This window comes from Methylomonas sp. 2BW1-5-20, from assembly GCF_052474515.1.
The window spans coordinates 980,415-1,211,100 of record NZ_CP184127.1 but is presented as its reverse complement, the minus strand read 5'-3'; the positions used below and the strand labels follow the sequence as shown (position 1 = coordinate 1,211,100).

Below are 230,686 nucleotides of genomic sequence, written 5' to 3'. Positions count from 1 at the left end.
TCCTGTTAAAACCGACCGTTATCAGCAATAGTCAGGACTGGACAGCGCCGATAGAGGACAGCCGCGAACGCATGCAACAGCTGGAACGTAAGCAATTGTGGAAGTAAACGTCGCCAATGACTATATGTACCTGCAACATTTCGGCCTGAACCAGCTTCCCTTCAACCTGACGCCGGATACGGAGTTTTTCTGCGATTTGCCAACGCATCGTGAAGCTTTGAACGTACTGATGATCGCCTTGCAAAGCGGCGAGGGCTTTATCAAGATCACCGGCCCGGTCGGCACCGGCAAAACCTTGTTGTGCCGGATGTTGCTGAACGAATTGCCGGCACCGTTTATTACCGCCTATCTGCCCAACCCACATTTGAGCGCCGCCGGCTTGCATCTGGCCGTCGCCGAGGAATTGGGCATCCGTTATTCCAGCAATGCCTGGCAAAGCCGTACCCTGACGCAAATCAACGATTATCTGCTGATGGCGGCCAAGCTCGGCAATAAAGTGGTGCTAATTATCGACGAAGCGCAAGCCATGCCACTGGAAACCCTGGAAAGCTTGCGCCTGCTCACTAACCTGGAAACCGAAAAACAAAAATTGCTGCAAATCGTGTTATTCGGCCAACCTGAATTAGACGAACTGCTACAAAGCAAATCGATCCGCCAACTGCGCCAGCGCATCAGTTTTAGCTACACCTTGCAGCCACTGAATAAGCAGCAAATTCGCGAATATGTGCAACATAGGCTAAACGTTGCCGGCAATACGCATACCGACTTGTTAGCGCCGCTAACCATCAACGCGCTGCATTTTTATACCCAGGGCATACCGCGTCTAATCAACATCCTAATGCATAAAGCCTTGCTGGCAGCCTACGGCAAAGGCCAAAGCAAAATCGGTTGGCGCCACCTACAACTGGCCGCGCAGGATACCGACGATACCCGCAATCGGCAATTGCCGTGGAGCTTTAGAAGCGTCTTCCTGTGGCTCTTGCTACTCTGCAGTTCGCTGTTTGCCTATTTTTCGCCATACTTAGCATTATGAGTCTGATCAATCAAATGTTGCGCGATTTGGAGCAGCGTAACCCGCAAACGGCAAAACCCGCTCCCAAACTCGAGCTGAGATCGACCGCTAGCGGTGGGCGTCGGCGCGGCTGGTTGTGGTTACTCGGCATTGCCGCGGCCTTGCCGATAGTTTATATCTGGCGGCAAACTCAGACCGATGCGCCGGCAGCGCAAGCCATCCAAGCATCTGCCCCAATTCAACCCGCCCCACTCTCCATACCGGCGCCGATTACCGCACCGCCTATAGCCAAGCCAACGGCCAAGGCCTCCACGCCTATGGAAAACGCCAGCCCACCGCCGGCCACAGCTATTGAACCGCTTGGAGTCGTCAATAAACCCATTGCACCGGAACTAGCAATCGCAGCCGCACCCACACCAATACCGCAGACGATCGCGCCGGTTTCGGCCAAGCCGGTTAAAGCCACCTCTCCCGCGCAACAGGCCGAGGCCCTGTACAAACGTGCCCGTGCCGGCACTGCCATGTCGTCTATTCGGGAAAATTTGCTCGATGCCTTAAAATTGGAGCCGACGCACCTGCCTGCCCGCACCTTGTTGTTGCAAACTCTGCTGAAATATCGCGCATCCCCGGCGGAAATCGCCGCTTTCGTCCAGGAAAGCCTGGCGTTATTTCCGAACAACCTGTTTTTTGTGAAAACCCAAGCCCATTTATACGTTCAACAAAAAAACTTTGCAGCGGCGGTATCGATACTCGAACGTATCGACAGCAATATGGTGGACGATCCGGCCTATCTGGCCTTGCTGGCCGCCGGCTATCAGCAGCAACAGCAATTCACGCAAGCCGCCCCCCTTTACCGGCGCCTCACCGAATTGCAAGCGGACAAAGCCGAATATTGGCTGGGACTGGCTATGAATCAAGACAAACTGAATCAAATCCAAGCCGCGGCAGAGTCGTACCGGCAAGCGCTGGACAAAAACACCTTAAACGCCGAGGTTGTCAGCTATATTAAACAGCGTCTCGACGCCCTGAATTAATCCCCAAGCCATGGAATATTCGCAAAAGAAAATCCGCATCGGCGATCTGTTAGTCCAGCACCGCATCATCAGCCACGAACAATTGATGACGGCGTTGACCGAACAGAAAAAAACCGGCCGCAAGCTGGGCCGGACTTTGGTCGATCTGAATTACATTTCCGAGACCGATCTACTCAGCTTCCTGTCACGGCAATTACAAATCCCGTTTCTGGATATTTCGCAATACAAGCGCAAGCCGGAGATTTGCAAGGAACTGCCGGAAAATCTGGCCCGCCGTTTTCGGGTGATGCTCCTGGAAAGCAACGCCAACGACGTCTTGCTGGCAATGGCCGATCCTACCGATTTGATGGGCCTGGACGAACTGAGCCGCGTGTTGAAAAAACGCATCCGTCAAGCGGTGGTGCGGGAATCGGATCTGCTCACCGCCATCGATCAAGCCTACCGCCGCACCGAAGAAATCAGCAATCTCGCCGATCAGCTCAGCGACGAACTGGCGGAAAATCAGTTCGATTTGAATGCCCTGCTCTCCAGCAGCGAAGTCAGCGATGCACCGGTGGTTAAACTGCTGCAATCGATCTTCGAAGATGCGGTGCAAACCAACGCTTCCGACATCCACATCGAACCCGACGAAAATGTGTTGCGCATCCGGCAACGGGTAGACGGGGTATTAAACGAACAGGTTCTGGATAATATCAACATCGCGCCGGCGCTGATGGTACGCTTGAAGCTGATGTGCGGCTTGAATATCTCGGAGAAGCGCCTGCCGCAAGACGGCCGTTTTAGTATCCGGGTCAAAAACAAAGCGCTGGACGTCAGGCTATCGACCCTGCCGATCCAAAGCGGCGAATCGGTGGTGATGCGTATTCTCGACCAATCCAAGGGTTTGCTGGATCTGGAACAACTCGGCATGCCTACGGAGTTGCTGGGCCGTTTTAAAACCCATATCCGCAATCCGCACGGCTTGATTTTAGTCACCGGCCCCACCGGCAGCGGCAAAACCACCACTTTGTATGCGGCGCTATCGTCGGTCAACTATCCGCAGACCAAGATCATCACCGCCGAAGACCCGGTGGAATACAGCCTGCCCCGTATCAACCAAGCGCAAATCAACGACAAGATAGGCCTGACTTTTGCCAGCGTACTGCGTTCCGCATTGCGTCAGGATCCGGACGTGATTCTGATCGGCGAGATTCGCGACCGGGAAACCGCCGAAATTGCTGTGCGCGCGTCGATCACGGGCCATTTGGTGTTCTCCACGCTGCACACCAACGGTGCGGTAGAAACCGCTACCCGCCTGCTAGATATGGGCATCGAAGGTTATATTTTGGCGAGCGCATTGAAAGTCATCGTCGCGCAACGTCTGGTCAGAAAAATTTGCGACCGCTGCGCACAAGCCACCGACATCAGCGAAGGCCAAAGCATCTGGCTGGAAAAGACGTTTAATATTCCAAGCGGCAATATCGTGTTTAAACAAGGCACCGGCTGCCAATATTGCAATCATATCGGCTATCGCGGCCGGATAGGCGTTTACGAATTATTGGAAATGCGTCATGAAACCCTGGACGCTCTGCGCCGCAACGATTCCGCGGGTTTTATTGCCGCCGCCCGCGCCACGCCGAGTTTCAAGACTTTCACCGAACAGGCCTTGGAATTAGTCAAACAAGGCACAACAACTTTGCACGAAATCATGCGTATTTCAGAAAGTTAAGATGGCGAATTTTGCCTACAAGGCCCGCAATCCGCAGGGTAAATTGATAATCGGCCAACTCGACGGCGAATCCGCGCAGGCTGTCGCACACACCCTGAATAGCCGGGGTTTGATCCCCTTGGTCATCGAGCCCGGCGCCAAGGACACCGACATCTTGCGGAAGTTTGCGCATTGGCGCGCTAAGCGGTCACTGAACATCAACGACCTGATTTTGTTCTGCAGACAAATGTATAGCTTAACCAAGGCCGGCGTGCCGTTGACCCGCGCTATTACCAGTCTGGCCGATTCCAGCCGGAATCTGGCGCTGAAACAGGCTTTACTGGGCCTCACCCGGAAGTTGGAATCCGGGCAAACCCTGTCGCAAGCCATGTCTCAATACGGCCAAATTTTCCCGTTATTGCTGATCAGCATCGTCAATGTCGGCGAAACGACCGGTAATTTGGAGCAGGCTTTTTTGCATATCGCCCGTTATCTGGAACGGGAAAAGGAGACCGAAAACCGTATAAAGACCGCGTTACGTTATCCCGGCATGGTCGTCGCAGCGATCAGCATGGCACTAATAATCGTCAACATTTATGTCATTCCGGCTTTTAAAGGTATGTTCGACAAAATGGGCTCGCAATTGCCCTGGCAAACCCGGCTGCTGATGTCGATTTCCGAATTCACGGTCCACTATTGGCCGCACCTATTGGCCGGCTTGGTAGCCGTAGCGATTTTGATCAGCAAATACCTGGAAAGCCCGGAAGGCTTAAGGCAATGGCATCGGCTATTATTGAAACTGCCGGCGGTCGGCAGCATCGTCGAACGAGCCACGATGGAACGCTTTTCCCGCGCCTTCGCCATGATTTTAACTGCCGGCGTGCCGCTGATTCAGGGCATTGCCATTGTGTCGAAAGCAGTCGGCAACGAATATATCGGCAGTAAATTGCATCGGATGCGTATCGGCATCGAGAAAGGCGACAGCATCAGCCGGATGGCGAAAAGCACCGGTTTGTTTCCGCCGCTGGTGATTCAAATGATCCTGGTCGGCGAGGAATCCGGCAATATTGCCGAGATGCTGCAGGAAGTGGCGAATTTCTACGAAGGCGAAATCGATGCGGAACTGAAGACGCTGTCCAGCGTCATCGAGCCGTTTTTGATCGTAGTGATAGGCATCATGGTATTGGTATTGGCCTTAGGAATTTTTCTGCCGATGTGGGATTTATCCACCAATATGCGTCGCTAGTAGAGTTCCCGCAGATAAATCTGCTGGCTGCTGCCTTTGTAGATGCCGAAGGTCGCCTTGGCTGTAGGCGAATTGTCATGCACGCCATTGTGATCCCAATCGAACAATAGCCACGGCAAGCTGTTAAAACTCCCGCTGACATCGATAGAACCGGTATTGCCGGCACCCGGCGCGCTAAAACTCAAACCGGCCTGCCCAGACAGTAGCGGTGTATGCGCGAGGCTTGCCGCCGATGAGCCCGCCGGCGGAATTGTCATCGCCGTGTTGCCGGTTTTTTGGACGCCGCCAGCCGTTGCCGAATTGCCGAGCCTGATCTGACTGCTCAAACTTAGGCCGGTGCAATTGTCAGCGGCATTGCCGACAAAAGCGCTGCCGTTGAAATACTCGCTGAACAGCGGCATCGGCAAAACGTTCAATTCCGAACCGTAGGCATTGCTCAATACCAGCCGCCCCCAGCGCTGGGTTTTGTTGCCGCCGCTAAAACCGATACCGTTTCCGGCGCTGGCCGCACCGAATTTAACCGGATTGCCACCCGTTACGCCGTTGACATTGGCCACCTGCACCGCGTCGGTATCTTGCAGCGTAAAACTCATTGCGATTTCGGCGTTAAACGGTGCTATAGGGTTGCCGCGAGTAACGGCGAGAATATTGCTGGCGGTGTCGGCAAAGCTCAAGCTGCCGCTACCATTACCGTTATCGGTCGCAATCGGTACACTATTGTTCAATACGCTTAAGGGCTGACTGGCTTCGCTATAACTGGGCATGATCCCATAACTTGCATCACTGGGGCTTATTTTCCATAAACTCCCGGTATAATTTACTGTCGTTGCCGCTGCCGCATTTTTTGCCGTTACGTTGGCGACCGGTTGCGTTACGTATTTTGTCGGTTGCCCCATATACGTAAAACTGCTGCAGCCCGGCGAAAAAATCGGCGTATTCAATGCGGCGTCAAAATGGTCGGGTACGAAACGGCCTATCGTAAATATCGTTGAACTTACCGTGCGTTCCGCTAAAGTTGAACCGTCTGTCGTATCAACCGCGGCAAAATTAGCATCGGACAAACTACTGCTGATAGCACCGACATCTGAATAACTGGCTGTTACGGAAGTGGCTACGCCCGCGCTATTGGAAAACGCTCCGGCTGAAAATGTACCAACCACGCAGGCGGTAGTTGGCAATAAACAACTAATAGTTCCGGCACCTGGCGTGCCGTTGTAGCCGGTGGTCAACGCACCGACCGCATTCTGAGCGGTTGCCCTTATCGTGAAAGGCCTGCCAGCCTTATGCGTTGGCGTAGCGGACGTGGTAGCCATATTAAGCGTTCGGCTGGTGCCCGCTGTAGTCCAGTTACTATCGCTCGCCACTGCAATTAGCTCGTATGGGCGAATGGCAAAATTATCCGAAGAACAAGCGATTACACTTGGACTGAAAAACGGATATTTAACTCTTACCCGCACATTCTGCCAGGCATTGCTTTCTGAGAAAGCGACCGCCTTTCGTCCGGCATCGGCGGCAGTAAAGTTAGCGATTGCCGCGTTGCCAATCGTCGGATAAGTACCGCAGGAGCCGCTTCTGGCATCGACTAACTCGATTGCAACGCCGCCGGTAAAACCAGTGGTTCTAGTTGTGCCGGCACTGTTAGTTGCTACGATATCCAGTGTAAAGCTGCTGCCGGCTACTTTCGTTTTAATGTATCCGGTATTGGCTGCCGCCGCGGTACTAGAGTCAAAGGCATTAAATGCGCCCGGCACCGTCGTCGTGGAACCGGGAATATAAAATTTGAAAGCGCTGTTATCGGTGGGAAAACCGATTGCGGAAACCGCATAGTCGCTGGTACTTACCTCCCAACCAATCTGGGCCAAGGCCGCGGCCGGACCGCGCACCGAACTGCCGAATTGATAAATAAACTCACCATTTTCTTGTAGGATGAGCTGTAAATCGTAGGCGCCGGACGCAGAATTGGTGCTGGTCCACTCCGGCACGTGATACCAAGTAACCACAAATTGCCGGTCCGGTGTGGATCCGGTGCTGGCGTAGCTGACGTAACAACTCGTTCGATTAGTGCAACTCGTGGAATAACCGCTGACTTCCGACTTTAAAGTAGGATCCAAATCGTTGCCATAAATACGCATGCTGTAATTAAGACCGGTATCCGGATAGGGGAGTTGAGTCACCGGGCTACCATAACCGCAGGTGATATTGTTGTTAAATTGAATACGCCCGTTGGACATTACTCGTAGACTGCTGAAATTGGTATTGCCGAATCTAAAGCTAAATCCTAGCGGGATATCGTCGCTGATGATGTCGTCGAGAATTGGCAAACTGCTGCCACAATTACTTATATTCGTAAATTTGTAGAGTGGCGAGTACACTCCACCAGTAGTCGGGCCCAATTTGTTGTGGTTACTGGCATCTATCCAGCTAAAGGCGTACGGAATTACAGCATAGGTCGCGGCAAGTGCTGAATAGCTAAATCCCCATATCAGAAAGAATAAGCTTAAGACCAGTTGTTGCCGAGATGTCAAAAGCATTCTTGCCAGAAAAGTTCGCAAATAAGATAACGGTTAATTTGCTGGGTTTTGACAAGCCGGGCAAATATGCCGGCCATCCTCGGTACAAAGCCACCCGGAATTTACAGCCAAATTCAATTCGCCTTCGAACCAGGCCCTACCGTCACTCAGGCGCCGGCCGACACGATCGCCGCCGCGCGGCGCCCGGCGAAATTCAATTGACCGTAAGCCTTGCGGGTTGCAAATATCGCAAAAAATAAATTTTCGAATACTCATATCGGAAACTATTGTATTTTAGAGGGGATTAACCAAAACCAAGCCAAAGTATAGCGTAGGACTTATCTTACAACCCCATACAGCGACCCTACGACACAGCGGCAAGTTTACCCAAAACGCATTTTTAGGACACACAATGACACTAAACCGGCAACAAGGTTTTACTTTAATAGAATTGATCATGGTGATCGTGATACTCGGTATTTTAGCGGCAACCGCCCTGCCCAAATTTTCCAACATGTCCACCAATGCCCGGGCAGCGGCCTTGGAAGGGGCACTGGGCGCCCTTAATTCAGCGATTACCATCGCTCATGCGCAGGCGCTGCTGGAAGGCAAAACTGCCCCCTCGGGACAAGCGGTCACATTGGAAGGCAGCAGTGTAGACCTGGAATACGGCTACCCAGCGGCTACGGCAACCGGAATCGGCGCAGCGGTCAGATTAACCGGAGACCTGACTTTTACCACCGCCGGCACCAAAATAGGTTTTAGCACAGGCGTGACTACCGCCGCCACCTGCGAAATTACTTATACGGCTGCTACCAGCGCAGCATCCCCGGCTACCGCCACCATCGTCAATAGCAATTGCTCATGATACAAGCCGCAAAAACCTCATGTGGGTACGTGTAATCCAATGTTTCGCGGGGCTACAAAGATAAGCAATGCCAGCCGTAATTTTGCGGAGTTTCAACCTGGCTAATCTTTCGGCGGCTGATTCGATGCGTCTATTACCTATCGGCAAACGAAGCAATGAAACCGGCTTTACTTTAATCGAGCTGGTAATGACTATCGTGATTTTGGGTATCTTGTCGGCAACGACGCTGCCCAAATTTTTTGATCTGTCGGTTTACCAGGAACGCACATTTTTCGACGATACGATCAACGCGATTCGTTATGCCCAAAAGTTGGCGGTGACAAGCGCTTGCAATGTCCAAGTGCAAATCGCCGCCAACCAATTCGAATTGAAACGGCCAACCGCAACAAATCGTAGCCTATGCGCGTCGACGAATCATGCCGACTTCGGATTATCGGTTGCGCGGCCGGGCTCCGCTGAATCCGATTACCGGGGAAACCAGTCCGGCATCAATTTAAGCGACGCCACGTTTTATTTCACCGCCAAAGGCGAAGCGTCCGCCGCGCAGCAGATTAATGTCGGCGGCAACGGCAAACAAATCAGCGTGGTGAAAGATACCGGTTTTGTGTATGACAGCTCGTCGTAAACCAAGTGCGAAGATCGCATATCGGCAGCAATCCGGCGTGACGCTGATCGAATTGATTTTATCGATACTGATCATCAGTATCGCGCTCGTGGGCATTTTATCCGTAATCAATCTGACCACAAGTAATAGCGCCAATCCGGTGGTGCAGCATCAAGCGGTGGCGATAGCCGAATCGTATCTGGAAGAAATTTTGCTGCAAGCCTATAGCGGCGGCTCTACCAGTGCCAGAGCCGACTTCGATGATGTCGACGACTACAATGGCCTCAACGATAACGGCGTTCACGATCAACAAGGCCATGCGGTGGCCGGCTTGTCGCAATACACGGTCTCCGTGGCAGTGTCCGCCAACACCTTAAGCGGCAGCGTTACGGCCAAACAAATTAGCGTTACCGTCAACGGCCCGGGAGTCAGCAATCTCACACTGGTCGGTTATCGAGCCAATTATTGATATGCGCCAAGCGAATCAGGGTTTTACATTAATTGAGCTGATTACCGTGGTAGTAATCGTCGGCATTCTGGCGGCGATGACCACGGATCTGATTACGCTGCCGGTGAAAAGTTATTTGGATTTGGAGCGCCGCACAGCCTTGGTCGATAACGCCGAATCGGCACTACGCCTGATGCAGCGCGACATTCGCCGCGCCCTACCCAACAGCATCCGCATCACCGGGGGCAAAACTCTGGAGCTATTGCATACCAGCGAAGGCGGCCGTTATCGCGCCAAGTTGGCTGCCGACGGCAGTGGCGATATCCTGGACTTTACAAACAGCGATGTTAGCTTCGATGTGATCGGCAGCTTGCAGAACGCGCCGCGAGGCGAATTGGTTATTTATAATCTGGGCAGTGGCGTTGCCGACGCCTATTCCAGTAGCAACCGCGCCACGTTAAAAAATACCTCAACCGCTAACCGGCTCTTTCTGGATGGCGTTAAACAATTTCCGCTGCAATCGCCCTTGCAACGATTTTTTATCGTCGATACACCGCTTACTTATCGCTGCGACACCGCCGCCGGTACCTTAATGCGTTACGCCGGTTACAGTATAAGTACTACGCAAGCCGATCCGCCCAATGAGGTTATCGGTCAATTGCAGGCCAATCATGTCAGCAGTTGCAACTTCGACTACAGCTCGGCGACCGCATCCCACTCAGGATTGGTGACCTTGGAACTGACCTTAACCGATAATGCCGGCGAATCGACTCGTTTGATTCGCCAAATTCATATAGATAACGCGCCGTGAATCGACAATGCGGCTTCTCCATCGTGATGGCTACCTTTGTCTTGGTAGTATTAGGTTTATTGGGTTCTTACATGGTTAGGTTGAGCGCAAATCAGACCGGTACGTCGATTAACGCGCTACAGGGAGCAAGAGCTTATCAAGCGGCGCACGCCGGCATCGAATGGTCTATTGCCCGGATTGCCGCCGGCGGCAATTGCACTGAAATAAACGCGCAAACGGCGCTTAGGTTTGCCGGCCTCGAGGGTTTTAACGTTAAACTAAGCTGTAGCAGTCAAACCTATAGCGAGGCGGATAAAAGCCCGATCATTTTTCGAATCACTGCCTTGAGTCAATTCGGAAACTATATATCTAACGATTACGTAGCGCGGGAAATTGAAGTATCGATTGTAAATTAATAGCCCCCTTTTAAATTTGCGGTCTTTGATAATTGCAGCTTTACGAGGTTAACTATTAAGGGGCTGTTGCCATTTTGGAACGACAGCCTTGAAATTGAACTGCTCTGCCTCATTGATTGATTTTTCAATCAAAAGGCAAGCAAACTATAAATGTTTACGGATGAATACTGGAATAAATTCAAAGCCTCCTGTTGAGCTTGAGGGTTTACGACAAGCCCACGCTTCGGCAAACGGTAGAAGGGATTTTTATCGTCTGCGAGTAGGTTGCCCTTGGCGAGATCTGCCGGTAAACGTTTGGCAAGTGGAATGCCGTGTATAAGCGATTCAATGCCTGGTCGCTTCAAGAAAAATTGATGAGTATCTTTTGGATGCTGGTTGTGGAGCCGGATTTGGAATGGGTGTTTATTGATGGCAGTATCGTGAAAGCGCATCAACAGGGTAGCGACGCTGCCGATCCGCAGGAAACAGCCATCGGAAAATCGGTTGCGGGTAACACGACGAAAATCCATATGGCCGTGGATGCCTGCGGGCTGCCTATTCATTTCTCGGTCACGGGTGGCGAAGTCCACGACTGTAAAGAAGCGCCGGGATTAGTGGCTAAGCTTCCCTTAGCTCACTATATGATTGCTGACAAGGGCTACGACAGCGAACCCTTACGGATTCAAATTCGAGAGAAAGGTGCTATGCCCGTCATTCCCAGAAAGCAGAATTCAACCATTGGCAATGATGCCATGGATTGGTACCTCTACAAATATCGCCACCTGGTTGAAAATATGTTTGCGCGACTGAAACATTTCAGAGCCATCGCGACACGCTATGACAAACTGAAACGCAATTTTGAAAGCGTCATCACTTTGGCTTGCGCTTTTATTTGGGTGCCTAGGTAAAACGGCAACAGCCCTTAATTCGGCCCCATTAAGTTTTAAGCGGCATATTTTACGACCAAGTCCCGGAGAGTCGCTATTTTTGCCGAAAGATTTTTTCGGGCATCCTGCTGGAAAAAATCGGCAAAAATTACGCGACCGTTTGTTCCTTCGGCGCCCCGATTCGTCCGCGTCACCTCGTTCCGACCCAGCAAGGGCTAGAAACGTTGGCTCTCGCATGACTTAATGGAATGGTCTACCCCACTTTCTAAGCGGCCTCAAATGGGCCACGATGTATTTTCCAAAACAGCATCGAATAAAAGTGAGATAGACCCTGAAAAATATTAACGCAACGAGCAAACGCAAAGTATTAAAAGTGCTGGGCATTGACCTGGCTCAACAAAGCTTTCAACTGCATAGTGTTGATGAATGGGGCATATTGATCTTGCCCTGATCTATCGGACACTCGGCTAAGAGAGTAATCTCTAACCCCGAGGAAAATCATGAAAGCCCAAAACGAATCAAAGATCCCCGTTGTCCGCAACAAATATACCGCGCAGTTTAAAGAACAAGCCCTGGAGCGTGCCGACAAGGATGGCATCCCAAAGGCGGCCAAAGATTTAGGGCTCGCCGAATCGATGCTGTACAACTGGCGAGCCAAGCGTCGCCAAACAGGACAGCCCTTCGAAGATCAAAAGCTACAGCAGGCCGAAATGGCGCGGCTTAAACGAGAAAACACCCGCCTGGAAGAGGAAGTCGCCTTTTTAAAAAAGGCGGCAGCGTACTTTGCCAAACAGCCCAAGTGAAGTACGCCATGATCAAAGCTAATGAAGATCAATTCCCTGTGGGACTCATGTGCCGCCTGTTAACGGTCTCACGGAGTGGCTACTACGACTGGAAGTGCAGGCCACTTTCCGATAGAGGCGAAGCGAATAAATGGCTAGCCAATGAGATTAAACGTATTTTTGAGGATGAGAAAGGCCGTCCTGGTTCACCCAGAATTACACAGCGACTACAAGACGAAGGAAAATCAGCAGGCCGACACCGGGTAGCCAGGATCATGCGAAGCCATGGCTGGAGAGCGAAGGCGGCTAAGAAATACAAAGCCACAACGAACAGCAACCACTCGTTACCGGTCGCCCCGAATCGGTTGGAACAAAACTTCACGGCAGACGGCCCCGATCAAAAATGGGTATCGGATATCACCTATATTTGGACGGAAGAAGGTTGGCTGTATTTAGCGGTGGTACTTGAGCTTTATTCACGTCGAGTGATCGGTTGGGCCATTTCCGAACGGATGACGGCAACGTTGGTTTGTGATGCCCTGATCATGGCGTTATGGCGTCACCGAATGCCTAAAGGCGTCATTGTCCATTCGGATCGAGGCAGCCAGTATTGCTCTGCCGCCTACCAGAAGCTTTTCACCAAACACCAATTGATTTGCAGCATGAGCAAGAAAGGCGATTGCTATGACAACGCCGCCATGGAAAGCTGGAACCACAGTTTTAAAGTCGAGGCGATTCATGGCGAACGGTTTTTAACCCGATCAGCCGCCAAGTACCAAGTGTTTGAATATATCGAAGTGTATTACAATCGAAAAAGGCTTCACTCCAAATTAGGCTATATCAGCCCGGAAAATTTTGAAGCTAAAAAAGTCGCTTAGTTGAGTGTCCGTCAAATCCGGGCAAGATCATATTGTCCTGAGAAAGAAACCTAGCCGCGGTCAGGTAACTACCTTCATCGAAGGTATCCTGAATTTTGTGTAAACGGGTTTGTTAGTGATTCTGCATTCGGTCTTCAAACTGAATGCTAAACCGATTCAAAGCCGCTTTCCAGTCATGCAACGGCATGGTCCATTTTTGACTGATATTCATCGGCGCCAGATAGAACAATTTGGACAATGCCTCATCACTGGGAAATGAACCGCGATTCTTGGTGATTTTTCGCAAACTCATGTTCACCGATTCGATGGCATTGGTGATGTAAATGATACGGCGTATTTCCGGTGAATAGTCGGAGAAAGGAATAATTAATGACGGTAAACCCCCGGCTATGCCGGGGGACTCCCAAAGGTTTGACCTATAAGGCGGTCAATCGGATTCTCGGAAACTTGATCAATAGTTTGGAGAATCCGAAATGATAGAGTACCAAAGTCTGAGTCACACGAGATGGAATTGCAAATATCACGTCGTGTTTATTCCGAAACGAAAGCGAAAAGTGATGTTTGGTCAATTGCGCAAGCATTTAGGATCGGTATTCCATGAGTTGGCGAAGTAAAAGGGGCTGTGAAATTGTGGAAGGGCATTTGATGGCTGATCATGTTCATATGTGCCTGAGCATCCCGCCCAAATATGCGGTATCGAACGTTGTAGGCTTTATCAAAGGCAAAAGTGCGATATCGATTGCCAGAACATTTAGAGGGAAGACGAAGCACTTCACGGGTGAAAATTTCTGGGCAAGAAGTTTCTTTGTTTCAACGGAGGGTCTGGATGAAGAGATGGTTAGAAATTACATCCGAGAGCAAGAACGTGAAGAGGAACGTTACGAGCAGTTGAGCCTTTGGAAAAGCTGATCGCCTTCAGGCGATTCCGGTAATCGGCCCCTTTGAGGGGCTAAAAATAATAAGCCCCCGGCTTTGCCGGGGGTGATTTAACTCGATCTCAATTCCGCCGCCAGTTCTTTGGCAAAGATACCCCCAGGGCATAAAAGGCCGAAACCTTTTTTAGCAATTCGTTATCCGCCCGCAGTTGCCGATTTTCCTGTTCCAGTTGCCGAATCCGCTGCTGGTCAGGGGTTAACGGCTTACCGATACCCGGTTGGCCGGCTTGCTCCGCCTGCACTTGCTTCAGCCAGCGACGCACCGCCACCTCACCCAGCTTGAAATCCTGACAAACCTGCGCGACCGTCAGCCCAGGGTCCTGAATCATCTTGACCACTTGCAGCTTGAACGCCGCATCAAAACTTCTCCTTTCTCGTTTCATTGTGTCCACCTTGATGGTTGATAGTTTATCAACCTATTCCGGTGTCCAGTTTTATTAGACCACTACATCCAACGGCTGGATGCAGGCTATTCAATCTAAGTAGGTAGACACTAAATCTGATCCGTGATTATCTTTTGTCGACCCATGGCGTCGACAGTCGCATTAAAACTGACTATACCTGCGGTATGCTATCAATTGATTGACAAGTATATAGTCGACTCATATAATACAAACTTTACTTGATTATACAAGTAATGCCGAGGTGGTGAAATTGGTAGACGCGCTAGCTTCAGGTGCTAGTAGGGGTAACCCTGTGGAGGTTCAAGTCCTCTCCTCGGCACCATCACTTATTTATTAAGTGATTGGTCATTAAAAATTAACTAACTATATGTAATTAATAGCCTTTTTATAGCTGTTACATCTTCAAGTTGGTCAATTTTCATCTAGCTACAGCACGTAGCATCAATAATATAAAGTAGTTACAAAGCTCCTTTGGCACAAATATGGCACATTGGAGTCCAGAAATGGCTACTATTCGCAAAAGACTTGGCAAGTATCACACTCAAGTTCGGAAAAATGGCAAAAGCATAACCAAAACGTTCAGCAACAAGTCAGATGCTCTTAAATGGGCTAAAGAACAAGAAGTAAAGATTGAACAAGGTACCATCACAACTAAAAGAGAAACCGTATCATTAGCGTTTCTATTAGACAGATGGGAAAAAGAAGTTTTAAGTTCTCTAAAAAGTTGGCCTGTTGAGCGTTATAAAGTTGCATTAGTCTCTAAGCAACTAGGTCACCTACCCTTACATCAAATCACAAGTAGTTTGTTAGCCTCATATCGAGACAAAAGATTAGCTACAGCATCAAATCAAACAACTAAACATGAACTAGGCTTGATTCGTAGAGCCATGAAGAAGGCGATTGAGTGGAATTATATAGATAGAGTTCCATTTGTAGCCGCACCTTCTCTAAAATGCCAAGCCGGAACTAGAAGATTTGCTAGGCTTTGTGGTTACATCAAGCGCTTGGTACCCAGAGTTCATACGCAAGAAACTGGAAGTTAATAAAACCTTTACAGAAACAGGGGAACTGAAGTTCGCGCTTGGGTCGGTAACTATCGGCTACCAAGGCCTGTTTGAGCTGATCTTCGTAGGACGTCAGTTTGGTCAGCGCCCCGGCGTTGATAAGCCGTTTCAGTGCCATTTGGCATTCTCAGCCATTTTTTGACGGTATTGCGGGACAGACTCGTGCGTCTGGCAATCTCATTGATGGATAACTTGTCGCGGAAATACATCCGCCGGATTTTAGCGTATAGGGTCATGATTATCACCCTCTAGGCTCCTGTCAAATGTTTGGACAGAACAGGCTAATAACCCTGGTCAATATTCAACCGGCATCAACATTTGTAGACGGCAACTCCAGAGGCTCGCTGGCCTATCCGAACCAGACAACAACACGCTATATTTTTATCCGCTCCCAATGCCTCGCAAACTCAATGTACCAAGCGTGGTCATCCGCCGCAAGCCTTTTAAAAAACACGGCATATCCCCTACCGTTGCGGCATAAGCCTTAATACCAGCTGTTTGGCATTGCCGAGACCCTCTAAAGACCCCGCCAAGCAAGAGCTCCCAGCTGGCACGGCTATTGCTCTATAAAATCGAAATTGAATATCGATTATTTTCGAAGTTTTAAATTGCAGCACTCCCAAGCGATCGCTGCTTTACCATCTAGTCGAGCACCAATCGTTTTCAGGAGTTAAGCAGAAGCCTACTTATGAGCTAGATGGCTTTTACCTGTCGTTAACAGCTGCCAAGGATGGCGGCACCTTATCAAACCGCTCGTGGCAATGAAGTCCGGCAACTCGAATCTGAGGAAATATGGCAATCAGCTACGACGCAATAGCTGGTTTACGCTAGACCGAAAGATGGGCCTGTAATGATGAAAGCCGAAGACAGTTCTAGCGCAGCCGTATTGAATAGCCGCTGAGTCCTGCTATTCCGGCAACTAGAGCAGATGCTTAATTGCTTGCCGTTCTTCTTTTAATTCGGTTTCATTTTGACGTAATCGCGCCAGACTAAATTCGTTAAGATCCAGGCCTTTGACGATGCCGATCTGTCCATCGACCACCATCACCGGGAACGAATAAACCAAGCCTTCCTCAATGCCGTAGCTGCCGTCGGATGCCACCGCCATACTCACCCAATCGCCCGGATCGGTGCCGAAGGCCCAAACCCGCATATGCTCGATTGCCGCATGTGCCGCGGACGCCGCGCTGGACTGGCCGCGTACCTTGATAATTTCCGTGCCGCGATATTGAACAGTCGGAATAAATTCGTCTACAAACCAGACTTGCTCAACCAAGGACAACACATCCATGCCCTTGACTTTAGCATGATGTAAATCAGGATATTGAGTACAGGAATGGTTACCCCAGATAGCGACATTTTTCACGTCCCGACTCAGCACGCCGCATTTTTCCGCCACCTGACTAATCGCGCGTTTATGATCCAGCATCGTCATGGCCGCAAAACACTCAGGCGCCAAATCGGGAGCGTTGTTAATGGCGATTAACGCATTGGTATTAGCCGGATTACCGGTGACCAACACCTTAACATTCCGACTGGCGACTTCATTCAGCGCCCGGCCTTGCGTGATAAAAATTTGAGCGTTGTCCAATAACAAATCGCTACGTAACATTCCCGGTCCGCGCGGTTTGGCACCCACTAGGAATGCATAATCGACGTTGTCAAACGCCACTTTCGGATCGTCGGTAACAATGATTTTATTAATTAAAGGGAAGGCGCAGTCGTTCAACTCCATCACCACGCCTTGTAACTGCTTCATAGCCTGCGGAATTTCCAGCAGGCGCAGCACGATAGGCTGATCGGGACCCAGAAGTTCGCCAGACGCCAAATGAAATAACAAGGAATAACTAATCTGGCCAGCTGCACCTGTTACAGCAATATCGACGGGCGTTTTCATCTGCGTTCCTCTTTGATTATTGGATTCATCCGCGCCCGACTTAACAGCGAGCTTTTCCAATATGACATAAAGTTTTTGAGCAAACAATCACTAATTCCAGCTTTCCCAAACCCGCTTGCATTATGAAGCGAGGCCAATATTATTCTGTATAATGCCGCCGGTTAACCGTATCCCGCCGGGCCACCATTTTTTAAATCAGGTAGCTTAATGAAAAAACTGCTATTTCAATTCGACACCGACAGCCACCCATCCGCTTTCGATACCGTAGTCGCTTACGACGGCGGCGCCGACCATGTCATCGGCTATGGCAATATTACACCCGATAACGTCGGCGGCTTGGTTGACGGCACGATCTTTACTCGTGCGCCAAAGGACAAAAAAAATACCGCGATTTTCATTGGCGGCAGCAACATCGAAGCCGGCCAAAATCTATTGGCGGCGGTACAGAAACACTTTTTCCCCGGTTTCCAAGTCTCGGTCATGCTGGACAGTAACGGCAGCAATACCACTGCGGCGGCGGCGGTCGCCAAGCTAGGTAGTAGCGCGTCGCTGGCAGGCAAAAAAGCCGTGGTTCTGGCCGGCACCGGTCCGGTCGGTCAACGCGCGGCCGCGATGATAGCGCAGGAAGGCGCGCAAGTCAGCATCACTTCCCGACATATATTTAACGCTGAAAAAGCCTGTTTCGCGATGAAGGAACGTTTCGGCGTGGAGCTGACGCCATTGGAGGCTGCCGACTACGATAGTCGCGCCGCCGCGATCCAAGACGCCAATATCGTCCTAGCTACCGGTGCCGCCGGCGTCGAACTGTTAAAACCGGAACACTGGCAAAACAATCCACATCTGCAATTACTGGCTGACGCCAACGCCACTCCACCGGTTGGCATCGGCGGCACCGACGTACTGGATCGCGGCGAAAAACGCCACGGCAAAATCGTCTGGGGCGCCATCGGCTTCGGCGCATTAAAGTTGGCCTTACACCGCGCTTGTATCGCTAAATTGTTTGAAAACAACAAACAGGTGTTCGACGCGGAAATTATTTTCGCACTTGCCAAAGCCATGGCCTAAAGTACTACAGGATCGCCATGTCCGCCGCCAAATTAAGTTCGCGCGAACAGGCAAGCACCCTATTTCGGGCCGGCGTGGCGGCGGCGGATCCGTATCTTGCGGTAAAAAATTTACTCAAGACCGAGGACACGCTACTTCATATCGGCTCGGCACAAACCGGCTACCGCAGCGGCACTTGGCACGACATTCATCTCATCGCCTTCGGCAAAGCCGCTTGTGCTATGGCGGATGCCGTTCAAGAATCGATTCCGGAGCCTTGGCTCATAGGTAAAGGCATTATCGTCACGACTTACGACAACGTCGATGTCGTGGAAAATTGCCACGTCTTCGGCGCCGGTCATCCTCTGCCGGATGCATCCGGACTACACGCAGCAAAAACCATCGCCAAGCGTTTAAGCAACACCAGGCCGGGCGAATTGGTATTGGTATTAGTTTCCGGCGGCGGCTCGGCACTGTTGCCCTATCCGGCAGGCAATATCCGGCTGGCCGATAAAATCGCGACGACGCAGCTGTTGCTGGCATGCGGCGCGACTATCAACCAAATCAATTGCGTACGTAAGCACCTATCCCGATTGAAAGGCGGCGGACTGGCCAAAATGGCGGCGCCCGCCGATTTACATGCATTGATTCTATCCGACGTACTCGATAACGATTTAAGCGCTATCGCCAGCGGACCGACTATCGCCGATGACACAAGCTTTGCCGACGCCATTGCGATACTGCATTCGTACAATATTTGGCAACAAGTGCCGCCCAACGTACAAATGCATTTACAGCAGGGCTTACAAGGCCTGCACGCTGAAACGCCGAAAAGCGGCGATCCGGTGTTCCAACACACCGGTCACACATTGGTTGGCAGCAACGCGAGCAGCGTGGATGCGGTTTTGGATTCGGCAAACAGCCTGGGCTACCAAGCTCAGCTTTACAGCAAACAGCTTTGCGGCGAAGCGCGCTCGGTAGCTGAACAATTGGTGCAACGTGCAACCATGCTATCCACCGGCCTAACGCAGCCGACGGTTCTAATCGCCGGCGGCGAAACCACTGTTACGCTAAAGGGCAACGGCAAAGGTGGCCGTAACCAGGAAATGGCCTTAGCCTTCGCATTGGCGGCTGAAGAGCAGGGTTTGAATTGCCCGTGGACATTTTTAAGCGGCGGCACCGACGGACGCGACGGCCCCACCGATGCGGCTGGCGGCGTCGTCGATAACCATACTTTACAACGCATACGCGACTCGGCTCTCGACCCGGCAGCCATGCTGAACGATAATAACGCCTATCCGGCACTTAAAGCCGCCAACGATTTACTACTATGCGGCGCGACCGGCACCAATGTCGCCGATTTGCAAATTCTGCTGCTGCATCCCAACGAATAACCCGAACATATATTAGGAGACCACATGTTTAGCAAATCGATGACCATCGAAGGTTTTGATAACGAATTATTCCGGGCCATGGAACAGGAGCGACAACGCCAGGAAGACCATATCGAACTGATCGCCTCGGAAAACTACGCCAGCCCCCGTGTGCTGGAAGCACAAGGCTCGCTGCTGACTAACAAATACGCGGAAGGCTATCCGGAAAAACGCTATTACGGCGGTTGCGAATATGTCGACATCGTCGAGCAATTGGCTATAGACCGCGCCAAGGAACTGTTCGGAGCCGACTACGCCAACGTGCAGCCGCATTCCGGTTCGCAAGCCAATATGGCCGTATTCATGTCGCTGATTCAACCGGGCGACACCATTCTGGGCTTGAGCCTGGCCGACGGTGGTCATTTAACCCACGGAGCCAAACCCAACTTCTCAGGTAAGATCTACAACGCCATCCAATACGGCTTAAACAAAGACACGGGCGAAATCGATTACGCACAAGTCGAAGCATTGGCGCTGGAACATAAACCTAAATTGATTATCGCCGGCTTCTCCGCCTACTCGCGCATTTGGGACTGGCAACGCTTCCGCGACATCGCCGATCAAGTCGGCGCATACTTGGTCGTGGACATGGCTCATGTCGCCGGCCTGGTTGCGGCGGGTTTATACCCCAATCCGGTGCCTATCGCCGACGTGGTTACCAGCACCACCCACAAATCCTTGCGCGGCCCGCGCGGCGGCTTGATATTGTGCAAAAGCAATCCGGAGTTGGAAAAAAAGATCAACTCCAATATCTTCCCCGGCATTCAAGGCGGCCCGTTGATGCACGTCATCGCCGCCAAAGCCGTAGCCTTTAAAGAAGCCCTGACTCCGGAATTTAAAACCTACCAACAACAAGTGGTGAAAAACGCCCAAGCCATGGCCGAAGTATTTATCAATCGCGGCTTTGACGTGGTCTCTGGTGGCACCGACAACCATTTGATGCTGGTGTCGCTAATCCCGAAAGGCATCACCGGCAAAGCCGCCGACGCCGCCTTGGGCCGCGCCCACATCACCGTCAACAAAAACGCGGTCCCCAACGACCCGCAATCGCCGTTCGTCACCAGCGGTATCCGTGTCGGCACCCCTGCCCCGACCTCGCGCGGCTTTAAGGAAGACGAAGTGCGCCAGATCGCGGATTGGATGTGCGATGTGATGGACAACCTCGAAGATGAAAGCGTGATTGCTGCGGTCCGGGAAAAAGTGCATTTGTTATGTGCACGCTTTCCGGTTTATTCGGCGGCATAGACTTGGCGAAGCACGCGGTTGTAGTTAACGATAAGAGGCCGGCAAGTGCTCGGGAGATACTGCGCAGACAGCAAATTTGACTGATCCCTGCTGCTCTACGGAAATACAACTGCTGTCCCGTTCGGCCTGAACGCTATCTTGCGTCGACAAGATGCTTCTGGCCTTTTATCTAGGTGTCTCCTCGATACCATTCCTGTACCAGAGCTGCTGCGACTCGTTTCAAAATCGCCAGGATATGGCTGCCTGTTAACAGTGATTGCTTTAGGTGAAACTTCCTCGGTTGAGAGAGGGAAACATCATGCGTCCGGCCATCCTCGGGATTTCGATACCTCGCTCGGCCCGGACCACGCAAAAATATTGCGCACCATTCATGTGCAAAAATCGCGCCCCGTCTCAATAAAGTGCATCATTTTAAGAAGCCTCACGATGCATTTATTAGCTTTATAGAAAACCAGCCCCACCTAAAAATACCTTATCTAATTGTTTAATATAGTTTTTTATAAACAACAAGCATTGCATTCAATAAACTGGCACCAGGTTTGCTTAAGCTTAAACAATACTCCAGCGTAGGAGTCCGACACAACTTATACGCTCATTGCTGAGCAATCGAGACAAAGGCGTCTATCGCCCGGTTTGATTTCAAATCGGGCATAGACGCCTTTTTTTTGGCCAATTTTTCTCAATCGACAGGAAACGACATGAAACGCAGCAGAATTTTTACACCCAAGACATTAGCGGCAGCCCTAAGCTCAGTCCTTGCTTTGGCGATATTAGGCTTTTCCCACCACAGCTTCGCCGCCGGCAAACTGGAAAAAGAAGACTTGAAATTCGGTTTTATCAAATTAACCGATATGGCGCCGCTGGCCGTTGCCGCCGAAAAAGGTTTTTTTGAAGAAGAAGGCCTGTTCGTGCAACTAGAAGCGCAAGCCAATTGGAAAGTGGTGATGGATAGAGTGGTCAACGGCGAACTGGATGGTTCGCATATGCTGGCACCGGCGCCATTGGCGGCTAACATCGGATTCGGCACCAAAGCCGACATCGTCGTCCCGTTCAGCATGGGCTTCAACGGTAATGCCATCACTGTTTCCAACGAAATCTGGAAACAAATGAAACCCAATATTCCAACGGAAGGCGGCAAACTGGTGCGTCCGGTCAAAGCCGACTCGCTAAAACCCGTCGTAGACAAATATAAGGCTGAAGGCAAGCCGTTTAACATGGCTATGACCTTCCCCGCCGGCTCCCACAATCTAAAACTGCGTTACTGGCTGGCTGCCGGCGGCATCAATCCCGGATTCTATGCGCCGCCGCAAGACATCTCAGGCCAAATCGGCGCGGAAGCCTTGTTGTCGGTAACACCGCCGCCGCAAATGCCCGCCACATTGGAATCCGGCACCATCTTCGGCTACTGCGTCGGCGAACCCTGGAACCAACAAGCCGTATTTAAAGGCATCGGCGTGCCGGTGATCACCGACGAAGAACTGTGGAAAGACACCCCGGAAAAAGTGTTCGGCGTCACCCAAGCCTGGGCCGACAAATACCCCAACACCCATCTGGCGGTCGTCAAAGCGCTAATCCGCGCCTCGATCTGGCTGGATGCCGAGAACAACAAAAACCGCAAGGAAGCCATCGAAATGCTCTCGCAAAAACAATATGTCGGCGCCGATGTCGAGGTATTGGCCAATAGCATGAACGGCACCTTCGAATACGAAAAAGGCGAAAAACGCGCCCTACCCGACTTCAATACCTTTTTCCGCCACGGCGCCAGTTATCCCTCTTACGGCAGCGCGGTTTGGTATCTGACGCAAATGCGCCGCTGGGGCATGGTCGCGGAACAAAAACCCGATAGCTGGTATCTGGAAACCGCGAAAAAAGTCTATCGCCCGGACATCTACCTGGCTGCCGCGAAAGAACTGGTCGCCGAAGGCAAAGCCAAAGCCGAAGACTTCCCGGCCGACACCGGTATCAAACCGTCGCAAAACTTTTTCATCGACAAGATCCCATTCGACGCCAATAAACCTAACGACTATCTGGCCAAATTTACCATCGGCCTGAAAGGCAAACAAACCGTCACCGGCGGCAAGATTGTCGACTAACCAACTCTGGTGGGTGCTCTAAACAAGGATCGTATGTTGATGCAAGGACGCATCTTTTTTACCGACGCCACAAACAAGCGAGCATAGACATGACTAATAAACTGATCAAATTCTTCAACATCACCGGCCTAACCTGGTTCGTACCCTTGGTGAAAATTGCCGCCGGTGAAAATCCTACGCTGCAACTGCGCCAGTTATGGCTGATCATGGGCGTACCCATCATTGCCTTTGTCCTGTTTCTAGGCTTCTGGAGCGTAACGGCCGCGCGCATCAACACCAGTTTGGGCGCCATTCCGGGCCCAGTAGCGGTATGGTCGGAAGTCGGCGGTTTGGTTAGCGAACATGTCGCCGAAAAAACCAAGATGGCCGAGTTTTATCAGCGGCAAGAACTCCGTAACAAAGAAAAACTGGCCGCCGACCCGACTGCGGAAATCAAGCCCAGACCCTATACCGGCAAACCGACTTATCTGGATCAAATTTTCACCAGCCTGCGTACCGTATTTGCCGGCTTCATCGTCGCCACGCTGATCGCAGTGCCTTTGGGTATCATCTGCGGGATGAGCCCGGTGCTGAACACCGCGTTCAACCCGCTGATCCAAATATTCAAACCGGTTTCGCCCTTGGCCTGGCTACCCATCGTCACCCTAGTGGTCAGCGCCATGTACGTCACCGACGACGACTCTTGGTTCGCCAAATCCTTCGTCACCTCGGCCATCACGGTAACGCTATGTTCCTTATGGCCGACCCTTATCAACACCGCCGTGGGAGTATCGTCTATCGATCGCGATCTGGTGAATGTCGGCAAAGTATTACGCCTGGATTGGCCCACGCAAATCAAACGTATCATTTTGCCTTCGGCTTTGCCTTATATCTTTACCGGCATGCGCCTGTCTTTAGGCGTGGGCTGGATGGTTTTGATCGCTGCCGAGATGCTGGCGCAAAACCCCGGTCTCGGCAAGTTCGTTTGGGACGAATTCCAAAACGGCAGTTCCAACTCACTGAGCAGAATCATGGTGGCCGTATTTACCATCGGTATCATCGGTTTCATTTTGGATCGGGTGATGCACTCGCTGCAGAACCTGTTCTCGTTCAAAAAAATCTAAGGATGACGTCATGAGCGCCACCCAAGCAAAAATCATCGAACTTTCCATGCACAAACAATCAGCAACCGCTGCCACGCCGGCCAACGACGCCTATAAACCCTTAGTGGAATTGAAAAATGTCTGTAAATCCTATGGAGAAGGCAAGGACAAAACCTCAATCCTGAAAAACATCAATCTGGATATTCGCGAAGGCGAATTCATCGCCATCGTCGGCTTTTCTGGTAGCGGTAAAACCACTTTGATATCGATGATCGCCGGTCTAATCCAAGCCGATAGCGGCGAGCTGTTGAAACAGGGCCAAGCGATCACGGAACCGGGTCCGGACCGCGGCGTGGTATTTCAAAGCTATTCCTTGATGCCCTGGCTGACAGTTTACGAAAACGTGGCGCTGGCCGTGGACGCGATCTTCAAGGACTGGACGCCGGAACAGCGCCACGCGCATACCGAGAAATACGTAAAAATGGTGAACCTGGGCAGGGCGATGGACAAAAAGCCGGGCGAACTCTCCGGTGGCATGCGCCAACGCGTCAACGTGGCCCGTGCGCTGGCCGCCAATCCGGACATTTTATTATTGGACGAACCTCTCAGTGCGCTGGATGCCTTGACGCGCGGCAATCTGCAAGACGAGATTCTGCAAATCTGGGAGCAGGACAAAAAGACGGTGATTCTAATCACCAACGACGTCGATGAAGCCATCTATATGGCCGACCGGGTAATCCCGCTCAATCCCGGTCCGGATGCCAGCTTCGGCCCGGCATTTACCATCAATCTGGAACGGCCGCGTGATCGCACCGCGCTAAACCATAACGAAGAATTCAAACGCCTGCGTGCGGAAATCACCCGTTATCTAATGAATATTGGCATGGAGAAGTCGCAAACAGAAGGCAGCGAGAAAATCAAACTGCCGGACGTGCGTCCCAATACCAGCAACGACTGGAAACTGGATACCTCGGCGCTGAAGCCCAGCGCGCGCGATCTGGGCAAGGCTCGCTACCTGGAGTTCGCCAATCTCTCAAAAGTCTACCCCACCCCGGACGGCAACAGCACCGTCAAAGTGGTGGACGGCTTCGACATGAAAATGAAGAAAGGGGAGTTCATTTCCATCATCGGCCACTCCGGCTGCGGTAAATCCACGGTACTGTCGATGACAGCCGGACTTAACGAGATTTCCGAAGGCGGCATCATTCTGGATAACCGGGAGATCAACGGTGCTGGCCCGGATCGCGGCGTGGTATTTCAGGCTCCCAGCCTGTTCCCATGGCTGACAGCCTTCGAAAACGTGATGTTGGGGGTGGATAAAGTCTACCCGCACGCCTCGCAAGACGAACGCGACGACATCGTCGAATATTATCTGACTCGGGTCGGTTTGGCGGACGCGATGTTCAAGAAAGCCGCCGATATGTCCAACGGCATGCGCCAGCGCGTCGGTATTGCCCGCGCTTTTGCCCTGTCGCCCAAATTACTGCTGCTTGATGAGCCGTTCGGCATGCTGGATTCATTAACGCGCTGGGAGTTACAGGAAGTGCTGATGGAAGTGTGGGAACGCACCCACGTCACCGCGATTGTGGTCACCCATGACGTCGACGAGGCCATTCTTTTGGCCGACCGCGTGGTGATGATGACCAACGGCCCGCACGCCAAGATCGGTAAAATCCAGGAAATCGACCTGCCCCGGCCCCGCACCCGCAAAGCGCTGCTGGAACACCCCGATTACTACAAATACCGGGAGAGCCTACTGAGCTTCCTGTCCGAATGCGACCACACCCACTGATTCCGTAATAGTTAACTAGCCTAAGGGGGCACTATGCCAAAACAAAAAACTCATCGTCTGTCGGCGCTGTTACCGGTCACGGTCTTATCGCTTTCCGTGGTCAGTTTACCGACAGCCGCTGATATGACGAAAGAGGTGGAGGATGCACTGAATTTCTATCATTACGGCAGTAATGGCGCGGTAAAAATGGATTTGAATTACCGTTGGGAGAACGTGGATCAGGATAACTCGGCTAAAAAACCGGCGACATTGGGCAGCAAACCGCTGGAAACCGCCAACGCCAACACCGCGCGCTTGCGTCTAGGTTATTTGACACCGACCTTCCACGATTTTCAAGGCTATGCCGAATACGAAGGACTTTATGCGGCGCAATCCGATTATGACCGCGGCGGCACCACCACAAACCGCGATAGAAACTATTCCGTTATCGCCGATCCGGCACGTAACGAACTTAACCAGTTCTGGCTGAGTTATAAAGGCATCGCCGACACCCTAATCAAAGTCGGCCGGCAACGCATCAAGTTCGACGACGACCGCTTCATCGGTAACGTCGGCTGGCGGCAAATGGAATCGACTTACGATTCCGTGCTGATCACGCATAACAACCAAACTCTATTTGGTTTGACCGTCAATGCCGGTTATTTAGACCATGTGCAAAATATTTTCGGCGAAACCGAAACTTTGAACGCGCCCGTCCTTAACCTGAATTACAAAGTCAGCGATTGGGGCAATCTGATCGGGTATGGCTACTGGCTGGATTACCGGGAACGGGCCAATTACTTTAAATCCTCGCAAACCTACGGCTTGCGCTTCGACGGTAAATCGCCGCAGTTTTGGGATACCGTGAATTTTCTGTACACCGCCGAATGGGGTAAGCAGTCCAATTACGCCGATAACCCTAATCATTACCAAGCCGACCGCATCAATCTGATGGGTGGTTTGACCGCGTTCAATGTTACGTTGCAAGGCGCGCTGGAACAGCTGAACGGCTATGGTTTGAACAAAACCTTTAACACCCCGCTGGGTACCAACCATGCCTTCCAGGGCTGGGCGGATTTGTTCATCAATCCGGTCGGCGCCGACTCCGCCGCAACCCGCGCCATGGGCCAAGGTATCCGCGATGTGTTCGCTACCGCCAGTTACAAAACCATGAACGATAGCCTGATCTTCACCGGCGTGTATCACGACTTCTCCGACGATACCGGCGGCGTCAAATTCGGTACGGAATGGGATTTCTCGGTGCTGAAAAAATTTGGTAAGCATTATTCCCTGCTGGCCAAGTACGCGGACTTTAACACCAATAACCCGGCATTCCCCGATACGCAAAAGATCTGGCTACAAGCCAACGTCAGCTTTTAGACGAACCGGTAGAAACGCGAAATTTTGCGTTTCTACCCAAACCGATTTTTCACAGCATAAGCCATTCAAAGCATCATGAAACTCAAATTGGTAGTGATAGGCAACGGCATGGCCGGCATGCGCACCGTTGACGAATTGATTCAAACGGCGCCGGAGCGCTACGACATCACCGTATTCGGTGCCGAACCGCACGGCAATTACAATCGCATCATGCTGACACCGGTATTGTTCGGTGCGAAAAGCCTTGCCGACATCATGATTCACGATTTCGATTGGTATAAAAAACATCAAATTACCCTACATTGCGGGCCTGACAAAGCCGTAGTGGATATCGACCGTCAACGGCGTTGCGTGATCGCCCATGACGGCACCCGCGCTGAATACGATAAACTATTAATCGCCACCGGTTCGCTGCCGTTGATTTTGGATATACCGGGGCGTAATGTCGAAGGCGTACTGGGTTTTAGGGACATTGCCGATGTGGAAACAATGATAGAAAAAGCCGCCAGCAAACGCCACGCGGTGATCCTGGGCGGCGGCTTGTTGGGGCTGGAAGCCGCCAACGGCCTGCTGCAACGCGGCATGCAAGTCAGCGTGATCAATCGCGCCGGCCATTTATTGAACCGACAACTGGACCGCAAGGCCGCCGTGTTTTTACAGCGGCAATTGGCCGACAAAGGCATCCGGTTTCATCTGGGCACCACGATCGAACGCATACACAGCCAAGACAATCATATCAGCACGGTAGAACTTAGCGACGGCAGCGTGTTACCGGCCGATATGCTGATTATGTCCACCGGCATCAAACCCAACATTAGCCTTGCCAAACGCATCGGTCTGGCGTGCCAACACGGCATCGTGGTCGACGACGGCATGCGAACCAGCGATCCGGCGATTTTTTCAGTCGGCGAATGCGTGCAGCATCGAGGAGAACTGTTCGGCTTGGTCGCGCCGGTCTACGAGCAAGCCAAAGTCTGCGCGCAACAATTGTCCGGCCGGGCCGACAGCCAATTTAAAACCTTATCGTCGGCGACGATGTTGAAAGTGACCGGCATCGATTTATTTTCGGTTGGCGATTTCGAAGGCGGTGGCGAATGCCAAATCCTGCAATTGATAGATCACGAACTGGGCGTTTATAAAAAAATCGTGCTGCGCGGCGACATTGTCGTCGGCGTCATTTTATACGGCGACACCAGTGACAGCGCCTGGTATCTGAACCTGGTCAAGGATAAAACCTCGATTGCCGCGATCCGCGACCGCCTGATGTTCGGCCAAACCCCGCTGGCCAACGCGGCCTAAACAGATTTAAACATGAACACCATCAAAACCACTTGCCCGTATTGCGGTGTCGGTTGCGGCATCGAAGCCACGGTAGAAGACAGGGCCACGCATAGGGTTACGATCAAGGGCGACGCCAATCATCCGGCCAATTTCGGCAAACTCTGCTCGAAAGGCGCGACGCTGGGCAATACCGTGTCGCTGGAAAACCGCCTGCTCTACCCGCAAATCCGCGGCCAACGCGTGGATTGGGATACCGCGCTGGATCACATCGCAGTAAAGTTTAATCGGATTATCGTGCAGCACGGACCGGAAGCAGTGGCATTTTATGTCTCCGGGCAATTGTTGACCGAGGATTATTACGTCGCAAATAAGCTGATGAAAGGCTTCATCGGTACGGCGAATATCGACACCAATTCCCGTTTGTGCATGTCGTCGGCGGTAGTCGGTTACAAACGCGCCTTCGGTGCCGATACCGTACCCTGCAATTACGAAGACCTGGAACAAGCAGAATTGATTTTACTGGTCGGTTCCAATGCTGCCTGGTGCCACCCAATCGCATTTCAGCGCATCCGCAAGGCCAAGGAAAATAATCCAAATTTAAAGATTGTGGTGATCGATCCCCGTGCCACCGCCAGCTGCGACATCGCCGATTTGCATTTGCCAGTCAAACCGGGCATGGACGCGCTATTGTTCAACGGCATTCTGGCTTATTTGCAGCAAAACGGACTTGTTAATCAGCCTTATGTCGATACGCACACCGATGGTTTCGAACTAGCCTTAAGCGAGGCTATGAAAACCGCCGGCAGCATCGAACAAGTCGCCGCCGGCTGCGGCTTGACTAGCGAAGCAGTCGGCACGCTGTTCGACTGGTTTGCCAACACGGACAAAACCGTCACCGTCTATTCGCAAGGTATCAATCAATCCAGCTCCGGTTCGGATAAATGCAATGCCATCATCAATTGCCACTTGGCGACCGGCCGCATCGGCAAGCCCGGCATGGGGCCGTTTTCTTTCACCGGCCAACCCAATGCGATGGGCGGCCGCGAAGTGGGCGGCTTGGCGAATACCTTGGCCGCGCATATGGATCTGGAAAACCCGGAGCATGTCGATAGAGTCGGCCGCTTTTGGGGCAGCGACAAAGTTGCCGATAAACAAGGCTTAAAAGCCATGGACATGTTCGACGCTATCGCCACCGGCCAAATCAAGGCGGTGTGGATCATGGCCACCAATCCGGTGGTTTCGATGCCGGATGCCGATAAGGTGAAACGCGCCTTGCAACAATGCGAACTGGTGGTGGTATCCGATTGCATCGCCAATACCGATACAACGGAACTGGCGCATGTGCTGTTGCCGGCCACCGGCTGGAGCGAGAAAGACGGCACGGTGACTAATCTGGAACGGCGCATCTCCCGGCAACGGCCTTTGTTTCCGGCATCCGGCGAGGCGCGGCACGACTGGTGGATCATCTGCCAAGTTGCACAGCGCATGGGTTTTGGTAAAGCGTTTAACTACCAATCCAGTGCCGAGATTTTTCGGGAACACGCCGCATTATCGGCGTTTGAAAACGATGCCGAGCATCAGCTGCGCGACTTCAATTTATCGGCGTTTGCCGAGATAGATACACTAGGCTTCGATGCGCTGCAGCCGGTGCAATGGCCGGTCATTGCCGAGCAAACAACAGGCACGGCCAGAATGTTCGCCGACGGTCGGTATTTCACCGCCAATCGTAAAGCCCGCTTCATCCCAGTCACACCGCGCCCGCCCGTAAACTCATCTGATACTGACTACCCATTTACGCTGAATACCGGCCGTTTGCGCGACCAATGGCACACGATGACCCGCACCGGCTTGGCCACCAAACTAAATGCGCATCGCCCGGAACCGTTCGTGGAAATACACCCGGCCGATGCTGAACGCTTGAAGTTAAAAGCTCGCAGCCTGGCGCAAATCCAAAGCCGTTGGGGCAGCATGCTGGCCCGAGTCGAAATCAACCCCGGCCAGCAGGTTGGCAGTCTGTTCGTACCTATGCATTGGACCGATCAAAACAGCAGTCATGGCCGGATGGGCGCTGTCGTCAATCCGGTGGTCGATCCGTATTCCGGACAGCCGGAAAGCAAGCAAACTCCGGTAAATATCGGCAGCTGGCCGGCGCAATGGTATGCCACAATCTTATCCCGTCAACCCTTGCAAATCGCCGCCGCCGAATATCAGGTCAGCGTGCGCGGCGACCGTTACTTTCGCTACGAATTGGCTTCTACCGAATTCGGCAAGGACTGGCGAACTTGGGGCCGTGCGTTGCTCGCCTGCGTGGAGCAGCGCGAAGACGATAACTGCTGGCTGGAATATAGCGACCCGCAAGCCGGCTATTACCGGACCGCCTACTTGCCTGAGCGGGAATTACGAGCCTGCCTGTTCGTCGGCCCGGATTGCGACCTGCCGGAATCTGGCTGGTTGGGCAGTTTATTCGCTAAATCCGAGTTAAGCAGAGCCGAGCGCCTCAGCCTGCTAAGCGGCGCACCGCCAAAAGGTGAAGCCGATATTGGCCGAATCGTCTGTTCGTGTTTCAATGTCGGCGAAAAAACTATCCAACAAGCGGTGCAAGCTCACCAATTCCAAAGCGTCGCCGACATCAGCGCCTGCTTAAGTGCGGGCAGCGGTTGCGGTTCCTGTGTTTCGGAACTGAAGGAGTTTTTACCGAAACCCACTTAAATTGATAGCCCAAGGGACGATGCAAGCTAAAACTCAGTTATTCCCATACTTTCAACCCATTATCTCGGTGGCAAGCGGCAAAATCGTCGGTTACGAAGCCCTGGCCCGCCAATACGACAACAAAGGCAAAGTGGTCTCCGCCGGCGCGCTGTTCTCTTCCGCCGATGTCGACGCCAAAACCCGTATCGAACTCGACAGACAGGTACGTTGGCAAGCCCTGGAAAAATTCTCGGCATTAGCCGACACCCAAAGCTATCTGGCGCTCAATATTTCCGCGGCCTGGATAGAAAACCTGCGGCAACTGAATACGCTGCCCACGTTGCGCATGCTGGATGAGCTGAATATCGACAGACGGCGTATCATCGTCGAGATTTCCGATGCCCATGTCGATCCGCACAAATTGAAGCAGATCGTGCAACGTTACCGCAAACACGGCTTAAGTGTAGCCATCGGCGATTTTGGCGCCGGCTCTTCGCAACTGGAACGGGTCATCGCGATTCAACCCGACATCATCAAAATCGACATGCGCTTGTTCAAACTGGCCACCAAGGGCGGTATCGCCGGCGACATCATTCATATGATTTCGCGCTTGGGTAAACGCACCGGCTGCCGGATCATTTGCGAAGGCGTGGAATCCGACGAAGCGTTTTTATTTAGCTTGAACTGCGGCGCGCAATTCATGCAGGGTTTTTTATTTGCTAAAGCCGAAGCCGATTTTCAGCCGGCAGACCTGTACGTACAACACATAGCCTCATTACGCAGTAAATTTCTGAAAAACACCTTGACCAAGGTGCAAAAGAAAGTCATCGCCATCAACACTACCAAAACCCTGATCTACAAGTTAGCCGAAACCTTGCAGGACGATTTCAATCTGAACGAACTGGTCAGCTGGAATTTTACCGATAGCGGCGTAATTCGCTTTTATCTGTGCAACAACCAAGGCGACCAGATTTCGCCGGATTTCAATTTTAAAGAAAACCAATGGTTTACCGATCCGCGCAAAATCGGCTTTAACTGGTCATGGCGGCCCTATTTCTTTCAATTGCTGGCGCTGGAAAATTGCGGCGATCGCGAACGCATCGTCACCTCCGAACGCTACCGCGATTTCGAAACCAGCCTGCTGTGTAAAACCCTGTCTTTACGCCTGGATAGCGAGCGGATTTTGCTGGTGGATACCGTTGCGGGCGATTGATTTATCTGACATAAACCGCCGCTAACAGCAAAAGTGTCAAGCTTTGGGGTTACAGCGAACATCGAATGCTTTTTCGCTGAACCCGTCAGTAATCAAGGTTTGCTGCGACATCTGATTCTGAATGTCTACATTGGCCTGGAAATCAACAATCCACGGCCGACTCGTGACCAGAATGAACGCTGCATGCCCCCCAAACAAATAGGCAGAAGCTTACAGTTTATGGCTTAGACCCGAGTACAACGATAGCTGTGCGACTGATTGCATGGCTTTACACGCGCCATAACAAGTTGCGTTTAATCTCTTGCATAACGCTAGCTGCTCACATACCTTAGCCGACCATAATTCGGTTCGCGCCAAACTCCGCAAAGAATTTTTTCAATACCTTTCTATAGATTGCGCGGATTCAAAAACGAAATGCAGTACCGCGATATTTATCTTAATCTTGCATTTAGTTGCGTTACCTCGTTCTTCTTAAAAGTATTCCACTTCCTCTTTACAGCTTTGGCCTGCAATTTACCTTCAATATCAGCCGGCGATCCGGAAAAAATTTCAAGCCCGATTTCCTAATTTAAATCCCGTAATTAGCACAGGCTTCATTGCTTCTTCAATAACAGATTCTGTTTCGTTACTGATGAATAAACAGCAAAAGCTATTCGACATCGTCAAATAGCTTTAAAAAAGCGCAAAACGCAATTCCCCCATATAAATATTATCAAAACAAATCAATTAGATAACTATATTTTTATCAAAATAAATTGCGGAAAAATTTTTGGCACATTAGATGCTGTAAAAACTTATCCACTTTCAAGGATTAGATGAAATAACACCTGATTCAGCGTTGGAGATATCCGATAAGAAGACCATGCAGTAAAGCGGAAATTACTGCTGATTCTTCTAAAAATACAGGCAAGTAAATAGACAAAACCTTTATAGCATTCTGGTCTGATGTCCAAATACGCCAACTTTGTCGCGCTTTAACTTTAAGGAGGAAATAAATGAAAAAAGCACGTTATCTCCAGCTATTTTTAATTCTTGGAGGCGTTGTTGGGAGGGCAGTATTTGCTACTTCTAACGATATAACGCCTGAGGTGGCGCAAAAAGTACCCGTACTTTCGCTAGCTAGTAAGCCGACCAAATCTGAAGCAGAAGCACCGCAAGTTTCTGTATCGCAGACTTCGCAGACCTCATCAACAGTGTCCGAACAGAAAGCAGCCGAGGATGCCACTGGCGTTAAAACAAAGCTATGGTCTTATCAACCGGTAAACGCTCCCACTATCCCGATTGTAAATCATCAAAATTGGGTGCGGACCCCCATCGATGCGTTTGTTCTCGCGCCATTGGAGGCAAAAGGACTTACACCGTCCACAGACGCCGATCGCGCCACTTATATCCGTCGCGCGACCTTGGATGTATGGGGACTCATCCCCACCCCCGAAGAAGTCGCCAACTTCGTCAACGATAAAGCCCCCGACGCATACGAAAAATTGGCCGATAGATTACTCGCGTCCCCTCATTACGGCGAACGCCAGGCCCGGCGTTGGCTGGACTTAGCACGCTATTCAGACAGCGCCGGCTTCACTCTCGACGATACGCGTCCCAACATGTGGCGTTATCGCGATTATGTGATTAACGCATTCAATCAAGACAAGCCCTATTCGCGCTTCATCCAGGAACAATTAGCGGGCGATGAAATAGCGCCTGGAGATCAAGATGCCTTGATCGCTACCGGTTTTTTGCGCGGTTACCCCGACGATCCGTTTTCCCGTTTAGTCGTGGATAGAAAATACATCAGCACCACCGATATTACCGATACCGTAGGCGAAGTGTTTCTGGGCAGCACGGTCGGTTGCGCCCGCTGCCACAACCATAAGTTCGATAAGATTAGCCAAAAGGATTATTTTTCGCTGCAAGCTTTCTTCGCAAATCTCAGCGCCAGCGACAAGATTCCGGCCGCAATCGGCCCGCAAGAGATTGAATATCGTAATAAATTGGCTAAATGGGAAGCCGCCAGTCAAGGTACGCGGGCAAAGTTGAAAGCCCTGCTCGACCCGATCAGGCAAAAAGCCACCGACTATTTCCGCGAACGATATACAAAGGATGTGCAAGCGTCTTTGAACAAACCACGCCAGAAATGGAGCCCTCACGACCGCTGGGTAAACCATTGGTTTTCCGAAGCATTTACCGAACGAAGCCTCCGCGAATGGCTGCAAGATACCGCCAAGGATAAAAATGCCCCCGGTTATGACCCCAAAAATCCGGAACGCTATAAACAATACCTTGCGCTGCAAGAAGAACTGAAAAAATTCGACGCTCTCAAACCTAACGGTTCCGACACCATTTCGGCGATGACTGAACTCGGTTACACAGACGCACCGCCGACGAGCGTGCTCTTCGGCAGCATTCTGGATCGTCCACTGGAAGAAGTGCAACCGGCATTCCCGGAAGCCTTATCCAGCGAAAAACCCGTGATCGTGCCCACGGCGTTTTCATCCGGCCGCCGTACCGCATTGGCTAATTGGATCGCCGACGAGAAAAATCCCTTAACGGCGCGCGTCTTCGTGAATCGGATCTGGGAACAGTATTTTGGCCGCGGCATCGTAGAAACCGTCAGCGATTTCGGTAAGGCGGGCACTAAACCGACCAATCCCAAGCTCCTGGATTATCTCGCGGACAGCTTCGTCAAACACAATTGGAGCGTAAAACAGCTACATCGCCAAGTTCTATTGTCCGGCGTTTACCGGCAATCCTCCGCGCATCGCGACGATGCCCATCGGGCCGATCCGGAAAACAAACTCTTAGCCGTTTTCCCGCGCAAACGCTTGGAGGCCGAAGAAATTCGCGATGCATTGTTGGTCGCATCCGGCAAACTCGAGGAAAAAGTGGGCGGTCCTAGCGTTTTCCCGCCCATCCCCGGCAACTTGGGAGTCGGCGACAAATGGGTCGTATCCAAGGATGCCCAGGATCATAACCGCCGTAGCTTATACATATTTACCCGTAGCAGCGTGCCCTACCCATTGCTGGAATCTTTCGACATGGCTTCCGCGCAGCATGTACACCATAAACGCGAGGTAACGACCACCCCACTCCAGGCGCTGACATTATTAAACAGTGATGTAGTCCTCGATTGGTCGCAAGCGTTGGCCGGACGGGTGATCCGTGAAACCGGCAACAACGAAGCGGCCCAATTGGACAGGCTTTATCAAATCCTGTTATCCCGGACCCCGGACGACACCGAAAAGTCAGCACTGCAATCCTTCCTGAGCAGCCAAGAACAAGTCATCAAGGAAAAAGCATTGACGGGCAAATTTGAGATCAGTGTCCCCACCGGTCTGACGGAGATTAAAGAATTGGATCCGATTCGAGCCGCGGCGTTTGTCGACCTGGTACATACCGTCGCCAATTCCAACGATTTTGCTTACCGCTTTTAAATTGAATCCAAAGGAATATCTTATGAATAATTCATCGCGCCGCGACTTCCTGATCAAATCCGGCTATGGTCTGGGCGGACTTACCTTGAGCGCCTTACTACCCGGCGGTGGCGTTTTGGCGACTAACGTCATGGCAGCCGAGCTGATCGATCCACTGGCCCCCAAACCTACGCATTTCCCCGCCAAGGTAAAAACGGTGATATGGCTGCATCAGGACGGAGCGCCCAGCAGTCTTGACCTGTTCGATTACAAACCGGAGTTAATAAAATTAGCGGGAAAAACCATACCCGCCTCCTTTTTGAAGGGGATTAAGCAAGGCATACGGGGAGGCAACGATGCCAAACTGTTTGTTTCGAATCGTACCTGGAAGCAACACGGCGAAAGCGGGGTTTGGTTCTCCGACTTGCTCCCCAATCTGGCCCAGCACGCCGACAAAATGGCCTTTATCAAAAGCAGTATCACTATTGGCGCCACCCATAATATTTCGGTGCAGAAGCTGAACACCGGCGATGTCAATCCCGGCCGGCCGTCACTTGGCGCCTGGATCCAATACGCTTTGGGTTCGGCCAATCCGGATTTGCCCGCCTATACGGTGCTTTACAACGACAAAAAAGTACCGAACGGCGGAGCCGCTACCCATTGGAGTGCCGGTTTCCTGCCGGCTGTTTACCAAGGTACGCCGTTCCGGCCCGGGGCATCGCCGATCCTACATTTGGAGAGCCCGTCATTAATAGCCGCGAAACAACAACGAGGTGAATTGGACCTATTAAAACGCTTGAATGAGCATAGCGCAGCCTCTTATCCGGAAGATACCGAGCTTAAGGCTCGCATAAATTCATACGAACTGGCGGCGCGCATGCAAACAACCGCCCCGGAAGTCGTCGACATTAGCAAGGAATCGGACGCCACCAAAACGCTATACGGTCTCGATGACGATGCCACTAAAGATTTCGGTACTACCCTGCTACGCGCGCGCCGCCTGACCGAGCGCGGCGTACGCTTCATTCAGGTGATCTCGGGTCCGTTGATGATTGATGGCGAACCATTAAACTGGGATGCTCACCGAGATCTGGAAAAGAACCATCGCGCCCACGCAAATGCTGTCGACAAGCCTATTGCCGGTCTGATTGCCGACTTGAAAGAGCGCGGTCTATTGGATTCTACTTTGATTGTGTGGACCTCGGAATTCGGCCGCACGCCATACGGACAAAGCGGTAACGGCCGCGATCACAATCCTTGGGGTTATACCCAATGGCTAGCCGGAGGCGGTATCAACGCCGGAACCACGTATGGACAGACCGATGAGGTGGGCTTGCAAGCAGTAGGTGAAACAGTCGATACCTATGATCTGCACGCCACGATTTTACAGCTGATGGGTTTGGATCACTTAAAAACAATTTTCTTGAATAATGGCCGCTCCGAGCGTCCAACCGTTGTATATGGAAAAGTGATTAAGGAACTGATTGCCCAGGACTTCTTTACAAAAAACATCGTTTCGGTCTTAACCCAGGCACTTTTATTTGTTGTGATCAATACAAGCACCTTTAAAGGTATTTAATCTTATTATCTCCAAATCAGAAAAGTTCATTATTGTTTATATATTTTATCGAAAACCGCTTATTTTTAAAAATTAAAAAAGTTAATTTGGTTATTTTTAAACACAGCATCCACAACGATTGTTTATATTTCACCAGACTTATCTTTCAAAATTACCCACATTTACTATTCCGCCTTATATTTCCTGGAAAAGCTGATAAATTGAAAATGGCACCTTATTTGCTAAAAGTAAATATCCCGATTGTTACTTTAGATTATCGTTTGATCAGCGACTGATCATTAAATTTTGACAGGTTAACTTGCCAGAAATAACTCATGTTTTTGACGCAGTAACAAGGGATGGAAACTTTAAAATAAGGAGAGTTATTAAATCATGAAATATATATTGTCAGATATTAGTTTAAATAGCCGATTCCGCCAGGAAGTACCTGGTGTAATTAGCTTACGGCGACAACTGTCGCTAGGTATCGCCACCGTCCTGGCCATTTCCTCTATGGTAAGTGCCAAAGATGTACAAGCGGCTTCAAAAAAAACCGTAAAAACGAAAGTATCCAGCGCAAAAATAACCGATGAGGAAAACTCTGAATTAGCCCGTTTGAAATTGCATTTACAGGCAATCGAGCAAAAAAATGAACAGTTGCAAAAAGAAAATGCCTTACTTAAACAAGGTGTAGCCACAACTCGCCCACCCTCGACCGACAGAGGCACATCGACCGCTGACTCAAATCCTCCCGCCGAAGCTGAAACAGTCGTAGCTAAACAAGATGCCGACGAACCCGCAGAGCTTGGCGAAGTGGTATTACGAGCGCGGCGGATTAGCAAACTAGAGAAGTTAAAGGATACTCCGAAATCCGTTTCCATCGTCGCCGGTGAAGAACTGGAAAAGCAAAACACCGTCGATTTTCGCGACATTATCACTCGTGTTGGCAACGTCCGACAGACCTATACCAATCCACAAGCGGGCAGCTTAATGATACGTGGCGTGGGCTGGGCAACAGGAGTAGGTCAGCTCGACCCCAGTGTGGGTATGACAGTTGACGGAGTCAGTTACGGCACAACTGCCATCGGCGCCACGGTAAACTTTATCGACATCGACAGCTTCGACGTCACCAGAGGCCCGCAAGGCACCCAGGGCGGAAAAAACTCCAGCATTGGACAGATTAACGTCAATACCCGAGCTCCGAGCTTTACATCCGATGCATCGGCATCACTGACATTCGGGGAGCGCAATACGATTAGAACCCAGGCTGCAGTTGGCGGGCCAATTTGGGATGGTTTACTGGCTTGGCGGGGAACGTTTTATCGTGATCAGGCCGAAGGCCAGGAGGTCAATGTTAACGACAGGAATTTCAGTTATACCAACACCGACCGAACATACGGTCGGCTCCAATTTCTGTTAACGCCATCCGAGGATGTCACAGCGAAAGTGAGTCTGGAATACACACCGGTCGGCCACGAAACATCCAACAATTACTTGAACTTTTTTCGAGCAACTCCGGATTTTTACGACTCGGTTAATGCCTCGGGAAATCGCATTGCCGTCAATCAGGCGCTCGAACCAACCGGCAGACTCGGTCGACGCTGGTTCGCACAAGAAAAGAACTACACGGTCAATGGCGATTTCCTCGGAAACAGAATCAACCGGCTGAATCAGAATACCAATAACTATGGCACAAAAGGTGGGACCTTCAACCTATCGTGGAAAGCCTTCAATCACACGCTCACGTCAATCACCGCTTACAAAGACTACTTTTTCGACTCCGGTGGCGGCCCAATCTCGGTTTTTGATATTGACCGCTCGCCATCGACCGGTCATGTCGAGTACCAACAGTTCAGCCAGGAACTGAAACTAAGCTCGCAAACCGGTGGCTTCGTCGATTACCAGACAGGGTTGTATTTATTCAAGAACGAAATTCCGGAGCGTTGGACGACTGCCAGATATGGTTCCGATGCGGGGGCGTACTACGCAAACGTGAATCAATACAACCGTTTGGACGCCAATGGTAACGGCCGTTATCTAATGTTGAATTCAATAGACCGCTTGTTTACCAAAACCAAGGACGACATTCGCAATACCAGTGTGGCTGGCTACGGCAATCTGGATTTCCACTTTACCGACGCTCTAACCGTCAACACCGGCGTGCGCTTGACTAGCGAAAATCGCAATACCACCTCGGAACGCCTCATCGAAGACCTGGGATTCGGCGCTGAATTGAATCCATCTTCTAGTAATAACGTGGCCTTGGGCGGGTTTAACAGTAATGCCAGTGGCGCCTTGACGACCAATTCTGCGGAACAGCTCGCATTGGCCAATTCGGTCGCGCAAAAGTACTTTAACGCGGCTAACTATGCGGCACTAACCGACGCGCAGAAACAACAAGTCGCGGATGCCAAGGCCATTCGGAATGCCCGTATAGGCGGTTTGTACCAAGCTACCGAGGCCGAAGCGTATCAGAAAGTACTACCAACGGCCACTTTCAGCCCAAGTTATAAAATCACTGCCGACCACACGGTCTACTTTACTTATCAGCACGGCGAAAAAGCCGGGATTTCCCAAATCGTCGGTGCGACAGCAAACGGTGGTAAGTCTGCGCTAGCCAAGGAAGAAATAACCAATAGTTATGAAGTGGGATTCAAATCCTCGTTCTTGGATAAAACCCTATTTGTCGCGGCGGACGTCTATTTAACCGACATCGACAACTACCTCCAACCGATGTATTTTGAGGATAAGGCACAAACGATCCTTAACAACGACGGCAAAATTGCCTATACCAGCGGCCTCGGCAACGTACCAGCGGTGCAGTCAAAAGGTGTGGAGCTTGACGTGACCTATTCCGGTCTCGACTACACCACCCTGCGATTCGCCGGCGCATATAACGATGCTCGTTACGTAGACTTTAAATTTCTCGCTAATCCGCTGGAACTCGGCGCTAATTCGACGCCTTACTACGATGCGAGCGGTAAAACCTTGCCGGGTGCCGCCAAGTTTAGCTTTAACCTTAACGCCGATTATGTACGGCCGATATTCGACAAGCTAAATTTCCATACCAACGTCAACTACCGCTTTACGACAAGCTATAACAACGATCCGTCGCTATCCCGTTATTCCGTGGTCGATGCTTTTGGCATTACTGATTTTGCGATTGGCGTGGGTAGAAGGGATAAATTGTTTGACGCCAGCGTCATCGTGAAAAACCTCTTCGATACCGACTACGGATTTAATTCCAACTGGAATACTTACGTGCCAAGTTTACCAAGATGGGTGGGTGTCATGGTCAGTACCAAGCTCTAATAATGTCGATTTAGATTCTTGGACAACCTTGTATCTTTACGCTTGATAACTGCCTAAGACGGCACTGGTTTTATACAGACCCAACGTTAAAACGCCGAGTGAAGCGTACATTCACTCGGCAACTCCGCTCCCGCTCTGCCTAGTCACGCATATCGATGCCTAATACCGGCATTCACTATCTATCTGAGATACACCGCCGCTAACAGTAATAAGGCCAGACCGGCATAACGCCAACCGATATCGACATTCTGCTGCCCGGACTTGGCGAACTCGGCTTGTTGCAGTGCCTGATCCAGGCTGTCGACATCGGTTAGGCGCCGATACTGTAAACCGCTCTCGGCGGCCAATTGGCGCAGGTAGCTTTCGTGCAGCCGGCTCATATGTTCGTCGCCGGTTGCCTCCTCGCTGCCGAACGGCGCGTTACGGGCGTTATAGCCCTGGATTTTCTCGGGATTCAAGTCGGATTCACCGAAGGATGACCGATGCGGTACGTCTTCCGGTTTATAAAAACCCTGGCGTTGGCCCTTGGCGTCGAACTTGGGGATAGGCGACAGTTGATCGCCACCGACACCGACGATGACGCCTTTTACCTGATCCTTGACTACCGACAGGTCCGGCTTATAACGCGGATTGGGCGGCGGCGCCTCCTGGCCGTCGCTGAAAAACACCAAGGTCTGGTCCTTGTCTTTCAGCATCTCCAGCGTACTTAATAAGCCGCTGGCGATGCGGCTGTCGGCGGCCCAGGCCATGCGCCAGTCCACTGCCGCAAGGGCCGCGTCTATTTCTGCAAAACCCGAGCAGACTTCGATCGGTTCGAACAACAGGGTCGAGCGGCGTTCGGTAAATACCCCCAAGCCTACCTGCGAACCGCATGGCAGTTTCAACAATTCCTGCCGCAATGCCTGTTTCACAAACTGCAAGCGGCCAACCGGCTGTCTGTCCAGTTGATAGTCCTCGGTATTCATGCTGCGGGTAATATCGACAATGAATGTCAGCCGGTATAGTGCGGCTGGCGCGCTGGTTTGCGGACGGAAAAATACCGCCAACAAGGACAGCAGCGCGATAGCCAACAGCCAGAAACGGTAATCCCTGAGATTGGGGGCGATAGTCATATAGCGAAATTATCGGTCGGAAAGATAAGCGCCCAATTAGGGTAAGCCACGCGGAAAGCCCGGCAAGGTGGTCCACAGCTGAGTCTTTTGGCTAAGATCGTCTTTATCGTCGCCGCTGCTGATTCTGTCCATCTCCGGCAACAAACGCATCGCCACTTCCAGATTATATTTGGCATCCCAAAAATCGCTATCCAACATCAGGGCTTCGCGATAGGCTTGCTTGGCGAGCCCCAGCAGGGGCATCGCTTCGTTGACATTGCCGGCCTGGGCTTTTTCCATAGCCTGCCGCAAATACAGATTGCCCAGATTATAACGGGTTTGTGCTTGCGCCTCGATCCCGGATTGCTGCAATAATAGGTTCAGCGTTGCCAAGGCTTCATCGTAACGTTGGTGCCGGCTGAGATACACGGCCCTGGCCATGCGCACTTCCGGCGCCGACCTCGCTAATTCATCTGCGCCGACATCTTTATCGGCCAGCAACTGGCCGATCAGCCGATTTTGACCGGCAAGCCCATACAATTGTTGCAACTGCGTCAGCGTCACGAATAAGGCTGCCGTCAGTGTGGCCCAAAGCAGCCAGTGTTTTAATTTGCGGATCACGGTCTGGCCTCGCAGAGTTTCACGCCCAGCAATAACAGCAACATCGCCGCGGCCCAGGCATAACAGCGCGTCGATAGATCCTGTTTCGGAATCCGTTCGAAATAATGCAAGGGCCGGTTTTCCAGGCGATTGATGTCGGCTACCGCCTGTTGCAAGGCGCCGGGCGTTTCGGCTTCGTAAGCCTTGTATGGAATATGCAGGCTATTAAAGAACAGATGCAGATAGCGTTCCGGCATGGCCTGGGCGTTGTCGTCGCGCGGGTCGTCGGGGATTTCGAACAAACCCGGACTATTGGCGGTGCGCAGGAATACCCAGTACAAACTGACTTGGCGCTGTTTGAACAACTCACGCAACGCGGCTTCGCTATCGGGATCGATCACCGCCGCGCCGTCCGACACCAACAACACGATACGCGAGCCGGTCACCGGCCGGCTATCGAAGAACTCCAAAGCCATGCTCAAACCCTTGCTGACGTTGGTATAGGCCAAGGCCGGCAAGGCGGTGGCGTCTATCGCGGCATGAATGGCGGCTTTATTTTCGGTCAGCGGCAGCACGAATAGCGGCGAGGTGCTGTATTCGGCGATACCGATCAAATCGTGTTCGCGGTGATCGACAAACTGATTCAATAAGCGGCGGGCAGCGCTGGCTTTGGATTCCTCGCCCTGAGTTTCCGGCGCCTTGCCGGCGAAGGTGTTGTCCATGCTGTTACTGCGATCCAGCAACATGACGATATGCGCGCCGTGACCGATACGCTCCACCTGCTGCTCTTGCAAGTACACACCGGCCAAACCCAGCGTTAGGGCGCCTATCGCCAACACGCCGAGCAAGCGGATTGCACCGCCGATGATCATCGATAGGGAATCTGGCGGCAAAATAGCCAAGTAAGGATAGGGGTTGGCTATCGCGCCCAGCCTGAATACCGGCAACAGACATAGCAATAAACCCAGCAAAGCCCACGGATACTCCAATCCTAAATTCATCGGCTGCCTCGCTCGATTTCCCGACAGTGCAGGCACAGCGTCTTTATTTTTTGCAGATCGTTTTCTTGCGGCATTGTCGAAGCGTCGCCGAAAAAATAACGGTTGGAATAGTCGAAAAACCAGGCCAATTCATCGGCAATGCTGCGATATTCCGGATGGCTCTGATAAAACTCGGCGAGTTTATGCAAAAACACCGGTTTACCGTGCAAACCGTTAAATGCCAGGTGTATCGCAGCCAGCGCTTGCGGCAATTGCTGCAGGCCGAGATTTTGCAGCTTACGCTGCGCCCGCTTGAATACGCTGCGTTTCGCCAGACCCGGTAAATAACCGTAATGCCAAGCCAAGCGCAAAGCGATGCCCAGAGCCATCGCCAGCGCAACAAATAAGCGCTGGACAATTGCCGCGTCGTCCAACAAGCTCGGCGCTTGATCCGGGCGGATGTACTCGCCGTGTTGGTCCTGCCTGACCACCACTTCCCGCAATGGCGCAACGGTAAAGCGCCAGGCCGCTACCGGCTGTTCCAGGGCTTGTCCGTGTTGCTGAAAACGCAAGGTAAAGGCGGGTATGCTCAGTTCCTTCACCTCTAGCGGTGCATAAAATTCCTGATACAGCAAATCGATTTGGTATTGCTTGCCGCCGCCGTTGTCTTGCTCGGTAACATTGATCTGGTTAAGTTGTAACCAACGATTCAGTCGGCCTTGCGTTGGCAAACTGCTACGCTCAAGTTCCATGCCCGAGCGGGTTTCGATCAAGATGCGGTGGCGTATGGTATCGCCGATCACATAGCCGAACGGGCGCGGCGTTTGCAATTGAAAATCGCGCAGTGCCCGGTTGGACGCACCGGAACAAGCTGCCAACAGCATCGTTACTATCACCGCCGCCAGACTGAGGCGAACCCGCTGCAGCGCCTGCATCACCCTGCTCTCCGTAAAAAATATTGTGTTAGCTGCGCCGCGCGATAGCCGTTCTCGATAAACAGCGGCTCGCAGCCAAACGCCCGAAAATGGTGTTGCAATTGGCTGCGGCGCCGCGCAAAAGCCTGTTCTATCTTGCGCTTCAATCCAGGACGCAACCATAAGGTGCGGCGCGTGCCGGTTTCCAGGTCCTGGAGTTGAAACAAGCCCCAGTCCGGTAACCGGCTGTATTCAGCTTGATCCCACAGCACCAGCGGAATCACATCGTGACAACTCAAGCTTTGCAAAATAGCCTGTAATTGTGCCAGCGGAAAGTGAAAATCCGACAGCAAAAACACCAAGGCCCGGTGATTAGGTAAATAGCGCTGAGCTTGCAGTAAGCCGGCCGATCCCGGCCGCAATACCAATTTTTGGAGGCGTTCGGCCAACGCTTGAATGCGCCCCATGTGTTTACCGGCCGGCAAATAGCAGTCGGTTAAAACTTGCTGGTTACAAGCGATAAAGCCAAAACCATCGCCGTGATCCAAGGCCGAAGCAGCAATCGATAGCAGCATATCGGCCAAAACACTGCGCTTGTTGTGGTTGCCGGCGAAGCCCATCGAAGCCGACAAATCGGCCAGCAAAAACACATCGACTGCGCTATGTTGCTGTTGTACCCGCACTTGATAATTGCCGAACGGGTCAAGCAGACTGGCGCGCAGATCGATGCGCCTGGGGTCCGGGCGGGCAATCAAAGTTTCATGGCGTTTGAACAATTGGCCGTTGCCGACCATTTGCCCCGGATGCGCGCCGGGAAACACGCCGACTACAGGGCGCGGCGGACGGTATTGGAAGGGTTGAATAGGATCCGACATTTTCTTAGCGGGTGATCGTTATTGACTAACGACCAAATTAGCCAGCACGGCCGTCACAATGAGGTATCCCGGAATGGAAAACCTCAGCGGCACTTTCATCAATAACGCTACCACGCCCGAATAGGTTTGCGGATTGCGGCTGTGGATGGCTTCCCCGAACAGCCACAGCAGGGAGTTGAGCAAGCATAAGGCCAGGATCGTGAAAAGGCCCACATCGCTGAACAAAAACGATTTGTTAGCCAATAGCGAAATACGTTCGCTGGTATCGATAAAATTGGCCGTCAAAATACCTATCATCAGACCGCCCTCGTCGAAGGCCACCAGAAAGAAGGTGTAGGTAAATCGCCGTAAGCGGCGGCTGAACTCCGTTAAGGCCGGAAAATGCAGTGACAGATATAACACCGGCAGGCTCAGACAAAACAGCAAAGTGCCGACCACCGCCAATAATATCCAGAACTTAAAGCCCACTGCGTCGTTCAAGGCACTGGTGTAATACGCGGCATAAGGCACATCGGCATGTTTATCCAGACTACTGGCGATAAACGAGCAGATAAAGCCGACGCCGGACCAGGTTAAATAGGTTTCCAATAGGTGGCCAAGGCCGGCATGCGGCAGCATGGCGTGCAGAGTCGCTTTAATATTCATGGGTGTTACGGTGCTGCTATTTGGTTGAGGATACTGTCTATCAGAGTGGGAATCAGTTCGTCTTTGCGATAGCTGTACATCGGATTCAGAAATATCCGGTGCGACATCGTCACCGCGTAGACCGACTGGAGGTCTTCCGGCAACAGGCTGTCGCGATTCTCCAGCCAGGCCCGGACTTTGGCGGCGCGAATCAAATAGCTGATGCCGCGCGGGCTGGCGCCGGCCTGCAGCAATTGATCCATCTCCACATCGATTAACTTGATGCCGAAGGCTAGCGGATCGGCGGTAGCTTTCCATAAATCCAACGCGTATTTGCGTAAGGCCGGTGTGGGCTGGATGCTTTGCTGAATAGCGGAGGCCCAGTCGTTGAGCTGATAATAAGGAATCTGGCCGGCGGCCATTTCGCCGATCAAGGCATCGACATCGTGGTAACGCGGATTGAACATCAAATCGTCCAGCACGGCATCGTCACGCGGCGTGTCGATAGTGATCTCCATGAAAAACCGGTCACGGGCGGCAGCCGGCAGCTCGAAGGTTTCTTCTTTTTCCACCCGATTCCGGTCGGCAAACACCTGAATGTGCGGCATCCGGTATTCGCGGTTGAATGCGCCGATGCTGCGCTCGGCCATCACCCGCAATAACAGCGAGTGTACTTGCGGGCGGGCGCGGTTGATTTCGTTAAAGAAAAATACCGATAACTGTTCGCCCTGCTTTAACAAGGGACCGGGATCGACACAGGGCCGACCCTCGCTATTCAGATAGGTATAATAAATCAGATCGGCCGGCATCAGGTCGATGGTACCTTCGATACGTTGGTATTGACCGCCCAGACCTTGGGCGACGGCCCGCAATAAGGTAGTTTTACCGACGCCCACCTGTCCTTCCAACAACACATGGCCGCGGGCGAATACCGCTATCAGAAGATTGCGCACCGCCGCCTGTTGACCGACCACGACCCGGTTGATTTGTTGTTCCAACTGCAACGCACTGGTACGCCAGTCGCTGAGAGTTTGCTTGCTTGTCATAGCTGATTTAGCGCGTTGATTAAAGCCAATACCGCAAAAAAAACTCCGGGGCGCGATGGTAATGCCGCAAAGTTAAGAAATACTCGCCACGCCGGCCGCGTTAACCGGTGGACTACTTAACTAATCGGCATCGCAACTGCCCGGAGCCGTGAGGTTTCGTTTAAAAGTTGTTTAAAGGCTACTGCACTCGCGAAGTTTTTAAACAGCTTGTATTTGTCCAGCATGCCGATGCACCGCACGCTATGTTGTGCTCGCGTCCGCGAAATAATGTCCGATTCCGTCCGTTTTTAAGTTGCCGCCATCCCTAGCGGCGTCCTAAGGGTTCGATTTTCTGGTTGAAATGTCCTCACATACATTTCAAGGACATTGTCATGACGCTACATGCGCTCCCAACCTAGCCAAATCGCTATTGGCCTTCCACGTCGTAAACAAATTTACCTGTTTTCGCCAGCACTTCAGTACGTTTGGCGTTGCGCGCTTCCATTTCCTTGATCGACTGAGCCTGTTTGTTCAGTTCGTTCGGATCGTGTTTAGGATCGTATTTGCTGCCGGCCACTTGCGCCGGATAGCCGGGTTTCGGCTCCCAGCAATTGCCAGCTTCTTTACATTTGGTACCGTCGTAGGCTTTTGCCGCGCCGGACAGTGCTAAAGCCAGCAATACTGTGCCTAACATTACTAGTCTATTCATGTTGATCTCCTCATTAATTTATAGGTAACCCTTTCCTCGTCCTCACGCGCTGCGCGGAAATTCAGGGCGTGGCCGCGCTACGGCAAAATAACCGCCGTAGCGCGGTAAATCAGCGTTCCCATTTACGCCCTCGGGTACGCGGCGCGTGGGAACGGCCTAGCCATTTATTTCAACCAATCGGCTTTCTTCGGATCGCCTTTATAGATGTGGCGAATGAACGCCATGATGTGCAGCATATCGTCGGTGCTGAAGTTGACGTACTGCGGCCCCATCATGCCGTTAGCACCGCCGAACAACAGCTCGAACAAGCCTTGGTCGGTGGAGTTTCTGGGATAGGTCCAGTAGTCGTCCGCCAATCCGGGTCCGAGCTTACCTTCCGCTTCGTGACCATGACAACCGGAACAGCCGGTCATATACAGGCTTTCGCCTTTCTTGATCGCTTCTTCGTCGGAGTTATAGGGGTTTTTACCGGTTTGCATAAATTGCTTAAACTTATCGGTGTGTCCGCCTTTTTTAGCAAAACTCAGGTCCAGCACTTCGCCGGTCAGAGCATGACGCAATGTGATGTCGGCTTGCGCCGTAGAAATGGTCATCACTGTCAGAGTCAGCGCCGCGCCGCTCAAAAGTGTTTTAAATTTCATTATTGATAAATTCCTGTTAGTTCATGGATAGAGCTGCATCGGGTTCGTCCAAAAGCGGGATACCGTCCGCTTCCAGAATATCCTCAATCTCGCTCTGTTGGTCTTTAATGATTTTGTTCAACTGCGACAGCAAGGCGGTATCTCCCTTACGCACGCCAATTGAAGTGCTGTAATGAAAACCGACCTTCTCGCCGTCGGCCCGCTTGTTGTTGTCCGGTATCACCGTCATTGTCAACGGCGTACTGGAGGCTTTGACATAACGCGCCGCCGCCGGTCCCCACAACACCGCTATATCGGCCTTACCGGTCGCCACTTCGTTAACCAGCTTGTCGTTCTCGTACTTGATGTACTGATTACGTCTGGATTTGAAGTCGACCAGTTCCTGTTGGTAATTGAACATATCGTTGTAACGGCCTATCACGCGCAACATGGTTTCCGCCGGCGTGCCGGGTACGAAAGCAATCCGTTGCACTTTGCGTAGCGCTTCGCTATCCCAATTCTGCAAATCGAGATTGTCTTTGCTACGACTGATAAATACGTAACCGGAACGATAGTAAGGTGCCGTAGTGGACAGCCGTGGATCGCCTTGATCGACGCCCATCACTACATCGCACAAACCTTTGTCGACATAATCCCGAATAAAGTAACGCGGATCGGTCCAGGTCACGGTTTCCAATTTGCGACCCAGCTTTTCGGCAACGTATTGCGCCAGCTTGTTTTCGAAGCCGTCGCCGTTTTTATTGGAATAAGGCATTTCGTTTTCGGCCGTGCAGACTTTCAAAGTCGACTGTTCGGCTTGCGCGGAAGCCATGCCCAAGCCCAGCGTTAAAGCGGTAAATATGCGTGTCGTTGTTTTCATGGTTTGGGATTCAACGTAGGGTGGGCAGGCAATGCCCACCGATTCGGTAAACAAGGTGGGCACAATGTGCCCACCCTACAAATGGCGTTCGTTCCGCGTTTACAGCGAGAACACCATCACGCCGCCGCCCATTTGTGTGTAATGCGCCAGTTCCTTGAAAGCGCCTACCGCACCCAGACCAGCTGTCGGATCGGCCAAATCGAATACCAGACCTACGCCGGGCCAACCACCGACACCGTAGTAAATCGCCACATATTGCTTGTTGTTGTGTTTATAGGTAATCGGGTGACCGATAACGCCGGAAGGCAGTTTGAACTTCCACAACTCTTCGCCGGTTTTGGAATGACGAGCCTTGATGTAGCCGTCCAGGGTGCCGTAGAACACCAAGTCGCCGGCTGTTGCGGTCGTACCGCCCCAGACTGCGAATTTCTCCTGCACTTCCCATTCGATTTTGCCGGTCACCGAGTTCATGGCTTTGACTTGACCCAAGGTGCCTTTAGGACCCGGATACATGTTCAAAGTCGCGCCCACGAAGAACTGACCCGCGCGGTATGGCAACATGAACGGTTCCCAGTCCATGCAGATATGGTTGGTGCCCATAAAGAACAATTGTTTGTTCGGATCGTAAGACTCGATACCCTGGTTGTGGTAACCCATCGCCGAAGGACAAATGCCGGTGGCTTGGTGGTCCATGTGTGTGGAATATTCTGGATCGCGAATTGGCAGACCGGTTTTAAGATCGACTTTTTTCACCCAGTTGACGGTATCGTCGATTTTGAATGCATTAACTAAAGTGCCGTTTTCGCGGTTCAAGGTGTAAACCAGACCATTACGATCCGGATGAGTCAGCAGCTTTGTTTTTTTACCATCGACCACTTGTTCGGACAGGCCCATGTAGTTAACACCGGCATAGTCCCACTCGTCGTGCGGGGTTTTTTGGTAACCGAACTTGGCTTCGCCGGTATTGACGTCGCGACCCCAAATGGTCATGGTCCATTTATTGTCGCCTGGACGCATGGTTTCGTTCCAAGGCGCCGGATTACCGGAACCGTAATACAGCATCTCCAGATCGCTGTCATAGGCATACCAGCCCCAGTTAGTACCGCCGCCGATTTTCCAGGCGTCGCCTTCCCAGGTTTTTAAACCCAGACCGAACTGGCCGTAATGCGGGTTGGCACTATTAAAGTCTTTGGACAATTTGATGTCTTCGTCCGGACCGGTCGCATATACCCGCCAAGCTTGTTTACCGTCCTTGATGTTATAAGCCGTGGCGTAACCGCGCACACCCAGCTCGGCACCCGAAGTACCGACGATGACTTTGTCTTTCACCACGAACGGCGCCACGGTTAACGTCGACCCCATCGCAATGTCGGAGTTTTCCATTTTCCACAGCAGTTCGCCGGTCTTGGCGTTAATCGCCACCACATGACCATCCAGCTGGTTCAGGAAAATAGTAGCGGGATAGTCCTTACCGGCCGGCGCATAGGCCAAACCACGGTTAACCACGTCGCAGCAAGCAACCGCGCGGGCTGCCGGGTTTTGCTTGGGCTTGAATTGCCATAAAATCTTGTCCGGCTCATCCAAGCTGATCGCGAATACATTATTAGGATATGGAGTATGCACGTACATAATGCCATCCACCACCAGCGGACCACCCTCGTGACCGTTCAATACGCCGGTGGAAAACGACCACGCCACTTTCAGGTTTTTGACGTTATTCGCGTTAATATCGATCATTTCGCTGAAATGCGTCGAACCGTAATCCTTGGTCTGCATCACCCAGTTGGTGTTTTGCTTGGATAATTGTTCCAGTTCTTTATTCGCTTGCGCCGATTGCGACACGGACATGGCCGCAGCCGTAACTAATGCCGTGGTCGTAACCTGCTTGGCAAACCGTGAAATTTGCATGAATCCTCCTGTGTTGTTTATTAGGTTGCATGGCTCGGCAAATCGGTTGGTTAGGGGAGCCTTCCGTTAAAAGCTGATACGCCATCGGCATTTCCGAGCAAAATCAATCGCAAACTGCGCTTAATTTTGGCGTCAATCCGTAACGCAAGATTTTGCTTTGCGGCGAAATCTCCTTCACTTTTCACATCAGCAATCTCGATCCAGTCGCACACAATATTGACTTAGACCTACCGGGCCATGCTGCGCAAATGGTAAAGAACGCGACCCGTTCGGCGTTACGGAATAATCCACGAATAGCACAGGAAAACATCGCAAAAAGCATCGGAAGTTTTCCCGCCACCTAAATCCCGAACCGCCAGGGAAAACAGGAAAAGCTCCCATGGTTTACCGGGCCGAAAATCGGCATCATGACAAGGCAAGAAACGTCCGCCGTGGATCGCATCAAACATATCGGCGGGTTTTCTTATCCCTCAAAGCAACAGAGCAGGACACAGAATTAGTGGCGAGCAAAATCAGCGTTTTATTGGTAGACGACCATGCGGTGGTCAGAGCCGGGTATAAGACTTATTTATCGTTGTCGGAACGGATAGGCGACATCTACGAAGCCGATAGAGGCGAAACCGCTTGTCAGGTATATGCCAAGCAAACCCCGGATGTGGTGGTGATGGATTTATCGATGCCCGGCTTGGGCGGCCTGGAATCTGTGCGCCGCTTGTTGAGCCGTTATCCCAACTGCAAGATTTTGGTATTCAGCATTCATAACGAGTTGGTCTACGTAACCAGAGCGATCAAGGCCGGCGCCAAGGGTTATATCACCAAGAATAACGAGCCAGACACATTGGTGACGGCGGTATGTACGCTGGCCGAGGGCGGCACTTATATCGAGCCCGATCTGGCGCAGCAATTGGCCGTTAATATGGCCGTCGGCCAAGATGAAGCCTTTAAAGTGAAATCGCTGTCGCCGCGTGAATTCGATATCTTCTGTTTGTTAGCCAACGGCCTAAGTACGCGCGAGGCCGCGGAAAAGCTGTGCTTAAGCTACAAAACCGTCTGCAATCACAGTACCGCGATCAAAGAAAAATTAAGCGTTAAAACCATGTCGGAGCTGACCTTGCTGGCCAGCCGCCAAGGCATCGTCAAAACCAGCACCGAAACCTTGAATATTTCCTGACAACACAAGAGCCGGAGCACTTCGTCGTTCTCTGGAACGAGACCAACCGGATAGGCTGCAAACCCATCCGGTCTGATTTAATTATTTCTCCAACTTCGCTTTCAAGCCATTTAAACCATTCTTGAAAAACTGCGTCATGGCTTTTACCGCCGCCTCGTCGCTTAAATTTTCCGGCGGCGTGTTGCCTGTATCGCCCCGGTAAAAGCGGCTTTTAAACGTTACCACGCTAGTGTCGGCGCTATCGCCTGGCGCCACTTTGACATCGACAGTGTGAGAACTGGTTGGGAAGGCTTTGGGATTTTCGGTTTTCAACCGGTAACTATATTCATGTTCCGGCTCGCTGTAATAATCCAGTTCTTCAACGATGGCTTCGCCATTTTGAAAGGTCAAGGTACGGATGCCGCCCGATTGGTTTTTGCCGTCGCCAACGCTTTTTTGTAGATCGGTTTGCCAATTGGCAATGTCGTCGAAATTTTTCAATTCCGCCCAAACCTTGCTAACCGCTGCATGAATGGCAATCGACTCCTTGGCTTTTTGCGGGGTCGGACCATGCGCCAGAGCCTGCGAAGCAAATAGCGAAAGTCCGATTGAAATAATGATGTGTCGCATGAGCTATACCGAGAGGTAGTGAAAAAGCCGGTATTATCCTTGCCAGCAAGCCATCACCATCGGGAACAATACCCGAAATAACCAGGGAAAATTCATTTAATCGAGCCCGCCTGTCCTTAGCGTGCCGTCATGCAGCCTTTCAAAAACAGACTAACCGTCTGACGCACCCATTGCTCTATCTCCTCGGCATCCGGGGTCGGTTCCAACCCTAATTGCAATCGTTGCAGACGCTCGCCGCGCACGGCGCTGATGAATTGATCCGCCAGAAAATGCGGATCTATGTCGGCGATGTAGCCGGTCTGCTGTTGGCGGATAAAAAATTGCTTCAACAGTTCGAGCGTACGCCTTGGTCCTTGTTCGTAAAACTGCGTGGCGAGATCCGGAAACCGCGGCGATTCGCCGATCAAAATCGCCCGCATCCGCAGCACATCCGGCCGGGTAATTTGAAATAGAAATTGCCGGGCGAAACTGAGTAAGGCCTCTTCTAATGGCGAATCGTCGGACAGGCTACCGATAAACTGATCGCTGCACCGCCGTATCAAGGCACCAAACAAACCGGCCTTGCCGCCAAACTGGCTGTAAACCGTACGCAGCGAAACTCGCGCGTCGCGAGCGATGGTTTCCATGCTGAGATTGCCGTATCCGTGTTCGAGAAAAAGCTGTAAAGCGGCATCAAGCAATCGATCCCTGCTTAACTGCTCGTCGCCCTTACAGGGACGTCCACATTTAACCATGTTATTTGCGCTCACAAAATTAATTGACTTGGACAAAGATCATACCCTAGACTAAATGGTAATAGATATTACCATTTTTACTTTAAGACTTTTGAGGCATTACGGAAATGGCGGAAAACACAGGCATCCAGGTGGCAATAACGCAAGCGGTTCCGCATGCGGAAGGAGTCCGTAAAAACGTTCGGCGACACGCCCCAGCAATACGCCTGTTTGGCTTTGCTAGTCTCGGTATCGCTATCCAACTGGGTATGTCAGGTTGCGGCGAATCCGCTAGTACACCGGCCGCGCCACCGCCGGTCAATGTCAAAATCGCCCAAGCGTTGAGTAAAGAAACCACCGAATGGGACGAGTACACCGGCCGCGTGGAAGCCGTCAACGCCGTCGATATCCGCGCCCGCATTGGGGGTTATCTGGACAAAGTCAATTTCGTCGCCGGCGCCAAAGTCAAAAAAGGCGACCTGTTATTTCAAATCGACCCCAAACCGCTGAAGGCTCAGCTTAACTATGCCGTCGCCGAGTTGGAGCGCGCTAAAACCAAACGCGAGTTGGCGAAGAACGATCTGAGCCGTGCCGAGAACCTGTTCAAAGCCAAGGCCATTTCCGCGGAAGAATACGACATGCGCAATAAGGGCCTCCGCGAAGCCGCCGCCGCGGTCGAATCCGCCGAAGCGAATGTCAACACCGCCAAATTGAATCTGGAATACACCGAAATCCGCGCGCCTATCGCCGGCCGCGTAGGCCGCGAACTGATTACCGCCGGCAATCTGGTCAGCGCCGATACCACGCTATTGACCAACATCGTTTCCACCGACCCTGTCTACGTGTACGTCGATGCCGACGAACAATCGGTACTCAAATATCGCCGTCATGCGCAACAGCACGGCAAAGGTTCGACCGACCTGAAAGGTACGCCGGTAGAACTGGCGGTAGCCGACGAAAGCGGCTTTCCACACCAAGGCCAGTTGGATTACATCGCCCCGCGCGAGGATGCCGCCACGGGTACGCTGAGCCTGCGCGGGGTATTCGCCAATCCTGACGAATTGCTCAGCCCCGGCTTTTTCGCCCGCTTGCGGGTGCAGGCTTCGGCTTCTTATCCGGCGATGTTATTGCCCGACCGTGCCATCGCCACCGATCAAGCGCAACGCTTTGTCTGGATAATCAATCAGGATAATCAGGCGGAATATCGGCAAGTCACGCCGGGTTCGCGGATCGGCGATATGCGCGTTATCCGTAGCGGGCTGCAGGCCGGCGATTGGGTAGTGGTGGAAGGTTTGCAAAAGCTCAAACCGGGCGCCAAAGTCAATCCGGAACGCATCTCGCTGGCCGATCAAGGAGCGCGCTAAATCATGGATAAATTCAGCCATTTTTTCATCGACCGGCCGATTTTCGCGGCGGTATTGTCGATAATAATAGTGTTGGTCGGCAGTCTGGCGCTGATCGGCCTGCCCATAGCCCAGTATCCGGAAATCGCTCCGCCGACCGTAATGGTCAGCACCAACTATCCCGGTGCTAACGCTAAGGTGGTGGCCGAAACCGTGGCGACGCCAATTGAACAGGAAGTCAACGGCGTCGAAGATATGTTGTACATGTCTTCGCAGTCCACCAATAGCGGCGCGATGGCATTGACTATCACCTTTAAGCCCGGCACCAACCTCGACAAAGCCCAGGTGTTGGTACAAAACCGGGTGGCGCTGGCCGAACCCAAACTACCCGAAGAGGTCAGACGCCAGGGTATCAGCGTGAAAAAGCGCAGCCCGGATTTGAGTCTGGTAGTAAACCTGATCTCGCCGGACAAACGCTACGACAGCGTTTACATGAGCAACTACGCGCTGCTGCAAATCCGCGATACGCTGGCGCGTTTACCCGGCGTCGGCGATATCCTGCTGTTCGGCGCCCGCGACTACAGCATGCGCCTGTGGCTGAATCCGGAAACCATCGCCGCACGCAATCTGACCGCCGCCGAAGTGGTCAATGCGGTGCGCGAGCAAAACGTGCAAGTGGCGGCCGGCGTGGTCGGACAACAACCGTCGCCGAACAATGCCGAATACCAATACACGGTCAGCACCCTGGGCCGGCTAACCGAACCCGAGCAATTCGGCGACATCGTCATTAAACAAGGTGAAAACGGACAGGTCACACGTCTGAAAGACGTCGCGCGTATTGAGTTGGGCGCGAAAGACTACAACTCCGGCCTATTCCTGGATGGCGAACAGACCGTCGGTCTGGCGATTTTCCAACTGCCGGGCTCCAATGCCATCGACACCAAAAAAGCCGTGGTCGAGGCGATGGAAAAACTCAAGACCCGCTTCCCGGAAGGACTGGATTATGTACTGGTCTACGACACCGTGGTATTCGTGCAGCAGTCCATCGACGCGGTCGTCAAAACCCTGTTTGAAGCGCTGTTGCTGGTGGTATTGGTGGTCATCGTGTTCCTGCAAAACTGGCGGGCCACGGTGATTCCGTTGCTGGCGGTGCCGGTATCGTTGATCGGTACTTTCGCAGTGATGTCGGCACTGGGCATATCCTTAAATACCCTGTCATTGTTTGGTCTGGTATTGGCGATCGGTATTGTGGTTGACGACGCCATCGTAGTGGTGGAAAACGTCGAACGTCATATTGCCGAGGGATTGCATGCCCGGGAAGCCACTAGACTGGCGATGTCGGAAGTAGTCGGCCCAGTGGTCGCGACCGCCTTGGTATTGGCAGCGGTATTCATACCCACGGCCTTCATTACCGGCGTCTCCGGCGCGTTTTACAAGCAGTTTGCGTTGACGATCGCCGTCTCCACCGTCATTTCGGCGTTCAACTCGCTGACGCTGAGTCCGGCTTTATGCGCCCTGTTACTCGACCGCGCCCATGGCGATAAAGACACTTTCACCAAAATCGTGGACCGCTTGTTTGGCTGGTTTTTCGTCAGTTTCAACCGTTTTTTTGATCGATTCAGTACCGGTTATTCGCGCCTGGTCGGCCGCTTGATTCGGATGACCAGTGTGGTGCTTGTGTTATACCTAGTCCTGAACAGTCTGAATTTCCTGGCGTTCGAAAAAGTGCCGACCGGATTTATTCCACAGCAGGACCAAGGCTATCTAGTGCTGTATGCGCAACTGCCCGACGCCGCCTCGCTGGCCCGTACTCAGGACGTGGTGCAGCAAGCCAGCAAAATCATTCTGGAAACCAAGGGCGTACAGCACGTGAATGCCTACGCTGGCTGGTCGATTTTGAGCGGCGCCAATCAGTCCAACGTCGCGACCATGTTTGCCCGCCTGGGCGCATTCGACGATAGGGCCGGTCATCCGGAACTACATGCCGATCAGGTGATCAAGGACTTGAGTCAACGCCTATCCAGCATTCCCAATGCCCGTATCGCGGTATTTCCGCCGCCGCCGATTCGCGGCATGAGTTCGGTCGGCGGTTTTAAATTGCAGATCGAGGATAGAAACAATGCCGGCATCGACGAATTGCAACGCGTGGCCAACGAGATGTTGGGCAAAGCCAATAAACAGCCGGGCCTGGTGGGCTTGTTTACCACCTTCGCATCCGGCGTGCCGCAACTGTTCGTGGACGTCGATAGAACCCGGGTCAAATCGATGGACGTGCCCTTAAAGGATGTGTTCGATACCTTACAGATTTATATGGGTTCCTTATACGTTAACGACTTCAATGCCTTTGGCCGCACCTATCAAGTGGTCGCGCAAGCGGACGCCAAATTTAGAATGTTGCCGGGCGACATTAGCGAACTAAAAACCAAAAATCGTCAGGGCGGCATGGTGCCGTTGGGCGCGGTCAGCGATGTGAAGGAAATCTCCGGCCCGGATAAAATTACCCGCTACAACATGTATCCGACCGCGGAAATCAACGGCAGCACCCTGCCCGGTGTCAGCTCGGGTCAAGCCATCAGCACCATGGACAAATTGCTGTCCGCCGAATTGCCGCCGGGATTCGACTTCGAATGGACCGAGCTAAGCCTGCAGCAAGTCTTGGCCGGCAACGTGGCGATGCTGGTTTTTCCACTCAGCGTCATCTTCGTATTTCTGGCGCTTGCCGCCCAATACGAAAGCTGGTCATTGCCGTTCGCGGTGATTCTGATCGTACCCATGTGCATTTTGTCGTCTATGACCGGCGTCTGGTTAAGTCATATGGATAACAATATTTTCACGCAGGTCGGCTTCATCGTCCTGGTGGGGCTAGCCAGCAAGAACGCGATCTTGATCGTCGAATTCGCCAAGCAGCGCCAGGAAAGCGGCCTGAACCGTTTCGAAGCCGCCGTGGAAGCCTCGCGCATCCGTTTGCGGCCGATTCTGATGACCTCGTTCGCCTTCATCATGGGCGTGTTCCCACTGGTCGTCGCCCAGGGCGCCGGCGCCGAATCCAGGCGCTTGCTGGGTACGGCGGTATTCAGCGGCATGATCGGGGTTACCCTTTTCGGTCTATTACTGACGCCTGTCTTTTATGTCGTGGTACAGAGCGTGGCCCAGCGCTGGCGCCCGCAGCGCAGACAGCCCGACCTAGCTCATCAACCCTCAACGGATGCATCGCAATGATTCGGCCATTAACAAGACGCCAACCCCGGCAGCGCGCTGCCTATACCGTTTTCGGCTTAATGTTGCTGAGCGGCTGTGCGGTAGGCCCGGATTACGAATTGCCGGCCACCGCCGATTTGCCGGCGAGTTTTGCCAATGCCAAACCTGCCGAATTCTCGGACCGCGATATCGAAGTTCAGTGGTGGAAACTATTCAACGATCCGCAACTGAGCAACTTGATCGATAGTACGATAAGCCATAACTACGAGCTGAAAGTCGCCCGCGCCAACCTGTCCGAAGCGCGCGCCCTCTACCTGGAAACCGGTTTGAATCTGTTACCGACCGTAACCTCGCACGCCAATTACACCGAGCAGAAGCGCAGTACCGGCTCATTCAATAACCGCACCGGGGTTTTTCCGCGCGAATTGAAGCTGTACAACACCGGTTTCGACGCGTCCTGGGAAATCGATTTCTTCGGTCGCGTGCGCCGCAATGTCGAAGCCAGCAACGACGAGGTCGAAGCGCAAGAAGCCAGTCTGCGCGACATCGGCGTCAGCCTGATTGCCGAAGCGGCCCGGAATTATTTCGAGTTGCGCGGCTTGCAAAACCAATTGGCCGTCGCCCAAAAAAATGCCGACAACCAAGCTCAAACCCTGGAAATGACCCGCGTCAAACTGGAAAACGGCCGCGGCACCGAGTTGGACACGTCCAGAGCGCTGGCGCAGCTCGAAAGCACCAAGGCCAGCATTCCGCGCCTGGAAAGCGCGATAGCGCAAGCCATCCATCGGCTCAGCGTATTAACCGGGCAAATGCCGGATGCGTTGACCGGCACTTTGACGCAGTCGGCGCCGCTGCCGAAAGCGCCGGATGCTATCCAGATCGGTAGCCCGGAACAACTGTTACGCCGGCGTCCGGATATCCGTATCGCCGAACGCAGTCTGGCCGCCGCGACCGCGAGAATAGGCGTCGCCACTGCGGACCTGTTTCCGCGCGTGACTTTTGTCGGCAGTCTGTCTCTAGAAGCCAGCACCCTATCCGGCATCGTTGCACCGGGATCGGAATCGTATTCGGTAGGCCCGAAAATCAGCTGGGCGGCATTTGATTTGGGCCGAGTTTACGCCCGTATCAAAGCCGCCGACGCCCGCGCCGAAGCCAGCCTGGCGCAGTACGAACAAACCGTACTCACCGCCCTGGAAGAAACCGAAAACGCGTTAGTCAACTATCGCCAAGAGCGCGCCCGCCGCAGCTCTTTGCTGGCGGCGGCTCAGGCCAGCGAAAAGGCAACCGAATTGGCGCATCTGCGTTACCAGGAAGGCGTATCCGACTTCCTCACCGTGCTGGACAGCGAACTGCGGCTATTGCAGGATCAAAGCCAATTGGCGCAAAGCGAAACTGCCACGGCTACTGCGCTGACCGCTGTTTACAAGGCTTTGGGTGGGGGTTGGGTGGAGTCATCCGAAACACCGGGCAAGCTGGAAACCAGTCTTGTCCAATAGACTCTTACGACCCACAGACGATGATGACCGGCATTTTGCCGATTTACGTGAACGGGTATATTGAGGACTGTAGGATGGGTAAAGCAACGCGAAACCCATCGACTTCAATCGCAAACAAGTCAGGAGATGGGTTTGCAGTGGTGGGCTAGGTTGAATGACAATGAAACCCAGCTCAGAGAGGGTGTAAGAATTTTTGTGTAAACGGTCATTAGGCAGGAAACTGCCCTTACTTTGAGGAGTAACTATGACCTTACCCAAATCGATCCCAACCGACCTAATCGATACCTTATTGTCCGGCTATCAAAAACCGGAAGACCTGCTGGGCGAAAATGGCCTGCTGAAACAACTCACCAAGGCGCTGGTGGAGCGGGCTTTAGAAGCTGAAATGACCGAACATCTGGGGCATGGCAAGCATGAGTCTGTCAGTAATGCTACGGGGAATACGCGCAACGGCAAAAGCCGTAAAACGCTGAAAGGTGATTTTGGCGCATTGCCGATTGAGATTCCACGTGATCGTCATGGTCAGTTCGAGCCGCAAATCATTGGCAAACACCAATCCCGTTGGACGGGCTTTGACGACAAGATTATTTCGCTTTATGCCCGAGGGCTGACGGTCAGGGAAATCCAGAGCCATCTGGAAGAGCTGTATGGCACTGAAGTGTCGTCTAGCTTGATTTCCTCAGTGACGGACGCCGTGATTGAGGAAGTGAAAGCCTGGCAAACGCGACCGCTCGACCCGGTTTACCCCATCGTTTATCTCGATTGCATCCACGTCAAAGTGCGCGATACCGGTGCGGTGCGGGTCAAGGCCGTTTATCTGGCGATTGGAATTAACCTAAGCGGGGAAAAGGAAGTGCTGGGCTTATGGATTGCCCAAACCGAAGGTGCCAAGTTCTGGTTACAGGTGGTGACAGACCTGAAAAATCGCGGCGTCCAAGACATCTTCATCGCCTGTGTCGATGGCTTGAAAGGCTTTCCCGAAGCGATTGAAACCGTCTATCCACACACAGCCGTTCAACTGTGCATCGTGCATTTGGTCCGCAACAGCCTCAACTATGTCGGCTGGAAAATGCGCAAACAGATCGCCGCCGATCTCAAGCAGATTTACCAGTCAGCCACCGTCGCCAAGGCGGAGCAGAAGCTGGCTGAGTTCGAGGTGCAGTGGAACGAGGCCTACCCTCCCATTGCCCAAATTTGGCGACGTCATTGGGATCGGATCATCCCCTTTTTCGACTATCCGCCGGAGATACGCCGCATCATTTACACCACCAATGCCATTGAGTCGGTCAACATGAGTTTGCGGAAAATCACCAAGAATCGCGGTTCATTTCCCAGTGATGAAGCCTTGTCGAAATTGTTCTATTTGGCCCTGATGAATATCAGTAAAAAATGGACCATGCCTTTGCATGACTGGAAAGCCGCGTTGAATCGGTTTAGCATTCAGTTTGAAGACAGGATGCACAATCGATAATTAAATCCCGTTTACACAAAATTCAGGACACCCTCAGCTCAGAAGCTGATAAGCTTTCTAATCCAAAGAGCGGTTATAACGAAAAGAAATTCTGTTATTTGAAAGCATTTTCTGAGTTTCGCGTTGCTCTACCCAGCCTAATGTCTATACTTCTTTTTGCTTTGTAAGCTAATGGACGCATTTTATATAAATGACAGTTTAACTATCACTTAAGCCTTCCTCGTCCAAGGTAAGATTGTATCTCCTTAGTCTATCGCATTTTAGTCTATCCGATAATTCGGACATTAGCGCAGTCACTCTTCCTGGCTCATAATCTTTCCATTCTTGCACATCATTCATGATATTGTGAAAAACATCGTCGCGAAGCCTGTGTCCCAGTTGAATTCCAAATACGCTTGGAAAAATTGTTTTAAAGCCCTCTCGAACTTGACTGCAGTTTGGTGACATTGCTATGTAATTTAGAATGTACTCTGGTTTCATAATATACTGAGCTCTTTTTGTTTTAACAATATCTACAGTATGGCGAAGAACCCTGGTTTGATTTGTCATCCACCACGTTTTTAATCCAAACTCGGATACTGAGCTTTGCTCCTTATACTTTGTTCGTAATCCGTATATACCGTGAACAAGTAATGCTGTATTGTGGGCCAGTGCAGAATTTTTTTTATCATCACAAGTCAACATAGCTTCTGCTAGTGAATTAACTGCATCACCATTACAACAGGATTCGAGTTCAGAGTTTTCAATAAAACTAAGATTATATTCAGAAAGTAAGTATTTTTTTAGCTCATCTATGCCATATTGATTATCAATATTAGAATAGGTAATAAACTGCCCTAAATAGGCGGTCCAACTTTTGACACGACCTTCTTCTTTTGCATAAAAATATGATCTGATTAGTATTTTTCCACTATTACGGGCTATCTCTTTTGTTATGTACGGCTCCATATGACAAAAATAGTTAATAAACTCGTAGTATGTCCCTTTAATATGCTGAAACACTTCTTCCAGAACACACTCTGATAAATACATTTTAATGCCTGAGGCAGATGCCATTTTTAGCAAGTTCCTCGCAACTTGATCTTCGTTGTCTAAATAACGTTCTGACAAAGCTTTTACCAGAATATCACTACCCAAGAAAAGACGGAATGAAGCCGCCATAGAGCTAAAATATTCAATTATTTTTGGATCTGCCTGTAAGGCGAATAGCAAAACATAAGTCCTTGATAAGTTGGTTAGATATTCGCGCTGATTGGGTGATGCGTGATAAAAAACCTTCCTAATAATTGTTTCCATATGCTCGCGATAATTAATGGCAGAACTATTGGGATATCCCGCTCTTTCAATCGCATCATCAATGCAGTCAGAAACAATTGGAGGTGCAATATTTTTTTCATTGGATACTAGAAAATGAGAAAACAATAGCCCCTGTTTTTCAAAAACAGAGTGAACCACTTCGCTACATAGATCGGCTATTTTTTGATACTCGCCATCATCAGAGTCGAACAATTCCGATGCCATTAGTTTAACTTCCTCGATGAATTTTATTTTTAGGCTCTCATCAGACTGATTTTCTTCTTTTATAACTAGTCTTGTATTGTAGGGTAGGCAATACTTTTTTTCTTTTTGATACCATCGCACTTCCCGTCCTGCTTCGTCCTTGGTTCGTAATTTTTCTAACCGTTGTTGAATTTGGTTTTTTAGTAATTTTGTTGTCCAAGGAAAACGGTCGAATATTTTCGATGTTATTTCAGATTCTGACATAAGTATGCTAGTATCTGGATCAGTTTCAGATAAGGCCAATAGGATCATGCTATCAGTTAAAGAATGAATTAACTTTCTATTTCCTAAACGATTTGTGACCTCATGTTGAAGAAAAACAAATGCCGATGGGTCTTGAACATGGGACGATATAAATGATTCATCCGATCTGGCGACACGCTCTAGAAACTGTGTGAATACCGATAAATGATTGTTGTACGCAGCAATAGTACCTATTGAATCATTTATGTGGCTAGATATATATTTTCTATCTCTTATCTTAACTCTTACATCCAGTTCTTCAGATAAAAGATCCTCCTCTTTGTCTATGTGAGGTATAACCCTTGGAGATAGATAATAAAGTGTAGTGACCGTCCTGCCGAACTCATTTAAACGTTCAACTGTTTTTCTTATTTTGTTTCGATGATTTTCTTGCTTTGTAAATTGATAAAAAATCCGAGCGTTCTCGCATTGATAAAGCCCATCAGCTCCGCCGTCTTTAGTTCCACCCAGCGGTACAAAATTTCGTCCTTCAAGCACAGAAAGGAAGTCTTGCGCGAAACTCTCAAAAGCTAAACCTTCAACTTTTTCCAGCGCCACTTGTATAAGGTCTGGGTGTACATTCTTGTCTTGCATAGTCATGCATATTTCCTGATGATTCTGTGCCGAAATAAATGTTTTTCTAGCGAGACATATTTTAGGTGAATTTCAATATGCCTAGTAGCAAGTAACAAACTATAAAAGAAGCAGGCGTCGATACAAACAAGCTTAGCGACCGTTTTCAGCCCGGCAGGATGCGGTAAACAACGTGCACCGCATCGTTCGCGATTGGTGCGGTTCGTAAACTCACCACACTCTGCGCATCTGCTATTGGCTGGACAATTGTTCGTTTCACCTGACAGATTTTGACCAGCACTTGCATCGCCCGTGAGATTCTAAGTGTCTAATGAAATTTTTTAACATTTTCTGGCAGGATCTACGGTATTTTCTAAATCTTTAGAACCGGACTGCCCTTAACGAATTTCGATATACCAATCCCTACCAACCCGCCTATCCTTGTTACATGTTTTTTGGTTCCTAAAAACATAATTTGTTGTCTATGATGCAGTTCCGGCCCAGCTACCAGCAACTGGATTTGCGATATTTTATTCGACCACAATGACGCCACCATGATCCAGCCTAACTATTTCCATGCCGGCGAAAACTGTTTCGTCATTGAGCAATACAACGACTGCGCGCCTTTCGCCAGCTTTTTGCCCGGTATAGCCGGTATGCGCGGACGTCCGGCCTGGGTGTTTTACGTCAATCGCGGTCAGGCCATCGCCAGTTTCGGGGTACGGAATAAGGACGGCGCGTTTTTGGAGTTTTTCCCGGCGGATAAGGCGTATCAACTGACGCCGTCGCGCGGTTTTCGCACGTTTCTGAAAGTCGCCGATGGTCAACAAACCCTAAATTATGAACCGTTTCAGCGCGGCGCCGGGCCGGAGGTGACGCAACGCCTTTATGTCACGCCGCACGAGGTGGGCGTTGAGGAGATCAATCCCAAGCTCGGCTTACGCTTGCGCGCCGACGTGTTCACCTTGGCCGAGGCGCCGGTTGCCGGTTTGCTACGCAGAGTGGAAGTTGTCAATACATCAGGGAAGACCAAAAACATCGAGATCGTCGATGGCTTGCCGCAAGTCCTGCCCTTTGCGATGAATCAATGGATACTGAAATTCATGAGCCGCACCTCGGAAGCCTTTATGCGCGTGGAAGGTGTCGAAGACAACCTGCCGTTTTATCGTTTGAAAGTCTGGCCCACCGACAGCCCGCAAGTGGAAGCCGTCATCGCCGGCAATTTTTTCGCCGGCTTTTTCAAAGGTAAGCGCTCTTCGGTAATCGTCGATCCGGAACACATCTTCGGTTTGGCCGGCGACTTTTCCCGGCCGGAACGGTTTTTCACCGATCAGCCGCTTGATTTAACCGAACAAGTGGCTGCAAACCAAACACCGTCTGCCTTTCAAACCATCGCCATGGCATTACAACCGGGCGAAAGCCAAGTGTTTTACGGCATCTACGGTCATGCCGCATCGCCGGAAGTGCTGGATCGGTTTTTGGCCGAAGCCGAACTCCCCGGCTATTTCGAGACCAAGCGCGATAGAAATCGGGGTTTGATCTCGGACATTAGCCAACGAGCCTTTACCGCCACTGCCCTCCAGCTTTTCGATGCGCACGCCCGGCAATGTTATCTGGACAACGGCTTGCGCGGCGGCTTTTCCATGCCAGTCCCAGGTGGCGCGCATTTATATTTGTTTGGCCGCAAGCACGGCGATCTGGAGCGGGATTACAACGATTTTTTATTGCAAGACACGCCCTATTCCGAAGGCAACGGCGACTTTCGCGATGTATTGCAAAACCGCCGTGTGGATCTGTTCTTCGATCCGGCTTTGGATGCGAAAAACATCCGTTATTTCTTTAATCTGATTCAACCTGACAGCTATAACCCCTGTTCCTTGCGCAATTCGCGGTTTGCGTTGGCTGCGCCGGACGAATTTGCCGAGTATTTCACGCGTTTTCCCGGCCTGGAGCAGCTACTGGCAACGGAGTTTAAATACGCTGAGCTGGCGCAAGCGTTGGAAACGGCGCCGGATTCGGAGGCGATAATTAGCGCGATTTTGGCCCAGACCCAGGAAGTGGAGGATGCCGAATTCGACCGCGGCTATTGGTCCGATCACTGGACGTATTTACTGGATTTATTGCTTAACTACGCGGATATTTTCCCGGATCGGCTGCCCGGTCTATTTCTGGAGAATACCTACAGTTTTTTCGATCCCACACATTTTGTCGCGCCTCGCGCCGAAAAATATACGATCACGGCCAACGGCGTCCGCCAATACGGCGCGGTGCAATTCCTGCCGGAGAAAAAAGCGCTAATCGATTCCCGCAAGCGGCACCGCTATCAGGTGCGTGGACAGGCAGGCCAGGGCGAAATCGTTTACACCAGCCTGCTGGGCAAAATCCTGACTTTAGTGGGCAACAAACTGGCCACGCTGGATCCGTTCGGCGTCGGCATTGAAATGGAAGCCGACCGCCCCGGTTGGTGCGATGCGCTGAATGGCCTGCCCGGTATTTTGGGTTCGTCGGTGAATGAAACCATAGAGCTAAAGCGCTTGGTGGACTTTACCCGGAGCACACTCGCGAATATAAGCTGTTCCTGCAGTTTACCCGTCGAATTGGCAAACTTCTTGACCGAGCTTGATCTGTTATTACAACAAAGCGACCTCACGGCCGAACGGTTCTGGCGCGAAAGCGGCTCGCGCAAGGAAGCCTATCGGGCCGATGTATTCATGGGTTTTGCCGGCCCGGAACAGTCATTGCCGATAGGCGACATTCAAAACTTCCTGCAACGGGTTTCGGCGTATTTGGATGCCGCCATAGCCAAAGCCCGCACGCCGGCCGGCATCGTCACTTATTTTACCTATACCGCGGAACAATACCGGGAAATTGGCAACGGCAAAGCGGAGCTTATCCGGTTTCGGCAAGAGCCGCTGCCACTGTTTCTGGAAGGCTTCGTACATGCTTTACGCATCGCAGATCCACAAGAGGCCCGTGCTTTATACCGAGCAGTGCAAAATTCCGATTTGTTCGATAAAAAGTTGGGCATGTACCGCGTCAACGAACCGCTTGGAGAGCACGCGCTGGATCTGGGCAGAATCGGCGTTTTTAACTACGGCTGGCTGGAAAACGGTTCCGTGTTCTTGCATATGCACTACAAATTCGTGCTGGAAATGGTACGGGCCGGCTTGACCGACGAGTTTTATGCGCATATCGAGGACTTGCTGGTGGCGTTTCGCGATCCGAATCAATACAAACGCAATCCTGTCGAAAACTCCAGTTTCCTGGTCAGCAGCGGCTTTGCCATCGATCCACGCCAACACGGCCGGGGCTGCGTCGCCCGGCTTTCCGGCTCTACCGTGGAATTTTTACATTTGTGGACTCATTTATTCCTGGGCCCCAATCCATTTGTGTACGAAGCTGGACGGTTATTGTTCAGGCCGCGGCCGATTCTGTCCAAGACCTTCTTTAGCTTTGAGGAAAAAACAGTAAAACCATTTGGCGCGACCGAAACCTTGCCCACCGCCAGCGTAGCCTGTGCCTTGTTCGGCGATAGTTTGCTGGTTTACCTCAATCCATCGCGCCGGGATACCTACGGCGCCGATGCGGTAAAGCCTTGCGGCTTTCAATTATTCGGTCGCGACGGTAGCGTGCAGACCTTGCAAGGCCCGGAACTGGAGGGCGGTATCACCGCAGCGCTAAGGGGCGGTCAGTTCCGCCGGATAGACGTAATTTTGGCTTAGTTTGCCGGCCAAACATAAGTTGCCACCGCGCCTGCAGGCAAAGTGGCAACAGCATTTTTACCTTGATACCAAATCGCCAGATCTTGCGCTTCCGCACCGTCGTTCAACACAATCAACACGATATAACCGGCCGGTGTCAGAAACGCCACGTGTAACAAACCAGTTTGGCCATCCGAACGAATTCTTACCGAACCCGGTCTGACGAACTTCGCCGCATGGGCGATGATGTAATAAGCAACATTCCGCGTAATTTGATTACCGTCGATAGTCAATGCGCCGACACAGCGCGCTTCGCCGCCCGGCGTATGCGGACCGCAGAACGGATCGGACGCCAGATTCCACTCCAGGACCACCCTACTCCAGTGACTGACCGAGCCAATCAACACATGTCTGGTGTGCCACAGCAAATCCCCGCCGAATTGTCCGTCCGAACCCACCCATTGCTCGGTAAAGTACAGTTTCATTTCGGGGTAGGCCCGATGCATTTCGGACAGTACCGAAATATCGCCGCCATATAGGTGCCAGGCGGAACCGCTGAGATACTGACGCGCGTCGGCGTCGGCAAACACCGCCAGCGGATAGTCTTTCACATCGCAGTTGTGGTCCCAGCAAAATAATTCCACATCCGCCAAACCCGCTGCCAGCAAAGCCGGACCGAGATGATTTTTAATAAACTCGGCCTGCTCGGCGGCTTCCATCACCATGCTCGGCTCATTTTTTTGATTCAACGGCTCGTTCTGCGGCGTGATGGCGTGAATCGCGATGCCGCGCTCGCGCATGGTTTGCAGATATTTGACTAGATACGCGGCGTAAACCGCGTAATATTCCGGCTTAAGCTTACCGCCTACGAAGCCCTGATTGGTCTTCATCCAGCACGGCGCGGACCAGGCGGTGGCGATGATGCGGATGGCGGGATTGATAGCCAGTATGTCCAGCAACAGCGGAATGACTTCGACATCGCCGGCATCAAGATCGAAATTTACCAGTTCCGAATCGGCTTGACCCGCCGGCAGGTCATCGTAAGAAAAACAGCGTTCGCTTAAATCCGAAGCCCCGATGCTCAAACGCAAATAACTGATGCCGATTCCGTCGCCTTCTGCCAAAAACAATTCCCGCAATAATGCCTCTTTTTTCGCGCCCGCCAACCGGCTAATCAGCATCGCGCTACCACCGGTCAGGGAAAAACCGAAACCCTCTAAGTGCTGATAGCGGTGCCCGGCATCGACCTCAATGCTTTGTATTTCCGGGCTGGCGTCGGTAAATTGGCCGAGCGGTATTTGCGGTTCAAACAAATAGCTTTGATCGGCACTGGTCAACCAAACCGCCAAAGCCGTTTTATCCGCCGAAAGTAAATTGGTGACATCGCTTGGTTCAGACATAACGGCCCTCTTATCGGTTAGCGCAATAAACTTCCGCCTCTCGTTGGCGGATAAATGGTGCCTATTGTCTATTTTTTACCTAAAGCGGTCTGCTTAATTTTTAAGGACGAGCCAAGTAGCCCCAATGGCAAATCGGCTTTTTTGCCGGCGTTGATCATTTAGGACGTAAAATCGCCTATACTCCGGTTTCCGTTCAACGCATGGAGATTGGCTATGAAAAAACTGGTATCAATTCGCGCGCTAACTGCCAGACTGAATCGTAAGTTGGCGAAGGAATCGAAGAAATTATTGAAGTACAAGCCGAGGCTTCAGAGCGACGACCCTATTGTCGAGTACGCCGTAGTCGATTTAAAAACCAACGCCATCGTCAATTACCATATGGCCAGCGAGATTCAGGAATTTGCCCGAGGACTTGGCTGTTTAGCCAACTTGGAAGAAGTGTCTTTCGAATAACTGGAAGAACGCTTACCACGCCATATAAAGCCGGGTAACACCGGCTTTTTTGTAGCCGTCACCTCGCTTAAGGACTGGCTACAAAATACCGTTGTTTCCGCGATGCCTAAAGCCAATCCCCTACTCATAGGTATCAATTTGCCGAGGGACGTTCGGCCTGGGAAGACTTATAGCTGCCGTCAGCTATTCGATCCGAATAGCGTTGGACGATATCTTCCATTTCCACGCTCTGAAATTGTAACAAGGGTTCGTCTTGCAATAACGAGGCGACCGATCCTTTGTTTTTATAGCGATCCAGCAATTCTTTAGCCGACTCCACCAACTTGGCGTTGTGCTCGCCGCATATGCCCAACTGTTGTTCGGTTTCTTTCTGCTTGCTGCTTAATGCCGCCAATTGCGCGTTTAAATCGGCCTTGGCCTGGCTGACTTCCTTATGCTTTTCGATGACTTCCAGTAATCTGGCGTTAGTTTTTTCCAGACGGTCCCGCACTTCACCATTCGAATTTTTCTGCGCCGACAGTTCTCCGCTGATTTGCTCCTTGGCGGCAACGGCGGCCGAATGATCTTTTTTCAGCTGCTCGAACTGCTTTAGATCTTCGGCCAACTTAGTCGATTCGGCTTTGGCGGCGTCGCGCTCGGCGGTCAAGCTCTTGACCATTGATTGCAGCTTTAAAACGGCGGCGTCGTTTTTACCGGCTTCGCGAGGAGCGGCTTGTATAGTTGTTGCCCCTCCCCCCACTGACAGCAATACAGATACAACCAACGACTTGATAATTCTATTCATTACAATCTGTCCACATTAGAATCGGGTATTGATATCGACTTGCAGTACATCGACACCGAAAGGCGGACCTTTAATGACGTCACCGCTCAACCAGCGCCCGGTCAGCCAGACGTTCTTCATCAAACCATAGTTGGCCCCCAACCACCAGCCTTTAACATTGGTGCCGCCAAGATGAAAATCGGAATCGGTAAATGCATCCAATACGGCATCACGCTCCAAGTATTTATAGGCCGCAAATACATTCCAATTGCCGGCAGTTTCAATTTTTGACCAACCCAAATCAACTTTAAACTGCCATGCGGTATTTTGTTTAGTAATATCCAAACCCGTATTAGCCAATATTCGGTTGCGACTGAATCCAATATTCTTGGCGTAGTCGGCACTTAACTTTAGGTGTAATGGCGAAAAAAAAGTCATATCGTATTGAGCATTGATATTCAGGATTTTGTAGTCGGACGCTAGGCCGTATAATCCTGAATATATCCCCGGATTGAGTGCCGTACCTTCGGTACAAATACCTACCATGCTATTACCACCCTGTGTAAATTGCGGCGCGGATTGAATCAAATCGGCAATATTTGAGTCGCTGCAATACGTTGCGGCGTTTTTATTTACTTTAGCCCGGACATTCTGATAATCGTAATAAGCAGCCGCAAGCTTTAGGGAATCTTGATTATCAAATCCCCAATCCAGACCAGCTTGACCACCAAACAGCCATTTCTGCAGCGAGGTAAGACCAGTAAGAGGATTTTGCGCCTGTAAAGGGAAAATACCGGCGGTAGCAAATACTTCCGGTCCTTTCCCTCCAATATCGTCCGATAACTCCGAAAACGCCAGACGCTGGCGTACACTACCCGCCAAACCTTCAAACGACAAATCCTCATCCCATACCAATTCGCTGCCCGCGGTAAAGAATGGATTTGGCGTGCGCCCGCCCATTAATGTTAGCCAATTATATTTATGATCATCCACGGCGTTATAACGAAGGAACGCCCGATCGATTGTAAACTCGTATCTAGCGCCAGTATTACCAAGGGTCTGATTAGTTGAAATAGGATTAGGGGTGTTGCCCGAAGATAGGCGGATTCCGGCATCCACCCCATCGGTAACCGCCGCGTCGATGCCTAGCCTGAAGCGTTCGCGCGCCAGATTTTGATCTTTTTTAGTATTTAAACTGGCATTCTGGCCTAAATTAGTTCGGGTGGGCGCTCCCGATGCATTGTTAGCATTATTGATTGCCTGATAATTTAAATAATAAGGCGTAAGCAAATTGTCGATATTGTCGCTAGCCATCAGACTGGACTGCTCACGCAAACGGATATCGCCTGACAGTTTGAAGCGTTTCGTCCATTCCGGCAATGCATTCGGCAAGCCCCATTGCTCGTTCTTGGCTTTCTGCATGACGTCTCCCACCACTTCCTCGCGCAGCTCGCTGCGTACTTGTTGGCGAATCTCATCCTTCACAAAGTCCGGCACGTAAGCCACTCGCACTTCGTCGGCGGGCACTGCTTCATTGGCGCCGGCAGCTTTGGCTTCCGCAACTTGCTGACCGGCTTCCACCTCGGCCTGCTTGATCATCTCGTTTGCCGCTTTATCGGTAATCACACCCTGTTTAACCAATTGCTTGATCAAATTCGTGGTGGTGTTGCGCAGTTTCAGTAACTCTTCCTTTTCTCCGGCCTGCACGGTACCGATCAGCCCTGATAGCGCAAGCGCCATCAGCTGTTTTTTGTTCGCCATTGTTCTACCTGTGGATATTAAATACGTGATGAAATCTTTAACTTGATAGGCTGCTGCATACCGGGCGGCGGCGCTTCGGCCACTCTGTCAAACTTGTTCAGCAAGCGGCTTAAAAGCTCATCGATGTCGGCATCGTTACTGCCCTTGGTCAACTCGATCCGCTCCACCGCACCGTCGGCCTTGAGCCAAACCTTGACGATGGCGGTGTAACCCTTGCGGCGCAGTTCGTCATGACTACTCAAAACATTCAGAATGCCGTTTTTAACCAAGCCGCCATACCATGCAAACGGATTACCGTTGCCACCGCCAAACAAACCGGTACCTCCCTTGCGGGCCGCCAAACCGAAACCGTCCGACCCGGCGGTTCCTTCGGCATCCAAACCGAGATCGCGGGGCGGCGCTTCGTCTGGCGGTGTATCGGGAATCGGTTCCGGCTCGGGTTCCGGCTGCTCTATCTTTTCCTTGATTTCAGGTTCTGGCGGCTTTTCCACTTTAGGCGGCGGCGGAGGTGGTGGCGGCGGCGGTTTCAATAAAGTGACGGGCTGGATCTTTTTCTCATTTTTCGCCGGCTTTTTGTCGACAAACTCCACAATCACTTTCACAACGTAAAAAATGGCTAGCGCGGCCAGCAATCCGCCGATAATTCTAGGGATGTACACCCTTAAGTGTTTGCTCTTGGACATGGCTGTGCAATGCGCTATTTGACAAGACTTTGCGTCACCAAACCCACCTGGGTGATTTCCAGCTTGCCCAGCAAAGCCAAAATATCCACCACGCTTTGATACTGCACCGTGGCATCGCCTTTTACGACGACAGGTAACTCAGGATTAGCTGCCTTGTACTGCATCAAGGTCGATTCGAGTTGCTCCATGGTCACCGGAAAGGTATCGAGAAACAGTGTGCCGTCGGCGGTGACGGTAATCGCCTTGGTTTGCGGCTTCGCCAAACTCGGCGTATTGCTGGCCTTGGGCAGATTGACTTGCACGCCCTGCACGGCGGCGGTTGTCATCAAAATAAATACCACCAACAAGACATACGCCAAATCCAACATGGGCGTAACGTTGATTTCGTCGTAGGCGGCGTTTTCTTCTTGAACTTTCATGTTTGTACTCGATCGGTCCGGCTAGGTTTATATCGGCGCTGCTAATGCCGCGCTCGACCCGCTAAGCGTTTGGTGATTAATCAGCTATGCTGCTCGGCTAATTTGGCAACGAATTCATCGACAAATACATGCATATCGGCAGTGATCATTTTGATTTGACTACCCAGATAGTTGTATGCAAACAGAGCCGGGATCGCCACCCCTAGGCCGGCAACGGTTGCCGCCAACGCCGCGGCGATACCCGGTGCGATGGCGTTAACGTTAACTTCACCGCTGGCGGCAATAGCCGCGAACGTAATCATTACCCCGACCACCGTTCCCAACAAGCCCAAGAACGGACCGCCGGAAATAGCGATAGTCAGCAACACCATTTGTGAGTTAAGTTTTTGCAACTCCCGCACCAGCACGCCATCCATCGAGGCTTTAACCGCATTCAAGCCCTGCGCCGACAATATCTGCTCGGCCGATTCGGCACCCACGGCTTTGGCCAAGCGCTTATTCATTTCCTGCACACCGACATGGTAAATGCGATAGATGGAAGAACCGGCAAACGCCGCGTGATTGCCGGTCAAGGACAACAATAACGGTGACTCGTCGAAATCCGTCTCGTCCTCTTCGTCCTGGCGATCCAGGTTGGTGATGTTTTTAGTGCCTAACTGGCTGAACGCTGCTTCAAATTTGCGGTTTTCGCTGCGGGTGCGCCCCAAAACAATCGCTTTACTGACAATTACCAGCGTACTGATAACAAACATCACCCCCAAAATGCCGATGATCACCCAACCGTCAATCGTCACGTTATCGAGCGTAGACATCAAATAGGATTCACCGCCTTCCTCGCTGTCCGGCGTGCTGTCTTCACCGTAGTTCAGCAGAGCCGAGGATTGGCCTTGCATCATCGCCGCAAACTGCAGGTAGTTCTGATCGCGGGCGACTTTGGCAATGCCGAATTCGTCGATCGCACCGACAAAACCCCGTGAACCGTCCACCGCCGCGCCGATGCTGATATCACCCAGCAATGCCGGGACGCTGGCCGGCAAAAGACCGGCAGGCTTGCCATCGACATACAAGGTAAAACCGTCCTTATTTCCGGCAACCGCCAGATGCTGCCAAGTCGCCAAATTCAGATCGACCGGGCTGACCAATTCCTTGCGGTTTAGCTCTAAAACCGGGGTTTGTCCTCTAACAGATAAAATCAGGCCATCACGCTGAAAGATGACGCCGTCCGTTTGTGCCTGGTCAATTTTCACCCAACCCGACACAGTCCAGCCGAACTCGACGGCCATTTGTATCCCAGGGGTGGCGGCGATTTTGATCGACTGGCTACCGTCGAAGCCTCCAGCCTCGCCGGCCGCGCCGCCTTCGACTACCGTCTGCGTAGCCGTTGCCGGTTGATTGTTGTATGCAGTGGCATCCTTAACCGGGCCAGCCTCGAAATGATAGGCAACGGCTTGGGATACATCGAAAACACCAGCGGACTCCTGGCCGTCTACCGCCTTCGGATTACCGTAGTACATCCAAAACATAGGCACTTCGGCCGTGGCTATATCCTTGGGTAATTTCACCCAAATCAAGGCCATTTCGTTGATCGGATCGATTTTCTCGATATAAAACTTCAGCGGCGTTTTGTCATCGCCGGCCATGAAGCGCAAATCCTTGCCGTTTTCGCCGAGATCGGCAAAAAAACTGAAATTACCGGTGTGCAAACGCACCAGCACCAAGCCTTCCGCTACCGGCTTAACCCCGGCCTGTTGCAATTGTTGGGCATCGATGGTTATTTTCTTTCTATAGCCCCAATCGTCGTTCCACCAGGCTTGCGCATGGGAGGAAAACAGCAAAAAAAATAATACTGACAAAACAAAGCGATTCATGCTTACCTCAAACCAATTGTATGAGGGATATTATGGCGAGCCTTCTTTACAGCTTTGTTACGCGACTCAACTTTAGGAGCTAAAAATACTATTTTTGCTAAAAGATCTTTCTAAAATTCGAAAGAATATTTCAGCATGAAGCGCACGAAATGATCGGGCCGACAGAAAATCGGCCACTATCTATTTCACGGTTTTTTCTTGAACAGTCGCCAATTAATACCGGTGGTTATAAAGAGCTAATTACGATTCCAATTTAGTTAATCGCCAAATCCTAGAACTTCAACATTGAGTATACCCAAAGCCGACGAGGCTTTAACTCTGCTTTCAGAAACATCCTTGCCAACGTCGCTGGCACTCTCGATTGCCTTGGTTACGCTTGCTGTAATGCTGCTTGCCCCGACCAATCCGACCGATACGCTGGCTGGCGCCGACGATGGCGCTCCTACCGATACGCCGGTTGTCGAGATATTCGCGACGTTTTTAAAGGATGAAGCGTCGAGAAAGAGATTACCCCCGGCAATACCGGCTTCGCCGGCATCAATGACGCCGCGCGGCGCGAACAATACGATGGGCCCAGGCTTAACCTTACTGCCGCTCGGACTTGCTGAACGAATACCGCTGGTACTGACATCGGGTGGGAATGTGATCAGCGGATTACTGTTTGGATCGTAGCTGACGCTCGCAGTAATCGCGCTGGCGCCGGCCGTGCCGCGTCCTGCATCAATGCTGCCTTCGGTTGAGCCGACCACAACCGAGCCACCGCCTGAGGTCATGACGCGTGTCAGATTGACCGCAAAATCGTCGCGCAAGATTGCAGTCAGATCGCCTTGCTGTTGCACCATGATACCGAGCTCGGCTGCGCTTTTGCTGAAACCAAGCGAGGACGCCGCCAAACCGGCGTCTATGCCGCCGTTGGGTGTATAGATATTTAAGTCACCGCCGTCCATGGTTTGAATCGTGCTGAAAAACAAAGCCAGTTTACCGTCCGACGGCCTTACCGCGTCTTTAATATCCGGCCGGGCTGAAAAAATATCCATCAGCACGGACTTGCCATATCCCGAATCCGCCGAACCTTCGATTTTCGAGATGGCCTGATCTATTTGGACGCTATTACCCACATCCAAGGTCACCGTGTTTCCATACAGCCCTTTAATTGCCTCAAGCAGCCTAATATCCATGCCTCGAATGATTTCACCGTAGCTAGTCGATGAATCCACCGTCCATCCCCTGCTGGCGTCATAGGTATAGTTTGGGTTGCCGCTCAGTAAGGTCGTCCCTGGAAACAGATTTTCCACGGTCGCCAGCATTGCAAACTCCAGTCTGTCCTTATCGGTTGTTAACACCGCCGCGGCTCTCTCCTGAGCTAAGGCCTGCAATTCATTTACGTAAGCTTTCTCAACAAATGGAAACAATAACATTTCATAGGATGCCTTTTTACTATCGACGAGTTGCTCAAATCGGCTCAAAGCCTGTTCGTAGGTCAAGCTGCTATCGCCACTATCATCGATCATCAATTGCAGCAAACGCGATTTATAACTGCTGAACAACGCCGAATTGGCTGCAAGACTAAAGAAGTTATTGGCAAAGCCGGTAACATTCAGTTGTTTACCCGCCAAACCGGCAATAACGTTCAATGACGCCCCACCCAGCGGCAAATGGGTATTAACCCCAAGGTTACCGACCGAGCGAATGCCGTTGGAAGCCCCCAAATCGATATTACGGGCACTGACCACGGTTAATTGACCGGGACCGCTGACCTGAATATTTTCACCACTTGAGCCAATCGGAGCCCCCAACGCATCGCGTTGAATATCAAAAGTGATGTCCCGCCCGGACGAGATCAAGGAATTAGAAAGCTCATCATCATGCTGTATGTAAAAACTGACGTTGCGGATATCGTTTCCAGCCTGAACGCGTGCCTGTTTGGCAAGATAAAACGCTTCAGTTTGAGTACTATTATTGGCTCGAATATCGCCGCTACCGGTGCTAATCAACACGGGTGTACCGTCGCCTTTATGTAACGGATTGACCGCATAGGCGGTCTTGGAGTTTGGATCGAGCCGTTGCAGCGCATCGCCATAAGGATAGGCTGTAGTGCCATTACCCGCTGCCGGCCGTGCCACGGACGGCAAATAAGCGGGATCTGCGTCTGACAAAATCACGCTCACCGCATTTTGATTGTCCGCGGTGTTCAACAGAATACTTTTGTCTGCGTATAGTTGTAAATTACCGTTTGGGCTGGGAAATAAGGTCAAACTGTTACGAATATTCAAATCGCCGCCCAAAGCGTTGACTGTCAACGACGCCGGATATACCGTCAAGGCTGCCAGATAGTTGCTGAGGGTCGCTTGATCCTGAGGCACCCTGGTCATATTCGCGGCAATTCCAGTTGCGTCATTGGACAAGGTAATGTCGCCGGCCAATGAGTTTAAACCGACGGCGCTGGCGGCACTGTATTCAAAAAATACGGTATTGCCGAGGCCGGTACGGTTTTGTGAGCCATTTGCCGATTTCAATTGCGGTACTATCATCGGATTCAAAACCGTCTCTATCGCCAAATCGTTTACGGCCGTAACCGTTATTTGCGAGTCACCCACGGCCAAAATCGGATTGAGGGTGTTGCTGCCGGCCGATACCGAACCGCCGGCATAAATGTAGGCCCGGCCGTTCGTTACGCCCTTGCTAGTACCGTCCACATAAAATACCCCACCCTTAATATCGCCACCGGCCGATAGGTTCAAGTCGCCGCCGCCTTGCACCAAAATCCGGTTGTCGGTGTATTTGTTATTGACTAAAGACGGAGAAACATTACTGGTATGTACCGCGGGTGTGTTCTCGCCGATTTGCTTACCGGTGGTAGGTATCGCCACGGATAGATCGGAAATGTTGCCTCCGGCTTTTACCGAGACATTACCGCCACCCAGAGCGCCCAAGCTCTCTCTATAAAACGTATTGGCGGCCGTAAACGGACTTTGGCTGGCGGAAGACAAGTTGCTAAGTTGCAGCCCCCAGGCTGTTGGCATCGTGTTAGCGCCGGTCCAGTTACCGATACGCACCAGCCACTCGCTGATTAATTGAGTCGAAGCCACACCGCTGATGTCGCGACCCGCTTCAACGTTGACGTCGCCGCCACCGCTTGTGTATTGCGCCGGGAAATAAAGCGCGGCAAAGGCCTTGCTGAAGCCGTATGGATCGACAGCGTCCGTCTTGCCGGCCGTATAAATAACCGAGGTATCGCTCAGGTATTTCAGATCCCGGGCCACTTTAACCGTAATATCGCCGGTACCGGTACGAATAGCGGTATTTGCCGCCAGAGTTAAATCCCCTTTCTCGGCCTGCGCTTGAGTACCGGGATCGATAGCCAAGCGATTGGCGGCGCTTAAATCTGCGCCGGCAATCAGATTGTAAGTCCAAGAATCGCCGCTTTGAATCATATCCACGGTGCGTTTTGCCCCAGAATAAATCGCGCTGCCGTCCAAATTGTTCGAGCTGATTTTGAATCCATCGGTAATGGACTGGTTAACGGTCAGATTGCCGGCAGCCCGTAAATTCAAGACGCCTGGCGTGTTTTGGTTAGCCCCATAGCGCCAACCGGCTAAATCCCAAAGACCGTTAACAACCAAATCGCCGGCACTATAGACCTCGATGCCCGGCGTAACGGTATAAGCACCATTGATTCGTCCCGCCAGATCGGCATTATTGGACAATGCGGTCATATAGCTGTTGGTGTCCGTCTTGATATTGCTGATATTGCTGGCGGAGACATTGGTCAAACTATAGTATTCAACGGCTTCGATAACCGGCGTCGCGCCGACTATCGTTCCTGCACTAGTCACGTTGACGTCGTTCTTGTTGTTAAGCAACATACGGTCGGCGCGCAACCTCACATCGCCATTTTTGCCGCCCTGCGCGGAGACGTCGATCATCGCTCCTGATGCTATCCGAATCCCCGGCGTAGATTCGACACCGAATACTTTCGGCACGGAGGAGCCGGCATTGCCGGTATCCTCCGCGGTTTGATGTGCCGTATCCAACAACACCGACCCACCATCGCCAGCGGCCTCGGTGGCATTGGCCAATAATTTGGAGCCGGTGTTTAGATAGACTGCCGTGGGCGCGGACAAAACAATCGAACCGCCGCTAGCACCGCTTGCATCCAAAACGCCGTTGACAGTGATCGAACCTGAATCCGCCGAAATGTTGATGTTTTTAGCGGTTACTATTTGATCGTTATCGATAAGAATATCGCCTTGACGCAGCCGCAGCCCAATTTGTCCGCTCAGACCGGCGCTACTCATCAGGCTGTTCAACTCGCTAAAACCATTGGGATTCAGCGAGTTATCCAACGCCAGGACATCCATGTTCAATCGACCGCCATGCGCGACATCGGTACCGGCAGCACTGACCGTACCCACAAGGGTTGCCAAGCCACTAGCCGCATTGATATTCAGACTGCCCGCGGCAATCCCGGACAAATTTGAACCAAGCAACAAGCGACTGCCGGCTTCTGTTTTAATGTTTTGCTGCTGCGACGACAGCGTGATATCGCCGCCAGCCAGTTTAACCGGCGCATTCAATCCCGCCGCCAAACTGACGGCCGAGACATCGACCACGGCATGCTCGCCAAGATTCAACGAATATACCCCTTCGGTAAGGCTACCACCTTGCAGAGCGGTCAAATTGACCGAACCGGCACGATAACTCAGGGCGGTATCAACCAAAAGCGTATCTGCGGCGACGTTCAGTTTGGCTCCAACACCGGCCGAAGCCATTTCGCCACCGAGGGTTTTGCCTAGCACCAGATTGTAACCGGCAGCGTTTATAGTAGTTGATGCTCCGGAAATGCCGGTTATCGAGCCGCTATATATCTCGCTATCGGCCTCGAGATTCAAGCGACCATTGCCGCGGCCGGTGATGGAGTCGCGGACATTGATTTGCACTGCCGGCGCCGAACCGTTGGCGGCAAAACCGGACAATGAATAATTACCGCCGGCAAGAATCAGGTTGTCTGCTGTGATCAACAAATTACCGCCGCCAAGGACGCTCGTACCTGTCGCGGCACTATTTTTTAAGGTCAAAGTGCCGGCGTTGATCAGCGCGGTTTTGCCTTCATTGTTGTAGCCGGCTAGACCCGCGCTATCCAGTAGCAAATTACCGAATTTTTCCAATACGGTATTACCCTTCGCGTCTAACACGACAGGTCTGAGGTCGCCATAGATATTGATCATGCCGCGACTGTTCAAGGTCAGTTGCGATAGATTATTCAAGCTGCCGAGTTGGCTGTTAGACAGTGACACGCCGTAAAGAGCGCCGGCATTTTCGGTTTCGCCGAGATTTACCGCGTTCGCGCCGATGCTGAGCGAACCACCGGCGTTGCCATAGGCAAAACTGCCCGCCAGCGTGGTGTTACCGGTAGCATCCATCAATATTGAACAGTTACCCGTGCAATCATTGATTCCGGTACCGACCGATAATAGCGCCCCGGAGTCAATCGACAAGTTACCGGTACCGGAGCTCGGAGCATTGCTTCGCCGCAATACATCCTGACCTCCCAGCGCCACACGCAACATGGCATTATCGCCATCCACGCTGAGCGTGGTTGCCACGATACCCGAGCCTAAACCCCGAGCCGAGACTACGGCGTGGTCTGTCACTCGCACCTCCTCGGTAGCACCAAGTAGCACTTCGGAAGCCTGTAATTTGACCGAACTGACGCCATCGCCAACAGTTACCCGGCGGGCGTTGACAGTCAATTGGGTAACACCGGTTGTGACGTCCTTACTACGCGCGCCCCCCAAAAATAAACTGGCTATCCGATTGTTTTCAATATCGGAGGCCAATAACTCCACAACACCGTTGGCTCCGGTCTTGGCGTTGACAACGCTAATTTCGTTGGCGCTGATATCGACTTGCGCGCCGACGACCCCGGACGTACGCAAAGTCGGCAAATCCAAATAACTACCCACGTTGAAAGCCAATTGTCCGGCATCCTGGGCCAGCACCGGCGTTGCCACTTTATTTAACGCGGCTTGGGCCACTAAAAAATCGTTACCATGGCTAATGCTGTATTGCGACCGTGTATTGGCTGCGCTACCCGCTTCGACGACAAACGCAGTGCGGCTTTGCGATTGCAAATCGGTGCCGGCGGTGCCGTAGTAGCCACTGACCACCTGCGCACCATCGATACGGCTGCTGGAATAATCGCTGGGAACAACGCCTTTAAATGCCTGCGGGGTAATCAAGTACGCACCACTCAACAAGGCGTAATGCGCCGGCAGCAGCGTATAGTCGCCCGCGGCCAAGGCACTGCCATCCGCCAATAGAACGCTGCTATCCAGATGGATACGCTGACCAAGACTCAGCCCCGAAACGGATGACAGGAAAGGGTCGTAGGGTGCAAAGCCGGTCAATCCCGGCAATATCGCGTAAGAAGTTAGTCCGCCAATGCCATTGCCGCTTGCCAGTACATCCTTGGTGCCGCCGTTGCCCGGTACGAATTCATAAGCCATGATATCGCCGCCACCGGAAAGATCGATGACCGCACCATCCCCTTTATGAACGGTTTGCGCTTGAACGGAGACGCTCTTTTGAGCGCCCTGAATAATCAGGTTTCCGGCTTCAAACGGATATAACCAAGTACCGGCAGATGTCGTGCCGAATGGAATGATCGCGCCGCCGGCCGATACGGACGTCAAACTGTTGGCGCCGAACGTGATATCTCTATCGGCAAATAGATTGATAGTACCCAAGGGGGCCAGCAACCGACCATTTTGCTGGATGTTTGGCGCATTGACGGAGAGACTCCCCCCCGCCGAGAGCAGTGGACCGCTGGCGCCGGCAGCATGACTATTGAAAGTGATGGCACCGTTGCTGTCACCCAAAACTTGCAGCGTAAACCGGCTGAGTGTGTCCGGATAAATTCGATCAGCGGTCAGCGCTAACTGCGAATAAGTAGTAAATCCGCCGCTATAGACCCTTTCCGAATTCGTGTCGGCCACGACATGGCGACCCAGTAATTGGATATCCTGAGCAGCCTCAAGGCTGACAGAACTAAATCCACTGGCGACCGACCGGCCTTGCAGTTCAATCAGATTTGCCTGGACCGCCAACCGCCCATTACCCGACGCCGGATTCTCCGGAACTGGCGGCACCACTTTCAAACTAGTCGAATCGAAACCGATAATAGCGGAATTGGCCTGGAGTTTGACATCGGTTCCGACACCGTTATTTCGTTCCCAGCCAAATTTGGGGGCATCGAGTTGCAGGCTATTGTTCACTTTCAGATCGACATTGTCCTGAAAGCGAATTTCATTATCGGCGTGCAGTTTTACGGATGAAAAACTGCCAGCCTGAATTTTGCTCGCCGAAATATAGGCCACGCCATCCATTTCACTGGCAAGGCTATCGCCAGGATTAGCAAAATTGCCGGTGAATATCGAGACATCATTCTCGGATACTTTGACTATACGGTCGGTGATCGGGAAGTTAGTGTTGGCAATTTGAGAAATATCGCTGATACGCTGGTTGCCATCCAGCGAAAATATCAAGCTACCACCCGCGGTGTGTCCAGCATTGCCGGCTGTGGACCGTAACACGCCCTCGAAAAACAACCCTTCAGCCGCTTGCAACGTGATCGCGCCGCCATTGGAACCAACGGTTTGCGCGCGATAATTCAGGCCGTTTGCTGTTTGTTGAGGCAGATCCAACATGGCCTGAGTACCGGATGCGTCGATCACAGAACCGCTCTGCGCGGCGATAAAACCGCGCTGAGCAATCAGTGAGACACTGCCGCCATCGTAAACGCTGCCCACACGATGGCCAAGGCTGTCTTGTTGAACCACGCTGGTGCCCGAAACATCGATAGCCGCCTGGTGTCCCAGCCAAATACCCTGATTCGATACATAAGAAAGATCATTGTCGGCGGACACCGGTTTGACGATTTGCATGGCCACGCTGCCACCATGAGCCGTGATCCCACCGTTAAAATCAATCGCCGTGTCGGAATTCAAGTTCACCGTGCTTAAATTATCCGCCAGAATGTTGCTGCCGGTGCCAACCCGCAATCCCGCCGGATTATTATCGATGAAACCCACCGTGTGAAAGGCGTTCAATGTCAACGAACTAGGTTGCCGCTGTTCTACCGGTAATCTGGCAATAGTGGAAATCGCCGCGATATTGTCCGCGCTTGCCACAGCCAGATACCCGGTGTTCAATTGGCGATTAAGCTGACTCAAACTGATTGAAGTCTGCGCCGCCAGTTCCAGCCCGCCAATATTCGAGGTTAACGTGTAATTGGCAAACCCGCCGCGTCCAAAAAAGCCGCTATCGAGTTGCAACGGCTGTAAACCGGTCAGTGACGAACCGGCTGAGCCACCGATGCGAATCGCATTACTCTCCAGGGAAAGCGAACCACCCTTGCTCAATCCGTAGCCAATGAGCGCGCCGTTGATATTCAGATTCGAACCGTAATAAGGCTTGGTATTGTCGTTGGCCGCCGCCGCCAGACTGATCGACCCGGCATCACCCGCCTTAATCGCGCGATTGGCCTGTAACCAGGCTCCGCCACTGACGTCGATACTGCTATTCGTATTCAGATTGACGTCGCCCTGCGCGTTAACCTTGAATGTCCCGCCGGCAATGCTCAGCACGGAGTTGTTCGCCAGATAGCCCTGGTTAACGCTGTCGTTAATCCATAAACCGCTGAGATCGATTTTGCCGGCGCATGTAGCATCCGCGCAACCAATGTTCACATGACCGTCGCCACCAATATTGGTTTGTAAGCTAACCGTAGCGCCGGCGCCTCGTATATTGCCCAGCACATCAATCGAGGTGCCTTGCAATGTCAGGCTGCCGGATGACGCTACTTGTAGCGTGTTATTGGCCGCTATACTGATGTTCTGACTGGTTTTGAGGGTCGCGCTCTGGATGCCGGAACGGATAAACATGTTCGGATCGAATAACAGAGTATTGACGGCGATTTGCGTCGAGTTGTCGAACAAGATGTTCTGCTCAAGCAGCCCGGTAATCGAAAGTGCGCCGCCGTTCGCCCGCTGATTGACTGCCCGCTGATAGGTGCCGCTTACGGCATGAGCTTGTAGGGTGGCATCCATCACGGCGCTTCTGGCGAAAACACTCAAACTGCCGGCATTGGCGCCCTGATCGTAAGCCTGCTCGAATCTGCCGGTATTAATGGCGTCGTTAAGATTCCAGGTCGAGGTGACTGCCCATTTTGGATCGTTTATGCTGACTTGTCCGTATATGCTATCAAAAGTCATCAACGGATTCGCGCTGCCAATATCATAGCTGCGACCGCTCGACATCAGCTTGGAGGTGTTGATATAACCTGAGTTGTAGTGAACCGTGCCTCCGGAAAAATTCAACTGACTCTGACTTTGCGCCCTGACACTGCCTTCGGAATTAAGATTGATACTACCGCCGTTACTCATCCGCTCCGCCAACGTTTGCGGGATGGAGGCCTTTAGAACATTCAGATTTACCAACGGCGAACCGGTACGCAGATCGATTTGAACTGTCTTGCCGAACAATATTCCGTTTTTTTGCAAAGGTGCATCCGCCAATTCGTTGGACTGCAGCTTCACCGAAACGACGTTACTTTCCATCGTTTTATAGGCATCCAGCCCCGACACATTGATGCTGGCGCCAGAACCGATCGATACCGAATTGGTGTCGGTATCAAGATTTGGAACCGCGCCGCCCGAAGTGAAATAATCAACCCAGATCCCTGGATTCGAAGTGGCGGTAACATCCACCTTGCCGGCCGGCAAATCAATTTTCGCACCGCTCCCCGTTGCTCCCGCGCCTTCCAGTCGCACGTCGTGCCCCATGATTTCCAGACGCGACTGAACTTTTCCCTGACTGATTGGCGCAGTCGTTTCAACGCCGTCTACATACAGAACCTCCGGAAGAATCTCCGTGGTGCTGGCGGCGCCCAGCGTGACAGTGGCGGAAGTGCCAAGGCCATCGCCATTATCCGCATCGCGTTTGGTGCTGGTAGTACTGGTATTAAGCGTTCCGGTCGGTATCGTCGGCGTGGGCAAAATCGCACTACCGCCCTCCCGCGCCAACAGCCGAATAGTGCCGTTCTCGTTAATAGAAGTACTCGCCGAGATCCGGCCTTGCTGATTGACGGCGTAGCCCATCAGGGTGACATTGCCGTGATTGGCGGTAATCGACCCCAGGTTTTCCACCTTACCGCCGGTTTTGACTTCGACCAACAAGCCCCTGACATCGCTGTTATAGCCAGCTGAAGGTGCTTCCTGCAAATACACCTTATCGGTAGCGGCTGCCAAAATCACTTGTCCGCTGCTGGTAGCGTCAGGACTTTTTACCTTGATATCGCCTTCGTTACTGATCACCGGAGCGAACATCATGATCGCCCTGCCGTTCTCCGAAGTAATTTTCGCGCCCGGCATGATCTTAATTTCAACCGGTACTTTCTTGCCGTTAATGTCAGCCGTATAACTGCCGTCGGCGTTCTTCTTCACCAACTGTCCGTTCGCCAGATAGAACTGACCATTCGAGGCGAAGGCCTCCTTACCGGTCAAATTGACCTGTTTACCCAGGGCACCTCCATTATTGCTGGTAATGGAATTAATGACGTCATCACTCGGCTTCAATGTCGAGGCAACCAAACCGTGAGTATCGACTACCGAATTCGCACCGAACACGAAACCGTTGGGATTGATCAGATAGACCTGGCCATTAGCGTTAATCTGACCGAGAATCTGGCTGGGCGCAATATTGCTGGGCGCAATCTGATTGACCGCAATTGCGGTTTCCGATGGCTGAATAAAGTTCACCGTATTGTTGGCGCCAACATCGAAGCTTTGCCAGTTGTAAACCACCCCGGCATGCGCCTTTTGATCAATGTTCATGGTATTGCCGACCGTTTGCATGGTGGCATCGGCCGCGCTGCTCCAGGCCTCGGCAGCTACCGGCAACGGGTGCGCAGGTTCGGCTTGCACCGGCTGAATATTCCCCAAAATCACGCCGCCCGCCATAACGGCCCGCACCCAATATGCCAGAGGATTTAATCGAAATATCTGCTCCAAATTCTGGCTATTATTTTTTTTACGGGTTTGCATGACCATACCAATACCTTTTGCGTTTCTATACGGCCGGCTTATGGCACGGCCACAATTCGACAATAAAATCTATTTAATCAACCCATTTCCCAGGATAACGCTGTTAAGTCATGTAATTTAGTATTCACTATTAACCTAACGACATTTAACACGGAGGAAAAATGGTATATTTAACTCACAGGGACACACTAAATATAATCAATATGTCACTGACAAACCATAACCCTTTAGTACCACTAATTTATTACAAAAATATTACAAACAAAGTATCTAAACACTTAAACACCCGGTATATTTGGCAACCGGATATAAAGCCTGATATTCCTTGTCACAATATCGCAATAAACTGACATTTAAAATTCGGTGAAAACTTGAAAGTGCAAGCGCGGATTTCCCCGCTCGACGCGAGTCTGATTAGTGAATGGCACGGCAATGTCAAAGTTCGCGGTTAGCGTTTTCCATAACTGCATCCTGAATCCAGTGCCGACACTGGCCAGATCGAACTGCGACGGACTGCCATTCAGAGTACTTTTCAGCCAGCCTCGGCCGGCATCGACAAACACCACACCCCGAATATTCTCTTGCTCGGCCCAATCCCAAACATCTAGTTTTGGCGAATATAATTCCAATGAAGCTTGTACGCCGTCATCAGCCAAAACCTGGGTTTCGTAATAACCGCGCACACTTTGTTGACCGCCAAGCGAAAATTGCTCATTCGGGATTAGCGGCGAGTTAGCCACCTGGCCGTTAAACCGACCCTCAAAACTCATGCCATGGGGAAGATTATGTTTATATTCGACACCGGCCGTTAAATAGGCATAATTAGCCTTGGCTTGATAACGGGTATTATTAAATTGCGACTGACGATTACCCAGATTGCGAATTGAGAAATTAGCATTGATATTAAAAGACAACCTGGATTGTTCTTCCTGAATATTTCCGCTATATCCCAGGATAAAAGGAACATAAGTAATGGGCGTTTGCCGAAATAACTCATTGACGGTCGCTCCGTTCAGATTCTGTTTAAAATCTTTATAGGTAAAACCGGCAGTCACGGTCTGGAAGTAATTTTTGATAGGCGTCGCAATCGGACTAACGTAACGCAAGCCGTACAAGTCGCCGGCACCAACCACCGAAAGCGCACCGGCATTGGCCACCGAATTGGACGAGGAATTGACGGCGAAAAACGCCAAGCGTTGACCGCTTTCAAATACCGGCATCACATAACTGCCGACCAACACTTCGACCTGTTTCGGATTTTCCGGAGAAACCTGATACATGAAAGAGGCACTATGAAATTTCTGCCAGAGATTGTCGTAACGCAAAGTGGCGGCGGTACGCAGCCGTTCGGTGCTAGTGGTATTCCGTCCGTTAACTTCCACTTTGCCATGCAAGGGTAAGTCGTCCTTAACTTTAAGATCCACTTCCAATGTGCCTGGGGTTTCGCCAGCGCGTAGCACCGGAGTAATGGTCCTGTCCGTGCTTTCCTTGGCCAAAGCAGCCAACTGCTGTTGCATTTGCGGCAAATTGGGCACCGTGCCTTCAGCCAATGCCGGGACTTTTTCCTTGATGGCACCTTGCGAGAAATAACGGGAATCGGTCACCCGCAATCGTGCAATCTTTCCTTCATTGACCTGCAGATAAACCACACCATTTACGACGTTCTGTTCCGGGATGTCGATACTGACCGTTTGAAAACCTTTGCTGTGGTAAAGCTCCTCGAGGGCCAGACGCGCCTGCTCCACAATATCGATACTCTTTTGTTTGCCAAGATATGGATACACGCAACGTTCGATAGCGTGCCGGTCCAAGACGTTATTGCCCTTGACCCGCAGCTCCAGCAAGTCGAAACGACTGACGGCAGCCTCCGGATTCGCGGCTGCACTAGCCGGCGATTCGGCGGCGACCACGGTGTTCGATAAAGATGCCGTTAAACCGGCACTCAGAAAACTACAGCAAACGGCAATAGTGTTAAAACGGTGGAAACGCATGTCTTACCCAGTGTAACGAAAACTCGTGCAGCGCCAATATGCAGCCTGCTCAATAAATAAAGACAGCCTTCGCAAGCGAAGGCTGTCGTATTGGCGCATCCTGGCGCCTTGATCCCGTTGCGGAAATCAAATCCAGCGCATTGGCCGCTTATTTGAACGGTACAACGCCTGAACCGTTTGGTACGGCTGGGATGGAGCAGTTGTCCAATACGCCGTTAGCTGCGTGGGTGTAAGGCAGGACCGGATTGTTGACATCCAGGCTATCGCTCCAGGTGTTAGGCGCAACGGCCAAATAACCGGAAACACCGAATGTTTGGTTGGCTTTGGCCACGTCAAACGCACCTAATACTGCCGGAGTAGCGGCATTTTTGATCAGGTAAGTCGCCAGGGTTTTCTTGTCGTTGCTCAGACCTGTTTTTGGATATTGCCAGGTTGACTCGGCGAAATCGATATATTTACCGGCAAACACGTTGGCCAAGGTTGGTGCGTAGCCGTCGATTTTGATGAAGCGGTAGTCAAACGCCAATTTGTTGCCGTTGCTGGCAACCGGCAGGTTTTTCTCCAGCGACTGCTGACCGAAAGCCCAAGATTTAGCAGCACCTTGGTTAACGATCAGATAATTATCGTTTGGCTGACTAGGATCGAAAAATACTGAAGTTGGGCTTTTGTAGTTTTTAGCGGTTTGAGTACCTTTGCTGAAGTCATCCAAACACTTTTCCATATCACCGGAACCTGACAAATCGGTTACCTGTGGACCGGTATCAGCATTAGAAGCAACTGGCAATCCATTTTCAGTACATGGGGTATTCAGGAATTTGGCATATTGCTGCGCACCGGTGCCGGAACCGCCGATACGTTTGCAAAAATGCACCAGATTATCATCGGGCGCGGTAACGCCAGGGAAGCTGGTTAACGGCACATAACTGCTTGTCGAGGAATCGAACAATGTGAACTGATCCCAGGTCGAAATGTTGCCGGATACCAAACCGGAGATTTGCGACTTAGTCAAGCTTGGCAAGCAAGCTTCGGTATAATCCGCATTAGGGTTAGCAACAGTTGCAGTACAAGCGCCACCAGCGGTCAGACCTTGAGCGATTTGCAAGGCTTTATACAAATTGTAAGAAACCGGCACACCGAATACTAGGGCAGCAGCTGGTGTGACAGTCAGTTTAGATTTAACCTGCGCAGGATCAACAGCAGTAAAACCATTGTCGGTTTCGGTATTAACACCTACGAACAACTCAGGGTTAACATCGGAAATTCCCAAGTCAGAGGTCTTGGTGGTCAACGTTGGGCAATTGTACAGATTGGTGCCCGCGGACGTACAAGCACCAGTGCCGCTCGCGATAATAGCCAGCTGAGAAATAGGTAAGTTGCTCAGCAACGGCACCACACCTTGTGACGATCCTCCATTGGAGCGCTTACGGATCAATACATTAACGGCACCAGTACCGGACAAGCCTGTAACCTTAGTTCTGTTAACAGTACAGGTGAAAGCGGTGTAATCGGTTGTCACCGTGGTGTACTGATACTTATCAAAAGTACCTGCTTGACAAACATTGTTTTTGACCAAGCTTTCCAGATTGTTATCTTGAGCTGTGGCACCGGAAATATTCAGTTCCAGGTTGATGGTCGCGCTGGGCGCAAGAGCGAAAGAGCTTTGTGAAAAACCGCCGAGAGACAACACAGCAATCGCTGCGGATAATGCTTTAACTTTCATTTTTAAGGTCCTTAAAAGAATTGATCGCAGATTGACCGCACCGGCCTAGGCCGGTGCGGCGCACGGTTTGATTAAACAGCGCTTTTACGACGTTTGAATGACAACAAGCCCATTACACCGGACAGGAACATCCAGGCGGTGGCAGGAAGTGGCACTGCAGCTGGGATCGCATCATAAGTCAGCGTACCTGTGGTAACACCACCAACGGTGTTCAGCGTAAAGTTCCAGACATTGTCATATTCGGTATACACGGGCTTAGAAGCTGTGCTTCCGCCGACATACTCAAAATGCATTGCTGTACCAACTAGATCCAGGTTGCTAGCGACGCCCCCCATACTTCCTCCGATGTTGCCGCTCCAGTTTTTGCCAGCATATGCAGGTTTATCGGATGTCTGAAAATCGCTCAGGTTTTGAGCCACATCAACCACACCACCTTGAGCTGTATTAACCACACCCAAATAGGTAGATAATTTCTGCAGAGAACCATTCAAGTTGGTCATGTTTGCAGTTCCGTATCTACCTTGTAAATCGGCTTGAGTATTTTGCGAATTGAGCGTGGTGTACAAACCGTATCCGACAGTAGGATATTCCGCTGCAGATGAAGCTTTTTGTTGACCGCCGACTACACTGTACTGAAGACCTGCAAAATCCGCATTAGATAAAACTGAAGCGAAATTTGCATCAGTACTGCTGGAAATAGTCCAAGAGTGTGGTGCGGTTACGTCGGCTTTGAATGCCGCAACAGTCAAGCCCAAATCTAAAGTATAGGATTTGGCACCTGCTTGGTCCCACAAAGTCAAGATAAACTCTGAACCACCTTTAAATGCATCGGTTGACAATTGCACAGACGCCTGCGCGCCAGAAGCACCGACCAACAGAGCTGCCGCTACCAAAGTTTTCGTAAATTTCATTTGTTTATCCTTATGTTTAAAAAATTGATTAACACAAGGTGACAACCCAGCCGCCTTTCTCCAAGGCCCGTTGGCTTTCCGTCCTTGCCTCGCGACAAGTTTGGCTTTTACACGCTTCCTAACTATCTAACACCAAGACGGTGCCGCTCTCCCCGCTACCATTTTGTTTGTTGCCACTACCTACTCCCTAACCTCTTCCATCGCCCACTCCTTTTGCATGCCGTCCCTGCTCCTTTTTGCTCCAACTACGAGGCAGCCAATCCGTATCCAGCCACCCTCAATTGCGGCGAATTATTCCAAACCAAATCGACGGTTTCGGTTACACGACTATGACAATTTCGTGAAATGTATTACCTCGACTAACACCCAGCCGGCGCGGCCAATAAATGAAAATGTCTGAAGGAAGCCGATACTCTGCGGAATTACTGGCCTTTGCGGACGATAAGAAGAGACGGACCGTAGCGGCCGCGTAGCACCTTGCCTCTAAGTTCAAGCCTTGCCGGACTGCAGCTCGGACTGCTAAAGTTTTGGTTTAAGCAACATCTCGCCATACAGCCAGCACCCCAAGGACATTAAACATGGAAGACTCTCGAAAGCTTCTTGACCAGGCCTACACGGAACAAGCACACGCTATCGACACGGCCGGATTGGCCAAAGCCTTGCAGGACTGGTATCTCAAGTACCCGGCACATCATTTTCTGCATCCCTGCATCATCGACGGCAAACCGGCCTTGGTTTGCAGGGCAAATTTAGGTAAAACCGGTCCGGCTGCATTTATCGAATTGCAGGACATTGCCCGGCGCCACGGCCTGTATTTAAAGGAAGACAGCCGCAGCCGAGATATGGCGCCCGCCAACAACCGGCGGCGCAACGTCGGTTTGGTCTTGAGTTTTTGCGTAGGCATGCTGGCGACGACGCGCACGGTAACAGCGGACGAGTTGTACAGTGCTCAGCCGTTACAAGCGGTCGCTGGCCAACTCATCAAGCCAGGTAATCAGTTGCAGACCAACATGGCATTGGATGAACAAGGCAGCCCGGTCATCCGTCTGCGGCGAATCCAACCGCCGACCGCCGCCGAGGTACTTGCCGCATACACGGCAAAGCAGACCGGTTTACCCGGCGATAGCGCCGCGGCCGACGCTATTACAAGCTTCTTGCAAAATAGCTATCAAGCCAACTCCGCCGACCCGAAAACCATTTCCGCCGATTTAAGCGAAATCGCGGCGTATTACTCGCACTATCCGCAAATCATCAGTTTGATTAACGAGCTTCGCGGACAAAAATTAAGCCTGAAATATCAAGCCGGGACTTGGCAGACCGAAGCCTGGGGCAATCAATTTGGCGTGGATAGCGCTACCATCTATTTCGATACCCGATTGGGCGCGCAATTGCTAAACGATCCGGGCTGCGACAGTACCCCGGCCTGCGGCATCTCCCCGGCCGACGCCTTGTTGCATGAGTTACTGCACGCTAAATTGATGCTGTTGGATGCCGAACACTTTATCGACACCGGCGGCATGAGCCAGACTTTGTATCCGTTCGAACACGAGCGGGAAGTGATCGGCCGGGAAAATCAGCTATACCAGGATATGAATCAACTCGACGGCCGCGCTAGACCATTACGGCATCGTCATAGCGGAGAATTGCTGCAAGTCACCTGCCCCGCCTGTACGCCGATCAGACATGTGGCATCAAACGAGTAATGGCGCAGAAAGCTTGATAACTGTTATATGACAACGACGGGCGGGGACAAATAGCTCCGACACGCTTAGCGACTATTCCGGCATACCCGAAAATAGGATTTTAGCCAGCTTGCGCAGCCATCCGGCCGAGTCGCCTAAGCTTGTTAGCTAAGGTCGAAATCCGTCCTGCCGCACGAAAACACCCATAAAACTCGACCATTGTTATAAAACTGTAACATGAGTGATTTACTGTTACCGGATAATCAGAAGGTCAGTGACAAGGATCATCCATTGAAAGCTAAAGAGTCGAGTCTAGACGACAAAAAAAACATCGTCTCCATCCGCCTTAGCAATGCGGATCGCGATGCCGTTCGTATTGCCGCGGCACGGCTGTTCGTCCGCGAATCCGAGTTATATCGTTTTGCCGTCCGTCATCTTTTAAACCGCCTGCATCACCTGCTGGACGAAAGTTTTACCGGTTGCGAACTGCTACCGCTGTTTTTGGAATTCAGTGACGAAATAAATGCCGAATTGGGGCTGAAAAAACACCAACTATTCGAAATTTTAAACCGCCGCACCGCCGGGCCGGAAAAGTTTGTGGCTATGAGCGACGTAGAATTGCTGCTATTGCCGCAGCACGTAGTTCGCCAACGTTTGCTCCACATTAGCGATGCTTCCCCGCATCGTCACACCGACACGCGTATTTGGCTAGAGCAGTACTTTCGAACCAAATACCTATTACCCGAGAGCTTCCCGGAGCAGTCGGAGAGTAATAATTTGTTGGTGTAACGCAAACATACATCCCCAGCGGTTGCCGCAGGAGACCTATTGCCATGGGCATAATTAGTGAATAGTTGGTCACCGCTAAAGACTAAAGACTAAAGAAATCATGACATTTAGTTAAAGACCAAACGGAATTCACAAATATTGTAATTTATAGCGGATAGACACCGCTAATCGCTGAAAAACCTTGTTTGATCACGGTAATTTCTTGCCAAACAGCTTAGCCTTGCTGGCATAGGGTGTGCTGTAAAAAAACGGGGCACCACTTGGCTTCAGACAGGGAAAAACTAGCGGCGGCATAGTCACGAAAATGACTGTTTTGAAACGCTATTTTAGAGTCTTTATCAAACAAAACTTTACTGAGTTGGATCGGTTGGATTGCTCAGTAATTTTAATCCAATAAGGTGACCGAAATGAAAACGCATAATGCCGTAAAAAATGCTGTATGGGCTGCGGCTATCGCCCTCGTTCTTTCCGCCACCGCGTATGCAGAGGTTCACGTCAAAGGCGATCTATTAAAAGTACAACCCGTGGCGGTGTATCACGCCGCCAGAGGCAGCCAACTGGCGGAAACACTAGCACAGGTGGCGCAACGTTCCGGCATTAGCTTTAAAATCAACACTGACTTGAGCAGAGACCTTGTACAGCAGTCGCTTGCCGCCGACAACTGGAATACCGCAGTCAAGTCCTTGCTGGCGGGCTACAACTATTCAATTATCAACGTAGGCGATCAGATTAAAACCGTGATCGTCATCGGCAGGAGCAATGCGGCGGCGGGAGCGCCGGCCGCCCCCCAAGCCTTGACCGCAAACACCGATGACGTGATAGTCATTAACGCAAAAACGCAGCCGCTGCCCCCCAAATATAAAGACTTCCCAGCTGGTTCGGTAACGGCGATCGACCTGCCCGTCGATAAAATGATGAAGATCGATGACGGATCGTCCGTCACCTTGGATTTACCGATGGGGCAATTCGATGTCGCGCACGACCATACGGTCGCCGAGCCAGACGGGAGCAAAACCTGGGTCGGCTATCTGCAAAACGAAGGTGAAGGTTACCGGGTGTATTTATCTCAAGGCGCGGCCGGCACCATGGGCATGATGACCACGCCTGACGGCACCTACAACATAGAATCCAGCAACAACAGCACATATCTAGTCGATACCGCGAAGCTGCAACATGCCGGTTTTGACAATGACCAAATTACGCCGCCGGATGCGATATCTAATCAGATTGCGCTGAACGCGGAGAGCATAAATGCGACGCAAACCGAAATCGATCAACTACAGGCAGCTGCAGATGCAGCGAAAAAAGCACTGGATGCCGCTAACGCTGAAGTCACGAAATATACCGACTTGCTTGCCCAATACACGACGCAATTGAATGCCGCCGCGAATTTGGCATCGACACTGGCTGCGGCAACGGCGGGAAAAAATACTGCCGCCAAAGCCCTGGCAGAAGCCACCACCACTAAAAATAGCGCAGCGGTGGCACTAACTGCTGCTACTGCCGCCAGAAACAAGGCAGCAGCATCTTTAACAACTACGACGAACGCTAAAAATAGCGCTCAGCTGGCCTATGACACCAAAAATAACGCCCTAACGAATCTGAAAACCGCGCTGGATAAAGCAATCGCCGAAAAGGCTGCCGCGCAATCCCTGATGAACGATGCCTTAGCCGCGAAAACTGCCGCCAACGCAAAAATGCAAGCGGATCAAAGTGCCAAGACAGAGGCAGCCAACGCATTAAAGGCTGCCACTAGCGCGAAAACAAAGGCCCAGTCGGCAGTAACAACGGCCAACGCAGCAGTGAGCAAAGCGCAGAATGCGTTAAATGTGGCGCACACGGCACAAGCCACTGCCAACTCCCAGTACTCTAACGCCAAAACAGCGAATGCGAAAACGACTGCCAGCGCAGCTGTCGCTAAAGCCAATACGGCGGCAAGCGACGCCGAAGCCAAATACGACGCCGCGGTCGCGACGCTGAATAACGCCAATGCCGCCCTGGCGGCAGCGACCGACAACTACAACGCGGCGGCGGCAAATGCGCAAACGGCTAATGCCAATTATCAAGCGTCATCGACTGCCTATAAAACTGCAAGCAGTGCTTATACGGCCGCAAGCAGTGCGTACAATAAATCGGCATCGACCGCAAACAGCGCCAACACAGCTTACACTGCGGCGGTCAATGCGGCCGTAGCCTTGCAAACCGCGTTAAATAAAGCGATCGCCAACTACAATTCCGCGGCGGTTGCAAATAGTACCGCCATTGCCGGTTTCGATGCGGCCTCCGCCGCGTTGGCTTCGGCGACAACCCGCTTCAACAACGCAGTCACCGATTTAGCTGCTGCAACCGCCAATTACAACGCGGCGCTTGCCGGTTCCAAGAGCAACACCGGCGCGTTACAAGCCACTATCAATGCCACCAAAGCTACTTTGGATCAGAAAACGGCGGCGGCGCAAACCGCGAAGACCAACTACGATCAAGCCCTAGCCGCTTTGAACACGGCAAAAGCGGGCGGCATCGACTCCGGCAACAATGCCGGGGGCGGTGGTACATCGACTGGCCCGGTAGTGGATGTGATGATGCTGTATACCACGGTCGGTCAATCGGCGGATTATGCGAAGCAACGCATCGCGTTGTTGACCACTGCCAGCAATCAAGCTTACAAGGATTCCGGCATCAATATGACCTTACGCGTGGTGTACACCGAGCCCACCAACTACAGTGAAAGCGTCAGTAACTCCCAAGCGTTGGATGACTTGGCCAACGATAGAACCGTATTTGCCGGGGTAGCGGCAAAACGGGTTCAGTACGGGGCGGATCTGGTGTTTTTGTTCAGGCCGTTGTATGCGCAAACCCATGGCTCTTGCGGTACGACCTACCTTGAGTTTGCGAACGGTTCAGCTGCTAATAAATGGCTGGGCTACGGCACCATCGGCGACGGCAGCTCGAAGGATGCACAAAAAGGCTATTACTGCGCCATTAATACCTATACCCATGAAATCGGGCATACCTTGGGCTTGGTACATGACCGGGAATATTCCAATGCCTCGGGCGTGTTTTACTATTCTTATGCTTGGGGTAATCAAGGCTCCTTCGGTACTATCATGAGCTATAAATCGCCCGTGATCATGTACTTCAGTGCGCCCGCGTTGACCACGCAATGCAAGGGCGATCCCTGCGGCTACCCGGAGAGCGACTCAGCGCGTAGCTCGGATCAGGCCAAATCGGTGAATTACACCGCGCCCATAGTGGCTAACTTTATGCCAGCCACTGTTGCTGCTCCGATACTGAAATAAGCCGAGCTTACAGCCGCTTTCTTTAAACAGCTTTACAAATTTAAGCCGTCGATTCGTCAAGCGTCGACGGCTTTTTTGTAGCTCGCACTTTTGTAACAAAAGGACAATCGCCAAACTGCTGAACCGCGCCGATTTTCTCGGCGGTGCCAAGCTTTAATAAACTTGATGGTTGGGATAATTAAAAAATTAGGGCAGACTGTGCAAAACTCACGAACCCTGCCGACCACCATGCCTATCTTCATCGTTTGCTGTTTAGTGTTAACCACGCTGATTGAAACCCAAAACGCTTACTTGCCCCTGCTCAATATCGAGGTGGTTTGGGTTGCCGGCGCTTGCGTGGCCGTGCTGTTTCTGGGTGCAGGTGTTTTGAAATTAGCGCCCGGCAGCGTCTGGCACGACGGCTTCGCCTGTTCCTGTTTATGGACTTGGTATGGCTACTGGAAACCGATGTTCAGCGAAGGCTCGCCGCAGTTCAGCGTGTTTCCGGTTTATTTCGCCTTGCTCAGCAGCTGGATGCTATTCGGCTTTATCAATAGAAGCCCAAGATTCGATTGGGAGTCGCAAGAGGCCTTGCGCTATTTTCAAACATACCTGTCCCGCTTCGACACCCGCTTAATCGCCGGGCTACTGCTAATCTGTCTGGCCTTGCCCGAACATTATTTGTCATTTCCGCTGGTCATGACCTTCTTCATTGTCCGCAGTGCGTTTCAACGCTGCCTGGAAATTATCGAGCGCTTGTGAGACTTTTGGCATGCATACCGCTGGTGAGATAGTCGCCGGTTAACCCTCCAATTGCTTGCCGATCACCGCCGGCAGTTGTTTGGGAGCCTTAATCCGTAATTGTTTATTGACATTGTACCGGCCGAATACCACTTCAATATCGGCGGTCGTCACCGCAAATTTTTTTGCCAGAAAGCGCACCATATGATCGGTGGCCTTCCCGCCTACCGGCGCTGCGGTGACACTGATCTTGAGTTGCGGGCCTTTGGGTTTGCCGATCGCATCCTGCTTTGCGCTAGGCGTTCCCAACACGTTCAAAACCAGCACATCGCCATCCCATCCGCAAAAACCATCCATAGCCAAACCTTTGCCCGTCTCCTTACTGCCGTCCTTTACCTTGATTTTTTTAGGTTTTGCCATGGAAATGAAATTTAACCGTTGAATATCGAATTTACTGCTCATAAAGCAAGTATTCATATCGCTTTATATTTTCATTCACTGCATATGGAGCGAAGAAGTAAGTGCGTTTAATAAATTTATTGCGACCATGGCATTGCCTGGGATTTCGTTAATTATAGGCTTTGTTGCAATAAAACTGATTGAAACCCTTGATAAAAATCAAAATGAGAAGATGGAGAAATTGTCTGGAATTATTGTACCTCTAATTGCAGCTATTTACTTTATCTATCAAGCCACTTCCGGTTCATTCTTTGCAACCACATCAATTACGCTAGAAGCGAAACGAAATACTGATAACGCAAATGAAGTGGTTATTACCGCTAACATCGAGCGTGGAGATAATTGCTTAGTCGAAATACTAGAAAGCAAATATCAAATCACGGAGCACCCAGGCAATAGGACTAGCGATTGGAAAAGCATTGCCTTTCCTTCACGAATCGAAGGTAGTACTGCAATTTTGCGCCTAGCGCTAAAAGAAAAAACACAAACAAGGCGGATTCAAAACCGAAGTGCAACACCCCAAACACCAGTAAGGTATGCACATGGAATCCACCTCAAAACATTATCAACAGCTTCAGCGAGGGTGCAAGAATTTTTGTGTAAACGGTCATTAGGCAGGAAACTGCCCTTACTTTGAGGAGTAACTATGACCTTACCCAAATCGATCCCAACCGACCTAATCGATACCTTATTGTCCGGCTATCAAAAACCGGAAGACCTGCTGGGCGAAAATGGCCTGCTGAAACAACTCACCAAGGCGCTGGTGGAGCGGGCTTTAGAAGCTGAAATGACCGAACATCTGGGGCATGGCAAGCATGAGTCTGTCAGTAATGCTACGGGGAATACGCGCAACGGCAAAAGCCGTAAAACGCTGAAAGGTGATTTTGGCGCATTGCCGATTGAGATTCCACGTGATCGTCATGGGCAGTTCGAGCCGCAAATCATTGGCAAACACCAATCCCGTTGGACGGGCTTTGATGACAAAATCATCTCGCTCTATGCTCGAGGCCTGACAGTCAGGGAAATTCAGAGCCACCTGGAAGAGCTGTATGGCACAGAAGTGTCGTCGAGCTTGATTTCCTCAGTGACGGACGCCGTGATTGAGGAAGTGAAAGCCTGGCAATCGCGACCGCTCGATCCGATTTACCCCATCGTTTATCTCGACTGCATCCACGTCAAAGTGCGTGATACCGGTGCAGTGCGGGTCAAGGCTGTTTATCTGGCGATTGGCGTCAATATGAACGGCGAAAAGGAAGTGCTGGGCTTATGGATAGCTCAAACCGAGGGCGCCAAGTTTTGGTTGCAAGTCGTCACCGACCTCAAGAACCGCGGCGTCCAAGACATCTTCATCGCCTGTGTCGATGGCTTGAAAGGCTTTCCCGAAGCGATTGAAACCGTCTATCCACACACAGCCGTTCAACTGTGCATCGTGCATTTGGTCCGCAACAGCCTCAACTATGTCGGCTGGAAAATGCGCAAACAGATCGCCGCCGATCTCAAACAGATTTACCAGTCAGCCACCGTCGCCGAGGCGGAGCAGAAGCTGGCTGAGTTCGAGGTGCAGTGGAACGAGGCCTATCCACCGATTGCCCAAATTTGGCGACGCAATTGGGATCGGATCATCCCCTTTTTCGACTATCCGCCGGAGATACGCCGCATCATTTACACCACCAATGCCATTGAGTCGGTCAACATGAGTTTGCGGAAAATCACCAAGAATCGCGGTTCATGTCCCAGTGATGAAGCCTTGTCGAAATTGTTCTATTTGGCCCTGATGAATATCAGTAAAAAATGGACCATGCCTTTGCATGACTGGAAACCGGCTTTGAATCGGTTTAGCATTCAGTTTGAAGACAGGATGCACAATCGATAATTAAATCCCGTTTACACAAAATTCAGGACACCCTCGCTTCAGCCTGAAGATCGCATCACGATCAGCAGCCTGAAGCAACAAAACTACAGTCTTCGGGCGATAGCACGGGTTCTGCAACGGTCCGCCAGTACCATTAGCCGAGAGCTTCGTCGTAATGGTGCGGGCGATCATTACATCAGTGTCCAGGCACAGCAAACCTGTCAACGTCGTCGGCGTCAATCGCGTCCACGAGAGAAGCTGCATGCTGAGGGACTGCTGTTTGGCGTCGTCCAGTATTTTCTGCAACTTCGCTGGTCGCCGGAGCAGATCGCACTGGTGCTGGCACAGCTTTATCCCAAAGGCCATGAGTATCGCGTGTCACACGAAACCATTTACAACTGCATCTATGCGCAACCGGTCGGCGAACTAAAACGTGACCTGATTGCCTGCCTGCGCCAGGCTAAAAACAGACGTGTCCCCCGCAGCAAAGGACAAGACCGTCGCGGCCAGATACCCGACATGCTCAGCATCCATCTAAGACCACCCGACATCGAAGATCGCCAGTTTCCGGGACATTGGGAAGGCGACCTCATCAAAGGCGCGGCCAACGCCAGTGCGGTGGGTACCTTGGTGGAGCGGACCAGTCGCTTGCTAATGTTGATCAAACTACCCCATCCGCAGCCTGCCAGTGCCGCTAACGTGCTGCAAGCCTTTACCGACATGCTCAACCGCATTGCTCAACCAATGCGGTTGAGCATGACCTATGACCAAGGCCGCGAGATGGCTTTACACAAGCAGTTAACTGCGAATACCGGCATTGCCGTGTACTTCTGCGATCCCCATAGCCCTTGGCAGCGCGGCTCCAACGAAAATATGAACGGCTTGATCCGTCAGTATTTACCTAAGGGCACCGATCTATCAGGCTACACCCAGCAACAACTGGATACGATTGCCGATCAAATTAACGCTCGCCCTCGAAAAGGTCTTGGGGTACGCTGCCCGCTTGCTGTCTACAGGGAATTACTGCTGAACAGCTCACAACCGTCAAATCTCATTCATTAATAGCGTGGTGTTGCACTTCGGTTTTGAATCCGCCCAATCATTATTGATCAATGCGAAACCGCTTGCTTTATTACTGCTAAAATTAAGTACTTCTCAGTGGGCTGGCCTATTGCGGCCGAAAGTTTTTCAAAGACATTTGCTCCTAAAAATGCAGTTAAATGAGTAAAAAACCATAACCGACCCTGCCCGCCAATAGTAAACGGAATAACATCACACTACTACTCATTTATCTGCCTCGGTATAATGTTGAGTTAATTATGGCTGTTATTGTTGGATAATTCCATAGTACATTAATGGCAATGTGAACATAACTAAAATAATTTCAGCACTCTTAAGGAAAATTATAATGAAAAAGTGTTGCATCGGAATTTCAACACTTTTTATTTGTAGTAAGCTTTTTTCGTTAGGTGGTTATATAACATCGACGAAATAAATAGCCACCCTACTAGAATTTTTATTTAAGAAACTCGTAATGCTGATACTTGCTAAAGTTGTATGCCGAACGCTTTCTTCAATCTACACACTTAGTATTTTGCAGAACACCTAACGGCTTCAGCCCTAACAGGCTGGTGAAAAACTCCAAAAGCCAAGCGATCCAAGACTGATAACGGCAGGGAAGGGGTAAAATAGGCTACCTAAATTTGGAGCCTTTCAATGCGCGGACACGATGCCATTCAAAACAGCTGGTTCAGCAAGGATTGGGTCACCGCCAACCCCGGCAGTCCGTTGATTTTCAAAGACGGCCAGTCTGTGCGCTTGGTTCCGCTATACGGAGAATGCCAAAACACTGAACAAACCGAAGCCTATCCCAGAGGTTTGTTCGACCTGGAGAGCAGCGAATTTCAAGACCCTTTGAAACGACGTATCACACGCCTCGTTGATAAAGCCAAGGGCCGTTTCAGCCCGACCGGGATTTTTCCGCAGCTTTAGCTTTATCTGCAACCTTTATTCGAGAATTCCAAAGAAGGTTTACAGACTAAGATCAATGCTTGGTTGAAGGCCTCGTTGACGGAATGGGGACTTTGAAACGAATTCACCAAGATCCCCATCCTTTTTAACCTAGATAATCCGGTAATCGTTCATGGCCAAAATCACGCTAACCCCAACCCTAAAAACCGAATACGAAAACCTATTCAACGCCTGCTGTATCATCGCCTCCAAACTCTTGCCCAAGGTTGAAGAATTGTGCGGAAAACTGGCCGCCAATCAGGACCGCTACCGCGCGGTCGGCGATAAACTGGGCATACCCTGGTTTTTCATCGCCGTGGTGCACAACATGGAAGCCAGCCAGAGTTTCAAGGGGCATTTGCATAACGGCGAGCCGTTGAAAGCCCGTGCCGTGCAGGTACCGGCGGGGCGGCCCAAATCCGGCGAGCCGCCGTTTACCTGGGAGCAAAGTGCCGAGGATGCCTTGACCATGCGTGGACTGGGCGCGAATGTCGACTGGAGTTTAACCGGTCTGCTGTACCAAATCGAAGGCTACAACGGCTGGGGTTATCGTTTGCATCACCAGCACGTGTTGACACCGTATTTGTGGTCCTTTTCCAATCACTACGTCAGCGGCAAGTATGTCGAGGACGGTACTTGGTCGGATACGGCGGTATCGGCGCAATGCGGCGCGGCGGTGTTGCTTCGGCGACTGGCGGAAACCCACGTTATCGAGTTTGCCGATCAACCTAGGCCGACTGCCGGCGACGCGCCATTGCTGGTGACTTATTCGCCGCGCAAATCCGAGGATGCCGCCGTGGTCAAGCGCGTGGAGGATTTGCAACGCTGGCTAAACACCTTTCCGGGTATATTCGTCAAGATCGACGGTGTACCGGGCGACAAAACCGCGCTGGCTTATAGCCAGGTGACCGGCTCGCATTTGCCGGGCGACCATCAAGCCTAGATAGCGAAAATGATGAACGCCTTCTCCGCATCGCTGAAAACCCTGTTGGCCTTCGCCCAAACCATCTTCACCATTGCTATTGTGGGCATCGTCGCCACAGTGTTGTTGTGGCTGGGCCGGCAAATTGCGCCGGAAGCGGCGCTGAGCGAACTGCGCAACCCGGAATATGCGCAGGGGTTTATCACCTTTCTGGTGACCTTGTTTACCATCGTCTTCGGTGCGGTGATGATATTGACCGCGCTGGTTTTCTCCAATAACGAGCAGGAGGATCAAGGCTTTCGCCGGGCCAGGGAAATTTTTACCGTTTTTACCGGCATATTGGATACGGTGATCGGTTTTTATTTCGGTTCCGCCGACAAGCCTGGATGTAGTGATCAACGACGAACGCAGCGCCGATGGCGTCAGGTTGCTGGCCTATGCTTCCGGCGGCAATCCGCCTTATCGCTACAAACTTTCGTTGGACGGCAAGGAAGTGAAATTGGACGAGCCGATTTCCAAGGACGGCTGGTTTCGGCAGGAACTCAAAGCGATAACACAGGATGTCCCGTTAAACTTGCAGGTGACGGACAGCCGGGATTTGCATGCGGATAAAGACTATTCGTCTAAAGCATCCTCTTCCCCAAACAACATTGCACCAATCAACAACGGTGGCAATGATATACCTGATTAGCAAGGTGCTTCAGATGAAAAGAATAGATCCATTCTCCCATCGGGAGAGGGCTAGAGTTGGTGGACGCCGTACGTACTGCGTTTGAGCCGTTTGCCCGACCACGAACTATTTTATTTGGGCAGCAATATCGGTTAAAACGAAACCCATAATTTTCCGGCAGGTGCGACCGGCGAGATAACGATAAAAGCGAACGACCCGTCGTTTTTGTTTGCCAACGATCTTTGGTATTTTTATAGTAACCACCACCGCGTCGACAGTTTGGTGATGTTGGTTAACATACGCCGAAGCGCTTAACGCATAAATCGCCGGCAACGTTTGGCTACCACAACCCTTCGCCACCGACAAAACCGATGGCGAATCACTCTCAAACCTTGAGGAAAATAATAATGAAAAAGCTCATAGTATTTTGCGACGGCACCTGGAACAGCGCGGATCAGGAATCGCCGGACAACAGACCCTGCCCGACCAACGTGGCCCGGTTGTTCGAAGCCACCACGGAACTCGACCGGCGCGGCAATCCGCAACTGGTGCATTACATTCAAGGCGTGGGTACGCGCTTTGCGGAGCGGATTACCGGCGGCGGTTTCGGTTTCGGCATTTCCGATAACATCAAGGACGGCTATCAATTTATTTGCAGCAACTACGAGGAAGGCGATCAAATCTTTCTGTTCGGCTTTAGTCGCGGCGCTTTTACCGCACGCAGCATTGCCGGATTTATTCATAATTTGGGCATCCTCAAGCGCAATAACTTTTACAAGTTGAATGAAGCTTTCAATTATTATCGGGACAAATCGCCGGAGTGGAAGCCGAACTCGCCCAACGCCATGAAATATCAGGCGGAAAATTGCTGGTCCACCAAAACCATTCATTTCGTCGGCGTCTGGGACACAGTTGGCGCCTTGGGCGCGCCTTATGGCATTGTGTTAAGCACCATCATCGACAAGCTGTTTAGATGTGGATTTCATGACACCAAGCTCAGCTCCAGCATTCAAAGCGCTTATCACGCCCTGGCAATTGACGAACATCGCTGGCCGTTTCGTCCCACGCGCTGGGAATTAAGCGAACAGCACCATGACCCGACTGACTTCCAGGAAAAGTGGTTTCCCGGCGTGCATTCCGACGTTGGCGGCGGCTATCCAGACTCCGGTCTGGCCGATGTCGCGCTGGCCTGGATGGCGGATAACGCGGAAAAGCACGGCCTGCAACTGGACCTAGGCAAAATCGCGCCGCTGCCGCCGTTTGCGCCGAACCCTAATGCGGCACAGCACAATTCGCAGACCTGGTTCTATCGGTGTGCCACCTTGATATTCGTAAAACTGCCGGCGTATGTGGGCATAGCGGTGCCCGGCGCGAGTAGTTTGTTAATTAAGCATATAGACCTAAAAGGCGATTTTCACCGACCGCATCCCTAAGCAACGCCACGACACGCAATGACACCTATCATCAACTTTCTGCTTCCCGCCGCGCCTGCAAGCAGCTGGCACGACTAGTCAAGGGCTATTGATATGAAACTCGAGATTAACCAAACCGTTACAAGGGATGTCGACCCGGTCGAACGCTACTACCCAACCGATATTGAGGTGGCACTTGGCGAGCAGTATCGCTTTGCCGCGCACGGCACCTGGCAAGATGCTTCCCACGTATGCGGGCCAACCGGTTGGCGAAATAGGTGGACGCCTTATATCCTGCGTTTGAGCCGATTGCCCCAACAGGATTTATTCTATCTGGGCGGCAATATTGCTCGGGACGAAAGCAGCAATTTCCCGATCGGCAGCGGTGCGGGTGGCGATAAAAACATCGACAGAGCTGGCGAGCTATTTTTATTCGCCAACGATCTCTGGCTTTTTTACGGCAATAACCTCCGCGTTCCGACCCAACCCTTATTGGTTGACATCACACGGGTCGCTTGATGCTTAACCTGAGAAGTGCCCTGACGCTGACCGCAGCACCAGCCGCACCCCAATGTCATTGCACCCTGCCCAACGCCGATTACTTGGCGTTGTTATCCGCTTACAACAACCCTTTCCGGCTACCGGAGGAGTGAAATACCATGACCAGCAAAAACATCGTCCTCTGTTCCGACGGCACCGGCAATAAAGGCGGTTACGGCTCGGACAGCAACGTATATAAAACCTACAAAGCCGTCGATGTCACATCCAACCGCGCCCATCAGTACACGTTTTACGACCAAGGCGTCGGCACCGACAAAAGCGACACCAGCAAAAATAAATATTGGACCGCGATGTCCGGCGCTTTCGGTTTTGGGTTTCGCGACAACCTCTTGCACTTGTATCATTTCCTGGCCCGCAGTTATAAACCGGGCGACCAGATCTTTTTATTCGGTTTCAGCCGCGGCGCCGCGACAGTAAGGGCTTTTGCCGGCTTTCTGAACGCCTGCGGCTTGGTCGATATCCGCCACGCCCAAGGGCCTAGCGGTTTCGATTCCGACTTGTTCGAGAACTTGGTAAAAGAAGCGTTTGCCTGTTACCGCAGCAAGGACGCCGCCAAGCAGCTAGTATTCAAGAACCAATACGCAGTCACCGGCGACGGTTACGCGCCGAACAGCAATCTGACGATCCATTTCATCGGCGTCTGGGACACGGTCTCGGCCCTAGGCTTCCCCAAAGACTTCAGCTGGGCGCTGGAATACTTTTTCGGCGCACTGGATAAATTCACCGATCAGTTTCCACCGCTGGCCCACAACTTTTACGACTTCGAGTTAAACAGCTCGATCCAGCATGCCTATCACGCGCTAGCCATTGACGACGAGCGCCAGACCTTTCATCCCTTGGTGTGGGATGAGCGCAACTTCAACAACACTGTCGAGCAAGTCTGGTTTGCCGGCGTGCATTCCAATGTCGGCGGCGGCTACCCGCGCACCGGTATGTCGGATGTGGCGCTGGTCTGGATGCTGGAAAAAGCCCAAGCGCACGGCTTGGTGGTGTATGACGACGTGCTGACTTCATATCGGGAGAGCGCCAACATCTACGACAAACTGTACGACTCGCGCGACGGCATGGCCTTGTATTACCGCTACGGGCCGCGCAATCTCTCACAATTATGCAAGGACAAGCTAAACGGCAAAAAAATCACCCTTCATTACAGCGCCTACCGCAAACTCAAGGAATTCAGCGAAGGCTACGCGCCGGATGGTCTGCCGTCGCGTTTCGATGTCATTGATGCCAAAGACCCGCAAACCCCCAACGTTAAAGTGACGCTAGCGGTCGACGCCCTCGAAAACTACAGCAAACTGCAAAATCCGGATCGACCCAGTTGGCCGCAATTGGAGACAGAGGGCAACCGGATCATTCAATCCCGGAAACACCTGTACCGCGCATTCGCCGAAATCACGATGCTGATCATGCTCGTGGCCGGCGTGTTTTGGAAAAACCCGCCCGATGCGGTCGTCGCGCTTAACGATTGCGAAGCAACCCATGTGCAGATTGCCCGAATTCATGTCGAGTCGGGTAATCAAACTTGCGATAACGCGCCGCTGGCCAGTAACGACTATTTCAGCATCCAGCAAAAAGTCGTCGATTTGCCGGATTCGGTCCAATACCAAGCCTGTAAAAACGGGAGCGAGCCGGCCTTCTGCGCGGCGGCCAATAACCGGCCGTTACGTTTGATCGGCGACCTGCTGCGTTACGTCACGCCGGTGTATTTCGAGAACTTCATTACTTATGTCGTCGAGGTCTATCCGCTGATATCGGTACTGATGCTGACGATTTTGTTAGCGATGCAGGAAGCCCGCAAACGTTTGGTCAACAAGTTGGACAAAATCTGCCGGCAAATGACGGACTTGTTGTAACGCTAAACCCACGCTGTCGGGCCCGGCGCCCGGCGGTTATCGATCACTGATAAAAGAGGTAGCAACATGATAGACGCCACGTTAATCAAATCCGCTCTCCCGCAGTGCAAAGCCCCGGATGTCTGGGCCGATGCGTTGAACCCGGCCATGGAGCAATTTCAAATCAACAATCCCGGCCGCATCGCCTGCTTTTTGGCGCAAACCGGCCACGAATCCGGCCAATTCAATCGTTTGACCGAAGGCTTGTACTACAAAACCGCCGCGCGGCTGGTGGCGGTCTGGCCCAAACGCTTTCCAACCGAAGCGGTCGCCGCGCCCTATGTGGCCAACGAGGAAAAACTGGCCAATTACATCTACGCCAACCGAATCGGCAACGGCCCGGAAAGCTCCGGCGACGGCTACCGGTTTCGCGGCCGGGGCTTGATTCAAATCACCGGCCGTAGCAACTACACCGATGTCGGCAAGGCCCTGGGCGTGGATTTGATCGCTCAGCCGGAATTGTTGATCGAACCGAAATGGGCAGCATTGAGCGCGGCCTACTTTTGGTTCGGCCACGGCTTGAATGCATTGGCCGACGACCAAACCGACGACAACGATATCGAGGACTTCACCGCGATCACCAAAAAGATCAACGGCGGCACCGCCGGTTTGCAGGATCGCCTGGCCTTGTATCGCACCATCAAGCCGTTAGTGAAGTAATCGCGAAACAATCACTCTCGCCAATGAGGACAAATCATGGACTACTTCAACTTTGCTAAGACACCCCTACTTCCCTGGCTGTTAACCGCATCGACCTGCTTATTCGCCGGTTGCACCACCGTTGGCCAGTTGCCGGACGTTGGAAAAATTCAGAGCAAACTGGACGCACTGACGCTGAAAATTCAGAATTCGAATGCCAATATCGATGAGTCCCGCTTCGTCGGCTGCATGGCACCGTTAACCTCACGCCTCGAGCCCGGCTTAGCCAAACTACTGAGCGAGGTCAAGGGCAAAACCGACGACCTTAAAGCCAACGTCGACGAACTGAATGGCTTGGAAGATCACAATCTATTCAGCGACCATCCGTTGATTTCGGAACTGCTACTTAAATTGACGACCGCACCACACCTGGACGGCCCAGCCGGCCTGGCAGAGAAAATCAAAACCGATCTGGAGGCACGCCGTAAACAGTTTCATGATCGCCTGAAAACCGATACCGCTCTGCTCGCCGCCGACACCCAACAAACCTTGAAACTCGAAGAAATCTATCTAAAAGCCTATTTCAAAAAAGGCGGCGCGCAACTAGTCTCACAGGTCATCCAAGACCCCGCCGAACAAACCGAACTACAACAACAAGCCGCGTCGCTGTTAAAGCTGAAAGCCGACGATCCCAAGTTGGAGAAAGTGCTGGAATTGGTTAACAAGCAAATCAGCAAATCCGCAGGCAAGCTGGCGCAAAAAAGCACCGGTTTCGTTGGCCGCGACGGCACCCAATACGGCTTCCCCGGCATCGTCGAAACCGGCAGCCAAGTCAGCATCGACCACAGCCAGATCGCCGCCGACACCTTGCGCATCCTGCTGGAAGCCATCCGCGACCATTACGCACCGTTGCCGGTACTGCCCAACACCACCCCGGCCGGCAGCTTGACGGGTTATGTCATCGATTTCGGCAAACCGTTCGACTGGGTTTACGACCGGCACGACGGCGCCTCCGCCAAAATCACCATCGACGAAGCCGGCTTCCAAGAGATAGAGGCCCAAGCCCGCAAGGCCGAAGCCAGCGTGGCCGGCGCGGTGGGCAAGGCGATCCGCGGCGGCTCCTGGGGGTCGTTGAACAACGAAGCGATCGCCAAATTAGTAGAAACCGCCGCCGGGGTCGTCGCTCGCCATGTCACCGAACGCGCCCAATGGTGCGCAAAAGCCCAAGCTGGAGAATCCCATGCTGCCGCTTCGCAATGAATCCAACGCCCTTAAACTGAGTTTGGTTTTATTTCCTCTACTGGTAACAGGATGTAACCCCCTACCCAAAGACCATTCCATCGCCGCCTATCAACAGCTCAGAGACAACGGCTTGCCGCCCGTGCGGCCGGCCTAGGTGGATTCGACGCCAACGAAGCAGCCTCGCTGCTGGAGCTTTGCATAGAACTGAACAACCAGGACGACCGCAACAACCCCAACAAGCCCGATCCCAACCATCAATACCAAGCCAAACCGGTGGGCTGGCAATTGGTGTTTGACAGCCGCCATCCCGGCAATACCGAATGGAACAAAATCTGGCCCTGGGACGGCAGCGGCGACAATCCCAACGATATCAAGACCAACGGTTTGCACCCGCTGAACAACGCCTGGCTGATGGCACAATCGGCTAGCGATCCCGGTCATATCGCGATTGCGATACGCGGCACGGTCAGCGAACGCCGCAGCATATTGGCCGACGCCTACGCGGCCACAATTCCCGCCTACGCCGGCCTCGAATACCCCAAGGACACACCACGGCCCATCGCTTTCGCGGCCACCCCGGACGCCGAGGTGCATATGGGATTCGGCTACGCGGCGTTTTCGCTGTTGTTCGATCCCCAGCATGGCATTCTGGCCCAGCTACAGCAAAGGCAAACGCAACAGCCGATCACTAAAATCACGATCACCGGTCATAGCCAAGGCGCTGCGGTAGCCACGCTGATCCACGCCTTTTTATATTACGCAACTGTCGACAGGCATAATCCTTACCAACTAGCCTTCGCCGCCAAACCAGCACTGAAATCCTATCTGTTTGCTCAACCCAAGCCGGGCAATTTACAGTTTGCCCAGGATTTCGCCCGAATTGCCGCGGAAACCGCCTACGTCATCAACAACGACAGAGACCCGGTGCCGCAGGTACCCTTGAGTTTGGAAACAGTAACGGAAGTGTCGGAATTTGTCGAAGAGGACAATGTTAGTGTCGGCAACCCGCTGGATCATTTGATCGACGGCGTTATCACCATCAAAAATAGCGTGCGCGGTTCGATCGCCGAAATGTTCACCAGCCACGTGGCCGATGATTTCGAAGATACCGGCATTGCCGCCTCAGTCCAGCGCTATTTCGGCAATTCAACAGTTACGCTGCCGGATCTAAAGGCCAGATCACTGAGTTAAATCACCCCCGGCAAAGCCGGGGGCTTATTATTGTTAGCCCCTCAAAGGGGCCGATTACCGGAATCGCCTGAAGGCGATCAGCTTTTCCAAAGGCTCAACTGCTCGTAACGTTCCTCTTCACGTTCTTGCTCTCGGATGTAATTTCTAACCATCTCTTCATCCAGACCCTCCGTTGAAACAAAGAAACCTCTTGCCCAGAAATTTTCACCCGTAAAGTGCTTCATCTTCCCTCTAAATGTTCTGGCAATCGATATCGCACTTTTGCCTTTGATAAAGCCTACAACGTTCGATACCGCATATTTGGGCGGGATGCTCAGGCACATATGAACATGATCAGCCATCAAATGCCCTTCCACAATTTCGCAGCCCTTTTGCTTCGCCAACTCATGGAATACCGATCCCAAATGCTTACGCAATTGACCAAACATCACTTTTCGCCTTCGTTTCGGAATAAACACGACGTGATATTTGCAATTCCATCTCGCGTGACTCAGACTTTGGTACCCCCTCATTTCGGATTCTCCAAACTATTGATCAAGTTTCCGAGAATCCGTTTGACCGCCTTATAGGTCAAACCTTTGGGAGTCCCCCGGCATAGCCGGGGGTTTACCGTCATTAATTACATAAAATGCTTCCACGGTGATCTATGCGGCCCGAGATACCAGTTGCCTTTCGTTAATTCCCACTTCCGCTATGACTTGCAAATCAACCACCCTATCCACCGAAGCGATGGTTTCCGGGCGATGGGCGATGATGATGCGTGTCAGTTTTAGTTGCTGCACCGCGCCGTTCACCAGCTTTTCGCGCGCCAAATCTAAGTGACTGGTAGCTTCGTCCAGTACCAGAATTTTTGGGCGTTTGTATAAGGCACGAGCCAGCAACACCCGTTGTTTTTGCCCGCCGGACAATACCGTACCCATGTCGCCGATCAGCGTGTTGTAAGCCATGGGCATCGTCATCACATCCTGATGCACTGCCGCCAGTTGCGCGCAAGTTTCGATCCAGGCTTGATCCGGTTCCGGATCGAAGAAGCAGATATTGTCGGCAATCGAGCCGGCGAATAATTGATCTTCCTGCATCACCGCCGCCACCATATTGCGGTAATCGTGACTGTCGATACGATTTAAGCGCACGCCGCCGATCAGGATTTCGCCGGCACTAGGCTGTAACAAACCCAGGATCAGTTTAGCCAGCGTGGTTTTGCCGTAACCGGACGGACCGATGATGGCCACCGACTCACCTTCGGCAAAATCCAGGGTCAGATTCTTCAGCACCGGCGGTTCGGATGGCGCATAAGTGAAATCCAAATTGCGAATTTGTATTGATGCCGGTAATTGCTCGTGACGGGTGCCGCTAACATGCTCATCTTCGGCTTCCGCCAGCGCTATATCGGCGACGCGCTCGGTATGCAAACCCAGCATTTTGAATTCGATACTTTTTTCTATTAAGCTGCCGACCCGATGGGTGAATTGGTCCTTAAAGGACATGAACGCAAACAACATCCCCACCGAAAAGCCTCCATCCAGAATGAACAAGGCGCCGAGCCAGATCACTGCAATATTTTCCACGCCAAACAACAAGCTGTTCAGTCCACGGTAAATGATATTCAGCTTTTGCACGCGAATACCGGCGTTGAAATGATCGACCATCAAATTTTGATAGCCGTGGCGGCGTTGCAGCTGTCGGTTGAATAATTTCACGCTTTGCATGCCCCGCACCGTTTCCAGCAGATTGGTTTGCTGCTTTGCCGCGCGCAGGATTTGTTCTTCGCTGGCTGCTCGGAGCGGCGCGAACGACGCCAGCCGTAATATGCCGTAAAGCAACGCAGCCAGACTGACGATGGCCGCCAATTTCCAGCTATACACCAACATCATGCCCAGCGTCACCAATGCCATCACCCCGTCGATGATGGCTTCCAGAAAGCTAGTGGTCAGGGTTCTTTGAATCACGTTTAAGGACTCGAAACGCGAGACAATGTCGCCCAGATGGCGCTTCTCGAAAAAATTCATCGGCAACTGCAATAAATGCCCGAACAGATTGCTCATCATCTGCAAATTAACCGAGGTGCTCAACACCAATACTACCCATGAGCGCAACGCGGTAATGCCTATCTGAATCAAGGCCAGCAGTAAGAACCCCAAACCCAATACCGTCAGTAAATTGGTATCCCGAGCGACCACCGCGTTATCCACCACCAGTTGCATAAAAAAAGGCGCTACGATTGCAAACACTTCTATGGCTGCAGCCAATAAAATGATTTGCAAGGTAGCGCTGGAGGCACCATTCAACTGGCCGATGAGGCGGGATAGCTTGATTTGTTGACGTTCGGTTTTTGCGGTAAAGGCTTGAGTGGGCTGCAACTCCAACGCAATACCGGTGAAATGTTTGGAGACTTCGGTAAAAGGCAAGTTGACGGTGCCTTTGGCCGGATCGTGTATGGTCGCCACACCGCGCTTAACCTGAGTCAACACCACGAAATGATTGAAATCCCAATGCAAGATGGCCGGCAGGCTGAGTTTGCTGAGTTCGTTCAAATCCACCCGTACCGGCCGCGACCCCAGATGTAATTGGTTGGCGATCTGAATCAAATGATTCAAGGTCGAGCCTTTCAGCGACAGCGAAAACTTCTGCCGCAGGCTAGCCAAATCCACCCGGTGCCCATGAAAATTGGCCACCATCGCCAGGCAAGCCAAGCCGCATTCGGCCGCTTCGGTTTGCAAAATCAGCGGGGTTTTTTTCCGGCCAGAAAAGTCGAGGATATGTTGTATAGTCATGATTAGACCCGTCCTAAGATGCTATAAAGTGGATCGAATACCCATTCGATCAGGCGGCGATGATCCAGCCAGATATCGGCATCCAGCAGCATGCCGGATTGCAGCGGAATATCCTGGCGATAGGCTTGCACCGCTTGTTTATCGATCTCGACGGTGACCCGATAAACCGGCTCTTGCAAAGTCACCGGCAAATCGGCTTCCTTGGGCGTAATCAATGTTTTAGCGATTTCGACGATGCGGCCTTGATGACTGCCAAAGCGTTGATACGGAAAAGCTTGATAGCGCACCGAAACAGTCTGTCCCTGCTCGACAAAGCCCACCGCACTGGATGGCACCAATAACTGCGCTTGCAATTTGGCGCCTAGCGGCAGGATGGACAGTAAAGGATTGGCGGTCGTGGCGTTTTGTCCCTGCTCCGCCAGGATCGTGGTAACAGTACCGTCGTGCGGTGCGGTAATCACGATATTGCGGCGCGATTCTGATTCGGTGATGTTTTGCGCCAAGGTCGAAATATTGCGTTCGATGGCCGCGCGCTGATTTTTAAATTTCATCTGGCTACTGTCCGCTTCCAGCTGCGCCGAGCGAATGTCGCGTTGTAAGGTCATCTGCACCCGTTGCAAGGCTTGCAGCTTGGCTTGGTGATCCAGCCATTCGTCTTGTTTTTGCTGCGCTTGCACTGCCGAAACGAATTTCGTGCTCAGTAGTTGCTGGTAGCGCTGCGAAGTCGCGGCGGCGCCGGCCAGGCGCTGTTGCTGAGTATCTATCTCACTACTAACTTGTTGCAACTCCCGTTGCATGCCGTGCAGTCTATCCAACACGGAGCGGTATTGAATCTGATCGATTTGCTCTTGTTTGATGAGTTCGGTTTCCAGGCTTTCCCGGCGCTGCTTCAATTGCTCTATCGCCGCCGCCTGGGCTTGCGGGGTTTCCCGTGAACTGCTTTCGGTGGACAACACGAACAGCGTATCGCCGGCCTTGACGGTTTGCCCTTCGCGTACGTGTTTCTCGATCAGGGTGCCGGCTTGCGGTGCGTAGACTTTGATTAAACCCATGCTCGGCGACAAATAACCGTTCACATGGGATTTGCGGGTATATTCGCCCCAAAAGGCAAAGGCCATCAGCACGAAGGCACTACCTACGGCTAAAGCAGTGAGAAAGGAAAACGACAAAGATTCCACGTGAATAACCTCCCCTAAGGGCTTGTCTTTTTTAAAATCCAAGGCTTGTTGTCGAAATAATTCATGTTTCATAGCGCCGTTTCCTTCCCACCATTTTTGACATTCAGACCAAAGTCCTCAGAGAACGCCGTAGTCGGCCGCCCGCCGCATGTCTTCGGTCGGCTTGAGGTTATTGGTCACCACTTGCGGACATCTAAAACACGCCGAGCGGCCTTCCTGTAGCCACCAGCGACAATCGGCACGAATCGCGCAAACCGGCAATTGCTCGGTGACCGTCGGCGTGAAGCGCACAACTTTTTCAGCTAGCCGGCATTTGGATTCCGCCTCCGCATAGTGCCCGCAACCCGTGCAGGCGCAGGGCGCGGAAAAGCGGAACACCTCCGCTGGGCTGACCGGACCGGCCAATTCGAGCAATTGCTCAGTCACGGGTTGCGGGGCATTCAGATAAGCCATTTCCGGCTCGTCCGCGGTGCCGGTCATCACCCCGATGACTTGGGCACCTTCCCACTCCGGCTGCGCGCTGGGGCATAACACTGGGTTATCCGAGGTCATGGCGCTATCAACCCAGCAGGGTTGCTCCTTGAATGCCACCTGCCAAGCCACCGGCACCAGGGTTGGTGATGACGTTGTTAAAGCCCTTAATCTGATCGAACCATGGGCCGCCGGCGATAATACCTCGGCTAAGCAGAGCACTTAAGCCGCCGCTGACTTGATCCAATTGGTCCGGATTCAACTCAATACCGGCAGCCTCGCGGGCTTGCAAGGCGCGCTCGATGCCTTGCGCGGCAAAAGTTGAGAGTTCGTCTGAAGAAATTCGAGTGGTTTTGTTTGACATAACAATTCTCCTAAATAAGTAAAAAGGGCCTTATCTCGTGACGAGATTGGCAACAGCGACTTTAATGTTGAACGCACCGGGATTGATCACCGGCCAAAATTTGCGCGGAAATTGGCTTAAATCTTGATCCGGACCAATCAAACCGCCGGACACCCGATTTAAATCCTCTGCTTGCAAGACTTTCAGGTCTTGATCGAATTTGGATTTTTGAGACATTGTCTTTCTCCTTAATAAAGTTATGAAGCCGGCAAGCCGCCGGCCCAACGACTGCGATACCGACAAAATTGCTTGCCAGCCGCATCCCCATCTACCGGTTTGTGAACTTGAGCGGGTATTGATAATTTAGGCGTCAGCCCTCCGAAAAGCTGTGACAAATTCCACTCCCTATCTGGGTAGTTTTTCATTCGATGCGCGGGCTTCGATTTGGCAGAGCTGGCCTTGAGGTCAGAGCCAAAGGCATGGCAAGCCCAATCAGTTCGGAACTAAGCTGCCTTTGTATGCGTTTTGAATAGATATTGAAAAAACTGAAAATCCGGCATCCCGATCCATACCGGACAGAATTGGGATTTATGCGAAGGAAGATGGATTAAAAATTCGGAACCGGCTTTGCTCAAACAAGGAAGACTGGTCGGCGGCAAAATACGATGTTATACGTCCGGCTAAATGCCATCACGTGATAGCGAAAACAGTACCGGCATTTTGACTTGGTCAGTCGGCGTGAATAATCATGCCGAATATGTTGTCCGCCGGGTTTTGCATCGCCGATATCGATACCCCGGCGGCTTCCAGCGAAACGACAGCATCGCCCTCATCGGTCTGAGCCAGTGGAGTCCATAAAGTATTCGTCGCAAGGTCGCTGCCGATAGCGGATTCCTTTGATTCGAACATATCCGTCGGTTCAGCCGATTTCGTCTCGGCTTCGGCTAAGTCCTTGCTTGCCGCAACGTCCGCACCGAGACTGGCCAGCCACTGCTCGCCTGCGCGTACCGAGACTGTTGGCGCCCCTCCCAAACCTATCGTTACCCGCTCCGGGCTCTCAGTGTCTAGGTCAGAGCCGTTTTTAGGCAGGGATTCGAGCAAGCCAAATCGCCCTACGCCAATTCCGCACAAAAATACCAGCATCAATATGACGGGCTGGAGATAAACAACAAACCGAAACATACCGACCTCTATATCGAATGAATATAAAACACGGAACCGATAAAGCATCGGTAGCGGGTCCGGCGAATTCGTTTTCGGAAATTCGCACGAATTCAAGGCGTTGACACAATGCGGAGTCTATTACCGCAAAAGTTGTAGGTCTGTGATTTAATTGCTGGAAAATGTGTGAAATACTTCACCTTTGCAACGTCCTGTTATCAGAACTCGCGTTACAGACCTAACAGACCGTTATCGATTTGCGGCTTCGTTTTAAACCCAAGCAGATATAACCGATCATCATGCAAGCAGAAGTCATCGCCAGTCTGAGCAATATCCCTTTCCTCGCCGATTTACCGGAGGATGCCCTGGAAGCGTTGGCCTCCAAGGCCAAGATCATTAAATTTCCGAAAAAAGCCATGATCGTCGCCGAGGGCGATCAAACCAGTTCGCTGTACGTGATTTTATCCGGCAAGGTGAGGGTTTTCGGCAGCAACGACAAAGATAAGGAAGTCACTTTACTGATACAGGAAGCCGGTTCGTATTTCGGCGAACTGGCGCTGTTGAGCGACGAACCGCGTTCCGCCGCAGTGGAAGCTCAGGAGAAAACTGTGTGCGCAGTCATTGCCAAAACCGATTTCATCTACTGGCTGAAACAGCATCCCGATGCGGCGATCGCCCTGCTCAAGGTATTGTCCGAGAAGGTCCGATTCCTGACCGAGAAAGTCAAGCAAATGGCTTTGTCCAACGTTTACGAAAGAACCATCAAAATCCTGCAGGACATGGCCGAGAAGGAAGGCGACGTTTATGTCATTCATAACCGCCCCACGCAACAGGAACTGGCCACGATGGTGGGCTCATCCAGAGAGATGATCAATAAGGTGATGAAGGAGTTAACCAAGGGCGGTTATATCAGCGTCGACGAGAAAGTTCTCAGAATCGAAAATACGCCGCCGGCTGCCTGGTAATATCCTTATAACGGATTTCCGCGTAAGCGGCCAAATTGCACATTCAGGCAATTGACAAAAATAAAAAAATAACAGCGAAAGTTAAATATTACCTTGATCAGTTAGGGATTCAGACTTTATCATCCGGGAAAAACGCCTTTCGGAGATAAAATGCGCCACCTTGTGATTTGCTTCATGGTTTTATTTACGCCAATGTGCATGGCGGAAACCGATGCGGCCGAAACGAGCTGCAGCGAAGACAAATCAGCAAAACTGGTGTCGCTGCAAGGCACACTGTTTTATGACGCCGGCGGCAACGGTCAATGGCAACCTGCAAAACTCGAGCAAAACTTTTGCGAAGGCAGCCGAGTCCGGGTCGAAGCTTACAGCCGAGCGTCGTTGCTGCTACCCAACGGCATTACCCTGCGTCTGGCCGAGGGTACGGTGCTGACGTTAAACGGCATCGCACCCAACCAGCTTACTCTGCTGGATTTGGTAAAAGGCTTTGTGCATTTCATCAGCCGCACCCCCAAACAACTACAAATCACCACCCCTATCGCAAATGCCGGACCGGAAGGCACCGAGTTTGCATTATGCGCCGACGATGCCAGCGCCGAGTTATGGGTTTACGAAGGCGCGGTGCGCTTTTTCAATCCCCACGGCGACGTACATCTAAAAGCCGGCGAAGCCGGACAAGCCCTGCTCGGCCAAGCCCCGCGCGCGCAAATCGACCTCAAGCCAAACGACGCGGTGAACTGGGCCTTGTATTACCCGCCATTGTTGCCGTATTCCGAGCGCGACGCGAATACGCCCCCTGCGATACGGGCCGCGATTCAGGATTATCGCCAAGGCCGAATCGACAAGGCTCTCAGCGCGCTGGACAGCATCCCGCAGCCGCAAATGTCAATCGAACTGTTGAAAGCCCGCGCCGCAATCAGACTTAGCGCCGGACAAAGCGCACTGGCGACGCAGGACATTCAAGCCATACTTGCCAAACAGGCGAACGACGCCGAAGCCTTGGCACTGGAAAGCATACTGGCGCTGACCCAGAATCGCAAAGCCGACGCGCTAAGTCTGGCCGAACGCGCGGTAACCGCAAATCCGCAATCGGCAACGGCTTATTCGGCCTTGTCCTACAACCAGCAAGCGGCGTTCGAATTGGAAAAAGCCTTGGGATCCGCACAACATGCCGTTCAGCTCGCGCCTAACGACGCGCTGACTTGGGCACGGCTATCCGAGCTGCAATTGGCACTGGGCTTACGCAGCGACAGCGCGCAATCGGCGACCAAAGCTTTTACCCTTGATCCGAATCTGGAAAGAACCCAGACCGTGCAGGGCTTTTCGCAATTATTCCGGGTGGAAACCGAACAGGCCTTACGGCATTTCGAAGCAGCGGTACAGTTGGACTCAACCGCCCCCCTGCCGCGCCTGGGTTTGGGTTTGGCGAAAATCCGCGGCGGAAACCTGGAAGGCCAGGCGGGATCTGGAAATAGCCGCCATTTTGGACCCTAACAACTCCCTGCTGCGCAGTTATTTGGGCAAAGCCTATTACGAGGAAAAACGCGAAAACCTTGCCGGCGACCAATTCGATCTGGCAAAACAACGCGATCCGAAAGACCCGACGCCCTATTTTTACGATGCCCTGCGCAAACAAGCCGGCAACAGGCCGATAGAAGCGTTGCAGGACATGCAGCAAGCCAAAGACTTGAACGACAATCGCGGCGTATATCGCTCCGAACAGTTGCTGGACGAGGATGCCGCAGCGCGTAGCGCCAACTTGGCCAGGATATACAACGACCTGGGATTTGGGCGCGTGGCCTTGAAAGAGGCCTGGAACTCCCTGGGCCAAGACGCCACCAACCCTTCCACCCACCGCTTTCTATCGGATTCTTACGTCGGCCAACCTCGCTATCGGGTCGCCCGCGCCAGTGAATTATTGCAGGCGCAGTTGCTGCAACCGATCAACATCACCCCCGTGCAACCGCAGCTAACCGGCGAAAATATCGGCATTTTGAATAATACCGGGCCGGGCAGTTTGTCCGTCAACGAATACGATCCGCTGTATACCGCCAATGGGCCGCATGTGTTGTTAAATGGCGCCTATGGCAGCAATAACACCAAAACCGACAGCGCCATTGTCTCCGGCGTTTACAACAACCTGTCGATGAGCCTGGGCCAGTTCCATTACCAAACCGACGGCTTTCGCCAAAACGACGATTATCAGCAGAATGTCTACGATGCCTTTGCTCAATATGCCTTTACCCCAGATTTTAGCTTACAGGCCGAACTGAAATCGGAAAACGTTAGGGCTGGCGACGTAGCAATGCGTTTAAACGAATCACACGATGCAACTCTGAGACAAACCATCAAGCAGGATACTGCGAGGATTGGCGGTCATTATCGAATCAACCCCGAGCAAGATATTATCGCCTCGGGTTTCTATACGTCACGGCGCGATGTAACTGGCAATCGCTTCGTCTATATGGATCCGGAAGACGATTTTTTTAGTTACATACAAGATAACTCGGTGGGAAGTAAAAACAACGGTTATCAAACCGAGTGGCAATATTTGTTTCACCCACATAATTTCGAACTGATCTCCGGGGTCGGATATTCAAATCTGGAAAACCATTTTAGCGAGAATAAACTCACCAACTTTTTTGCGCCACCACCTCAACTACAATACCCCACCACCCGACAACAATTTGATACCGATCATTTCAACGGCTATATCTATTCGAAGCAATATTTTATCCCCGGCTTGATTACCACCTTAGGTATCAGTTTCGACTCGGTAAACAACCATCTTAATAACTTCCAATCCTCCACCTTTTATGAGGACGGCACGTCAGACCCACTATACCCGATTCCAGCTCTACTTAAGCGCCAGCAATTCAATCCAAAATTCGGCATCACCTGGAATCCAATCGAACATTTGACCCTGCGCGGCGCGGCATTTAGAACCCTGAACCGCCGTCTGACCGCCAACCAGACCATCGAACCGACGCAAATCGCCGGTTTCAATCAATTCTTTGACGAAAATAACAGCGCCAGCGCTTGGCGCTATGCTTTTGGCATCGATTATCAGCCATTAAAAAGCCTATTCCTTGGCGGAGAAGTCAGCTGGCGTGTCAGTCAACAGCCCGTGTACAACATCGGCACAGGCACCACTAACCCGCTAAAACGCAACGAATCGTCTCATTTAGCCTATGGCTACTGGACACCTGCGGAGTGGCTGGCGTTTAAAACCGAATATCGTTACGAATTGCTTGATCAGGAATTTTCACCTGCCAATTCTCCCGCGAATTTCCCCCTCAGCATAGGTACTCATCAAGTACCACTTTCGGTAAATTTTTTTCACCCTAGCGGTTTGTTTGCCAGAATTAGCGGCACCTATGTCAGTCAACATGTCGCCAACATCAGTGAACCTTTGGTTTATGGTAGTGAAGATTTCTGGACCTTCGATACAGCACTCGGTTATCGTTTCCCCAAGCGGTTGGGCACAATCAATTTTGAAGTTAGGAATTTATTCGATACAAAATTTAACTATCAGAGTAATTTTGACGCCAGTGGCCCACAAATCAGCCCCTTTATTCCCGAACGGCAATTATTCTTAAAACTCAGTTTTTTTTATTAAATTAATTGTCAAGAAATTTTATAACTAGGAGAAATAAAATGATTATAAAAACCTGCCATAAATCCGCCATATTGCTGATACTAAGCAGTAGTTTCATACTCGGCTGTTCGCCTGATAATCCGCTTCAAACACTTACAGATAACAGAGCGGCATTAGCCACGGGCATCAATTTCGTAACGACTAAAGTGGTTGCGCTGAATCCTGAGAACGGTAGCGTGGTTCCGGCCTGTATCAAGCCTGGGGACAACAGTCAGGTAAGTCGTACTACCGAAAAATCATCCACTGACGTAGACTCGAAATGTAACGTTGAGTTGGTTATCAACGACAATACACAGGCATTGAGAACCGCACTGGAATTGAGCAAGCAACCGATACAGGGCGAAATCAAGAAAAACGGTGAGATAAAACCAGCGCGATTTGTCGTCACTGTTACCGCTCTTTATGAAGGTTCGGATTGCAACGGCGTTTATTCCGGTGGCGATCAGGTCGTGAATTGCACCAAACCCAAGCGCCGCCCATAACTTTAGCAGACAACTCCGGGTATTTCCGGTGCAGACTGGATGAATAAGCCCGGAGTAAACAACCTGACCCAGATGTGTTCGGGTTCCGCCAGCAACTGTTCTCCGTGGTGAATACTTAAACCTACCAATTGATGAAACGCTTTTGTTTCCGTGCATTGGTTGTCACCTCCCTGACATTACTGGTGGCTAGCCTTGTCAACATCTCCGCCGACCTGGAATCTTCCCTGGGTTTGGACACCTTATTCCAAATTCGTGGCAACCAACATCCGCCCACCGATGTAGCCATCGTCGCCATGGACGAAGCCTCGGAACACCGGCTTGGCGTTGGCCAGGACCTGACCCGCTGGCGCGGCTTTCACGCCGGGTTGATCCGACAATTGCAAAAACAGGGTGCGCGTCTAATCGTCTTCGACCTGCAATTCATTCAGCCCCACCCCGCCGACGACGAAGCCCTGACCGCAGCCATGCGCGCTGCCGGCAATATCTTGCTGGTGGAATGCGTACAAAAATTCCGCCACGGCGACCAGGACTTTTACGGCCGCGAGGAATGTTCCGACAGCAATAGCCGGCCGGCAATTTCCCGGGAAGGCGATTCGAACATCGAACTGCCCGAGCAACTGGTCGCCATGCGCAAAGTGTCGCCGACACCCGCCATTGCCGCAGCGGCTTTGGACCGCACCCCGTTTTATCTGCTTAACGACGCCGAAAACGCCAGCGTTCGCGAAATCTGGACTTTTTTCGACGCCCTGGCCGAGACGCCCAGCCTGCCGGTGCTGACTTGGTTTTACTATTTGCAGGATAGCGGACAATTAGACGGCGCCAAGCAACCGCTTTCGGCGTGGCTGACCGAACGCCGCCGCGCCTGCAAAACCATGATCGATCAGCCACAGGCTGAAACGCCGTTGGAGCGCCAAATCGACCGCCTTGTCTGCGACGGCGACAGCCGTTATCTAAATTACTACGGCCCTCCGCGCACCTTGCGCATGGAATCCTACGCCGACGTATACGAAGGCAAAGTGACCGATTTACAAGACAAAGTCGTTTTCGTCGGCCGTGCCAACCGCCAGTTTTCACCGGGTAAATCCGATTTCTTCCAGACGCCTTACTCCGACTCGCGTAGCGGCAAAATGGCCGGCGTAGAGATCATGGCCACGCAGTTCGCAAACTTGCTGGAAGACCGCTTTCTCGAAATACCCGCGCCAACCTGGCTGGTATCTGCGGCGTTTGGCTGGCTGCTCGCCCTGTTGCTGATCCGCTTTACCGGTTGGCCCGGTATCGTCCTCAGCCTGGTCTTTGCCCTGGTTTACGCAGGCACCGCGATCGGCTTGTTCGGCCAACGCCATTGGTGGCTGCCGGTCGCCGGGCCGCTGTTAATTCAATTGCCGCTTTCCTGGCTGCTGAGCTTGGCCTGGTCGCGCTACGACCTGATGCGCGAACGGGGGCGCATGCTGGCATTCGTGCGCAGGGTGTTTCCGCAATGGGTGGGTATGCTGCCTTCCGCACCAGGACAATGGACGGAAGCCGGCCACTTTGCGCCGGCAAGTACGGAAAAAGATGTCAGCGGTTTATGTCTGGCCACCGACATAGAGGGCTACACCAGCATCGCCGCCCAACACTCGCCAAGGGAAATGTGGACGCTATTGAATACCTATTACCAGGTGTTAGGCCATCCGGTGGTATCGCACGACGGCGTGATTGCCGACGTCACCGGCGACGCGATGATGGCGGTGTGGTTCGATGCGCCGGCAACACAACAACGCCGCGCCGCCTGCTTGGCCGCACTGGAAATGGCCACGGCGGTGGAAGCCTTTAACCTATCCTCCAGTCTAGCCCCGCTTGCCACCCGCATTGGCCTGCACGAAGGCGACCTGACGCTGGGCAGCCTGGATGCAGGCAGTTCCAGCCATTACCGGGCCATCGGCGATACGGTCAACATCGCCTCGCGGATTCAGGGGGTGAACAAATACTTAGGCACGCGAATTTTGGCATCGCACAGCATCGCCGCCGAATTGGACGACATCGTCTCCCGGCCGGTAGGCAAGTTTCGCGTAGTCGGCCGTACTGAGCCGGTGACGCTGGTGGAAATCGTCGGACTCAAGCACTGCGGCGATGCCCAGCCGAACGAAGTACATGGTTTGTTTAACGACGGTCTGGCAGCCTTTCAGCAAGGCCGGTGGCCGGAGGCCGCCAACCTATTTCAAGCGGCACTCACTCGCGACGCCAACGACGGCCCCAGTCGATTTTATCTGGAAAAGGCTTTGGAATTTGGCGAGGTGCCGCCGCTTGATTGGGATGGTGTTGTTGTATTGGATGGCAAATAAACGCCGACGCTTACCCGCTATCGGTGAAAACGGCCAATAGGCGCCAAATATAACAAAAGCGTCAACAGCAAATGTCCAGCCAAATGCCGACCTAGAGTTTGGTGAGTTTACGAACCGCATCAATCGCGAACGATGCGCTTCACGCTGTTCAGCGCATCCTACTGTCCTACTCGAATTTTCATTCAGCATTTATCGAGTGATAGCTTGGACAATGCTCTCAAGCCGCTGGATTGGCTTTCAGAAACTGTATCAAGACTTGGAATTTGGATTGGGCGTTACCGGTTGGATCGACGATGCTATTACTGAAATATTTTTCAATATTGGCAGGCGTAATTTCCGTACTGAGCGGATCATAAGTCGTGCCGTTCGCACCGCTGGCGGTGTTGCCCATCATGCGGATCAGCCCGATCTGGCCGATTCCAGCAGCCGCCTCGGTGTTGCCGCTGGCTACAGCCTTGTTATAAAGCGACTTTTCCGCTGGACTGAGGTTTGCCATGGTATTAACAAGTCCGGTCGCCTTTTGCACGTAATCGATTTCTTCTGCGGTGAGTTGATCGGGCGACTTGCCTTGGGAAGTGATTTCTGCAAGCTTCTTGTCGTTGGCGAAAAGAAAATCCTGGTCTTCCTGGGATCTATTCACAGGCCCCTTAGCTCTGATGGCAGCAAGACGGGATTCAATCGATTGGTCGGCATCCGCAGTAGCAGCGGAAGCTGAATTATTCGAAGCGGCGAGGGCTTCGCGTGCTGCATTGGAAATGCTAATCGTATCGGCATTTTTTGCTGCTATTCCTGCGCTTGCCGGCGCTGCTTGCCGCCTGACGGATGATTGTAATAGTGCTCCGTAAGAGGATGAGATGTTGTTTAGACCTTGGATGCTCATTTTCTTACTCCTAGACTACATAATTTTCCTGGAGCAATTAACACGCCAAATGACCAAGTTTATGTGCGCATGTCGGCCCAATAATTTCAGGAGATATTTTTGAGTTATCAAAATCTGCATGAATAGCTGCAATGACTTATCGGCTTACGCGCCAGGTGTAACAAGGCTTAGCGTGCGTTATTTTCCATTTTCCGAGGTCTTTCCAACTAAGGATGTTTGCTAGATGCCGTGATCATCTCCCATGACAAATCGATGTCCTCTAACATTAGGCAACGCCGACGCCACTTAACGGTTTTCCTGATGACCGCCGTACATTGAGACCTCCAATACATCGAGAAACTAACAAGCGGCAAGAATTTGCCGCAAGGGCGAATAAGCGGAGCGCTATCCGCCATTTGAAAACATTTCAATCATCCAATTCGCCTAACTCGAACGCTTCGGAAATATCGCCAGTCCATTCCAAGGGATACATGCCGGCACATTTCCGCTATCGGCCAATACCGGCACCGAACTAAACCACTACTAATGAATATGGACACCAGGACAACGATATGGTCCAAGTATTTCGGAATATGGGATAAATTAAATATACGAAAACGGCCAATTGCCGCCTGTCGCGATTGGTATATTTGTTAATCCAGAATTGCTAAAAGCGGACACTAATTTTCAATTATTATTTGCCGAATTTTGAACAAAAGTTTATTTGTAAAATAACTGCTCGGCAAGTACAAATCGCTAATGTTTATCAATTTCTTATTAAGCAACACAGACATATTGTGTTATTTAGCATAATGACTTTCACATTCGGCTGGTGAATATAAAAAGACAACCTTGCAGTAATAATACAATAAGAATTATTTTCTATTATCAGCGGCATTTTGTTTTCTTGCTTCTGATTTTTTTAAATTCATACTTCAAGCCTGATTTCAGTAATTTATCTTTTGCAATTTTCGCGGTTGGATCATTTAAAGAACTGGCGTCCATAGCATACCAGCTTGAAAGAATTCTAATAATATTTTTATAAATGGTATTTTTATCTACACTACCGTTTAATTCTGATAGTTGATTTTGCAACTTTGTCCTAAATGTTTCTGCTCTTTCTTTAATCTCTGATTTTGGGATTTCAAATCGTAATTGATCTGCACGAGAACCTGTTGGTGATATATCAGTTACTAAAGGGGTTGCTCCTTTTTTGTCCACATTTATTTGTTTATTGTGTTTTTCCCAATCCAACTTTTTAGACATAAAAACCCCAGATAACTTTGTTTATTTTTAATGAAAAATAAAGACATTTCGCCGCAATGTTTCTATATTGTTACTTTACCAATGACTGGTTTCGGTAGGCTTAAATCCATATCCGAATGACTGGAGTGGGTCGTAAATACCAATTCACTGACACAATGATACCTTAAAGCAACATTCCCGACGGTCAACTTCCTGTTCAGGATCGAGACATGTGGAATTCTTCCGCGAAAACCAGCAGCGGATGCCATATCGAGTACTCAACACACCCGTTAGCAAAACGATCAACATCAAGCCTCGGTTGTTCTTACTAACGGGTGCCGCGCTTGGATCAAGACGGAACAAGCAAATTTTCTCGGCCAATAACCGGCTATCGATTTGAATCCTTCGCCAAGCTTTTCTATACTCTGCCCGACAACTTCTGGCGAATCAGTTTAGGCGTTTATTCCTATTCCGATACTCAGCGGTTGTCGGCGACCACGGGCGAACTGTTCGCCCCGCGTCGTCTGCCCCACCTCCCCTTATCTTATCCGGGATACCGCCGCGCCGCCGTTCGGTTGCCGGTCGATTCCGGTTGTTATTTTCAATAAAGGAGCGACTATGAATACCGATTTAGTCCAGGGCGAATTATCCGCCGACCAACAACAAAATCTGCTGGGTTTGATTCAGCAGTTTCATCAGCAACTGCCGTTTTTAATCGATTTAACCGCCGAGGACCGCCGCACGCTGCCCAAGCTTGGCGATAAAAGCCGGGCCTTTGTCGATCAAGGTTTGGTGTTGGTCGGGCAAAATCCCGAGATATTGCCGCGCAGTTTCGATATCGACGAATACCGGCGCGACGTGGCGCTGGTTAAGCAATTGGAACCGCTGGTATTGGCGCTGCGCCAATTACTGGGTAAGTTGGAAGATACGTTTATCGCGGTGGGCAGCGATGCCTATAGCCAGTCCTTGCTGGTGTATCAGGCGGCGAAACTGGCGGGCAAGAACGGCGCGTTGGAACAACACTTGGACGGTCTCAGTCGGCGCTTCGCGCGCAAGACTTCTAACCCGGCAGCCACTGCGCCAGCCAGCGCTTCCGGCTGATAATACGGCAGCGTTCCGCCTTGGAGGCCGGGTGATCGAGTTATTTTCCTCGGCGTCCGCGCTATAAGCTCGGCCATTTCGCAAAATTGCTCGGACATCCGAACTCGCTGGGAGAATGTCCGCGCTTTTTCGGAGAACGGCCGAGCAAAAAGCTCGGCTGTTTTCGCCGCGAGCCGAAACATTTCGGAAAATTTCTCGGCCGTTTTGCTGCGCGGCTAAATCGTTGCGGCAAATTGGCTCGACGTTTCGCCTATTTAGCAGAATGGCCGAGCTCCGAACCGGATTGTTTGTGCTCAGAGCGGGAAATTGCTGCTGGCAATTGGCGGCGATACCCTGGCCAGTGTGCGGCGGGTCAATTCTTGTAAACTGTAAGGGGAAGATTAGAAATCCTCGGCTACCGCCGGAAGCTTTCAAAACAGTCACTTCTCCCTCTGGGAGAAGGTTAGGATGAGGGTAGATAAAACGATAGTTTATTGATTCCCCTCACCCCAACCCTCTCCCGTAAGGAGAGGGGGGTAGCGCAATTTCCTACGCGCGAGCGACGATATTTATTCGGGTTATAAAACCCCAATCAATGCCGATCAATTTCCTTAGCTTGCGCCCCGGTATCGATGGCTTTTTCAATTAACATCAGGCTGCCGCGCATCAAGGCCGCGAACAGCAATATGGAAAAGACCAATCCCATCGGGATTATGTCCAGCAAGCCGGCCATGACCACAATCAGCATGGCGATGCCGGTATTTCCTAACTTAGCGATCTTCATTTGGCCTCCAGGACCGTTTTTCGGTCGAAACGAAAACTCGCTTTCACTATATCCGCTTATTAAAAATCAACAATACCCGCAACCGGCAATTTATTGTTTTACTTAATAAAACAGTATTATCTCTAATGTATATTACTCAACCGGCTACGAAGCCTATAAACCGCCGCTTTACATCAATCGCCGCTCGGTTTTTAAACTAGGCGGCTTCGTCCAGTAATTCCAAGCCTCTAAACACCGAACAGCGCTTGAACACTTCCAATTCCGGCGCCAGTTGTTTTTGCTGGCAGAACTTGGCGACCAGTTTGGTCAGGCCCTTGATGTCGCGGCCGGTGGCGCCGGGAAAGATGGCGGCCAGTTCGTCTATCAGGCTTTCTTCAACCGGCAAGGCAAATTGTTCGGTCATCACCCGCCAGATTTTGCAGCGATCTTCATGGTCCGGGGAGTGATAGCGCAGCATAGCGATGCAGCGGGAAATAATGGCTTCGTCGATGTCGTCCACCCGGTTGGTGGTCAGAAACAGCAGGCCGTTGAAATATTCCAGCACCCGCAAAAACACCCCGACCACGGCATTGGACGCCAGATTGTCGGCCCGCTTTTTAATGTAAACGTCGGCTTCGTCGATCAACATCACTGCGCCCCAGCGCTGAGCGCGGATCAAGGTGTCCTTCAGGGTTTTTTCCATCTCGGCCACGTTCAATCCCAACTGACCGGAATGCACCCGGTACAAGGGCCGCTTGATGATTTCCGAATACACTTCGGCGGTCAAGGTCTTGCCCACGCCGGCCGGGCCGGCGCACAGCACCGTGGTGCCGCCGGATTTGCCTTCGACAATATCGTCCATCAACATATCCATTTCGGCGGTGAGAATGTCGATCAAGTCGGTCTGCTCCGGCGGCAGGATCAGCTTGGTTTTCAACTCCGGCTGATAAACATAGGGCCGCAGATCGTCGACATGCACCCAGACATGGTGATGCAATTCCAGATGAAACAGCAGGATGTAACCGTGTACCGGCAACTCCGTGAACAAGCCTTTGGTAATCTCGGCCTTGCTGGCTTCCATCGCGCTTTCGGTTTTGCTGTCGTAACGCATGCTTTTGCCGGCCTTGCGCAGATAGTTGCCGAAAATATCGCCGGAGGCATCCAGGCTTAACGCGCGGTCGGCCAGAATGTTTTCGTCGTTGACCAAACGGCAGGCGCCGCCGCCGGACGACAGCACCACGGTGTTTTTACGAGTCCAATCGTTGCTGCGGTGGCTGGCGGTAGGGTCTTCGGCGTAATGGCCGGTACCCCAGCCGGAAAACTGTTCGCCGTAGCGGGCGCGCCAGTCGAAATAGCGGCTGGAGGCCTCGTCGTAACTGGCGATCAATTCCGGGGTTTCTTTTAAATAGCCCTTGCCGGCAAAAATTTCCGGTATGGTTTTATCGGCCAGGTCCTTGCCGCGGATGATCAAGGTCTCGTTGGCGATTTTGCCTTTGCTGTTGGCTTTTAATTCGATCAATATCCGGCCGGCCTCTTCCTCGCCGGGCGGCGTGTAATCCAGGCGGGTGATCAGATACGCCAAGGTACAGCCGCCGCCCACCACCTGAAAAAACCAGCCACGTATCGCTCCGTCCAGCAAATACTGGGCGATGTCCGGCAACAACATCTCCAATTGCTCGGCGTTGTAGCGTTTGGTGTTATCGGCCATGGCTTGTTGCAAGGCCGCCAACAAGGCCGCTTGTTGCTGCAAGGCTTCGCCGGCTTGCTGATAAATTCCCGCCAGGCTGGCCAGTTCGTTGCTGCTGAGTTGATCGAACGAGACCTGGGCTTTATTGCCCAACCGTAGTTGATCGCTCAGACTCTGTAAGCGCGGGTGATCGGTAAGCAGTTGTTCGAGATGACGTTTGTCTATGGTTAATTTCATCGCATCAGTCCTGTGACGGTAAGGCTAAACAAAGTACTTCGGCTAAATGCAGCGGCTTGGCGAAGCCGCCATTGCCGATCTGCTGCTGACAAGAAAAACCGTTGCTGACCAGTAGCGCATCGGGTTCGGCGCGCAATGCCGGAAATAAAGCAAGCTCGGCCATGGCTTGGGCTTGGTCGTAATGCTCGGCTTCGACGCCGAAATTGCCGGCCATGCCGCAGCAGGACGATTCGATCAGTTCGAACTTAAGATCCGGCAGTTGTTTCAGCAGCTTGCGTACCGACTTGATCGCGCCAACGGCTTTTTGATGGCAGTGGCCGTGCAACAGCAAGCTGTTGACGCCGGGAATGGCTTGAAACTCGATAGGCCAGCGTTTGCCGGCTTGTTCGCGGACGATAAACTCTTCCAACAGCAAGATCTTTTCCGCCAGTTTTTGTGCCGGCTCGCCCAAACCCAGCTTTAAATATTCATCGCGTAAACTGAGGATGCAGGACGGCTCCAGGCCAATTATGGTACGGCCGGCGGCGACATGATCGGCCAGCGCCGTGACCATGCGCGTCGCTTCGGCACGGGCTTTGTCTATCAGACCGTTGGAAAAATAAGTCCGGCCGCAACATAGCGGCCTATCCTGCTCGTCGTCGGCTAAGGGGGTGGCAATATGCACATGATAGCCGGCGGTATTCAGCAGTTTTTTAGCGGCTTCGGCGGCGGCCGGATTGAAGTAGTAATTGAAGGTATCCACCAGCAACACGACTTGCTTGTCGGCCAATTCCGGATGCAATATCAACTCGGATTGTCTGGGCATCTGAAACGGTTGTGCCGCCGGCTCCGGCAGCCGGACTTTGGCGCTGATACCCAGCCAGGCTTCGCCTAGACGCGCCAGCATGGGAGACCGATTTCGCCAATTGATCAAGGAACCGAGTCCGCGCCAACGCAGTAGTTTCGGTAACTCCGCCCATAGCCGCCGCCGTAGCGTCAGGCCGTTGCGCTGTACCTGCTGCGCCAGAAACTCGGCCTTGATCAAAGCCATGTCCACTTCGTTCTCGCACTCGCGCTTGCAGCCCTTGCAACTGACGCACAAGGCCATGGTTTCGGCTAAATCGGGATTGAAAAAAGCAGTGTCGTTATCCGCGTTCAAGGCCGCTTTCAAGGCTTTCACCCGGCCGCCCGGCGACAAACCGGGATTTTGCGTGATCCTAAAGCTCGGACACATCACACCCTTGGCATCCCGCTCGCATTGCCGGCTACCGATACACACCGCCACGGCTTTGGCGAAATCGGCGCCATGCTTGGGAATATCGGCATAGGCATCGCCCATTCCGGCGTTTTCGTAAGACGACCAATCCAGAAACAGTTTCATAGGCACTAGGCTGATTAAAAACCTAGTCCAAGCAAAAACAAAGCCAGCGAGACCGATTCGGAGCGAATAAGCTTAGTTGCTGAGCCGCCGCCGCAAATTCAAGCAATTCGAGATGTAGCAAACCCGACAATCCACGGCAACGGCGACTTATTTACCACAGAGTTGTCAGGTTAAATGGCCGGCAAAGCCAGGCAATTCGCGCCGGCTATTTCGGCACAAATATTGCGGGAATTGGTTTTTTAACCTTGGAATACCGACGTGGAATTGGAAAACTGCGACTGCCGCTACTTCATCAGCTATAGCGGCGTGAAACTACCTTTAAAACTGGTCAACGAATTGGAAGACGAAAGCCATCTGGAAAACCGCAATACCTATTTCCGCGGCTGTTACGATACCGATCAGCGCCTGCTGCTGTTGGAAAAACTGGTATACGGCGATGTGGAATTGCGCCATGTCTACACCTACCACCCTAACGGCATCCTGGCGGAAGCGGAAATTACCGATGCCGACGGCGAGATCGATGTATTGCGCTTCGACGACACGGGCGCGCCGTTGGCGGCGGGTTAAGCCAAGGGCTTGTGCTCAGCAATTCCGCTCTGGCATAAAAGGCGGGCCTGCCCTACGCGACTTAGGGTGCGGACTGGCGTACCGCGTTGGCCAATTCCTCGCTAAGCCGGGCCAAACAACGGCTTTGCGCGGTGACGATGGCTTCCGCATTATCCGCGGCAGCTTCCGTGCATTCGAAGCGTTTACCGATAGCAGCCTGTTCGGCTTTTTTCAATTGCCATTGCACCGATAGCCTGCTTTGGCCGGCGGCGGCTTGGTGTAACTCCAAGATGTCGAAGCTGAGTTGGTAGTCGACGTGTTGACGTGGCGACCACGGATAACGAACCACTTGATCCACGCCCAGTTGCTTGGATAGGGACTGGCTTAAAGCTCTGAGGATGTTTTCGTCCAGCCGTTCCGCCCAGCGATTGTGTTCGTCCAGTTGGTACTGATGCGCGCTCAGCGCGGTAACCAATTGCGGCCGGTCCAGATATGCCGGTAAATGAATCGGGCCCAAGCCCAACACGCTGCCGGCCGGCAGCGCAGTGGCCGCCGGCGCGCCGGATTCGGCATTCAGCATATAAAACTGGATGGGCGTACTACTGCAAGCGTTGAGCAACAGCAGAGAAAGTAGCGTCGATAAATAAATTAAATGTTTCATATTCATCCGGTTTGGCGGAAATACCTTTAAAGAGACCTATCCAGCGACTGAGCAGATAGATTCGCCCTATTTGCCGTATATCAGCGACTCCGGCCGCCGTTCCAGCGACTCGGTCAAATCCTTCAAGGAGCGCGAGGCGTTGCGCATTTCCACCAACGCCTGACCCAGTTGCGAATCCGGCGTCGCCAGGGTCTCCACGGCATTCAGCGTATTTTGCGATTCATTCAAAATCTTGGTCGCGGCGCTCAAACTTTGTTCGGCGGCTTTCAACACCGGCAACAACTCTTTGTTAAAGTCCTGCAAGGTGGTACGGGTCTCGGTCAGAGCGCCGTTGGCGTTAGCCATAAGCGGTCCGATTTGGTCGTTGAGCGAACCCATCAGGCGCTGGGTCTCCTGCAAGGATTTAGCCAGCGCGGCGACAGACTTCTTGGTGTCGTCCGACTCCAACAAGCTGTGCATCGCATTCAAGGTCTCCGCCATATTTTTCGTAATATCCTCCAACGGCAATTGACGCACTCTGTTGAAGATTTCGTCGGCCGTATTGCGGATTTCGTCGACTGTCGTCGGTACGCTAGGCAGTTCCGGCAAGTTTTTGTAATCCAGCTGAACCAGATTGACCGGCTTGTCGCTGTAAAAATTCAAGTCCACATACAACAGGCCGGTCAGCAAACTCTGCGTCTCCAGGCGCCCTTTCAAGCCGGCATCGATCAATCGCTTCGCATCCTGCCAACGTTGTTTTTCGTTATGGCTGTGGGAGTCCTGCCCGGACAGATCGCGCAACAGCGCCGGATCAATTTCGATCACCACCGGTTTGAAGATACGCCGGGTATCGGAGTCCATCATCAACGAAATCTCGCTGACATTACCGATCTGCACGCCCTGTAATTTAACCGGCGCGCCGACATTCAAGCCATTCAGCGCCGAGTCGAAAAAAATCACGAAGCGTTTTTTATCCTTGAAAAAATCGCTGCCGCCAAAGATCATCACCCCCAACGTCAGCAAAGTCACCGCGCCGACCAAAAATGCGCCGATGGCGAGTGGATTGGCCTGTTTGCTCACGCCGGACTCCTCATGTGTCGATTGTTACTGGTTTGCTCGGTTTGGTCGCCGCGATTCAAAAATCGAATCACGTTGGGGTGTTTGGATTCATGCAGCAATTTTTGCGGCGGACCGCCGTCGATATTGGTGCGGGTTTCGGCATCCAAAAACACCGAGTTGTTGCCAATAGCAAAAATACTGTCCAGATCGTGGGTAACCACGACGATGGTGGCCGACAAAGCGCTGCTCAAACTCAGAATCAGATCGTCCAGCAGTTTGGCGGTGATCGGATCCAGTCCGGCGGAAGGTTCGTCGAAAAACAGGATTTCCGGGTCCAAAGCCATAGCCCGCGCCAGACCGGCGCGCTTTTGCATGCCGCCGCTGAGTTCGGAAGGATAATAATCTTCAAACCCGGCCAATCCGACCAAGGCCAGTTTGTAGGAAACAATCTCGCGCACTTTTTTTGCCGGCAATTGCGTGGCCTCGGTAATCGGCAGGGCCACGTTTTCGGCCAGCGTCATCGAACTCAACAAGGCGCCGCTTTGAAACAGCACGCCGGTGCGCGCCAAAATTTGCTGCCGCGTCTTCGGGTCGGCTTGCCACAGCCCTTGCGCGCCGTAACAAACATCGCCGCGCGCCGGTTCTTTCAAGCCTATCATGTGCCGCAGCAAGGTGGTCTTACCGCAACCGTTGCCACCCATGATGATAAACACATCGCCGCGATTGATCGTAAAATTCAGATCGTGCTGAATCACGAAATCGCCGTAAGTCATGGTCAGGTCTTTTACCGTAATACAAGGCTCGGCCATGGCTTATATCCCCAGCCGGTTGCAGATGACGGTCATCACCGAGTCCGCAACCACGATGAACACGATGGCGGTCACCACCGCCGAAGTGCCGGCATCGCCGACTGCAGATGCACTACGGCCGCATTGCATACCGCGCATGCAACCCGACAGCGCGATCAAAATCCCGAACACAGAGCATTTGACGAAGCCGATGATAAAGTCCTTCATCTTGACCGCGCTCGCCGTGCGATCCATGTATTCGGTTAAGGAGACGTCGAAAAAATTGACCGTGACGAAACCGCCGCCGATGATGCCCATCAAGTCGGCATACAGACACAACAGCGGCATGATGATGATCAAGGCTAGCATGCGCGGCAGCACCAAAAACGCCATCGGGTCCAGATTCATGGTTTTCAGGGCATCGATTTCACTGTTGACGTGCATGGTGCCGATCTGCGCGGCATAGGCGGCGCCGGTGCGGCCGGACATGATAATCGCGGTCATCAAGCCGCCCATTTCCCGGGTCATGCCCAGACTAACCAGGTTGGCGATATAGATTTGGGCGCCGAACAAAGACAATTGCACCGCGCCGACGAAGGCCAGAATCAAACCGACCAATAAACTGATCAAGGTGACGATGGGCAGCGCCGACGGCCCGCATTCCTGAATATACAGCCATAAGTCCTGGCGCCGAAAGTGGGCTTGCCCTCGTAGCGTGGCGAAGGTACTGACCACCATTTCGCCGACGAAGACCAGCATCTCCTTGCCATGCTGAATGGCCTTGCCGGTACCGACCGTTAGCGCCTGTACCCAGGAGCTTTGCTGTTGATTGCGGTGGGCATCGACGCGTTCCGGCACCGCGTTAACCAGATTCAACAAACCTTGGATCGCCGCGGGCAGCGTGGTTTTATCGACCGCTATGCCGTTACGGGAGGCGCAATCGATCAGCTTGATCACTTCAGTGACCAGCATGCTGTCCCAATGGCCCAGGTTTGTAGTGGAAAATGTTAGTTTTTCGATCGTATTGCCGGCTTCAATCTCAGCCAACACCGGTTCCAATGCCGGCAAACGCGCGCTCAATACCCAGTCGCCGCCGAGGGCAATGTCCAAGATTTGCTGTTGGCAACTTGTCGAGATAGTGCAGGATGGGCCGCTGGCGGCTTCGGGCTGTAGGTTTTTTGAGGTCTTCATCCTTGTTTTTTACCGGTAATACGTGCGGACAAGTATGCTCAGAACGCTCGCGCATAGCAATACTATTTTTTGTGCTCGATCTTAAGCGGTATCCGGTTTCGCTCCACGCCGATTCGGCCGGTTTGCCCAGCGGCTAAGGGTTTGCAAAATTCGCGGCTTTGTTACGCAAATCACCTCAAGCCCTTGGCTCGATCTCGGATGCCTGAAAGCAAAATCAAGGACCGGTATAGCAAAAAGCCTCTTTTACAGAGGCTTGATTGCACTTTCTTTACATTCTTGTCTAAGGTAAGGGTCAGAACGGGATATCGTCGTCGAAATCGTCGTACGCAGCCGGCGCCGATTGCGAGCCCGAAGGCGCGGACGGGCGATTGTCGTAGCTGCTGGCCGGCGGCGTATTGTTGTCCGAGTAGCTGGCGGTACCGCCGCTTTTGCTGTCCAGCATATGCATGTTGTCGGCAACGATTTCAGTCGTATAGCGCTCCTGACCGTCCTGCCCCTGCCACTTTTGCGTGCGGATGCGTCCTTCTACGTAGCATTGGCTGCCTTTCTTAAGGTATTCGCCGGCTATTTTCGCCAAGCCGCTAAAAAATACCACGCGGTGCCATTCGGTTTCTTCCTTGCGCTCGTTGGTGTTGCGGTCTTTCCAACGGCGGCTGGTGGCCAAGCGGATGGTCGTGATGGCGTCGCCGCTCGGCATATAACGTACTTCCGGATCGGCGCCGAGGCGGCCGATCAGCATGACTTTATTCAGCATGTTTGTCTCCGTGTAAAAATTGCGATGAACTGTGTCTTACTGCCACTGTTTTAAAAAAATACCTAATTGGTTTTTATCGAGCTGCTGGTTATCGACTTTCAAATACGCGGCATTTTCTTCGAAATGCAGCCGCACTTCCTCGATACCGTCGATTGCCAGCAATTGTCTGGAAAATTCCTCGCCGCGTTCCGGCTTAACCGCTTGCAGCGGCAACAGCAGGTTGGCCCAATAACGTGGCGGCGACATAAATAAGGCGACCAGGATCCAGCTGGCGGCGATCCCCGCCGAAAACATAAATACCGCCGCCGCACCGAATTCGCCGTACAACCAGCCGCCGGCACCACCGCCCAAGAACGCACCAAGGAATTGGGCGCTGGAATAAATACCCATGGCCGTACCTTTTAAATCGCCGGGCGCGGTTTTGGAAATCAATGACGGCAAAGTCGCTTCCAACAAATTAAAACCACAGAAGAAGATCCACAAGCAGGCGATCAAGCCGATCAATTCGCCGTGCAACATTACAAAGCCGACGTTGGCAATCACCAAGGTAACAATCGCGCCGATAAAAACTTTCTTCATTTGCCGTTTTTTCTCGGCAATGATCACGAACGGGATAATCATCGCCATCGACGTGACCAACACCGGCAGATACACCATCCAATGGCTGCCGCCTTGCAGACCGGCATCGCGCATCAGTAGCGGCACCACCACGAAGCTGGCCATCAAGATTAAATGCAAGGCAAAAATGCCGTAATTCAGCCGCAGCAGATCGGCATTTTTGATGACGGAACCAAGCTCGGAAGGAATATATTCGGCATCGCGGTGCGTGGTAATTTTTTCCGGGTTAGGCACGACGAACAAAATCACCAGTATCGCTAAAGCAGCGAGTACCGCGATCATCCAGAAGATACCGGCGATACCGAAATGATGGGCGATTACCGGTCCCATCGTAATGGCCACGCCAAACGACACGCCGATGCTGGCACCGATGGTGGCCATGGCTTTGGTGCGATGCACTTCCTGGGTCAAGTCGGCCAGCAACGCCATTACCGCGGCGGAAATCGCCCCGCAACCTTGCATTGCGCGGCCGATCAAAACCCCGTAAATATCGGTCGCCAGCGCCGCCCAAACACTACCGGCCACAAACAAAACCAAACCGATCACAATCACGGTCTTGCGGCTGAAACGGTCGGACAACAAACCGAACGGAATTTGCAGGATGGCTTGCGTCAGGCCATAGATACCCATCGTCAAACCTACCAGCTTCGGCGTCGATCCCGGCATTTGTTCGGTGAACAGCGACAGTACCGGCAACAACATGAACAAGCCCAGCATTCTGAGCGCATAGATACTGGCCAGCGATACGGTAGCCCGCTTCTCCATGGCCGTCATCGGACTGGTAATATCCTGAACCTGTGTCAAACCCCAACTCCCCTTTGCCTTAAATCGATAAAGGCGGCTATAGTACCAGTTAATTCAAATCGCCGGAATTCACGACCGCCACCTGGCGCCGATTAAACCTCCCAACTTCGATCTACCAGAATCGTTGCCTGAGCGTTACGAGTACGACGATGATGTACCCATCGCAAAAATCAGGCTGAACCGTCAAACAAGCTCCCGCTACAAACGCACCGGGTAAGCGCGAAGCACTGCAATTTCGCGCACCTATCTGGTGCGGGCGCACCAATATAAACATTGGCCGCAATCGCCCTATCAGGTTTAATGCCCCGGTCGCGCCAAATTCGGTAATATGAGACAGATATTACCGTCGGCACAAATCCTGCTTTACCATCCGACGTACCTATTATCAGACTAATCCTTGCTACCCAATACTCTAAGGCAGATGCCTTTTTCCAAGATACCCGGCAATTTAAGCCCCACCCTGCAAAAACTGCTGCAGGACAGGGAGCGTATGTTAAGCACTTTGATGAGCAATCTCAAAGGTATGGTGTATTGCTGCCTAGTGGACGAACACTGGACAATGGCCTTTGTCAGCGAGGGTTGCCAGGAACTTACCGGCTATGCCGCCGAAGATTTATTGTTTAATCGGCACATTACCTACGAAGCGCTGACCCTGGAAGACGATAGAGCCTGGGTACGGGACCTGATTAACGCCGCAGCGAGCTCCGGCGATCATTTCGAGTTGGAATACCGGATCAAACACGCCGATGGCGGCATTCGCTGGGTTCAGGAAAGTGGCGGTCCGCTGTTCAACGATATGGGCGAATTGGAAGCGCTGGAAGGCTTCATACAGGACATCACACGCCGCAAGCACAGCGAACGCCTTGCGCAAGAAGCCGAAGATCGCTATCGCTCCATTTTCGAAAACGCTATTGAAGGCATTTACCAAACCACTCCCGCCGGACAATACCTGAATTTCAATCCGGCCTTGGCGCGAATTTACGGATACGAATCGACGAAAGACCTGATGCGCGCCATCAGCGATATTCAACGCCAGCTGTATGTGGATCCCAACAAGCGCGCCGAATATATCGCGATGATGAAGATCCACGGCCGCGTGCTCAACTTTGAAGCACAGGTTTACCGGAAAAACGGCGATATTATCTGGATCACCGAGAACGCGCACGAAGTCCGCGACCCGGACGGCAAACTGCTGTTTTACGAAGGCACCGTGGAGGACATTTCCGAACGCAAGCAATACGAGCAGCAAATCGAATATCAGGCGACGCACGACATCCTGACCGGTCTGCCGAATCGCACCATGCTTGCGGACAGGCTGCAACAGTGCATGCACTTTTGCGACCGTTACTCGAACAAACTGGCGGTGGCGTTTCTCGACCTGGATCAATTCAAACTCATCAACGACAGCATGGGCCATCATGTCGGCGATCAGTTGCTGGTGACCATGGCCGAACGTTTAGCCGGCTGCGTGCGCGAGTCGGATACGGTCGTTCGGCTAGGCGGCGACGAATTTGTCCTGCTGTTGACCAGTTTGCAAAAAGTCGAGGATATCACCCAGACCATGCACCGTATCCTGGCTGCGGTGGCCGCCCCCTGCGTGATTGAAGATCGCGATTTTATCGTGTCCTGCAGTATCGGCATTGCGATGTATCCCGATGACGGCTCAGACCCGAACACCTTGCTCAAGCACGCCGATTCGGCGATGTATAAAGCCAAGCATTCCGGCCGCAATAACTTTCAGTTCTATACCCGCGAGCTGAACCGGGCGTTAACGGCACGGATGGAGATCGAATACCGTCTGCGGCACGCTATAGAAAACGAAGAATTTATACTGCATTACCAACCCAAATTGGATTTTGCTTCGGGCAAGATCTGCGGCGCCGAGGCGCTGATACGCTGGCAACCACCCGGAGAGTCCTTAATTTCGCCGTTAAGCTTTATTCCGGTCGCCGAAGAAACCGGGCAAATCGAGGAGATCGGCCGCTGGGTATTGATCAATGCCTGCCGCAAGTCTTGCGAGTTTCAGCAATCGACCGGCTGGGCATTTCCGGTCGCCGTCAATGTCTCTCCCAGGCAGTTCCGCCAGCTCGATCTGATCAACACCGTACAGTCTGTATTGCAGATTACCGGCATAGATCCGCAACACCTGGAATTGGAAATCACCGAAAGCAGTCTGGTCCACGATACCCGGCACTTCATCCACACCTTGCATGATTTGAAGGCGCTGGGCGTCAAACTGGCAATAGACGATTTTGGTACCGGCTATTCCAGCATGGCCTATTTGAAGGACTTTCCGGTAGACCGCCTGAAGATTGACAAAGTGTTTGTCGGCAATCTGGAAACCGAATCCACCAATATGGCGATTCTCAAGGCCATCATTGCACTTGGTCATAGCCTTGGCTTGAAAGTGGTCGCCGAGGGCGTAGAAACCGCTTATCAATTTTCTTCTTTGCGGGACATGGGTTGCGACGAACTGCAAGGCTACTATTTCAGCAAACCCTTGGCTGCAACCAGCTTTATGGAACTGCTGCGGACGCACGGTCAATCTTAAAGACGGTAGATCCAGCATTAGCCGGAAACGGCTCTTAAGCGCTGTCAAACACAAATCCCCCTTTGCCCAACTGGAACCATTCCCCGTATAGTATCCAGTTGTTAAAAACTCCAGGAATGCACAACAGTGGACACCATCAGCATACGCGGCGCCCGCACTCATAATCTGAAAAACATCGATCTAGACTTGCCGCGCGACAAGCTGATCGTCATCACCGGCCTGTCCGGTTCCGGGAAGTCTTCGTTGGCTTTCGACACCATTTATGCGGAAGGCCAGCGCCGCTACGTCGAATCGCTTTCAGCTTACGCCCGGCAGTTTCTGTCGATGATGGAGAAGCCGGATGTCGATCATATCGAAGGCTTGTCGCCGGCGATTTCCATCGAGCAAAAATCCACCTCGCATAATCCGCGCTCCACGGTCGGCACCATCACCGAGATTTACGATTACTTGCGCTTGTTATACGCGCGGGTCGGCATTCCGCGTTGCCCGGAGCACGGCGTATCCCTGGAAGCGCAAACCGTCAGCCAGATGGTCGATCAAGTGCTGGCCCAGCCGGAAGGCGAACGCTGGATGCTGCTGGCGCCGGTGGTTAACGACCGCAAGGGCGAACACGTGCTCCTGCTGGAAGATTTGAAGGCCCAGGGTTTTTTACGGGCCCGCATCGACGGCGAAGTCTACGAACTGGACGAGCCCCCTGCCCTGGATTTAAAGAAAAAACATACCATTGAAGTCATCGTTGATCGCTTCAAAATCCGCGAAGACATGGCACTGCGGCTAGCCGAATCTTTCGAAACCGCATTGCGCTTATCCGAAGGCCTGGCAATTGCCGCTTCAATGGAAAACGATCAACAACTGCTGTTCTCCGAGCGCTATGCCTGCCCGCATTGCGGCTACAGCCTCAGCGAACTGGAACCGCGCATCTTTTCCTTCAACAACCCGAAAGGTGCTTGCCCCAGTTGCGACGGCCTGGGCATGCGCCAGCATTTCGATCCACAACTGGTGGTACATAACCCGGAAATCAGCCTGGCGGGCGGCGCGGTGCGCGGTTGGGATCGACGTAACGCCTATTACTACCAAATCATCTGCGCGTTGGCGGAGCATTACCATTTCGATCCGGAAGCGCCGTTTTCGCATATTTCCAAGGATATTCAGGCCGCGATTCTGTATGGCAGCGGCGAGGAAAAAATCAGCTTTACCTTCCAGATGGGTAACGGCAAACCCAAAGCCAGCCGGCATGCGTTTGAAGGCATTATTCCGAATATGCAGCGCCGTTACCACGAAAGCGACTCGCAAATGGTCCGCGACGAGCTATCCAAATACCTGGCACAACAAACCTGCTCGGTGTGCGACGGCGCCCGTTTAAATCTAGGTGCGCGCAACGTGTTTGTCGATGAGCAACCCTTGCATCACGTCACCCGCTTGCCGATTAAACAAACCTTGAGCTTTTTTCAGGGGCTGAATATCCCCGGCCACCGCGGCGAAATCGCCGCCAAAATCAACAAGGAAATTCAGGAGCGGCTGGAGTTCCTGGTTAACGTCGGTTTGGATTATCTGACCCTGGATCGCAGTGCCGACACCCTGTCCGGTGGCGAAGCACAACGTATCCGCTTGGCCAGCCAGATCGGCGCCGGTCTGGTAGGGGTAATGTACGTGCTGGACGAACCGTCGATCGGTTTGCACCAGCGCGACAACGAACGCTTGCTCAACACGCTGTATCGATTGCGCGACTTGGGTAACACCGTCATCGTCGTCGAACACGACGAAGACGCGATCCGCGCCGCCGACCATGTGGTGGACATCGGCCCCGGCGCCGGCGTGCATGGCGGGCAAATCGTCTCGCAAGGTACACCGGCGCATATTCTGGCCGACCCTAATTCCTTGACCGGCCAATATTTGTCCGGCGGCTTGAGCATAGACATCCCCAAAAAAACCACGCCGCGCGATCCGAGCAAACAGATCACCATCCGCAAAGCCAGCGGCAATAATCTGCAAAACGTCGATGTCAGCTTCCCGGTGGGTTTGATGACCTGCGTCACCGGCGTCTCGGGTTCGGGCAAATCGACGCTGATCAACGATACTTTATATAGCCACGCCGCCCGGTTGATCAACGGCGCCAGCTGCATCCCGGCACCCTGCGAAGCCATTGAAGGCCTGGAACAATTCGACAAGGTGGTGGACATCGATCAAAGCCCGATTGGCCGCACCCCACGCTCCAACCCGGCTACTTATACCGGCATTTTCACCCCGGTGCGCGAGCTGTTTGCCGCAACACCGGAAGCCCGCTCGCGCGGCTACACGCCGGGCCGCTTTAGTTTCAATGTCAAAGGCGGCCGCTGCGAAGCCTGCGCCGGCGACGGCGTAATCAAAGTTGAAATGCATTTTCTGCCGGACATCTTCGTGCCCTGCGACATCTGCCACGGCAAGCGCTACAACCGCGAAACCCTGGAAGTCCGCTACAAAGGCAAGACCATCCACGAAGTGCTGGAAATGACCGTGGAAGACGCCACCCAATTCTTCTCCGCGATACCCAGCCTGACCCGCAAGCTGCAAACCTTGATCGACGTGGGTTTGAGTTACATCACGCTGGGCCAGAACGCCGTGACCCTATCCGGTGGCGAGGCGCAACGTGTCAAACTGGCGAAAGAGCTATCCAAGCGCGACACCGGCACCACTCTTTACATTCTCGACGAACCGACCACCGGTCTGCACTTTCATGACATCAAACAATTGCTGACGGTGCTGCACACCCTGCGCGACCACGGCAACACCGTGATCATCATCGAGCACAATCTGGATGTGATCAAAACCGCCGACTGGATTGTAGACATGGGCCCGGAAGGCGGCAGCGGCGGCGGTATGTTGGTGGCGGAGGGCACGCCTAAGCAGATTGCCAAGCATAAGAAGTCGCATACCGGGACGTATTTGCAGCGGTTTTTTTCGTGAATTACCGCTGAAACCATGAACGAGCTGCAAGCAGAAATAAGCCAAGCGATTCAGGCTCATGCCGCAGTCGATGCGATTTATCTGTACGGCTCCCGCGCCAAAAATACCGCCCGGCCCGATAGCGATTGGGACATTGCGGTCATTTTCAGCGACTTCGAGACCGATCCGCTGGAACGCGCGGTGCGTCCGCAAATGCTGGAAGCCGAAGTCGAACGCGAGTTAAAACGCTACAAGCAAATCAGCATCGTCGATCTGGAAACCGCGCCGGTCTTGCTGCAAGTCGGCATCTTGCAGTCGGCTGTCAAATGGTACGACCGCAACGTGCCGCATGTCAGACGCGTCGAGCAAAGCATCTGGTCGAAATGGGAAAAGGATTATGAGAGATATTGCCTATGAACAGGCGCTGATGCGCCACCGCCGCAAAATGCTGCGTATCCTGAACGAATACGGCCAAGAAAATACCAACACCTGGACCGAACGCGATCTGCTGGCGATACAGCGCGCACTACAAGTCTATATCGAAGCCTTCATTGGTATGGCGCGTTATTTCGTGGAGCAAAAATACCAGCTGACAGTCAGCCAGTCGCGGGAAGCGTTGGACGAATTGAAAAGCCACGGCGATTTGCCGGCCGATCAGCATGCCGAGTTAATGAAAATCCTCGGCTTCCGCAATGTGCTGGTGCACGACTATCTGGACCTCAACGACGGCATCGTGCAAGCCATTGTCACCAAAAGGCAGTATGCGATTTTGGAGGAGTGGATGGTGGTTTGGCAACAGAAGTTGGATGAATGTGAGCCGAAATGAGTTTAATCGTTCCAGCCTTTCTAGTTACCGGCGCACTGCGTCGTAACCCGAAAGCACTACGCTGCGATGCCATAATAACCGTAGCGCGGTCAAACTGCGCATTCCAACGCAGTGCGTTGGAACAAGGAAAAGAAATTTCCGACAACGAGTTCGCGCAAGCCACCCTAGTTTCTACACCTTTACACTGCTCGCTCTTAAGATCACCAAAATATGGCTAATAAGGTAATTAACATCAAAAGAATTGAAGAAACAGTCCTATGGAAAAAACTTCAAATTTTAAATGATGAAAATGCAAAATCTCTTGTTCAAATAATACCGACTATTTGCGAAGAAGCTGCAGACAGAATGAAGGCGATGCCAACAGCATCGCCTCAATATACGCTACATGATGAAAGCCATTTTCTGCGTGTCGTTGAAATTATGGCAATGGTATTGGGAAAAACAGTTGATCAATTAAACTCAATTGAGCTGTGTCTTTTGATTTTAACCGCTTATTATCATGACCAGGGAATGGTAATGACTGAAGTGGAATACAGTAATTTATCTTCTAACCCAAAATTTCAGCTTTTTCGTGAAAATTGGTACGTCGATTACCCCAACCAAAAAGAGATTCAAGAGCAATTACAAAACGCAGAAATAACAAATGATGAAAAGACTCGTTTGGCGGGACTATTATCCGAGCTTGAAGCCGCCATGTTAACGGATTATCTGCGCGAAACTCATGCCAAAAGATCATACGAGTATGTTATTGACACCTTTTCCGTAGACAAACGTTTAGAAATTTATGGCATAAACTTGTCTAGTATTTTAGCCAAATTGTGCGAATCTCATTATTCTCACACTCATGAATTGACACCAGGTCATGGTTACTTATACGACCGCCAAGTTGGCCGAGATAAAATAAATTAACCTTATATTGCTATTGTTTTGCGTCTTGCGGATATTTTAGATTTTGATGCCGACCGAACTCCAGATGTGCTGTTTCGAACCATCCATTTTTCATCTAGTATTAGCCTACGTGAATGGGAAAAACATCGGGCAATTTTAGGATGGGAAATCAACGAAAACGTAGTTCGTTACACAGCTGAATACACTCATCCTGCATATCAATCTGCCGCTTTCAAATTTATGGATTGGGTTGATAAAGAACTGAGCGAGTGCCAAAACTTATGTCGGTTATTCCCGGCAGAATTCCAACGCTATAAGCTTTCTTTACCTTCCAGCACTGACCGTTCAAGGATAAAACCTAAAAATAACAGCTACATCTGCCATGATCTTGAAATAAGTTTATCACGCAATGAAATCGTCAAATTACTGATGACCGATAAACTCTATAACCGACCTTACGTTTGCCTCAGAGAATTGTTGCAAAACTCATTGGATGCGCTCCGTTACAGAAAAGCGTTATTCGCATGTGCTGATATGGACTGGAACAATGGACGGGTAGACTTTTTACACACTCTGGATGACAACGGCTATGAGATCGTCCAATGTAAAGATAATGGTGCGGGGATGGATGAAAATATCGTCACTCGCTTTTTTACTAAAGCCGGCCGCAGTTTTTACCGTTCACCAGATTTTGAGCGAGAACGAGTAGCTTTCAGAAAAAAAAGGATTGATTTTGACCCGTGCTCCCAATTTGGCATCGGCTTTATGTCTTGTTTTATGCTAGGTGATCGAATCAAAATCGAAACCCGCCGAGATTATGGCCAAGGAAAACAATATGGTAAACCGTTAGTCATAGAGATTAACGGCTTAGGAGGATTAATTGTTATCAAAAAAGGCTCTGATTCACAAGATATTGGTACAACTGTAACTATCACTTCCCGTAAAAAGCCATCATTCCTGGATAGATGGACAGACAGAGTTAAGCTAATCACTGTACTAAAACATTTTGCAGTAAACACCGAATTTCCAATATATGGAAAATGCAAAGTTGAAGAAATAAAAGAGGAAATTGCAATTCAAACCTCCCTGTCTTATTTACCCACTTTAATGGAAAAAATGGGTATACCTATTGAATCGTATATTACTATCTCACAGCACTTTAATGAAATTGATAGCTGCTTAAATGGCCACATTCACGAATCGTTTTTAATAGACAATGAAGGACTCCCTACACTAGAAAACAAAGTCGCTTCTTGGCAAGTTCTTCCGAAACACAATCGAGAATATTTGTCGCTTGTATATGAAGGTAAGTCTTTTGAGCTTGACTATAGAGAACAGTCGCAAATATCTATTGATGGTATTTTACTTTGTGGATCACCTGGAAGACCGCAATGGCAACATGAGTTAGAAGTGAAAATGTATTTAGGTTCACGCCCAACTCATATTGCGTGCAATCCTTACTCAATAGATGTTAGGGCAGATTTAAAACCTGAGATTACGCCAGCAAGGGAGCCAGCAGATGATTTCAGACATGTTACTCGTTTGCCAAAATGGAAAGCGCTCAACAACATTGTGCATCAGTCAGCCGGAAGAATATGGTTAAAACTAATAAACGAGTACTTGCCAAAAAACTTATCTAGCGAAATATTCTGGAAACTTCTAGTAGTTCACAATGGTGAGGCTCATTACATTCCTTTGAAATCTCTTTGGCAAAACGTATGCATACCTTTGTATATTGGAGAAAAAGTCTCCTGGCAAAGGATGTCAGAAATTCCGACTTTGACCATATCCGGCGACCAGGAAAACTGGAAATTTAAGACTATAGAAAATCAGCATATTGATCTTGCCCTGATCTATCGGACACTCGGCTAAGAGAGTAATCTCTAACCCCGAGGAAAATCATGAAAGCCCAAAACGAATCAAAGATCCCCGTTGTCCGCAACAAATATACCGCGCAGTTTAAAGAACAAGCCCTGGAGCGTGCCGACAAGGATGGCATCCCAAAGGCGGCCAAAGATTTAGGGCTCGCCGAATCGATGCTGTACAACTGGCGAGCCAAGCGTCGCCAAACAGGACAGCCCTTCGAAGATCAAAAGCTACAGCAGGCCGAAATGGCGCGGCTTAAACGAGAAAACACCCGCCTGGAAGAGGAAGTCGCCTTTTTAAAAAAGGCGGCAGCGTACTTTGCCAAACAGCCCAAGTGAAGTACGCCATGATCAAAGCTAATGAAGATCAATTCCCTGTGGGACTCATGTGCCGCCTGTTAACGGTCTCACGGAGTGGCTACTACGACTGGAAGTGCAGGCCACTTTCCGATAGAGGCGAAGCGAATAAATGGCTAGCCAATGAGATTAAACGTATTTTTGAGGATGAGAAAGGCCGTCCTGGTTCACCCAGAATTACACAGCGACTACAAGACGAAGGAAAATCAGCAGGCCGACACCGGGTAGCCAGGATCATGCGAAGCCATGGCTGGAGAGCGAAGGCGGCTAAGAAATACAAAGCCACAACGAACAGCAACCACTCGTTACCGGTCGCCCCGAATCGGTTGGAACAAAACTTCACGGCAGACGGCCCCGATCAAAAATGGGTATCGGATATCACCTATATTTGGACGGAAGAAGGTTGGCTGTATTTAGCGGTGGTACTTGAGCTTTATTCACGTCGAGTGATCGGTTGGGCCATTTCCGAACGGATGACGGCAACGTTGGTTTGTGATGCCCTGATCATGGCGTTATGGCGTCACCGAATGCCTAAAGGCGTCATTGTCCATTCGGATCGAGGCAGCCAGTATTGCTCTGCCGCCTACCAGAAGCTTTTCACCAAACACCAATTGATTTGCAGCATGAGCAAGAAAGGCGATTGCTATGACAACGCCGCCATGGAAAGCTGGAACCACAGTTTTAAAGTCGAGGCGATTCATGGCGAACGGTTTTTAACCCGATCAGCCGCCAAGTACCAAGTGTTTGAATATATCGAAGTGTATTACAATCGAAAAAGGCTTCACTCCAAATTAGGCTATATCAGCCCGGAAAATTTTGAAGCTAAAAAAGTCGCTTAGTTGAGTGTCCGTCAAATCCGGGCAAGATCATATTGAGTTCCCTCCATACATTGTTGAATGGGAAAAGAGAGGCGTTCAAAATCCAAACTTACAATCTCAACTTAACACTTTCGTTCTTTCATGCTGTTGTTTGTCACTAGATAACAATCAGATTGTATTGAATGTTAGTCGGCCTGATGATGAAGTAATAACGGCAATGTCAAAAGCAATTACTGGCGAGATGATGTACATTCAAACTTTACCTTATGAAGGGATCGCGAATGATTTAATCACCGTTCAGACACCTCTGAGAACGGCAAATTATGTTCACCCTTTAGTAAAAGAATGCCTGAAAGCACCGAGGAACGATCCACTTTCTGAATTTGCAAATACTTTTGTTCGCTGTATAACGGATTTGGTTTGTTCGAACAAACAAGATAGGACTTTCGACAAACCTGACCGTTGGATGAAAATCTCCGCACATGAATATTTCGCAGTTGATTGGTCTAAATATCAGGACTCGGAATTGAAACCACCGTATAAGATTTGGTTAAAAGACAAAGGCATTGTTGAAATAACCAAGAGGCATTTTAAAGATTGGCTTTACACATGACATTCGGCCTAGGCGGATTCAAAACCGAAGTGCAACACCACGCTATTAATGAATGAGATTTGACGGTTGTGAGCTGTTCAGCAGTAATTCCCTGTAGACAGCAAGCGGGCAGCGTACCCCAAGACCTTTTCGAGGGCGAGCGTTAATTTGATCGGCAATCGTATCCAGTTGTTGCTGGGTGTAGCCTGATAGATCGGTGCCCTTAGGTAAATACTGACGGATCAAGCCGTTCATATTTTCGTTGGAGCCGCGCTGCCAAGGGCTATGGGGATCGCAGAAGTACACGGCAATGCCGGTATTCGCAGTTAACTGCTTGTGTAAAGCCATCTCGCGGCCTTGGTCATAGGTCATGCTCAACCGCATTGGTTGAGCAATGCGGTTGAGCATGTCGGTAAAGGCTTGCAGCACGTTAGCGGCACTGGCAGGCTGCGGATGGGGTAGTTTGATCAACATTAGCAAGCGACTGGTCCGCTCCACCAAGGTACCCACCGCACTGGCGTTGGCCGCGCCTTTGATGAGGTCGCCTTCCCAATGTCCCGGAAACTGGCGATCTTCGATGTCGGGTGGTCTTAGATGGATGCTGAGCATGTCGGGTATCTGGCCGCGACGGTCTTGTCCTTTGCTGCGGGGGACACGTCTGTTTTTAGCCTGGCGCAGGCAGGCAATCAGGTCACGTTTTAGTTCGCCGACCGGTTGCGCATAGATGCAGTTGTAAATGGTTTCGTGTGACACGCGATACTCATGGCCTTTGGGATAAAGCTGTGCCAGCACCAGTGCGATCTGCTCCGGCGACCAGCGAAGTTGCAGAAAATACTGGACGACGCCAAACAGCAGTCCCTCAGCATGCAGCTTCTCTCGTGGACGCGATTGACGCCGACGACGTTGACAGGTTTGCTGTGCCTGGACACTGATGTAATGATCGCCCGCACCATTACGACGAAGCTCTCGGCTAATGGTACTGGCGGACCGTTGCAGAACCCGTGCTATCGCCCGAAGACTGTAGTTTTGTTGCTTCAGGCTGCTGATCGTGATGCGATCTTCAGGCTGAAGCTGTTGATAATGTTTTGAGGTGGATTCCATGTGCATACCTTACTGGTGTTTGGGGTGTTGCACTTCGGTTTTGAATCCGCCCTATTTAAAAAGCTAGAACGTAATTACCTAAAATTTAAGTGACGAAGACAGTGCCCACCTGCTGGATAATCGCCGGCCCCAACGGCGCGGGTAAAACCACTTTCGCGTTGGAATATCTGCCCTCGGTGGCGGGCTGCCGACGCTTCATCAACGCCGACTTGATAGCCGCCGGCCTGTCGCCGCTGGCGCCGGAAGAACATTTGGCCGCTGCCAGCCGTTTGTTCCTGCGCGAAATTGAAGATTGTATAACCGCTAGCCAGGATTTCGCCTTTGAAACCACACTGGCCGGACGCGGCTACTTGAAATTGATAAACCGCTTGCAAACCGAAGGTTGGCGGGTGGAATTGGTTTATCTGGCCTTGCCTAGCGCCGAAATGTCTCGCTTGCGCGTAGCAGAACGGGTTGCTCACGGCGGCCACAATATCCCGGACGCGGATGTGGCGCGGCGTTTTCCGCGCAGCCTATATAATTTGCTACATCTTTTCGCGCCCAGAACCAATCAAACCCGTTGCTTCATGAACAGCGCGGCGTCCCCAAGTTAGTTTTCCACCAATGTGGATTGGCGCGTGGAATAATCAATTCCGAACTTTTTTTCTTGTTACAACAACAGGCACGACCATGAGCGAACAAACAAAACCCTTCCTCAGCACCGAAACCCAAGCTATGCTGGATTGCTTACAGCTCGCCGTCAATAAAACCTTGGAACGTAAACGACGCCTTGGTCAATACGTGGTGCAATGGGACGGCAAAGGCCCCATTGCAATTGGCGACGATGCGCCGGAGGAATTAAAACAAGTACTTTCCGACCCCACATCATGAAATACTGGCTTCGTTCTGCCATGGTAAATCAGTACCCATCGTTTTTACCAAATGGTTTACTCTCCCACCGTTAGCCGCCGCCTCTCGCTTGCAGCAAGCATGGCCGATAAATCCTCGGCTGGACGAATTTCCCAAGGCCCCATCTTGGTTCCCGGATGGTTGGATATTAACTGGATGGCGTGGTCCATATTCGTCGCTTCCAAAATCAACAGTCCGCCCAAAAGCTCTTTGGTTTCGGCGTAAGGGCCGTCGGTGCGGAACACCTCGCCATTTCGATGGCGTAAGGTAACGGCGGTATTGGGGCCTTGCAGCCCTTCCCCGCTTACCCAATTGCCGTTTTTCTTCAGGATTGCGTCGTAGGCAAAGCAAGCGTCGATCATGGCTAGTTGTTCGGCCTCCGGCTTACTTGTCCAGTTTTCGACGTCCAAGTAGCCGAAGCAAATATATTTCATGGTTTTCTCCCGAGTTGATTGAAGATAAGGACACTGTCTTCAAATAGTCGTTTGGGAAGCTTCCAAATCGACAACGGCTCGAAAAATTATTATTCGATTCCGCAAAGACTATGGAGACCGTTGACAGTCTTAATAGTCGGCAGGGACTTGATTCAGCTTGCTTACCTGTATCGGCTGTTACTTTAATTCCATCGCTCTCAAGCTCGGCGTAAACTAGCGCCGAAATGGCTACTGAAACCGAACCCCCAATTACTCACCGTATCGGCATCATCTCCGACACCCATGGTTTGCTGCGGCCCGAAGCGCTGGCTGCTCTGCAAGGCTGCGAACTGATTATTCACGCCGGCGATGTCGGCAAGCCCGAGGTATTGCAAAAGCTGAACGAGTTGGCACCGATGACAACGGTGCGCGGCAATAACGACAAAGGCGCATGGGCCGAGGCACTGCCGGTCAACGCCAGTGTGATGATTCAGCAGGTTGGAGTTTACCTGATTCACGATTTGGCCGATCTGGCCATCGATCCGGTGGCGGCGGGCGTTCGCGTCGTGATTTCCGGCCATTCGCATAAACCGTCGCTTCAAGAGCGCGGCGGCGTGCTGTACCTAAATCCCGGCAGCGCCGGTCCGCGCCGTTTCAAATTGCCGGTTACCATTGCCGAATTGACCGTCCAAGGCGGGGAAATCGCAGCCAGGATTATCCATTTGCCGATAGATAGCCAGCTCACACACGCTGCAGACGATTTAATCTACCCCTGATTCAATATTCGTCTGCAGCGGTTTAGGAACAAAAAAACTTTAACGCTTTACCGCCAAGGTCAAACCGTCGGCTATCGGCAACAGGCTGATGCTGACCCTGGGATCGGCGTGGATTTTTGCATTGAGGCGGCGAATCGCTGCGGTATCCGCATCCGTAAAGTTTGGATCGGCAACCTGACCGTTCCATAGCACGTTATCGATTACCAGCAAACCGCCGGTACGCAATAGCATCAGGGATTGCTCGTAGTAACCATCGTAATTGGTTTTGTCGGCATCGATAAAGGCCATATCGTAACTGCCCGCATGGCCGGCGGCGGCAAGGCTGTTCAGCGTTTCCAGCGCGGGCGCCAGCCGCAGATCGATTTTATCGGTGACGCCGGCCCGCGCCCAATAGCGGCGCGCCACATCGGTGAATTCTTCGTTGATATCGCACGCCGTGATCCGGCCATCCTTCGGTAATGCCAACGCCAGCCAGGTAGAGCTGTAGCCGGTGAACACACCGATCTCCAGAATTTTTTTCGCGCCTATCAGTTCCACCAACAGCGCCATGAACTGCCCTTGCTCTGGTGCAATCTGCATCATGCTGTGGGTATGCAGTGCGGTTTCCTCGCGGAGTTGTTGCAATACCTCCGGCTCGCGCAGCGAAGTCGAAAGAATGTAGTGATAAAGAGCGTCGGTCACCGAAATACTTTTTATTGTCATCGTAAATTTGCCATGTTGGAGTCTGTTACTTTCGAGTGTGCGCTGATTTAATCACGTCCCGAAAGCGGTTAACGTTGAAGTGCAATCGGCCATTTTAAAATTGCCCTTACCATTATTTTTTACTTGATACATGGCCTCATCGGCGCGGTGGATCAGGTCGGAGACGGTCATGCCATCATACGGAAACAAACAAAAACCGATGCTGGCCCCCAGATCCACCTCATCCGGGATTCCGGGTATTGGGCGCGTGAGTTGATCCAGTAGCTTTGCGGCAAAGCCAGTGGCCGCCGCTTCATTTCCAATATCCAAAGCCAGAACGAAGAATTCGTCGCCGCCGATTCTGGCGACCGTATCGATGCTGCGTACCGTCGCAATCAGTTTTTGTCCCACCTCTCTTAACACCCGGTCGCCCACCTTATGCGAGAGTTTATCGTTGATAGATTTAAAACCATCAAGATCGAGAAAGAAACCGCAATGTATCGATCCGTGACGTTGCGCCTCCGACATTGCCTGCGTAATACGGTCGTAAAGCAGATCCCGATTCGGCAAACCGGTCAGGCCGTCATGCAGCGAACGAGTTAAATGATGCTGCCGCTGATTGTCCAACTCCCGTTCCCGCAAGAACAGTGTTCTGCGTCCATGTTCGGCTAGGTAGCCGGTCGAACCGCCGATCAAATTGGCCGAGACAATAAAAAAGTCATGGCTGACCATTATTTGCAACGGATAAGCCATCAATTTACCGAATAGCAGGTTGTAGGCAACTAGCAGCATCAGATCGACGCCAAGCGCAAACGCAAAACGCGTACCGATAAAGTTGTAGGTGTAGAAGGTTACCAACACCATCATCGGGTAGTAATAAGGCGAGCTATCGAACGGCAGCAGGATCTGCATGCAGATTAAGCCGACACCGGCCGCAAAACCGACGGCGGCTAATAGCAGATGGCATAACTTGGAAAACCAGGGGGTAAAGGTCACTAGCATGACGAAAGTCGGCACGCACAATGCGGTAAGGCGCGTTCGCCAGACGTCATCGACCAGCTCCGCCGGCGCAAACCAGTGGTCGATAATGCCGCAGAGCAAATACACCAACATGCCAACGATCATAGCTGTTCGGCCTTGATAGCGGGTGCGGTCGAACGTAGCCCGCAGAAAAGCCTGTTCCAATGTTTTATCGTTGAAGGATAGCGTAAGCGAATTAATCAAAGCCATACGATTAGCATATCATGCGTTATTTGTGCCTTTAGAGTGAAAACCGACTCAATTTTAAATCCTCCCGGAAACGGGGAAGGCAGACACCACAGAGATTCTATGGTTTTTGTCAAGCCGCATTATTGAGGCAGTCTATTTTTTGAGCGTCGAATCTGGCACCGGCTTGTTGCCAAAGCGAGAATGCGATGCGTAATAATTTTCTGGCGATAATCACCAGTGCCTGGGTTGCCGAGAACTCTCTGGCTCGTAACACTTGGTAATAGGGTTTCCACACAGCGGTTTTGGCGGCTGCTTGGGCGCAGTTGTACAACACTCTTCGCAGTTCGCCGGGTCCGCGTTTAGAGAGGCGTCGGCGGCCCCGCTTTTGTCCTGAATCACAGGCTCGTGGATCCAGCCCGACAAAGGCTACCGCAGCATCGCTACGGCTTAACGGGACTCGGTCAAACAAGACAGCCAGCTGTGTTGAGGTTTGCCGGCCAATACCCGGTATGCTTTCAAGACGCCGGGCCTCGGCTTTCAGTGCGGGCTGTAAAGCCAATAAGTCATCCAATTGCTGATCGATATGCTTCAGCAAAACGTCCAAGGCGGCCAAGGTGTCAACGAGTGGCGCTTCGAGTTCGTTCACGCTTCGCAGGGCTTTTTGCAACGCTTGGCGGTGCTTGACGACAGTCGCTCGACGCCGTTGCAGTAAAGCCAATTGATGCTGGATCGCCGAAGCGGGTTGATAGGATCGTAAATGACCCCGTTCAGCGGTGATAAATCGCCGGATCATTTGGGCGTCCACTCGATCCGTCTTGCCCCGTCGGCCCAAACCAAGGGCATAATGGCGCATATCCCGCAGGTTCAGCACATAGACAACCATGCCCTTGGATACCGCTCGCTCTGCCAGGAGTTGATGATAATCGCTGGTGGCTTCCAGACCAATATAACTCTCGGTCGGTAACGTCTTCAGCCAGGCATCAATGGCCTCTGCCGTATTGGCAAGCGTCAGCAAACCCTGCTCTGAATCAATCACCAGCTCGTCTTTTGCTATTTATGCCCTCTGGGTACATCGATACCGATCAACATTTCGCTTGTCATACGTCCTCCACCTGTTGAAAATAAGAGAGTCGGGGTGGTGCGTCTACCGAGTAAGCTTGTGCACAAATCGGCGGTTAAACCGCTAGATTCTTCATCGACTCTGGAAGACGCGATGGGATGAATTCTCAGCGTGGTCTGTCTTAGCAGATACCTGTCGACGTCCCTCCATCCCGACACCCAAAGTCTCCCCGATTCTCTTAAGCTTTACCATACAAGCCTGTCGAAGCCGGATGGAATAATTCCTCACGCAGGATTGGGGAAATGCAAAAAGTTACAGTCCGCCGCCGATAACCGGCGTATCCGCTGAACGGAATCAGGCTTCGGCTATTTCGGCTGTCTAGCTACCCATTCGACACGTCTCAAGAGCTATTTATTTGAAATGTCTCGCATCGCCGGCACAACTGGATAAAATACCGAACGCTCATAACACGGCAAAACAGGAGGCAAGACCATGGCTTTGGCATTAAAAGATCGGCAATCTCATACTTACGGCGATTATTTAACTTGGCCGGACGACGTGCGTTACGAGCTGATCGACGGCGATGCGTATTTAATGTCGCCCGCGCCGGATTTGCCGCATCAGGATGTAGCGGGGGAAATTTATTACCAAACGCGGCAAGCACTACAGGGCAAATCATGCCGCGCATTTATCGCCCTGGTCGATGTGCGTTTACCCAAAGCCCAGGAAACGGACGATAGTATCGATACCGTCGTACAACCCGATGTCCTGGTGGTATGCAACAGCAACAAGCTGGATAGACGCGGAGTGCGCGGCGCGCCGGACTGGATAGTGGAAGTATTATCGCCTTCCACCGCCGGCCACGACCAAATCAAAAAGCGTCAACTTTACGAACGCCGCGGCGTACGCGAGTACTGGCTGGTTCATCCGGTCGACCGGGTGTTAACTATATATAAATTGGCAGATGGGGAATTCGGCAAGCCGCAGCTTTATCAATTGGAAGGGGAAACCCAAGTCGGCATTTTGCCGGAAATTGTGATCCGTTGGGATGAGCTGGCAGCGCGCTTACCCAAGGACTATTGAAAACAGCCGGGCCAAGTATCGACTTATCGCATTAGGTAGCCAATTGCTCTGAACAGGCCGCCGATAAATATCAGCCGTCCCGAAATTAAGCAAGGGGTGTTCATCGGCTGCACTTTCCCCTGTTAGCCTGGTGGGTGCTGAGGGGTTCGAACCCCCGACCCTCGCCTTGTAAGGGCGATGCTCTCCCAGCTGAGCTAAGCACCCGGCTAAAGGCCGCGCATTGTATACAAAATACCGCTATCCGCAAAACAATTTTGTAAGCCTTTACCGCACTAAGGATTTACGCAACCCCCGAGCAATTTTTCACCCCCCATTCGAATTGACATAATACCTGCATGATAGAACGAGGCTGCGAACTTAGAAATTCGTTTGCCGATCTGGATAATCACATTTTGTTCGGCTTACAAACCCAATCTTCTTTTTAGCTGTGATTTAATCCACAATGTTGAAAAATTCTATTTTTAAGTTACTTTTACATAGAAGAGTCGCTAATTCCGCCGAAGGATTTTTTCGGGCATCGCGCTGGAAAAAATCGACTCCCCGATTAGTCCGCGTCACCTCGTTCCGCCCCAGCAAAGGGTCGAAACTTTGGCTCTCGCATGACTTAACGCCGTTTCGCGATGCCGTACTAGCACTCCGTTTCCGAGATTTTCAACGTAGGCATAAGACTACAGATCATTTTCCGACAATCAGCCTCAAACAGCCATATTGGAAAGCCAGTGCGAATTCACACGAATCGAGCCTGAAACAGTTGTCGGGCATGAGTTAGAAAAACCGCCGATTGCCGGCATAACAGACATATAGATCACCACTTAATTGGGAATCGCATGAACAACAGCACGTCTTTTATACCCTTTTACGATTTCTCCCCTACCGTTAACGCCGCTTATTTAAAAGAAATCCTGCCTTTGCTGGTTCGCCACAATGTCGCAGCCAATCCGATTAATTACGCTATCTGGTATGACTATGTGGTCGGTAATAACGTCACATTGACGAACGCGGTTAACTCGATAGTGACGGAGCAAGGTGTATTCGACTGCGAAACCAGTGTGGAGCTGTATAAAAAATATATTTGTAACGCATCGCTGGAATCGTTTGAACATATCAATCGGCAAATTCATAAAGTTATCGAGCAAGCCACGACGGCGATCAACGACACTTATCACAAAGCCGAAGAAACCAACGACAGCTTTCAGAAAAAAACCGTTATGCTGGAAAGCCTCCCCGAAACCGGCGGTTTGAAAACCATATTGCGGGAGATCATTCAGGAAACCCAATCGCTCGCCGTCACCAGTCAGGCCATGCAAGGCAAACTGACCGCCGCCAATAAGGAAATGGAGCAGCTGCGGAAGGAATTGGCGCAGGTCAGACAAATCGCCACTACCGACGGACTGACCGGCTTGCTGAACCGGCGCGCCTTCGATATGACCCTGGCCGAAATAGTCGAGCAATCCGAACCGGATAAAACCTGTCTGTCGATGTTGGACATCGATCATTTCAAACGTATCAACGATACTTACGGCCACACTATCGGCGATAACGTGATCAAGTATGTGGCGTCGCTGATGAAAAAATACGCGGAAGGGCATCACCACGTTGCCCGGTACGGCGGCGAAGAGTTAGCCATCATCATGCCCAATACCAGCCATGAAAAAGCCCTGGAAATTTCCGAAAACATCCGCAGTTCAATGGAAGCCAGCCGTTTGCAACGTAAAAACGATAATCAGTCCTTAGGTTCGATTACGCTGTCGATCGGCATCGCCAAGTTACAGCCGGGCGACGATCCGGAAAGCTTTATCGTTCGCGCCGACACTGCCCTGTATAAAGCCAAGCAAAGCGGCCGCAATAAAGTGGTGCATTACGATCAGCTCGATCGCCGCTAGTATCGACTTTTTGGCTGTCGCGAGGCATCAGGTCAGGCGTCTGATTGCCGTTCGGTCAGACGCTGCACCACCAGACTACCGACCATGTCCCCTTCGACATTCACCATAGTCCTAACAGTATCGAGCACGCGATCTATTGGTAGCAATATCGCAATGGCTTCCGCGGGCAAACCGACCGACTGCAACACCATCACCATCGTTACCATTCCCGCACTCGGAATACCGGGTGCCCCGATGGCGGCAACCATGGTAGTAAAAAACACGATCAATTGCTGAGCCAGATCGAGCTCTATGCCGGCCAAATTGGCGACGAACAACGCGGCTGAGGCTTCGTACAGCGCGGTTCCGTCCATATTCACGGTGGCGCCCAACGGCACCACGAAACCGGCGATGCCGGGCTTGACATGCAAATGCTGTTCGACGCAACGTAAGGTAACCGGCAAGGTTGCCGAACTGGAACTGGTGGCGAAGGCCGTAACCAGAGCCTCGCGAGAGCCGCGAAAGAACTTTAGCGGCGACATCCCGGTTACCAGAAACAACAACAGCGGCAACACCACAAACCCATGCAGCAAAGTGGTACCGACAATCACCGCCACGAATTCGGCCAAACTACTCAGTAACGCGGTGTCTTGCGTCGCCAGCAACTTCGCCAACAAGGCCATGATTCCGAGCGGCGCCAAATGCATAATCCAGCCGACCAGACGCAGCATCAACTCCAAACCTTCCTGCATCAATAACAATATGTTTCGATAGCGGTCGCCGCCCACCACCAACGCAATACCCAGCAATAACGCAAACACCACAATCGCCAGCACATTAGCTTGCGCCAGGGCCGCGAAGGGATTGACGAACAACCCGTGCAGGAAGCTGGCGATAAACTCGGCAAAACTCATTTGTTTTGCGGCAAAACCCTGAGCGGCGTTGCTGAACAAATCCAGGCTAAGGCCTTTACCAGGCTCGAATAAATTGGCGGCCGATAAACCCAATACGATAGCGAGCGCCATCGACAATATAAAAAAACCTAATGTAGTGAGCCAAACCCGATGCAATTGGCTATGCAGACGCAAATTAGCGACCCCAACCGAGATCGAGGTAAACACCAAGGGCACCAGCACCATTTTCAGTAGATCGATGAACAGATTACCGAGGAGACCACAAATATAAGTACCGTGTCTAGTGGCTTCGGCATCCGCCCCCAACTTCGCGAACCCTAGGCCCAGCGCAATACCCACGGCCGCCCCTAGAAAAATTTGGGTGTTTAATGCTATTTTCACCGCCGCCTCCTTTAAAACGAATTTATCTATCCTTGCCCGTGGCACAAAACCGTGCCCTGGGGGGAACAACGATCATATCTGCGTCAATTGGCATTTGACTTATCTATTTCGGTAAAATCAAAACCATGACGACAATCAACGACAACCCCGACCCTTGCTTGTGCGGCTCCGGCCTAACTTATGCTGAATGCTGCGGCTATTACCACGCTGGCGAACGCAAGCCGCCGACCGCCGAAGCATTGATGCGTTCGCGTTTCAGCGCCTATGCGCGCCGCGATGTCGACTATTTACTAGCAACCTGGGATGCCGACAAAAGGCCGGCAACTATCGACTTTTCCAAGGAAACGGCGCAATGGCAAAAACTGGTGATAGTCGGCACCAAAAAAGGCGGCGCGCAAGACAGCAAGGGCATTGTCGAGTTTAAGGCCTATTACGCGCAGGACGGTGAAAATTATTTCATGCACGAGATCAGCCGTTTCGTTAAATCGGGCTACTACTGGCTCTATCTGGACGGCGTTATCAAAGCTGCCGGCAAAGTCAGCGTGACCAGCGATAGCGGCAAGAATGCACCCTGCCCATGCGGCAGCGGCAAAAAATTCAAACGTTGCTGCGGCCGCTAGACGGCTGGGCTTTTAATGGTCCGAACGCGACGCATCCTGAAAGCCCAGTTGCTTCCACGCTTCGTAGAGCACTATCGCGACCGTATTAGAAAGGTTGAGACTGCGGCTTTCCTTGCGCATCGGCAAATAAAGCTTTAGTCCGGCCGGATGTTGCTTAAGAAACTCCGCCGGCAAGCCGCGAGTTTCCGGGCCAAACAGCAAGGCATCTCCGGCCTGATAACGGACTTCGCTGTAATTAGTGCTGCCTTTGGTGGTCAATGCAAATAAACGCTTGGGCTTGGCTTTTTCGACATAATCGTGCAACGAGCCATGCTGGCGAATATTCACCCACTCATGATAATCCAGCCCGGCGCGACGCAGACGTTTGTCGTCCAAATCAAACCCCAGCGGCTGAATTAAATGCAGATGCGCGCCGGTATTTGCGCATAAACGGATGATATTGCCCGTGTTTGCCGGAATTTCCGGCTCGAACAATACAATATCGATCATTGTTTAGTATTTTTCCACGTCCACTGGCGACAGCTTCCAAATCTCGCGGTTGTATTCGCTAATGGTCCTATCGGTGGAAAATTTACCGCTGGCCGCCGTATTGAGAATACTCATTTTGGTCCAACGATCCTGATCGCGCCAAGTTTGCTCTACACGTTTTTGCGCTTCCAGATAACTGCGAAAATCGGCGATTGTCATCCAAGGGTCGTGCGGACTTTTGATCGAGGCAATGATGTCGTCGAAAATCCCCGGCTCGAACTGATTGAAATGTCCGCATTCCAATAAACGCATCACGCCTTGTAAATCGCCGTCCTGATTGATGAACCATTGCGGATCGTAATGCGGCCGCAACGCTTCCACTTCGGTTTCGGTTAAACCGAACAGGAAGAAATTATCGGCACCGACTTCTTCGCGAATTTCAATATTGGCACCGTCCAAGGTACCGATGGTCAGCGCGCCGTTCATCATAAATTTCATATTGCCGGTACCTGACGCTTCCTTACCGGCGGTCGAAATTTGTTCGGACAAATCCGCGCCCGGACAGATTTTCTCCATCGCCGACACGCAGTAATTGGGCATAAACACCAATCGAAGCTTACTGCCTACATCCGGATCTTCATTAATCACGCTACCGACATTGTTAATCAACTTAATGATTTTTTTCGCCATCACATAACCGGGCGCCGCCTTGCCGCCAATCAATACGCAACGATCCACCCAGTTTTGGGTATCGCCGCGTTTAATCCGGTCATAAAGATGGATCACATGCAGTACATTCAGAATCTGCCGTTTGTACTCGTGGATACGCTTAACCTGAACATCGAATAAAGCGTCAACGTTGATTTCGATGTCGTGCTCTTCTTTTTTGTAATCGACCAGACGCTGTTTGCTGGCGCGATTTAAGTCGTACCATTTTTTTCTGAAAGCCGCATCTTCAGCATAAGGCGCTAATTTTGACAATTGCGAGAGATCCGTGATCCAAGCATCGCCGATAGTCGCCGTAATGAACTCCGCTAACTCCGGATTACATCCGGCCAGCCAACGCCTGGGAGTCACGCCATTGGTTTTGTTATTAAACTTTTGTGGCCAGAGTTCGTAAAAATCTCTAAACAATCCTTCCTGCAACAGTCTGGAATGCAGTTCAGCGACGCCGTTCACCGAAAAACTACCGACTATCGCCAAAAATGCCATTCTCACCTGTTTTTGATAGCCTTCTTCAATAATCGACATCCGCGCCATGCGCGGATTGTCGCCAGGCCAACGCGCCGATACTTCCGCCATGAAGTGCGCGTTGATCTCGAAAATAATCTCCATCAAACGCGGCAGCAGATGCTGCATCAGATTCACCGACCATTTTTCCAGCGCTTCCGGCAACAAGGTATGGTTGGTGTACGCCATGGTATTGCGCGTGATATTCCAGGCTTCTTTCCACGGCAGACCATGAATATCCATCAACAAACGCATCAACTCGGCAACCGCGATGCTGGGGTGGGTATCATTGAGTTGAAAGCAGTTTTTCTCGGCAAATTTGCTGAAATTATTGCCGTGGCGCCCCACCCAATTGGCGATCACGTCCTGCAAACTGGCCGACGCCAGCAGATACTGCTGCTGCAAGCGCAAGGCTTTGCCGTTTTCGTTGGCATCGTTGGGATACAACACCATGGTGATGTTTTCGGCGGTGTTTTTTTCCGCCACTGCTTCGGCGTAATCGCCGGCATTGAATTCCTGCAGATTGAACTCTTCGGTGGCAATGGCTTTCCACAAGCGCAGGGTATTGACCGTACCGTTTTTGTAGCCCGGTACCGGCGTGTCGTAAGGCATGGCAATCACATCGTGCGTATCCAGCCAACTCGTGCGCTTGTTGCCTTTTTCGTCGATATGGGTTTGGGTGTGACCGCCGAATTTGATGCGGTGCATGTATTCCGGCCGCTCTATTTCCCAGACGTTACCCATCCGCAACCAGTGATCCGGCCGCTCCACTTGCTCGCCGTTGACGATTTGCTGCGAGAACATGCCGTATTCGTAACGCAAACCGTAACCGGTTACCGGCAATTGCAAGGTAGCGCAACTGTCGATGAAACAGGCGGCCAAACGCCCCAGGCCGCCGTTGCCCAAACCGGCATCGGGTTCGCTTTCGATCAGTTCCTCTGCTTCAAGACCCAGATCGTACAAGGCCTGGGTCACGATATCGTCAATACCGAGATTCAACATCGCGTTACTCAAAGAGCGGCCGATCAAAAACTCCATCGACAAGTAAAAGGCTTTTTTACAGTCGGAGTCTCGATAGACGTTATAGGTTTTCTTCCAGCGTTCGACCAAACGGTCGCTGATTGCCAACGACAAGGCTTCGTAGGCGTAATGCGGCGAACGGCAATTTTGATCGCGTCCGAGCCGATGGCTGTAATAGTGCTTGAAATCGGCTATGAAATGCTTTTTATCCATGCCCAACTTAGGGAGCTTGGTAATATCGGCGGCGGGGTTACTTTTATTAAAAACTCTATGCGGCATAGTGATTACCCTTGAAAACAGTGAATTTTAAAAGCTATGGGCCGCGGATTTTGCAAAGGCTGGCAAATCACGCCATGCAAGAATGGACCTCTAGTTCGGTTTGTCGGGTAAACGTGACGCCGCCGTAGCGACGTCGCCTTACCGTCAATTTAATTTGCCGTGACATTGCTTGTATTTTTTGCCCGAACCGCAAGGACAAGGGTCGTTACGTCCAACTTTGTCGCTGTGCCGCACAAAAGGCTGCTCCGCAATCGGCGCTTCCGGTTCCGATTCAAGTTGCGGCGCGGGTTCCGCCTCAAAGATAGAATGCGCTTCAGCATGCTCATAATGCATTTCCAGCGGCGCCTGGCGTTGTTCGTCTATCGCTTGTACGTCTTCCTCGCGGGCAACTTGAACTTTGGCGAGTATCCCGACCACTTCCTGCTTAATATGAGTTAACAAACTGGTAAACATTTGGAAGGACTCGCGCTTGTATTCCTGCTTGGGATCTTTCTGCGCATAGCCTCTGAAATGGATGCCTTGACGTAATTGATCCATCGCCGCCAAATGCTCTTTCCAGCTATTGTCCAACACCTGCAACATCACCGATTTTTCAAAATGACGTAATACTTGCACGCCTACCGCGGCTTCGCGGTCGCGATTTTCCTGCTCGGCTTTTTCAATGATCAGCTGACGTATTTTAGGTTCGTTCAAACTACGGTCGTTGTCGAGCATCTCAACCAACGGCATTTGTAAATTGAATTCTTGCTGCAAATGCAGTTCCAGGCCGCGCACATTCCATTGTTCTTCCATTGTTTTCGGCGGAATGTATTCGGTAATCACGTCGTTCAGCACATCGGCACGAATCGCATTGATAATGTCGTTAATATCTTCAGCCGCCATCAACTCGTTACGTTGCGCGTAAATAACCTTACGCTGATCGTTGGCAACATCGTCGTAGGCCAGAATTTCTTTCCGAATATCGAAGTTACGGTTTTCCACCTTACGCTGCGCGCTTTCGATGGAACGCGTCACCCACGGGTGCTCAATGGCTTCGCCTTCTTCCATGCCCAGTTTTTGCATCAAGCTGGCCACCCGCTCCGATGCGAAAATCCGCATCAAGTCGTCTTCCAGCGATAGATAAAAGCGGGTGGAGCCGGGGTCGCCCTGGCGGCCGGAACGGCCGCGCAGCTGGTTGTCAATCCGCCGCGATTCGTGACGCTCGGAACCAATGACATGCAGACCGCCGCTGGCCAACACTGTTTGGTGCCTATCCAACCAGGCGCCGCGCACTCTTTCTTTATCGGCTTCGCTGGCATCAGGCCCCAAGGCTGCCAGTTCCGCATTCAGATTACCACCCAATACAATGTCGGTACCGCGACCGGCCATATTGGTGGCGATGGTCACCGCCCCCGGCATCCCGGCATTCTCGATAATATGCGCTTCGCGTTCGTGCTGTTTGGCGTTTAATACTTCGTGCGGAATGTTTTGCTGCTGCAACATCCGGGAAATCAATTCGGAATTTTCGATAGAAGTGGTACCGACCAATACCGGCTGACCGCGCTGCACACAATCCTTAATATCTTCGATGACTGCGTTGTATTTTTCCCGAGCCGATAGATAAACCAAATCGCCTTTGTCTTTCCGAATCATTGGTCTGTGAGTAGGAATAACCACTACTTCCAGACCGTAGATTTTGTTCAACTCGAACGCCTCGGTATCGGCGGTACCGGTCATGCCGGACAATTTGTTGTAAAGACGGAAGTAATTCTGGAAGGTGATGGAAGCCAGCGTTTGGTTTTCGTTCTGGATTGCCACGTTTTCCTTGGCTTCCATCGCTTGATGCAAGCCCTCGGACCAACGCCGGCCGCTCATCATCCGGCCGGTAAATTCGTCAACGATGATGACTTGACCATCCTTAACCACATAATCCACATCTTTTTGGAACAGCACGTGAGCTCGCAACGACGCGTTTAAATAGTGCATCAAACGAATATTGGCCGCTTCGTATAAGGTCGAGCCATCGGCTATCAAACCGTGCTCCGCCAACAAGCGTTCCACATGTTCGTAACCGGCTTCGGTTAAATGGATCTGCCGAGATTTTTCGTCGACCGCATAATCGCCGGGCATTTGATCCTGCTTCTCCGGATCGTCGGCCTTTTCCTGCTTGGTCAAATAGGGAATGATTTGATTGGTTTTCAGGTAAATATCGGTGCTGCCTTCCGCCTGACCGGAGATGATCAACGGCGTTCTGGCTTCGTCGATCAAAATCGAGTCCACCTCGTCGACGATGGCAAAGTTCAGGTCGCGCTGAACTTTTTGCTCAAGGCTGAAGGCCATATTGTCCCGCAGATAATCGAAACCGAATTCGTTGTTGGTACCGTAGGTAATATCCGCTGCATAGGCAATCTGGCGCTGTTCGTGGGTCAGATCGCTGACGATGACGCCGGTGGTCAAACCCAAAAAGCCATAAAGTTTGCCCATCCACTCCGCGTCGCGGCGCGCCAAATAGTCGTTGACGGTAACCACATGCACGCCTTTGCCGGGTAAGGCATTCAGGTAAGCGGCCAAGGTTGCCATCAGGGTTTTACCCTCACCGGTTTTCATCTCGGCTATCTTGCCGCTATGCAAAACCATACCGCCAATCAGCTGTACATCAAAATGACGCATGCCGAACACACGGGTCGAGGCTTCCCGCACGGCGGCAAAGGCATCTGGGATTAAATTGTCGAGTTTTTCGCCTTGGGCAAGACGGTCGCGAAATTCCTGTGTCTTGGCTTGCAAAGCCGCATCGGATAATTTTTCGTATTCGGCGGCCAAAGCATTAACTTTCTTGACTAGCTTGCGTTTCTTCTTGACCAGCCTGTCGTTACGGCTGCCAACTACCAATTTAACCAGCTTACCCAGCATGATATTTCCAGAGTGAGAGTGAACCAAAGTTTGCGATTATAAACGGTATGGGGTAGTTGTGACCAGAAAACAAGCCTGATAAGGCAGCTGTTTGAAGCTCTCGCTTTACTTCAATTATCCGATAGAGCCTAACTATCCGCCGTCTAAAAGGCAATTTCCCGCATACATTCGAAGTCGAGCGCAACAAATCCGCGAACTCCGTTGCCGGGAAAGCGGAATCGCGCGAACGTGGACAAGCCAAGCGATAGGCGTATAATTCGTCGGCTTCGGCCCTTGCGGCAAGAAGCATTAGACATCATTCTTCTGGCTTTAAGAACTTATGAAAATAGTCATTCTAGGCGCCGGCGTTACCGGCTCTTCAGTTGCCGGCGCTTTGGCCAGTGAAGAAAACGATATTGTCGTTATCGACAAAAACGCGCATTTGCTCACCGCGTTAAAAGGCCGCCTGGACATAGCCACTGTCGAAGGCAATGCTGCCCATCCCAGCATCCTGGAACAAGCAGGAATTCAGGACGCCGATATGGTGATTGCGGTTACCGACCGTGACGAGACCAATATGCTGGCCTGTCAGGTGATCAACACCCTGTACAGCAAGCCCAAAACCATTGCCCGTGTTCGCGCCATCGACTTTTTAAACCATCCGGAATTATTTGCTCCGGGCGGCATCGACATCGTCATCAGTCCGGAACAAGTAGTCACCGAATCCATCCATAATCTGATCAAATATCCCGGCGCGCTGCACGTGTCCGAGTTTGCCGACGGCTTGGTCAGACTGTTTTCGATTCGCGTAGTACCCACCGGATTTCTAACCGGTAAACGCATCCACGCCGTAAAAGAAAAACTGGCCGACAGCATGATTCGGGTCGCGGCGATTTTCCGCGACGGCAAGGCCATCGCGGTGAACGGTGAAGCGGTTATCGCCACCGGCGACGAGGTATTCTTCGTCTGCCCACGCGACAAGGTACGTAAAACCCTGGTGGATTTGCATAAGCTGGAATCGCCGATCAAAACCATTATGCTGGCCGGCGGCGGCCACGTCGGCAAACGACTGGCGATTGCGCTGGAAAAAAACTACCAAGTAAAAGTCATCGAGCAAGACATCGAACGCGCCCGGGAAATCTCCAACGACTTGCGCAACACGCTGATTCTGCATGGCGACTGCACCGACGAATCGCTGCTACAGGAAGAAATGATCGAAGACATCGATTTGTTCTGCGCAATCACCAACAACGACGGCATCAACTTGATTTCCGCCGGTTTGGCGAAAAAACTCGGTGCCAAAAAAGCAATATGCCTGATCAACAACAATTCCTACCTGAAACTGCTGGACGGCACCGAAATCGATCTGGCGATTCAACCAAAACTGGAAACCTTGGGCGGCATCCTGAAACACGTTAGAAAAGGCGACGTGGTTGGCGTCAGCTCGGTATGCGGCGGCAGCGCGGAAGCGATCGAAGCCATCGCCCACCGCAGTAAGAACTCCAGTTCCGTGGTCGGCTTACGCGTGGATCAGGTCAATTTGCCGGACGGCGTGATCCTGGGTGCCCTGATCCGGGAAAAAGAAGTGATTCCGGTGCATCACGACACCGTGTTCGCGGAAGGCGATCATGTGGTGATGTTCGCGTTGAACAAGAAAATGATCAAAGATATCGAAGGCTATTTTCAGCCGATTTAATCCGCCAAATCCGCATCGATAAAGGCCAACGCCCGCTGCGGCAAACCCTCCTTGCCCTCGCCTTGCAAGGACGCCTGACTGTCTTCATGCACCGCCGTCATAAACTGCAGTAATTGCATTTCGATTTTTAGTTTTTCCTGCGGTTCTTGCGCATCCCACATCCGGTTTAATAGCTGTTTGGCGTGATGATGTATCGTGAACGCCACCGCTTCCGGCAAATGCGCATAGCTGCTGCGTAGCGAGTCCTTCAATTTATCCAAGGACTGCAGATATTGCTGATAGTCTTTTAAATCCTGCTTGCATTGGGTTTTCACCATCGCCAGCTCGTTGCTGTTGCGGGCTTTATTGACAGCCAGTTCATGCGCCAGTTGCTGCGACTGTTTTTTCAGTTGCGCCACCAAGGCCTGTTCCGCCAGAGCCTTGGCTTGCTGCAAATCGGCCACATCTTCATGTCTGGTCAAATGCCACTGTAGGTTATCGTCGCGACTGCGCCGTAAAAACGCCAGCGCCTCGCCCAGCCAGCGACTAATCGACGACATGGAGTTGTTGGCGAAGCGCCAGCATGGCCGATATATCGGCTTGTTTGCGATATTTGCGTAGTGTCTTACGTAAATATTTATATTCGGCAGTCGGCAGTTGCGACCTCACCGTGAGTAATTCCTGGTTAATCGAAGCCGACAGTTCTGCAGCCTGCTTGCGGTTGTCGGCGGCTAACAAGTGTTGACGTTTAAGCCTTTGTAAATAGCCTAATTGTCGCCATTCCGCCACTTTAAGCCGAGCAAGATCTTGTCGGCGAATCTGCAAGGATAAATATTGCCGCAACGCGGCGGATTTGCTATTGAAATAGGCACTCATTTCGCCATACACGGCTTTAAATAAGGCGGCGACGCCCAACAACGCCAATACACTGAAAGCCAGCAACATGATTTTGTTAGCCAACAGATAAAACAAGCTCGTCAACAAGCTTAATCCATACTGAAAGCAGACAAAACCGGCCAGAAATAGCAACATTGCCAAACTGCCTAATAATAATCCGCCATAAAAAAACCGTCCGAACATGAGAAATCAGGGCCGTTCGATAAACTCCAGCGCATTGCCGTCGCGATCGCGGCAAAACAAGGCCTTACGTCCCGAGATGCTCAGGGTATAAACCACGCCGGCCTGTTCCAAATCGTTGCGCAGGAGCTCAACCGAATCGATATGCATCGCCACATGCCGGTCGCGGCCGCCGTGCACAGGCCTACCGGTGGTCGGATCGGGATTATCCAGTTCCAACAAATGAATTTGCTGCGCACCGATTTGCAACCAAGCGCCGGGGAACGGCAGATTCGGCCGCTCGGTCTGCTCCATCCCCAACACATCGCGGTAAAAAAGCAGCGATTGCTCGGTATCGGAGACGATCAAACTGGCGTGATGAATGGTGAAATTATGCTTGGACATGGTAATGAACCGGTGATTTGAGGCCAGACGATTATACCGCCCGATTATTTTACAGCGTAGGTTTTCAGCCAATCCAAACTACTGGCGGTGTCGACAGTCGGCCTGTACTCGGCACCAACCCAACCTTGGTAGTCCGCCGCAGCGATAATATCGAACAAGGTAGCGAAATCCGTAGCGCCCGTACCCGGCTGACCGCGCCCAGGACAATCGGCGAATTGAATGTGAGCAATCTTATCCAAATGTTGGCGCAAAAATCCGCCACAGTCTTCGCCCATGCGGCTCATATGATAAATATCGTATTGCATGAATAAATTCGGATGATCGACTTTAGCCAGCACATCCAGCATCCCGAAGCTGCTATCGACGATAAAGCCAGGCATGTCGTGGCTATTGACAGCTTCGAAGGCTGTTTTGATGCCTATCTCGGCGAATGCCGATGCGGCATACTCCAGATTCTCCAGCAAGGTAGCTTGATATTCGCCCAAACGTTGCAGGTCCAGGCAGCGACCCGGTAACACATTAATAACGTTCGGCTTTAATCGCTCGGCATAAACCAGCGTCTGCTCAACCGCCGCTTTAAACTGATCCCGCTTTTCCGGAACCGCCGCCAATCCCTCGCCGCCTTGCAATAAAGTATCGGCATCGACATTGAACAGCACCAATTTCAAATCCTGTTGATCCAGTAAATCCTGAATTTGTGCGGCCGGTAGCGTGTAAGGAAACTGAATTTCCACCGCATCGAAACCTTGCCGTTTAGCGGCCTGAAACCGTTCCGGTAACGGCAGTTCGCTAAACAATAAACTTAGATTGGCGGTAAAACGCAGCATTAATCTTGGGTATAAAGCTTGATTAGCGTTGAGGGATCCTGCTCCAGAAAACCGCCACTACCGTGTAATTGCATCAGTTGCGCGGCCAACCCTGACATGGGTATCGCGCTACCCTGATTGCCTGCTAAATCGACGGCCATATTCAGATCTTTCAATAGAGTTTTCACGCGCCACTTTACCGGTTCGAAACGATGATCGGCCATTTCCGGACCTACGATTTGCAGCGGCTTGGAATCGGCAAAGCCACCGGCCAGTGCCTCGGGAATTTTCGCAGCATCGACGCCGGCCGATTTGGCCAACGCCATCATTTCCGCGATCACCAATACATTGCAACTGACGATCATCTGATTGCAGATTTTAGTGGCTTGCCCGCTGCCAACTGCGCCCATATGGGTCAAACGGCTATACAGCGGCTTCAATATCGCCCTGGCAATCTCGATATCTTGTTCGGCGCCGCCAGCCATGATCGCCAAGCTACCCTGCTCTGCCCCTGCCGTTCCGCCGGACACCGGCGCATCCACCCAGCGCATGCCGCATGCGGTCTGCAACTCAGCAGCCAATCGGCGGGTAGCATCAGGCTGTATACTGGACAAATCGATCAACAATTTGCCGGCGCTGCCGTTGGCGATGATCTGCTCGCGCACCACCGTTTCGACTACGGCGGTATCGGCCAAACAAAGAATCACCACATCCGACAGTTTTACCAATTCGGCGACACTGTTGCACACATTGGCTCCACCAAGACTGACATCGTTTAACTTCGCGGCAGTGCGATTCCACACATTGACCCGGAAGCCGGCCGCCAACAACCGCAGTGTAAGCGGTTGCCCCATCAGACCAATACCGACAAACCCGAGGGTGTACGCTTGTGCTGGCATGATGCTAACGAACGAGTTTATTCGAACAACGCCGGACTTAAGTCCAAACGTTCGGTATCGCCGCGGCCGCCCATCAAATGTTGATGCACGATTTGGAAGGCCTCGTCGAAATCCGCATTAACGAAACGCTGCGACAAGTGCGCGCAAATCGCATACAAACCCGAATAATGCACGGTCTCGCCGGAAGTACATTGGTTAACTTTATCGGATAGCACTCGCATCACCGATAATACCGAGCCATCCTGCCGCCAATTGGCCGACACCGCGATAACATCGTCACCTCGACTTGCGATAGCAGCCAACGCGTTAAAGGATAAATCCACCAAACCGGCCAAAATCTTGATTAAATCACCGCTGGCGATAGCTCTGAAGGTCTCACTAGCGCAATCCAGCAGCAAGGCTTGACGCATCACGATATCCATATTGGACAAATGCCCGGTTTCGCCATCTTCGGGCTGCTTAATATCGAATTTCCGATGAAAATCTCTAACTTGTTGTAAATGTTTATTCATAGCTTTGCTCTGGGTTTAATTCAAGAATGAGGGCGCCGAGGACGCAAAGTCCGGCAATCCCGCTCCGCCGCTATATAGGGCATGAGTGCGACACTGCGAAACACGGAGAGTGCATTACTTAATAAGTGTGTACTAACGCAATTGCCCGCGCGATTCAATCAGCGACAAACTGACGATGACGATTAGCAACAACAAGGAAGTTTCCAAAAGTAAAAAAGCGGCTATTTTGAAATAGGCAAAGGCCGGATCGATATAGCGTACCAACCATCCCGCCGCCTCGTCGGCTATTGCCGCCGCATAAACGATTGCACTAATCCAAACTTTCATCAGGGTAGGCAACGAGGTCATCAACATCAGATGCGTTAGCGTCAACACCAACATACCCATAGCAAACAAATGAAAATGGCTAACTTCCAACAGGCTTTGGTAACTTCGCGGCTGGGTGAAATCGCTCTCCGAGCCCAGATAATAAGCTACCACCGACTCCGCCGTAAGACTCATTTTATGAAAATACATCAAGCCATTGCTGATCCACAGTAGGGCGATATAGGCCAGAAACATGAGGATCAGCGAATTGATCAAAAGCTGGCGATTCTGCTCGCCGGTCACAAAAAAACGCATCAGTGTGGTTTGTTTTGGATAAGAACCTGATAAATCGCCAATACTTTGCGGGCGCTATTGATCGCAGCGCGGGTACTAAGTGTGGCACCGGCTACGCCTTGAATATCCTTGTTCAGACTTAACTCTTCGATGGAATGATTCGCCAGCAATGCCATCCAACGCTCCGGCGGCTGATATTCGGGCGGCTCGTGAAACGCCAATGTGTACACATTGCGCAATTTGCCTTCCAGACTCAATACCAACAGTAAAGTTTCCGGCTGCGTTCTCACCGTATGTGAGTCTATCATCGCATAACCAACCGCAACCCCTTGTTTTTTACCTACAAACACACTGATCAGATTGGAGTCCAATTTTACTTTGGCTAGCTGTTCGATTTGTGAAACTTCTTCCGCCGATGGAAAAAGCGAGATTACCTCAACATTAGCGTCTTCTCCGAACGCGAGCTTCATCGCCTCATCTTTACTGTAAAACACCGTAGCAAAGCAAGGCATCGAAAACACGCCCAAAATCGCGACGAGCCATAAAAAACCGAAATATTTAGTTGATGACATGGTGGGATCGAGAGTTAAAACGCCCTCTATGATAATTACCGCGTGCGTTTTTGCCAAACTATTCCCCATTTTCATAAGGTTTGATGAAACTTAAGCGATCAATTTCTGGTTACCACCTAATGACCCGCTTCCTTTAAAGCGTTCGCCATTGGCGGATATTCTGTCAAAGACGTCTTTATCGTCAGCCGTATTCAATATTCCGATCTCGCCCTCCGCAAAAACCACCGGTACCGATTTCTGGTGCATCAGAAGAAGCACTTCGCTTTTTTCTGAACAAACGCTGCCGCGCCCTGTGTAGTGATTTTAAACCATACAAATAACCAGGCAAATAAATTTGCTAATGAGAATAGTTAGCATTTATTATCTTTTCAACACTAAACCACAACTGAGGCAACAAATCATGAAATCAGCCCCAAAAAAGAAGACAACGTTATGTTTGACCACGGCAATCGGCATGGCATTTGGCTCTGCGCACGCAGAGCAGAAAATGCCCGGCACAATGGAAGACATGTGGAAAATCATTCAACAGCAGCAGAAAGAAATCGAAAATCTGAAAAGTAAGTCCTCCGAGAACGAGGTGCTAAAGCAAGAAATAACGACATTAAAGGAGACCCAAAAAAATCAGGAAAAAGTGTTATCGCAAACTGCACCGAACCAAACCGGTGCGGCTACCAGCAAGCAGGCCAACGGCGAATTGGAGCATAAAACCAATGTGCTAGCCACCGAAGTGGAAAAGCTTAAGACCCAGCTATACATACCCGAATCCCGACAATATAAGAGTCAGTATGGTTTAGGCCCTGCTGCGTCGGGCGTATACGGCGTAAAGCAGGGGCTATCGATCGGTGGTTACGGTGAAATGATGTACACCAATTACACCAACCCCCGAGGAGATAACGTCACAAACAAGGATACGGCAGATTTGGAACGCGCGGTTATCTACCTTGGTTATAAATTCAATGACTGGATAATTCTGAACAACGAATTTGAATTCGAACACGCATCAACTGGAGAAGGCGGCGAGGAAAAGGGTGAAGTCTCGGTCGAGTTTTCGCAACTGGACTTTTTGCTAAACCCTAAATACAACATCCGCGCCGGCTTGATGTTGGTGCCGATGGGCTTCATCAATGAAATGCACGAACCAACCACCTTCCATGGCGCTCACCGGCCGGACGTAGAGCGCTACATTATCCCATCCACCTGGCGGGAAATGGGGGCTGGTTTGTTTGGTGAAATCTTGCCCGGATTGCAATATCGGATGTATGCAATGAATGGTCTAAATGCCAGAAAAGATTTTGACGCCCGTTTTCAAACTTCTGGCATTGCCGAAGGCCGTCAAGGCGGAAGCAATGCCAGCGCCGAAGATTTTGCATTTACTGGTCGTTTGGACTATTCGCCGAATTTCGTCCCTGGGTTATTGGTTGGCGCTTCTACGTTTTTGGGTAACAGCGGACAAAAAAACATTCAAGATGCTGACGGCCATAATGTCGATGTTTTCACTCAACTTTACGAAGGCCACGTTCAATATAAATACAGAGGGCTCGAACTACGAGCCCTGGGCGCATGGAGCAAAATTAACAACACAAACATCCTGAACAATCTAAATAACGATACTGTTGGTCAGGAAAGCTTCGGCTGGTACGTGGAAGCAGCCCATGACATCATGCCTTTCCTCTGGAGTGAAAGTAACCAATACTTAGCTCCGTTCGTTCGTGTCGAACGATACGATACTCTCGCCTCAGTTACCAGCGCTCCAGATACTTTCAACGACCAAACAGTTGGGTTGGACCGCTGGATCTACCAAGCCGGCCTCAGCTACAAGCCAATTCAAAACATCGTCATTAAAGCCGACTACCGCAATGTCCAAGACCGCAAACTCGTAGCGCCGCTAGGCATCCCATTCGGCGACGAGTTCAACCTTGGCGTTGGTTTTATTTACTAAGTTAGCCCTATAGCCCGGCTATGCCGGGCTACCATTCCCACGAGGTTCACATGAAATTCCGTTTTGTACTAGCTTGCCTGTTGGTATCGGGCATTCCGGCAACAACAACCGCCGGCGTTCCCAATCCGCCACTACCAGGCAGCGCCAATCTAAGTTCCAAAGCGTTGCTCGGGCAGCAACTGTTTTTTGATACCAACCTGTCGCAACCGGCAGGACAAGCTTGCGCCAGTTGTCATAACCCGGCAGCCGCATTCACCGACGCGGACAAAACTAAACCAACATCAAAAGGTGTCAATCCTGCATTGTTTGGCAATCGCAATTCGCCGACTGCTATGTATGCGGCTTATTCTCCGGCGTTTTATTACGACAGAAAAACCGGACTGTACATGGGCGGACAGTTTTTAGACGGTCGAGCTTCCACGCTGGCCGAACAAGCTAAGAAACCGTTTTTAAATCCAGTCGAAATGGCAAATCCGAATGCAGCGGCGGTAGTCACCAAAGTCCGTAACGCCAATTACGCCAGCCAATTCAATACGGTCTATGGCGTTGGGGCGCTGAACAACAGCACTGCCGCGGACATCGATCAAGCCTACGCCCGAATAGCTGACGCCATAGCCGAATACGAGCGCAGCCCGGTGTTCAACCGCTTTACCTCCAAATACGACTTTTACTTATTCGGCAAGGCCAGTTTTACGGTTCAGGAGGTTCGCGGCCGAGCTGTCTTCGAATTGGCCACTAAAGGCAATTGCGCGGCGTGCCATCCCAGTCGCTCCGCAACCGCCGGCTCGCCGCCACTATTTACCGATTTTAGCTATGACAACATCGGCGTGCCGAAGAACCCGGACAGTTTGTTTTACAGTCTGTTACCAGCATATAACCCGGCTGGGGCTTATTTCGTTGATTTGGGATTGGGTGGCAGTTTGAATGTACCGGCCGAAGATGGCAGATTTAAAGTCCCAACGCTACGCAATATCGCAGTAACCGCGCCCTATACACACAACGGTTACTTTAAAACCTTGCGCGGCGTCGTCGAGTTTTATGCCACCCGCGACACGAAAAAACGCTGTACGAATGCTTGGACTAACGACACCAACGCACTAGCCCAAAAATGTTGGCCTGCACCTGAAACGCTGGCTAACGTTAATCATGCTGAATTGGGAGCTTTAAAACTTACGACACAAGACATTGACGACTTGGTAGCGTTTCTAAACACCTTAACCGACGGCTACCAAGCCACTTCCCCTTGGCCTTATAAAGCACCTTAACGTTATCTTAAGCGGCGGGAGAATTTAGCTGCTACAGCCTTCTCCTGCCATCAACGCCGCATCAGAGGGAAAGCGCCGAATTTGTATCAATCAAACAGCAAGGTATCGACTTCAGCGATCAAAGACAGTTTTTCACGTCGCGACATTTTCTTGATCGCCACTTCTCGTCTACTTGCTGAACGCCTGTCATGCCCGCCTTCCCGATAAGCTATCTGCACCGGCCGCCGAGTTCGAAAAAATTTCGCGCCGAGTCCGGCTTGATGCTGACGATACCGCCGGTCTACATCGGTACTGATGCCGGTATACAAACTACCGTCATCGCAACGGATCATATAAACCGACCACACCGTCATCGGCAGCTTATTGGGAACCGCTGGATTTATTCAACCAGCCGTTCAGCAACGCCGCCACCGACACACCAAAAATTATATAGGCGTAGCGCACTATAAAAATCAGCACACCGCTCTGGTTATGGCTTGCGACATCTTTAATACCCGGCGTAAGCAGCAAAGTCCACAACAATGCCACCAAAAAATAAAGCACTACGCCGGACACCGCCCACGAGACAGGCGGCCGACCGGAACGCGAAGCGGTGTTGTAAAACCAGATACCGACTAAAGCCGCTGCTATCGAACCTAACATGTGTTTTCCTATGGCTTGCGCTCAGAAGCGCGTCAAATGCTCTATACCTAAATTGGCGAGTTGGTCGGCACGCTCGTTGCCTAAATCCCCGGCATGCCCTTTCACCCAAACCCAATCGATATTGTGACGCTGTATTGCATCATCCAAACGCCGCCAAAGATCTTCGTTTTTAACTGGTTTATTCGCGGCCGTTTTCCACGCACGTTTTTTCCAATTGTTTAGCCATTCCGTGATGCCTTGTAAGACATATTTAGAGTCGGTATGTAATCTAATGCTGCACGGCTTGTTTAAAGTTTCCAAGGCCTGTATGGCAGCCATCAACTCCATACGGTTATTGGTGGTCTCGGCTTCCCCGCCGCATAGTTCTTTTTCATTACCTTTATATTCCATGCGCACTCCCCACCCTCCCGGCCCGGGATTGCCCTTGCAGGCACCGTCTGTATAAATAATTACCTCAGCCATGATCATCCGTTTTATGTAATCTCGCTTCAAAACTCAATCCCGCAGCGGCCAACTTCGTTTTACGCCGCTGTACCGCCGCCAAAGGAATCAGGGTGTATTGTCTTTTCACTGCTTTAACGCCGTATGCCATTCCAAACAAAGACCCGAAACATAACTCGAATTTGCCGTGTGCAATGGTGTAGCTATCGAGACCGAACTCGGCGGTCGTTAATACTTCAAAATTCATCAATTTCAACCAATCCAAAACCCTGGCCTTGGTAATAAAGTGAGCTCGCCATGAATCGGCTAGCTTTCTGTCCCATAAGAACTGAAAGCGTACCGATAAACTGAACGGGTTGAAATTTAGCATAATCAATTCACCACCCGGTTTTAGGACGCGGTTAATTTCGCGCAGGGTTTGGAATCGACGTGCGTCGAATTCTAAAATATGCGGCAATATTACCAAATCCACAGATTCTGTTTGGATTGGCAAATTGAACGCTTTGGCAGTGACTTTCAACGCACTCGCGTCACCCATAGCCTTACCATCGAGAATGAGATAATTCCGATACAAGGAAAAGTCCACAAATTCGCTTTCCCAACCCAAACCACCGATTTGCAGTTGTTGTTGCTTGCAACTGACAGTTATCGACCGTTTCAGATAATTGGCCTCCATAGTTTGCAACAGCTTCCCCCTGGGGGTTTGGTACAACGCAAATAGAAATTGTCTCTTCATTTATCCACACGCTAAGGGTATGTTTTTTTGGCTATTTCGGAAAGCCATGCTAGGATCTAATTTTTTTATTTTAGCGAGTTCAGACAATGCCCCGCTCAATTTCCAAAAAATCAGGCCGTCATCTGTCTTATCTACTGCCTATTCTGCTGGTAACCGGTTGTAGCCAACAGGCTCAGAAAGACCATTTAACCCAATCGTCAAATAGCAAGTTTTCCGTATTTACCCGCAATAGCAACAGCGGTAACCACAGCAAAAAGCAGGCTGAAGCAAAAGAACACACTACCATTTGGGACAGGATGCTATCCCTATACGCCTTACCGGAAATCGATAATGCCAGAATCGACCGCGAAGTAAACTGGTATCTGAAAAATCCGGAATATTTGACAAGAGTCCAGCAGCGCGCCGAGCCGTATTTATATTTCATTCTGAATGAAATAGAAGCCAAAAACATTCCCGGCGAACTGGCCTTACTTCCTGCCGTCGAAAGCGCTTTTCGGCCGGACGCAATGTCTCCGGCCCAAGCTTCGGGCCTTTGGCAATTCATTCCCCCAACGGGCCGCCTTTACGGTTTAAAACAAAATAGCTGGTATGACGCGCGCCGCGACGTAGTGCAATCCACCCAAGCGGCCACTACTTTTCTAAAAGAACTGAGCGAGACTTTCAATAACGATTGGTTATTAGCCCTGGCATCTTATAACGCCGGCAAAGGCAACATTAAAAACGCGGTAGACAGAAATGTCGAACGCGGTCAGCCTACCGATTTTTGGTCGCTGGATCTGAATAACGAAACCTCGGCTTACGTCCCCAGGTTACTGGCAATAGCCAAGATTTTCGCTAATCCGGAACGATACAATGTCAACCTACATCAATTCGCCAACCAGCCCTATTTCGAATTGGTCGATGTAAAATCACAGCTTGACTTGGGCAAAGCAGCCGAAATGGCGCAGACGCCTCTGGACCACTTCTTAAAACTCAACCCCGGTTATAACCGCTGGAGTACCGATCCAAACGGTGCCCAACATTTATTAATCCCGGTGGACAAAGCCGATTCCTTCAAAGAAAAATTGGCAGAATTGCCGCATGAAGAAAGAATCAAATGGGAACATCACACCGTCGGCAAGAAAGAGACGCTGAAAAGCATAGCCAGCAGACATAGCACCACTGTCGAAGAGATTATCAATGTCAATCACCTCGAAGAGGAGACAGTCGCTCAAGGTAAAATCCTGCTAATCCCAGTCTCCTATCAATCGCAAAAAGGCGAGTCCACAGCGACTGCAGCATCGTCCGCGCCGCAATCGGTCCCGATACCGTCTCAATCAGCTAAACAGCTATATACCGTTAAAAAGGGCGATACTTTATGGGAGGTTTCGCAACGCTTTGCCGTGGACAAGGACGACATTCTGAATTGGAATAAGTTACCTAAAAAAGCCGCGCTGAAACCCGGTCAAAAACTTACCATTAAGAAGACCAGTGGCAACATAACCGTCGCGTCGACGGCGCCGGCCATCAAACAAATCAGTTACACAGTCAAAACCGGCGACACATTGGCGCAAATTTCAAAGAAGTTTAATGTCAACGTCACCGAATTGCGCAAATGGAATAATGTCCCCAAAAACAAGGCAGACATCAAACCCGGCTCAAAATTGAAAGTGATGATTGAAGCCGGCCATCCGTCAACTTAAAGCCACCTGCGACAAGCATTCGCTCAAAACCGATACAAACCTAAGCCAAGTGGCTTAGGTTTGTATAGTTAGCCTTATAGAGGCAACTCATCCGGCCAAACTGAAATTCCTATCGGCCACAACAAATACCTTGCATCAAGATACTCAAAGAGTTCGTCGAAAAAAGCGATTGAAACAACGATTAGATTTTTCAGCTTGCATATCAGCTTGATATGCAAGCTGAAAAATTGGCGTCCCCACGGGGGTTCGAACCCCGGTTACCGCCGTGAAAGGGCGGTGTCCTAGGCCACTAGACGATGGGGACTAAGGACTGTTTGCAGAAATGAACTGCTACTTTTACGAATTGCCGGAAGAACCGGCTTAGCCATATTGGCGTCCCCACGGGGGTTCGAACCCCGGTTACCGCCGTGAAAGGGCGGTGTCCTAGGCCACTAGACGATGGGGACTAAGGACTAAATCAACTAATTTGGTGGAGCCAAGGAGGATCGAACTCCTGACCTCTTGCATGCCATGCAAGCGCTCTCCCAGCTGAGCTATGGCCCCGTAGTTGAGTCCTCGTATTATACGGATATTCTGAACTTTGTCTAGGAGTTTTCTAAATTCTTTATGTATTGAATAGCTCGCTCTATTCGTTGCAGGGTTTTTTCTTTGCCCAATAAAGCCAACGTAATATCGATAGCCGGCGACACACCGCTGCCACAAACGGCCACGCGCAAAGGCTGCGCAACCTTACCCAAATTGAGCTGCATATGCTCGGCGCTATCCAACACAACTTGATGTAGACCGGCTGCTTCCCAGTCACCAACTGCGCCGAATTGCTCCGCCAAATGCTGCAGCACGGCGTCTACGCCCGGCTTAAAATTTTTCTTGCTGGCTTTCTCGTCATAGGCGTCAAACTCTTTATAAAAATATTCACTTTCAGCAGCCATATCCACCAGCGTTTTACAACGTTCGCGCTGCGCTTTAACGACATCCGCCAATGCCGGTCCGGTTGTCGGATCAATGCCGCGCTCCCCCATGTGCCAAGCCAAATGCCTGCCAACATGCGCCGGATCGCTATTCATGATGTATTGATGATTCAACCACAGCAATTTCTCGGTATTGAACGTGGATGCGGAAACATTAACTTTTTCCAGCTCGAACAGCGCCACCATCTCTTCCAAGGAAAACAATTCCTGATCGCCGTGCGACCACCCCAAGCGCACCAGATAATTCAATAAGGCTTCGGGCAAATAACCGTCATTGCGATATTGCATTACACTGACCGCACCATGGCGTTTGGACAAGCGCGCGCCATCCGAACCTAAAATCATCGGCACGTGTGCATACACCGGCAATTGCGCGCCCAAAGCTTTCAGAATATTAATCTGCCTGGGCGTGTTATTGACATGATCGTCACCGCGTATTACATGAGTAACCCCCATATCCATATCGTCGACTACTACCGTCAGGTTATAGGTCGGCGTACCGTCGGAACGGGCAATAATCAGGTCATCCAGCTCCTTGTTGGCGACGACGATACGTCCTTTCACCAAATCGTCTATAACCACCTCGCCCGCCTCCGGATTCTTAAAACGTACGACCCTCTCTCCCTGCGGATTTTCGACACCATGCCTACACTTACCGTTGTAACGCGGCTTTTCCTTGTTGGCCATTTGCTGTTCGCGCAACAACTCCAACTCGTCGCGACTGCAGTAGCAATAATAAGCATCGCCCTGTGCAAGCAATTGCTGAATTACTTCTTTATAACGATCGAAGCGATGCGTCTGATAAAACGGTCCCTCGTCATACTCCAAACCTAACCAAGTCATACCCTCCAGAATCGCATTAACGGATTCTTGACTGGAGCGCTCCAAGTCGGTGTCCTCAATCCGCAAAATAAACCGTCCGCCGTGCTTGCGGGCGTATAACCAGGAAAACAAAGCGGTTCTCGCGCCGCCGACATGTAAATAACCGGTGGGACTTGGGGCAAATCGGGTTCTAATACTCATCGTTAAATTACTTAGTTGTTAAAAATTTCTTGGCATATTCGCCGGGGATAGACCGCGACGCATTTAACCGCATCGCCTGATAATTAAATTGCACACTGCCTTTGGCGGCATCGTTTTTGCCTAGAATGGCTAAGGATGTACCGTGACCTTGCGCAGCGGCCTTTTCATACCAGTGGGTAGATTTGTCTCTATCCGCCGTTACCCCCAGGCCCCTGTCATACATGGCTGCTATCGCTACTTGCGCGTCGATCAACCCTTGATTAGCGGCTTTTTCCATCCATTCCGCGGCCTTTTTCTCGTCCTTTTCGATCCCATCCCGGCCGAGCAGATACTGAGATGCCAACTTAGCTTGCGCCTGCGCATCGCCGCGCTCGGCCAATTCTTTTATGCCTCCCGCCCAGACCAGATTGAGCTGTAAACACAGCAAACAGAAAACTAAAATCTTGTACATTAAATTCCCCAAGAAAGCCTACGATAAAAACGAACGGGCATTATTTCACGCCGCTCCCGGAAGATGAACGCACTATTTAAAAATAAGGGATTGATGTTAGACTAGCAACACCAAGGCAACTCACTCGGCCTTGCCGCTACAGAATAACAATCAGGAGACTCCAAGCATGAAAAGAAACCTATTATTCACGGCCACCTTGGCGGGCGCCCTATTATCAGGCTGCGCTACCCAGTCAAGCAATAACTTCCAGGCCTTCCAGCCGGAAGATCTGAATGCACTGGTCAAATCCGGAAAATTAGTTCAAAAAACCAACAGCTTTTTGGTAGTAAACGATTCTTCTTCATCGATGAGTCGTACCTATGTTAACTCTGCCGAATACAGCGGCACCAAACTCGATGTCGAAAAAAACTTGTTGAACAAATTCAACAAAACCATTCCGTCTATCCCTTTGCAATCCGGCTTGCGCAGCTTCGGCTTCGGCCCTTGCCTGGGCTGGAGCGCTACCAAATTGAACCAAGCAGTACAAACCTATAGTCAAGCCGGATTTGATGGTGCGATTACGTCACTGCAATGCTCCAGCGGCGGCACGCCATTGGCTGATGCGCTACAAGCAAGCGGCACCGATCTGACTTCCGCCTCCGGCAATATCGCTCTGATCGTGTTAAGTGATGGTGTTGAAGAAAGCTCGCCAACGCCTACCGCCGAGGCATTAAAAGCGCAATACGGCGATAAACTTTGCATCTACACAGTCTGGGTCGGCAATGACGAAGATGTCGCAGGCCAAGCCACATTGCAAAGCATTGCTGACGCATCCGGTTGTGGATTTTCGACCACTGCCGATGCTATTTCCAGCGCCAAAGGCATGAACGATTTCGTTAAAAACGTGTTCCTGAAAGCCGGCACACCGAAGGTCTCGGATTGTTCAACACTCGATGACGACAAAGATGGGGTTAGTAACTGCGCTGACAAATGCCCTGACACCCCAAAAGGCGCCATCGTCGATAAAGACGGTTGCTGGGCGTTCCATGGCGTGTTGTTCGATTTCGACAGCGATAAAGTCAAATCCAAATACGAGCCATTGATTCAAAATGCGGTCGAGGTAATGAAATTGAACCCAGGTTTGACCGTCGAGATTCAAGGCCATACCGACAGTTACGGTACCGATGCGTACAACGAAAAACTGTCGCAACGTAGAGCTAACGCCGTCAAGAACGAGTTGATTAAACTGGGCGTTGATGGCAAACGCCTGACTACAGCCGGTTTTGGCGAATCACAACCGGTCGACACCAACGAAACCGATGAAGGCCGCGCTTACAACCGTCGCGTAAACTACAAACGTACCGACAAGTAATCGCTAATAGATCGGGCGGGTTGCAAAACCCGCCCTGCAAGAAAAAAGGGAGGTGTTGGCCTCCCTTTTTTATACCTGCAACTTTACCGTTACGTGGTTCAATACCTAACCTGAACAGCCTCGAACGACAATAAGCGTCTTAAGCGCGTTAATAAATCGTCGCCGGGATGTACTCGCCATTCGTCTCCCAATTGCAGATTGGCTTTGGCCTCGGCTCTAGCAAATTCAATGCTGATAGGACAAAGTCCGCCGCAAAACGGCCTTAATACATCCGCCAACTCTTCGACAAAACAGCGCTCAGCCGGCCATTGCCTACTATCCCAATGCAACACAATAGCCCTGGCAAACATTTCCCGCGCCTGCTCCATGCTATAAAGCTTTTCGGCAGTCATGCGCAGGCTATTGGTAAAGTCGTCCATCGCCAGCGAACCTTCCGCGACCAGCAAAGTATCCTTCGCCAGTAAGTTCCGGTACTTATCGAAAATTCCGCTGAACGCCGCCACTTCCAATCGGCCGGTACGGTCGTCCAGCGTCGCAAATCCCATCATCTTGCCCTGCTTGGTTTGCCGGGTGCGCATTTCCACGACCAAACCAGCAACCCGCCCTTCCATTTTACCCTTGGAGCGCCCGGCATCGACTTCCAGACTGGCTAGCGAGCCATGGGTGATATGTTTCAATTCTGGCAGATACTCGGCAATGGGATGCCCCGTCAGAAATAGGCCCAAAGTCTGCTTTTCCGCTTCCAGCTTTTCTTTTTCGGTCCAAGGCTCGACCACCGTGGAATAGGCTTCCGCCTCGCCATCGCTGACTTCCACCTGTACTGCCAGACCAAATAGATCGTTTTGGCCAGCCAGCGCCATTTTTCCATGCTGTTCGGCAACCCTTAGCGCCGTCGTCAGTTCGGCCAAATGCGCGGCGCGATTAGGATCGATGCTATCCAGGGCCCCTGCCCTGATCAGCGCTTCCAAAACTCGGCGGTTGACCTTACGCAAATCGACGCGCTTGCAGAGATCGTACAAACCGGCAAACAATCCGTTGACGGCCCGTTCTTTCAGTAAATCGTCAATCGCGTTTTCGCCGACCCCCTTGATGGCGCCGATACCGTAAACGATCTGCCCTTTGTCGTTTACGGTGAAGCGGAAGTCGGAAATATTAATGTCCGGCGGACAGATCTCCAGTTTCATTTCCCGGCATTCGTCGATCAACACCACCACTTTGTCGGTGTTATCCATATCCGACGACATTACCGCCGCCATGAACGCAGCCGGAAAATGCGCCTTCAGCCAAGCAGTCTGATAGGCTACCAGAGCATAGGCCGCCGAATGCGATTTGTTGAAACCGTAGCCGGCGAACTTCTCCATCAAGTCAAAAACATAAGTCGCAATCGAAGCATTGATTTGATTTGCTACCGCACCCGACATAAATTTTTCCCGTTCCTTGGCCATTTCCTCCGGCTTTTTCTTACCCATCGCCCGCCGCAACATATCGGCACCACCCAGGGTATAACTGGCTAATTCCCGGGCGATCTGCATCACCTGTTCCTGATACAGAATAACCCCATTGGTGGGCTTGAGGATGGGTTCCAAAAGCGGATGCGCGTATTCAGCCTTGGCGCCGTGCTTGACGTTGATGTAGTCGTCCACCATCCCCGACTCCAATGGTCCGGGACGGAACAAAGCTACCAACGCGATAATGTCGTCAAAGCAATCCGGCTTCAGTTTTTTGATCAACTCCTTCATGCCCCGCGACTCCAGCTGAAACACGGCGGTGGTCTGGGCATTCTTCAATAATTCATAGCTTGGCAGGTCGTCGCGCGGAATCTGGGTAATATCCACCGGCTCTTCACCGCGCTGCGCGCGCTGGCGATTAATGGTTTGCAGCGCCCAATCGATAATCGTCAGAGTCCGCAAACCCAGGAAGTCGAATTTGACCAAGCCAACTGCTTCGACATCGTCCTTATCAAACTGCGTCACCAGATTGCCGCCGCCCTGCTCGCAATACAATGGGCTGAAATCGGTGAGCTTGGTCGGTGAAATCACCACGCCGCCGGCGTGCTTGCCGGCGTTACGGGAAATCCCTTCCAGCGAACGCGCCATGTCGATCAACGATTTGACCTCTTCCTCGGAATCGTACAAAGCCTTCAACTCGGCACTGTCTTGCAGGGCCTTATCCAGGGTCATACCGATCTCAAATGGAATCAATTTTGCCAGCCTGTCCACGAAACCATAAGCATGCCCCATAACCCTGCCGACGTCGCGAATAACCGCCTTGGCGGCCATCGAGCCATAGGTGATGATCTGTGATACGTGATCGCGGCCATAATGCCGAGCCACGTAATCGATAACCTCGTCACGGCGCTCCATGCAAAAGTCGATATCGAAATCGGGCATGGATACCCGCTCCGGATTCAAAAATCGCTCGAACAGCAAATCGAATTCGATAGGATCGAGGTCGGTAATCTTCAGCGCATAAGCCACCAGGGAACCGGCTCCGGAGCCCCGCCCCGGACCCACCGGTATTGCATTATTCTTGGCCCACTGTATAAAGTCCGCGACGATCATGAAATAGCCGGGAAAACCCATTTGAGTAATCACACTCAGCTCGACTTCCAAGCGCTCGTCATAGACTTTGCGGTTTTCCTCAAAACAGCCCTTGCCTACCGGCGGATATTGGATCAAGCGCTCCTCAAGCCCTTGACGGGAGGCCTGCTTGAAATAATCGTCCAGGGTCATACCCTCTGGAACCGGAAAATCGGGCAAATAGTTTTCGCCCAGCGTCAGCTCGACATTGCAGCGTTTGGCAATTTCCACGCTATTGGCCAAGGCCTCCGGAATATCGGCGAACAATTCGGCCATTTCTTCGGCAGTCCGCAAATATTGCTGAGCGGTATAGTTTTTCGGCCGGCGGCTATCGTCCAACACCCGGCCTTGATGAATGCAAACCCGCACTTCATGCGCGTCGAAATCGTTCCTGCCGATAAAACGCACATCATTGGTTGCTACCACCGGCAAATCCAACTCAGTTGCCAAATCCGCCGCCAACTTGATATAGCGCTCCTCATCTGTCTTGCCGACCCGCTGCAACTCTAGATAAAAACTGTTTTCGAACAATTGCATCCAGTATTCTGCGCACAATTTGGCTTGCTCGGTGTTTTCCGCCAATAAGGCTTGCCCAATATCGCCGTCCATCGCGCCCGACAAAACGATCAGACCCTCGTGATTTTCGGCTATCCATTCCTTCTGCAACATAGGAATACCTTGATGCTGACCTTCCTGGTAACCCCGGGAAATCAGCTCGGTCAAGGTCACATAGCCTTTTTTATTGCGCGCCAGCATGGTTAAGCGAAACGGCGAGGCCGGCTCGTCGGGATTGAAGATCAGCACATCGGCGCCGATCAACGGTTTGATGCCGGCCCCTTGCGCGGCTTTATAGAATTTAACCAGTGAGAACAAATTGCTCTGTTCGGTAATTGCAGCGGCTGGCATGACATACTCAGCCAGTTTCTTCACCAAGGGCTTGATCCTGACGATACCGTCAACCAGGGAAAACTCAGTATGAATACGAAGATGAACGAAACTCGGCGTCATGGCTGTTTAAGCAAGATACTTTTTAACGGGAGCAAACGATTTTCGATGTTGCGGAGTAATGCCGAATTGTTGCAGAGCGGCCAGATGCTGCGCTGTTGGATAGCCTTTGTGGACCGCGAAGCAATAACCGGGATACAGCCTATCCAACGTCTGCATTTCCTCGTCGCGCGCGACTTTGGCTAATATCGAAGCGGCGGAAATTTCCTCGACCAATAAATCACCTTGCACAATTGCTTCGCCCGGCATATCCAGCGTCGGCAAGCGATTGCCATCCACCTTTACCCAATCCGGGCGGTAAGCCAGTTGCGACACGGCCCGTTGCATTGCCACCATCGTCGCTTGCAGAATGTTAATACGGTCTATTTCACTGGCTTCGGCGCGCGCAACGACCCAACACAAGGCATTGGCCTTGATCTGTTCGGCAAGTAGCTTGCGTTTCTTTTCGCTGAGCTTTTTAGAGTCGGTCAATCCGGCAATAGGCTTGGCGAAATCGAGAATCACCGCCGCCGCTACCACCGGACCGACTATGCAGCCACGGCCAACTTCGTCGATACCGGCTATGCGTAGGGCGTTATCGGAGGATGCCGCGCGTGACATTGCGTAGAAAGCTGACCATATTGGAAAGTTCATTGCTTTCGCCGGCCATATCTTCCATTTCTTCGATAGCGTCTTCCAGACGCAGATTGTTTTTGTAGAGGATTTTGTAGGCTTTGCGAATCTGCCGAATCACTTCCGGCGGCACGCCATTGCGCTCCATACCGACCGAGTTGATACCGTGCGGCCGAGTCGGTCTACCGCCTACCATCACGTACGGCGGAATGTCTTGAGTGATTGCACTACCCATGGCAGAAAAGCTGTATTCGCCGATTTGAGTAAACTGATGCACCAAGGTAAAACCACCCAAAATGGCATGATCGCCGAGATGCACATGACCGGCAATAGAGGCGCCGTTAGCCATGATCACATGATCGCCGATCACGCAATCGTGAGCGACATGGGTATAGGCCATGAACAAATTATCGCTACCTATCAAAGTCAAACCCTGATCTTGCTGCGTGCCGCGATGCATAGTGCAAAACTCGCGAATCACATTGCGGTCGCCAATTTCCAAGCGGGTGATTTCGTCGGCGTACTTCTTGTCTTGCGGGTCCTCGCCGATTGAGGTGAATTGATAAATCGTGTTGTCCTTACCGATTGCCGTGGGTCCTTTGATCACCACATGCGGGCCAATCTCGGTGCCGGAATCGATTTGCACATCGGGACCAATTACCGAAAATGGCCCGACTTTAACGTCTTCGGCTAATTCGGCATTAATATGAACAACCGCTCTGGGATCTATCATCTAAGCCTCTGCAGCAGCGGCTGCGCACATGATTTGCGCACTAGCGGCCAATTCGCCGTCCACTTCCGCGCGGCAGTCAAACGACCATAAGTGCCGTTTGTGCTTGATATAAGTAACTTCCAGGTGTAATTGATCGCCCGGAACCACTTGTCTTTTGAAACGGGCATTGTCGATGCCAGCCAAGTAATACGTTGTACCTTTGCCCAGCCTATCGTCGCTCTGCGATGTCAACAATGCGGTGGCTTGCGCCAAAGCCTCCATAATTAATACACCGGGAAAAATCGGTTTGTGCGGGAAATGGCCTTGAAAGAACGGCTCATTAAAAGTGACGTTTTTCACGCCCAACAGACGCACGCCAGCTTCGCATTCAAGCACCTTGTCAACCAGCAGAAAAGGATAGCGGTGCGGCAAGAGTTCCTGAATTTGTAAAATATCGAGTGTTCCAGCCATGAATGTATACTTGAGGGGAATAGAAAGCGGGAAGCTTCGTACTAACCAAACTTCCCTGCTTGTGAAACAATGACTACCTTCCGAGCGGAACCGGAAAGCATCGAGAGGACTTTATTGCGACAATGTTTCCAGTTTTTGCTGAACGCGACTGGTGACATCGATTTGATCGTTGGCATAAATAACGCCGTCGGTCAGCAGCAAGTCGAACGACTCTTCTTTAGCTAGCGCTCGCACCGCTTCCACGATTCGTTTTTGCAAATTACCCAACTCTTCGTTTCTGCGCATGTTGAAATCTTCGCTGAATTCCTGTTGAGCACGAGCTGCATCGCGTTTTTTATCCAGAATGTCCTTCTCGATTCTATGACGCTCTTCTTCGCCCATTACGGCCGAATCCCTGCCCAATTTGTCTTCCAGTGTTTTGATTTCTTTTTGTTGAGAAACCAGCGCTTTGTCTCTTGGTGAAAATTCAGTTTCCAGGCGAGTTTTTGCTTTTGCTGCTTGCGGCGCTTTTTCCAAAACTTTGGCCACATTGACAAAACCGATTTTTAGTTCGGCGTGACTTACTCCAGCAATCATCATCAGCATTAGAAACAACGAAATTCTATTTTTCATGGTCAAAACCATCTCCGGTTAATTTTTGAGTTTAAGACAGAACGCAGTGGCGATTATAGGGCAAATCGGCCGCAAACTAAACTAAAATCCCGAGCCGAAGGTAAACTGGAATGCCTGAGTTCTGTCGGTGCTCTCCGAGTTCAGCGGCTGGGCAACACTGACCGCCAGCGCGCCAAATGGCGACAACCATTCCCCCGACAAACCGACCGAATAGCGGAAATATTTGCGCAAGTCACCGGTACTCAGACCGGGAGCCAGAGTACCAGCATCGACGAAAGAACCGATACGCACCGATTTCACATCGCTTAAAAACGGCACAGGGAAGAACAGTTCCGCCTTACCAATCATCTTTGTGGAACCGCCGATAGGACGGTTGTAGGTATTGGCGGAGTTAATATCGTTGGTGTCAATGACGCCCAGGGTATTCTGCATAAAACCACGTACGTCGCCCGTACCGCCCGCAAAATAGTTTTCAAAAAACGGCAAACCGGAACTGCCACCGTAGCCACCGCCATGTGCCACCTCGCCCAACAAGCGGAAGGTGAAATCGTTGGACAGCGGAAAATAATGCTGATGCTTATAGCCTATTTTGAAATATTCTAAATCGCTGCCGGGAACCGTAATCAAACCCGAAAGCCGTTGTTGACCGCCACTGTGGGCAAAAGTCGCTCTATCCAAAGTATCGTGGGTCCAGCCGGCGGATGTTGACAGCGTATCGAAACTTTTGGATCTAATAGCCGAAACGTCGTCCCCTTTCTTAAACCCTAAGAACTTCAGAATCGTATCTGACGATAAAGTGGTATTTTCGATCTCGGTGCGTTTCAAATCGATATCAAAACCAATTCTGTCAAACTCGTTCAGCGGAATACCGAAATTGATGCCGGCATTCGTAATAGTCGTATTGTAAGCAGCCAAGTTAGCCGCGTAGGCGTTACGCGAGGTATAACCAAGGTTATAACCCAGTGCCACACCGTCCAGCGTATAGTACGGATCGGAAAAACCCAAATTGTACCGGGTCAAAATACTACTGTTGTTGAACGCGAAGTCGAGCCGCTTGCCGGTACCAAAGATATTATCTTGCGAGACGTTGGCATTGAAAATGATGCCTTGCACCTGGGAATAACCGACCCCGGCCTGCAAGTTACCGGAGGCTTTTTCCTTGATCGTGTAATTTACGTCGATTTGGTCGGCCGAGCCCACTACAGGCGGCGTTTCCACACCCACCTCCTCAAAATAACCCAATCTATCCAAACGGGTTTTAGTGCGCTCTATCTTGCTGCTGGCGGCCCAACTGGACTCCATTTGCCGGGCTTCCCGACGGATAACTTCATCGCGGGTCTTGGTATTGCCTTTAATATTAATCCGCCGCACGTAAACGCGCTTACCAGGGTCGACAAAAAAAGTCATCGCCACGGTTTTTTGCGGCTCGTTGATCTCCGGCACCATATTAACATTAGCAAAGGTATAGCCTTCGTCTCCCAATCTATCGGATATGGCTTTAGAGGTTTCCGTGGCGTTCTTCCGCGAGAAAATTTCCCCCGGCCCAACCTTGACCAGTTTGATTAATTCTTCCGGCGGCACAATCAATTCGCCCGACAGCTTGACCTTATCCAACATGTAAACATCGCCTTCCTTGACGTTGATGGTGATGTAAATTTCTTTTTTGTCCGCCGTAATATCGACCTGGGTAGATTCAATGGAAAAATTAATATAACCGCGATCCAGATAATACGAGCGCAACTTCTCCAGATCGGCTGACAGTTTTTGCTTGGAATACTGGTCGTCTTTGGAATAAAAAGACAGGAAATTGGTGGTGCTTAATTCAAACTCTTTCCGCAACACATCGTTGGCAAACGACTTAGTACCCACGATATTGATCTGCTTGATTTTGGCGACACGGCCTTCGGAAATATCGATACGAATCGCCACCCGGTTACGAGTCAACTCGGACACTTCAGTCTTGATTTTCAGGCCGTATTTACCGTGGCTGAAATATTGCCGGCGTAGCTCTTGTTCGACTTTATCCAAGATTTGTTTGTTGTAAACCTTGCCTTCCGCCAAGCCGATTTTTTTCAAAGCCTCAGTCAAATCTTCCTTTTTAATGTCCTTGTTGCCCTCAATGACAACCTTGGCAACGGAAGGCCGCTCCACAACATTCACCACCAAGGTGCCGCCATCGCGTTCCAGCGATATGTCTTTGAAAAAACCGGTGTTGAATAAGGCTCTGATAGCCGCGGCTTGTTTATCGTCGGAAAAGGTTTCGCCGACGTTAACCGGTAAATAGTTGTAAACGGTACCAGCGGAAATTCTTTGTAATCCCTTGACCTGAATATCCTCAACTACAAAGCTGCTTGCATGAGCGGCCTTGCCGGACAGCATACTCAGCAACAGTATTTGTAATAGCGGTTTTTTCTTCACGCAGTCAACCATGGAAAATGAACAGGCGCGATTGTAACACGCAGTTTTCGGATTCCCGCGCCTTCAATGGTAAATACTCGTAAATTCTGGCCGAAAAATTGCTTTCTTATTCAGTTTCAATTGCAAAGAAAAACAATTCAAAAAAAATTACAAAAAAACAACACAAACTATTGAATTAAATTGTCTTTGGATAAAAACGCCGGTTCAGCGAAATGTGTCGGCAACCAAGCTCCGATAAACCGTACGCGCGTAATCCGCTTCCAAAGCCGCCGCTTCGACGTCTGCGCGCACACTGACACCACCAGCTCCTTTTACCGTCGTAATCGCGGCAGCGGCATCCAGTTTATAAACGCCGGCCACGGAAATCCCGTGTTCAGGGGCGATCAGGCTATAACAGGTATTCAACCAATGCGGTTCCGCGACAGGCTTCTGATTGATCAGACTCGTCACCGCCAACGCGCAGGCCTTAGCCTCGGAGTTAGCGGCAAAGGCGGATTTGGGAATAGGCGCATAGTTCGCGGCGTCGCCGATGACGTGAATAAACTCGTCGAACAGAGATCTCCCGGTCAGCAGTTGCACCGGACACCAGCCGGAGGCATCGGCCAACCCGCTCCGAACCGCAATACCGGCCGCTGTTTGCGGCGGAATGATATTCAACACATCACCGTGGAAGTGGTCGCCGAACTCGCTGGTCAGCACCCTGCTCTGCTGGTTCAATTCGAGCAAGGGATTATCCGCCAGACTATGCCATTCGATCAGACTATTAGTGGTGCCGAAACCGTAATGTTTTGTCCAGCCGGCTTCGAACAGGGCTTGTTTGGAAAAGCTGCGCTTGGCATCGAGAATGAGTATTTTCGAACGCGGTTTATGCTGCCTTAGCCAATAAGCCATCATACTCGCTCGTTCGTAAGGACCGGGAGGGCATCGATAAGGATCGGCCGGCACCGCCATCAACACCACCCCGCCATCCGGCATTTCCTGCAACTGCCGCGCTAACAGTGTGGTTTGCGGACCGGCCTGCCAGGCATGCGGAAATTGCTCTGCGGCAGACTGATCGTAACCGGCAATCGCATCCCAACGAAAATCGATGCCGGGCGACAAGATTAGCCTGTCATAGCTAACGCTTCGCCCGTCGGCCAAGCGCAAACGCCGTTGCGCAGCGTCCAGACTACTGACACTATCGACTAACAGCTTGACTCCATACCTGTCTTGCAAAGACTGATAATCGACCGTCAATTGGTCCAGATTGCTCAATCCGGCAAACAGCCAATTGCTGCCGGGACAGGTTATGTATTTGGCTTTGGGTTCGATCAGCGTGACTTGAATATTCGCATCCAGCAAACGCAGATATTTCGCCGCCGTCGCGCCGCCGAAACCGCCGCCGACTACCACCACATGAGCTTTAGAACCTTCTCTAATCGTCAAGCCGGCGCAGCCGCTAAGGACGCCGGCTCCCAAGCCGGCAAGGCCTTGCAAAAAGCGTCTCCTGGATAAACCGGCCATCACTTGCGACTCAAATATTCGGCAACCGCCGCCAATTCTTCGTCGCTATAGCCTTTGGCAAGACGCGGCATCAATGTGGCGGGCTTTCTGTCATATTTAAAATCCAGCAAGGCTTGCCGGATCTGTTGTGCAGATACATTTTTTAGAGAAGAGATTGAGCTTTTGGGATCCAAGCTCGACTCGGTGTGACAATTCCGGCAGTTAAAGGCAATCGCTCGCGCATCGATTTCGGCATGTACAATTGAGCTTAACGAACCGGCAACCAGGACCGTAGCATAGCAAATCCGTTTCATGCCGTTTAAGCAAGCAGTTTCTGCCGAAACACTTCGTACAACAATACGCCAGCCGCCACCGATACGTTCAGGCTTTCCACCTGCCCGGCCATCGGGATTTTCACCAAAAAATCACAATGCTGGCGGGTTAAATGGCGCATGCCGGTACCTTCCGTGCCCATCACCACCGCCAAGGGCATATCCAGTTTCATCTGAAACACGGTTTGTTCGGCTTCGCCGGCAGCGCCCATGATCCAGATGTTCTGCTCTTTCAACCAGCGCAGGACTCTGGCCAGATTGGTGACCTGATACACCGGCACCGTTTCCGCCGCGCCGCTGGCTACTTTACAAACCGTCGGCGTGATACCGGCGGCATTGTCCTTGGTGACGATCACCCCTTGGGCACCCACCGCGTCGGCGGTGCGTAGACAAGCGCCAAGATTATGCGGGTCTTGCACCTGATCCAGCACCAGATAAAACGGCGTGACGGTCAACGCTTCGACATCCTGCTTGAGCTGGTCTTCGCTGCGCATCGCCGGCAATTCCACGGCCACTACGATGCCTTGATGATTCTTGCCGTCGGCCATCTTTTCCAGCTTTTTGCGCTCGGTTTTTTCCGGAACGATGCCAAGCTTGACGAGATCGTCAATCACTTGCTTTAGACGCAAATCCTGGCGCTGACTATCAACCCAGGCACGGCGAATTTTCTGCGGGGAATAATCCAGCGCGGCTTGTACCGCGTGGATGCCGAACAATTGGGTTAAATTCATGAGCGCCGGCGTCTTTTGGCTTTAGGCTTGTTTGGGGCTTTTTTATCTTTGTCCGACTTGGCGGCTTTAGCGCCAGCTTCGGTTTTTTTGCGACTTGACGAAGACTTGGCTTTAGCGATTTTCTTGCCCGATTGTAGCAACTCAAAATCGATTTTCTTGTCGTCCAAATTAACCCGCACCACCCGAATCTTCACCATATCGCCCAAACGGTAGCGCACGCCGGTGCGTTCGCCGTACAACTGATGCTTGCTGGCATCGAAGGCAAAATAGTCCTGCACCAAAGAGGCGATATGCACCAAGCCTTCCACATAAATCGACTGCAATTCGACGAAAAACCCGAAACCGGTGACGGCGGAAATCACACCATCGAACTCTTCGCCGATCTTGTCCATCATGTATTCGCATTTCAGCCAGCTCACCACATCGCGGGTGGCGTCGTCGGCGCGGCGCTCGTTCGCCGAACAATGCTCGCCCAGCAACACCATATCGGGATGCGTGTAATGAAAACTATCCACCGATTTGCCGGCCAGACAATGGCGAATCGCCCGATGCACCAGCAAATCCGGATAGCGGCGGATCGGCGAGGTGAAATGCGCATAGGCATCCAGCGCCAAGCCGAAGTGGCCTTTGGTTTCCGGGCTGTAAACAGCTTGCGACATGGAGCGCAGCAAAATGGTCTGAATCAAATGCGCATCGGGCCTATCCTTTACTGACTCGAGCAGATGCATGTAATCCAATGGCGTAGGTTGAGCCTTACCGCCTAGAAATAAGCCCAGTTCGCCGAGAAAGGTTTTCAGCGCCAGTAATTTTTCCGGGCCTGGTCCATCATGAATCCGCAGTAGGCGCGGCATCTTTTTCTTGTTCAAAAACCGCGCGGCTGCCGTGTTGGCAGTGATCATAAATTCTTCGATTAACTTATGGGCATCGTTGCGTTGCAAAGGCACGATCTCAGCGATTTTGCGTTCCGGCCCGAAGACGATCTTGGTCTCCTGGGTATCGAAATCCATCGCCCCGCGCAACTCGCGCTGATTGCGCATGACTTTGTACAAGCCGTATAAAGTCTGTAGATGCGGCAACAAAGCGGCATATTTTTTTGCCAGTTTCTGATCGCCGTCTACCAGCATTTTTGCTACGTCGGTATAGGTCAAACGCGCATGAGAGCGCATCACGGCTTCAAAAAACCGCGAACGCAGGACATTCCCTTCATCGTTGATCAGCAACTCGCAGACCATGCATAAGCGATCCACGTGCGGGTTCAAGGAACACAAACCGTTGGAAAGTATCTCCGGCAGCATCGGTATCACTTTTTCCGGAAAATACACCGAGGTACTACGATTTTTGGCTTCGGCATCCAGAGCGGTATCGACTTTTACATAGTGTGAGACGTCAGCAATCGCTACCAACAGTTTCCAGCCTTTCGGGGTTTTCTGCGCGTAGACGGCATCGTCAAAGTCGCGGGCGTCTTCGCCGTCTATGGTTACCAAAGGCAGTTTGCGAATATCTTCCCTACCCTGCTTGGCGGATTCGGGCACTTGCGGGGTTAATGTCTTGATTTCTTCCAATAAGGCATCCGGCCACTGATTGGGTAAATCGTGCGAGCGTATCGCCATTTCGATTTCCATGCCCGGCGCCATATGCGCACCCAGCACTTCGGTGATGCGGCCCAAGGGCTGGCAATGCTGGCTGGGTTGCTGAATGATCTCGGCCACCACAATCTGGCCTTTTTTGGCATGGCCGACGTCTTCCTTGGCAATCAAAACTTCATGGGCGATTTTCTTGTTGTCGGGCACCACATAAGCCACACGACCTTCGGTAAAAAACCGGCCAACCACATGATGCGTATTGCGCTCGCTAATCTCGATTACGGCCGCCTCGCGGCGACCGCGCCTATCGATACCGGCCACACGAGCAATCACTCGATCATTGGGCATCAGCGGTTTCATTTCCCGCGGCGACAAGAACAAATCTTCGCTACCATCGTCAGGCTTCAAAAATCCGAAACCTTCCGGATGCCCCAGCACTCGCCCGGCAATGGTATTTTCACCCGAGCCCAGGCAATATTTTTGCCGACTGTTGAAGCTTAGTTGACCATCGCGTTCCATGGCTCGCAGTCTGCGGCGCAAGGCCTCCAATGCATCGGGCGTTTCCAGGGAAAATTGTTGGGCAATCTGTTGGCGCCTTAACGGCTTGCCGGCTTGTTGAATAAGCTGGAGGATCAGCTCGCGGCTGGGGATGGGGTTCTCGTATTTTTCAGCCTCACGTTGGGCGTGGGGATCGACGAGTGCGGAAAAATCAGAAGTCTGATCGGAATTTGATGTCATTGAATCTGTTTGCTGGGTTCTGCCGCCACATCCACCTCGGAAACGGCCGGCAATCGTGTTTGTTATATAAAATCATAGCCTTTTTTCTTGCTCTGAGCCGGAATCACGTCGTCCAGAATCCTTCGGCATTCGAACTGCCAATAGCCCAGACCTATATTGCGACGGCCGTTCAAAATGATGGGAAAATTCTCGTGTCCCATAAACATTCTCAAGATATCGCCATCTTTCAAGCGAAAAGAGTCCATGATGATAAAGCTTTTTTCGCCTTCTTGATCTCTAGTGCCGTAAATCAAGGCTTTTTTCCGCTCGGCGTCGGCTTCCGCATCAAGGGCCTGATAAGCCACCGGGAAGGCTTGAGCGGCAATTACCATCACCTCGTATATCAGCTTGGAATCCTGTTTCGGCAGTAAAATTTTACAGACCACACCAAGGGAGCGTTGTTGCGGCATCGCGTCGATTTTGCGAAAACTCACCAGACTGCCGATAGACAGAACGCCTTCCTTGTCGAAATTGCACGATAAGGCTCGCTCCGAGTCCGTCTCCGCACGTATTTCCAGCCCTGACTCCAGGCCGGGTCTACCGGTTTCCAGTAGATCATAGGTCGTTTCCAAACCAATAGCCACATATCTGTCCAAACGGTCGGCAAAATACACGGTGCCTTGCGGCTCCTTACCTTGCCAGCGCTGCATTAAATAATCGAACAGCTCGGCGGAGAGTTTTTGATGATTATTCTTGTCAACCTCAAGGGAGCTAAAACGCGCCTCGTCCTTGCTGCAAAGTTTGTCGGCCTGCTTAATGACTTTACCCAACTTGGTGAGGTTGAGATAAAGCATCGCCGAATCGGATCGGCGGTCATTTGGCGCGGCATTCAGTAAAAATGCCGGAGGCAAGTCTTCGTCCATTAAAATCGCGCATTGCACGGCTTGCTCCGCAACCGGTTTGGTTTCGATTTGCAAAAAATCGCTGATTTTCTCCAAAAACTCATAAACCAATTGAAACTCTTTTTGCATCAAGCCTGAGGGATAGGCCAAACTCAGCAGCAATATTTGCTTGTAACTGTCTTCAACCGAAGACAGCTTACTGAAGATTCCGCCCTGATCGGCCACCTTGGAACCGGCCTTGTCCAATTTCACCGCAAGCTTGTACAGTGAATGTAAATCGATCCAAATCCAGTCCGGCACCGGATAACTCATCATGTAATGACTGATGACGATTCGACTCAAGCCCCGAATGGTGCGCTGTATCGCCAAGGCCGTGGACTTACCCTGCAGCCAACCGACGTCGCGGCGCGTTAACTCCTTTACCACGCTCCAATAGCCGATGGTAAATTGTCTTTCGATTGCGCAGGCTAAACCGAATATCTTTTTCTCGACCTCGCCTTTCGGAAAACCGAACTTGATCAAGCGCGAACGCAGGTAATCGTCGATTAAATAAAAGCTGTCTCTAAGCAATTCCAAGGCATGCAGACGTTTTGCCGCCGGCATTTCCACCGAAATCAATTCCCCCAGCAATTCGTGAAATAAGCGCGCGGCCAATCCCAGATTGGCGGTCGGCAGTTCGGCGACCCATTGCCGCAAGGCGTCGTCGGTAAACGACGCCAATAACTGCGGTTCATTTTTTTGTTCGGGGATGACCAGAAAAAAAGAGTTTTTCACGGGCAATCCAAAAAGGCAAAATGCGCCGCGAGAATATCCCTATCTGGCAAAGGGTACGGACCTAAAACGACAAAACCAAGCCTGTTCAAACTAGATGCGAGCGCCAACATTGACTAAAACAATCCTTCGTCATCGACCATCAAATTTTGCAACGCATTCATGTCTTTTCTGAGCTGCTTCCTCGTCAGCAACTTGGTTTGCACTCGCTCGGGAAGCTCGGTAAAAATCAATACTTGATTAGCGACCAGTAAATCCACCAAATCGTCGATTACCCTGACCATATCGTTATCGGTGGCAGATAACGCTTGCTTGGCCTTATCGCTGGAAAGCCGCTGCAAAAATGCCACCACTTCCACATCTTCGACGTCGAGCCATTCCTCGCCGCTATCACGCAGTTGCGTAATCGCTCCGGTCCGATCCCGAACTACAAACGGCATGATCCCCCCATAAACCTAAGGTTCAGCAAGATATCAAACCTAACGGCAGCAACCAGCCATGATAAATCGGCTCATCGAGGCGAGATAGTTAAAGCGCCTAAAGTTACGCCAATGTCGATACCGCGCCCATTGCCCGATAAGGCCAGCGAAATTTCACCGCGCGTCAATAGCTGTCCGTCTACCGACTTAGTGGCTCCGGCATGACCTTCAAAAGCGACGAAACTGCCGTAGATTTCATTCAGATTTTTAACCTCGGAAAACACCCCGGTACCTTCGATCTCGGATTTGCCTATCGTAAAACCGATACTCTTCGAAGCGAGCGCAACTTGGGCACGCTGACCGTTGCTACAGCTGATATTGCCAATGCCGTCGTATTGTTTGTAAACCAATGACCAGCCGCTGAGCTTGTAGGTCATGGTGCAAGAGGTTAACGGCGCAGCTACCGCCGATGTAGCGAAATACAGACTGCTACCCGCCATAGCGGCCAGCAACGGCATAATTCGAAAAAAATTGGTACTCATTAGGTCTCTCCTTTTTTATAAACCTTCAGGAACAATCGATACGATGCTGCCTGGGCAGAAAATCCGATTATATTACAAACACCGTGCGCACCCTTTACTGCGACGCGTTCAACGAAAGCACCGATTTAATTCCGTCGGCCGTTTCTTCCAGGTTAAGCTCAGTTGCCAAAATATAAACTCTATCCCTGCTGATACCGCCGGGCTCGGTAACATACTGGGCAATGTGATTGGCTCTTGCTACCGCCAGATCGTTAAGGCGTTGCGGATCGGGCGGAAAAACACTTTCCAGTTTCTGCCGCGCCACACTATAAAAATCGGCGTTCGGATCGCTTTTGATGCGTGGCGTACCCAGCAAGGAGCGCTCCAGTTCCTGCGGAAAAACCTCACCAAAAAATTTGGCTAATAAGCGTTTATAGTCATCATCGGATAATTCCAAATATTCATGACGAACCTTCTCGCCTTTGTCTCGCAATTCGCCTGACTTCATTTTTTTCAATACATCCTTCAATGCCTCGAAGCGCATTGCCGGCCAGTCCAAACTTTGATAAGCAATACCTTTGATTTCTAAAGTCAACTCAGGTTTACTGCCCAAAGCCTTATTGAGTTGATCCAGCTTGGCAGTTTCCTCACTAGCCAGTTCCGCGCCGCCAGGAGCAAAGGCTACCGCGCTAAAATCCTTGTCATCGCCCAATAGTGACGCGATTGCACGGAAGGGCGAAGTCGCAACCTTGGTAACCAGATTGACCAACACATCGGCAATCAAGGAACCGACACTAAACTGCGGATCTTCCAAACTGCCGGTAATCGGAAAATCCAGATTGATCTTGCCGTCGCCGTCTTTCAACAAAGCAATTGCTAGGTGCAAAGGCAAGGATACGGCATGCGGATTTTCCACGTGTTCGCCCAAGGTCAACTGGTCGATCAACAATTTATTCTGTACGGTAAGTTGCCCTTGCTTGATTTTGTACTGTAAATCCAGCGTCATTTGGCCTTTTTCGATTTTGTACCCGGCAAATTCCGCCATATAGGGCGTGATTAAAGGCAAAGGCATGTTGGCGAAATTTAGGGTAATGTCCGAATTGCCATTATCGAACTGATATTTGCCTTTAATCCCGACCGTCGCCATATCGTAAACCTTGCCTTTAAGCAGCAGCTTGGCCTCGGCGTCTTTATCCGAGGAAAACCCGCTGACTTCGCCGTTAAGACTATTCATTTCCGCGACAAATGGCAGGATCAAGGAATAATCGGCAAAATCCGATTTACCATCCTTCAGTTCCACTTTACCGATACTCACGCGTGGTTCGTCTGACTTGACGGCAGCGGTTTTGGCTACCGGCTTAGTCGAAGCCGTGGTCTTTGTCGGTGCGGATTCCACCATGAGGTCGTCAATGTTGGTTTTGCCGTCTTTTTTGATATTAAAACGCAGGTAGGGGCGATCGAACATCACCTTGCCCAGCTTGAAATCCTGCTTGTTCAAATCGATATCTATGCCGGTGAGCGCCAGATTAGACCATTTCAAAAAATCCTTGTTTTTGATCTGATCGCGAGTAATCAACCCTTCCAAGCCGGCGTCGCCGCGGAAGGTAAGTTGCAGTTGCTCGGCCACTGCCAGCTGCAAATTACCCTTGCCGCTAAAATCGCCATCCACCAGCTCCAATTTCAAGAACGGGTCGAGATAAGGCTGGAATACCTTCAGATTGACATCATCAACGGCCACGGCCCAAGTTGCCACAAAAGGCTCTAAACTCATTTCGCCGTCGATTTTCAAACTGCCGGCATTATTAAAACGGCTAGCGAATTGCAGCGGCAACCCGCCATTTTCCTGAGTATTGAATTTCTGCAATTTGCAGTTCAATTCGCTCAAATGCAGCTCTACCGGTTTTTTCTGACTAAAGTCGGTAAAGTCGATGGCATAATTGTAAAGCGCAACTTCGTCAAGTTTGATCGCCCATGGCTTAGCTTCCGCTGCCGATGTGGCTTGGGGCGCGGAAGCAGTATTAGATGGCGCGGTATCTTCGGCGAACAAGGCTTGATAATTCACCACGCCGTCGGCTTGCAACCAGGATTTGACAACTGCATCCCTACTCGAAATCGAAGCGATACCGACCTGTTGCTTATTGACGTCGACGACAATCCCGCCCACCGCTAACGCAGGCATGTTAACCAAAGGTTTACCCTGGTTTTTCTCGGTAATAGCCAGCTGTTTTATCTCGATACCGCCATTCGTTAACATAGCGGCCATGCCTGCATCTGTCGCCGTCAACACGTAATCGGCTTGCAAACCCAGATGACCATCGGCTATCTGTATCGGCAAAATTTGTTGCAAAAACAATTGCCAGACTTTTACCAATCCGACGCCATCCAGCTGCAAATGCCCTTTCGAAGCCAATGGCGCGAGCGTCAAATCGCCATGCCATGCGATGGTGCCGCCGGACTCCAGACCCAAGTTCAAATCGCCGACGGCGCTAGTTGCAGCTTGGGTACTGAGTTCGTTGAATGTCAGATTCACCGGCAATACGGTTTCGGACAACACCTGACCCGAACCGGCGTCTTGCCAGCCTATCCTGCCGTCTTTAAGCACGATTTGATGTATCAATAGCGCCAAGCTCTCGCCGCCGCTGTCCGGCTTCTCGGGTGCCGGCTCGGACGGTTTAGCTTGAAGATCGGCAAGATTAAATGAGCCATCGGCGCGGCGCTCTATGTTTACCTGCGGATTGTCCAACTCGATGAGGTCTAAAACCACACCGCCGAGTTTTGCCGATTCCAAAACATCTAGATCGACTGCCAGACGCTCGAAACCGAATAAACTTTTACCTTCCGGCACCGATAAGGCAAATCCTTCGATGTCGAGCGTGAAGTTAAACGGGTTGAAATGGACCGCTTTCAACTGGGCTTGCTGCCCGGTGTTTTCCTGCAACAAGGCCGGCAGTTTTTTCAGCGCAAAACTTGGTAATGCATAAAATCCTAATAAGGCATAAATAATCAAAACCGCCAGTACGCCAGCCGTCGCAATCAACCCTTTTCTCCGGCTCATGCTCATCACCGACCGTCAACAATTAATGCAGCTTATTCAACAATTCGGCGTCGATCCGGCAACCGCCGAGATCCGGATAATCGGCCAGATTTTGTTCGAAATCGCGGAAAGTCGGATGCTGGAAGGCCAAACGGGCAATTTTGCCTTGCACTAACTCAAACTCCAGGGCACCGCCCTTTTCGCGCGGACTGCCGGGCTTGGTAATAAACAGCATGATGCCGATATTCGCCAAAGGCTGGCCTTGATCCTGAGCCGGACGCGCACAACTATAAGTCTCGACATTTAGCCCGCCAAACACCCCTGCTAGCTGGCCGGCATTGATCAAAACGCCTTCATCCGGCACAGAGGGTAACTGCAACAGCGCTTCCAAACCAAAGTTACTCAAATGGTTCTGCAACAAAACCGTGCCGTTACCGCTCTTCTCGGTATTCAACAGCGGATACAATTGCCGGGCAGTCTCATCTTTGTTCGGATTTTGCAAAGCCGATAAAAACTGCCTAGCCGTCGATTGAATAGGACTGATCACACCTTCTTTCTTCTGTCTGGAGTTGGTTAGGGCTTCCCAATCCTGCTCGGTGTTAACCGGAAGCCGCATACTCTTCATCACTGCATAGTCCTCGCTTGCCAAGCAAGCTGAGAAATCCTTGGCGCGATATTGCTCCAACAGCTTGGGGCGGATTTCATCGGTCATCGCCCGTTGAACGGAGATATTGAAATTTTTCCAATCCGGGGACGATTTGCTCAGAAAATAATAGAGCACCGCATTCCGGTCGAATTTATTAAACCCCAGATCCTTCATCGCTAACTTCAGCCGCCGGCATTGGCTTTCCACGTCCGGGTAGTTCTGCCAATCGGGTTGTAGATTGGGCTTGGCGGCTGGATCGATTTGCTCGATCAACTGGCGCAGGCTGAGTTCGCCGTTGGCGGTCTGAATCGGTGCGCGCCATAATTCGTCCAACGACAAATCGTGCGCATCCGGCGTGGCGTCGCCGGCAGTTTTTAGTAACAAGGACGAGGAGATTTCCGGGTATACGCGCAACTCGCCCAGCAATTTAGTCTCGGAAACCCAAGCCTTCAAGCCGCCTTCAACCACTTCGTAAACCGCCAAGCGGCTTTGATTAAGATTGCCGCCATCGCCCGACAACGCCACGCTAGCCGGCAGGGAATGCGTTTCGGAACTGTATTTGCCGTTAGCCGCTGGGGTTTTGGCTACCACTTGCGGGTTGCTCTCCACCCAATTGCCAGCCAATTTGCCCATCACCGCCATACCGGTGCCGACACCGGTCAAGGCGAATAAACTACTAGCGGCGTTGACATCGCTGACTAACTGCGAAAGGTTGGCTTCGTGACTATTGCTAGTCAAAAAATTGTAGTCGATCAGCGTATCCTTACCGGAATCCAGCCGCAACCATGGCGTCAGATACGCTTTTTTGGTTTCCAGTTTGAAATTACATTTACCGGTGGTCGCTTGATACAAAAAACCGCTGGCTTCGCGCTTAAGTTTTAGCGTGTCGTTATGGATACTAAACACTACCGCTGCGGACAAATCGCCGTTCTCGTATTGGCTGCCGACATCGCTGCAACCGCCTTTCAAGGCGTTATCGCCTTTAAATTCAAAATCGGAAACCAATTGTACGTAATAGTCGTCGCCGCTGACGTTAGTCTGGCCGCGTATCGGCTTTATCGGCAATGTTTCGGTTTTAGGATAATCGACCGCAATCTGCCGGGTCGTGGCGCAGCCTGCCAGCATACCGCTACCAAGCAAGGCAATATTGATGATAATAAAACGGCGTATCGACATTAATGATCCTATGGTGTCACACAATCCGGACTCACATGCCGGCGGCATTGCGTCCGAAGCAATATCGTTTAAATTTAGACTGAAGTTCTTACGCGGCGCTTAATCCCGAATCCGACGCCAAACGAACGCTAATCCCCTGCGATTTAGCCGGGAATGATAAATTGAAGCAAGTGGTGTGGCTATTGTTTTTGTTCGACGCAATAATAGCGGCTAGAGCGCGTCCTGTTTGAAGCGATGGATTTGACGGCGTTGCTTTTTGTTGGGTTTATGCTCGCGCTCGGATGGATGTTGCAGGGCCTGTTGCTGTTTGTGCAACTCGATCTGCTTAAGCCGTTTGGCTATGCTGGCCTGATCTTCGCTGTAGAGCAAGGCCGCTTCCTGCGCCGGGCGGCGTTGCTTATTGAGATCGGTAACCCGAACCTCCCAACTGTATTGATCCTTACTGATAACAATCAAATCGCCTACTTTGACTTCCTTGCCCGGCTTGCAGCGCTGACCGTTAACATGCACTTTACCGCCGTTAACTGCTTCCGCAGCCAAACCGCGTGTTTTGAAAAAACGTGCCGCCCACAACCATTTATCGATGCGGACTTCGTTTAACTCACTCAACGCTAAATCCGCTCTCCGCCCAAGCTTTAAAGCCACCGGCCATACTGACCGCATTGCTATAGCCCAGTTGCTTTAACACCTGAGTCGCCAACGCCGATCGGCCGCCGGTTTGGCAATACACCAAGATCTCGGCTTGCTGCTTACTTTGAAAATCGGGATGACTATCGATTTTAAATTCCAACAGACCGCGCGGAATGTTCACCGCGCCCGGTAAGTGTCCGGCAGCATATTCGGCCGGCTCTCGCACATCCAGCAACAAGCCGGGTAAGCGGTTTTGCGCAGCCTCAACACTGATTTCGGTAATCTGCTGCTTGGCGGCAGCGACAAGTTCCTGGGCGGTGACAGTCATCGACGGGCTCCAACGATATAAAAAAGATCAAGCTTCCATATGTTTTTTCAATTCTTTCGGAATCGAGAATACCACTTTTTCTTCAATGCCTTTATTTTCACGAACCTGGGTTGTTGCACCACCCCATTCTTTCAGTTGGTTGATCACCTCCTGTACCAAGACTTCGGGTGCGGAAGCACCAGCAGTAACACCGACCACATCTATACCATCCAACCATTCCTGTTTAAGATCCTTGTGGGTATCGATCAAGAAAGCCGGCTTACCCAACTGTTCGGCGATCTCCCGCAAACGGTTGGAATTAGAGCTGTTCGGTGAACCGACAACCAAGATCAAATCAGAAATTTTCGCTAAATCATGCACAGCATCCTGACGGTTTTGCGTGGCGTAGCAAATATCGTCTTTCTTCTGTTCTTTGATCGACGGAAATTGTTCTCGCAACGCGTCGACCATTATTTTGGTGTCGGTCATAGACAGCGTGGTTTGCGTGACATAGGCCAGATTGTCCGGATTGTTGACCTTCAGATTCTTCACATCTTCCGGGGTTTCCACCAGATAAATATCGCCGTGCTCGGTACACTTGTCGTATTGACCCATGGTGCCTTCCACTTCCGGATGGCCGGCATGGCCGATCAGGATCACTTCCCTATCCTGTTTGGCGTGCTTGGCAACTTGCATATGCACTTTGGTTACCAGAGGACAGGTTGCGTCGAATACCGTCAACTTGCGCTCTTCGGCTTCTTTTTGTACCTGCTTGGAAACGCCGTGGGCGCTAAAAATCAAATACGAACCGACCGGCACGTCGCTGAGTTCTTCGATGAAAATCGCGCCTTTTTCCTTCAAGCCATCGACTACCGTACGGTTATGCACCACTTCGTGCCGCACGTAGATAGGCGCGCCGAAGGTATCGATCGCTTGATCGACAATTTCAATAGCCCGGTCGACGCCGGCACAGAATCCACGAGGGTTAGCGAGTACGATTTGCATATTCTTGAGTATTTTACTTGGTTAAGACGAAGCGATTTTAATCCAATTTTGTTTCCGAGACGATAATTCCGTCGCTATCGGCATAGAGATAATGATCTTTTTTAAAATTGACGCCGGCAAACGTGATCACCGAGTCGCGGTGCCCATGGCCGTGCTTGCTGCTACAGAGCGGATGAGTATTCAGCGCCATCACGCCAATCGGCATTCGGTTAATCGCTTCCGAGCCGCGGATACTGCCGTATACCACTATCCCCTGCCAGCCGTTTTCCACCGCCAAGGCCGTTAAGGTATCGCCCAACAACGCGCAGCGTTTCGACCCGCCACCATCGATCACCAGCACCCGATCGGATACCTTCTCTTCCAGCGCGGTGCGCACCAAGGTGTTGTCCTCAAACACTTTCAAAGTCGTGATCAGCCCGCTGAACTGACTTTTACCGCCGAAATGCCGAAATAAAGGTTCGGCGATTTGAAAATTTTCTTGGTTGGAAAACCGATCGCATAGATCGGCGGTAAGAAATGGCATAGCAGCCTCCAAGGGCTAGTAATATCGCGCCAGCAATCCGTATTGGCAATCGACATCGGGTAGCGGAATCTTTACTTCATAACCGCCGCCGGATGCTTCCTGCATCGGTTGGCCGTATTTATCGACCATATTCTCGACGGTTATATCCCGATTGCCGTGCGGCAGAATCAATTCCAGCTTGTCGCCAAGCGAAAACTTGTTTTTGACGCTAATATCCGCCCAACCGGTTTCCGTGTCGTAATGGGTAATTTCCCCGCAAAACTGCTGTTGATGGCTTTTAGAATAACCGGACAAGTAGTTTTGATGCTCGTGGGTGTGATGGCGTTGATAAAAACCGTCGGTGTAACCGCGATTCGCCAGATTATCCAGGACACCCAGCAACTCGGGCTGAAACGGCCGACCGGCCAAGGCATCGTCTATCGCCTGCCGATAGGTTTGCGCGGTACGCGCCACGTAAAAATGCGATTTGGTGCGACCTTCAATTTTCAGGCTGTCGATACCGATTTCCACCAAGCGCTGCACGTGCTCAATCGCGCGCAAATCCTTGGAGTTCATGATATAGGTGCCGTTTTCATCTTCCATCACCGGCAGCAATTCGCCCGGACGGCCTTCTTCCTCCAGAAAATAGATATTGTCGGCCAAAGGATGCCGATCGGCGCCACCGCAACTCGCGGTATTCAGTCCCTGATTCAAATCATTCATGGAAATGACCGCGCTATCGGCCAACAAATAATCGCCTTCCGCATTTTCCACCGCGGGCTTGGTATCGTATTTCCAGCGGCAGGAATTAGTGCAAGTGCCTTGATTCGGATCACGGTGATTGAAGTAACCGGACAATAAGCAACGACCGGAATAGGCAATACACAACGCCCCATGCACGAATACTTCCAGTTCCATGTCCGGGCATTGCTGGCGAATCTCGGCGATTTCGTCCAGCGACAATTCCCGTGACAGAATCACCCGCTCCACGCCCATGCTTTTCCAGAATCTGACGCTGGCGTAATTGACGGTATTGGCTTGCACCGAGAGATGAATCGGCATATCCGGCCATTGCTCACGCGTCATCATGATCAGACCGGGATCGGCCATGATCAACGCATCCGGCCCCATAGCAATGATCGGCTCAATATCTTTAATGAAGGTTTTGACTTTGGCGTTATGCGGAATCACGTTGGCAGCCAAAAAGAACTTTTTGCCCAATTGATGCGCTTCGGCGATGCCTTTAGCCAAATTGTCTGCCATAAAATCGTTATTGCGTACGCGGAGGCTATAACGCGGCTGCCCGGCGTAAACGGCGTCGGCACCGAACGCAAAAGCGTAGCGCATATTGCGTATGGTGCCGGCGGGAGAGAGAAGTTCGATGTGTTTCATGTCTGTACTAAAAAATGAGCTGGCAGGCATTCTAACAAAATATCCATTAACCCGATGCCGCCAAGTTAGCTAAAAAGCGATCTGGGTAGAATGCAACTCACTCACCTGAATAGCAACTTCACACAGGCTTGGACCAGACTGTACGATTAATGTAATCGACATAACTCAACACAACTCGTAACACCTGTTTTGAAACCGGCCCCGCCTCATAATCCAAGACCGGCCGCATAACCGCTTGCTTCTTATCATGCTGGGAGACGATGACACGCACGGCGTCGAGCACCCGTTGACTTTTCAAACCGCTCATAATGAGCGTTCCAACGTCCATGCCCTCCGGGCGCTCATGCGCATTACGAATAGTGATTGCGGGCAGATTTAACAAAGAGGCTTCTTCGGTAATGGTTCCGCTATCGGAAACCACGCAATAGGCTTCCAACTGCAACTTGATGTAATCGCAAAAACCAAACGGCTTCAGGAAATGAATATGCGGACTCAGCTCGCCAAGCTGCAAGGCATCCAACCGCTTTCTGGTACGCGGATGAGTTGAGACGATCACCGGCAATTCGTAGGTCTCGGCCAGTGCATTAAATGTGTTGACCATATCCAGCAAATTCTCGGGGGTATCGACATTCTCTTCACGATGCACGCTGACCAGAAAATATTGACTTGCCTCCAGACCCATACGCGGCAAAACATCGGACTTTTCTACTTGCGGCATGTAATGTTCGAGGACTTCGTGCATGTGCGATCCGGTCTTAATGATCGTTTCCGGACGTATTCCTTCGGCAAGTAAATAGCGTCGGGCATGTTCGGTCAACACCAGATTAATATCGCTCAAATGATCGAGCACCTTGCGATTTAATTCTTCCGGCACGCGTTGATCGAAACACCGATTGCCGGCTTCCATATGAAAAACCGGTATTTTTCTGCGCTTGGCGGAAATCACGGATAAGCAGGAATTGGTATCGCCATACAGCATCAGCGCATCCGGCTTTTCGCGTTCCAATACTTCGTCGGCTTTTTCGATAACCCGAGCAATGGTTTGCGCGACGGTTTCGCCGACGGCTTCCAAAAAATAATCCGGCTTACGAATACCCAGATCGTCGAAGAAGACCTGATTCAGTTCGTAATCGTAATTTTGTCCGGTATGCACCAAGATATGCCGGGTATGCCGGTCAAACTCTGCTATCACCCGGCTCATCTTGATTAACTCGGGACGGGTGCCGACGATAGTCATCACTTTAAGCACGCAACTCTTCCTTTATTAAATCCAGCTTCAATAACAATTCTTTTATCTGCTCGACATTCAGGCGCTGAGTATTGTGCGACGTGTAATCGTCCAGATTGGAAATTTTTTCCTCGCCCTCGCTAAAGAATTGCGCATAATTCAGGTCGCGATTGTCGGCCGGAATCCGATAATAGCCGCCTAAATCCACTGCCTTGGCCATCTCTTCGCGTGATATCAATGATTCGTAAAGCTTTTCCCCATGCCTGGTACCGATCACTCGAATCGGGTTGTTCCTGGCGAATAGTTCTATCAACGCTTGCGCCAAATCCGCTACCGTAGACGCCGGGGCCTTCTGCACAAAAATATCCCCTTGTTGACCGTGTTCAAAAGCGTATAACACTAGGTCGACCGAATCTTCCAGCGACATTAAAAACCGTGTCATATTGGGATCGGTGACAGTGAGAGCCTTATCTTCCTTGATCTGCGACACGAAAAGCGGTATCACCGAACCGCGCGACGCCATCACGTTGCCGTATCGCGTTGCACAAAGCACTGTTTCACCGGGAGCTTGCATTCTGGCCTTGGCAACCATGAATTTTTCCATCATGGCTTTGGAAATACCCATCGCATTGATGGGATATACCGCCTTGTCGGTACTCAACATCACAACGCGCGAAACATTGCGGGCAATAGCCGCCTCCATCACGTTTTCCGAACCCAATACATTGGTACGCACGGCTTCTTGAGGATAAAACTCGCAGGACGGGACCTGCTTTAACGCGGCGGCGTGAAATACGTAATCCACGCCTTTCATAGCCTGATAAATGCTAGCGTAATCCCGGACGTCGCCGATATAGAATTTCAGCTTCGGATCGTTCAATTCGATCCGCATTTCTTCCTGTTTCTTTTCATCGCGGCTGAAAATCCGAATTTCGCGAACGTCCGTAGAGAGAAAACGTTTCAGTACCGTATTTCCGAACGAACCGGTCCCACCGGTAATCATCAAAACTTTGTCTTTAAACATGTTTACTGCCAGGATTGTTGATATTGATGCATGGTACGCACCAGCTGCGGCCAAGCAGGCGCTTGATAACCGGTAGCCAATTCAAAGCGTTCGGCATTTAAGGAGCGATCTATCTTCACGCAGTCGTCCGGAATAATCCGGATACGTTTGCCATAGGCTTCGGCGATTAATTTAAGCAGATCGTACTTATTGATCGGTTGTGAGGCGACATGATACAAGCCATGAAGTTCGGGGCGGGCGATCACAATATCGCGAACTACTTCGGCTAGTACAGCGGTTGGCAATCCGGAGTAAATGGCATGGGTATAGCCCTTGCATTGCTCAGTCTGCAATAAAAACCAGCCTACCAAGCTATTTGCTCCTTGCAACTCATGACCGATAATAGAGGTACGTAAAGTAATGGCATGCGGATAACTGACTTCACCCAAAAACTTGGATTTACCGTATAGGTCTTCGGCATCGGAGGCGTCTGTTTCCCGGTAATTGCCTTGTTTGCCGGAGAACACGCAATCGGTACTAAAGTGTACCAGCCTCGCTCCCGCCAACTCGCACAACCGAGCTAAGCGGTGAGGTAACAAAGAATTGATTGGAATTGCCGACAGAGGATCCTTGGCGTCGGCAAGCTGCTTGATTAGTCCGATACAGTTGATAACCACATCCGGCTTATGATCCAAAAACAGTTTAAGCAAAAGATCGCTGTTTTCGACGTCAACCCCGATAATCAATTGTTTAGCCAGAGCCGAGGGAAAAAACCTTGTCACGCTGCCAGAACGCGCCACACCGCGTACTTGCCAATCTTCACGACTACTCAATACCCTAAACATCGCATTGCCGAGCATGCCGCCGGCACCTAACACCAATATCTTCATCACTTACGTTCCTTACGAATAAGCTCTTTGAAATGTTCAATCAATTCATCCACCAATTCTTCATGGTTAAAGTGTTTCAGAAAATATTGCCTGCCATTTTCACCCAGTCTTTTTTGCTCTTCCGGCGTTTTTCGATACAGCTCCAATATTACGGCGGCAAGCGCCTTACTGTCTTCGGCTGGCGCCGACAAGCCGGCTTCCGCCTCAAGCACCAGCCGAGCCCCTTCCCCATTTAGGCAGGCAATGATAGGTCTGCCAACTGCCATGTAAGCTTGCACTTTGCTGGGCACCGTGGCGGCAAATATCGGCTGATCAGTCAGCGTCACCAATAAGGCCGACGCCCGCTGCAGAATACCCGGCATAGCCTCGAAGGGAAATCGCCCCGGCAAGTGTAAATTAATCAAACCCAGCCGCATTGCCTCCTGCAACATATGCTCTCGGCGACTACCTTCACCCAACACTAAAAAATGAATGTTCTCAAATTCGCGCAGAATACTCGCCGCTTCGATGATCACATCAACGGCTTGAGCCGCGCCAATATTACCGGCGAACACCACCGAAAACCCATCCCCCAATCCGGCGATATTCGGCGCATCACTGTTTGCTGGCTCCGAGAAGGAATTGTCCACGGAATTTGGGTAATACACGATGGGAGTTTCGCCGGCGAATTCGCGTACCGGCTTGATAAAGGCTTGGGATTGCACCATTAGCAAATCCGCGTAGCGGTAGATAACACGAACAACACTGCGCACTAAGCCTATCACTAACGGGTTATCGACATGCCCTGTGGCTGACAAACTCTCGGGCCATAGATCTTGCACCCAAAGCGCAACCGGACAACATTTTACCCAACCGAGAAAAATGGCGGGTATGGCTTGCAAAATCGGAGAGGGCGCAAATACAAAAATCGCGTCGAATGACCGGCCTCGCAGCAGGCTGGGCGCGAATATTAAACCAGTCAACACAAAAGACAGATAATTGAACGCCAACCGCCAACCGCCGCGTCCACGCGGAAACAGCGGGATGCGATGAACAGTAACACCTTCGTAAACCTCTTTCTGATATCCGCGGACTCTATAACCTGGAAATATGTTGCCGCCGGGATAATTCGGCTTGCCGGTCAATACTTCAACATGCACACCTTTTTCCGCCAATGTCTTAGCGACATCGCTTATACGAAAACTTTCCGGCCAAAAATATTGGCTGACAATCAAGATGCGCAATCTATTCCGCCCACTCTAAAACCGACGCCATAAAAGCCGTGGCGTCCATTAAGGGCAACGGCTCCTGCTTTACGCCCATAAATTGCTTCACCGCCCTGGCAATGGAAGTTGCGGAATTCGGATCGAAGGTTTGCTCGGGATCGATTAAATCGCGCACATAATCCAACTCCGGCGCTAATATCGGCAATCCTGCCTGCCTTGCTTCTATCAACGGCAAACCAAACGATTCGAATGTAGACGGATAAATCAATGCGTCCACCGTTTTATAAAGTGCCAAAATATCGCGATGCGAAAGATTATCGAGATTGGTAATATTTAAGCCGTATTGCCGGCGTATAAACTCAATTTGCTTGCATAATCCGGAGAATCTGCCTTCATCCAACGTCAGAAATAATGTCGGAAATAATCCCTGTTCGGCTAAATTGCACCAAGCCTGTATCAGTAACTTGTGGTTTTTATGCGGCTCGCCGGAGGCCACATAAAAAAAACTAAAATCTTTAACGGGCGCCCCCTCTTCGGATAACTTGATACTACGAATAAAACCGGATGGATCAGCAACGAATGGCAGTACGCGAATTTTAGCTAGCCCGCGAGTCTTGTCTTCAAGCAAGCTTCTCATCGTTGGCGTTTGTACAATAAACTGGTCGGCGTTAGCAATTTTGCTTAACAACCAAAGCCGCTCAATAAAAAGCCTAACTCGAACTTTCAACGGAAAGTGATCCAGATCGATATTGTCTATTAAGTATCTATTCTGCAGAAATACTATCACACGTCCGCGCAATTTGAAGAGTGGCGGCAGATTACCAAAACACAAAACAATATCATCCGCCGCCACGGTCCTAGCCAACCATAACTCCGCGGCTAATCTATTTATAATCGATGGCGCAATGCGTTTAACTTGACTAATATTACTGAAATCCCTCGTTGCGGGCATTCTAGCATCGACGCTTAATACGTAGGTAGTTTGCGTATTAAGCGTTTGCAGAAGCGCATCAAGTAAGACCCAGCCGCCACCCTGATGCACATTCGCTGCATGTATATAACACTTTCCGCTCATAATTTAATTTTGAATTGAAAAATGATCATGAGTGTCTGACACGCAATCTAATTTTCTCAACTCTTTTCCCAATAAAAGCATCCAAAACCATTGCGAATAAGAGCGATAACAATACGACTAATATCACATTGTAAATAGGATCGATCCCACCTATTTTTTTTGAAAATTTTTCTATGAAACCGATCACGAAAACGTGAATGAGATAAACAGGGTAACTTAGATTTCCGATTTCATTATCAAGCTTACTCTGATTTTGAAAAGAAAACAAAAAAGGTAAAACAGCCAGGAATAACAAAAAAAGAATGATCGTCCTGATCGCGTCATTTACTGGAATAAACGAATAAAAAACCACATAAAAAACCGTCGATAAAGTTGCAATTTTCGAATAATCTCGATTAAAAATATTTTTATATAACGGCACTAAAATCTGATGCGCCAATGCACCGGCCAAAAAAAACACCAATTCGGCCGGAAAAAAACGATATGTCCATGGATCTTTCTTTCCTAAACCGGCAAAAATCAGATACCCTCTAATAATAACCGACAAAATAAGCAATAAATAAATTAGCCGTCTATTATTTAAAACCAAAGGCGCAATCAAATAAAAACTTAACTCCACACCCAAAGTCCATGCTTGCGGTACAAGCAATCCCAAATACAATAATTGTTCGCTTTTACTAAAATCTTCGATAAAGACCAATTTACCATTTTCGACACCAGAAAAAAGCACCCAGTCTTGACCAAATAAAAATATATTGGAAAAAATCAATAAGAAATCCGCGGATGCGGGAGCATTTTTATATATTTCAAAAAACCCACTCTCGCTTATTGTCACAAATATCAAGGAAACTATCGCTACGGCAACATAGATTGGATATAGCCTTAAAACTCTATTTAAATAAAACTTAGTTATCCTATCGTAAGAATTTTTTTCGACCAAAACATAGGACATCAAAAAACCTGAAATAATATAAAAAAGCTGGACAGCATTCCTTCCGCCGATAAAGATCAAACCATTATGCCAAGAATGACCGATCACAACAGAAATAGCCAATAAAGTCCTTAAAGTTCCCATAGAAAACTAAATTTATTAATACCTGTTTATCAATGCGATATCGCAGCTAGGTCTTTGTCCAGTACGGAGGACGACCCATTATTTTTCTACCGATATCCATCAACTTTCTGGCCGAGTTTTCTCCAACAACTTCCCATAAAAACAAGCGGATATAAATCCGAATCACGGCGGAAAGCCATACAGGCCCGGGAAAAACCTGACCATGTAGTTTTTGCGCGCGCCTAGCATCCATTAGCGACTCGAGAGAATTAAAAGGCGTACTGCTTAAACCACCTTGCCGCATAGCAACGGTAATAAGATCGGGAATAAAAAATGCCTCAGCAGTTTTTAATTCGCGTAACAAAAACTCATAATCTCCACCAATACGAAAAGACTCATCGAATTGCCCTTGTCTCTCGAATAGACTGCGTCTATGCATTAATCCGGGGTGCGGAACGGACATTACCTGTTTAAACCGCTGTTTTACTGCGCCCCATGGATCACCGATTGGATAAAGCGTGTCGCCCTGACTATTCAGTAACATAACACTTCCGTAAGCCACCGATATACTTGAAGAGACGACAGCCAACTCTTGTGCCATACGCTCCAACACTTGGTTATTCCAAAAATAATCATCCGCACCGAGAAAACAGATCCACTCACCCTTAACATGAGACAGCGCTTTATTCCATGCGTTGTATACACCTGTATCCGGTTCCGAAATCCAATAATTGATTTGTGAATTGGCCTCCAATAACTCAATTGTGCCATCGCAAGAACCACCATCAATTACTATCAATTCCTTATTGGCAAATGTTTGAGATAAAACGCTATCGATACATTGTTTTAAGGTATCCGCTCCATTGTAAACAGCCACCACAATTGAAATCATTGGCAAATTCATATCGTGTAGTTTTATATTGGCTTCCAAAAAACAGTCTATGCAAATTATTTTTTACTTGAGAAGTCTGAGTGGTCTTTTATGCGCCATAGTTCATCAATCTTGTGTCTCAAAGCCGGGTATACGACATTACCGTTTTCGCGCCCAATATCCCAAACATAAATAAATTTCATTATAAAATAACAAATATAAGCTAATGATAATGCAACCCCATCCCATCCCAAAACAAAAGCACGACGACGAAATATTACTGTTACCATAGATTTAAATATCTCGAAAAACGCTTTTTTAAGAGCTTGACTACGACTAACAGATTTTTCATACTGAGCCTCATACCGCGTATATCTGATAACTCTATCAAAAAAATCATCCGCATTCTTGTGCGTGCAATGATATAGCAGTTCGCCCTCAGCCATGAACGGCATATCAAATATTCTATTGCTATTAAAACTTATTTCATTGTGCAATTTCGAACTTAACTGAAGAGAGGACCTTCTAATCAATATGTTTTTTCTTACAGCAGTCCACGGAGAATATTTACTATTTATACCAAATGAATACATACCATAGGGCAAACCGATGACATCATAATTAAAACTGTTATCGGAAGTAAGCTTTATTATTTCATCAGCTAAATTCGGATGAATCAAACTAGATGCGGTGGGAAACAAAACCCAATCGCACGATTTTCGGCTTGAAATATTTTTCACTACATTTTCACTAGCCTGAGAAAAAGGCACTAAAACAATTTCCATAGCGTATTTTTCAGCAATTTCCCGCGTACGATCGGTAGAGTGTTTATCAAAAACGACTATCTCATCCGCCCAAGAAAAACTTCTTAAACAGGACTCTATACGTTCTTCTTCATTAAAAACTTCTAGAAAAACAGTTACGTTGGATTTCGACATGTTTAAGAATTCTTATACTCGATAGATTCGTTATTCGCATGTTTTTTGCCACACACGAAATTTAAATACATAAAAAAAACAACCATCCATTGCGAAACTAGCAATGGTACACCAACGGTGGTAAGCGATATTTTTGATACCCAATATAAATAGCCAAAGCTTATTTCCATTACCAAAAGCCCTAGCAATGAAAATAGAATTATTTTTTTTGTATTACCAACCAAGGTAGTATGAATTATTAGCGCACCTATGATCAAGTTACTGCCATCTGTTAGCACCCCGAAAAGCAACAACTTCCAATGCGGCTCAAAATTGGAGTTAGTTAAAATTTTAACAACAAACTCACCAACTCCGAAAGAAGCCAAAGCCACGCCAATTAAAACCGCTATTGCACCTTGCAAGTATCTAGCAGTAAATTCTCCCGCAGTTTTATATATTAGTGGCGTAAACTGCTGACTATAAATAAGCGAAACCGCACTGATTGCCGCGCTACCCACACTGGATAAAGTTGCAAAAACACCAACTTCTTCCGTAAAACCAAGAGGAACTAAAATCAGGCGATAACCTTGCAACTGCAACCAATTACAAACAGCCCCGATTGAAAAAGGATATGAAAAATTATATACATCTTTGGCGACGATTAGCGGCACATTAGAACCGGAAAATATTTTTATTTTATACGCCTTATAAACCAAATAAATCGCCGACAAAATCAATGAAATCAGCCACGCCAAAATTAACAGACTTTCATCCGCTTTTAAACAACTTACCAAGCCATAGAATACTAAAACCTTTATAACGGCTTCTTGAATAAAGCTTACCGATACAAAACCGCGAAATTCAAGATTATTAAAAACATTTCTCAGCACCTGAACCAAATATAGAAAAAATGCAAACACCCACACAATTGCAATATAAACCGCGTAATCCGGGCGTATCATCATACACCCGAAAATTACTAATAGAAAAAATGCAAAATAATATGCAGCCAGAGCTCCATTAAACCTTAAAAATGGTCTCAAACCTCCGGACTTGGACATTATCTCCGCAAGCTTAGCTTGTTGATAATAATCAACCGGAACAAATAACAACGCATTTGCGGAATATGATATTGTCAATAAAAAAAATGAAAAGCCAAGCTGATCGGCACTCAGAAAATGGGTATAAAGCTTTATATTTATCAACTGCAGCCCAACGACCAAAACCCTCGATATCGCGTTAAAAGCAATACCTTTCATGCTGTTATATAACACTCACAACAAATAAAGAGACGCCCACCCGAAACAACAGCAGTGTGGTAACACTTACAACCGAATCTTTTGCAACAAGGACTTATGCAAAAAGACGTCGTCATAAAAACCTATTCTGGAAAAAAACACATAGCCTTTTAATCGCAAAAACTCCCGAATTTCCTCAGAACCAAATAAGTTCACGGTATTATTCTCGATAATCAAACACTTTATTAACACTCTTTCAAAGTCAATTCCTCGGACGACATCAAGTTCGACACCTTCAACGTCAATCGACAGTAGCGTGACGACTTCAAGTTTATGCTCGGCAATCACCGAAGCCAAAGTAACGCAGGGTACATCTCGCACCACACAATTAGTACCGCTTATTTTGGGATTGTTTCCGGTTATGGAACTAAACATATCGTCATAAAACGATCCCGACTCAGGAATACTTAAAGATACTGTCCCAGGCAAACTTCCCAAAGCCGTCGCTATGAATATTGCTTCGGGCCGTAATTCTTTCCATAACTCCCTATATTCCTCAATGGGATCAATCGCAATCGTTTTACACTTGAAATATTTCTCAAAGAACTTGGAGTTAGAGTATTTTTCCGGGTGATTGCAGCCAACATCCACGACATATCCACCCGCCGAACTTTCCAGCTCACTGAATAGCAAGCTCGACAGATATAAATCCTGCCCTTCTTGTGAATAATATGTGCCGATTGTTAAAGGCTTAACAAATAGCACTCGCGGATTTTTGATTCTAAACTTAAGAAAATCAATTTGTCGGATCAGCCAATTTATTAGTCTTGTCGTAAAATTCATCAGTAATCTAATTATTTAATAAGCTTACCTGACTCTATAACTATACCTTCAAGGGAAGTTAATTCAGGCTTGTATCCAAAATCCGCAGCGCGATGATTAAGCGAATAATAATAAGGTTTATTGCCAGTCGAATTAAGACTGGGATCGACCTCGTTAACGTCATAACGCAAACCGAACTTATCCCGCATTGCGGCGAGCAAACTTGGTTTATCAATCGGTGCTTTACTATAACAATCGACAACAGTATTGATGGCATCGGTTCCCAGTAATACACAAACTAATTTGTAAAAATCGGACGGATGCAAAAAATCACGCACGATATAATCCAACGACACCTTAAGCTCGACATTGTCTCGGATGGCCCGCAACATATCGGTTATTAGAAACCGTGCATTGATATCCTGGGTATGACTAAAGTAGTTAAAAACTCGAATATCGATAATTGCAAAATCAGGACTCGCGCGGTGCCGGCATTCAGCGTAAAGTTTGGCTACACCATACCACTCATGAGGCTCTAGTCGATTAATATTGACTACTGCACGAGTATCTGATGTTACAGGCTCGGTAAAACCACCGCCATACGCAGCACCGCTACTAAGGAACAAGTAACGGCAGTGAGGATGCTGGCACAAATATTCCAAAACCAGATTGTCGAAATATTCGGTGATCTCAAATATGCCATTACCCAACGCCACAGCTTGCGCCGGGTTTCCAACACCGACAAAGTTTATAACCGCTTCGTAATCAATCTTGGGAAATTCGGAAAACTCGTTGGCAGGGTAATATTCCGACAAACCAACGGAAGCCAACCAATTGCTCACTTCCGCAGGACGACGCGCAAACAAATATAATTCAGTGTCTTTGTTGCCTGAAAAGGAAACAATTAAATCCTTGGCTATCTGACTAGTGGCGCCAAGAATGGCTATTCGCATATTCAGGTATCGCTTAACTAGTGAGCTTCGGAAACTGCTCATCCAGTTTCGAACCGAATGCCAGACGCGGCCTGCATTCCGCGGCACCTTCCATCATCAGTTCGATAAGTAACGGGCCTTCATGACCGGGGATCAGACTCAAAATGCGATCCAATTCTTCCGTCGAATTTATGCGGTGAGCCACAATGCCGTAGGCGCTGGCAATATCAGCAAAAACCGGGCTGCTGTAACCTTTCCGGGTAGATTGGTCGCGTCCATCGAAATACATATCCTGAAAGTTTTTCACCATGCCCAGCATCGAATTATTCAGCACCAATATGGTTAAATCCACACCCAAGCGAGCCAGCGTATCAAGCTCCTGAATATTGATTTGCAAACTGCCGTCGCCGGTAATCACGACGACTTTACCGCGAGATCGCAGCGCAATTCCCAACGCGGCAGGTAATGCAAAACCCATGGCTCCCATGCCGCCGCTGTAATGCACGGACTGACGCGGAGACAGCCTTAGACTTTGCGCCGCCCACATCTGATGATTACCCACATCACACACATAATCCACGGCGACATCTGCTAAAACTCGATTCAGCTTTTTAAAAACTTCGCTAGGACTGATCGTCCAATCCGGATACTCATTGCCTTGTGCGCGCTCACGTTGCGCGTTTAAGACGCTTACCCAACTCTGATCGATATTTCTAAACGTGTCCGCCGAAACCGGGAAAAGCTTAAAAAAACTTTCCGCATCGGCGACAATATTTAAATCGGCTTTAACCCGATTATTCAACTGCGCGTGGTCGACATCTATTTGCACAATTGTCGCCTGACGCCCAAAGTCATCCACATCCGCGCCGGTTTGCCGCACATCTAGCCGGGCCCCAATAACAATCAACAAGTCGCAATTTTGTATCGCCCAATTTGCTTCACGGTTGCCATAACTGCCGATCATATTGAAGTAACGGTCTCGGGCTATTACTCTCTCGTGTCCCATCAACGTTGATACATAGGGAATGCCTACTTGATCGACATTGGCCAGCCACTGTTCCATCGAATCGGCCCATCGACCGCCACCGCCAATGCAAATTAACGGACGCCGCGCGGCCGCGCACAGCGCCGATAATCCTTTCAGATCGTTCTCGGCAACGTTGGATTCCGTAAAAACATCCAATGGCTGACTTAGCCAGTTCTCAACCGACTCGTCCGGAATATCGGCTCGCTGGATATCGTTAGGAATATCCAACAACACCGGGCCTTGCCGCACACTCAATGCCGTCGACAAGGCTTTATGCAATTGCGGTAACAAACTTTCGGCGCTATCAATTCTGACCGAAAATTTGGTCAGCGATCGGGCAACTTCGACGATATCCAATTCCTGAAAGCCCTGCTGCCTGACGCCTAACTCCCCTTTTAGCTCGTGAGTATTAACTTGGCCGGTAATAAACAAACAGGGAACAGAATCGAACCAGCAACTGCCGATACCTGTCAGTAAATTAGTCGCTCCCGGGCCGCTGGTGCCCATGGCTACGGCAAGTGTTTTGCCTCTTGCATGTCTCGCCACACCTTCCGCAGCGAATGCGGCGGATTGTTCGTGATGCATGGATACGATGCTAAAACCGCCGGATTCGGCAAAACTATCCAAAAGATGGGTAATCATCCCTCCCACCAGTTCAAAACACATTTGAACGTTATGGGCTAACAAAAACTTGGCAACTGCGTCGGAGGCTTTCAAATTCGTTCCGTTTCGTCTATATCAATCATTTATCCGGAAGAAATCTTCCAGCTTTTGAACCACAAAATTCAACATCTCTTCGGTCAAGCCCGGATACACACCTATCCATAGGGTATTGTTCATTACCTGGTCGGTAGTGTGTAGATCGCCGCTAACCCGATAGATTCTGTCTTGAAAATAAGGCTGACGCGTCAGGTTTCCGGCAAACAACAAGCGGGTACCGATTTTGTATTGGTCCAGATATTTCAGTAGGTCGACGCGAGCGAAGTCGGCGGATTCGCGTAAGGTGATGGGGAAGCCGAACCAGGAAGGCTCGCTGTTTGGCGTCGCCTCCGGCAAAATTAAAAACTGCTCACAGGATTTTAGACGCTGTTTCAGATATTCGAAGTTACGCTTGCGTACCGCAATAAACTCCGGCAACCGATCCATTTGCGCCAATGCGCAGGCTGCCTGCATATCGCTGATTTTCAGGTTGTAGCCCAAATGCGAGTAGGTGTATTTATGATCGTAGCCCTTCGGCAATGTGCCCAACTGCCAACCGAAGCGCATACCGCAAGTATCGTCGCAACCCGGCGCGCAATAACAATCCCGTCCCCAATCGCGGAACGACTCGATAATCTTGCGCAGTTTGCGATCCTTGGTAAACACCATGCCGCCCTCGCCCATCGTAATATGGTGCGCCGGGTAAAAACTGCAACTAGCAATGTGGCCGAACTGCCCCACATGCTGGCCTTTATAGGTTGAACCCAGGGCATCGCAACAGTCTTCGATAACCCACAAATTGTACTTGTTGGCTATGGCCATTACGGCGTCCAAATCAAACGGGTTACCCAAGGTGTGAGCAATCATGATGGCGCGCGTGCGCTCCGACACTGCCTCTTCAATTTTTTGCGGATCGATATTGTAAGTCGGAATTTCCACATCGACGAACACCGGCACCATGCCCGCATGCAAAATCGGATTGACGGTAGTCGGAAAACCCGCCGCAACGGTAATCACCTCATCGCCCGGCTTTAACGCCCGCTCGCCCAACTTGGGCGAAGTCAAAGCGGTAAACGCCAATAGATTTGCGGAGGAACCTGAATTGGTCGTCAATGCATATGGCACGCCGACAAATTCGGCAAAACGCTTTTCAAACGCTTCGTTGAATCTTCCCGTCGTTAGCCAAGCATCCAGGGAGGCTTCAACCATGTTTTTTAGTTCGCTGGCACCGAGTACTTTGCCGGAAGGCGGAACACTGCTGGTTCCGGCCTGAAACGATTTTTCCGCAAAATGTAACGCGCTATATTGCTCTACCAGATTGAATATTTGCTGCTTCAACTCTGTTTTATCCACTTAAATTTCCTGCTTGGTGTTTTTGAAAACCCGGTTGTATTGATCGATCTGCTGCAAGGTTAATGCACGCATGTCGCATTCGTCGCGATATGCTCTGTGCCACTCGACAATCGAAGTCAATGTCTTTTCGAGATGCCATCTAGGATGCCAGCTCAAATGCGTTTTTGCCTTGGCACAATCCAACTTCAGATAATGTGCTTCGTGTGGATGATTACCGTCATCCAAAATCCAATCCGCGCCCTCGCCCCAGCTCGTAGTCAAGTTTTCCACTATCCATTGCACGGGTTTGGCATCGTCCTCGCTCGGCCCAAAATTCCAGGCTTCCGCATAGCTTGCACCATAGTCATAGAGCTTTTCAGCCAGCAACAAATAGCCTGACAACGGCTCCAATACATGCTGCCACGGGCGAATGGCGTGAGGATTACGAATATTGACCGGCCGGCCTTGAGTTATCGCCCGCATGATGTCCGGAATCAGCCGGTCTTCCGCCCAATCGCCGCCACCGATGACATTTCCCGCTCGCGCGGACGCCAACGCTACGCCATGGTCGGAATATTTGTCCGGGTGAAAATAGGAATTGCGATAGGCAGCTGTTACCAATTCCGCACACCCCTTGCTGTTACTATAGGGATCGTACCCTCCCATCGCTTCGTTCTCGCGATACCCCCAGACCCATTCGCGATTTTCGTAGCATTTGTCGCTGGTAACATTGATTACCGCTTTGACGCTTTTGGTATGACGCACCGCTTCCAGCAGATTGACCGTTCCCATCACATTGGTTGAGTAGGTCTCTACCGGTTCGCTATAGGAGTAGCGCACCAAAGGCTGAGCCGCCATATGAATCACAATTTCGGGTTGATGCTCGGCAAATACAGCACGCAATTTCGGCAAATCGCGAATATCGCCAATGATGCTGGTCATACCTCTCTCAACACCGGCGGCCTCAAACAAACTCGGGGTTGTCGGTGGAGCCAAGGCGTACCCGATCGCTTGCGCTTGCCTGGATTGCAGCCACAACGACAGCCAGCTACCTTTGAAGCCGGTATGGCCGGTCAACAAGACTCGCTTGCCTTCCCAAAACCGAGCGTTCATTACCATACCTTCCAAGGCGGATTACGGCTCCATAAATCCTCAAGATGATTTTTGTCGCGCATGGTATCCATCGCCTGCCAAAAGCCGTTGTGATGATAGGCGGCCAATTGATTCTCAGCCGCCAGGCGTTGCAGTGGCTGAGCTTCCCAGCTAACCAGATCGCCATCGATATAATCCAAAACAGACGGTTCCAGCACAAAAAAACCACCGTTAACCCAGGCGCCATCGCCGGCGGGCTTTTCCTGGAAATCGAGCACGGCATCGCCGGCAATATTCAGCGCACCGTATCGACCAGGCGGTTGAATTGCGGTCAGCGTCGCCGCTTTGCCTTGCGAACGATGAAACTGAATCAAGGTATCGATATTGACGTCGGCCAAACCGTCACCATAGGTAAAACAAAAGGTTTCATCGCCGATATAATCTTTCACGCGCCGCAATCTGCCGCCGGTCAGCGTGTCTTGCCCGGTATCGATCAGCGTCACTCGCCACGGTTCGGCGTTTTTTTCGTGCACTTCCATACGATTATGTTCCATGTCGAATGTGACATCGGACATGTGCAAAAAGTAGTTGGCAAAATATTCCTTGATGACGTATCCCTTGTAACCCAAGCAAATGACGAAGTCATTAATGCCATAGCGCGAGTATATCTTCATTAAATGCCAGAGAATCGGCTTGCCGCCAATTTCTATCATAGGCTTGGGCTTAAGGTGCGACTCTTCGCTGATGCGAGTGCCGAATCCTCCGGCTAGGATGACTGTTTTCATTCTGATGCTTTTATAGAGAGGAATTAATGTTGGACTTGCAAATAGCGCTTGATTTTAGCCCGAGAAAAAATGAGGCATGATAACCCAGCAGCAAGCCCAACAAAAAGCCTAGAGATAATTACATTGCTAAATTTCAAAGTTAAGACTGATTCTGAAAGGATATATATCGGATTTGATCTGGCAATAAATAAATTGACTCGACGACACTTACCGAAAGCCACGTTCATTGACAGGCAAATGACGAGTTCTAACACAGCAAATTCATTTTATTAAGTCTTCAGGCTCAAGCCGAAACGGTCTTGGATTAAATCCCAGATCGCGGCTGGCATCTTGATGATCGAAAACCAAATCTTGGTTCGTTCTCTCCATCATTGAGAAAGACCAACTGCGATAGCGTGGCAAGATTTTTAGAGCGACGAAGCCAATCCGCATTAAAAACAAAGGAATTTCAATAAAACGCTGTTTAAGCCCCATGGCATTAAATATGCGGGCAACCATCTCCTTGTAGCTCAACACCTCCGCACCGGACAGATTGTAGCCTTCACTCACTACATTCTCGGCAAACAAAGCGGCGACACAAGCCCGCGCCACATCACGGCAATGAACCGGTTGACGTAGCCCCTTGGCGTGCCCTAATAAAGGAAAAAAGCCTAAACGGCGAATCAAGCGCGCAATTTCACAAATATTTTTATCCCGGCCCAAGCCATAAATTAATGTTGGCCGCAGAATGACACATTCGACTCCAGCGTTGGCTGCCCATTCTTGCAAATCAATTTCTGTTCTTACAAAACGCCGAGCAAGCATTTGATCCGACAGATCCGAAGAACCCTGTTTAGTAAAGCGGCTGGTCGAAGACAACACTACAACGCGCTTCGCATGATTGGCGAGAAATGCGGCAAAGTAATCCGGCAAAATCCAGATCGGCGCCAAACAAATCCAATAAGCGACATCTACATGTTCGGCCTGAGATATTAGAGAGTCCGCCGTTCGCCAGACAATTGTAGAAGTCGAAGCTGTCACCTTCCGCCGGGAGTAAGCTATAACGTCAAAACCCGCCTTTGTGAGCAAGGGCAAAAGCGCCAAGCCCACATGGCTGCTTGCCCCCAATACGCCTATTTTAACTTTATGAGTCATGCTGCCCGCTACGATTTACGGAAACGGACGAAAGAGTGGTAACCCGCCACTAACACAAACCTGAACCAGACACCGAGTATCACTAAGCCCATCAATATCCCCGGATATTGATGTTGAAAAAATTTACGGTAAAAACGCAACATCCCTTTATGTTTGTGCCATTCAACAAATAAGGGACGCGAGCGACCGCATGCACCTTGTTCATGCACAATTTTCGCTGTCGGCACAAACAAAATTTTCCAGCCTTTTTGCCGAAAACGCATACACCAGTCGAGATCCTCACAATGCAGAAAATATTCTTCGTCCCATTCTCCGACATCCAATATCGCCTCGCGCCTGACCATCATGCATGCACCGGAAATAGCCTCCACCTCAACGGCATGATCCGGCAATGGTTGATTGTGCAAATGAAAGTCAAAAAACAGTCGGGGCCATCGATCCGCGAAACGAACTAACCCAAATGCCCGGGTGAAAGAACGCCAAGGAGTAGGAACTGCTCTGCGGCCGCCGGCCTGTTCGGTTCCGTCAGCATTAACAAGTAAGCCGCCGACCATACCCACGCGGGCATCCGCCTGCATAACATCTAATAATTTGGTTAGCGTATCCGGCTGAAAGGAGCAGTCCGGATTGAGGAAAAACAGAAAGGGAGCGGTAGCGATGCGTATGCCAATGTTACAAGCTTTAGCAAAACCTAGATTGCTGGGGTTTTTAATGACATGAATGTTTGCTAAACCGACTAACTCATTCAAACTGCTATCAGTCGACGCATTATCCACTACAATAATTTCGATTTTCAATGGGCAAGCCAGCAACGAATCGATACAGCGATGCAGCAATGCTCCTGCATTGTAATTGACGATGATCGCTGAAATAGCTGCACTCATATTTCTTTTTTCGACGTTTTATAGTAAATGCCGGGGTCTTGCATATCGACGCAGTTTTCTTCGATAGAGTCTTTGCTGTTTATACCCGGCATCACGATATCCACGCTCTAAATCGCTTAAATGTGCGGTACGCCATTCTAGCAAGCAGCCTTCGCACATTGAGTTGGCGCTCCACCCAAAGAGCCCATTCATCGCTTTCGATAGAAAAATTGTCGGACAAATCAGCGGGTGTTACCTTGTCTAATTCCGTAGCGTTAATAACAGCATGAAGATTCTCCACGCGATGAAATTTCTCATATTGGCCGCGACTTAGCCGACTCAACGCACCAAGTGTTTCCGGTGTTAGCGATGCGCAATAAGTTAATAACTCGTCCGGCGAACGCCAACTAAAAGCCTCAGGATAAGCAAGATCAATTCCGCTTAAAACTCTGGAAAAAATATGCCTATGCAAGGCTACCGGAATACCCGCCCCCATTGCTTCAATCAATGTCAACCCGCCGCCATACGGGAAAGATGCCACATACAAATCAACTCGAAAATCGTGTAGAGATTTCCAAACACTGGGCACCCAAGGAATATATACGAACCGATCAGATTGAATCCCATAACGTTTTAAGCCTCGTCGAATCTTGAAAAGCGCCCACGGCGTCAATCTTCCAATATGGATATGCTTACCTCCGGTTGCCTTTAATAGCTCGGGTATTAAACCAAGATAGCTTACGAAATAGGGAATTTCGATTTTATTCGACCTAGCCGCAGTACAGGTAGTTAGAGTCCCGTCAGACATAAAAGGCCAATCGGTTGGGCGATCATCTTTATCCTCGACAGTGAGAGGGATGTAGATATTTTCTATGCCCAGCACATTCCGGCAATTATGATACCCCATTGGATGGGGATCTATGTGCTTAAGGTGGGATAAATATACGCCTAAACACAAATGATGATCGCCGTGATGATAAAAACTGGCATCCAGATGCATTTCCGGCTGTATCGCGGCAACAGCCACACTATCCTGATGGTGGTTAAACAAATACGTTTTTTTCGGCGCTAGTGCTACCAAGCGCATCTGTAACCACGTCAGTCTTTTCTGATAGTTTACTTTTGGACACTGCTCCAAAACGACGTTAGCCTGCTTGGCGAGCACATTGTTCAGATATTCGACATCCGATTTGCCATCGAGCTCTGTCGATAAAATGGTGTGTTGTCCGACGGGTTGCGTCTTGATGAAATCCTCTATGACGCGGGTATGCCCACCCGACTTTTGCAGTTTGGTGACTATGTAAACAAACACAGGCAAACCCTGAGTATTAACTGGCGTTTCATGCGTAATATTTGCAAGATTGATACGGCCAATACGCATACAAAGCTCATCCAGCGTCTTTGAGCCAAACACATGAGAGGTACACAAGGGCTCAGTGATGATTCGCTCCACCAAATGATGGATCTGCTTAAGCGCTTGATCGAGCTGCCTGTCATCAATTAAACGAATAATGTCACTTTTAAATGACACAACCGATTCATGGCTTGCAGCCCTCATTTAATTAACCAGTTGATTTTTGAGCCGCCGGTTGCAATATCTAACGGCCAGAAATAATAAAGACAATTGGGGACAGCCATCGCACTTTTTCCGATAAAATGATCCAGGCATAAAACCAAACTAAAACACGGAATAGGTATTAGGCATATCGTCTTTCTAATTTTGGCTGTTCTTGAGAGCAATCCGGATTTTTTCAATTCCAGCGGTTTTTTTTTCTTCATCGGTAGAACTACAGAATATTCAACGTTAGCCACTTTAAAATTAGACCCTACGAATTCCTATTGTTTTGAGCACCTCAAATGCTAGCGCTTCGTTTGAGTCGATTACAGAAAGATGCCCCCAAATTTCACTTTGGCTAATGATACTTAACTCGGTGCACGCCAAAACAACTGTTTCTGTCCCGGATTCTATTAATCGACTTATTAGCCTCAGGAGCGACGTGTCCAAGTAAGAGTTTAAGTATGGAGAACATTTGAGATGCGCAATACATTCGTTAAGGAGCTCCTGTTCATCCGCTTGAATCTCAACAGTTGTATGCCCTGCATTTGCAAGTGCTTTTTGATAGATCTGACTTTCAGCGACGTAGCGAGAACCGAGAATAGCCGTATTTACGTGACTAGAAACAGGCAACTGCCGGACAGTTGCCTCAATGATACTTATAACCGGAATGCGGGTTTCCTTACCCCATCGATCGAAAAGGATATGTGCAGTATTGCACGGTACAACAGCGAGAGTTGCGCCTGCGTCGGCAAGTTCGTTGATCGTAGATTTAATAAACGGTGACGGATCGCGCTCACCCAGCTCAAGATGCCTACCTCGACTTGGAATCTTAGTGTTGGCATCAATGATGAGCCGCGGATATTGCCAGTCTTTGGTCGCATGAGTAAGCTCATAAATCTTGCGACAGAAATCCAATGTCGCCCATGGAGCCACACCGACAACACCAATCGCGCCTTCATTTTGCGGCCAGCTGACGTCAATATATTCAGGCAGTATACGAGGCATCAGATTTTATTGAATAGAAAAAGTCGGAGTCTGGTTTCAGGGTATTTGTTTAACGGATGGCCCTCCGCGAACATATTCTCATCCTGAATCAATTTGAATCCTGCTGAATTAAATAGCTGGAGATATTCTTCCCGCGTCCGATAAGTGGCCGAGTAATCCGCTTGCAAATGTTCCGAGAATTTGTTGTTAATTTCATATCGACTAACAATGCTCGATCCATCCCGTACAAGAATAATAGAATTCTCATCCATGAATTTCTTAAGGTTGGAAACCAGCATTTCTGCCTGATCGTCATTTAGATATACGAAAAGCCCCGAAATGAATATTACATCGTATTTCTCGGTGGTTTCGAACTTTTCAGCAGGAGATACCACAAACTCTATATTTGGAAAATCTCGGCGTACCGCCTCATTCCGCCCTATTTCCGCGAGATTCTCAGAGAACTCCACTGCGGTAATTTTTCGTGCTTGTCGCTCAGCAAATCGAAATGTCCATTGCCCAACACCGGCACCGAGATCAAGTACGCTTTTGTTGCACAGGTTAGGGAGCCAAGCGAATACTTTACTATTTTCATCACGGATCTTAATTTCAAGATTCTCGGGGTTTTGTTCCAGGTTGGCGATGCTCTCGAATGCAACTGATTGAAAGGTACGGGACCTGCTATCCCAGAATTTTTTAACTTTAATTGGGTCAAGCATATAGGCCTCGAATGAATTAATTCGGATTGGTTTGAAAATATTGCCAAACAGGCTCATTGGAATAAAGTGTGGAACCACCTGTATCGATTTCCATCACACGGCTGTCACATAAAAAATCCAGATTGAATTCAGTAAATTCGTTAACCGCCTTGTTTGGAATCGGCAGGAGGCGCACGCCTAGGGGCTTTTTCAGTCTGACAGCCAGCGCAGCAGTATCAAGAATAACAGCCGCAATATCTTCGTGGAATGTCGTTCCGGGAATAGGAATCATGTCAAGGCCACATCCACATAATGTGGAGTATGCACTGAGCGAGTTAATGGTTATCTTCCGGCAGTTATTTGCCTGGGCAAGATAGTCATCTTCCAGGATCGAATACATGACGCCATTAAAACCCGTCACTAGAGCTTGGCTGCGTGCGATTGCAGACCGGATTGCATCAGTGAGTAAACTGGTCAGAAATAAAGTACCGTGACTGCCTGCGGGAGAAGCGCCCAGATTATCCAGCAATCGACCGATTGAGGTTTTGCCGTTGGGAAATGGCGCAAGCGCAGCATCAAGTCCAGCATATTCGACTCCGGAGACTATTGCCAGATGATTACCGAAATCGTCTATCTCTTGCAAACGCTGCTGAAGCGCAGACACAAAAGTCTCTGAAAACTCTTTCAGCCCAATTTTTCTTTTTTTTACCAACTCGGAAATATCAAGAGCTATATCCGTTGTTTCGAGGGCGAAACTGAAGCGAAAACGATCCCCCTCGTGACGAGAAAATGGGAAGAATGGGGCATTCGGTGGGCAGTTACAGGATACACCTACCCGGAAATTGTCGAATCCGTTATTACTCTTTCGAGACACATTCAGCATGAGTTTTGCAACTTCTGTTGCCGCGCTAATACCGATTTTTTGCTCATCCGCCACCATAAGATTTAGGAACATTTTGCGTTCCCGGATAAGCGACTCAAATGCCATGTTTAGTCGTGATTTGAACTGACTTCCACTCAAAAGATCGACAGGTAGACAAAACCAACGTACCCCACATTTATCAGCAATCCGACTGATCGACGCAAGTTGGGAGGGTAAGGCATGAACTTGGTCTTCATGCTCTTCACGTAGTGGAGGGAGTGTAATCCTGGCAGTTCTTGCTGGCCATTGTCGTTCCGCTATCAATAACTTCGTTGTTTCTTGATAGCTATGTATGGTTTCCTCAACTTCACGAATTGATGCGGTAGTAATAGGAACCCCGAGAGTAATTGCGCGAATCATTGCCTTATTGTCTTGTGGATCAGGCGAAGGTAATCCGCCGGGGTGTTGATTTCTTCAAAGGCGTGCGAACCAAGAAGTTGTGAGTGAATTGGTGCATGGTGACATGGCAATATTTGTCCAGCGAAAAGATTGCCATGGCGAATACAAAGCCTGCGCCATTCTTGAAGAGTTTTTGGTTCACTAATTTTGAACAGCCCGATCGCTTCTGGGTGCTCAATATTCCTGATCGGCCCTTGGTAGGTTTCGCAGATTAGACCGCTGGTGTTTGTCACGCAGTGTATAGCTGTCAATGATCTATTTTCCCGGTTTTCCGTCAGCGCGAGGTTTTCAGGAGCAGCATCCAACATCGAAATAAGTGACTTCGAGAAAAAAATATCCCCTGATACCACGTAGGTTGGTTCTTCCGTCAGAGCCAGCCCCAGACTCATGGCATTGTTTGTCAGTGCCCAATCGGGATTTATTACGAAGTTCAACCGCGGATATGACTCCATTATCTGGATAGCGCGAAATCCGACAACCACTGTAATATCTTTTCCTTCAAATGCCTCAAGAGCATGATCGAGAATCGTTTTTCCAGTTTCCGGATGCCGAACCAACACCTTATTCACGCCATCAAGTTGAAAGCCTTGACCAGCCGCAAGAATGATAGCCTTGTTAACAGGCATATCCCAATTCCTTCAACGCGAAACTGCAAACAGGCAAGGGCTCGGTGAAGTTATGCTTTACGGTTTTGTAAGGGTATATATCGCCCTTGAGCGCTTGTTCAGTTACCTTAACCCAATCGAACTGGTGTTTAGGGCGCAATGTCTTCAATGGCACATGCGCATAGTTATAACGAACGACTGGAACCTGTTTCAAACCCAGCCGCAACGCGGCCTCCATCCGATGCTGCCCGTCCAGTACCAAGTTATACTCCAGATCAAGCGCCAATGGTTTTGACCAGATCCCTTCTGCGAGGATTTTCTTACATAACCAGTCTACACGGCGATTACTGTATCCCTCGATGTGCTTGAGGAGTATGGTTTCACAAAATTCGATTTTCATGATGTTACTTCGGGAAATAGTTTCGAATACTCAAGACAAGCAGGCGCGTAATCGGAGATAGTGTTAAATGAACGTACGTATAGATCTGCTAAGTCTACTGCAATACATGGTAAATCTTTTGCATGTCTAATCCAAGGCATCATGTAGTACTGCGCACAGCTTTCCCGGATCGCTGTTTTCCTGTGACGACGATCGGAATTCACTTGATCAGGTGAAACACTCAGAATTCCAACCATCTTATGCCATCCCTCGTAAGCTTTGTCATACTCAGGCACATAAGCTATATGATCTACGGCATGATTGGCTGCCGACACATGCACGATTCCCCCAGTCAAACTGGTATTGTAACGACCACTGGTGACCCAAAAACTGTTTTGGGTCTTTTCCGCGCCATGAATAACCTGCCAGGCTGAAGGCTCGAGAAGGATATCGGTTTCAATAATGGTGTAGCCAAGCTCTGGTTTTTTCAATGCGTCAACACCAATATCCGTAGACAGAATATTTACGTCCTCAACATAATTTGTATTGTGGACGATTTTTATTCTGCCCGTCGGGTAGTGATTTTTCACATGTGCTTCCAGGCTTTCGGCTGAATAGCCGGCTACAACAACAACTTCCCTGTCTGTCTCTGTCAGCAGATTTGGCAGAATGGTGTCGATAATCGTCTTGTTGCCTATAGGCAATAGACATTTGGGTATGCCTTCGGTGAGTGGGCGAAGGCGATTTCCTTGGCCTGCTGCAAGAAGAATTGCAGATCTTTGATTGAACATAATTTTGAGTATATCAGTTCGGAATATCGTTAATTCAGAAATCGAACCGATGTGTTCGGTACATGGTTTGAATTATGGTGTATAGAAAGCTATTGTAGGTTCGCTCTGGGTAAAAGCCATGATTAGATGTGGGCATATCTTCTTATCACCGAATCCCACTTCTTCTTAGAGCACTGTCTTAACAGTCAAACTGCAGAACAAATAATTTATTGACCCACTGTCTTTCAATGCTCTCCTTGATCAGAATTTCTTCCCTAAGCGCAAAGCCGCGACGCTCAAACA

At 50.8% G+C, this 230,686-nt stretch carries 188 protein-coding genes, 5 tRNA genes, 5 pseudogenes and 1 riboswitch (2 of these 199 only partly in view); of the genes and pseudogenes, 77 read left to right on the top strand and 121 right to left on the bottom strand.

What is annotated here, in order from left to right; all coding sequences use genetic code 11:
- The 5 genes in view from mshL to ACH50O_RS05430 are tightly spaced (at most 10 nt apart) and all read left to right on the top strand, a layout consistent with a single transcriptional unit that may run on beyond the window.
- On the top strand, positions 1 to 107 hold the end of the coding sequence (gene mshL / locus ACH50O_RS05450) for a pilus (MSHA type) biogenesis protein MshL (protein ID WP_446811013.1). The gene continues 1,567 nt to the left of window position 1, outside the view; 107 of the gene's 1,674 nt are visible here — the last part of the coding sequence; its start codon lies beyond the left edge, outside the window; it ends in the stop codon at positions 105 to 107.
- Positions 98 to 1,033: an ExeA family protein gene (locus tag ACH50O_RS05445; RefSeq protein ID WP_446811012.1), complete on the top strand. Its 936-nt coding sequence runs from the start codon at positions 98 to 100 to the stop codon at positions 1,031 to 1,033. The genes mshL and ACH50O_RS05445 overlap by 10 nt, the downstream gene beginning before the upstream one ends.
- Positions 1,030 to 2,046, top strand: a complete 1,017-nt coding sequence (locus ACH50O_RS05440; RefSeq protein ID WP_446811011.1) for a tetratricopeptide repeat protein — start codon at positions 1,030 to 1,032, stop codon at positions 2,044 to 2,046. The genes ACH50O_RS05445 and ACH50O_RS05440 overlap by 4 nt, the downstream gene beginning before the upstream one ends.
- Positions 2,047 to 2,056: 10 nt before the next feature.
- Positions 2,057 to 3,754, top strand: a complete 1,698-nt coding sequence (locus tag ACH50O_RS05435) for a GspE/PulE family protein (protein WP_446811010.1) — start codon at positions 2,057 to 2,059, stop codon at positions 3,752 to 3,754.
- A 1-nt stretch (position 3,755) separates the two neighbouring features.
- Positions 3,756 to 4,979 (top strand): type II secretion system F family protein, encoded by a 1,224-nt coding sequence (locus tag ACH50O_RS05430; protein ID WP_446811009.1) that lies wholly within the window; start codon positions 3,756 to 3,758, stop codon positions 4,977 to 4,979.
- Here the strand turns inward: ACH50O_RS05430 and ACH50O_RS05425 are convergent.
- A complete protein-coding gene (locus ACH50O_RS05425; RefSeq protein WP_446811008.1) occupies positions 4,976 to 7,300 on the bottom strand; it encodes a DUF6701 domain-containing protein in 2,325 nt (774 codons plus the stop codon). The two genes, ACH50O_RS05430 and ACH50O_RS05425, sit on opposite strands and share 4 nt — an antisense overlap.
- A 601-nt stretch (positions 7,301 to 7,901) precedes the next feature.
- Here ACH50O_RS05425 and ACH50O_RS05420 point away from each other — a divergent pair.
- The 7 genes and pseudogenes from ACH50O_RS05420 to ACH50O_RS05390 all read left to right on the top strand — a co-directional run bounded on the left by ACH50O_RS05420 (position 7,902) and on the right by ACH50O_RS05390 (position 13,141).
- Complete coding sequence (locus ACH50O_RS05420) at positions 7,902 to 8,357, top strand: type II secretion system protein (RefSeq protein ID WP_446811007.1); 456 nt, start codon at positions 7,902 to 7,904, stop codon at positions 8,355 to 8,357.
- A 67-nt stretch (positions 8,358 to 8,424) separates the two neighbouring features.
- A complete protein-coding gene (locus tag ACH50O_RS05415) occupies positions 8,425 to 8,982 on the top strand; it encodes a pilus assembly FimT family protein (RefSeq protein ID WP_446811006.1) in 558 nt (185 codons plus the stop codon).
- Positions 8,966 to 9,430 carry a prepilin-type N-terminal cleavage/methylation domain-containing protein gene (locus tag ACH50O_RS05410; RefSeq protein WP_446811005.1) on the top strand — a complete coding sequence of 155 codons (465 nt, stop codon included), beginning with the start codon at positions 8,966 to 8,968 and terminating at the stop codon, positions 9,428 to 9,430. The genes ACH50O_RS05415 and ACH50O_RS05410 overlap by 17 nt, the downstream gene beginning before the upstream one ends.
- A 1-nt stretch (position 9,431) precedes the next feature.
- Positions 9,432 to 10,220, top strand: coding sequence for a PulJ/GspJ family protein (locus ACH50O_RS05405; RefSeq protein WP_446811004.1), 789 nt, complete (start codon positions 9,432 to 9,434; stop codon positions 10,218 to 10,220).
- Entirely contained in the window at positions 10,217 to 10,615 is a 399-nt protein-coding gene (locus tag ACH50O_RS05400; RefSeq protein WP_446811003.1) for a hypothetical protein, read from the top strand. Before ACH50O_RS05405 ends, ACH50O_RS05400 begins: the two co-directional genes overlap by 4 nt.
- A 150-nt stretch (positions 10,616 to 10,765) precedes the next feature.
- Positions 10,766 to 11,502 (top strand): annotated as a pseudogene (locus ACH50O_RS05395) (IS5 family transposase).
- A gap of 479 nt (positions 11,503 to 11,981) precedes the next feature.
- A protein-coding gene (locus ACH50O_RS05390) for an IS3 family transposase (protein ID WP_446807918.1) occupies positions 11,982 to 13,141 on the top strand; the annotation gives its coding sequence in 2 pieces (ribosomal slippage) (positions 11,982 to 12,255 and positions 12,255 to 13,141; 1,161 coding nt in all).
- 112 nt (positions 13,142 to 13,253) lie between these two features.
- Here ACH50O_RS05390 and ACH50O_RS05385 read toward each other — a convergent pair.
- Positions 13,254 to 13,508 (bottom strand): annotated as a pseudogene (locus ACH50O_RS05385) (transposase); the annotation flags it as partial.
- A 106-nt stretch (positions 13,509 to 13,614) separates the two neighbouring features.
- Between ACH50O_RS05385 and tnpA (ACH50O_RS05380) the strand changes: the two are divergent.
- A pseudogene (tnpA, locus tag ACH50O_RS05380) lies at positions 13,615 to 14,050 on the top strand (IS200/IS605 family transposase).
- Positions 14,051 to 14,175: 125 nt separating this feature from the next.
- Here tnpA (ACH50O_RS05380) and ACH50O_RS05375 read toward each other — a convergent pair.
- A pseudogene (locus ACH50O_RS05375) lies at positions 14,176 to 14,459 on the bottom strand (transposase); the annotation flags it as partial.
- Between the two features lie 256 nt (positions 14,460 to 14,715).
- Here ACH50O_RS05375 and ACH50O_RS05370 point away from each other — a divergent pair.
- Both ACH50O_RS05370 and ACH50O_RS05365 read left to right on the top strand, forming a co-directional pair.
- Positions 14,716 to 14,802, top strand: a tRNA-Leu gene (locus tag ACH50O_RS05370).
- A gap of 181 nt (positions 14,803 to 14,983) precedes the next feature.
- A complete protein-coding gene (locus ACH50O_RS05365; RefSeq protein WP_446811002.1) occupies positions 14,984 to 15,523 on the top strand; it encodes a hypothetical protein in 540 nt (179 codons plus the stop codon).
- 940 nt (positions 15,524 to 16,463) lie between these two features.
- On the opposite strand, the gene ACH50O_RS05360 is transcribed toward ACH50O_RS05365, so the two are convergent.
- Positions 16,464 to 17,441: a malate dehydrogenase gene (locus tag ACH50O_RS05360; RefSeq protein ID WP_446811001.1), complete on the bottom strand. Its 978-nt coding sequence runs from the start codon at positions 17,439 to 17,441 to the stop codon at positions 16,464 to 16,466.
- 207 nt (positions 17,442 to 17,648) lie between these two features.
- On the opposite strand from ACH50O_RS05360, the gene ACH50O_RS05355 reads away from it, so the two are divergent.
- The 13 genes from ACH50O_RS05355 to ACH50O_RS05295 all read left to right on the top strand — a co-directional run bounded on the left by ACH50O_RS05355 (position 17,649) and on the right by ACH50O_RS05295 (position 40,948).
- Positions 17,649 to 18,506 carry an NADP-dependent methylenetetrahydromethanopterin/methylenetetrahydrofolate dehydrogenase gene (locus ACH50O_RS05355; protein WP_446811000.1) on the top strand — a complete coding sequence of 286 codons (858 nt, stop codon included), beginning with the start codon at positions 17,649 to 17,651 and terminating at the stop codon, positions 18,504 to 18,506.
- A gap of 17 nt (positions 18,507 to 18,523) precedes the next feature.
- On the top strand, positions 18,524 to 19,879 hold the full coding sequence (locus ACH50O_RS05350; protein ID WP_446810999.1) for a glycerate kinase type-2 family protein: 1,356 nt from the start codon (positions 18,524 to 18,526) through the stop codon (positions 19,877 to 19,879).
- A gap of 24 nt (positions 19,880 to 19,903) precedes the next feature.
- Positions 19,904 to 21,163, top strand: coding sequence for a serine hydroxymethyltransferase (glyA, locus tag ACH50O_RS05345; RefSeq protein WP_446810998.1), 1,260 nt, complete (start codon positions 19,904 to 19,906; stop codon positions 21,161 to 21,163).
- A 698-nt stretch (positions 21,164 to 21,861) separates the two neighbouring features.
- On the top strand, positions 21,862 to 23,256 hold the full coding sequence (locus ACH50O_RS05340; RefSeq protein ID WP_446810997.1) for a CmpA/NrtA family ABC transporter substrate-binding protein: 1,395 nt from the start codon (positions 21,862 to 21,864) through the stop codon (positions 23,254 to 23,256).
- A gap of 89 nt (positions 23,257 to 23,345) precedes the next feature.
- The gene (locus tag ACH50O_RS05335; protein WP_446810996.1) at positions 23,346 to 24,359 is read left to right on the top strand and encodes an ABC transporter permease; all 1,014 of its coding nucleotides are present in this window, start codon (positions 23,346 to 23,348) and stop codon (positions 24,357 to 24,359) included.
- A 46-nt stretch (positions 24,360 to 24,405) separates the two neighbouring features.
- Positions 24,406 to 26,130: an ABC transporter ATP-binding protein gene (locus ACH50O_RS05330; RefSeq protein WP_446812117.1), complete on the top strand. Its 1,725-nt coding sequence runs from the start codon at positions 24,406 to 24,408 to the stop codon at positions 26,128 to 26,130.
- Between the two features lie 33 nt (positions 26,131 to 26,163).
- Positions 26,164 to 27,489, top strand: a complete 1,326-nt coding sequence (locus tag ACH50O_RS05325) for an alginate export family protein (RefSeq protein WP_446810995.1) — start codon at positions 26,164 to 26,166, stop codon at positions 27,487 to 27,489.
- 75 nt (positions 27,490 to 27,564) lie between these two features.
- On the top strand, positions 27,565 to 28,788 hold the full coding sequence (locus ACH50O_RS05320; protein ID WP_446810994.1) for an NAD(P)/FAD-dependent oxidoreductase: 1,224 nt from the start codon (positions 27,565 to 27,567) through the stop codon (positions 28,786 to 28,788).
- A 12-nt stretch (positions 28,789 to 28,800) separates the two neighbouring features.
- Positions 28,801 to 31,479, top strand: coding sequence for a molybdopterin-dependent oxidoreductase (locus ACH50O_RS05315; protein WP_446810993.1), 2,679 nt, complete (start codon positions 28,801 to 28,803; stop codon positions 31,477 to 31,479).
- A 19-nt stretch (positions 31,480 to 31,498) separates the two neighbouring features.
- The gene (locus tag ACH50O_RS05310; RefSeq protein ID WP_446810992.1) at positions 31,499 to 32,671 is read left to right on the top strand and encodes an EAL domain-containing protein; all 1,173 of its coding nucleotides are present in this window, start codon (positions 31,499 to 31,501) and stop codon (positions 32,669 to 32,671) included.
- A gap of 995 nt (positions 32,672 to 33,666) precedes the next feature.
- Positions 33,667 to 36,099, top strand: a complete 2,433-nt coding sequence (locus tag ACH50O_RS05305; protein WP_446810991.1) for a DUF1549 and DUF1553 domain-containing protein — start codon at positions 33,667 to 33,669, stop codon at positions 36,097 to 36,099.
- Positions 36,100 to 36,121: 22 nt separating this feature from the next.
- Entirely contained in the window at positions 36,122 to 37,657 is a 1,536-nt protein-coding gene (locus ACH50O_RS05300; RefSeq protein WP_446810990.1) for a DUF1501 domain-containing protein, read from the top strand.
- Between the two features lie 372 nt (positions 37,658 to 38,029).
- Positions 38,030 to 40,948 (top strand): TonB-dependent receptor, encoded by a 2,919-nt coding sequence (locus tag ACH50O_RS05295; RefSeq protein WP_446810989.1) that lies wholly within the window; start codon positions 38,030 to 38,032, stop codon positions 40,946 to 40,948.
- A 179-nt stretch (positions 40,949 to 41,127) separates the two neighbouring features.
- Here ACH50O_RS05295 and ACH50O_RS05290 read toward each other — a convergent pair whose 3' ends face one another.
- The 12 genes from ACH50O_RS05290 to ACH50O_RS05235 form a co-directional block, all read right to left on the bottom strand.
- A complete protein-coding gene (locus ACH50O_RS05290; protein WP_446810988.1) occupies positions 41,128 to 42,060 on the bottom strand; it encodes a vWA domain-containing protein in 933 nt (310 codons plus the stop codon).
- A gap of 36 nt (positions 42,061 to 42,096) precedes the next feature.
- On the bottom strand, positions 42,097 to 42,660 hold the full coding sequence (locus ACH50O_RS05285; protein WP_446810987.1) for an MxaK protein: 564 nt from the start codon (positions 42,658 to 42,660) through the stop codon (positions 42,097 to 42,099).
- Positions 42,657 to 43,640 (bottom strand): vWA domain-containing protein, encoded by a 984-nt coding sequence (locus ACH50O_RS05280; RefSeq protein ID WP_446810986.1) that lies wholly within the window; start codon positions 43,638 to 43,640, stop codon positions 42,657 to 42,659. Before ACH50O_RS05280 ends, ACH50O_RS05285 begins: the two co-directional genes overlap by 4 nt.
- Positions 43,637 to 44,554, bottom strand: a complete 918-nt coding sequence (locus tag ACH50O_RS05275) for a nonribosomal peptide synthetase MxaA (RefSeq protein WP_446812116.1) — start codon at positions 44,552 to 44,554, stop codon at positions 43,637 to 43,639. The genes ACH50O_RS05280 and ACH50O_RS05275 overlap by 4 nt, the downstream gene beginning before the upstream one ends.
- Positions 44,554 to 45,408 carry a DUF58 domain-containing protein gene (locus tag ACH50O_RS05270; protein ID WP_446810985.1) on the bottom strand — a complete coding sequence of 285 codons (855 nt, stop codon included), beginning with the start codon at positions 45,406 to 45,408 and terminating at the stop codon, positions 44,554 to 44,556. The genes ACH50O_RS05275 and ACH50O_RS05270 overlap by 1 nt, the downstream gene beginning before the upstream one ends.
- Before the next feature lie 18 nt (positions 45,409 to 45,426).
- A complete protein-coding gene (locus ACH50O_RS05265) occupies positions 45,427 to 46,053 on the bottom strand; it encodes an MxaP protein (RefSeq protein ID WP_446810984.1) in 627 nt (208 codons plus the stop codon).
- Positions 46,054 to 46,058: 5 nt separating this feature from the next.
- Positions 46,059 to 47,078 carry an AAA family ATPase gene (locus ACH50O_RS05260; RefSeq protein WP_446810983.1) on the bottom strand — a complete coding sequence of 340 codons (1,020 nt, stop codon included), beginning with the start codon at positions 47,076 to 47,078 and terminating at the stop codon, positions 46,059 to 46,061.
- Positions 47,079 to 47,484: 406 nt separating this feature from the next.
- Positions 47,485 to 47,766 (bottom strand): methanol dehydrogenase, encoded by a 282-nt coding sequence (locus ACH50O_RS05255; RefSeq protein WP_446810982.1) that lies wholly within the window; start codon positions 47,764 to 47,766, stop codon positions 47,485 to 47,487.
- 164 nt (positions 47,767 to 47,930) lie between these two features.
- Positions 47,931 to 48,407 carry a cytochrome c(L), periplasmic gene (moxG, locus tag ACH50O_RS05250; RefSeq protein WP_446810981.1) on the bottom strand — a complete coding sequence of 159 codons (477 nt, stop codon included), beginning with the start codon at positions 48,405 to 48,407 and terminating at the stop codon, positions 47,931 to 47,933.
- Positions 48,408 to 48,423: 16 nt separating this feature from the next.
- Positions 48,424 to 49,266, bottom strand: a complete 843-nt coding sequence (moxJ, locus tag ACH50O_RS05245) for a methanol oxidation system protein MoxJ (RefSeq protein WP_446810980.1) — start codon at positions 49,264 to 49,266, stop codon at positions 48,424 to 48,426.
- 99 nt (positions 49,267 to 49,365) lie between these two features.
- The gene (locus ACH50O_RS05240; protein ID WP_446810979.1) at positions 49,366 to 51,174 is read right to left on the bottom strand and encodes a methanol/ethanol family PQQ-dependent dehydrogenase; all 1,809 of its coding nucleotides are present in this window, start codon (positions 51,172 to 51,174) and stop codon (positions 49,366 to 49,368) included.
- Between the two features lie 275 nt (positions 51,175 to 51,449).
- Positions 51,450 to 51,623: a hypothetical protein gene (locus tag ACH50O_RS05235; RefSeq protein WP_446810978.1), complete on the bottom strand. Its 174-nt coding sequence runs from the start codon at positions 51,621 to 51,623 to the stop codon at positions 51,450 to 51,452.
- 50 nt (positions 51,624 to 51,673) lie between these two features.
- Here ACH50O_RS05235 and ACH50O_RS05230 point away from each other — a divergent pair, with 50 nt between their 5' ends.
- Positions 51,674 to 52,345, top strand: a complete 672-nt coding sequence (locus tag ACH50O_RS05230) for a response regulator (protein WP_446810977.1) — start codon at positions 51,674 to 51,676, stop codon at positions 52,343 to 52,345.
- An 81-nt stretch (positions 52,346 to 52,426) separates the two neighbouring features.
- Here ACH50O_RS05230 and ACH50O_RS05225 read toward each other — a convergent pair whose 3' ends face one another.
- Positions 52,427 to 52,954, bottom strand: coding sequence for an SRPBCC family protein (locus tag ACH50O_RS05225; protein ID WP_446810976.1), 528 nt, complete (start codon positions 52,952 to 52,954; stop codon positions 52,427 to 52,429).
- Positions 52,955 to 53,070: 116 nt separating this feature from the next.
- On the bottom strand, positions 53,071 to 53,688 hold the full coding sequence (locus ACH50O_RS05220; protein WP_446810975.1) for a TetR/AcrR family transcriptional regulator: 618 nt from the start codon (positions 53,686 to 53,688) through the stop codon (positions 53,071 to 53,073).
- A gap of 248 nt (positions 53,689 to 53,936) precedes the next feature.
- Between ACH50O_RS05220 and ACH50O_RS05215 the strand changes: the two genes are divergently transcribed.
- The 4 genes from ACH50O_RS05215 to ACH50O_RS05200 all read left to right on the top strand — a co-directional run bounded on the left by ACH50O_RS05215 (position 53,937) and on the right by ACH50O_RS05200 (position 61,175).
- Entirely contained in the window at positions 53,937 to 55,031 is a 1,095-nt protein-coding gene (locus tag ACH50O_RS05215) for an efflux RND transporter periplasmic adaptor subunit (protein ID WP_446812115.1), read from the top strand.
- 3 nt (positions 55,032 to 55,034) lie between these two features.
- Positions 55,035 to 58,229, top strand: a complete 3,195-nt coding sequence (locus ACH50O_RS05210) for an efflux RND transporter permease subunit (RefSeq protein ID WP_446810974.1) — start codon at positions 55,035 to 55,037, stop codon at positions 58,227 to 58,229.
- 59 nt (positions 58,230 to 58,288) lie between these two features.
- Positions 58,289 to 59,704: an efflux transporter outer membrane subunit gene (locus ACH50O_RS05205; protein ID WP_446812114.1), complete on the top strand. Its 1,416-nt coding sequence runs from the start codon at positions 58,289 to 58,291 to the stop codon at positions 59,702 to 59,704.
- A gap of 244 nt (positions 59,705 to 59,948) precedes the next feature.
- Positions 59,949 to 61,175 (top strand): IS256 family transposase, encoded by a 1,227-nt coding sequence (locus ACH50O_RS05200; protein ID WP_446809210.1) that lies wholly within the window; start codon positions 59,949 to 59,951, stop codon positions 61,173 to 61,175.
- Between the two features lie 198 nt (positions 61,176 to 61,373).
- Here ACH50O_RS05200 and ACH50O_RS05195 read toward each other — a convergent pair whose 3' ends face one another.
- Entirely contained in the window at positions 61,374 to 63,578 is a 2,205-nt protein-coding gene (locus ACH50O_RS05195; protein ID WP_446810973.1) for a hypothetical protein, read from the bottom strand.
- A 527-nt stretch (positions 63,579 to 64,105) separates the two neighbouring features.
- Here ACH50O_RS05195 and ACH50O_RS05190 point away from each other — a divergent pair.
- Positions 64,106 to 67,273 (top strand): hypothetical protein, encoded by a 3,168-nt coding sequence (locus tag ACH50O_RS05190; RefSeq protein WP_446810972.1) that lies wholly within the window; start codon positions 64,106 to 64,108, stop codon positions 67,271 to 67,273.
- Here the strand turns inward: ACH50O_RS05190 and ACH50O_RS05185 are convergent.
- Complete coding sequence (locus ACH50O_RS05185; RefSeq protein ID WP_446810971.1) at positions 67,270 to 68,652, bottom strand: glycoside hydrolase family 30 protein; 1,383 nt, start codon at positions 68,650 to 68,652, stop codon at positions 67,270 to 67,272. The two genes, ACH50O_RS05190 and ACH50O_RS05185, sit on opposite strands and share 4 nt — an antisense overlap.
- Positions 68,653 to 68,865: 213 nt before the next feature.
- Between ACH50O_RS05185 and ACH50O_RS05180 the strand changes: the two genes are divergently transcribed.
- Entirely contained in the window at positions 68,866 to 69,105 is a 240-nt protein-coding gene (locus tag ACH50O_RS05180; RefSeq protein WP_446810970.1) for a hypothetical protein, read from the top strand.
- Positions 69,106 to 69,238: 133 nt separating this feature from the next.
- Here ACH50O_RS05180 and ACH50O_RS05175 read toward each other — a convergent pair whose 3' ends face one another.
- The 9 genes from ACH50O_RS05175 to ACH50O_RS05135 form a co-directional block, all read right to left on the bottom strand.
- Positions 69,239 to 69,889 carry a hypothetical protein gene (locus ACH50O_RS05175; RefSeq protein ID WP_446810969.1) on the bottom strand — a complete coding sequence of 217 codons (651 nt, stop codon included), beginning with the start codon at positions 69,887 to 69,889 and terminating at the stop codon, positions 69,239 to 69,241.
- 15 nt (positions 69,890 to 69,904) lie between these two features.
- A complete protein-coding gene (locus ACH50O_RS05170; protein WP_446810968.1) occupies positions 69,905 to 71,629 on the bottom strand; it encodes a putative porin in 1,725 nt (574 codons plus the stop codon).
- A 17-nt stretch (positions 71,630 to 71,646) separates the two neighbouring features.
- Complete coding sequence (locus ACH50O_RS05165; protein ID WP_446810967.1) at positions 71,647 to 72,312, bottom strand: TonB C-terminal domain-containing protein; 666 nt, start codon at positions 72,310 to 72,312, stop codon at positions 71,647 to 71,649.
- A gap of 14 nt (positions 72,313 to 72,326) precedes the next feature.
- On the bottom strand, positions 72,327 to 72,731 hold the full coding sequence (locus ACH50O_RS05160; RefSeq protein ID WP_446810966.1) for an ExbD/TolR family protein: 405 nt from the start codon (positions 72,729 to 72,731) through the stop codon (positions 72,327 to 72,329).
- An 80-nt stretch (positions 72,732 to 72,811) separates the two neighbouring features.
- Complete coding sequence (locus ACH50O_RS05155) at positions 72,812 to 74,599, bottom strand: DUF2341 domain-containing protein (protein WP_446810965.1); 1,788 nt, start codon at positions 74,597 to 74,599, stop codon at positions 72,812 to 72,814.
- A 257-nt stretch (positions 74,600 to 74,856) separates the two neighbouring features.
- The gene (locus ACH50O_RS05150; RefSeq protein ID WP_446810964.1) at positions 74,857 to 85,704 is read right to left on the bottom strand and encodes a filamentous haemagglutinin family protein; all 10,848 of its coding nucleotides are present in this window, start codon (positions 85,702 to 85,704) and stop codon (positions 74,857 to 74,859) included.
- Between the two features lie 353 nt (positions 85,705 to 86,057).
- Positions 86,058 to 87,695 (bottom strand): ShlB/FhaC/HecB family hemolysin secretion/activation protein, encoded by a 1,638-nt coding sequence (locus ACH50O_RS05145; RefSeq protein WP_446810963.1) that lies wholly within the window; start codon positions 87,693 to 87,695, stop codon positions 86,058 to 86,060.
- 148 nt (positions 87,696 to 87,843) lie between these two features.
- Positions 87,844 to 89,415 carry a hypothetical protein gene (locus tag ACH50O_RS05140; protein ID WP_446810962.1) on the bottom strand — a complete coding sequence of 524 codons (1,572 nt, stop codon included), beginning with the start codon at positions 89,413 to 89,415 and terminating at the stop codon, positions 87,844 to 87,846.
- 71 nt (positions 89,416 to 89,486) lie between these two features.
- On the bottom strand, positions 89,487 to 90,326 hold the full coding sequence (locus ACH50O_RS05135) for a hypothetical protein (RefSeq protein ID WP_446810961.1): 840 nt from the start codon (positions 90,324 to 90,326) through the stop codon (positions 89,487 to 89,489).
- Positions 90,327 to 90,363: 37 nt separating this feature from the next.
- A riboswitch (cyclic di-GMP riboswitch) is annotated at positions 90,364 to 90,441 on the bottom strand.
- Positions 90,442 to 90,904: 463 nt separating this feature from the next.
- Here ACH50O_RS05135 and ACH50O_RS05130 point away from each other — a divergent pair.
- The 4 genes from ACH50O_RS05130 to ACH50O_RS05115 all read left to right on the top strand — a co-directional run bounded on the left by ACH50O_RS05130 (position 90,905) and on the right by ACH50O_RS05115 (position 96,834).
- On the top strand, positions 90,905 to 92,029 hold the full coding sequence (locus tag ACH50O_RS05130; RefSeq protein ID WP_446810960.1) for a hypothetical protein: 1,125 nt from the start codon (positions 90,905 to 90,907) through the stop codon (positions 92,027 to 92,029).
- Positions 92,030 to 92,245: 216 nt separating this feature from the next.
- Positions 92,246 to 92,797: a hypothetical protein gene (locus tag ACH50O_RS05125; RefSeq protein ID WP_446810959.1), complete on the top strand. Its 552-nt coding sequence runs from the start codon at positions 92,246 to 92,248 to the stop codon at positions 92,795 to 92,797.
- A 407-nt stretch (positions 92,798 to 93,204) separates the two neighbouring features.
- Entirely contained in the window at positions 93,205 to 96,093 is a 2,889-nt protein-coding gene (locus ACH50O_RS05120) for a reprolysin-like metallopeptidase (protein WP_446810958.1), read from the top strand.
- Between the two features lie 198 nt (positions 96,094 to 96,291).
- Positions 96,292 to 96,834 carry a hypothetical protein gene (locus tag ACH50O_RS05115; RefSeq protein WP_446810957.1) on the top strand — a complete coding sequence of 181 codons (543 nt, stop codon included), beginning with the start codon at positions 96,292 to 96,294 and terminating at the stop codon, positions 96,832 to 96,834.
- 39 nt (positions 96,835 to 96,873) lie between these two features.
- Here ACH50O_RS05115 and ACH50O_RS05110 read toward each other — a convergent pair whose 3' ends face one another.
- Positions 96,874 to 97,275, bottom strand: a complete 402-nt coding sequence (locus ACH50O_RS05110; protein WP_446810956.1) for a DUF167 domain-containing protein — start codon at positions 97,273 to 97,275, stop codon at positions 96,874 to 96,876.
- 85 nt (positions 97,276 to 97,360) lie between these two features.
- On the opposite strand from ACH50O_RS05110, the gene ACH50O_RS05105 reads away from it, so the two are divergent.
- The 12 genes from ACH50O_RS05105 (at position 97,361) to ACH50O_RS05050 (ending at position 109,666) form a co-directional block, all read left to right on the top strand.
- Positions 97,361 to 97,909, top strand: coding sequence for a hypothetical protein (locus tag ACH50O_RS05105; protein WP_446810955.1), 549 nt, complete (start codon positions 97,361 to 97,363; stop codon positions 97,907 to 97,909).
- A gap of 9 nt (positions 97,910 to 97,918) precedes the next feature.
- Entirely contained in the window at positions 97,919 to 99,145 is a 1,227-nt protein-coding gene (locus ACH50O_RS05100) for an IS256 family transposase (RefSeq protein ID WP_446810954.1), read from the top strand.
- A 54-nt stretch (positions 99,146 to 99,199) separates the two neighbouring features.
- Positions 99,200 to 100,186, top strand: a complete 987-nt coding sequence (locus tag ACH50O_RS05095; protein WP_446812113.1) for an IS30 family transposase — start codon at positions 99,200 to 99,202, stop codon at positions 100,184 to 100,186.
- 654 nt (positions 100,187 to 100,840) lie between these two features.
- Positions 100,841 to 101,116, top strand: a complete 276-nt coding sequence (locus tag ACH50O_RS05090; protein WP_446810953.1) for a hypothetical protein — start codon at positions 100,841 to 100,843, stop codon at positions 101,114 to 101,116.
- A 151-nt stretch (positions 101,117 to 101,267) separates the two neighbouring features.
- Positions 101,268 to 102,077, top strand: a complete 810-nt coding sequence (locus tag ACH50O_RS05085) for a hypothetical protein (protein ID WP_446810952.1) — start codon at positions 101,268 to 101,270, stop codon at positions 102,075 to 102,077.
- 9 nt (positions 102,078 to 102,086) lie between these two features.
- A complete protein-coding gene (locus ACH50O_RS05080) occupies positions 102,087 to 102,668 on the top strand; it encodes a hypothetical protein (RefSeq protein ID WP_446810951.1) in 582 nt (193 codons plus the stop codon).
- 465 nt (positions 102,669 to 103,133) lie between these two features.
- Positions 103,134 to 104,159, top strand: a complete 1,026-nt coding sequence (locus ACH50O_RS05075; RefSeq protein WP_446810950.1) for a DUF2235 domain-containing protein — start codon at positions 103,134 to 103,136, stop codon at positions 104,157 to 104,159.
- A 93-nt stretch (positions 104,160 to 104,252) separates the two neighbouring features.
- Complete coding sequence (locus ACH50O_RS05070; protein ID WP_446810949.1) at positions 104,253 to 104,657, top strand: hypothetical protein; 405 nt, start codon at positions 104,253 to 104,255, stop codon at positions 104,655 to 104,657.
- Positions 104,658 to 104,797: 140 nt separating this feature from the next.
- A complete protein-coding gene (locus ACH50O_RS05065; protein ID WP_446810948.1) occupies positions 104,798 to 106,555 on the top strand; it encodes a DUF2235 domain-containing protein in 1,758 nt (585 codons plus the stop codon).
- Between the two features lie 66 nt (positions 106,556 to 106,621).
- Complete coding sequence (locus tag ACH50O_RS05060; protein ID WP_446810947.1) at positions 106,622 to 107,254, top strand: glycoside hydrolase family 19 protein; 633 nt, start codon at positions 106,622 to 106,624, stop codon at positions 107,252 to 107,254.
- A gap of 36 nt (positions 107,255 to 107,290) precedes the next feature.
- Positions 107,291 to 108,493 carry a hypothetical protein gene (locus ACH50O_RS05055; protein WP_446810946.1) on the top strand — a complete coding sequence of 401 codons (1,203 nt, stop codon included), beginning with the start codon at positions 107,291 to 107,293 and terminating at the stop codon, positions 108,491 to 108,493.
- Between the two features lie 255 nt (positions 108,494 to 108,748).
- Positions 108,749 to 109,666 (top strand): lipase family protein, encoded by a 918-nt coding sequence (locus ACH50O_RS05050; protein WP_446810945.1) that lies wholly within the window; start codon positions 108,749 to 108,751, stop codon positions 109,664 to 109,666.
- A gap of 77 nt (positions 109,667 to 109,743) precedes the next feature.
- On the opposite strand, the gene tnpA (ACH50O_RS05045) is transcribed toward ACH50O_RS05050, so the two are convergent.
- The 7 genes from tnpA (ACH50O_RS05045) to ACH50O_RS05015 all read right to left on the bottom strand — a co-directional run bounded on the left by tnpA (ACH50O_RS05045) (position 109,744) and on the right by ACH50O_RS05015 (position 115,614).
- The gene (gene tnpA, locus ACH50O_RS05045) at positions 109,744 to 110,178 is read right to left on the bottom strand and encodes an IS200/IS605 family transposase (protein ID WP_446810944.1); all 435 of its coding nucleotides are present in this window, start codon (positions 110,176 to 110,178) and stop codon (positions 109,744 to 109,746) included.
- Between the two features lie 132 nt (positions 110,179 to 110,310).
- Positions 110,311 to 112,440: a peptidase domain-containing ABC transporter gene (locus ACH50O_RS05040; protein ID WP_446810943.1), complete on the bottom strand. Its 2,130-nt coding sequence runs from the start codon at positions 112,438 to 112,440 to the stop codon at positions 110,311 to 110,313.
- Between the two features lie 2 nt (positions 112,441 to 112,442).
- Positions 112,443 to 113,690 (bottom strand): HlyD family secretion protein, encoded by a 1,248-nt coding sequence (locus ACH50O_RS05035; protein WP_446810942.1) that lies wholly within the window; start codon positions 113,688 to 113,690, stop codon positions 112,443 to 112,445.
- A 45-nt stretch (positions 113,691 to 113,735) separates the two neighbouring features.
- Positions 113,736 to 114,170 carry a nitrogen fixation protein gene (locus tag ACH50O_RS05030; RefSeq protein ID WP_446810941.1) on the bottom strand — a complete coding sequence of 145 codons (435 nt, stop codon included), beginning with the start codon at positions 114,168 to 114,170 and terminating at the stop codon, positions 113,736 to 113,738.
- Positions 114,171 to 114,177: 7 nt separating this feature from the next.
- Complete coding sequence (locus tag ACH50O_RS05025; protein ID WP_446810940.1) at positions 114,178 to 114,453, bottom strand: hypothetical protein; 276 nt, start codon at positions 114,451 to 114,453, stop codon at positions 114,178 to 114,180.
- A gap of 30 nt (positions 114,454 to 114,483) precedes the next feature.
- Positions 114,484 to 114,669, bottom strand: a complete 186-nt coding sequence (locus ACH50O_RS05020) for a hypothetical protein (RefSeq protein WP_446810939.1) — start codon at positions 114,667 to 114,669, stop codon at positions 114,484 to 114,486.
- 492 nt (positions 114,670 to 115,161) lie between these two features.
- Positions 115,162 to 115,614: a hypothetical protein gene (locus ACH50O_RS05015; RefSeq protein WP_446810938.1), complete on the bottom strand. Its 453-nt coding sequence runs from the start codon at positions 115,612 to 115,614 to the stop codon at positions 115,162 to 115,164.
- 278 nt (positions 115,615 to 115,892) lie between these two features.
- On the opposite strand from ACH50O_RS05015, the gene ACH50O_RS05010 reads away from it, so the two are divergent.
- The 5 genes from ACH50O_RS05010 to ACH50O_RS04990 all read left to right on the top strand — a co-directional run bounded on the left by ACH50O_RS05010 (position 115,893) and on the right by ACH50O_RS04990 (position 123,016).
- On the top strand, positions 115,893 to 116,558 hold the full coding sequence (locus ACH50O_RS05010) for a Crp/Fnr family transcriptional regulator (protein ID WP_446810937.1): 666 nt from the start codon (positions 115,893 to 115,895) through the stop codon (positions 116,556 to 116,558).
- A gap of 150 nt (positions 116,559 to 116,708) precedes the next feature.
- The gene (locus ACH50O_RS05005; RefSeq protein WP_446810936.1) at positions 116,709 to 118,049 is read left to right on the top strand and encodes a FecR domain-containing protein; all 1,341 of its coding nucleotides are present in this window, start codon (positions 116,709 to 116,711) and stop codon (positions 118,047 to 118,049) included.
- Entirely contained in the window at positions 118,039 to 120,174 is a 2,136-nt protein-coding gene (locus tag ACH50O_RS05000) for a hypothetical protein (protein ID WP_446810935.1), read from the top strand. The genes ACH50O_RS05005 and ACH50O_RS05000 overlap by 11 nt, the downstream gene beginning before the upstream one ends.
- Positions 120,175 to 120,212: 38 nt before the next feature.
- The gene (locus tag ACH50O_RS04995; RefSeq protein WP_446810934.1) at positions 120,213 to 120,695 is read left to right on the top strand and encodes a hypothetical protein; all 483 of its coding nucleotides are present in this window, start codon (positions 120,213 to 120,215) and stop codon (positions 120,693 to 120,695) included.
- A 131-nt stretch (positions 120,696 to 120,826) separates the two neighbouring features.
- A complete protein-coding gene (locus ACH50O_RS04990) occupies positions 120,827 to 123,016 on the top strand; it encodes a CHASE2 domain-containing protein (RefSeq protein ID WP_446810933.1) in 2,190 nt (729 codons plus the stop codon).
- A gap of 217 nt (positions 123,017 to 123,233) precedes the next feature.
- Here ACH50O_RS04990 and ACH50O_RS04985 read toward each other — a convergent pair whose 3' ends face one another.
- Both ACH50O_RS04985 and ACH50O_RS04980 read right to left on the bottom strand, forming a co-directional pair.
- Positions 123,234 to 123,896 carry a hypothetical protein gene (locus tag ACH50O_RS04985; RefSeq protein ID WP_446810932.1) on the bottom strand — a complete coding sequence of 221 codons (663 nt, stop codon included), beginning with the start codon at positions 123,894 to 123,896 and terminating at the stop codon, positions 123,234 to 123,236.
- Between the two features lie 867 nt (positions 123,897 to 124,763).
- Positions 124,764 to 125,141 carry a hypothetical protein gene (locus ACH50O_RS04980; RefSeq protein WP_446810931.1) on the bottom strand — a complete coding sequence of 126 codons (378 nt, stop codon included), beginning with the start codon at positions 125,139 to 125,141 and terminating at the stop codon, positions 124,764 to 124,766.
- Between the two features lie 323 nt (positions 125,142 to 125,464).
- Between ACH50O_RS04980 and ACH50O_RS04975 the strand changes: the two genes are divergently transcribed.
- Together ACH50O_RS04975 and ACH50O_RS04970 are read left to right on the top strand one after the other, a co-directional pair.
- On the top strand, positions 125,465 to 125,728 hold the full coding sequence (locus ACH50O_RS04975) for a hypothetical protein (RefSeq protein ID WP_446810930.1): 264 nt from the start codon (positions 125,465 to 125,467) through the stop codon (positions 125,726 to 125,728).
- Between the two features lie 10 nt (positions 125,729 to 125,738).
- Entirely contained in the window at positions 125,739 to 126,221 is a 483-nt protein-coding gene (locus ACH50O_RS04970; RefSeq protein ID WP_446810929.1) for a hypothetical protein, read from the top strand.
- 571 nt (positions 126,222 to 126,792) lie between these two features.
- On the opposite strand, the gene ACH50O_RS04965 is transcribed toward ACH50O_RS04970, so the two are convergent.
- The 3 genes from ACH50O_RS04965 to ACH50O_RS04955 form a co-directional block, all read right to left on the bottom strand.
- Positions 126,793 to 126,984, bottom strand: a complete 192-nt coding sequence (locus ACH50O_RS04965; protein WP_446810928.1) for a hypothetical protein — start codon at positions 126,982 to 126,984, stop codon at positions 126,793 to 126,795.
- A 196-nt stretch (positions 126,985 to 127,180) separates the two neighbouring features.
- Entirely contained in the window at positions 127,181 to 128,887 is a 1,707-nt protein-coding gene (locus tag ACH50O_RS04960; protein ID WP_446810927.1) for an AAA family ATPase, read from the bottom strand.
- Between the two features lie 4 nt (positions 128,888 to 128,891).
- On the bottom strand, positions 128,892 to 130,247 hold the full coding sequence (locus ACH50O_RS04955) for a (Fe-S)-binding protein (RefSeq protein ID WP_446810926.1): 1,356 nt from the start codon (positions 130,245 to 130,247) through the stop codon (positions 128,892 to 128,894).
- Positions 130,248 to 130,505: 258 nt separating this feature from the next.
- Here ACH50O_RS04955 and ACH50O_RS04950 point away from each other — a divergent pair, with 258 nt between their 5' ends.
- Complete coding sequence (locus ACH50O_RS04950; RefSeq protein ID WP_446810925.1) at positions 130,506 to 130,814, top strand: DUF6156 family protein; 309 nt, start codon at positions 130,506 to 130,508, stop codon at positions 130,812 to 130,814.
- A gap of 61 nt (positions 130,815 to 130,875) precedes the next feature.
- Here the strand turns inward: ACH50O_RS04950 and ACH50O_RS04945 are convergent, their stop codons facing one another.
- The 6 genes from ACH50O_RS04945 to ACH50O_RS04920 all read right to left on the bottom strand — a co-directional run bounded on the left by ACH50O_RS04945 (position 130,876) and on the right by ACH50O_RS04920 (position 136,647).
- Positions 130,876 to 131,454, bottom strand: a complete 579-nt coding sequence (locus tag ACH50O_RS04945; protein ID WP_446810924.1) for a PqiC family protein — start codon at positions 131,452 to 131,454, stop codon at positions 130,876 to 130,878.
- A 66-nt stretch (positions 131,455 to 131,520) separates the two neighbouring features.
- Entirely contained in the window at positions 131,521 to 132,513 is a 993-nt protein-coding gene (locus ACH50O_RS04940) for an MlaD family protein (RefSeq protein WP_446810923.1), read from the bottom strand.
- The gene (locus ACH50O_RS04935) at positions 132,510 to 133,301 is read right to left on the bottom strand and encodes an ABC transporter ATP-binding protein (RefSeq protein WP_446810922.1); all 792 of its coding nucleotides are present in this window, start codon (positions 133,299 to 133,301) and stop codon (positions 132,510 to 132,512) included. Before ACH50O_RS04935 ends, ACH50O_RS04940 begins: the two co-directional genes overlap by 4 nt.
- Before the next feature lie 3 nt (positions 133,302 to 133,304).
- Entirely contained in the window at positions 133,305 to 134,471 is a 1,167-nt protein-coding gene (locus tag ACH50O_RS04930) for an MlaE family ABC transporter permease (protein WP_446810921.1), read from the bottom strand.
- Between the two features lie 292 nt (positions 134,472 to 134,763).
- Positions 134,764 to 135,225: a single-stranded DNA-binding protein gene (locus ACH50O_RS04925; RefSeq protein WP_446810920.1), complete on the bottom strand. Its 462-nt coding sequence runs from the start codon at positions 135,223 to 135,225 to the stop codon at positions 134,764 to 134,766.
- A gap of 36 nt (positions 135,226 to 135,261) precedes the next feature.
- Positions 135,262 to 136,647 (bottom strand): MFS transporter, encoded by a 1,386-nt coding sequence (locus ACH50O_RS04920; RefSeq protein WP_446810919.1) that lies wholly within the window; start codon positions 136,645 to 136,647, stop codon positions 135,262 to 135,264.
- A 421-nt stretch (positions 136,648 to 137,068) separates the two neighbouring features.
- Here ACH50O_RS04920 and ACH50O_RS04915 point away from each other — a divergent pair, with 421 nt between their 5' ends.
- The 7 genes and pseudogenes from ACH50O_RS04915 to ACH50O_RS04885 all read left to right on the top strand — a co-directional run bounded on the left by ACH50O_RS04915 (position 137,069) and on the right by ACH50O_RS04885 (position 147,487).
- Positions 137,069 to 139,198, top strand: coding sequence for a putative bifunctional diguanylate cyclase/phosphodiesterase (locus tag ACH50O_RS04915; protein ID WP_446810918.1), 2,130 nt, complete (start codon positions 137,069 to 137,071; stop codon positions 139,196 to 139,198).
- A 126-nt stretch (positions 139,199 to 139,324) separates the two neighbouring features.
- Entirely contained in the window at positions 139,325 to 142,141 is a 2,817-nt protein-coding gene (uvrA, locus tag ACH50O_RS04910; RefSeq protein WP_446810917.1) for an excinuclease ABC subunit UvrA, read from the top strand.
- 15 nt (positions 142,142 to 142,156) lie between these two features.
- Complete coding sequence (gene mntA, locus ACH50O_RS04905) at positions 142,157 to 142,537, top strand: type VII toxin-antitoxin system MntA family adenylyltransferase antitoxin (protein WP_446810916.1); 381 nt, start codon at positions 142,157 to 142,159, stop codon at positions 142,535 to 142,537.
- Positions 142,518 to 142,946, top strand: a complete 429-nt coding sequence (hepT, locus tag ACH50O_RS04900; protein WP_446810915.1) for a type VII toxin-antitoxin system HepT family RNase toxin — start codon at positions 142,518 to 142,520, stop codon at positions 142,944 to 142,946. Before mntA ends, hepT begins: the two co-directional genes overlap by 20 nt.
- Positions 142,947 to 143,156: 210 nt before the next feature.
- Positions 143,157 to 145,706 (top strand): annotated as a pseudogene (locus ACH50O_RS04895) (HD domain-containing protein).
- 29 nt (positions 145,707 to 145,735) lie between these two features.
- A protein-coding gene (locus tag ACH50O_RS04890) for an IS3 family transposase (RefSeq protein WP_446807918.1) occupies positions 145,736 to 146,895 on the top strand; the annotation gives its coding sequence in 2 pieces (ribosomal slippage) (positions 145,736 to 146,009 and positions 146,009 to 146,895; 1,161 coding nt in all).
- 4 nt (positions 146,896 to 146,899) lie between these two features.
- Complete coding sequence (locus ACH50O_RS04885) at positions 146,900 to 147,487, top strand: hypothetical protein (RefSeq protein WP_446810914.1); 588 nt, start codon at positions 146,900 to 146,902, stop codon at positions 147,485 to 147,487.
- A 45-nt stretch (positions 147,488 to 147,532) separates the two neighbouring features.
- Here the strand turns inward: ACH50O_RS04885 and ACH50O_RS04880 are convergent, their stop codons facing one another.
- Positions 147,533 to 148,567: an IS30 family transposase gene (locus ACH50O_RS04880; protein WP_446809065.1), complete on the bottom strand. Its 1,035-nt coding sequence runs from the start codon at positions 148,565 to 148,567 to the stop codon at positions 147,533 to 147,535.
- 89 nt (positions 148,568 to 148,656) lie between these two features.
- Here ACH50O_RS04880 and ACH50O_RS04875 point away from each other — a divergent pair, with 89 nt between their 5' ends.
- Both ACH50O_RS04875 and ACH50O_RS04870 read left to right on the top strand, forming a co-directional pair.
- Entirely contained in the window at positions 148,657 to 149,160 is a 504-nt protein-coding gene (locus tag ACH50O_RS04875) for a zeta toxin family protein (protein WP_446810913.1), read from the top strand.
- Between the two features lie 76 nt (positions 149,161 to 149,236).
- Positions 149,237 to 149,437, top strand: a complete 201-nt coding sequence (locus ACH50O_RS04870) for a hypothetical protein (protein WP_446810912.1) — start codon at positions 149,237 to 149,239, stop codon at positions 149,435 to 149,437.
- A 56-nt stretch (positions 149,438 to 149,493) separates the two neighbouring features.
- Here the strand turns inward: ACH50O_RS04870 and ACH50O_RS04865 are convergent, their stop codons facing one another.
- A complete protein-coding gene (locus ACH50O_RS04865) occupies positions 149,494 to 149,889 on the bottom strand; it encodes a YciI family protein (protein WP_446810911.1) in 396 nt (131 codons plus the stop codon).
- 224 nt (positions 149,890 to 150,113) lie between these two features.
- On the opposite strand from ACH50O_RS04865, the gene ACH50O_RS04860 reads away from it, so the two are divergent.
- Positions 150,114 to 150,644 carry a metallophosphoesterase family protein gene (locus ACH50O_RS04860; protein WP_446810910.1) on the top strand — a complete coding sequence of 177 codons (531 nt, stop codon included), beginning with the start codon at positions 150,114 to 150,116 and terminating at the stop codon, positions 150,642 to 150,644.
- Positions 150,645 to 150,683: 39 nt separating this feature from the next.
- On the opposite strand, the gene ACH50O_RS04855 is transcribed toward ACH50O_RS04860, so the two are convergent.
- The 3 genes from ACH50O_RS04855 to ACH50O_RS04845 form a co-directional block, all read right to left on the bottom strand.
- A complete protein-coding gene (locus ACH50O_RS04855; protein ID WP_446810909.1) occupies positions 150,684 to 151,346 on the bottom strand; it encodes an O-methyltransferase in 663 nt (220 codons plus the stop codon).
- A gap of 51 nt (positions 151,347 to 151,397) precedes the next feature.
- Entirely contained in the window at positions 151,398 to 152,555 is a 1,158-nt protein-coding gene (locus ACH50O_RS04850; RefSeq protein ID WP_446810908.1) for a diguanylate cyclase domain-containing protein, read from the bottom strand.
- Between the two features lie 109 nt (positions 152,556 to 152,664).
- A complete protein-coding gene (locus ACH50O_RS04845; RefSeq protein ID WP_446808989.1) occupies positions 152,665 to 153,570 on the bottom strand; it encodes an IS110 family transposase in 906 nt (301 codons plus the stop codon).
- Positions 153,571 to 154,086: 516 nt separating this feature from the next.
- Here ACH50O_RS04845 and ACH50O_RS04840 point away from each other — a divergent pair.
- Positions 154,087 to 154,677, top strand: a complete 591-nt coding sequence (locus ACH50O_RS04840; protein WP_446810907.1) for a Uma2 family endonuclease — start codon at positions 154,087 to 154,089, stop codon at positions 154,675 to 154,677.
- A 128-nt stretch (positions 154,678 to 154,805) separates the two neighbouring features.
- On the opposite strand, the gene ACH50O_RS04835 is transcribed toward ACH50O_RS04840, so the two are convergent.
- Positions 154,806 to 154,881, bottom strand: a tRNA-Val gene (locus ACH50O_RS04835).
- A gap of 623 nt (positions 154,882 to 155,504) precedes the next feature.
- Between ACH50O_RS04835 and ACH50O_RS04830 the strand changes: the two genes are divergently transcribed.
- Positions 155,505 to 156,560, top strand: a complete 1,056-nt coding sequence (locus tag ACH50O_RS04830) for a GGDEF domain-containing protein (RefSeq protein ID WP_446810906.1) — start codon at positions 155,505 to 155,507, stop codon at positions 156,558 to 156,560.
- Positions 156,561 to 156,592: 32 nt separating this feature from the next.
- Here ACH50O_RS04830 and ACH50O_RS04825 read toward each other — a convergent pair whose 3' ends face one another.
- On the bottom strand, positions 156,593 to 157,834 hold the full coding sequence (locus ACH50O_RS04825; RefSeq protein ID WP_446810905.1) for a dicarboxylate/amino acid:cation symporter: 1,242 nt from the start codon (positions 157,832 to 157,834) through the stop codon (positions 156,593 to 156,595).
- Between the two features lie 125 nt (positions 157,835 to 157,959).
- Between ACH50O_RS04825 and ACH50O_RS04820 the strand changes: the two genes are divergently transcribed.
- Positions 157,960 to 158,454 carry a YchJ family protein gene (locus ACH50O_RS04820; protein WP_446810904.1) on the top strand — a complete coding sequence of 165 codons (495 nt, stop codon included), beginning with the start codon at positions 157,960 to 157,962 and terminating at the stop codon, positions 158,452 to 158,454.
- A 12-nt stretch (positions 158,455 to 158,466) separates the two neighbouring features.
- Here ACH50O_RS04820 and trmL read toward each other — a convergent pair whose 3' ends face one another.
- The 3 genes from trmL to secA form a co-directional block, all read right to left on the bottom strand.
- Positions 158,467 to 158,943: a tRNA (uridine(34)/cytosine(34)/5-carboxymethylaminomethyluridine(34)-2'-O)-methyltransferase TrmL gene (gene trmL / locus ACH50O_RS04815; protein ID WP_446810903.1), complete on the bottom strand. Its 477-nt coding sequence runs from the start codon at positions 158,941 to 158,943 to the stop codon at positions 158,467 to 158,469.
- 3 nt (positions 158,944 to 158,946) lie between these two features.
- Positions 158,947 to 161,451 carry a glycogen/starch/alpha-glucan phosphorylase gene (locus ACH50O_RS04810; protein ID WP_446810902.1) on the bottom strand — a complete coding sequence of 835 codons (2,505 nt, stop codon included), beginning with the start codon at positions 161,449 to 161,451 and terminating at the stop codon, positions 158,947 to 158,949.
- Positions 161,452 to 161,595: 144 nt separating this feature from the next.
- Positions 161,596 to 164,340 (bottom strand): preprotein translocase subunit SecA, encoded by a 2,745-nt coding sequence (secA, locus tag ACH50O_RS04805; protein WP_446810901.1) that lies wholly within the window; start codon positions 164,338 to 164,340, stop codon positions 161,596 to 161,598.
- Between the two features lie 319 nt (positions 164,341 to 164,659).
- On the opposite strand from secA, the gene trkA reads away from it, so the two are divergent.
- Entirely contained in the window at positions 164,660 to 166,015 is a 1,356-nt protein-coding gene (gene trkA, locus ACH50O_RS04800; protein ID WP_446810900.1) for a Trk system potassium transporter TrkA, read from the top strand.
- On the opposite strand, the gene ACH50O_RS04795 is transcribed toward trkA, so the two are convergent.
- From ACH50O_RS04795 to ACH50O_RS04760, 8 genes are all read right to left on the bottom strand, one after another.
- Positions 166,012 to 166,554, bottom strand: a complete 543-nt coding sequence (locus ACH50O_RS04795) for a hypothetical protein (protein WP_446810899.1) — start codon at positions 166,552 to 166,554, stop codon at positions 166,012 to 166,014. The two genes, trkA and ACH50O_RS04795, sit on opposite strands and share 4 nt — an antisense overlap.
- Positions 166,541 to 167,026, bottom strand: coding sequence for a hypothetical protein (locus ACH50O_RS04790; RefSeq protein ID WP_446810898.1), 486 nt, complete (start codon positions 167,024 to 167,026; stop codon positions 166,541 to 166,543). The genes ACH50O_RS04795 and ACH50O_RS04790 overlap by 14 nt, the downstream gene beginning before the upstream one ends.
- Positions 167,027 to 167,080: 54 nt before the next feature.
- On the bottom strand, positions 167,081 to 167,455 hold the full coding sequence (locus tag ACH50O_RS04785; protein WP_446810897.1) for a VOC family protein: 375 nt from the start codon (positions 167,453 to 167,455) through the stop codon (positions 167,081 to 167,083).
- Positions 167,456 to 167,499: 44 nt separating this feature from the next.
- Positions 167,500 to 168,282, bottom strand: a complete 783-nt coding sequence (locus ACH50O_RS04780) for a hydroxypyruvate isomerase family protein (RefSeq protein ID WP_446810896.1) — start codon at positions 168,280 to 168,282, stop codon at positions 167,500 to 167,502.
- Entirely contained in the window at positions 168,282 to 169,160 is an 879-nt protein-coding gene (locus ACH50O_RS04775; protein WP_446810895.1) for an NAD(P)-dependent oxidoreductase, read from the bottom strand. The genes ACH50O_RS04780 and ACH50O_RS04775 overlap by 1 nt, the downstream gene beginning before the upstream one ends.
- Before the next feature lie 17 nt (positions 169,161 to 169,177).
- Entirely contained in the window at positions 169,178 to 169,672 is a 495-nt protein-coding gene (locus ACH50O_RS04770) for a nucleoside triphosphate pyrophosphohydrolase family protein (protein ID WP_446810894.1), read from the bottom strand.
- 132 nt (positions 169,673 to 169,804) lie between these two features.
- Positions 169,805 to 170,293, bottom strand: a complete 489-nt coding sequence (locus ACH50O_RS04765; RefSeq protein WP_446810893.1) for a hypothetical protein — start codon at positions 170,291 to 170,293, stop codon at positions 169,805 to 169,807.
- Positions 170,293 to 170,844, bottom strand: a complete 552-nt coding sequence (locus ACH50O_RS04760) for an FMN-binding protein (RefSeq protein WP_446810892.1) — start codon at positions 170,842 to 170,844, stop codon at positions 170,293 to 170,295. The genes ACH50O_RS04765 and ACH50O_RS04760 overlap by 1 nt, the downstream gene beginning before the upstream one ends.
- Positions 170,845 to 171,244: 400 nt before the next feature.
- Between ACH50O_RS04760 and ACH50O_RS04755 the strand changes: the two genes are divergently transcribed.
- Complete coding sequence (locus tag ACH50O_RS04755; RefSeq protein ID WP_446810891.1) at positions 171,245 to 172,783, top strand: hypothetical protein; 1,539 nt, start codon at positions 171,245 to 171,247, stop codon at positions 172,781 to 172,783.
- Between the two features lie 50 nt (positions 172,784 to 172,833).
- On the top strand, positions 172,834 to 174,048 hold the full coding sequence (locus ACH50O_RS04750; protein WP_446810890.1) for a cytochrome-c peroxidase: 1,215 nt from the start codon (positions 172,834 to 172,836) through the stop codon (positions 174,046 to 174,048).
- An 86-nt stretch (positions 174,049 to 174,134) separates the two neighbouring features.
- On the opposite strand, the gene ACH50O_RS04745 is transcribed toward ACH50O_RS04750, so the two are convergent.
- The 4 genes from ACH50O_RS04745 to ACH50O_RS04730 are packed head-to-tail and all read right to left on the bottom strand — an operon-like array spanning position 174,135 to position 175,867.
- Entirely contained in the window at positions 174,135 to 174,380 is a 246-nt protein-coding gene (locus tag ACH50O_RS04745) for a GIY-YIG nuclease family protein (protein ID WP_446810889.1), read from the bottom strand.
- 28 nt (positions 174,381 to 174,408) lie between these two features.
- Complete coding sequence (locus ACH50O_RS04740; RefSeq protein ID WP_446810888.1) at positions 174,409 to 174,690, bottom strand: hypothetical protein; 282 nt, start codon at positions 174,688 to 174,690, stop codon at positions 174,409 to 174,411.
- A 21-nt stretch (positions 174,691 to 174,711) separates the two neighbouring features.
- On the bottom strand, positions 174,712 to 175,152 hold the full coding sequence (gene rnhA / locus ACH50O_RS04735; RefSeq protein WP_446810887.1) for a ribonuclease HI: 441 nt from the start codon (positions 175,150 to 175,152) through the stop codon (positions 174,712 to 174,714).
- A complete protein-coding gene (locus ACH50O_RS04730) occupies positions 175,145 to 175,867 on the bottom strand; it encodes a class I SAM-dependent methyltransferase (protein ID WP_446810886.1) in 723 nt (240 codons plus the stop codon). The genes rnhA and ACH50O_RS04730 overlap by 8 nt, the downstream gene beginning before the upstream one ends.
- Positions 175,868 to 175,953: 86 nt before the next feature.
- On the opposite strand from ACH50O_RS04730, the gene ACH50O_RS04725 reads away from it, so the two are divergent.
- Positions 175,954 to 177,549, top strand: coding sequence for a LysM peptidoglycan-binding domain-containing protein (locus tag ACH50O_RS04725; RefSeq protein ID WP_446810885.1), 1,596 nt, complete (start codon positions 175,954 to 175,956; stop codon positions 177,547 to 177,549).
- 228 nt (positions 177,550 to 177,777) lie between these two features.
- Here ACH50O_RS04725 and ACH50O_RS04720 read toward each other — a convergent pair.
- From ACH50O_RS04720 to ACH50O_RS04700, 5 genes are all read right to left on the bottom strand, one after another.
- A tRNA-Glu gene (locus tag ACH50O_RS04720) sits at positions 177,778 to 177,853 on the bottom strand.
- A gap of 66 nt (positions 177,854 to 177,919) precedes the next feature.
- Positions 177,920 to 177,995 (bottom strand) — tRNA-Glu (locus ACH50O_RS04715).
- A gap of 21 nt (positions 177,996 to 178,016) precedes the next feature.
- Positions 178,017 to 178,092: transfer RNA gene (locus ACH50O_RS04710), tRNA-Ala, on the bottom strand.
- Between the two features lie 41 nt (positions 178,093 to 178,133).
- Positions 178,134 to 179,540, bottom strand: coding sequence for a glutamate--tRNA ligase (gene gltX, locus ACH50O_RS04705; protein ID WP_446810884.1), 1,407 nt, complete (start codon positions 179,538 to 179,540; stop codon positions 178,134 to 178,136).
- Positions 179,541 to 179,547: 7 nt separating this feature from the next.
- On the bottom strand, positions 179,548 to 179,991 hold the full coding sequence (locus tag ACH50O_RS04700; protein WP_446810883.1) for a tetratricopeptide repeat protein: 444 nt from the start codon (positions 179,989 to 179,991) through the stop codon (positions 179,548 to 179,550).
- Positions 179,992 to 180,157: 166 nt separating this feature from the next.
- On the opposite strand from ACH50O_RS04700, the gene ACH50O_RS04695 reads away from it, so the two are divergent.
- Positions 180,158 to 181,342 (top strand): OmpA family protein, encoded by a 1,185-nt coding sequence (locus ACH50O_RS04695; RefSeq protein ID WP_446810882.1) that lies wholly within the window; start codon positions 180,158 to 180,160, stop codon positions 181,340 to 181,342.
- Between the two features lie 98 nt (positions 181,343 to 181,440).
- On the opposite strand, the gene dnaE is transcribed toward ACH50O_RS04695, so the two are convergent.
- The 46 genes from dnaE to ACH50O_RS04465 all read right to left on the bottom strand — a co-directional run.
- Positions 181,441 to 184,929 carry a DNA polymerase III subunit alpha gene (gene dnaE / locus ACH50O_RS04690; protein ID WP_446810881.1) on the bottom strand — a complete coding sequence of 1,163 codons (3,489 nt, stop codon included), beginning with the start codon at positions 184,927 to 184,929 and terminating at the stop codon, positions 181,441 to 181,443.
- Between the two features lie 6 nt (positions 184,930 to 184,935).
- Positions 184,936 to 185,526 (bottom strand): ribonuclease HII, encoded by a 591-nt coding sequence (gene rnhB / locus ACH50O_RS04685; RefSeq protein WP_446810880.1) that lies wholly within the window; start codon positions 185,524 to 185,526, stop codon positions 184,936 to 184,938.
- On the bottom strand, positions 185,501 to 186,271 hold the full coding sequence (gene lpxA, locus ACH50O_RS04680) for an acyl-ACP--UDP-N-acetylglucosamine O-acyltransferase (RefSeq protein WP_446810879.1): 771 nt from the start codon (positions 186,269 to 186,271) through the stop codon (positions 185,501 to 185,503). Before lpxA ends, rnhB begins: the two co-directional genes overlap by 26 nt.
- A complete protein-coding gene (gene fabZ / locus ACH50O_RS04675) occupies positions 186,272 to 186,721 on the bottom strand; it encodes a 3-hydroxyacyl-ACP dehydratase FabZ (RefSeq protein ID WP_446810878.1) in 450 nt (149 codons plus the stop codon).
- A gap of 111 nt (positions 186,722 to 186,832) precedes the next feature.
- Positions 186,833 to 187,333: an OmpH family outer membrane protein gene (locus ACH50O_RS04670; RefSeq protein ID WP_446810877.1), complete on the bottom strand. Its 501-nt coding sequence runs from the start codon at positions 187,331 to 187,333 to the stop codon at positions 186,833 to 186,835.
- Between the two features lie 81 nt (positions 187,334 to 187,414).
- Positions 187,415 to 189,751: an outer membrane protein assembly factor BamA gene (bamA, locus tag ACH50O_RS04665; protein WP_446810876.1), complete on the bottom strand. Its 2,337-nt coding sequence runs from the start codon at positions 189,749 to 189,751 to the stop codon at positions 187,415 to 187,417.
- 204 nt (positions 189,752 to 189,955) lie between these two features.
- Entirely contained in the window at positions 189,956 to 191,227 is a 1,272-nt protein-coding gene (locus ACH50O_RS04660; protein ID WP_446810875.1) for an FCSD flavin-binding domain-containing protein, read from the bottom strand.
- A gap of 26 nt (positions 191,228 to 191,253) precedes the next feature.
- Entirely contained in the window at positions 191,254 to 191,547 is a 294-nt protein-coding gene (locus tag ACH50O_RS04655) for a c-type cytochrome (protein WP_446810874.1), read from the bottom strand.
- 5 nt (positions 191,548 to 191,552) lie between these two features.
- On the bottom strand, positions 191,553 to 192,296 hold the full coding sequence (rlmB, locus tag ACH50O_RS04650) for a 23S rRNA (guanosine(2251)-2'-O)-methyltransferase RlmB (RefSeq protein ID WP_446810873.1): 744 nt from the start codon (positions 192,294 to 192,296) through the stop codon (positions 191,553 to 191,555).
- Complete coding sequence (gene rnr, locus ACH50O_RS04645; RefSeq protein WP_446810872.1) at positions 192,293 to 194,617, bottom strand: ribonuclease R; 2,325 nt, start codon at positions 194,615 to 194,617, stop codon at positions 192,293 to 192,295. Before rnr ends, rlmB begins: the two co-directional genes overlap by 4 nt.
- A gap of 62 nt (positions 194,618 to 194,679) precedes the next feature.
- Positions 194,680 to 196,272 (bottom strand): hypothetical protein, encoded by a 1,593-nt coding sequence (locus tag ACH50O_RS04640; protein WP_446810871.1) that lies wholly within the window; start codon positions 196,270 to 196,272, stop codon positions 194,680 to 194,682.
- Between the two features lie 113 nt (positions 196,273 to 196,385).
- Positions 196,386 to 196,709: a hypothetical protein gene (locus tag ACH50O_RS04635; RefSeq protein WP_446810870.1), complete on the bottom strand. Its 324-nt coding sequence runs from the start codon at positions 196,707 to 196,709 to the stop codon at positions 196,386 to 196,388.
- A gap of 71 nt (positions 196,710 to 196,780) precedes the next feature.
- Positions 196,781 to 197,230, bottom strand: a complete 450-nt coding sequence (locus ACH50O_RS04630) for a hypothetical protein (RefSeq protein ID WP_446810869.1) — start codon at positions 197,228 to 197,230, stop codon at positions 196,781 to 196,783.
- Between the two features lie 94 nt (positions 197,231 to 197,324).
- Entirely contained in the window at positions 197,325 to 200,264 is a 2,940-nt protein-coding gene (locus ACH50O_RS04625; RefSeq protein ID WP_446810868.1) for a DUF748 domain-containing protein, read from the bottom strand.
- Positions 200,265 to 200,286: 22 nt separating this feature from the next.
- Complete coding sequence (locus ACH50O_RS04620; protein WP_446810867.1) at positions 200,287 to 202,065, bottom strand: hypothetical protein; 1,779 nt, start codon at positions 202,063 to 202,065, stop codon at positions 200,287 to 200,289.
- Between the two features lie 210 nt (positions 202,066 to 202,275).
- Entirely contained in the window at positions 202,276 to 202,674 is a 399-nt protein-coding gene (locus ACH50O_RS04615; RefSeq protein ID WP_446810866.1) for an RNA-binding S4 domain-containing protein, read from the bottom strand.
- Positions 202,667 to 203,023 carry a rhodanese-like domain-containing protein gene (locus ACH50O_RS04610; protein ID WP_446810865.1) on the bottom strand — a complete coding sequence of 119 codons (357 nt, stop codon included), beginning with the start codon at positions 203,021 to 203,023 and terminating at the stop codon, positions 202,667 to 202,669. The genes ACH50O_RS04615 and ACH50O_RS04610 overlap by 8 nt, the downstream gene beginning before the upstream one ends.
- Positions 203,024 to 203,050: 27 nt before the next feature.
- A complete protein-coding gene (gene ispH / locus ACH50O_RS04605) occupies positions 203,051 to 204,007 on the bottom strand; it encodes a 4-hydroxy-3-methylbut-2-enyl diphosphate reductase (RefSeq protein WP_446810864.1) in 957 nt (318 codons plus the stop codon).
- A 37-nt stretch (positions 204,008 to 204,044) separates the two neighbouring features.
- Complete coding sequence (rraA, locus tag ACH50O_RS04600; protein ID WP_446810863.1) at positions 204,045 to 204,530, bottom strand: ribonuclease E activity regulator RraA; 486 nt, start codon at positions 204,528 to 204,530, stop codon at positions 204,045 to 204,047.
- Positions 204,531 to 204,545: 15 nt separating this feature from the next.
- Positions 204,546 to 205,901: a prephenate-dependent tRNA uridine(34) hydroxylase TrhP gene (trhP, locus tag ACH50O_RS04595; RefSeq protein WP_446810862.1), complete on the bottom strand. Its 1,356-nt coding sequence runs from the start codon at positions 205,899 to 205,901 to the stop codon at positions 204,546 to 204,548.
- A 118-nt stretch (positions 205,902 to 206,019) separates the two neighbouring features.
- Positions 206,020 to 207,150, bottom strand: coding sequence for a non-hydrolyzing UDP-N-acetylglucosamine 2-epimerase (wecB, locus tag ACH50O_RS04590; protein ID WP_446810861.1), 1,131 nt, complete (start codon positions 207,148 to 207,150; stop codon positions 206,020 to 206,022).
- The gene (locus ACH50O_RS04585) at positions 207,143 to 208,153 is read right to left on the bottom strand and encodes a polysaccharide biosynthesis protein (RefSeq protein WP_446810860.1); all 1,011 of its coding nucleotides are present in this window, start codon (positions 208,151 to 208,153) and stop codon (positions 207,143 to 207,145) included. Before ACH50O_RS04585 ends, wecB begins: the two co-directional genes overlap by 8 nt.
- Positions 208,154 to 208,155: 2 nt before the next feature.
- Positions 208,156 to 209,022, bottom strand: coding sequence for a dTDP-4-dehydrorhamnose reductase family protein (locus ACH50O_RS04580; RefSeq protein ID WP_446810859.1), 867 nt, complete (start codon positions 209,020 to 209,022; stop codon positions 208,156 to 208,158).
- The gene (locus tag ACH50O_RS04575; RefSeq protein ID WP_446810858.1) at positions 209,022 to 210,245 is read right to left on the bottom strand and encodes a glycosyltransferase family 4 protein; all 1,224 of its coding nucleotides are present in this window, start codon (positions 210,243 to 210,245) and stop codon (positions 209,022 to 209,024) included. Before ACH50O_RS04575 ends, ACH50O_RS04580 begins: the two co-directional genes overlap by 1 nt.
- Position 210,246: 1 nt before the next feature.
- Positions 210,247 to 211,092, bottom strand: a complete 846-nt coding sequence (locus ACH50O_RS04570) for a glycosyltransferase (protein WP_446810857.1) — start codon at positions 211,090 to 211,092, stop codon at positions 210,247 to 210,249.
- A 235-nt stretch (positions 211,093 to 211,327) separates the two neighbouring features.
- A complete protein-coding gene (locus ACH50O_RS04565) occupies positions 211,328 to 212,356 on the bottom strand; it encodes an acyltransferase family protein (RefSeq protein ID WP_446810856.1) in 1,029 nt (342 codons plus the stop codon).
- A 67-nt stretch (positions 212,357 to 212,423) separates the two neighbouring features.
- Positions 212,424 to 213,287 (bottom strand): glycosyltransferase family 2 protein, encoded by an 864-nt coding sequence (locus ACH50O_RS04560; protein WP_446810855.1) that lies wholly within the window; start codon positions 213,285 to 213,287, stop codon positions 212,424 to 212,426.
- 17 nt (positions 213,288 to 213,304) lie between these two features.
- The gene (locus ACH50O_RS04555; protein WP_446810854.1) at positions 213,305 to 214,165 is read right to left on the bottom strand and encodes a glycosyltransferase; all 861 of its coding nucleotides are present in this window, start codon (positions 214,163 to 214,165) and stop codon (positions 213,305 to 213,307) included.
- Positions 214,166 to 214,167: 2 nt separating this feature from the next.
- A complete protein-coding gene (locus ACH50O_RS04550) occupies positions 214,168 to 215,403 on the bottom strand; it encodes a hypothetical protein (protein WP_446810853.1) in 1,236 nt (411 codons plus the stop codon).
- A gap of 66 nt (positions 215,404 to 215,469) precedes the next feature.
- Entirely contained in the window at positions 215,470 to 216,225 is a 756-nt protein-coding gene (locus tag ACH50O_RS04545; protein ID WP_446810852.1) for an FkbM family methyltransferase, read from the bottom strand.
- A gap of 11 nt (positions 216,226 to 216,236) precedes the next feature.
- A complete protein-coding gene (locus ACH50O_RS04540; RefSeq protein ID WP_446810851.1) occupies positions 216,237 to 217,157 on the bottom strand; it encodes an NAD-dependent epimerase/dehydratase family protein in 921 nt (306 codons plus the stop codon).
- A gap of 13 nt (positions 217,158 to 217,170) precedes the next feature.
- The gene (locus tag ACH50O_RS04535) at positions 217,171 to 218,829 is read right to left on the bottom strand and encodes a thiamine pyrophosphate-binding protein (protein ID WP_446812112.1); all 1,659 of its coding nucleotides are present in this window, start codon (positions 218,827 to 218,829) and stop codon (positions 217,171 to 217,173) included.
- A 72-nt stretch (positions 218,830 to 218,901) separates the two neighbouring features.
- A complete protein-coding gene (gene rfbH / locus ACH50O_RS04530; RefSeq protein WP_446810850.1) occupies positions 218,902 to 220,215 on the bottom strand; it encodes a lipopolysaccharide biosynthesis protein RfbH in 1,314 nt (437 codons plus the stop codon).
- A complete protein-coding gene (gene rfbG / locus ACH50O_RS04525; protein WP_446810849.1) occupies positions 220,216 to 221,307 on the bottom strand; it encodes a CDP-glucose 4,6-dehydratase in 1,092 nt (363 codons plus the stop codon).
- Positions 221,307 to 222,071 (bottom strand): glucose-1-phosphate cytidylyltransferase, encoded by a 765-nt coding sequence (rfbF, locus tag ACH50O_RS04520; RefSeq protein ID WP_446810848.1) that lies wholly within the window; start codon positions 222,069 to 222,071, stop codon positions 221,307 to 221,309. Before rfbF ends, rfbG begins: the two co-directional genes overlap by 1 nt.
- A gap of 261 nt (positions 222,072 to 222,332) precedes the next feature.
- On the bottom strand, positions 222,333 to 223,205 hold the full coding sequence (locus ACH50O_RS04515) for an SDR family oxidoreductase (RefSeq protein ID WP_446810847.1): 873 nt from the start codon (positions 223,203 to 223,205) through the stop codon (positions 222,333 to 222,335).
- A gap of 8 nt (positions 223,206 to 223,213) precedes the next feature.
- Positions 223,214 to 224,089: a glycosyltransferase family 2 protein gene (locus tag ACH50O_RS04510; RefSeq protein WP_446810846.1), complete on the bottom strand. Its 876-nt coding sequence runs from the start codon at positions 224,087 to 224,089 to the stop codon at positions 223,214 to 223,216.
- Between the two features lie 91 nt (positions 224,090 to 224,180).
- Positions 224,181 to 225,599, bottom strand: coding sequence for a hypothetical protein (locus ACH50O_RS04505; protein ID WP_446810845.1), 1,419 nt, complete (start codon positions 225,597 to 225,599; stop codon positions 224,181 to 224,183).
- Positions 225,600 to 225,622: 23 nt separating this feature from the next.
- The gene (locus tag ACH50O_RS04500) at positions 225,623 to 225,847 is read right to left on the bottom strand and encodes a hypothetical protein (RefSeq protein WP_446810844.1); all 225 of its coding nucleotides are present in this window, start codon (positions 225,845 to 225,847) and stop codon (positions 225,623 to 225,625) included.
- A 40-nt stretch (positions 225,848 to 225,887) separates the two neighbouring features.
- Positions 225,888 to 226,631, bottom strand: coding sequence for an aspartate/glutamate racemase family protein (locus ACH50O_RS04495; RefSeq protein WP_446810843.1), 744 nt, complete (start codon positions 226,629 to 226,631; stop codon positions 225,888 to 225,890).
- Positions 226,631 to 227,329, bottom strand: coding sequence for a class I SAM-dependent methyltransferase (locus ACH50O_RS04490; protein WP_446810842.1), 699 nt, complete (start codon positions 227,327 to 227,329; stop codon positions 226,631 to 226,633). The genes ACH50O_RS04495 and ACH50O_RS04490 overlap by 1 nt, the downstream gene beginning before the upstream one ends.
- Before the next feature lie 16 nt (positions 227,330 to 227,345).
- Complete coding sequence (locus ACH50O_RS04485; protein WP_446810841.1) at positions 227,346 to 228,590, bottom strand: DUF711 family protein; 1,245 nt, start codon at positions 228,588 to 228,590, stop codon at positions 227,346 to 227,348.
- Positions 228,587 to 229,255, bottom strand: coding sequence for a phosphocholine cytidylyltransferase family protein (locus tag ACH50O_RS04480; protein ID WP_446810840.1), 669 nt, complete (start codon positions 229,253 to 229,255; stop codon positions 228,587 to 228,589). Before ACH50O_RS04480 ends, ACH50O_RS04485 begins: the two co-directional genes overlap by 4 nt.
- Positions 229,245 to 229,634 (bottom strand): hypothetical protein, encoded by a 390-nt coding sequence (locus ACH50O_RS04475; RefSeq protein WP_446810839.1) that lies wholly within the window; start codon positions 229,632 to 229,634, stop codon positions 229,245 to 229,247. Before ACH50O_RS04475 ends, ACH50O_RS04480 begins: the two co-directional genes overlap by 11 nt.
- Positions 229,631 to 230,404: a sugar phosphate nucleotidyltransferase gene (locus ACH50O_RS04470; RefSeq protein ID WP_446810838.1), complete on the bottom strand. Its 774-nt coding sequence runs from the start codon at positions 230,402 to 230,404 to the stop codon at positions 229,631 to 229,633. Before ACH50O_RS04470 ends, ACH50O_RS04475 begins: the two co-directional genes overlap by 4 nt.
- 178 nt (positions 230,405 to 230,582) lie before the next feature.
- Positions 230,583 to 230,686 carry the 3' portion of a methyltransferase domain-containing protein gene (locus ACH50O_RS04465; RefSeq protein WP_446810837.1) on the bottom strand. The gene runs 1,879 nt beyond the window's last position, so 104 of the gene's 1,983 nt are visible here — the last part of the coding sequence; the start codon falls outside the window, past its right edge; the stop codon is at positions 230,583 to 230,585.

Bases quoted from the DNA above. Each gene is read 5' to 3' on its own strand.
- ACH50O_RS05440 (WP_446811011.1), top strand. From the start codon at position 1,030: ATGAGTCTGATCAATCAAATGTTGCGCGATTTGGAGCAGCGTAACCCG.
- ACH50O_RS05435 (WP_446811010.1), top strand. From the start codon at position 2,057: ATGGAATATTCGCAAAAGAAAATCCGCATCGGCGATCTGTTAGTCCAG.
- ACH50O_RS05430 (WP_446811009.1), top strand. From the start codon at position 3,756: ATGGCGAATTTTGCCTACAAGGCCCGCAATCCGCAGGGTAAATTGATA.
- ACH50O_RS05420 (WP_446811007.1), top strand. From the start codon at position 7,902: ATGACACTAAACCGGCAACAAGGTTTTACTTTAATAGAATTGATCATG.
- ACH50O_RS05415 (WP_446811006.1), top strand. From the start codon at position 8,425: ATGCCAGCCGTAATTTTGCGGAGTTTCAACCTGGCTAATCTTTCGGCG.
- ACH50O_RS05410 (WP_446811005.1), top strand. From the start codon at position 8,966: ATGACAGCTCGTCGTAAACCAAGTGCGAAGATCGCATATCGGCAGCAA.
- ACH50O_RS05405 (WP_446811004.1), top strand. From the start codon at position 9,432: ATGCGCCAAGCGAATCAGGGTTTTACATTAATTGAGCTGATTACCGTG.
- ACH50O_RS05365 (WP_446811002.1), top strand. From the start codon at position 14,984: ATGGCTACTATTCGCAAAAGACTTGGCAAGTATCACACTCAAGTTCGG.
- ACH50O_RS05360 (WP_446811001.1), bottom strand. From the start codon at position 17,441: ATGAAAACGCCCGTCGATATTGCTGTAACAGGTGCAGCTGGCCAGATT.
- ACH50O_RS05355 (WP_446811000.1), top strand. From the start codon at position 17,649: ATGAAAAAACTGCTATTTCAATTCGACACCGACAGCCACCCATCCGCT.
- ACH50O_RS05350 (WP_446810999.1), top strand. From the start codon at position 18,524: ATGTCCGCCGCCAAATTAAGTTCGCGCGAACAGGCAAGCACCCTATTT.
- glyA (WP_446810998.1), top strand. From the start codon at position 19,904: ATGTTTAGCAAATCGATGACCATCGAAGGTTTTGATAACGAATTATTC.
- ACH50O_RS05340 (WP_446810997.1), top strand. From the start codon at position 21,862: ATGAAACGCAGCAGAATTTTTACACCCAAGACATTAGCGGCAGCCCTA.
- ACH50O_RS05335 (WP_446810996.1), top strand. From the start codon at position 23,346: ATGACTAATAAACTGATCAAATTCTTCAACATCACCGGCCTAACCTGG.
- ACH50O_RS05330 (WP_446812117.1), top strand. From the start codon at position 24,406: ATGCACAAACAATCAGCAACCGCTGCCACGCCGGCCAACGACGCCTAT.
- ACH50O_RS05325 (WP_446810995.1), top strand. From the start codon at position 26,164: ATGCCAAAACAAAAAACTCATCGTCTGTCGGCGCTGTTACCGGTCACG.
- ACH50O_RS05320 (WP_446810994.1), top strand. From the start codon at position 27,565: ATGAAACTCAAATTGGTAGTGATAGGCAACGGCATGGCCGGCATGCGC.
- ACH50O_RS05315 (WP_446810993.1), top strand. From the start codon at position 28,801: ATGAACACCATCAAAACCACTTGCCCGTATTGCGGTGTCGGTTGCGGC.
- ACH50O_RS05310 (WP_446810992.1), top strand. From the start codon at position 31,499: ATGCAAGCTAAAACTCAGTTATTCCCATACTTTCAACCCATTATCTCG.
- ACH50O_RS05305 (WP_446810991.1), top strand. From the start codon at position 33,667: ATGAAAAAAGCACGTTATCTCCAGCTATTTTTAATTCTTGGAGGCGTT.
- ACH50O_RS05300 (WP_446810990.1), top strand. From the start codon at position 36,122: ATGAATAATTCATCGCGCCGCGACTTCCTGATCAAATCCGGCTATGGT.
- ACH50O_RS05295 (WP_446810989.1), top strand. From the start codon at position 38,030: ATGAAATATATATTGTCAGATATTAGTTTAAATAGCCGATTCCGCCAG.
- ACH50O_RS05290 (WP_446810988.1), bottom strand. From the start codon at position 42,060: ATGACTATCGCCCCCAATCTCAGGGATTACCGTTTCTGGCTGTTGGCT.
- ACH50O_RS05280 (WP_446810986.1), bottom strand. From the start codon at position 43,640: ATGAATTTAGGATTGGAGTATCCGTGGGCTTTGCTGGGTTTATTGCTA.
- ACH50O_RS05275 (WP_446812116.1), bottom strand. From the start codon at position 44,554: ATGCAGGCGCTGCAGCGGGTTCGCCTCAGTCTGGCGGCGGTGATAGTA.
- ACH50O_RS05270 (WP_446810985.1), bottom strand. From the start codon at position 45,408: ATGTCGGATCCTATTCAACCCTTCCAATACCGTCCGCCGCGCCCTGTA.
- ACH50O_RS05265 (WP_446810984.1), bottom strand. From the start codon at position 46,053: ATGAATATTAAAGCGACTCTGCACGCCATGCTGCCGCATGCCGGCCTT.
- ACH50O_RS05260 (WP_446810983.1), bottom strand. From the start codon at position 47,078: ATGACAAGCAAGCAAACTCTCAGCGACTGGCGTACCAGTGCGTTGCAG.
- ACH50O_RS05255 (WP_446810982.1), bottom strand. From the start codon at position 47,766: ATGAATAGACTAGTAATGTTAGGCACAGTATTGCTGGCTTTAGCACTG.
- moxG (WP_446810981.1), bottom strand. From the start codon at position 48,407: ATGAAATTTAAAACACTTTTGAGCGGCGCGGCGCTGACTCTGACAGTG.
- moxJ (WP_446810980.1), bottom strand. From the start codon at position 49,266: ATGAAAACAACGACACGCATATTTACCGCTTTAACGCTGGGCTTGGGC.
- ACH50O_RS05240 (WP_446810979.1), bottom strand. From the start codon at position 51,174: ATGCAAATTTCACGGTTTGCCAAGCAGGTTACGACCACGGCATTAGTT.
- ACH50O_RS05235 (WP_446810978.1), bottom strand. From the start codon at position 51,623: ATGTTTGATGCGATCCACGGCGGACGTTTCTTGCCTTGTCATGATGCC.
- ACH50O_RS05225 (WP_446810976.1), bottom strand. From the start codon at position 52,954: ATGCGACACATCATTATTTCAATCGGACTTTCGCTATTTGCTTCGCAG.
- ACH50O_RS05220 (WP_446810975.1), bottom strand. From the start codon at position 53,688: ATGGTTAAATGTGGACGTCCCTGTAAGGGCGACGAGCAGTTAAGCAGG.
- ACH50O_RS05215 (WP_446812115.1), top strand. From the start codon at position 53,937: ATGTCAGGTTGCGGCGAATCCGCTAGTACACCGGCCGCGCCACCGCCG.
- ACH50O_RS05210 (WP_446810974.1), top strand. From the start codon at position 55,035: ATGGATAAATTCAGCCATTTTTTCATCGACCGGCCGATTTTCGCGGCG.
- ACH50O_RS05205 (WP_446812114.1), top strand. From the start codon at position 58,289: ATGTTGCTGAGCGGCTGTGCGGTAGGCCCGGATTACGAATTGCCGGCC.
- ACH50O_RS05200 (WP_446809210.1), top strand. From the start codon at position 59,949: ATGACCTTACCCAAATCGATCCCAACCGACCTAATCGATACCTTATTG.
- ACH50O_RS05195 (WP_446810973.1), bottom strand. From the start codon at position 63,578: ATGACTATGCAAGACAAGAATGTACACCCAGACCTTATACAAGTGGCG.
- ACH50O_RS05190 (WP_446810972.1), top strand. From the start codon at position 64,106: ATGATCCAGCCTAACTATTTCCATGCCGGCGAAAACTGTTTCGTCATT.
- ACH50O_RS05185 (WP_446810971.1), bottom strand. From the start codon at position 68,652: ATGTCTGAACCAAGCGATGTCACCAATTTACTTTCGGCGGATAAAACG.
- ACH50O_RS05180 (WP_446810970.1), top strand. From the start codon at position 68,866: ATGAAAAAACTGGTATCAATTCGCGCGCTAACTGCCAGACTGAATCGT.
- ACH50O_RS05175 (WP_446810969.1), bottom strand. From the start codon at position 69,889: ATGAATAGAATTATCAAGTCGTTGGTTGTATCTGTATTGCTGTCAGTG.
- ACH50O_RS05170 (WP_446810968.1), bottom strand. From the start codon at position 71,629: ATGGCGAACAAAAAACAGCTGATGGCGCTTGCGCTATCAGGGCTGATC.
- ACH50O_RS05165 (WP_446810967.1), bottom strand. From the start codon at position 72,312: ATGTCCAAGAGCAAACACTTAAGGGTGTACATCCCTAGAATTATCGGC.
- ACH50O_RS05160 (WP_446810966.1), bottom strand. From the start codon at position 72,731: ATGAAAGTTCAAGAAGAAAACGCCGCCTACGACGAAATCAACGTTACG.
- ACH50O_RS05155 (WP_446810965.1), bottom strand. From the start codon at position 74,599: ATGAATCGCTTTGTTTTGTCAGTATTATTTTTTTTGCTGTTTTCCTCC.
- ACH50O_RS05150 (WP_446810964.1), bottom strand. From the start codon at position 85,704: ATGCAAACCCGTAAAAAAAATAATAGCCAGAATTTGGAGCAGATATTT.
- ACH50O_RS05145 (WP_446810963.1), bottom strand. From the start codon at position 87,695: ATGCGTTTCCACCGTTTTAACACTATTGCCGTTTGCTGTAGTTTTCTG.
- ACH50O_RS05140 (WP_446810962.1), bottom strand. From the start codon at position 89,415: ATGAAAGTTAAAGCATTATCCGCAGCGATTGCTGTGTTGTCTCTCGGC.
- ACH50O_RS05135 (WP_446810961.1), bottom strand. From the start codon at position 90,326: ATGAAATTTACGAAAACTTTGGTAGCGGCAGCTCTGTTGGTCGGTGCT.
- ACH50O_RS05130 (WP_446810960.1), top strand. From the start codon at position 90,905: ATGGAAGACTCTCGAAAGCTTCTTGACCAGGCCTACACGGAACAAGCA.
- ACH50O_RS05125 (WP_446810959.1), top strand. From the start codon at position 92,246: ATGAGTGATTTACTGTTACCGGATAATCAGAAGGTCAGTGACAAGGAT.
- ACH50O_RS05120 (WP_446810958.1), top strand. From the start codon at position 93,205: ATGAAAACGCATAATGCCGTAAAAAATGCTGTATGGGCTGCGGCTATC.
- ACH50O_RS05110 (WP_446810956.1), bottom strand. From the start codon at position 97,275: ATGAGCAGTAAATTCGATATTCAACGGTTAAATTTCATTTCCATGGCA.
- ACH50O_RS05105 (WP_446810955.1), top strand. From the start codon at position 97,361: ATGGCATTGCCTGGGATTTCGTTAATTATAGGCTTTGTTGCAATAAAA.
- ACH50O_RS05100 (WP_446810954.1), top strand. From the start codon at position 97,919: ATGACCTTACCCAAATCGATCCCAACCGACCTAATCGATACCTTATTG.
- ACH50O_RS05090 (WP_446810953.1), top strand. From the start codon at position 100,841: ATGCGCGGACACGATGCCATTCAAAACAGCTGGTTCAGCAAGGATTGG.
- ACH50O_RS05085 (WP_446810952.1), top strand. From the start codon at position 101,268: ATGGCCAAAATCACGCTAACCCCAACCCTAAAAACCGAATACGAAAAC.
- ACH50O_RS05080 (WP_446810951.1), top strand. From the start codon at position 102,087: ATGATGAACGCCTTCTCCGCATCGCTGAAAACCCTGTTGGCCTTCGCC.
- ACH50O_RS05075 (WP_446810950.1), top strand. From the start codon at position 103,134: ATGAAAAAGCTCATAGTATTTTGCGACGGCACCTGGAACAGCGCGGAT.
- ACH50O_RS05070 (WP_446810949.1), top strand. From the start codon at position 104,253: ATGAAACTCGAGATTAACCAAACCGTTACAAGGGATGTCGACCCGGTC.
- ACH50O_RS05065 (WP_446810948.1), top strand. From the start codon at position 104,798: ATGACCAGCAAAAACATCGTCCTCTGTTCCGACGGCACCGGCAATAAA.
- ACH50O_RS05060 (WP_446810947.1), top strand. From the start codon at position 106,622: ATGATAGACGCCACGTTAATCAAATCCGCTCTCCCGCAGTGCAAAGCC.
- ACH50O_RS05055 (WP_446810946.1), top strand. From the start codon at position 107,291: ATGGACTACTTCAACTTTGCTAAGACACCCCTACTTCCCTGGCTGTTA.
- tnpA (WP_446810944.1), bottom strand. From the start codon at position 110,178: ATGAGGGGGTACCAAAGTCTGAGTCACGCGAGATGGAATTGCAAATAT.
- ACH50O_RS05040 (WP_446810943.1), bottom strand. From the start codon at position 112,440: ATGACTATACAACATATCCTCGACTTTTCTGGCCGGAAAAAAACCCCG.
- ACH50O_RS05035 (WP_446810942.1), bottom strand. From the start codon at position 113,690: ATGAAACATGAATTATTTCGACAACAAGCCTTGGATTTTAAAAAAGAC.
- ACH50O_RS05030 (WP_446810941.1), bottom strand. From the start codon at position 114,170: ATGACCTCGGATAACCCAGTGTTATGCCCCAGCGCGCAGCCGGAGTGG.
- ACH50O_RS05025 (WP_446810940.1), bottom strand. From the start codon at position 114,453: ATGTCAAACAAAACCACTCGAATTTCTTCAGACGAACTCTCAACTTTT.
- ACH50O_RS05020 (WP_446810939.1), bottom strand. From the start codon at position 114,669: ATGTCTCAAAAATCCAAATTCGATCAAGACCTGAAAGTCTTGCAAGCA.
- ACH50O_RS05015 (WP_446810938.1), bottom strand. From the start codon at position 115,614: ATGTTTCGGTTTGTTGTTTATCTCCAGCCCGTCATATTGATGCTGGTA.
- ACH50O_RS05010 (WP_446810937.1), top strand. From the start codon at position 115,893: ATGCAAGCAGAAGTCATCGCCAGTCTGAGCAATATCCCTTTCCTCGCC.
- ACH50O_RS05005 (WP_446810936.1), top strand. From the start codon at position 116,709: ATGCGCCACCTTGTGATTTGCTTCATGGTTTTATTTACGCCAATGTGC.
- ACH50O_RS04995 (WP_446810934.1), top strand. From the start codon at position 120,213: ATGATTATAAAAACCTGCCATAAATCCGCCATATTGCTGATACTAAGC.
- ACH50O_RS04990 (WP_446810933.1), top strand. From the start codon at position 120,827: ATGAAACGCTTTTGTTTCCGTGCATTGGTTGTCACCTCCCTGACATTA.
- ACH50O_RS04985 (WP_446810932.1), bottom strand. From the start codon at position 123,896: ATGAGCATCCAAGGTCTAAACAACATCTCATCCTCTTACGGAGCACTA.
- ACH50O_RS04980 (WP_446810931.1), bottom strand. From the start codon at position 125,141: ATGTCTAAAAAGTTGGATTGGGAAAAACACAATAAACAAATAAATGTG.
- ACH50O_RS04970 (WP_446810929.1), top strand. From the start codon at position 125,739: ATGAATACCGATTTAGTCCAGGGCGAATTATCCGCCGACCAACAACAA.
- ACH50O_RS04965 (WP_446810928.1), bottom strand. From the start codon at position 126,984: ATGAAGATCGCTAAGTTAGGAAATACCGGCATCGCCATGCTGATTGTG.
- ACH50O_RS04960 (WP_446810927.1), bottom strand. From the start codon at position 128,887: ATGAAATTAACCATAGACAAACGTCATCTCGAACAACTGCTTACCGAT.
- ACH50O_RS04955 (WP_446810926.1), bottom strand. From the start codon at position 130,247: ATGAAACTGTTTCTGGATTGGTCGTCTTACGAAAACGCCGGAATGGGC.
- ACH50O_RS04945 (WP_446810924.1), bottom strand. From the start codon at position 131,454: ATGAAACATTTAATTTATTTATCGACGCTACTTTCTCTGCTGTTGCTC.
- ACH50O_RS04935 (WP_446810922.1), bottom strand. From the start codon at position 133,301: ATGGCCGAGCCTTGTATTACGGTAAAAGACCTGACCATGACTTACGGC.
- ACH50O_RS04930 (WP_446810921.1), bottom strand. From the start codon at position 134,471: ATGAAGACCTCAAAAAACCTACAGCCCGAAGCCGCCAGCGGCCCATCC.
- ACH50O_RS04925 (WP_446810920.1), bottom strand. From the start codon at position 135,225: ATGCTGAATAAAGTCATGCTGATCGGCCGCCTCGGCGCCGATCCGGAA.
- ACH50O_RS04915 (WP_446810918.1), top strand. From the start codon at position 137,069: ATGCCTTTTTCCAAGATACCCGGCAATTTAAGCCCCACCCTGCAAAAA.
- mntA (WP_446810916.1), top strand. From the start codon at position 142,157: ATGAACGAGCTGCAAGCAGAAATAAGCCAAGCGATTCAGGCTCATGCC.
- hepT (WP_446810915.1), top strand. From the start codon at position 142,518: ATGAGAGATATTGCCTATGAACAGGCGCTGATGCGCCACCGCCGCAAA.
- ACH50O_RS04880 (WP_446809065.1), bottom strand. From the start codon at position 148,567: ATGGAATCCACCTCAAAACATTATCAACAGCTTCAGCCTGAAGATCGC.
- ACH50O_RS04870 (WP_446810912.1), top strand. From the start codon at position 149,237: ATGAGCGAACAAACAAAACCCTTCCTCAGCACCGAAACCCAAGCTATG.
- ACH50O_RS04865 (WP_446810911.1), bottom strand. From the start codon at position 149,889: ATGAAATATATTTGCTTCGGCTACTTGGACGTCGAAAACTGGACAAGT.
- ACH50O_RS04860 (WP_446810910.1), top strand. From the start codon at position 150,114: ATGGCTACTGAAACCGAACCCCCAATTACTCACCGTATCGGCATCATC.
- ACH50O_RS04855 (WP_446810909.1), bottom strand. From the start codon at position 151,346: ATGACAATAAAAAGTATTTCGGTGACCGACGCTCTTTATCACTACATT.
- ACH50O_RS04850 (WP_446810908.1), bottom strand. From the start codon at position 152,555: ATGGCTTTGATTAATTCGCTTACGCTATCCTTCAACGATAAAACATTG.
- ACH50O_RS04840 (WP_446810907.1), top strand. From the start codon at position 154,087: ATGGCTTTGGCATTAAAAGATCGGCAATCTCATACTTACGGCGATTAT.
- ACH50O_RS04830 (WP_446810906.1), top strand. From the start codon at position 155,505: ATGAACAACAGCACGTCTTTTATACCCTTTTACGATTTCTCCCCTACC.
- ACH50O_RS04820 (WP_446810904.1), top strand. From the start codon at position 157,960: ATGACGACAATCAACGACAACCCCGACCCTTGCTTGTGCGGCTCCGGC.
- trmL (WP_446810903.1), bottom strand. From the start codon at position 158,943: ATGATCGATATTGTATTGTTCGAGCCGGAAATTCCGGCAAACACGGGC.
- ACH50O_RS04810 (WP_446810902.1), bottom strand. From the start codon at position 161,451: ATGCCGCATAGAGTTTTTAATAAAAGTAACCCCGCCGCCGATATTACC.
- secA (WP_446810901.1), bottom strand. From the start codon at position 164,340: ATGCTGGGTAAGCTGGTTAAATTGGTAGTTGGCAGCCGTAACGACAGG.
- trkA (WP_446810900.1), top strand. From the start codon at position 164,660: ATGAAAATAGTCATTCTAGGCGCCGGCGTTACCGGCTCTTCAGTTGCC.
- ACH50O_RS04795 (WP_446810899.1), bottom strand. From the start codon at position 166,554: ATGTCGTCGATTAGTCGCTGGCTGGGCGAGGCGCTGGCGTTTTTACGG.
- ACH50O_RS04790 (WP_446810898.1), bottom strand. From the start codon at position 167,026: ATGTTGCTATTTCTGGCCGGTTTTGTCTGCTTTCAGTATGGATTAAGC.
- ACH50O_RS04785 (WP_446810897.1), bottom strand. From the start codon at position 167,455: ATGTCCAAGCATAATTTCACCATTCATCACGCCAGTTTGATCGTCTCC.
- ACH50O_RS04780 (WP_446810896.1), bottom strand. From the start codon at position 168,282: ATGCTGCGTTTTACCGCCAATCTAAGTTTATTGTTTAGCGAACTGCCG.
- ACH50O_RS04775 (WP_446810895.1), bottom strand. From the start codon at position 169,160: ATGCCAGCACAAGCGTACACCCTCGGGTTTGTCGGTATTGGTCTGATG.
- ACH50O_RS04770 (WP_446810894.1), bottom strand. From the start codon at position 169,672: ATGAATAAACATTTACAACAAGTTAGAGATTTTCATCGGAAATTCGAT.
- ACH50O_RS04765 (WP_446810893.1), bottom strand. From the start codon at position 170,293: ATGCGTTTTTTTGTGACCGGCGAGCAGAATCGCCAGCTTTTGATCAAT.
- ACH50O_RS04760 (WP_446810892.1), bottom strand. From the start codon at position 170,844: ATGTCATCAACTAAATATTTCGGTTTTTTATGGCTCGTCGCGATTTTG.
- ACH50O_RS04755 (WP_446810891.1), top strand. From the start codon at position 171,245: ATGAAATCAGCCCCAAAAAAGAAGACAACGTTATGTTTGACCACGGCA.
- ACH50O_RS04750 (WP_446810890.1), top strand. From the start codon at position 172,834: ATGAAATTCCGTTTTGTACTAGCTTGCCTGTTGGTATCGGGCATTCCG.
- ACH50O_RS04745 (WP_446810889.1), bottom strand. From the start codon at position 174,380: ATGATCCGTTGCGATGACGGTAGTTTGTATACCGGCATCAGTACCGAT.
- ACH50O_RS04740 (WP_446810888.1), bottom strand. From the start codon at position 174,690: ATGTTAGGTTCGATAGCAGCGGCTTTAGTCGGTATCTGGTTTTACAAC.
- rnhA (WP_446810887.1), bottom strand. From the start codon at position 175,152: ATGGCTGAGGTAATTATTTATACAGACGGTGCCTGCAAGGGCAATCCC.
- ACH50O_RS04730 (WP_446810886.1), bottom strand. From the start codon at position 175,867: ATGAAGAGACAATTTCTATTTGCGTTGTACCAAACCCCCAGGGGGAAG.
- ACH50O_RS04725 (WP_446810885.1), top strand. From the start codon at position 175,954: ATGCCCCGCTCAATTTCCAAAAAATCAGGCCGTCATCTGTCTTATCTA.
- gltX (WP_446810884.1), bottom strand. From the start codon at position 179,540: ATGAGTATTAGAACCCGATTTGCCCCAAGTCCCACCGGTTATTTACAT.
- ACH50O_RS04700 (WP_446810883.1), bottom strand. From the start codon at position 179,991: ATGTACAAGATTTTAGTTTTCTGTTTGCTGTGTTTACAGCTCAATCTG.
- ACH50O_RS04695 (WP_446810882.1), top strand. From the start codon at position 180,158: ATGAAAAGAAACCTATTATTCACGGCCACCTTGGCGGGCGCCCTATTA.
- dnaE (WP_446810881.1), bottom strand. From the start codon at position 184,929: ATGACGCCGAGTTTCGTTCATCTTCGTATTCATACTGAGTTTTCCCTG.
- rnhB (WP_446810880.1), bottom strand. From the start codon at position 185,526: ATGTCACGCGCGGCATCCTCCGATAACGCCCTACGCATAGCCGGTATC.
- lpxA (WP_446810879.1), bottom strand. From the start codon at position 186,271: ATGATAGATCCCAGAGCGGTTGTTCATATTAATGCCGAATTAGCCGAA.
- fabZ (WP_446810878.1), bottom strand. From the start codon at position 186,721: ATGGCTGGAACACTCGATATTTTACAAATTCAGGAACTCTTGCCGCAC.
- ACH50O_RS04670 (WP_446810877.1), bottom strand. From the start codon at position 187,333: ATGAAAAATAGAATTTCGTTGTTTCTAATGCTGATGATGATTGCTGGA.
- ACH50O_RS04655 (WP_446810874.1), bottom strand. From the start codon at position 191,547: ATGAAACGGATTTGCTATGCTACGGTCCTGGTTGCCGGTTCGTTAAGC.
- rlmB (WP_446810873.1), bottom strand. From the start codon at position 192,296: ATGAATTTAACCCAATTGTTCGGCATCCACGCGGTACAAGCCGCGCTG.
- rnr (WP_446810872.1), bottom strand. From the start codon at position 194,617: ATGACATCAAATTCCGATCAGACTTCTGATTTTTCCGCACTCGTCGAT.
- ACH50O_RS04635 (WP_446810870.1), bottom strand. From the start codon at position 196,709: ATGCCGTTTGTAGTTCGGGATCGGACCGGAGCGATTACGCAACTGCGT.
- ACH50O_RS04630 (WP_446810869.1), bottom strand. From the start codon at position 197,230: ATGAGTACCAATTTTTTTCGAATTATGCCGTTGCTGGCCGCTATGGCG.
- ACH50O_RS04625 (WP_446810868.1), bottom strand. From the start codon at position 200,264: ATGAGCCGGAGAAAAGGGTTGATTGCGACGGCTGGCGTACTGGCGGTT.
- ACH50O_RS04620 (WP_446810867.1), bottom strand. From the start codon at position 202,065: ATGTCGATACGCCGTTTTATTATCATCAATATTGCCTTGCTTGGTAGC.
- ACH50O_RS04610 (WP_446810865.1), bottom strand. From the start codon at position 203,023: ATGACTGTCACCGCCCAGGAACTTGTCGCTGCCGCCAAGCAGCAGATT.
- ispH (WP_446810864.1), bottom strand. From the start codon at position 204,007: ATGCAAATCGTACTCGCTAACCCTCGTGGATTCTGTGCCGGCGTCGAC.
- rraA (WP_446810863.1), bottom strand. From the start codon at position 204,530: ATGCCATTTCTTACCGCCGATCTATGCGATCGGTTTTCCAACCAAGAA.
- trhP (WP_446810862.1), bottom strand. From the start codon at position 205,901: ATGAAACACATCGAACTTCTCTCTCCCGCCGGCACCATACGCAATATG.
- ACH50O_RS04585 (WP_446810860.1), bottom strand. From the start codon at position 208,153: ATGTTTAAAGACAAAGTTTTGATGATTACCGGTGGGACCGGTTCGTTC.
- ACH50O_RS04580 (WP_446810859.1), bottom strand. From the start codon at position 209,022: ATGAAGATATTGGTGTTAGGTGCCGGCGGCATGCTCGGCAATGCGATG.
- ACH50O_RS04555 (WP_446810854.1), bottom strand. From the start codon at position 214,165: ATGTCGAAATCCAACGTAACTGTTTTTCTAGAAGTTTTTAATGAAGAA.
- ACH50O_RS04550 (WP_446810853.1), bottom strand. From the start codon at position 215,403: ATGAAAGGTATTGCTTTTAACGCGATATCGAGGGTTTTGGTCGTTGGG.
- ACH50O_RS04545 (WP_446810852.1), bottom strand. From the start codon at position 216,225: ATGAATTTTACGACAAGACTAATAAATTGGCTGATCCGACAAATTGAT.
- ACH50O_RS04540 (WP_446810851.1), bottom strand. From the start codon at position 217,157: ATGCGAATAGCCATTCTTGGCGCCACTAGTCAGATAGCCAAGGATTTA.
- ACH50O_RS04535 (WP_446812112.1), bottom strand. From the start codon at position 218,829: ATGTGTTTTGAACTGGTGGGAGGGATGATTACCCATCTTTTGGATAGT.
- rfbG (WP_446810849.1), bottom strand. From the start codon at position 221,307: ATGAACGCTCGGTTTTGGGAAGGCAAGCGAGTCTTGTTGACCGGCCAT.
- rfbF (WP_446810848.1), bottom strand. From the start codon at position 222,071: ATGAAAACAGTCATCCTAGCCGGAGGATTCGGCACTCGCATCAGCGAA.
- ACH50O_RS04515 (WP_446810847.1), bottom strand. From the start codon at position 223,205: ATGACTCATAAAGTTAAAATAGGCGTATTGGGGGCAAGCAGCCATGTG.
- ACH50O_RS04510 (WP_446810846.1), bottom strand. From the start codon at position 224,089: ATGAGTGCAGCTATTTCAGCGATCATCGTCAATTACAATGCAGGAGCA.
- ACH50O_RS04500 (WP_446810844.1), bottom strand. From the start codon at position 225,847: ATGAAGAAAAAAAAACCGCTGGAATTGAAAAAATCCGGATTGCTCTCA.
- ACH50O_RS04495 (WP_446810843.1), bottom strand. From the start codon at position 226,631: ATGCCTCGTATACTGCCTGAATATATTGACGTCAGCTGGCCGCAAAAT.
- ACH50O_RS04490 (WP_446810842.1), bottom strand. From the start codon at position 227,329: ATGCTTGACCCAATTAAAGTTAAAAAATTCTGGGATAGCAGGTCCCGT.
- ACH50O_RS04485 (WP_446810841.1), bottom strand. From the start codon at position 228,590: ATGATTCGCGCAATTACTCTCGGGGTTCCTATTACTACCGCATCAATT.
- ACH50O_RS04480 (WP_446810840.1), bottom strand. From the start codon at position 229,255: ATGCCTGTTAACAAGGCTATCATTCTTGCGGCTGGTCAAGGCTTTCAA.
- ACH50O_RS04475 (WP_446810839.1), bottom strand. From the start codon at position 229,634: ATGAAAATCGAATTTTGTGAAACCATACTCCTCAAGCACATCGAGGGA.
- ACH50O_RS04470 (WP_446810838.1), bottom strand. From the start codon at position 230,404: ATGTTCAATCAAAGATCTGCAATTCTTCTTGCAGCAGGCCAAGGAAAT.